This is a genomic window from Streptomyces sp. NPDC060035, assembly GCF_042736635.1.
Taxonomy (GTDB): Bacteria; Actinomycetota; Actinomycetes; order Streptomycetales; family Streptomycetaceae; genus Streptomyces.
Window position 1 is genome coordinate 1 of the sequence record NZ_JBHWVO010000014.1, and the last position, 213,040, is coordinate 213,040.

Consider the following 213,040-nt stretch of genomic DNA (forward strand, 5'->3'; position numbering starts at 1 on the left):
ACGTGCAGTGGTACGGCGAGAACGGGAAGACGATCTTCTTCCAGAACGAGAAGGCGTACGACGCCCCCAACCAGGCCGCCGTCCAGAACGGCGACGTCAAGGGCTACGCCGCCTACAAGGTCGCCGACTCGGTCACCACCCACGAGGGCTGGGGCATGGGCAGCTACTGCTACTTCAACGTGGACCCGACCATCCAGCAGCACCACGGGTTCCAGGCGCCGGTGAAGCCCGGCGTGAAGTTCCACGACCTGCTCGTCGTGTCACTGGGCGGCAAGGGACAGTACGAGCACGTCATCAACGACACCGGATCCCCGACCTCCGGTGACACCACCGTCCCGTCACAGGTGGTCTCCTTCCCGTAGCCGTGAACGGAGCCGTGAACGGAGCCGTGAACGGAGCCGTGAACGGAAAGAAACGGGGCCCGGTCGCTGCTGCGGCCGGGCCCCGCCTTTGCTGCGGCACCGGTCAGACGTGCAGGGCCAGCGCGCCCTTCGCCTGCAGGGTCGCCGTGACGGCGCCGTCGTCGCCGACCTGCACCGTGTTGCCGTCGCAGGCCTCCGGTGCGGCCTGGGCCACGTTGCAGTACGTACCTGCCGGCAGCGAGGTGGCGAACGTCTGCTGGAGCTCACCGTCGCCGTTGTTCAGGGCGACGAAGCCCTTGTCGCCGCGGCCGAAGGCCAGGGCCGTGGAGCCGTTGTCCCACCAGTCCGTCAGTTCGGCGCCCGCCGTGGCGTTGTGGAAGCCGACCATGCCGGTGACGGCCTGCTGGGCGTGCACGCAGGTCCAGCCGCCGCTTGCGCAGGTGGCGGAGCCGCCGTTCGGCGGGCCGGCGTCCTTGTCGGACCACGCGTAGCCGGAGAAGACGTTCGGGGATCCGTAGGGAGAGGCGAGCATGAAGACGTTGGCCAGGGTGTGCGTGGCACCGTCCTTGTAGGTCAGGGTGGAGCCGTTGCGCTCGGTGTCCCAGTTGTCGACGAACGTACGGGCCTTCCCGCCCGGAAGCTTGCCGTCGGCGACCGACTTCAGCCCCGCGATGCTGCCGCCCTGGAACGCGCTCTTGAGGTGCCCGCCGTAGCGGAACTCGTCGACGTCCCCGATCCCTGTGTACTCCTCGGGCTGGACGGCCTCGCCGCCACCGTGGATGACTTCGGTGACCCAGAAACCCGGATCCGTCATCCTGCCCTTGATCGCCGCGATGTCGTCGGCGGCCATGTGCTTGGCCGCGTCGACACGGAATCCGTCCACTCCGAGGGAGCGCAGGTCGGACAGGTATCCGGCGATCGCCGTCCGGACGGCGTCGCTGCCGGTGTCCAGGTCGGCGAGGCCCACGAGTTCACAGTTCTGGACGTCCGCACGGTCGCCGTAGTTGCTGATGTCCTTGCGGCAGGTGTGGAAGTCCTGGTCCTGGAAGAGGCCGGGATAGGTGTACTTGGTGTAGTCCGTGCCGCCCGTTCCGGTACCGGAACCGGACGACATGTGGTTGATGACGGCGTCGGCGACGACCTTCACCCCGGCCGAGTGACATTGCTCGACCATGGAAGCGAAGGCCGTACGGTCACCGAGCCGGCCCGCGATCTTGTAGCTGACCGGCTGGTACGAGGTCCACCACTGGTCGCCCCGGATGTGTTCGGTGGCGGGCGAGACCTCGACATAGCCGTATCCGGCCGGGCCGAGGGTGTCCGTGCAGGCCTGGGCGACCGAATCGTACTTCCACTCGAAGAGGGTGGCGGTGACGGTCTTCTCGCCCGGTGGGGTCGCCTGGGAGGCCCAGGGGGCGAGGGCGGCGATACCGCCGGCTGCGAGCAGGCCCGCCAGTGTTGCGCGAACGGCGCGGGAACTCAATTGCGGCTCCTTCTGTCGCGGGTACGGGCAGAGTCGCCCGTACCCGGCGTCGGCAGCCACGCGCCCGGCTGCCGTGGGGGGACTTCGGAGCCTGCCTTCCTGGTGGTGAACACGTCAAGAAGGTACGCAATACTTTGCCGATGATTTCTGAAAGACCTTGCAGTGATGCCCCGTTGACGAAACGGGACGTCAGGAGTCGGACCAGGCAGATAGCCTCACCGGCCGGCCCGGGGCCCTAGGGTCTTTCGTTTGGATCATGCCGGGCTCGCGGGGTCCGGCCTGATCCGAACGAAAGACCCTAGAGCCAGCCCTTCTCGCGGGCGATCCGGACGGCCTCCGCCCGGTTGCGGGCCGCCATCTTCTGGATCGCCGTGGAGAGATAGTTGCGTACGGTCCCCTGCGAGAGATGGAGCGCACCGGCTATTTCCGCGTTGGTGGAGCCGTCCGCCGCAGCACGCAGTACGTCGCGCTCGCGGTCGGTCAGCGGGCTCGCACCGTCGGCGAGTGCGGCAGCCGCAAGAGCCGGATCGATGACCCGCTCGCCCGCGAGCACCTTGCGTACCGCTGCGGCGAGTTGGGACGCCGGCGCGTCCTTGACGAGGAACGCGTCCGCGCCCGCCTCCATGGCCCGGCGCAGATAGCCGGGTCGGCCGAAGGTGGTGACGACGACGATCCTGACGCCGGGCAGCTCCCGGTGAAGCTCGGCGGCTGCCTCGATGCCCGTGCGGCCCGGCATCTCGATGTCGAGGAGGGCGACGTCGACGCAGTGCTCGCGGGCGGCGTCCAGCACCTCGTCCCCGCGGGCCACCTGGGCGACCACCTCGATGTCCGGCTCCAGACCGAGGAGCGCCGCGAGGGCCTCGCGCACCATGGACTGGTCCTCGGCGAGGAGGAGTCTGATCATGCTCATTCCGTGGATCCTAGGCCGGATCCGACCGGGACGCGGAGGGTCAGTGCGAAGCCCCTGTGCCCGTGGCCGGCCCTCCACCGCCGACCGGTCCCGGGACGAGCGTGCCCTCGACCGCGGCCAGCCGCTCGGCGGTGCCGGTGAGCCCGTTGCCCGCCTTCGGGTCCGGGGCGCCCCGGCCGTCGTCGGCGACGACGAGTTCGAGCAGGGGCCCGTCGAGGGTCTGGCGCCGGGTGAGGGTGATCGTGCAGTGCCGGGCGCCGCTGTGGCGCACGACGTTGGTCACCGCCTCCCGTATGCCCCAGGCGAGCACCTCCTCCGGCTTCCGAGGCAGGTCCTCGGGGGCATCGGCCGGTATGTCCGCGGTGATACCGGCTGCGGCAAGTGCGGTACGGGCTCCGGCCAGTTCGCCGGGCAGGGTCGGGTTGCGGTAGCCGGTGACCGCACTGCGTACGTCCACGAGGGCCTGTCTGCTGACCCGTTCGAGTCCGGGCGATTCCGGCGCGGGCCATTGTCTCGCCCACCGGGTACGGCCGGGGATGCAGAGCGGCGGCGAGACCGACGAGCTCGGCGACCGTGACGTCCTCCATCAGGCCGCCGGACTGCAGCATCGCCCCGACCCGGCCCGCCGCGATGGCCTCCTGCGGGCTCATGCCGAAGAGCCGGACGGTGCCGGAGTCGGGGTGCCGCAGCCCGAGGAGCAGGTCGAGGGTGGAGGACTTCCCCGCGCCGTCGGGGCCGAGCAGTGCCACGGTCAGGCCCGGGTACAGGCCGAGGGTGAGTCCGTCGACGGCTCGTACGTCCCCCGTACGCCTTGCTGACGTGGTCGAAACTCACCACGGCCGGGCCATCGGCCATGTGTTCGGCGGCTGTTGTTGTCATACGTCCAGCCTGGCCCGGACCGCGGTCCGGGCGGCAGTGCCGCCGGTCGTCATCCGGGGATGACAGATGCCATGCGGGGGACACGGCACCGCCCCTGCCCGGAATCCGGACAGGGGCGGCTGCAGGGGTGGCGTCCGGTCAGCCCTCGCCGCCGAGGTCGATCGCGACGGTGCGCTGCGCGGAGGTCTTGCCGAGCAGCGCGGTCTGCATGGCTTGAGCCACGTCAGAGGCGCTGACCTGGTGCTTCGTACCGTCACCCTTGGTGATCATGACGCCGTCGAAGACACCGTCCAGCAGGGCGTCGATCGCCTCCCTGTCGTAGACCTCGACCAGCTTGCCGTCGACCGGCTTCATGGACAGGATCTGCGGCAGCGACCTCGCCGGGCCGAAATCGATCTTCTTGGAGCCTGCCTTGATGGTGACCAGCCCGGACATCGCGGGCTCGGCGAAGTCCTTCATGGCCCGGTCCAGTTCGGCCTTGTCGATCGTGGGCTGGGTGGTTGCGACGGGCAGTTCGACGACGGCGGGCTTACCGGTCTGGACCTGCGCACGGTAGGCATCGCGAACGGAGATCATCGACCGGTTGACGTCCAGTGCCTTGCCGGTCCTGCCGGGGACGGCCACGGCCTTGTTCGGCTCGAATTTGATCGTGCCGTCGTTGGCGGATCCGGAGACGCCCGCCAGGTCGGTCAGCGCGACCCCGAGCTTCTCCTCGTCGACCGGGATCACCGGGTCGGCCGGGCGTGCCCCGCCGAACAGGGAGCCGATCACCGAGACCGGGTTGTAGTCGCTGCCCGCGGCGCCTCGGACGGTCTCCTGGCTGTCCAGGGTGAGACCGGCCTTGTCCGGGGCGAGCTTCTGCTCCTTGCCGTCCACGGAGAGCTGGAGGGGCGCCTGGGCGCGCTTCCCGAGGGCGGCCTCGAGCTTGGTGACCGCCTCCTCCTTCGTGCCACCGCCGATGTCGACGCCGAGGACGGTGGTGCCCTTGGGGACCTCGGAGTGGTTCATCAGCAGTCCGGCGCCATAGGCGACGCCGAGCAGCACGACGACGCCCGCGCCCAGGAGGACCAGCTTGGATCGGCCCTTCTTGGCGGGCGGCGCGGCCTTCGGTACGGGCCGGGGTGCGGGAGCCTGGGAGGCCGGACCGGCCGGCCCGCTGCCCATGGGCCCGTCGGACCCCAGGTCGGTACGCGGGCCGCCGGGAGCACCCGGGCTACCGGGGAACGGTGAACGGGACTCCGGCGGGACGACGGGGATGCCGCTGGTGAGCGTGTCACCGGAGACATGACCGGCGGAGCCGGGCGCCGGGGCCGCGGCCTGCGGCGTCAGGATCGCCGTGTCGTCGGACATCCGGGGCGGTACGCCGCCGGGGCCGCCCGGGCCGGACGGACCACCGGGACCGAACGGACCACCCGGGCCGGACGGACCACCGGGGCCGAACGGACCGCCCTGGCCGCCGGACGGACCGCCGGGCCTGGGCCCTGCCGGACCGCCGGGACCTGCCGGGCCGCCCATGCCGGGCATGTTGTCGAGATTCGGCGTCAGGGACGAACTTCCCGTGACCGGACCGGTGGTCGGCCCGGACGGACCCGGTGTGCGCACTCCGAGATTCGGCGTGGGACGCGGGCCACCGGGGCCGTCCGCATCGAACTCGTCGAGAGCGCTGCGCCCGGGGCGCGGGGTGCCCGCCGGCGGACCGTCCGAGAAGTACGGCTGGTCGGTGCGGGGCGGTGTCGGCGCCGGACCCTGTCCGCCGCCCGTTCCGCCGCCCGTGGAGGACGGACCGGCAGGGGGGCCGGACGGGCCGGGGGCCGCCGCTCCGGGCGGCGGGGTCCTGCGCGGCGCGAACCAGTCGCTGCCGCTCTTCTCCTTGGCCGGCTTCTCGGCGGACGCCTCGGCGGCCCGGCCGTCCCGCGCATCCGGGCCGGAACCGCCACGCTCGCCTGCGCCTGCCGCGCCACCGGAGGACGGCGCGGGCGCGCCGGGCCTCGGCATGCTGCCGGTGCGCTCGGCGTCCGGTCGGCCGGAGGTGCCGGTGTCACTCATCGGCGTACGCACGACGACAGGCGGGATCGGACGCGAACCCGGGATGTTGATCCGGATGCGCGTCGTCAGCGTCGTCTCGGTTCTGGGCTCCTCGGACTGAGGCGGATCCACAGGTTCCGGAGTCTCCTCCGGCCCGTCCTGAGACGGGTGCAGCGACGGATACTGGCGTGATCCGTACGGCGGCGTACCCGACGGGTACGCGGCTCCGCCGTGCCCCTGGGGCCCGGAGGACGAACTGTCAGTTTCACGACTCAAAGCAGGTTCTCCCGATTGGCTCCGCCGCCCGTACTTCCCCCATGCCGCAGGCCAGGGGACGGCTCGGCGCGCGCACCACCATACTGGCCACCGCCGACAGACTCTCCGCCCCGGGGGAAACAAGGATGCACCCGTCGCTTTCGAGGGGGGCAATCCGGGAGCGGATGTAGCACATCACGTGCCAGGTCGGCCGGTGTTGGTGGCCGAATATGGCAACCGCGACATGGTGGCACAGATCACAGCGACACCCATGCCGCCGAGCATGAAGAGCGTCAGACCGAGCTCGTCGCCGAAGACGTAGTCGCCCTCGGGGCGGCCGCTGAGCAGGACGATCACGGCGATGAACCAGCCCACGGCCGGTGCCAGCGCGCCGAGCTGGGTCCGGGCGAGTACCCGGCCCCCGTAGAACAGTCCGGCCGACGCGGCGAGTGCGAGCAGCAACCCGCCCGGGAACAGGCCCGCTTGGACGAGGGTGCCCGCAAGCCCGACGACGGCACCCAGTACCGCGAGACCGACATACAGGGCGATCCGCGCGGGGTTGAGGGGTGCGGCGAGACCGGTCGGCTCGGGCCCCCTGGGCGGCGCGTTGCTGCGCGGCGACTGCGACGCGGCCCGCTGTCTCTGCCTGCTGCTCATACCTGTGCTCCCGGTGCTGCCGCCACGTCCGGCACGCCCGCGAAGAGGTCGTGCTCCCGGGCATCATCGTCCCTGCCGCAGGCCCCGCGCACCAACTGGTAGTACTCGGTGGTGAAAACGGGCTGCCCCAGGTCGTTCGAAAGGGCGAAGAACGGCCCCTCCACGGCGATCTGGGTGGCATGCGCCCTCATCGCCGCGGTCTTCGCCGCTGCGTACTCCGAACCGTCGATCTCCGCAGTGATCTCCGCGTCGTCCACCACGCCGGGTACGTCGTCGACGGCGGCGATCCCCGGGAAGGCGTCCGGGGCGGCATCCCGCAGCCGGGCGAAAGCCTCCTCGGCCACGGAGCGGGGCACCCGGTTCCAGTAGATCTTCGCAATCGTGTGCGGGTCACCGGGGCCGTCGCCGTACGCGGGATCTGCGGCCAGCTCCGCCGCGCGCATCGCGACGCGGTGTGCCTGGATGTGGTCGGGGTGGCCGTAGCCGCCGTCGGGGTCGTAGGTGACCAGGACCTGGGGGCGCACGGAGCGGATCACCTCGACGAGATGCCCGGCCGCGCCGTCCAGGTCCGCGTCCCAGAAGGCACCGGGCCTGTGGTTCTGCTCGGTGCCCATCATTCCGGAGTCGCGGAACCGGCCCGGTCCGCCCAGGAAGCGGTGGTCGGTGACCCCGAGCTCCCTCATCGCGGCGGCGAGTTCACCGACCCGGTGGGCGCCCAGGGCGTCGTCCCGGTCCGCGGCGAGGTGCGCCAGGTCCGGTGGGATGACCTCGCCCTCCTCGCCGAGGGTGCACGTCACCAGGGCGACGTGGACGCCCTCGGCCGCGTACCTGGCCATGGTGGCGCCGTTGTTGATCGACTCGTCGTCGGGGTGCGCGTGCACCAGGAGCAGACGGCGGGCAGGAAGGTCCTTCATGGGGCCACCCTACGAGCCCCCCGCCGTGCGGAGGGACTCCCCCACGGGCCGGGGAACCCGACAGGCCCGCCACGGCCGTCGCGTGCGCACCGCCCGTCAGAACTTGATGCCCCCGATCATGCCTGCCACATTCGACGTCACCTCCGAGATGGTCGGCGCAATCGACGAGCTCGCAAGATAGAACCCGAGCAACATGCAGACCACCGCATGTCCGCCCTTCAGTCCGGATTTCCGGATCAGCAGGAAGACGACGATCGCCAGCAGCACCACCGCCGAAATCGAGAGTGCCACGGCGGTTCACCTCCATCAGTACGGTCGGGACGGGCAGCACACATGGAGCCAGCAGGTTCATACCCACCGAGCGCTACGGATCATAACTATCCGTGCCAACGCATTGATCGGGGCACAGCAGCACGAGGGGCGCACGTGCGGCTCCCTCCGGGCTAGGTTCGGGGCCATGACCTCGCAGAAGCTGTCCTTCGCCCGCCAGCACGCCCGGACCCAGCGGTTCACTCTGGGCGCACCCCGGGCCTTCACCGTCTCACCGGATGGGACGCGGGTGATCTTCCTCCGCTCGGCGTCCGGCACGGACCGGACGAACCGCCTCTGGGTGCTGGACCCGCAAACCGGCGAGGAGCGCGTCGCCGCCGACCCCGAGGCCCTGCTGGGGGGTTCGGCGGAGAAGCTATCGCCGCAGGAGCGGGCCCGGCGCGAACGGGTCCGGGAGGGTTCGGCGGGCATCGTCGGCTACGCGGTGGACGAGGCGGCCGAGTTGGCCGCGTTCGCCCTCTCCGGCAAGGTGTACGTCGCCGAGTTGCGGGCCGGCACGGCGCGCGCACTGCCGGTCCCGGGCCCGGTGATCGACCCCCGCCCCTCCCCGGACGGCAGGCACATCGCCTATGTCACCCGGGGCGCACTGCGGGTCGTAGGGGCGGCGGGCGACGGAGACCGTCCCCTCGCCGAGCCGGACGACGCGCACACCTCGTACGGCCTCGCCGAGTTCGTGGCGGCCGAGGAGATGAGCCGCTACCGGGGCTTCTGGTGGTCGCCCGAGTCGGACCGGCTGCTGGTCGCCCGGGTCGATGACAGCGCCGTCCAGCGGTGGTGGATCTCCGACCCCGCCCACCCCGGAAACAAGCCGGCCGAGGTCGGCTATCCGGCTGCGGGGACGGCCAATGCCGAGGTGCGGCTCTATGTGATGGGCCTGGACGGGACACGTACCGAGATTGTCTGGGACCGGACCCGCTTCCCGTATCTGGCCCGGGTGCACTGGTCCTCGAACGGCGCCCCGCTGCTCCTGGTGCAGGCCCGTGACCAGCGCAGTCAGCTGCATCTGGCCGTGGACACGAAGAGCGGTGCGACTCGTACGGTGCATGTGGACGAGGATGCGGTCTGGCTCGATCTTTTCGCCGGGGTGCCCGCGTGGGCGCCGGACGGGCGGCTCGTGCGGATCGCGGACGAGGGCGGTGCGCGGGTGCTGTCGGTCGGTGACCGGCCGCTGACCGGGGCCCAGCTGCACATCCAGTCGGTGCTGGACATCGGGGAGTCGGACATCCTGGTGTCGGCGACAGCGGGTGAGAAGGCCGCGGATCCGGAGACCGGACAGAGCCACGTGTACCGGGTCAACGAGCTGGGCGTCGAGCGCGTTTCCGAAGGCGTGGGGGTGCACTCCGCGGTGCGTTCGGGCGGGGTGACGGTCCTGCTCTCGGCATCTCTGGAGCACCCGGGAACGGCGGTGCGGGTGATGCGGGACGGCAAGCAGACCGCCACCGTGGCCAACCACGCCCAGGAGCCGGTCCTGACGGCCCGGGTTCAGCTGACGGAGGGGGGCGCACGGCGGATTCCGTGCGCCGTGCTGCTCCCCTCCGGCTACCAGGACTCGGACGGCCCTCTTCCCGTTCTGATGGACCCGTACGGCGGTCCGCACGGTCGCCGGGTGGTGGCCGCGCACAATCCGCATCTGACGTCCCAGTGGTTCGCCGACCAGGGGTTCGCCGTGATCGTCGCGGACGGCCGGGGAGCGCCGGGGCGTTCGCCCGGCTGGGAGAAGGCGGTCAGGGACGACTTCGCCCTCACCCTGGACGACCAGATCGAGGCCCTGCACTCACTGGCCGGGCGGTTCCCGCTGGATCTCTCGAAGGTGGCGATGCGCGGCTGGTCCTACGGCGGCTATCTCTCGGCGCTCGCGGTGCTGCGGCGCCCCGATGTCTTCCACGCAGCTGTCGTGGGCGCCCCGGTGACGGACTGGCGGCTGTACGACACCCACTACACGGAGCGCTATCTCGGCGACCCCACGGCGCAGCCCGAGGTGTACGCCTACAACTCGCTGGTGACGGACGAGGGGCTCTCCCGGGCCGCCGACCAGGTACGGCCGATGATGATCGTCCACGGTCTGGCCGACGACAACGTGGTCGTCGCCCATGCGCTGCGGCTGTCCTCCGCGCTGCTGTCGGCGGGACGACCGCACGAGGTGCTGCCGCTGAGCGGGGTGACGCACATGACCCCCCAGGAGCAGGTCGCGGAGAATCTGCTCCTGCTCCAGGTGGACTTCCTCAGGCGGTCGCTGGGGCTGACGCCCGCGTAGGCGTCACCATGCGGGCGGCGGGGACGAGGGCGGCGGAGGACCGAATCCGCCGCCCGGCGGCGGGCCGTAGCCGGGGCCGGGCGGTTGGGCCTGTGGGTAGCCGTACCCCGGGGCGGGGCCCCCGCCGGGCCCCTGCGGGTATCCGTAGCCGCCGCTGCCCGGCGGCGGGCCGTAACCGCCCGCTCCGTAGCCGTCGTAGCCCCGGCCGCCTCCGTCCACGTCCTCGAAGCCTCTGCGGGACAGCACGATCAGTCCGGTCGCCCCGGCGAAGGCGAGGAAGAACGAGGTCAGCACGATGAGCTGGTACTCGCTCCCCAGGTCTCCGAAGCGGTCGAGCATCTCGTGGTGAAAGGCCCGGGCGATCCCGAGGCCTCCCGAGAGCAGCAGGAACGCCGCGGCGATCATGCCGAGCGGCCGGGCGTGGACGGCGTGGAAGAGCGCGGTGAACGCCACGACGAGGCAGAGCACCGCGAGCGCCACGCTGCTCCAGCCGGGCGGAGCGCTGATCAGTTCGACCCGGACGGCGTTCCCACCGATGAACCAGTCGGGATACAGCGCCGAGGGCAGCGTGACGAACTGGCGGATCTCCCAGGCGATCAGCACGGCGCCCGAGGCACCGAGCACCAGGAAAGCGGTGACCGCGGCTCCCTGGCCGGGCCGGGTCGGCCTCGGTTCGTAGGAGTCCGCGGCCGGCCTGCGGCCCGCCGCACCGGTGACGATCAGCGCGAGTCCGGCGGCCAGTGCGACGAAGGTGCCGAGCAGGGCGCGGGTGCGCAGTTCGTCGCTGTACCGCCCGTCCATCCAGGAGGCGCCGGTGGTCCAGACGCCGGGCAGCCGCAGGGCGAGCGTGACCACGCCGGTGGCGACCAGTGCCGAAGCGGCCACCGAGGAACGCAGAGCGGCGGTCGTGGCAAGGGCGTACACGGCGAGGAGCACGATGTCCGCCTGCGCCGTCGCGGGGAGCGCTTCCGGCCGGGCGTCGGTGTAACCGGCCCAGTAGCGAAGCAGGTCCAGCGGATCGCCGGCCGCCCGGATGTCCCGCACGATCCAGCCCGCGACGATGACACCGAGTACGGCACACAGCACCGCACCGGTGATTCTGGCTCCCCGGGTGAGTATCACCCCAGCGATACTCCACCGCGGCCCGCCGATGAACAAGGGGACCTGTGGGGAAAGGCGGGGAACGGGAAACCGGCCGGGGCGACGTGATGAGCACCCCGGCCGGTTCACGGCACCCGCACGGCCGTACGTTCTTCATGGTGGTGCGTTCGTATATCGGTGTGGCGACAGTCAAGTTGCCTCTGTGTTAACGAATGTGATGCCCTTTTATCATTTCTTGTCGCCCGGGTCGTCCTTGCGCAAGGACGGCGGGGCATCCTTGTGCAAGGACGGCGGGGCGTCCTGCGGCTCGGGGGTCTCCAGCAGCCCCTCCGGCGGCACCACCTGCTTCTCCTCGGCGAAGTGACAGGCCGAATCGTGCCTGGCCGGCGTGTCCGTCTCCCGGAAGACCGCGGGGACCGCCAGCAGCGGCACCTCCAGCTCGCACCGCTCCTGCGCCTTCCAGCAACGCGTACGGAAGCGGCAGCCGGACGGGATGTTCGCGGGGGACGGGACGTCACCGTGCAGAATGATCCGCTCGCGGTACTCCCGGGCCGTCGGGTCCGGCACCGGAACGGCGGACAGCAGCGCCTGGGTGTACGGGTGCGTGGGGTGGTCGTAGATCTCCTCGTCGGTGCCGATCTCGACGATCCGGCCGAGGTACATGACGCCCACCCGGTCCGAGATGTGCCGGACGATCGACAGGTCGTGCGCGATGAACAGGAAGCTCAGACTGAACTCCGCCTGCAGCCGGTCGAGCAGGTTGACCACCTGGGCCTGGACCGACACGTCGAGCGCGGACACCGGTTCGTCGGCGACGATGATCTCCGGGTTGAGCGCGAGGCCGCGGGCGATGCCGATGCGCTGGCGCTGACCGCCGGAGAACTGGTGCGGATACCGGTTGATGTACTCCGGGTTCAGACCGACGACATCGAGCAGGTCCTGCACCTTCTGGCGCCTGCTCCCCTTGGGTGCCACCTCGGGGTGGATCTCGTACGGCTCCCCGATGATGTCGCCGACGGTCATGCGGGGGTTCAGTGAGGTGTACGGGTCCTGGAACACCATCTGGATGTTGCGGCGCACGGCCTTCAGCGCACGGCCCGACAGCTTGGTGACGTCCTCGCCCTTGTAGCGGATGGCGCCCCCGGTGGGCGGCTCCAGGTGCACCAGCATCTTGGCGACGGTCGACTTGCCGCAGCCGGACTCGCCCACGATGCCGAGCGTCTCGCCCGCCGCCAGGTCGAAGTCGACCCCGTCGACGGCCTTGACCGCGCCGATCTGCTTCTTGAAGAGGATGCCCCGGGTCAGTGGGTAGTGCTTGACCAGGCCGCGCACCTCCAGGATCGGGTCGCCCTCCGCGTACGGCCGCGCAGGGCCGCTCTCGCGCACCTCGGAGACCAGGGTGGAGCCCCCGGTGGTGACGTCCTGACGGCTCGGGTCCTCAGCGGGCATCGAGCGTCTCCTTCCAGAAGTGGCAGGCGCTCCGGCGGGTCTCGTCCACGGTGTACAGCGGCGGTACGTCCGTACGGCACACGGCCTGGGCCATCGGGCAGCGCGGGTGGAAGGCGCAGCCGGGCGGGATGTGCAGCAGGTTGGGCGGCAGCCCCTTGATCGCGTACAGGTCCTGGCCCTTCTGGTCCAGGCGCGGGATCGACCGCAGGAGGCCCTTGGTGTACGGGTGGGCGGGCGCCTTGTAGATGTCGTGGACGGGCGAGGTCTCGACGATCCGGCCCGCGTACATCACGGCGATCTTGTCGGCGACGTCGGCCACCACACCGAGGTCGTGGGTGATCAGGATCAGGCCCATGTTGAGCTCGCGCTGCAGTTCTGCGAGCAGCTCCATCACCTGGGCCTGGACCGTCACGTCCAGGGCGGTGGTCGGCTCGTCGGCGATGATCAGCGCGGGCTCCAGCGCCATCGCCATGGCGATCATGATGCGCTGGCGCATGCCGCCGGAGAACTGGTGCGGGAAGTTCCCGACGCGCTCCTTGGCCGCCGGGATGCGCACACGGTCCATCAGCTCGATGGACTTGGCCTTCGCGTCCTTGCGGGACATCCCGCGGTGCACGACGAACATCTCGCCCAGCTGCTGCCCCACGCTCAACACCGGGTTCAGCGAGGACAGCGCGTCCTGGAAGATCATGGCCATCTCCTGGCCGCGGACCTTGCGCCGTTCCTCGCCCTTGAGCTTCAGCAGGTCGCGGTCCTTGAAGAGGATCTCGCCCCCGCTGATCTTCCCGGGCGGCATGTCGAGGATCCCCATGATCGCCTGGGCGGTGACCGACTTGCCCGAGCCGGACTCGCCGAGAACAGCGAGTGTCTCGCCCTCGGCCACCGAGTAGTTGACCCCGTTGACGGCCTTGGCCACCCCCTCCCGGGTGTGGAACTCCACGTGCAGATCGCGCACTTCGAGCAACATGGCAGCGGGCTCCTCAGCGCAGCTTGGGGTCGAGGGCGTCGCGCACCGCGTCGCCGAGCATGATGAAGGCGAGCACCGTGATCGCCAGCGCCCCGGCGGGCCAGAGCAGCATGTGCGGCGCGTTGCGGACGTACTGGGAGGCGGCGGAGATGTCGATGCCCCAGGAGACGGCCGGCGGCTTCAGGCCGACACCCAGATACGAGAGGGTCGCCTCCAGCGAGATGTACGTACCCAGCGCGATCGTCGCGACGACGATCACCGGGGCGATGGCGTTGGGGGTGATGTGCCGCAGCATCATCCGCGAGTTGGAGGCGCCCAGCGCCCGCGCCGCCTGGACGTAGTCGTTCTGTTTGACGGTGATGACCGAGCCTCGTGCGATACGGGCGATCTGGGGCCAGCCCAGCAGCACGATGAAACCGATCACCGGCCAGACGGTGGAGCTGGTGACCACGGAGAGGAAGACCAGGCCGCCGAGGACGACCGGGATGCCGAAGAAGACGTCCGTGATGCGGGAGAGGACGGCGTCGCCCTTGCCCCCGAAGAAGCCGGCGAGGCCGCCCAGCACGCCGCCCAGCAGCGAGACGCCGACCGTGGAGCAGACGCCGACCGTGACCGAGGTGCGTGCGCCGTACACGGTGCGGGTGTAGACGTCGCAGCCCTGTCCGTCGAAGCCGAAGGGGTGACCGGGCTGGGAGCCCTCCTGGGCCTTGCTCAGATCGCAGTCGAGCGGGTCGAGGTCCGTGATCAGCGACGGCCAGATCGAGATGATCACCAGAAAGAGAATGACCAGCGCCGAGATGATGAAGACCGGGTTGCGGCGCAGATCACGCCAGGCGTCGGACCACAGGCTGCGGGGCTTGCCGGCGGGGCCGGTTCCTTCCGGGCCGCCGGGCGTCTTCTCCAGGGTGGTGCCCTCGTCCACCGCCAGGTCCATCGCACCGCCGGCCCCGGCCCCCGAGATCGCTTCGTCCCACGGCTTCTGCTGCTCAGGCATAGCGGATCCTCGGGTCGAGTACGGCGTACAGGAGGTCGACGATCAGGTTCGCCGCGAGGAAGACGAGGACCAGCACGGTGACGAACCCGACGACGGTCTGGGTGTTCTGGCGCAGGATGCCCTGGTAGAGCTGGTAGCCGACTCCGTGGATGTTGAAGATGCGCTCGGTGACGATCGCCCCGCCCATCAGGGCGCCCACGTCCGTACCGATGAAGGTGACGACGGGGATGAGGGAGTTGCGCAGCAGGTGCCTGACGACGACCCGGCGCCGGGGAAGCCCCTTGGCCACGGCGGTACGGACGTAGTCGGAGCGGGCGTTCTCGGCGATCGAGGTCCGGGTGAGCCGGGTGACGTAGGCCAGGGAGACGGAGGCCAGGACGAGGCCGGGGACGATGAGTTCGTCGAGCGGCGCCTCGGGGGAGACGGACGGCTTGATGATGCCCCACTCCACACCGAGGAGGAGCTGGAGCAGCAGACCGGTGACGAAGGTGGGTACGGCGATGACGACGAGGGTCAGGATCAGGACCCCGGTGTCGACGGGCCGCCCGCGGTGCAGTCCGGTGACGACGCCGAGGCTGATGCCGATGACGATCTCGAACACGATCGCGACGATGGTGAGCCGGATGGTGATGGGGAAGGCGGTGGCCATCAGCTCCGTGACCTTCTGCCCGTTGAACGCGGTGCCGAAGTCCCCGGTGAAGATGTGGCCCATGTAGGTCAGGTATTGCTGCCAGACCGGCTTGTCGAGACCGAACTCGGTGCGCAGCTGGGCGGCGGTCGCGGGGTCGCACTGGCGGTCGCCGCAGAGGCCCGCGATGGGGTCGCCCATCACGTTCACCATGAGGAAGATCAACAGCGTGGTGCCGAAGAAGACGGGGATCATCTGCAGCAGCCGCCGGATCACATAACGTCCCATGAAGGGCTCCGGGGGTCGGGGCGAACAGCGGAGGGACCCGGAAGCCGGGCGGCCGGTGCGGTGGGCCGCACCGGTTGCCCGGCTCGGGTCACTTGACCTTGATCTGGTCGTACACCGGGACGCTGAAGACGTTCAGGGCGACGTTCTCGACCCGGTCCGAGTAGCCGGCGCTGCCGTTCTGGTACCAGAGCGGGATGACGGGCATCTGATCGGCGAGGATCTTCTCCGCGTCCTGGAACGTGCTGACGGCCGTGGCCTTGTCGGCCTCGGCATTGGCCTTGTTGACCAGGCCGTCGAACTCCTCGTTGCTCCACTTGCCGTCGTTGGACGGGGCGTTGGTGAAGTAGAGCGGCTGGAGGAAGTTCTGGATGAGCGGGTAGTCCATCTGCCAGCCCGCACGCCAGGCGCCGGTCAGCTTCTGGGTGGAGACCTGGTTCCGGAAGTCGGCGAACGTGCCGACCGGGCTGCCGACGCAGGCCTCGTTGTTGCCCATGACGTTGTTGATGCTGTTGCAGACCGCGTCGACCCATTCCTTGTGGGAGCCGGTGTCCGCGTTGTACGAGATCTTGAGCTGGCCGCCGGGGATGCCGCCGCCGTCCTCGATCAGCTTCTTGGCCTCCGCCTTGTTGTACTCGCACGGGGAGCCGCACAGACCTTCCTTGAAGCCGCCCTCCTCACCGAGGACCGGGGAGGTCCAGTCGGAGGCGGGGGTGCGGGTCTTCTGGAAGATCTGGTCGGTGATCTGCTCCCGGTTGATCGCCATCGACAGGCCCTGCCGGACCTTGACCGCGTCAGGCGTGTTCCAGGCCTTCACGTAGAACGGGAAGGCGAGCGTCTGGATGATGCCGGCCGGGGTGTTGATGTACCGGTCCCCCAGGTCCGCCTCGACGTTCTTGAGCTGCGAGGCGGGAATGTCGTCGACCAGGTCGAGGTTGCCCGCCGTCAGGTCGGTGTAGGCGGTGTTGTTGTCGGTGTAGACCTTGAGGTCGATGCCGCCGTTCTGCGCCTTGTCCGCACCGGGGTAGTCGTCCCACCTGCGCAGGTTCATCGAGGAGCCCTTGGCGTACGAGTCAACGGTGTACGGACCGTTGCCGATCGGCTTGGAGAGCCAGGCGTCGTGGTCCGAGTAGAAGGCCTTGGGCAGCGGCACGAAGGCCGCGTAGCCGAGGGTGTCGGGCCAGAGCGAGAACTTCTGGGACAGCTTGACCGTGAAGGTCGTCGGGTTGACCACCTTGAGGCCGGCGAGGGTGTCGGTGGCGGCCTTGCCCGCCTCGGGATGGGCCTTGTCGTAGCCGTCGATGTAAGCGAAGAAGTACGCGTTCTTCTGGTTGTTCTTCAGCGCCGCGCCGTAGTTCCAGGCATCCACGAAGGACTGCGCGGTGACCTTCTCACCGTTGCTGAAGGTCCAGTTGTCCTTGATGGTGATGGTGAAGTTCTGCGAGTCGGTGGACTCGATCTTCTCCGCGATCTCGTTCTTGGCCTCCCCCGTCTTGGCGTCGTACCGCACGAGCCCCCGGAAGAGCATGTCGAGGACCTTGCCGCCCTGCACCTCGTTGGTATTGGCGGGCTCCAGCGGGTTCTGCGGGTCGCCCCAGGAAGAGCTCACGATCCCGTCGGCGCCACCGCTGCCACCACCGCTGTCGTCCCCGCCGCCGCAGGCCGTCGCTGCCAGGGCGACGGCGACCGCGCATGCGGCCCACCTGGCCTGTGTGGCTCCGCGCATGGAGTGCCTCCTAGGGGTCCATTGAGTGACTCACTGCCTTATATCACCCCATATGACCTCCTTTCGCATGTTTACCTCCGCCGCCCGTGGCAGGCCGGGAAGCAGTAGGCTTTCACCGCCACCGATCGAGGGGTCCGGAGCCTGCCCATGACGGGAAAGCACATGACGGCCCCTCCGGCCACCGGCTCGATGAGCTCACGGGAACCTGAACAGGTCACCGGTGGACTGATCATCTTCTTGAACGGCACCTCGAGCTCGGGCAAGTCGAGCCTGGCCGTGGAGCTCGCCGGAATCCTTGACGGACCGTGTTTCCACATGCCCGTGGACGCGTTCCACGCCATGCGGTCGAAGCCGGAGCTCACACCGGACCAGCTCCCCGTCGTCCTCAGACGCACCTGGATGGGATTCCATCGCGCGGTCGCCGGCATGGCCGCGGCGGGCAACAACATCATCGTGGATCACATCCTGAGCGAACCGTGGCGGCTTGACGACTGCCTGGACCTGTTCGCCCCTCAGGACGTCGTGCTCGTCAAAGTGCACTGCCCCTTGCCGGAGCTGGAACGCCGCGAGAAGGCGCGCGGAAACCGTCCGGCTGGGCTGGCCGCCCTCCAGTTCGACCGTGTCCATGCCCACGGCGTCTACGACATCGAGTGCGACACCAGCAGTGCGAGCCCCTTGGAGTGCGCACACCTGATCAGGGACTTTCTTCGCCACCGGCCGCGTCCGACCGCTTTTGAACGTATGCGGAAGACCTGATCAACCGGTCCGGCGGCCGGACACGAAGAAGCGGCCTTCGCCCTGAGCATGCGTCCCATGAGGGAACGCACATTCAGCGCGAAGGCCGCAGATTCTTACGATCACGCGACAGCCGGGCTCCACCGGAGCCAGGCCGTTCTACTTCTCGACCGCATTGTCCTCGAGCCGGGCCAGTGCCGGGTCGAGGATGATGTCCCCGCCGCGCTTCTCGGTCGTCGGGTCCTCCGGGAAGTGGCAGGCGGTCAGGTGACCGTCCCGGCTGCCGGAGATCTGGACGAGAGGAGGCTCCTGGGTGGCGCACTTGTCCTGCGCCTTCCAGCAGCGCGTGCGGAACCGGCAACCGGACGGAGGCGAGATCGGCGAGGGCACGTCTCCCTCCAGCCGGATGCGCTCCCTGCTCCCGCTGTCGACGTCCGTCTCCGGCACCGCCGAGAGCAGAGCGTGGGTGTAGGGGTGCCGGGGCCGGTTGTAGAGGGAGTCGCGGTCCGCGACCTCCACGATCTTGCCCAGGTACATCACGGCCACGCGCTCGGAGAAGTGCCGCACGATCGCCAGGTCGTGCGCGATGAACACGAAGGCGATGCCCATCTCCTTCTGCACCTTCTGCAGCAGGTTCACCACCTGGGCCTGGATCGAGACGTCGAGGGCCGAGACCGGCTCGTCGGCGATGATCAGCTTCGGCTGGAGCGCCAGGGCGCGGGCCACACCGATGCGCTGGCGCTGGCCGCCGGAGAACTCGTGCGGGAAACGGTTGTAGTGCTCGGGGTTGAGACCCACGAGCTCCAGCAGCTCCCGCACCCGGTTCTCCCGGCCCCCGGCGGGCTTGATGCCGTTGACCTCCATCGGGCTCTTGATGATGGTGCCGACGGTCTGCCGCGGGTTCAGCGACGAGTACGGGTCCTGGAAGATCATCTGGATCTCGGACCTGATGGGCGCCAGCTGCTTGCGGCCGGCGTGGGTGATGTCCTTGCCGTCGTAGGTGATCTTTCCGCCGGTGGGCTCCAGCAGCCGGGTCATCATCCGGCCGGTGGTGGACTTTCCGCAGCCGGACTCCCCGACGAGGCCGAGGCTCTCGCCCTCGTACACCGTCAGGTCGATCCCGTCGACCGCCTTGACGGCGCCGACCTTGCGCTTGAAGGGAAACCCTCCGTAGATCGGGAAGTGCATGGCCATGCCCTCGACGGAGAGCAGTTCGCGTCGTTCACGAACTTCATCCGTGGAACCCTGCTGTTCAGGCAGAGTGACGTTCTCACTCATTGTCTCTGCGTCTCCCTAGCCCAGCCGGGGCTTGATGTGATCGATGAAGATGGTCTGCTTCTGCTCCGGCGTGAGGTGGCAGGCCGAGGCCCGCCCGTCGCCCAGCGACGGCCGCTCGCCACTGCACCGCGAGCCGCTCACCTTGTCGGTGAAGGCGCAACGCGGGTGGAAGGCGCAGCCCGACGGCGGGTTGAGGAGGCTCGGCGGGGATCCGGGGATCGGCATGAGCGCCTCGCTGATGTCGCCCCCCAGGCGCGGCATCGAGCTCAGGAGACCCCAGGTGTAGGGGTGCTGAGGAGCCCGGAGGACCTCGCGCACGCTACCGCGCTCCACCGCCCGTCCGGCGTACATCACCAGGAGGTCGTCCGCCATGTTGGCGATGACACCCAGGTCGTGGGTGATGAAGATGATCGCCGACCCGAACTCCTGCTGGAGGTCCTTGAGCAGGTCCAGGATCTGGGCCTGCACGGTCACGTCGAGCGCGGTGGTCGGCTCGTCGGCGATCAGCAGTTCGGGGTCGCACATCAGCGACATGGCGATCATCACGCGCTGGCGCATGCCGCCGGAGAACTGGTGCGGGTAGTCGTCGAAGCGCATCGTCGCCTGCGGAATGCCGACCTTGGTCAGCATCTCGACGGCCCGTACCTTCGCCTCCTTCTTGGAGGCGCCGGTGTGCTTGCGGAACGGCTCGATGAGCTGGCGGCCCACCGTGTAGTACGGCGAGAGCGCGGTCAGGGCGTCCTGGAAGATCATCGCGGCCTTGTTGCCGCGGAGCTTCTCCATCTCCTTCTCGGAAGCCTTGGTCAGGTTCTGGCCGTCGAGGATGATGTCGCCCTCGACCGAGGAGCTCTGGGGATTGTGCAGACCCAGAACCGCCAGGTTGGTCACGGACTTTCCGGAGCCCGACTCACCCACGATGCCCAGCGTCTTGCCACGCTCGACGTCGAAGGAGAGTCCGTCGACCGCGTTGACGATGCCGTCCTCGGTGGAGAACCTCACCCGCAGGTCGCGTACCGAGAGGAAGGCCTCGGGCCCGGTCGGGGCCGGAGTGTCTTCGGTCTTGGTCAGTGTGGTCACGGTCGTTCTCCTAGGCGAGGCGCACGCGCGGGTCGATGTAGGCGTAGGCGAGGTCGACGACGATGTTCAGGAGCAGGATGAAGAAGGCTCCGAACAGCATCACTCCCATGGTCACCGGAAGGTCCTTGGTCAGCGAGGAGTCCACCGCCAGACGCCCGATGCCTGCCAGCTGGAAGGTGAACTCGGTGACGACACCACCGGCGAGAAGTCCACTGAGGTCCATGCCGAGGATGGTGACGATGGGGGCGAGCGAGCCTCGCCAGGCGTAGCGGAAGAAGACGTACCGCTGGGGCATGCCCTTGGCACGCGCGGTGCGGACGTGCTCTTCCTGGAGCTGCTCGATCATCGTGGAGCGCGACATACGGGTGTACTGCGCGGTGAAGATCGTCGCCATGACGACCCAGGGGATCAGCAGGGCGATGGCCCACTTGACCGGGTTGTCGAGGAACGGGACGTACTTCGGACTTTCCATCCAGCCCGTGCTGAAGACGAAGATGCCGAGGACGATCGGACCGAGGAAGTAGATCTGGAACGAGCTGAGCACCATCGACGCGCCGCTGACAACCTTGTCCAGGACGGTACCGCGCTTCCAGGCCGCGAGCATACCGGAGCCGAGACCGATCACCAGGAAGATCACCAGGCCACCGACGGTCAGCGACAGCGTCAGCGGGAAGCGGTCCATGATCGAGTCCCACACGAAGTCGCCGGTGCTGAAGGACTGCCCCAGGCACGGAGCCGAACAGTGCCCGATGGCAAAGTCACGGCCGACGACGATACCGCGCATGAACTCCCAGAACTGCGTGGTGATGGGCTGGTCCAGGCCGAGGTTTTCACGGATGACCGCAATGTTCTCCGGCGAGCAGTTCTTGCCGCAGGAGAGCTGGGCGAAGTCCTGGGGGACTGTGTAGAACAGGAAGAACGTGAAGGCGCCGATCAGGAACATGATGACGACTGCGCCGGTCAACCTGCGGATGAGGAACTGAAGCATCGCGGGAGGCTGCTCTCTTCGGAAGCGGCGGGTTGTAAGGGTGGGGAGTCCATGGGGGTGCGCTCCGCCTGGCGCGCACCCCCATGGATCAGCCGTGGATGAGAGTTACGGCTGGATCAGGTAGAGACGGTTGATGTCGATGTAGCTCGAGTTGGTGCTGTACCGAGCGCCACCGATGTTGGAACCGAAGAGCTGGAGCTGCTTCGAGTAGTAGACCGGAGCAGCCGGGTTGATCTCCTCGACGATGCGCTTGTGCGCCTCTTCCCACTTCTTGGCCGCGGCCGTCGGCTCCAGGACCAGTGCCTCCTGGATGAGCTCGTTGACCTTGGCGTCGTTGATGTGGGAGTAGTTCGGCTGACCGTCGGCGACCAGCTTGCCGTCGTAGACCGGGGTGACGACCGTGGACTGGGAGGACCAGTCCTGGCCCCAACCGGTCATGTACAGGTCGAAGCCGTTGTCGAGCTTACCGATCTGCTCGTAGAAGGTCGCGCGCTCGATCTCCTTGGCCTGGACGTCGAAGCCGATCTTGGCCAGCGCGTCCTTGATGATGACCATCTGCTTCTGGCCACGCGGGGTGTTGGAGTAGGCGTAGGTGAGCTTCGTTCCCTTGGCGACACCCGCCTCCTTCAGCAGCGCCTTGGCCTTCGCCGGGTCACCGTTGGGCTTCTTCAGCTTGCCGAACGGGTCGTACGTCGGGTCGAAGCCCGGCAGGGTCGGCGCGAACAGACCGCCCGCGAGCTCGCCGCCGTACTTGCCGCCGTCAGCCTGGATCATGGACTGGTTCGGGAGCGCGTAGGTGATCGCGTCACGGACCTTCTTGTCCTTGAGGCGGTCCAGGTTGAAGCTCATCTGCCACACGTAGGGCTGGTAACCCTTGATCGTGCGCTTGTTGACCGCCGCGTTGCCGATCACGGACGACGTCTGGGCCGGGTCCACGGAGTCCGTGAACTGCATGGCGTTCTTGGCGTCGCCCTGGTCGGCGATCAGACGCTTGGTCTGGCTGGCCTGGTCGATCGTGGTGGTGAAGTCGTAGCCGTCCACGTACTGGTGGCGAACCGCGTCCGTCTTCGCGTCCCAGTTGGTGTTCTTGACCAGCTTCAGGGACTTGCCGGGCTTGTACTCGGCGATCTTGTACGGGCCGAGCGACTTGGGGGCCTTGTCGTACTTCTCCTTCGTGTCCGCCTTCGCGGGCACGATGGCGTAACCGGCCATGGAGAGCGCCTGCGGCAGGTCCGGACGCGGCTTGTCGAAGTTGAAGACGACCGTCTTGGCGTCCGGCGTCGACAGCACGCTGTCGGGCAGGTGCTTGCCCTTGTACGGACCGTCCGGCAGCGCCTTGCGGTAGTCGGAGCCGGAGAGCCAGGTCTGGACGAACGACGGGCCGTCGAAGATGACCTTCGAGTACTGACGCTCGATGGTGTGACGGACGTCGGCCGAGGTGATGGCGGTGCCGTCCTCGTCCTTGATGCCGTCCTTCAGCGTGTACGTCCAGGTCTTGCCACCGTTGGAGGACTTGCCGGCGTCGGTGGCGATGTCACCGACGACCGTCAGGTTGCCCTTGTCGTCCTCCTGGTAGTTCGTCAGCTTGCGGTGGACCAGGTTGGCGAACTGGCCCGCGTCGCTGACGTAGATCTGGCCCGGGTCCATGTGGGACAGGTCGGACTGAGTGTAGATGTTGATCGAGCCGCCGGGCTTGGCGCCCGGGACCTCGGCCGCCGGGCCGGTCGAGACAGCGGCGTCGCCGTAGACGACAGGCTTCGACTGGGACGCGGCGTCCTGCTTGGACTTGGACTCGTCCTTGGCGTCCTTGCCGTTGTCCTTGGAGCAGCCGGTGAGCGCCAGCGAGCCGGCAGCGGCCGCGATGATGATGGCGCGTGCGGAACGCGATCGAATGGGATTCATGATGCTAAGTGCACCTACCTGTCGGTTGTTATCCAGAGAAGTGCTGCCTGACCGTCCGGTTGCCCGGTGCGGGGGCGGCAGCCACCCCCGCCCATGGACGTCACCGTCCGGTCTTGGGGTCGAACGCGTCCCGGACCGAGTCACCAAGGAGGTTGAAGCACAGAACGAAAACCACCATGGCAATGCCCGGGAAGAACATGAAGGCCGGGTCCTGCTCGTAGATCCCGGCGCCGACAGCGAACATCCGGCCCCAGTCGGGCGTCGGTTCGACGAAGCCGACACCCACGAAGGAGAGGAACGCAATGCTCAGGATGGAGCTGGGCAGGGTGTACGTGCCCTGCACCAGAATCGGCGTCACGATGTTCGGCAGGATCTCCTTGCGCACGATCCGCCACCGCGAGGCGCCCGAGACCTTGGCCGCCTCCACGAACTCCCGCTCGCGCAGGGAGAGCACGGAGCTGCGGACCAGACGGGCCATGCCCATCCAGCCGAGGAACCACATCACCAGGATGATCGCGACGGCCCGCAGATAGGTCGGGGTCTCGTCCGTCGGGGAGACGAACAGCGCGGTCACGATGGGCATGAAGGCGATGAAGAAGAGCTGGTTCGGGAAGGACAGGAAGAAGTCGGTGACCCGGCCGAGCCAGTAGTCGACCTTCCCGCCGAAGTAACCGCCCACCATGCCGATGATCACGCCCGTGAGAACGCTGAGCACCGTCAGGACCAGGGCCATGAACAGCGACGTCCGCATGCCGTAGAGCAGCATGGTGAACACGTCCCGGCCCAGGTTCGGTTCGACACCGAACCAGAAGTCCCCGGAGACCCCGCCGAAGGAGCCCGTGGGCATGGCGAAGTCGTCGAGCAGGAACGGGTAGTCCGGTTCCTGCGCGTAGAGCGTGTAGGGGTTCTTGCCGTACAGGCTCGAGATCACCGGTGCGAGTGCGGCGACGACGAAGAAGAAGATGACCACGATGGCCGAGACCACGCCCGTGCGGTCACGCTTGAACCGCATCCACATCAGCTGCCCAGGAGAGCGGCCGACAGGCTTCTCGGCGTCCGCGGCGGTGGTCGTCGTCGCGGTCTTCTCGTCCAAGGCGACAGAGGCCGTGGCGTCCTCGGCCTCGATTGGACTGGTCATGATGTGTCCATTCACAGATGTCGGGTACCGGCGCCCCGGCAGGCTGCGGCGGTGAGTCGGCTGCACTCATTGCGTCAGGCCTGCTGTATGACGGTCCCCGGATGCCATCCGTCACCCCCGGAAGGGTTCGGTGACATGCCGACGCCTGACGGAGATCGCCTCAGGGCGGCAAGGAGCGCCAACAGAAGTGGGTTTCACTCCCGGGAACGCGAGTTGAGCGGTTTGCGGGTCTTGGAATCGTCAGCCGTTGCCGGCGACAGGACCAGGTGTATCGCTATGAACGAAACCGGCCTGAGGCGTCGTCCATGACGGCGCGCCCCCACTGGTGCTCAGAGCACCGCACATGGGTTCCTCCTCGTGAGTCCACGTAACGAATTTTGGTACCTGTCATCCGTCGACACCCCTGACGACGGAAAGAGTGGTACCCCGTGTGCTCGTGAGTCGACACTCCCACAGTGCGTGACCCATTGACCCGAGCTCAATAGGGCAACTATTAAGTACGACCGGGCTGTAAACCACACTTAAAGGGTCTCGGTTTCACAACATCAGGAACCCACGGTTGCCCGAAATCCGGACAAAGGGATCCCAGACAGACACCCGCGAAACGGACCGTTAACACATGTTCCGGAGAGCGGAGCCCGATATCCGGACAGGTCGGTCAGGAAAAACGGTTGACGAAAAGCCCGGACCCCCACAGTGTCTGCGGGGGTCCGGGCCTCATGTCAATGGGTCGCGCACACGGTTCGCCGACCGAAGTCGCCACCGGGGAAGAGCTGCGCACGCGCACCGACGGCCCGGGCCCCCTTCTTGCGAGGGGGACCCGGGCCGCGGTTCACTTCACCGTCTCAGCGGCTACGGGCACCATGCCTTGGCGGCACGCTGGACCGAGCCGGCCTTGGTCGACTGGGTGCACTTGATGGCACCCTCCGCAGTCTTGCTCCAGCTGCGCGCCTTGCCGTACCCCACGTTGGTGAAGCCTGTCCCCCTGCTGTTGCAGGTCTTGGCCTTGTAGTAGCCCTGGGCTGTGTAAGCCCCGCTGAACGCCACGTACGTGCCGGACCTGTTCAGGTTCAGCGTGACGCTCTCCGTCTTCTCCCTCGTCTTCTCTCCCGACTTGGCGAGGGTGCCACTGACATTGACGTCGAGGCTGGAGACGACCCAGGCGGCCGAGTAGCTGGCTCCCGCCGTGATTTCCCTGCTCGACGTGACCACGGCGCGCTTGGTCACGGACACCGTCCGCGACAAGGTGCCGCCGCTGGGCACGACGTATCCCTTGGCGTGCGTGATCTTCCAGTTCCGCTTGACGCTCGTCCACGCCCCGTGCTTGTAGCCGGGCTCGCAGACGATCGGTGCCGCCTGTGCGGCGGACGCGGATACGCCCGTCAGCAGTGACGCGGCAAGTCCCGAAACAGTCATCATCGCGACGAGTCTCATGCGCATGTGTGTGAACTCCATGTCCCCGTGAGGGCACCCCTGGTCAGGGAGTACCCGTCGACCATTTCGGCCGTACGCGGTCAACCTATCGGGCAAGGTCGTTCGCGGACAGGAAGATTCACGACAACAGCCGCCCGGGGCGCGCCGACGGCCCGCCAACCGCCTTGACTCGCGGTCGACGGGCCGTCATTCGGCACCGTGAGGTTGCCCGGCTGCCCGGGCCCTAAGGAACCCTGCGTTCCGGAATCCGGCGTCAGCCGTTCTTCGCACGCGAAGCCGTACGGCCGCGCTGCTTCTGGTCCAGGACGACCTTGCGGATACGGACCGTCTCCGGGGTCACCTCGATGCACTCGTCATCGCGGCAGAACTCGAGGGACTGCTCCAGGGAGAGCTTGCGCGCGGGCACCACGTTCTCCGTGGTGTCCGCGGAAGCCGCACGCATGTTGGTGAGCTTCTTCTCCTTGGTGATGTTCACGTCCATGTCGTCGGCGCGCGAGTTCTCGCCGATGATCATGCCCTCGTAGACCTCGGTGGTGGCCTCGGTGAAGATGACACCGCGCTCCTGGAGGTTGACCATCGCGAACGGCGTCACGACGCCCGCACGGTCCGCCACCAGCGAGCCGTTGTGACGGGTGCGCAGCTCGCCGAACCACGGCTCGTGGCCCTCGAAGAGGGAGTGCGCGATGCCCGTGCCGCGGGTCTGGGTCAGGAACTCCGTACGGAAGCCGATGAGGCCGCGGGACGGGACGATCCACTCCATGCGGACCCAGCCCGAACCGTGGTTCGTCATCGTCTCCATGCGGCCCTTACGGGTCGCCATGAGCTGCGTGATGGCGCCGAGGTGCTCCTCGGGCGAGTCGATGGTCATGCGCTCGATCGGCTCGTGCGTCTTGCCGTCGACCTGCTTGGTGACCACCTGCGGCTTGCCGACGGTCAGCTCGAAGCCCTCGCGGCGCATCGTCTCGATGAGGATCGCCAGCGCGAGCTCACCGCGGCCCTGGACCTCCCAGGCGTCGGGGCGCTCGGTGTCCAGGACGCGGAGCGAGACGTTACCGACCAGCTCCCGGTCCAGACGGTCCTTGATCTGCCGGGCAGTGACCTTGTGGCCCTTGCCGCCCTTGCCGACGAGCGGCGAGGTGTTCGCACCGATGGTCATCGAGATGGCCGGCTCGTCGACCGTGATGAGCGGCAGCGCGATCGGGTTCTCGGGGTCGGCCAGAGTCTCGCCGATCATGATGTCCGGGATACCGGCGATGGCGCAGATGTCGCCCGGGCCGGCCTTCTCGGCGGGCTTGCGGGTGAGCGCCTCCGTCATCATCAGCTCGGTGATGCGGACGTTGGACATCGTGCCGTCACGCTTGATCCAGGCGACGGTCTGGCCCTTGCGGAGCTCGCCCTGCTCGACGCGGCACAGCGCGATACGGCCGAGGAAGTTGTCGGCGTCCAGGTTGGTGACGTGGGCCTGGAGGGGCGCGTCCTCGTCGTACTCCGGGGCCGGGACCGCGGAGAGGATCGTGCTGAAGAACGGCTCCAGGCTGTCGCTGTCCGGCGGAACCGTGCCGTCTTCCGGCTTGGTCAGCGAGGCGACGCCGTCGCGGGCGCAGGCGTAGACGATCGGGAACTCGATCTGGTCCTCGTCGGCGTCCAGGTCCAGGAAGAGGTCGTACGTCTCGTCGATGACCTCGGCGATCCGGGAGTCCGGGCGGTCCGTCTTGTTGATGCAGAGGATGACCGGCAGCCGGGCCGTGAGCGCCTTGCGGAGCACGAAGCGGGTCTGCGGGAGCGGCCCCTCGGAGGCGTCCACGAGCAGGACGACCGCGTCCACCATCGACAGGCCGCGCTCGACCTCACCGCCGAAGTCGGCGTGACCGGGGGTGTCGATGATGTTGATGGTGATGACGTCGCCGCCATCTTTCGGGTGGTACTTCACGGCCGTGTTCTTGGCCAGGATCGTGATGCCCTTCTCACGCTCCAGGTCGTTCGAGTCCATCATGCGTTCGTCGAGGTTCTCCGCGGCGTGGGCCGCGAAGGCGCCCGCCTGCTTGAGCATGGCGTCGACCAGCGTGGTCTTGCCGTGGTCGACGTGGGCGACAATGGCTACGTTACGGATGTCGTGGCGCGTGGGCATGGGTGGCTTGCGCTTCTCTCGGATCGTGGGATCAGGCGTCTCAGTCGGTCTCGAGTCCTCGTACGCCCGCCGGGCTGACACGCCACGGCTAGTCCAATGGTACGGGCCCGACGCGTCCTGGGCTTCCCGGCCCGATCCGCAGGAGCGGACTCCAAGCAGTATTCAGCCGATATTCAGCCGGTATTAAGTCATCATCCGGCCTGTGACCGGCCGGACGGAGGGGTGTGGGGGAACGTGAGCAGCCCGGGTCTGGGCAGAAACCACCTTGCCCGCCGGGGGTCCCGGCGGGCAAGAGACTTGAGCTGATTCTGAGCTTCTGATACGGCCTTGACCTGCTACTTCTTACGATTCGCGGGGGAACCTGCCGCTTGTCGCCCGGTGAATCCGATGTCCTCGTAACGAGGTGCGGCAAAGCCGAAGGCACCCACGTTCGCGAGCTTCTTGTTCACGGCGACCAGCTGTGGCCGCTGATACAGCGGAATCGATCCTGCAGCGGCCCAGATCCGTGCGTCCGCCTGCTTCAGCAGGTCCCTGGAAGCCTCCGCGTCGAGCTCGGAGACGGCCTGGTCGAAGAGCTGGTCGATGTGGTCCGAACCGACCCGCGTGTAGTTCTGCTCGACGAGCAGAGATCCGTCGGTCGCGGGCTCCGGCTTGGAGTAGATCGGCCGGCCGTCGGTCGCCGGGTAGGCCGTGGCGGGCCAGGAGTACAGCGCCAGGTCGTAGTCGCCGGAGGCGATGTGGTCCTTGAAGTAGCTGTCCTCCGAGACCTTGATGATCTGCGTTCCGACGCCGATGGAGTCCAGCATCTCGACGATCTTGGCGCCTACGCTGCGCAGCGACTGCGAGCCCGGGCCCGACGGAAGGACGAAGCGCAGCGTCAGCGGCTTGCCGTCCTTCCCGAGCCGGCCGCGGACGGATGCGGGGGCCGGTGCCGCAGTGCCCACGGGGGCATAGGCGCCGGCGGGCGCGCCACCGGGCTGCCTGTCCTGGGCGGCGACCTTGACGTCGGCACCGTCTCCGGCGGCGGTGAGCCCGCCGGCCTGGCGCAGCAGGGCCGCGCTGTGGGCCGCGGCGGCCGGGGCCGTGGCGAGGACCCGGGCGGGCCGGTCGCCCGGCTTCTCGTCACCGACGATGTACATGCCTTCGTCGCGGGAGGCCTTGTCGTCCTCGCCTGAGTCGTCCGACGCGGCTTCGTCGGCCTTCGCGGGCTTCTCGGCCTCTTCCGCCTTCTCGGGCTTCTTCTCCGGCTTCTCCGCCTTCTCCGCCTTCCCGGACTTTTCGGGCCCGTGCTTCGCTTTCTTCTTCTCCTCGGCCTTGTCTGCGGCCTTCTTCCTATCGGCCTCGCTGCCGGCCTCCTTCGGCGTCAGGGCGGCTCCGCCCTGCGTCCAGCCCGCGTCGGCCAGCAGCGCCTGCGCCTCCTTGGTGTCCTGGTCGCCCAGCGCACCGCTGCCGTCCTTGTAGGCGGGCTGCCCGGCCAGGGCCAGGTGACTGCCGGGCGGCTTCGCCGGCAGGCCCAGCGGCTTCAGGACGATGTCGGCCAGCTCCTGGCGGTCCAGGGCCCGGGCCACCGCGCGACGGACCCGGTCGTCGGAGAGGGGGCCCGACTCCCCGTTCAGCGCGAGCTGTGTGTAGGCGGGCTCCAGGGACTTGCGTACGGCGAAGCTGCCCAGCGACTTCTGCTCGGCGGCGTACGCCGCGATGGCTTCCCGGTTCGCGGCGCGGGCCGCCTGTGCGGTCTCGGCGGCCTCCTCGTCCGATCCGTGGGCCAGCGCCCAGGAGCGCAGGGCGGCGGCGGGGGTGATGTCGGCTCCGGGGCCGTGGGCGGGCGGCTGTCCGTTCCCTCCCCGGTAGCGGGCCGCGAGGGCGATGCGGTTCGCGGTCGCCGGGTCGACGTCGGCGACGTCCACGGTGCCCGCGGTGAGTGCCTCGGCACGCTTTTGGGGTTCGACGGTCCGGAAGACCAGGGATTCGAGCTTGGCCCTCGCGCCCCACCAGCGCGGGTTCCGGTCCAGCGTGACGGTCCCCTTGCTCTTGTCCACGCTGCGCAGCCGAAACGGTCCTGCGGTGTTCTTGAGCGTGGTCCTCGCACCGTCGTTGAAGGTGCCCGGGGACCCGGTCACCTCCTTCGGGTACAGAGGGGAGAACAGTGCGCGCCAGTCCGCGTACGGCTTGGAGAAGGTGACTCTGACCTGCAGGTCGTCCTTGCCGCGTTCGATCTTCTCGATCCGCTCGTAGCCGGCGTTGCGCGCCGTCCAGTACGCCGAGTCCTTGCCGCTCAGCGCCCGCCACTGCGCGACGAAGTCGGCAGCACCGATCTCCCGGCCGTCGCTCCACACGGCCTGCTGGTCGAGCTTGTAGAGGACGACCTGCTTCGGCTCCTGCTCGATGACCTTCGCAGACTCCAGGTAGTCGGGGTTGAGCCTGGGCTCACCCCGCGCGTCCATCGGGAAGAGGGAAGGCAGCAGGGCCCCCGTGATCCGCGTGGTCGCACTGTCGGCGTCGGCCTGGAAGGTGTTGAGGGTGGCGGGCACCGCGTCGATCGCCCAGTTGAGCGTGGATCCCTCGGTGATCCGGCCACGGGCGGCCGGGGCGATGTCCTGGGGGACGGCCACCGAGGCTGTGCCCTCACTGCCCGAGCTGCAGCCGGCCAGCACCGGGATCGTGAGGACACCCGTCGCCAGGAGCGCGACCGAGCGGCGCTTTCGGGCCGTCCCCTGCGGGACGCCGACGTGGGCCATGGCTGATACCTCCGGGGCCGGCCCGGCCCACCCCGTACCGGAATGGACCGGATTATTCGTTCTGGTGGCATTTGCAGTTGATCACACTGGTTCGTTGCCCCACTGAACCCACCTCCACGCGCGCCGGACGGCAGACACGGCCCGTACGGCCGCAAACCTCACCCGTGCGGCCCACGCCACGCGCCCCGCCCACGGGGGCCTGCCGGACCCTTGTGGAGCGGCGGTGTGACGCGCAACACTCTCAGGCACACAACGCCGCACCGCCATCGCGGGAGGTTGGTCAAATCATGTCTCTGCACGATGAGTTGACAGCCGTTCAGCACTGCCTCGACGACCTGGTCCGCACAGTCGGCCGGTTGGAGCGGACCATCGCGCAGCTGCGCGCCGAAGACTTCGCCGCGACACAGACCTCCGGCCCCGACGCTCCCGGCGGCCCCGGAACCGGGGTCATCACCATCACCGAGACGCCGTACGACGCCACCTTGTGGACGGACTCGGACGACGAGGGTCTGGGCGTCCGCGGCAGGCACGCCTTCTAGGAGAGTTCCTTGGCCACCGGTACGGAACCAGGTACGGAACCAGGTACGGAACCAGGTACGGAACCACCGCGGCCCACCGCGCCGCCGGCGGGCACGACGGGCGCCGGGGCAGGAGTGCGCGAAGCGTCACGCGCCGCCATCGCCGCCCGCCATCTGCGCACCGACCGGTGGTGGCTGGCGCCCGCCGCGACCGCCGCCGGCCTCTTCGCCTTCATCGTCTACTCGACCTGGCGGGCGTTCTCGAACGCCGACTACTACGCGGCCCCCTATGTGTCGCCGTTCTACTCCCCCTGTCTGGCGGAGAACTGCGCACCCATGCGGGGCGGCCCGAACTGGGACGTCTTCGGCAGCTGGTGGGGCATCTCCCCCGCGCTGATCATCCTGATCTTCCCACTGGGCTTCCGGCTGACCTGCTACTACTACCGCAAGGCCTACTACCGGGGCTTCTGGGCCTCGCCCCCGGCCTGCGCGGTCGCCGAGCCGCACACGACCTACACCGGCGAGACCCGCTTCCCGCTGGTCATGCAGAACATGCACCGGTACTTCTTCTACGCCGCCGTGCCGGTCGCCGGAATCCTCACGTACGACACCGTGCTCTCCTTCCGCGACGAGCACTACGCCTGGGGCCACATGGGGCTCGGCTCACTGATCTTCCTGGTCAACATCGTGCTGATCTGGGCGTACACCCTCTCCTGCCACTCCTGCCGCCACATCATCGGCGGCCGGCTGCGGCACTTCTCCAGGCACCCGGTGCGCTACCGGCTGTGGGGCTGGGTCGGCAGGCTGAACGCCCGGCACATGCTGCTCGCCTGGGCCTCGCTCATCAGCGTGGCGGTCGCGGACTTCTATGTGTATCTCGTCGCTTCCGGCGCCTTCGACGATCCGAGGTTTTTCTGAATGACACAGCTCGAACGGCAGCAGTGGGACGTCGTCGTGGTCGGTGCCGGGGGTGCCGGGCTGCGCGCCGCGATCGAGGCCAGGGAGCGCGGGGTGCGTACCGCGGTCATCTGCAAGTCGCTCTTCGGCAAGGCGCACACCGTCATGGCGGAGGGCGGCATAGCGGCCTCCATGGGCAATGTGAACTCGGGCGACAACTGGCAGGTCCACTTCCGCGACACGATGCGCGGCGGGAAGTTCCTCAACCAGTGGCGGATGGCCGAGCTGCACGCCAAGGAGGCTCCCGACCGGGTCTGGGAGCTGGAGACCTGGGGTGCGCTCTTCGACCGCACTCCGGACGGAAAGATCTCCCAGCGCAACTTCGGCGGCCATGAGTATCCGCGGCTCGCGCACGTCGGGGACCGTACCGGCCTCGAACTCATCCGTACGCTCCAGCAGAAGATCGTCGCCCTCCAGCAGGAGGACTATCGCGAATTCGGCGACTACGAAGCCCGGTTGAAGGTTTTCCAGGAGTGCACGGTCACCCGGATCCTCAAGGACGGGGACCGGGTTTCGGGCACCTTCTGCTACGAGCGGGAGTCGGGCCGCTTCTTCGTGCTGGAAGCCCCTGCGGTGGTCCTTGCCACGGGAGGCATCGGCAAGTCCTTCAAGGTGACGTCGAACTCCTGGGAGTACACCGGCGACGGCCACGCGCTGGCCCTGCTCGCGGGAGCGCCGCTGCTGAACATGGAGTTCGTGCAGTTCCACCCGACCGGCATGGTCTGGCCCCCGTCGGTGAAGGGCATCCTCGTCACCGAATCGGTACGCGGCGACGGCGGGGTGCTGCGGAACTCCGAGGGCAAGCGGTTCATGTTCGACTATGTCCCCGATGTGTTCAAGGAGAAGTACGCGCAGTCGGAGGCGGAGGGCGACCGCTGGTACGAGGACCCCGACAACAACCGGCGTCCGCCCGAGCTGTTGCCCCGCGACGAGGTGGCCCGCGCGATCAACTCCGAGGTGAAGGCGGGCCGCGGCTCACCGCACGGCGGGGTGTTCCTCGACGTGTCGACCCGCATGCCCGCAGAGACGATCCGGCGACGGCTGCCCTCGATGTACCACCAGTTCAAGGAACTGGCGGACGTCGACATCACGGCGGAGGCGATGGAGGTCGGACCGACCTGTCACTACGTGATGGGCGGTATCGCCGTCGACTCCGACACCGCCCGCGCCCTCGCCGTCCCCGGGCTGTACGCGGCGGGCGAGGTGGCGGGCGGCATGCACGGCTCCAACCGGCTCGGCGGGAACTCCCTCTCCGACCTGCTGGTCTTCGGCCGGCGGGCAGGAGTGCACGCCGCTGAATACGCGAGCGCGCTCGAGGTGCCGCCCGTGGTGGACCAGGGCCAGATCGACTCGGCGGCGGCCGAGGCCCTGCGGCCGTTCGGTGCCGAGGCGCCCGGCACCGGCGGGGAGCCCCTGGAGAATCCGTACACCCTGCACCAGGAACTCCAGCAGACGATGAACGACCTCGTCGGCATCATCCGTCGGGAGCACGAGATGGAGCAGGCGCTGGAGTCGCTGGCGGCGCTCCGGGAACGCGCGCAGCACGCCGTGGTCGAGGGACACCGGCAGTTCAACCCCGGCTGGCATCTCGCACTGGACCTGCGGAACATGCTGCTGGTCAGCGAGTGCATCGCCCGGGCCGCACTGGAGCGTACGGAGAGCCGGGGCGGGCACACCCGCGAGGACTGCCCGTCGATGGAACGCTCCTGGCGCCCCGTCAACCTGCTCTCCCGGCTCGCGGAGAACGACGATCCCGTACGGGGCCGGATCGAGCTCGTACGTACGACGACCGACCCCATCCGTCCCGACCTGCTCTCCCTCTTCGAGAAGGAGGAGCTGGTCAAGTACCTCGCCGAAGAGGAGCTGTACGAGTGAGCAGCTACGAAGCCCGGTTCAGGGTGTGGCGCGGGGACACCGACGGCGGTGAGCTGAAGGACTTCACGGTCGAGGTGAACGACGGGGAGGTCGTCCTCGACATCATTCACCGGATCCAGGCCACCCAGGCGGGCGATCTGGCGGTGCGCTGGAACTGCAAGGCGGGCAAGTGCGGTTCGTGCAGCGCGGAGATCAACGGACGGCCCCGGCTTCTGTGCATGACACGCATGTCGGTGTTCCGCCGGGAGGAGACGATCACGGTCACTCCGCTGCGGGCCTTTCCGGTCGTACGCGATCTGGTGACGGATGTGACCTTCAACTACGCCAAGGCACGCGAAGTGCCCGCCTTCGTGCCGCCGCAGGGGGTGAAGGCGGGCGACTACCGGATGCAGCAGGTCGATGTGGACCGCTCCCAGGAGTTCCGTAAGTGCATCGAGTGCTTCCTGTGCCAGGACACCTGTCACGTGGTGCGCGACCACGAGGAGAACAAGGCGGCGTTCGCCGGACCGCGCTTCCTGATGAGGGTGGCCGAGCTGGACATGCATCCCCTGGACGCCGCCGCCGAGACGGGACTCGACCGGAAGGCGACGGCGCAGGAGGAGCACGGCCTGGGCTACTGCAACATCACCAAATGCTGTACGGAGGTGTGCCCCGAGCACATCAAGATCACGGACAATGCGCTGATCCCGCTGAAGGAGCGGGCCGTGGACCGGAAGTACGACCCGCTGGTATGGCTGGGGAACAAGATCCGGCGGCGGGAGGGGCCCTGACCGGGCTCGGAAACTGTCGGATGACCTCGGACCGGCCGCCCGGTCAGAGGTGACCCGGCGGCCTCTCAGCCGAGGAGCTTGACGATCGCGGCGGTGGTGTCGGTCTCGCCCAGCCTCGGGAAGATCTTCTCGACGCTGTTGCGGTGGGCGCCGCCGTCCATGTCGGTGACCGCGTCCGTGGCGATGGTGACGTGGTAGCCGTGCTCGTGCGCGGAACGGGCGGTGGACTCGACCCCGATACTGGTCGCGATACCCGTCACCACGATCTGGGTGATGCCGCGGCGGCGGAGCTGGAGATCCAGGTCGGTGCCGTAGAAGGATCCCCACTGCTGCTTGGTGACGACGATGTCGCCCTCGCGCGGCCCGAGCTCGGGCACGAGGTCGGCCCAGTCCGCGGCGGGCCGGCCGGCCGGCGCGGGGCCGTCCGTGCGGCCGGGGGCGCCGCCGGTGACACGGACCAGGACGACCGGGAGCCCCTTGGCGCGGAAGGCGTCTGCGAGGGTCGCGGAGTTCGCGACGACATCGGCGGCGGGGTGGGCGGTGGGGCGGTCGACGATGCCCTTCTGGAGGTCGACGACGACGAGTGCGGTCTTCGGGTCCAGGGTGGTGGCGGTCATGTGCGTACTCCTTGGGGTGCGGGGTCCGGCGATCAGGTGCGCCCGCGCAGGGCAGGGTCGCCGACGGTCAGGATGATCAGCAGAAGGCCCAGGACGGCGGAGACCGCCGCCATGAGGTGCAGTCCGGAGTCGCTCGCCGCGTCCGCGTAGGCGAGGGCGATCAGGCTGGACGCCGTGATGGCGCCGATGTACTGGGCGGTGCGCTGGAGCCCGGCTGCGGATCCGATGTTCTCGGGCGGTGCGTGGGCCTGGACGGCTGCCTGGTTGCTCGTACCTATGAGTCCCTGCGGGATGCCGAAACACGCTCCGGCCAGCAGCAGGACGGCGAGCGGGGTTTCGCCGGAGAGAAAGGCAAGGGTGCAGGCCCCGACGGTGAGCAGGACACAGGCGAGGGTCAGCGGGGCTCGCAGGCCCTTGGTACGGGCACCGAGGAGCGAACAGACGAGCGCGGCGACCGACATCGGCAGCATGAGCAGGCCGGTATGCCCCGGCGAGTAGCCACGCGCCTCCTCCAGCCATTGCGTGTAGCCGTACATCACGCAATAGATCAGCAGATAGCTCAGTCCGTGGCGCAGATAGGTGCGGGACAGTGCGCCGTTGCGCGCGAGCATCCGGATGTCTATGAACGGCTGCGGGCTCTGCAGTTGCCATCCGACGAGGGCGGCGGTCAGTACGGCGAAGGGGGCGAGCAGCCACCACATGGGGTGGGCGAGGTCCAGCAGGAAGAAGACGAGCACGGTCAGCGCGGTGGAGAAGAGGCCGATGCCGAGCGGGTCGAGCGAGAGCTTCGGAGTGCTCCCGTCGGCGGCGCGCCCGCGTGGTGGGTCGGCCGGGATCCAGAGCAGCGCCGCACCGAACGCCACGAGCGCGATCGGCACGTTGACGGCGAAGATGCCGCGCCAGCCGACGGCCACCACGAGCAGCCCGCCGAGTGTGGGGCCGACGGCGGCACTGCCCAGCGCGGCGAAGGAGAGCCGGGCCAGGACCGGGCGCGGCGCCACACGGCCGACACGCCGTGACTCGTCGCGCAGGACGGCCATGGCGGCCGGGTAGGCGGCCGACGTACCGATGCCGAGCAGGATCCTGGAGGCGATCAGGGTGCCGAAGTCGGGGGCGAGTGCGCCGACCAGTCCGGATGCGATCACGACGACGAGACCGGCCAGGAAGACCCGGCGGGGGCCGAGGGCGTCGGCGAGCCTGCCGAGGACGGGCTGGGCTATGGCGCTGGCGAGGTAGAGGACCGAGATGAGCCAGGCGGTGTCGGCGGCCCCGATGCCGAAGGCGTGGCCGATCGCCACCAGGGCGGTGGAGATCATGGTGGTGTTGAGCGGGTTGAGCAGGGAGCCGATCAGCAGAGGCGCGGTGAGTCGGGCGCTGAATCCGGGGGTGGGACGCGGACCTGATGCCGGCCCGGGCCCGGGGGTCTGTCGAGGCCCGGGGGTCTGTCGAGGCCCGGGGGTCTGTCGAGGCCCGAGGGTCTGTCGAGGCCCGGGGGTCTGTCGAGGCCCGGGGGTCTGTCGAGGCCCGAGGGTCTGTCGAGGCCCGGGGGTCCCGCTGCGCTCCGGGGGCACTTTGGGTGGTGCGCCGGATGCCGTGTCCGTCCTGCGACCGGTCACTTCTCGACCAGGCGGCCTATGAGCGCGACGGCCTCGGCGACCGTACGGCGTTCGTCCCCGTCCAGTTCGGCGGTGATCGCCTCGGCCAGCCAGCTCCGCTTGGCGGCCCGGACCTCGGCCAGCGTGGTGCGCCCGGCGTCCGAGATGGACACGACCGATTTCCGCCCGTCCGACAGGTCCGGGGCGCGGGCGACGAGACCCTGGCCCTCCAGTGCGCCGAGAGTCAGCCGCATCGACTGGGGCCGTACGAGCTCGGCACGGGCCAGCGCCGCCGTGGTCGCGGGCCCGTCCTCGTCCAGCCTGGCCAGCACCGACCGCTGGGAGGGCGTGAGCAGACTGTCCGCCGAGCTGGTGCGCAGCCGTCGGAGCAGCCGGCCCACCACTGCGGCGAGGTCCGTCGCCACGCGCTCGGCGCTCGGGTCGGCGGGCCTCTGCTCCCGGGGGGCCGGGGAAGTACTGGACATACTTCGACCGTAAAGATGGACAGGGCATCTTGCAAGGCAGCCTGTCTATTGTTCGGTAAAGGGATCCCAGGGAGCGAAGGCGGCGCGCGCCACACCGTTCGGTCTTGCTCGCCGGCCAGCCCGCGATCTAGGGTGAATGCGCTTTCAAAAGACGGGCCGGCACGGGGCCGGCCACCCGGAAAGCGCACGTACCAGCACACGCATCAGGCGCGTCGCTACGGATGAAGAAGCGGACGGTCCCTCGAGTGAGCGCCCCCACGGTGTACGACGTCGCCGAGCGGTCGGGCGTCTCCATTGCCACGGTCTCCCGGGTCTACCGCAACCCGGATTCCGTACGCGCCCAGACGCGCGATCGGGTCCTGGAGGCGGCCCGCGAACTCGGCTATGTCCCGAGCGGGAACGCCCGGGGGCTGGCCAGCCGCACCACCGGAGTCCTGGGCCTGTGCTTCCCGGACTACGCCGACCCGGACGCCGAGGCCGACGCGGAGGCCGACAGTGACGCCGACGACGCGGTGATGCTCTACTCCGACCAGATCATCCGGGGCATGGAACGGGCGGCGCGCCGGCACGGTTACGCCCTGCTGATCGCCGCGTCACTGGAAGGCGGGCCGGAGAGCCTCGTCGCGAAGGTTGCGGGACGGGTGGACGGCTTCGCCGTGCTGGCGCAGACCGTGCCGACCGAGGACCTCGAGGTGATATCCCGCCGGCTGCCGGTGGTGATGCTCGCCGGGCCGCGCGAGATAGATCATCTCGACCACATCGTCGTCGCGAACGCCGACGGGGAACGCGAGCTGGCCCGCCATCTGATCGAGGACCACGGCCTGCGCAGGCTCGCCTTCGTCGGGGGCGACCCCGATTCACCTGATGCCGAGGCACGGTTCCGTGGCTTCCGCGAGGCGTGCCGCGACGCCGGGCTGCCGGTTCCGGACGGACCGGACCTGCGGACGGAGATGATGACGCAGGCCGAGGGCGCACGGGCGGCGGAGACACTGCTCGACCGGGACTCCGAGCGGCCGCAGGCGGTGCTCTTCGCCAATGACCAGATGGCGGTGGGCGCACTGCGCGCGCTGGAGAGGCGCGGGGTCCGGGTCCCCGAGGACATCGCTGTGACCGGATTCGACGGCATCCCGCTGAGCCGGATCGTGCGGCCGTCGCTGACGACCGTGCGGCAGCCGATTCGACAGCTGGGCGAACAGGCCGTGGAGTTGCTGGTGCAACGACTGGCCGACAGGAACCGTGATCCCGTGTCGCTGGAGCTGCCCGTCTCCCTGGCCCGCCGGGCGAGCTGCGGCTGCGGCTGACCCGTAGTGCCGTCCGGCACCCTGCGCCGCACCGGGCGGCCCTCCGGGTCGTTGGGGCCACGCTCCGAGTCATGGTCCGAGCCACGCTCCGAAGAACCGCCGCCGACGGGTGGCGAGCTCGGCCAGCTCGGCTGCGCGCCCCTCGTACTCGAAGTGCCCGGCGCCCAGCACCAGCAGTTCCCGCGGGCCGGGCAGCGCATTGTGTACGGCGAGCTGGCCCGGCGGCGGAACCGCGGGGTCGAACAGCGCTGCGGCAACGAACGTCGGCAGCTCCAGCCGTGCGGCGGCCGTGGCGGCGTCGAAGTACCGCAGCACCTCCGCGACGCCGGGATGGTCACGGTGGTGCGCCCGCACCGATTCCCCGCTGCCGCTGCAGGGCAGGGTGAGCCGCAGCGGATGGTTGCCGAAGGTCGGAACGGTGAGCTGTGCGGCGCCGAACCGTTCGTCCCAGGGCAGCGCGAGTGCGCCCAGGCCGCCTCCGAAGCTCTCCCCGAGATAGCCGAGGGTGCCGCCGGGGCCGTGCAGCTCCGGCAGGAGCTCCTGGAGCGCCGTGGCCGCGCACCACAGGTCGGCCACGCAGTCGCCGATGACGTAGGTGTCGCGCGACCCGATGCCGTGCAGAACATGCCCGGCCGCCTCGCTGGGAATGCCGGGCCGCAGACCACGGCTGCCCATGCCGCGCACGCAGGGCAGGATCGCGGCGGACCGGGGTAGCGGCAGAGGCAACTCGGGGCCGGGGTCCTGCCGGCCGCCGTAGCCGTGCCCGATGACGAAGCCGTGCTCCGCGGGCCCCTCCACGGGCAGCGCCAGCCAGCCGCCGAGGCGCAGCCCGCCCACGGAGGTGAAGGACACCCCGTGCAGCCGGACGCCGTCGCGCTCGCCTTCCACCGGGCCGATCTCGGGAGCGGTGGCGACAGCACGGGCCTCGCTGTACCGCGCCTTCCAGAACGCCTCGAAACCCTCGGGTGCGGCCGGTGCCGGTACGCGCAGGAGCTCGTCGAGCGTGTGCCCGCAGGCCGGATCGAAGGGAAAGTCATGCGCGAAGTCACGGGCGGACGCAGCCATGGGCACGACGGTAGCGCGCTCACCTGCAGTCCCGAGTCCCTCCCTGAACCCTCACCGAACCCCTCCCAAGCAAGCGGAATCGGTCACATCAACTTCTAATTCGCAAACGGTATGCATACCGTTCCACGGTCGAACCCTCGGATGTCGAGCACGTTGCACGAGTGTGACCCAGCACCCTCTTGCGGATTCCTGAATGACTGTCGCAGAGTGATGTATGCGCTTACAGGCAGCGCATACATCCGGATTGCTCAAGGAGGAGCCCTCCATGTCCCGCAACGCCAGAACCGTCTCCGCCGGTATCGCAGTCGCGCTCGCCTTCGGCATCACCGCCTGCGGCAGCTCCGGCGGCGCCGACGTCGCCGCGGACAAGAAGCAGACGCTCACCGTCTGGGCCATGGGTGCCGAGGGCGAGAAGCTCGCGGATGTGGCCAAGGTCTACGAGAAGGCCAACCCCCACATCACCGTCAAGGTGACCCCGGTCGGCTGGGACGTCGCCCACCAGAAGCTGGTCTCCGCCGCCGCGGCCGGCACCCTGCCGGATGTGGCGCAGATGGGCGGGAGCTACATGGGCGAGTTCGCCGAGCTCGGCGTCCTGGAGCCGGTCGACACCAAGACCTTCGACAAGAAGGACTTCTTCCCCGCGGGCTGGAATCAGGGCGAGGTGGACGGCACCGCGTACGGCGTGCCGTGGTACGTCGACACGCGCGTCCTCTACTACCGCACCGACCTGGCCGAGAAGGCCGGTGTCGACAAGGCGCCGTCCAACTGGCAGGAGATGCAGGACCTCGCCACCGCGTACCAGAAGAAGGCGGGCACCAAGTGGGGCCTGTCCATCCAGCCCAGCGGCCTGGACACGGTGCAGAACTTCTACTCCTTCCTGTACTCCGCGGGCGGCGAGATCGTCAACGACGAGGGCGACGCGGTCATCGACAGCCCTGAGGCCGTCAAGGCACTCAAGGAGTACGGCTCGTACTTCGACAAGGGACTCTCCAACAAGTCCGTACAGCCCGGCTACGACGTGGTGAAGGACTTCGGCAACGGCCGGGTCCCCATGTTCTTCGGCGGCCCCTGGCACGTCACCCTGCTCAACGAGGGCCAGCCGCAGCTCAAGGGCAAGTGGGCGGTGGCGGCCGTGCCCGCGGACAAGGCCTCGGTCTCCATGGCGGGCGGGTCCTCCCTGGTGGTCTCCAAGGACAGTGAGCACAAGGCCGCCGCCACGGAGCTCATCAAGTACCTCACCGGGACCGCGGGCCAGGCGGACTGGTACGAGCGCACCAAGGACCTCCCCGCGAACACCGCGGCCTGGACCTCCGGCAAGCTCGCCGACGACACGAACCTCCAGATCTTCAAGAAGCAGATGGACACCGCCAAGTCCTCGCCGTCCACGGCCAAGTGGACGGAGATCACCGACAAGGTCGACCAGGCCATAGCCAAGGTGACGCAGGGCAAGGCTTCCCCCGAGGACGCGCTGAAGACCGCGCAGTCCGAGATCGAAGGCCTCGTGAAGTAGGAGCGATGAGCACCACGACCGGAAAGGCCGCGCGGGCGGCCAAGGTGCAGGGCGGACCCGGGACTTCTGTGTCCCCGGGCGTCCTGCCCCATGACCAGCGGGGCCGTCCGGGGCGCAGGAAGGCGTCGATGGGTGTGCAGAACACAGCCGGCTGGCTGTTCTCCACCCCCTTTCTCGTCCTCTTCACCGTCTTCATGGCGTTCCCGATCCTCGCCACTCTGCTGATGAGTTTCACGGACTTCGGACTGCGCAATGTCACGCGCCCGCTGGACGCGAACTTCATCGGCTTCGAGAACTACGTCAATCTCTTCAGCGATGAGAAGTTCCTCAAGTCGCTCTTCAATACGGCGTATTTCGTGGTGATCGGCGTCCCCCTGACCATCGCCCTCGGACTGGTCGTCGCCGTACTGCTGAACAACGGCATCGACCGGGCAAGGACCTTCTTCCGCGTCGGTTTCTATGCCCCGGTGGTCACCACGATCGTGGCGGTCGCCGTGGTGTGGCGCTTCGTTCTGGACCCGAGCGACGGCCTCATCGCCGGCCTCTTCTCCGAGGTGGGCCTCACCGCGCCGGACTTCCTCGGCTCCGAGACGCTGGCCATGCCATCGATGATCGCGATGGCGGTCTGGCGCAACGTCGGTACGGTCATGGTGCTCTTCATCGCGGGTCTGCAGGCCATCCCCACCGAGGTCCGGGAAGCCGCAAAGCTCGACGGCGCCGGAGTGTGGCAGGAGTTCCGTGGGATCACCGTGCCGCTGCTGCGGCCCACACTCCTCTACGCCACGGTCATCACCACCATCGGTTACCTCAATGTGTTCGAGGAGCCGTTCGTGATGACGCAGGGCGGTCCGTCCGACTCCACGCTCACCGTGTCACTGAACATGTACCGCGAGGGCTTCAACTTCTTCCACATGGGCTATGCGAGCGCCATGGCGTATGTCCTCTTCGTAGTGATCATGGGCATCACGGTGCTGCAGCTCCGACTGCTGAAGGACAACACGAAATGACCGTCGGCAATGCACCCGGTGCCGTACGGACGGCGCCGGCGAGGAAGACCCGGAACCTGAGGCGTCCCCTGGTCTACGCCCTGCTCTCGCTGGGCCTGCTGATTATGTCTGCGCCCTTTCTCTGGATGGCTGTCTCGTCGTTCAAGACGACCAGCGAACTGTCGGCCAGCCCCCCGGTGTGGATTCCCACCGAGTGGACCCTGGACAACTTCCGGGAACTGCTCGACAAGCTGGATCTGCCGCTCTACTTCATGAACTCCGTGATCGTGGCGGTGTTGGTCACCGTCTCCAATCTGGTGTTCTGCTCGATGCTCGGGTACGCCTTGGCCAAGCTGCGCTTCGTCGGCCGCAACAAGATCTTCGGTGTCGTCCTCGGCGCTCTGATGGTTCCCGGGAACCTGATGCTGCTGCCGCTGTTCGTGCTGATGAGCAAACTCCAGCTGATCGATTCGTACGCAGGTCTCGTGCTGCCCTTCGCCGCCGGAGCCTTCGGGGTCTTCCTGATGCGGCAGTTCATGCAGTCGATCCCGGACGAGCTGCTGGAGGCTGCCCGGATGGACGGTGCCGGCGAGTGGTACATCTTCTGGCGGATCGTGATGCCGCTGGTGAAGCCCGCCCTGGCGACGCTCTCGATCTTCACCTTCCTCGGCTCCTGGAACAACTTCGTCTGGCCCCTGATCGCAACCAACGATCCTGACAAATACACCCTCCCGGTCGCCCTCGCCACATTCGCCACGGACCCCAACAAGGCCGGCGGATCCAACGGGATGCTGATGGCCGGTGCATTCCTTGTCGTGCTGCCGGTGCTGATCCTCTTCATCGCCCTGCAGCGGCATTTCACCCAGGGAATCGCCACAGCGGGCATGAAGTAGCCCGCCCGGGCAGCCCCACGCACACCCACGAGGCCGCCCCCCACCCCCTCGGCCACGCCCTTTCACGCACAAGAGAGACATTCCGCGATGACGCACACCCCGGTCCCGTTCCCCGAAGGCTTCCTGTGGGGTGCCTCCACAGCCGCCCACCAGATCGAGGGCAACAACACCAACAGCGACTGGTGGGTCAAGGAGCACTCCACCGGCACCCACATCCAGGAGCCCAGCCTGGATGCCTGCGACAGCTACCACCGCTGGCGTGAGGACATGGACCTGCTGGCCGGGCTGGGCTTCACGGATTACCGCTTCTCCATCGAGTGGGCGCGCATCGAGCCGGCCGAGGGGCAGTTCTCCCGGGCCGAGCTCGCCCACTACCGGCGCATGGTCGAAGGAGCGATCGAGCGCGGCCTGCGCCCGATGGTCACCCTGCACCACTTCACCGTGCCGCAGTGGTTCGAGGAGCGCGGCGGCTGGACGGCGGACGGCGCCACCGAGCTCTTCGCCCGCTATGCCGCGGCCTGCGCGCCGGTGATCTCCACAGGCGTCAGCCATGTCTGCACGATCAACGAACCGAACATGATCGCCGTCATGGCCGGCCAGGCCAAGCGGGGCGACATCGGCTTCCCGCCCGCCGGTCTGCCCACCCCGGACGACGAGACCACCCAGGCCGTCATCGCCGCCCACCACGCGGCCGTGAAGGAAGTCCGGGCGCTGGATGCCGGTATCCAGGTCGGCTGGACCATCGCCAACCAGGTCTATCAGGCGATCCCGGGTGCCGAGGACGTCACCGCCGCCTACCGCCACCCGCGCGAGGACATCTTCATCGAGGCCTCGCGCGGCGACGACTGGATCGGCGTCCAGTCCTACACCCGTACCGAGATCGGTCACGACGGTCCGATTCCCGCGTCCGACACGGTCGAGCGGACGCTGACGCAGTGGGAGTACTACCCGGCCGCCGTCGGATACGCCCTGCGCCACACCGCCGAGGTGGTGGGCAGTGACGTGCCTCTGATCGTCACCGAGAACGGCATCGCCACCTCCGACGACACCCGCCGCGTCGACTACTACACCGGGGCCCTGAACGAGGTGGCCTCCGCGCTGGAGGACGGCCTCAACATCCAGGGCTACCTGGCCTGGAGCGCGCTGGACAACTACGAATGGGGCTCGTTCAAGCCGACGTTCGGCCTGATCGCCGTCGACCGAGAGACCTTCGAGCGGACCGCGCGGCCGTCGGCCGCCTGGCTGGGATCCCTCGGCCGCTCCCGCGAGCTGCCCCGCACCGCCGGCTGAGACCGGCCCAAGGACAGGGAGCCACGCGATGGCTCTCTCCGGTGGGGAAGCCGTCGGCACCTGACGGCCGACGGCTCCCCCACTGCACTTCTGCGGCCGGACCGCGTCCGGCCGGCACCCGAATCCGACCATTCGTGACAGACGATGACTCTTCTTCGAGAGGTTCTGATGGACCGTCGAACATTTCTCACCGCTGCCGGGACCGGGGTCGCTGCCCTGTCCCTCGGAGCCGTCACCGCTCCCTCCGCGTCTGCCGCCCCAGCCGCTCCCACGGCAGGGACCCTCCACGCCGCACGCACCGCTCGTTCTCTTCATGCCTTTGATACACCGCAGCTGCTGCATTGGTTCCGCGATACATACCGCTCGATCGAGGCCATGACGACGGACTTCGGTCTCGCCGCCGACAAGATCGACCTCAGCGGGCCCGACCCCGTCCCGTCCCACCAGACCTCGCCCACCAACATCGGCTGCGGCCTGTGGGCGGCCGTGGCGGCCGCCGGGCTCGGCGTGATCGGCGAGGACGCGATGCTCCGCACACTGGACCGCACGGTGTCCGCCGTCGAGAAGCTGGAGCGCCACCACGGCTTCTGGCTCAACTGGTACGACGCCCACGACGGTTCGGTGCTGACCGAGTGGCCCGGCACGGGCGCCCCCGTCCGCCCGTTCCTCTCCTCCGTCGACAACGCCTGGCTGGTCACCGGCCTGCGTATCGCCGCCGACGCCGCACCGTCCCTGCGTCCCCGCATCGGACGGATCCTGGCGACCGCCGACTGGTCCTACTACTACACGCCGTACGACCCCGCCGACCCGGTCGCCGGACCCGGCCAACTGCGCGGCGGCTTCTGGACCGATACCGAGGAGCCCACCGCCCACCACTACGGCGCGCTCAACACCGAGCCTCGCATGGCCAGTTATCTCGGCATCGCGGACGGCTCCCTGCCCGCCGAGCACTACTGGCACCTGCTGCGCACGATGCTTCCCGAACACGAGCAGGAGCAGCACCCACAGGGCACGTACACGGCCATCGACGGTGTACGCGTGTGGCAGGGGCACTACACCCACGGCGGACGGAAGATCATCCCCACCTGGGGCGGCTCGATGTTCGAGGCGCTCATGGTGCCGCTGTTCGTACCGGAGCCGGAGTGGTCACCGCAGTCCTGGGGCCGCACGCACCGGCGTTACGTCCGCAGCCAGATCGAGCACGGCCTCAACGAGGCGGAGTACGGATACTGGGGCTTCTCCCCCTCCAATGTTCCCGAGGGCGGATACCAGGAGTACGGCGTCGACGCACTCGGCATGCAGGTCGACGGCTACGCCTCCAACACCGACCGCACGTACACCACGGACGGCTCGCCGCTGCCCGCCCCGTCCGCTTTCACCAACGGAGTGGTCACTCCGCACGCCTCATTTCTCGCTCTGCCGTACGCACCGCACGAGGCGGTGGCCAACCTCCGGGCACTTGACCGCGACTTCGGCGCGTACCACGACGGATACGGGTTCCGGGACTCGGTCAATGTCGGCACCGGGCGGGTCAGCGACTTCATGCTCGCGCTCGACCAGGGCATGATCGCCGCGGCGCTGGCGCAGGCCATCCGGCCCGGGCTGCTGCAGCACCCGTTCCGGACGGGTGGCTTCCGGTCACGGGTGCGCCCGCTCCTCGCCAAGGAGCGGTTCAGCATCTGACCGCCCCGTCGCGGGGCAGGCTCAGTGCCAGCCTTCCCGGTAGGCCGCCCAGTCGCCCTCGCGCGCGGCGAAGTCGACGTAGAGCGCGACGCCGAAGCGTTTCCGGTCGCGGTCCGTTCGTGCCAGGCCCAGCCTGGTGCCGCGGACCGCGGCCTCGACCGTTTCCGCAGCATCCCGGTGCCCCAGATCGTTCTCGTGGAAGAACGGCAGCCCCACCAGCAGGTCGGTGTCCTCGGGCGTCACCTCGAGGGCGAGCGCGGTCTGCTGGGCGACGAATCCGCCGTAGGTCCCTTCGAACGGCATCCAGCTGTCGTACGACATCACGGCGATCTGGTCGACCCGCCCGGCAACGTCGCCGAAGAAGTCCTGCGACCACCATTTCTGCCTGCCGATGAATGCGCCGAGGATGCTGTGCGCGGCGGGTACCGGATCGATCTGGTGGGCGGCAACGGAGAGCTGCGCCTTGCGGGCACCGGTGAGTTCGCCCAGATCGTCGAGGAGTGAGAGGTAGTTGCGGTCCCCGGAATGCAGGGGTTCCAGGTCGAAGTGGACCCCGTCGAAACCCGCGTCGAGTATCTGCCCCGCAGAGGTGACGACGGCTGCGCGGGAAGCGGCGCGTTCGAGGCGCAGACCGTCGGGCCCCTCGGTCGCCAGCACATCGCCGAGCCAGGCCTGCACCCGGATGCCGGGCAATGTGCGATGCACCGCATCGATCAGCCACTGCGCCCTGGGGTAACGCTTCGCCGGCAGAGTGCCGTCGTGTTCCAGCGGTCCGGCGTGCACGTACAGATCCTTGATGCCGGTCCCTTCGATCTGTGCGGCGAAGGCGGCCAGGTCGCTGTCGCCCTTTCGCCCGTCGACCCACGCATGGCCGAGCCAGATGGCGTCACGGCCGCGGGTGCGGGTGTTCTCGCCCGGATCCCCGGCGTAGTTCAGTCGCAGCACGATGCCCGCGGTCAGGACCGGCAGGACGAGCAGCAGGACCATCGCCAGAGCGATACGCCTCGGCCAGATCCATCGGAAGCGGGCCGGCCTGTTCCGCGGCGTTCCGGCCGTCTTCCCTGTGCGCATGTCGTACCCCCTGAGTTTCGCTGTATCGCGGCAGCGCGACCGGCATGACATCCCGTGCCGAGAGGCAGGTGCCGCGCTTTCGTCCCTGACGTCACAGACGCACCCTTCAGCCACTTCCGTTCCTTCTTCGGCAGGCCTGGGTCGCCCGATCGGACGCGGAGCTGCTGCGCGGTGGTCCCCGTTCCTCATCTCCGTGCCCCTGTCCATCGCGTTGCGATGCGTGGCAGGCAAAGCGTCTGTACGAGGGAGAGCCGCCCCGTCCGGGGGCAGGAGGTGCCGGGTCGCGGGGGGAACTGGGCGGACATAGCCTCCCAATGTGATGCAGTCTGCGAGCCGTACCCGGATCTCCATACCCGCCAGGGTCCTCCTCGCCGTGCTGGCAGCGATGTGCTGGACCGCTCTGCCCGATGCGCCGGGCGCCCGTGCCGACGACCCCGTCGTTCTGTCCCGCGACGGGCAGATCACCGACAAGGTGGGGGCTCTCGGCGACCGTGAGCCGGAGGTCGAGGCCGCGCTCGACGGGTTGTTCGACAGCAGTCGGATCCAGCTCTTCGTCGTCTACGTGCGCGATTTCTCCGGCCGCGACTCCCAGACCTGGGCCGACGAGACCGCGAACCGCAACGGGCTCGGACAGGACGACGTGCTGCTGGCCGTGGCCACACACGACCGGCAGTACGCCTACTCCGTCGACCAGGGTTCGCGGCTCACCGACGGACAGTTCCAGGACGTGGCGAGCACGGCGATCGAACCGGCTTTGAGGCAGAACGACTGGGCCGGGGCCGCGATCGGCGCCGCCGACGGCTACGCCGCGGTACTCGCCGGCGAGCCGGTTCCGGCCCCTGCGCTCACACCGGGGGCCGCGGATCCCGGAACAGGCAGCGACTCCGGCAGCGGCGGCGCAGGGAATCTCATCGTGCCCCTGGCCGTCGTCGGCGCCGCAGGTGCAGTCGCCGCCTACGCCTACACCCGCCGCAGGAAGCGCGCGGCGGGCCGGACGACCCCTGCTGCGGCCGGCTGGGGCAGCGGCGGGGCCGAGGAATCGGCGGAGCCGCCGCCACCGTTGCCGGAACTCGACGCGCAGGCCAAGGCCGACCTGGTGGACACGGACGACGCCGTGCGCACCAGCGAGGAAGAACTCGGTTTCGCCACCGCGCAATTCGGCGAGGAGGCCGCGGCTCCGTTCGCCCAGGCCGTGGACGATGCCAAAACAGAGCTGACGGCGGCCTTCCGGTTGCGGCAGCAGCTCGACGACGCCTTCCCGGAGGACGACGCGACACGGCGCCGCATGCTCGACGAGATCGTCCGACGCTGCACGGAGGCCAACGGGCGGCTGGACGCCGTGGCCGAGGACTTCGACCGCCTGCGCGCCCTCGAGCGCACCGCGCCCCAGGCTCTGGCGACTGCGGAGGCCACGTTCCATGAGCTCTCCGGACGGATCTCCACAGCGGAGTCCACCCTCACCGGAATGCGCAGCCGGTACGCGGAGTCGGCCGCCGCGCCTGTGGCCGATGATGTCGAACAGGCCAAGGACCGCCTGGTCTTCGCAACGTCCGGTCTCGATCAGGCGCGCCAAGCGGTGAACGGCGGCGACAACGCCAAGGCCGCGGTGTACGTCCGGGCTGCCGAAGGAGCGATCGGGCAGGCGTCCGCTCTCGTCGATGCCGTGGACCGGCGTGCTGTGGAACTGGCCGAGGCAGCGGGCAGGCTGCCGGGCGCCCTCACCGAGACGGAAACGGATCTGGCCGATGCCGGGGGCCTGGTGGAAGGCAGTACCAAGGGTGTGTCCACCGCGGATCTGCAGGGCAGGATCGCGCGTGCCGAGTCGGTGCTCGGCGATGTGCGGCATGAGATGGATGCCGGTCCGTACGACCCCATCGACGCCCTGCGCCGGGTGGAGGAGGCGGATGCGGCGCTGGACGAGGCCCTCGCCGGGGCCCGCGAGCAGGAGCACGGAAACCTGCGGGCCCGCTCGCTCCTCGACCAGGCGATGCTCACCGCGCGTTCGGCGATCGGCGCCGCCGCGGACTACATCACCACCAACCGGGGAGCGGTCGGCAGCCAGGCCCGCACCCGGCTTGCGGAGGCCCAACGACGGTGGGAACGGGCCCAGCAGCTGGGGGGATCGAACGATCCACAGGGCGCCCTGACCGAGGCCCAGCAGGCGGACGCCCTGGCCGGGCTGGCGCAGAGCCTGGCCGAACAGGACGTGCGGGCCTACCGGAACCAGAACGGTCCGGGCGGTGTACAAGGAGGGGGAAGCGGGATGGGCGGGGCGGTTCTGGGCGGCATCATCCTCGGCGGACTCCTCGGCGGGGGCGGCCGGGGCGGGGGATTCGGAGGGGGGTTCTCAGGCGGTTTCGGAGGTTCCGGAGGCGGAGGGTTCGGAGGCGGGCCGGGCAGCTTCGGCGGCGGGGGCACCCGTGGCCGAAGGGGCGGCGGAGGCCGGTTCTGACGGGTGGCGCATTGCGTCAGTCGCTGTACTTCACGTTGCGTCAGTCGCTGCGTTTCAACAAGGAGAGGTGCCATGACCAAGCAGACCATCGTCGGCCGCGTCACTCAGCTGGCGCGGGCCAATATCAATGCCCTGATCGACCAGGCGGAAGACCCCCAGAAGATGCTGGACCAGCTGATCCGCGAGTACACGGGCAATATCAACGAGGCCGAGCAGGCGGTGGCCGCGACCATCGGCAACCTCCGGCTGATGGAGCAGGACCACCGGGAGGATGTCGACGCGGCGCGGGAGTGGGGGCAGAAGGCCCTCGCGGCCAGCAGGAAGGCGGACGAGTTGCGCGCTTCGGGATCGGTCGCCGACGCCGACAAGTTCGACAACCTGGCCAAGGTCGCGCTTGGCCGCCAGCTCCAGTCGGAGCAGGAGGCCAAGACCGCTGAGCCGACCATCGCCTCGCAGACGGTGGTGGTGGACAAGCTGAAGTCGGGCCTGGACCAGATGAAGACCAAGCTGACCGAGCTGAAGTCCAAACGCGACGAGCTGGTTGCGCGCGCCAAGTCCGCCCAGGCACAGAACCAGATGATGGACGCCGTCAAGAACATCGACGTCATGGATCCGACGAGTGAGCTCAGCCGCTTCGAGGACAAGGTGCGGCGCGAGGAGGCGAAGGCGGTGGGCAAGCAGGAGCTCGCCGCGTCGTCCCTGGACGCACAGTTCGAGCAGTTGGACAGCCTCGGGGACAGCGCGGAGGTCGAGGCCCGGCTCGCCGCCCTGAAATCGGGCTCATGAGGCGGACGGAGGCCGCCGGCCCCGCGTACGCACGCCCGCCTGCCCACACACCCCTGGAACGCGCCCATCGGAACGCGCCCCATCGGGCTCGCTCGGCCCGGTCGGAACACGCCCCATCAGGCCGGCCCGGTCAGCTCACCCCTGGTCAGTGCATCCCTGGTCAGCTCACCCCGGTCAGTGCATCCCTGGTCAGTACATGCTCAGCAGCTGCTCGACCGAGAGTTCCGCAGCCGACTCACCGTCGGGCAGAGCCAGCTCGAACCACACCGTCTTGCCTCGCGGTGTCCGCCGTGACCCCCATGCCGCGCTCAGCAGTCCGACCAACTGCAGCCCGCGACCACCCTCGTCGGTGTCGCGTGCCCGCCTCCGCCGCGGCTGGACCAGACCCGCGTCCCATACCTCGCACACGAGGGTGCGGTCGCGCAGCAGTCTGAGCCTGATCTCGCCCTCGCCGTAGCGCAGCGCATTGGTGACGAGCTCACTGACCAGCAATTCGGTGGTGTCCACCAGGTCGTCGAGGTCCCACGCCGTCAGCTGAGCACGGGCCAGCTCACGGGCCCGGCCGACGGATCGGAGCTCGCGGGGAAGCCGCCAGTCGCCGACCGCATCCACCGGAAGGCCCTGGATGCGCGCCATCAGCAGGGCGATGTCGTCCTCGCCGTGCCGGGTGTCGAGGGTGGCCAGGACATGGTCACAGACGTCCTCGAGCGGCTGGGACGGCTCTGCGAGGGCTTCCTGGAAGGCCTGCAGGCCCTCGTCGAGAGGATGATCGCGGGATTCGACGAGACCATCGGTGTAGAGGGCGAGGAGCGCGCCCTCCTTGAGCTCCACCTCGACCTCCTCGAAGGGCTCGCCACCGACGCCGAGCGGCATTCCGGGCGGGACGTCGAGCAGCAGGGCCGGTTCGCCCGGCTCGACCACGACGGGAGGGAGGTGACCGGCATTGGCGAACGTGCACCGCCGGGTGACGGAGTCGTACACCGCGTACACACACGTCGCCAGATAGACCTCGGAGAGGTCCGCCTCGCGTGACTTGTGGGCGGCGCGTGAGGGCCATTGGGCGCCGCCGCCACCGCCGAAGCCGTCGCTCCGGTCGCCGCCGCCCGGGGTACCGAGGCCACGGGCCACCTCGTCAAGGGCGGAGAGCACCTCGGCCGGCTCCAGGTCCAGGAGCGCCAGCGTGCGTACGGCTGTGCGCAGTTCTCCCATGGCGACGGCGGCCCGCAGCCCGCGGCCCATGACATCGCCGACGACGAGGGCTGTGCGATGGCCGGGGAGTTCGATCACGTCGAACCAGTCACCGCCCACCTCGGTGGCTGTGTTACCAGGAAGGTAGCGGCAGGCGATATCGAGACCGGCAGCCTCGGGGTCGCCCGGTGGGAGCAGGCTGCGCTGGAGTATCAGTGCTCGTTCGTGTTCGCGGCGGTAGAGGCGCGCGTTGTCGATGCAGACGGCGGCACGTGCGGCGAGTTCGGTGGCCAGGGCCCGGTCACGCTCGCCGAAGGGTTCGCTGCCCTTGGTGCGGGAGAACTGGACGAGACCGATGACGATGTCGTGCGCGACCATCGGGACGGCGAGCGTGGAGTGCACGAAGCCACGTTCGTCACCGGGCACGTCCTCGACACGGCCGGTGCGCAGGGCGACGGCACAGGGCGAGTTGAACGGGTAGCGATGGACAGAGCCGAGCGCGGGGGGCCCGGGGTCCGCGTCCCCGTCGGGATAGGCACCGCCGCGCAGCCCTGCGCCCGGCAGGACATCCGGGAGAGCGTCGGAGACGGCGCTGGCCTCGGCCACCCGGCGCAGTTCTGCAGAACCGCTGCCGGACTCCTGGCGGAGGCGGCCCCAGCTTCCGGGCGATGCCTCGTCGCCCGTGAGCAACCCCTGGTAGAGGTCCACGGACGCCAGGTCGCAGAAACCGGGCACGGCGACGTCGAGCAGTTCCCGGGCGGTGGTCTCCAGGTCGAGGGAGTTGCCGATGCGCGCACTGGCTTCGTTGAGAAGTGCGAGGTTACGACGGGCACTGGCTGCATCGCGGGCGGCGATGTGCCGGCCCGTGACATCGGTGGCGAGTCCCGCGACGCCGATGGGCCGTCCGGCACCGCTGTGTACCCGGTAGAGGTTCATGGACCAGTGGCGCCGGTCGCTGGAGCCGGGGACGGTGCCGACCAGTTGGAGGTCGGTGACGGCGTCACCCGTTTCCAGGACGCGCTTCAGCGTGCTGGAGAGCCGGTCGGCCTCCGGGCGGGCCAGGTAGTCGTCCACCGTGCGCCCTCGGTGGTCGTCGGCCTCGCCGCCGAAGACCGTGGCGAACCGCTGGTTGGCCCGTACGACGGTGAAGTCCGTACCGAAGAGCACGAAGCCGAAGGGAGATTGGCCGAAAATCGCCTGTGATGCGGCAAGATCAGTTTCGATGCGCCGCAATGCCCGGACATCGACGACGATACAGAGCGCGGCACGCTCGCCGCTCCCCGTCTCGCTCGGCATGACGTAAATCTCAGCAAGGCCCTGGACACCACTCTCCCCCGGCATCCGGAAGGGGACGAGGCCCGTCCATTCCTTGCCGTCGAGGATTTCACCGACCCGCCGATGAGCGTTCGAGCGCAGCTCGGCGGGCATGAACGCCTCGACCGGATCCTTGCCCACCGCCTCGTGGGAGGCCATGCCGAACAGACCGGCGGCCCGCCGGCTCCACTGCTCGATCAGCCCGTCAGGCCCGATCGAGAAGGAGGCGACCCTGATGTAGTCATAGATCGAGCCAGGCGGGCTGCTCTGCCACATGACGTCGCCCGTTGTTCCAGGTATTTCGCTCACGCGACCGTCCCCTCCAGCTCACACACCGGACCGGTCCTGCCCGCAGTATTCAGCACTACGGGCCTTACCGGCACGGCGTTCACGATCACAGCACGGTCTCAGTCCCTTTCAGCCAGGTTCTGCCCTGACCGCCAGTGATCGCTGTGCGTCCCCTCCCACTCCTAACCAGGGAGAGCGAGCTCGAACCACACCGTCTTGCCACTCTTTCCGCGCCGGGTCCCCCAGCGGCGCGCAGAACAAGCCACGAGCTGCAGCCCGCGCCCTCCTTCGTCCTCCGGTCCGGCCGTACGTTCGGTGGGCACATCCGGAAGCGGATCGGAGACTTCCACGAGCAGGGCCCGCCCGGCGCTCCGCACCCCGGGAACGACACCGTCGGCCTGCGGGCGCACGAGCCGGACCCCGATGGGCCCCGCCGCATAGCGCAGAGAATTGGTCACCAGTTCACTCACGAGCAGCACGGCGACATCCCCGAGTGCCGCGTCGAGCCCCCAGCAGTGCAGCGCATCGCGTACCGCGTGCCGGGCGCTGCGCACGGAGCCCGGCACCGCCGGAAAGCTCCACTCGGCACAGTCGCCTTCGGTATCGGTCACGCCGATCACTTCCCAAGACCAGCAATGGGGTGCACCCCATACAGAGGGGATATTCAGCACATACCCGAAATGTAGTGCTGACTATCACACAAAGTGACAGGTGGGGCGTACGGGTGCATGAGCCATGAGTCAGATCAATTCACCCGTCGCCCTGAGATCATCGAAAAGCAGCTGGTCGACCGGGGGGACGAGGGGGCGGTCTCCGTAGGAGAACCAGGCCATCTCGTCGATCTCACTACTGGCGGCCAGCGTGCCCCGATAGTCGCCGTAATAGCAGCTCATGCGCACCACCACACCCTCGGGATGACCGTGCGCCTGCGCCTCGTACGTACCCGCATGGATGACCGTCGAGGGAATCACCGTCACCGTCAGCTCCTCCTCGACCTCGCGCAGCAAGGTCTGCAGGTCCGTCTCCCCGCTCTCCCGCTTGCCTCCGGGGATGTAGAAGATGTCCTTCCCTCTTGGTCGCGCGCAGAGAATCCTGCCGTTCTCCACCCGCACCCAGGCCACCGTGTCGATCAGCACCGGCATCGCTCCGTCCTCACCATCACTCTTCCGCTGCTTCGGATGCCGTGGCGTACGGCTTCGCCACCGGGTCCTCCGTCAGCGGATCGTTCGTACAGCCGAGGAGATCGGCCGCCCGGCGGAGCACCAGGTAGAGAAAGGAGACCTGACGGCCCGCCGACGTCTGCTCGGCCTCTGTGCCCGTGTATCAGTGTGCTGGACGCCTCGCCCGTGAGCAGCGCCCACCTCGACGCCTTCCGGATATCGGCGGCAGCGTGCATTCCGATCGGAGCCTCGAGGAGATGTCATTCGACTCAGCGACGGCAGCGGCCGGCCTTTCCCGACAGTTCGCTCCGGCCGCTCGCGCTCTCGTCGCGTGCGGCCCGGAGGAATTCGAGGCTCAGCCGGGAGGCACCCGCGGTGCTCGTCGGCGCGCAGGGACAGACGTGCGAGATACACCGAACCCCTCGAAGGGCATCGGCCCCCAGGTGATTCCGGCCCTGTCCCAGCGCCGCCGCGGCCGCGGCTCGCGCCACGCGGCTCGCTGTACCGAGAGGGCCCCGCGCCGCGCCGACGTCCCCGTGCACCAACGGCACCGGGGCCGACGGCACGTCTGACGTGCCGTCTGAGGACCCATGGGAAAAGGGCTTCCGGGACGCGAACGTACGGCGCCGTCCGGCAGCCGGTCTGTGCCGGCCCACGACGACACACGGTGGTCGGGGCCGCCCTCAATGGTGGACGGCCCGGCCACCGCCCGGAGCCTCTCGGTCCGCACGGGGTCCGGGGTCCGCACGGGGTCCGCACGGGCAGCAGGCGAAGACGATCGGCGCAGCGTCTCCGCCCGAGCCGCTGCCGTCAGGGGCGGGCGCTCTGGCCCACGCGCTCCACCCAGTAGAGCTGCTTGTGCCCGTGGCGATCCAGGTCGTCCGCGATCTTCTGCGCCTCGTCCTGTGTCGCATAACGGCCGACGCGGTATCTGTTGCCGTTGTCATCCTGCCGAATCACCAGCCAAGGGAGCACGGCACCGCTGTCGGTCATCGTGTCCCTCCCAAGCATTTCGCCCCTCTCCCCACTGGCGTGCACGTCTCTAAGGATCCCCAGGAAACCGCAGTACGCATATGCCCGAGCGTACGCCTGACCTTCACTCAGCGGATGCGTGTTTACACAAAGAGATACGCATCCGGCCATGCGTGAGGGGGCGCACCCTCACGCATGCACCCCCTCGCCCGCCTCACACATGCGCACACCTCAGGCGTCGGCCGGCCGCCTGCGCGCCGCGGGCATCGGCAGCAGTACCCATCGGCGCTCTCGCTGTCCGGGCCGTTCACCGGGCTCGGCCGGTCGAGGCAGCCCTCCCCTTGGCCACCCATGCCATCGGCGCCGTTCTGCAGCCCCGGTGGCAACTCCTGACGAACGGGGAAGCCAGGAGCTAAGGACTGTCCCGTAATCCCTGGCGGGGGGGCGCACGACGACAGCTACGGCACCTCGCCGCGTTGCCGGAACGCCCGAATACATCCAGTATGCGGACGTCCCTCCGCCTTGCGATGCACCGCATCCGACACCGTGCGCTGATCCACCAGGGATTACGGGACAGCCCTTAGACATGACAAGTCGCTACCGTGGGCGACTGCCTACGGATCAAAGGCGGCGAAGGGGAGTCGCATCCTCGGCACGGACGACGGCAGGCCGCGCCTCACAGCGCTCGTCGCAGCCGGTACGCGGTCACCTGACCGGCAGATGGTAGGCAATCCTGTAGCGGTCGGCGGGTACGACCACATCCGCCGTCTCCACGGCCCGCCCCGATGCGTAGTACGTACGTCCGATCACGATCACCACATGGCCCGGCACGCCTCCGAGTGCCAGGAGCTCCTCCGCCAGCCCCGGGCGCGCGCCGACCTCCTCCGCCACGTTGTCCACGACGACGTCGATCGCGGCCATCCGGTCGACCACGCCGCAGCCGCCCAACGGCCCCTCCTCCGGAAGCATCACCGGCGTACGGCCCGTGACGGCAAGAGGCTCCCAGGATGTGGAGAGCATCATCGGCTCGCCCGCGTCCCGGAAGAGGTACCTCGTACGCATCACCCGGTCTCCCGGCTCGATACCGAGGCGTTCGGCGACCTCGGGGCTCGCCCCCTCCTGCTCGCTGCGGGACTCCCAGGTTCCGCGCACTCCTTCCGCCGTCTGTTCCTGGCGGAACGGATTGGCTCCCGCTCCCGGCCGGTAGCCGGAGCGGGCGATCCGGCGCGGGACGGGCCGCTCCCGCACATACGTGCCGGAGCCCGATCGCCCCTCGACCAGCCCTTCGGCCATCAGCACCTTCCGCGCCTCCAGCGCGACGGTGTCCGAGACCCCGTACTCCTCGCGAATACGCGCCTGCGACGGCAGGCGGGTATGGGGCGGCAGCGCGCCGTTGACGATCTTTTCCCTGAGATCGCTCGCCACGCGCAGATAGGCGGGCTGCTCACCGAAAGTCACAGGCCACTCCCAACAGGTTGACAGACTGCAACAGCCTGGCAACCGTGGGTTGAGTACCGCAAGCACAGGCCAAAGTTTCACTCGATGTGATGATTCCTCGCCGACCAGCGCATACCTCGCGCGCAGCCGCATGGGCTCTTGACCGTTTTTGGTCCAGACCAATACCTTCCTGTCCACAGCACGGCTCTCGCTGTCCCTCCAGTCCCGGCACACGCACAGGAACGAGTCCCATGCGTCGAAGAACCCTGTCCAGACTGACCACTGCCGCCTGCGCCTTCGCGCTGCTGGCCGGCATTGCCCCCGCGGCCACGGCCGAGGGCGCCCACGACGGCGGCAGTCACGGTGACCGCGGTACGGGCCACCACAACCGCGCCTACAAGAGCATCGGTTACTTCACCCAGTGGGGCGTCTACGGGCGCGACTTCCAGGTCAAGGACCTGGACACGAGCGGCGCCGCGGCCAGGCTCACCCACATCAACTACGCCTTCGGCAACGTCAGTGCCGAAGGCACGTGCTTCACCGGCAATGTGCCCGGCGAGGCGGACGCGTGGGCGGACTACGCCCGTCCCCTGGATGCCGCCGGATCGGTGGACGGCGTCGCCGACACCGACACCCAGCCCCTCGCGGGCAACTTCAACCAGCTGCGGGAGCTCAAGGCCAAGCACCCCGGCCTCAAGGTGTTGATCTCGCTGGGCGGCTGGAGCTGGTCCACCCACTTCTCCGACGCGGCCCGCACCGCCGCCTCCCGCAAGGCACTCGTCTCGTCCTGCATCGACCTGTACATCAAGGGCAACCTGCCCGTCGACGGCGTACGCGGGGGCGAGGGGGCGGCGGCCGGCCTCTTCGACGGCATCGACATCGACTGGGAGTGGCCCGGTTCCGCGGGTGACACCGACACGGTCTACCGCCCGGAGGACAAGCAGAACTTCACCGCCCTGGTGCACGAGTTCCGTACGCAGCTCGACGCCTACGCGAAGTCCCAGAAGTCGCAGACGAATCAGAAGTCGCAGCAGAAGGGCACGAAGCAGAAGCACTACGAGCTCTCGGCGTTCGTCCCCACCGCTCCCGCCAAGATCGACGCGGGCTTCGATGTCCGCCGCATCATGCGGGACTTCGACTTCGTCAACCTCCAGGGCTACGACTTCCACGTCTCCGGTGAGACGACGACCGCCCAGCAGTCCGCCCTGTACGCGAAGGGCGACTTCAGCGTCGACCAGACGGTCCGTGACTGGATCAAGCGTGGCGCCCCCGCCCGCAAGCTGGTGGTGGGCATGCCGTTCTACGGGCAGGGCTGGACCGGAGTGACCGGCGGCGGCGACGGTCTCGGGCAGCCGGCGACGGCGCCCGCCCCGGCGACGTACGCCGCGGGCTACGAGGACTACAAGGCCCTCAAGAAGCTGGCCGATTCCGGGCAGTACACGGTGCACCGCGACACCCGGAACGGCCACGCCTGGCTGTTCGACGGGACGACCCTGTGGACGTACGACGACCCGCAGGTGCTGCGCGCCAAGACCTCGTACATCCGTGACCGCGGTCTGGGCGGTGCGATGTTCTGGTCGCTGGACGGCGACACGGACGACGGCGAGCTGATGTCCGCGGTCGACCGCGGACTCAATCGGCGGTAGCCGGAAGCAGCGTGCGGGGCGGCTGCCGTCGGCAGCCGCCCCGCGTGCGTTCGGAACCGGCTCAGGAGCGCACCGGCATCAGAACTGCAGTGCCCAGGAGTTGATCCTCCCGGTGTCGTAGGTGGCGTTGTCGCTGACCCGGAGCTTCCAGGTGCCGTTCGCGACCTCCGACGACGCGTTCACCGCGTAGGTGGTGATCACGTTGTCGGCGCTGCCGCCGGTCCCGTACGCCTTCAGGTTGTAGACCGAACCGTCGGGCGCGACCAGGTCGATCTTCAGGTCGCCGGAGTAGGTGTGCGTGATGTTGACGGGAACGCTGAGCGCGGACGGCGCGTTACCACTGACACCGGAGACGGTGATCGGCGACTCGACCGTGGCGTTGTCGGCGATCGTGTAGCCGGTGGTGCTCTCGAACTTGGTGCCCGTGGGCGGCGGGGTGGTGCCGGCGCCGACGTTCAGCAGCTTGTTCGGCGACCCGGTGCCCGGGTTCGTCACCACGCCGCTGGTGGCTGCGGCGACCAGTCCTGCCGAGACCTGCGCGGGGGTCTGGCCCGGGTGGTCGGCGAGGTACAGGGCTGCGGCACCGGCGACGTGCGGGCTCGCCATCGATGTGCCCGAGATGGTGTTCGTCGCGCTGTCGCCCGTGTTCCACGACGAGGTGATGGAGGAGCCCGGCGCGAAGATGTCCACGACGCTGCCGTAGTTCGAGAAGCTCGACCGGGCGTCGGTGCTGGTGGTGGAGCCGACCGTGATGGCCTCGGCGACGCGCGCCGGGGACTTGGTGGAGGCGTTGGTCGACTCGTTGCCCGCCGCGACGGCGAAGGTGACGCCGGAGGCGATGGAGTTGCGCACCGCGGTGTCGAGCGCGGTGTCCACTTCGCCGCCCAGGCTCATGTTGGCGACGGCCGGCTTGACGGCGTTGGCCGTCACCCAGTCGATGCCCGCGACGACCTGCGCCGTGGTGCCGGAGCCGCTGTTGTCGAGGACGCGGACGCCGACGATCTTCGCCTTCTTGGCGACGCCGTACGACGTCCCGGCGACGGTGCCGGCCACGTGGGTGCCGTGGCCGTTGCCGTCCTGCGCGGTGTTGTCGTTGTCGATGGCGTCGTAGCCGTTCGACGCGCGGCCGCCGAAGTCGCTGTGGCTGATGCGTACACCGGTGTCGATGATGTACGCGGTGACGCCCTCTCCCGCCTTGTCCGGGTAGGTGTAACTCTGGTTCAGCGGCAGGGCGGTCTGGTCGATCCGGTCCAGTCCCCACGAGGGAGGGGAGGGCTGGGTACCCGAGATCGTGAAGGTCCGGTTCTGCACGACGGACTCGACTGCCGGGTCCGCGGCGAACTTCTTGGCCTGCTCGGCCGGGAGTTCGACGGCGTAGCCGTTGAGCGCCGCACGGTAGGTCTTCTTGATCTTCGCGCCGTATTCCGCGGCGAGCGCCCTGCCATCGGCGGATCCGGCGTCGGCGGCGGATTCGTCGAGGGTGACGATGTAGCTGCCGCTGATGGCGCCCGGGGCGCCCGCGTTCTCGATCCGGCCTTCCGGTGCGTTCCCGGACGCGAGGGCCGGGAAGGCCGCCACCGTCGAGAGGGCGAGGGCCGCGCCGGTTATGACGCTCGTCGCGGCCAGTCTTCGCGCGTAGCGTGCGTGACGCTTCACTGCCATGTGAGGGGTCCTCCTTGGTTGCGGTGCGCCGGTGGGGGATGCATGGGGGTGCATTGGCCTGCATCGCGGTGCATGGGGGGTGAATTCGGCCGAGGGGTGCATTCGGTCGAGGGTGCATTCGGTCGAACAACGGCATGGGCATGACAAACCAGACACGACAGAACCGCACTTCGGGTTCCGTCGAGCGAGCGGCATGCCCTGCTGCCAGCGAAAGATTGGCCCATCCATAGGAATCCCACAAGACTGTCTTGGCATGAGCAATACATTCGCCACACGGCTGACATGCTGATGGGCATGGCCACCTATCGCTGCCCGCAGGACGGGACTCGAGCAGACGCAGCCGACCTGACCTGGTGTTGTCCCGTCTGCCGAGGTCCCTGGGACCTCGACTTCGATGTCCGGTCAGCGGCGTCGCTCAACTCGCTGACCGGACGCGTCAATTCACTGTGGCGTTACGAAGAGGCCCTGCCTCTCGGCAATCCGGCGGTCAGCCTCGGCGAGGGCCGGACCCCGCTCGTCCCCCTGACCGCGAGCGTCTCGGCCAAACTCGACTACCTGATGCCGACGCTCTCCTTCAAGGACCGGGGCGCCGTCATGCTGGCCGAACTGGCCCGCCGGCTCTCCCCGGAGCGGGTCGTCGCGGACAGCAGCGGCAACGCGGGCACGGCCGTCGCCGCGTACTGCGCCCGGGCCGGCCTGCCCTGCACGGTGTACGTTCCCGAGGGCACGTCCCCGAAGAAGACCGAGCAGATCCGTGCCCACGGTGCCCGGTTGGAGATCGTGCCCGGCAACCGCGAGGCCACCGCACGGGCCGCCCGCGCCGCCGCCGATGCGCCCGGCACCTTCTACGCCTCGCACGTCTTCAACCCGTACTTCCTGCACGGCACGAAGACCTACGTCTACGAATTGTGGGAGGACCTCGGCGGCAGCCTGCCGGACGCGATCGCTGTGCCGGTCGGCAACGGCACTCTGCTCCTCGGTGCTGCCCTGGCCACGTCGGAACTCCTCGCGCAGGGCCTGATCGACCGCCGTCCTGCGCTGATCGCCGTGCAGGCCGAGGCCGTGTCCCCGCTCGCGGCGGCGTTCCGTGCGGGCGCCGACGAACTGCTCGATTCCCCGGACCATGTGTCCCCCACCCTCGCCGAGGGCATCGCCATCCCCCGCCCGCCGCGCGCCCGGCAGATCCTGGCGGCCGTCAGGGAGTCGGGCGGCACCTTCCTCACCGTCGCCGAGGACCGGATCCGTACCGCGCAGCAGGATCTGGCGGCCCGCGGCTTCTTCGTCGAGACGACCGGAGTCGCGTGCTGGGCGGCCGTGGGCGACTGGACGGACCGCAGCGTCGTCGTACCCCTGTGCGGCGCAGGCCTCAAAACGGGCCTGGCGGGCGCGGACCCGGCAGCCGCTTCATGAGACACCCGGCCCGCCACCATGAACGCCTCGCACCGTGACCGGAGTCGTCAGTCCGTCCAGTACGTGTCGTGCCGGATGAAGAACTCCGCGCGCTCCTTCTCCGGCCAGTCGGACACCTGCGACACCTTCTCGAAGTACTCCTCGCGCGGTGCCCCGGGTGTGAACAGCAGCAGCATCGAGGCGGGCGCGTCGGAGTCGTTGCGGAACGCATGCAGGCCGCCCTGCGGTACGTACAGGAAGTCGCCCTCGGTCGTGTCGATCCAGCGCTCTCCGTTGTAGATCCGCACCGTCCCGTCGAGGATGAAGAACGACTCCGAGATCGAGCGGTGGAAATGCGTGGCAGGGCCACCGGCCCTGGGCGCCATGTTGATCCGGTACAGACCGAACTCGCCGTGCGTCGTCGCCGTCGTCGCCAGATAGTGCGTGGTGCCACCGCTGCGCGTCAGCAGATTCGGCGTGGTGTCCGCCGGGCGGTACTCCGCGCTGATCTCGCCCTCACCGTCCGCGTATATGGGTTCCGGATACGACATGCCGCTCTCCCTTGCCCTGGACCGGTCCGCTCCGTGTGCCGTCCGATCAGCCGTTCACCCGCGCGCCGGAACCGCACCCGCGCCGCCGCCTTCCCTACCTTCGTACGGTGAGCCTCACGCGCATCTCTCTTCTCACGTCCCTGGTAGCGGGTGCGCTGATCGCCCCCCTGCCGCCGCTCTCGTACGCGACCGGCGCGAGGACCGCCGCACCCCGGACGGCGCCCCCGCCCGCCTCGTGCGGGCGGACGGGCCACGCCGACACCCGGGACGCCCGTACATCCGACGCCTCGGACGACGCCTCCTGGACGCCGACGTCCACCGCCTTCGGCGAGGCCGCGGGTACGACCCCTACGTCGGCAACGGCTATCTGGGCCACCGGGTCCCCGCCACGGGCGCCGGATACGCGCAGACGGGCGGGAAGACCGGGTGGCCCCTCTACACACCACGGTACGACGGCGCCTTCGTCTCCGGGCTGCGGGGTGGACCCAGGTCGCCGACGGGCTCCGCATCCCATACGACGCCGAGCGGAAACTGTTCCTCCAGTACGCCGGGTACAGCGGCTCGACCATCAAGCAGGCCGACACCGTGCTGCTCGTGTACCCGCTGGAATGGCCGATGGAGGAGGGCGCCGCTGCCGCGACACTCGACTACTACGCCGCGCGCACCGATCCGGACGGCCCCGCAATGCGGTGGACGGCAGCCCGTCGACGGCGTGGTCGCCCGACGGCGCGACGGGAACGCTGACGGTGGACCTGCGCCGCGTCGTGCGGGTCGCCTCGCTCACCCCCCGGTGGTCCGACGTCGCACCTGCCTCCCACACCCTGGAGACCTCGCTCGACGGCCGGACCTGGCGGCCGTTCCGGGCCGGGGACACAGCCCGCAGGGTGCGGGTGACGCTCAGCGCGGAGACCGCCGAGAAGCCCGCGGGGATCGGGGAGTTGACCGTCACCGCGGAGACCGGGCGGTAACGGCAGTCGCCCACAGGGTGTCGGCCCCTGCGCCGGCACCCATGGGAACCGGCAACGGCGAATCCACCCTCACCGTCCGCTGTCGGGTCGGGCGAGGAGTTCGTGTGTGATCGCGGCGAGCCGTTCCCTGGCCGCCGGATCGTAGGCCTGCTCATGTGCGGCTGTATCCGTGCCCCCCGCTCCTCGAGGTTCCGGGTCGCTCGCGTCACAGCCCGAACGATGCCGTCAGACGTCGGACGATCTGTGCATACGGCCGATCCGGCGGACTTCCTCCAGCGGGTACGGGGTCTGCCTGCTCCGGCGCTGGAACGTGCGGTTGAAGTCCGATATCACGGCGGCGACCGGCGCGTGCCGGGCGATGATCGCTGCGGCCTCCTCCGGGATTCCTGTGGGGCGCTTGCCCGCTGCGAAGGCGCGCACCAGCGCGTAACGGCCGTCCCCGTCCTCCCTCCGGTATCCGAACAAAGCGGTGACCAGCCAGTTCACCAGATACGTGGCGGTGTAACAGCGGTCGTAGGTCTGATGCCGGCCGAAGAAGTCGGCCTCGTCCTGCGACAGCTCGAACTGGGAGGAGATCGCGAGGCCGTAGTCCGCGAAGTAGAGGCGCCGACCGTCGGTCAGGATGTTCTCGAAGTGCGCGTCGAAGTGCAGGAGCCCGCGGCTGTTCATGAACGAGGTGCCGACTGCCAGTTCCCTCTCCACCATGGCGCAGGCCCGGTCGGCGCTCCGGTCTCCTGCTTCGACCTGAGCGCCCAGCCACTGGTGCAGGTTCTGCGGGATGTACTCCAGGAACAGCGCGACACTCGCCGAGGACTGCTGGAGAGCCTGGATCCGACGGCGTACCTGCGATCCGCCGCCCCAGTACGCCGCAGCCCGTTCGACGTCGGCCAGTTCCTCGGGCAGGGGCGACGAATCGGGCAGCACCCTCCAGTGGTACATCAGGGGAAAGCACTCGCATTCCCCCGCGAGTACCCAGTCCGACGTCATCGTGTGCACGGCGAGTTCCCTCCAGGCCCCGAAGCCCGGCTGGCCGATGGTGCCGACGCCGTAATGGCAGAAGACGGGCAGCTCGAACAGGTTCGCCGTGGCCCTGACGTGCTCCGGTTGCCTCTCCAGGTCGGTGAGGGGCACCCGTTTCACGAAGACCGGGGTGCCGGCGACCTCCATCAGGGCCGACGTCCCGCCGATGCCGGAACCGAGCGGCATGGCCGCATCCACGAGCGCACGCAGGGCGCGATCACTGCACAGGGCCAGGGATGTGGAGACTGCGTCATGGGCGGTGAGACGCGCACCGCACGACATGTCAGGAACCATCACTGCCGCCTCCGTCCGGGCATTGGTCTCAATCCCGCAATGGCTGCGCGACTCCGTCGAGCCGCGATCGTGTCCGAGACACGGTTCTGCGTTTGGGTCTCCGGAGCGGACGGCAGCGCGGGAGAACCAGGTCGGTACTCATGCCCCCGCCCGCGTGCAGCCAATCGGGGGCGGCCTCAAGAGCGCGGCATGTTCGGTCGCCTTCTCCACGATCTCCATGAGCGCCTCCACTTTCGTCAAGTCGGCCTCGACTTCCTCCGGCATCACGGCCGAGCCTCCGAAGACCCCTACTCGGCTTCCTTGCGCCGGGCTCGCAAGCGAGTGAAGGGTCTCAGGAGGGATCCGAGCGGCGGGCGAGCCGCGGTCGGTCGGAGCCCGCTGGAGGCAGCGACCTCCACCGTCGGGACCAGCGGGCCGGATTGTCAGTGGCGGCTGCTTCCATGGCGTCATGAGCACTGTGCACGAGACCGCCGCCCTTCTCCCCGGCCCCGCCGAACTCCGCGCCCACCTGCGCGCGCTGGCCGTCCTGGACACCACGATCGGCGGCGATCCGCGGTTCTGCTCCTACACCTTCGACACCGCCTGGGGCCCCGGAGTAGAGGCAGCCTTGATGGAGAACGGCTCGGGGGACGACTTCGCCATCCTCTTCACCTCGGCAGGCGTGCTCATACGCGGCTTCGACCACGAGTCGGAGATGAGCCCGTACGGGACGGACGACGAGCAGGTCTGGCCCGGTGTCATCGACGAAGTGCCCGCCCCGCTGCGCCCGCTCCTGGACGAGCCCGCGTTCCGCGACGAGGGCATCGATGCCCCCCGCGTCACCGCCTGCTTGTGGCGGGAGACCGGCGACACCGCCTGGCGCACCGGCTCGGCCATCGCCTTCCCGTCCGGCAGCGAGGACCCGGACGGCTCCGGCTTCCTCTTCCCTCTCCTCGTCGACCGGTCCCCCGAGACCGTCCAGGCCCATTTCGAGGACGACTACGAGCGCCCCGTCCCCCTCGACGCTGTCCGCCACGTCCTCGCCGGGCACCCCCTCACCCCTGCGATCACCGCAGCCCTCAACCCGGCCGCCCTCTCGGACAACGCGCTGCTCCGCAGGATCACCGCGCATCCGGAGGTCGCCTCCTACCTGGCCTGCGACGGCGAGTTCGACCTTGCCCGCACCGACCCGATCGAGCCGATCGCCCTGCCCAACGGCCTCTTGGTGGAGCCCGTCGCCGGCTGCAACGCGGGCGGCACCCACTACCTCTGCGGCCCGGCCGTCCCCGGCGGCTCCCGCCCCGTCCTCTACACCGACTCCGAGGGCCAGGCCTCCCTGATCGCCGAGTCGCTCGCCGACGCCCTGACCCTTGCCATCGTCCTCCCGTCCTGGCACGACGCCCTGGCCGGCTTCCGGGCCCCGGCCCTCAACTCCGGCTACATCGACGACCACCCGGACCACGCCACGGTCCGCGACCGCCTCCTGGCCGCCCTTCAGCTCTCCCCGGCCACCGAGCGGGACGTCCTGGACCGCCTCCTCGCCACTGCCGCCCGCACCGTCACCGACGGCTTCCTCCCGCACGTTCCTGATGAGGAGGACTCCGCCTTCCAGCCGATGCTCGAACTGTTTGCCGACTAGGGCTCCCGAGAACCTTGTGGAGAGGTCCGGCACGCGGCCTCGCTGCGCGTGCTCCGCTTCGCCGGTCCCGGTACGCCGGTCAGCGACTGCCGGCGAAACGGACGGGCCATCCTGTCGGGCGTCGACCATGCAACGCAACGCCACCGACGGTCACTTACGGGTGTCCTGCGACGGGCCGGGTGCAAGCCAGGCATGGCCTCGGAAACGCGGTGCCGGCGGCAGGGACCGGGGTAGCAGTCGCTCACCTGCGCAGCCTCGTTCAGGGCCCGGCCGGTGTGCCATGGATTTCCGTGCCTCTGCGCGCCGTCACCAGCCTGCCAGCGATACCTGCGAGCCCCTTTCCAGGTAGCTGTGCAGTGCGCCGGCACTGGCAGGGACGAAGGCTTCCGGGATGGCGTCGGCCTCGACCCAGCAAACCTGAGAGTGCTTTCGGGGTTCGCGGTTCACGGGTTCGCCGGTCCATTCGTGGGTGGCGAAGACGACGGTGAGGAAGCCGTTGGGGGCTTCGACACCCCAGGCACCGTGGATGATGTGGGCGACCTCGAGCGACTCGGGCTTCACCATGAGGCCGGTCTCCTCGTGGAGCTCGCGGGCCGCGGTTTCGGTGATGGGCTCCCCCGGGTCGCTCTTGCCGACGGGCAGGTCCCAAAGGCCTTGGGCGAACTTCGCGTTCTCGCTGCGCCGGAGGAGCACGACGCGGTTGGTGTCCTTGTCGTGGACGATGACAGCCGCGGCCAGCAGGGTCATCGAGTCGAGCGCCGGTGTGAGGGCTGGGGAGCGGTCGTCGGCCTGCTGGGCCACGGGGTTCCCTTCGTCGGGCGGGTTGTCGGGCATGGTAGGCGAGGATCTCGGGGGCTCGGGGGCTCGGCGGCTCGGGGGCTCGGGGGCCAGATCTACGGAGCCGGGGACGCGGCGGCGCTGGTGGACCACGGCTTCAGGCCCGCGGGCCGCACCTGCGGCAGAACTGCACGCAGCGCCCTGCCCAGGCGTTTCTTCGATGCCGTGCGTTGGCCCTGCCTGTCCCTCAAGGGTGTCCTGCAAACTGTCTGCGGACCGGCCCGCACATGGTCGGCGGAGTCGAGTCGGCGCCTCAACGCAGCTGCAATCCCCGCCTCCGCGCCGCTGCCATCTCCTCGTCGCCACCCTCCATCGGGTCATGGGGCGATGTTGTGATTCAGGTGGAACAGGTTGGAGGGGTCGTACTGCCGCTTGATCGTCGTCAGCCGGTCGTAGTTCTGCCGGTAGTTGCTCCGGACCCGGCCCTGGTCGTCCTCGTCCATGAAGTTGACGTATGCACCCTCCATCGAATGGGGTCGCAGCGCCGCGGCGAAGCGGCGCACCCAGTCCATGTGTGCCACGCATTCCTCACGCGTGGTGAGGGTGGGGCTGAGGGCGGTCGAGAAGTCCGCGTCGCGGTAGGCGAACGCGGTTGCCTCGGGTGCCACCCGGTGGCAGGCGCCGTCGATGGGGAAGACGACGGTAGAGCTCTGGATGGAGGGGGTTGCAGCACCGTACTCCACGTACGCGTCGATGGCCCCGTCCGGCATCCCCTTGCTGAACGTGCCCTTCCAGTAGTGGAAGAGCCCTGCAGGGAGCAGCTCGTCGAAGAGGGTGTTGATCACGGGATACGGCATGCGCCCGAGGTACTGCCCGACGATCGGGCCGAGGCCGGCGAGGCGGGCACGGATCTCGTCGTCCTGCGTCTCGGGCCCGGTCCAGCAGGCGAGAACACCGCACAGTGGCCGGCCGTGCCAGCGCTCGGGCAGGAACGGGAGGGGAGGGCCGAGCCCGACAACCAGCAGGGCTCCGAGCCGTTCGTCGGACTCGGCGATCAGCTCCCGGTAACGCCGCAGTACATCGCCGTCGAGCGGGTAGAACGTCGGGCCGCCCAGGATGTCGGCCACGGCGTGCAGCCGGTAGGCGAAGGAGGTGACGACGCCGAAGTTGCCGCCGCCTCCTCGCAAGGCCCAGAAGAGGTCCGCGTTCTGCTTCTCCGTACAGGTCAGGAAGGATCCGTCGGCCACGACAACATCGGCCGAGACGAGGTTGTCGCAGGCCAGCCCGCAGCGCCTGGCCAGGTGGCCCATACCGCCGCCGGTGGTGAGCCCGCCGATGCCGGTGCTGGAGACCACTCCCCCGGTGGTGGCCAGGCCGAAGGCATGCGTGGCCCGGTTGAAATCCGCCCACGTACAGCCTCCCTCGGCCCATGCGGTGCGGGTCGTGGGGTCGACCCGGATTCCGCGCATCCGCGAGAGGTCGAGGACGACCCCGTCGTCGCAGGTGCCGTAGCCGGTGACGCTGTGGCTGCCGCCTCGGACCGCCAGGGCCATGTCCTGATCCCGGGCGAAGTTCACCGTGGCGATGACATCGCCCGCGTCGGCGGCCCGGACGACGGCCGCGGGCCTCTTGTCGTGCATCGCGTTGTAGACCCTGCGGGCCTCGTCGTAGCCGTGCTCGCCGGGCTGGATGAGATCGCCGTGCACGACCGTCCCCAGCCGCTCCGCCACTGCGCCGTCCAGGGCTCGTGCGTAGGTGCTCATGGCCGCCACCGCTTTCCTGTCCTCGGATGTACGGGGTACCGCTCCGTACCTCCGTTGTAGGCCTGGAAGCGCATGGCGCTCATCGTCGGAACTGCCCATTCCGTCGGATCGCGCCATGGGCGGAACGGCCTATGCGAGAGGCACCAGGCCATGTGTGTACGCGGCCTATGCGAGAGGCACCAGGCCATGTGTGTACGCGTATGCCGTGGCAGCGGCCCGCGAGGACACGTCGACCTTGGCGAAGATGTTGTTGAGATGCCGGGCGACGGTGTGCTCGCTGATGGTGAGCTCAGCGGCGATGGCCCGGTTGGTCCGTCCGCCGGCGACAAGCCTGAGCACCTCGACTTCTCGCGCCGTGAGCTCGCCCGGGAGCCGGAGCAGGGCCGCCGCCCTGCGTGCGTCGGGTACCGCGCCCAGCGCTTCGAAGACCGCGTGGGCGGCGCGCAGCTCGAGACGCGCGCTTTCGTCGTCTCCCGCTGCCCGGTCGGCGGCGGCCAGCGTCATCCGGGTCTGCGCGGCCTCGTACGGGACCCCGAGGTCGAGCCACAGCTCCAGCGCCCGGCGCAACAGCGGGAGCGCGCGCCGCAGGTCGTGCTCGGCGAAGGCGACGGCGCCGCCCGCCCACGCCGCGGTCGCGTGCGGCGGAGTGCGCTCGGATTCCCGCCGTCGCTGCCACGCGCGCGCGATCTCTTCCAGTTCGTCCGCCACCGAGCGGGCCCGGTCGAGTCGGCCGAGGGCCAGGAAGATCTCGACCTGGGCCGCGAGGAGCCGCCCGCGGTGCCGGCCTCCGTCGGCGGCGATCGCGACCCGCAGAGCGGCTTCCGAGGCATCGGTCCTGCCTTGGGCCAGGAGGAGCAGAGCGAGGCCCGGCTGCGGGTCACGACCGAGTTCGTGTGCACGGGCGTACGTACTCTCGGCAGCGGCCGTGTCACCGCGCCTGCGCTGGATCTCGCCCGCGAGATACACCGCCTCGGCGGCCGTCAGCGCCTCGTACGGCAGCAGCTCCTCGCAGGTCAGGCCCGCCTCGGTAGCGGCCTGCGACCACGAGCCGCGCAGCTCCAGCACCTCCACCCGGTGTACGCGGCACAGACCGCGGAAGTTGTTCTCCTCGGGCATCGTGGCGCACCAGGCCATGGCCGCGTCGGTCCACTCGGCCGCCCGATCGAGGTCGGCGCAGGCCATGCACTGCTGCAGGCCGAGGCAGTAGATCCACCCGGTGAAGAAGGCGCTGAGCTCGCCCGCCGCGACCGCGCACATCACGTCGTCGAGCTGGGCGAGCCCCTCGGCGACCCTTCCCTCGGCCAGCAGCACGCCCGCTCGGGCCTCGGTGCTCATGGCCAGGAGGTCCGCGCTGCCGCAGCGCCGGGCGATGTCGGCCATCCGGCAGGCATGGTCCATGGCGTCGTCGAATGCGCCGCGGTTCTGCGCCTCCTCGGAATCGACCCACGCGAGGTAGCACTGCTCGACGCACTCGGGCTCGCCGCCGAGCTGCTGCCGCGCGCGGTGCAGCCAGCCCGCGGCCGCAGCGTTCCGTCCGGCGAGTCGGTGCTCGTAGAAGAGCATCCACGCGGAGTAACCGGCCTGCCGGGATTCGCCCCTGGCCTCGTAGCCCGAGTACGCCTTGGTCCGCGCCGCCACGGACTCGTCGACGCGGCCGGTCCACCAGGCGGCATCGGCGAGAGCAGCGAGATCGTCGACGCCGAGGAGGTCCGGGCGGATGCCGTGCAGCAGGCGGTAGGCATCGCCCCACGCCTCGCGGGAGACAGCCTCCCTCGCCCCGTCGACGGCCTGACTCTCCGGTCCGGCCGAGGTGCGCCGGGTGCCGCTGATCCACTCGGTCATGGGCAGCTCCCTTCGCGCTGGTCGCGAGCCCGTCTGCCCTCTCACCAGGATAGAAGCGCGGGCCCAGGTCGTGCCGGACAGCAGCTCTGTCGTGCAGCACTGCCACAGCACGGAGCGACGCGGTAGTCGGAGTTCTGCGGGCTGTCGCGGCGGACAGCAGAACGGCCTGACCCGCTTCTTCGCGGGTCGGGCCGCCTTTGGTCAATGTGCAGGGACCCGCGTCCTGGTGCAGGGACCTGCGTCCTACGTGGGGTCGCTGGGAGTCAGGGCGTGGTGTAGCCGAGGGTGTAGGACCCCGATCCCGAGACGGAGCGGACCTGGTAGGTGTAGTAGCCGCCGACGCCGTTGTAGGTCAGCGTGCCGCCGGAGCCACTGATGGCGACGGTCTGCCAGGTGGTGCCGTTCCAATAGAGCAACGACAGGCTGAAGTTGCTGCCGCTGGGGCCGGAGAGGCAGGCGTGGTGTGTGCCGGCGCCGGCGTCGAACGATCCGCCGTCGGGCTCGTAGACGGAGCCTCCGCCGGTCAGGCTTCCGGTGTACGAGGTTTCATGGCCGGTGCACGCCCCTCCGGGGCCGGGATCCGGGTTGGGAGTTCCGCCGGTCCTGGAGCTGATGGCCCCTTCCATGGCGGCGAGACCGATGAGGTTGAACGGCTTGTCGATGTTGCGCATGAGGGAGTCCTGCGAGGGCCGGTAGATGCCGCGCTCGTACTGGTGGCCGCCCTGGTAGGCGCCGATGACGCCCCCGTCGGGCGTGCTCAGCCCGAGGTACGACGCCCACTTGGACCCGCTCGGGTCGGTGGTGACGTTGGGTTCCTTGGGCTCGCCGCCGGTGTACGCGGTGCCCGGCGTGTAGTACTCGTCAGCCAGACCGCCGACGGAGTGGCCGAGTTCGTGGATGGCGATGCGGCCGGCCTGCGCGTTGCCGCCGGAGACGGTGGCCAGGCTGGGGTAACCGGCGCCACCGTACGTGGCGCTGTTGCCCACGGCGAGGATCGCGTCGGCCTCGGGGGCCTGAGCGGCATATTCCTTGGCCTTCGACTCGTTCAGACACAACAGCCGTTCGATGCCGCCACAGTTGAAGTACATGTCCAGGGCGGTATCACGGTTGACGCCCTGGGATGGGTCGTTGTCGACGCCGGACTCGTTGGACACGACATTGACCAGCCACACATTGATGGACTGGCGGTACGTGTTCCACGGCGCCGTGTCGGCTATCTCGTTCCACTTCGACTGTGCATGCTGGCGCAGCAGGCCCATCTCGGAGGCGGTGTAGCCGTCGCCCACGATCACCACGTCGAACCGGGAGGCGGACGGTCCGGTTTCCTGAAGGGCGGTCACCTCGGAGGCCGCGGCCGCCCGGACGTCGGCGAATGCGGCCGGACCCTCAGCCTGCTTCGGTATCTCCACCCGGGTGACGGTGCCGTCCGGGGAGAACACCTCCCGCCATTCGGTGGGCTGCGCGGTGCCCGCCGCCGCAGCTCCTGCAGGCATCGCAGCGAGTCCCGCGGCGCACAGCACGGCCACCGTCAGGAAGATCGAACCTCTTCGGCGCATCAGTGCCCTCCCCATACTTCGATCGGTGTGGATGACCCCGGCCGGGGGCGGAGCCGTGGCCCGCAGGGCGCTGACGCGCCGTCCGGACCGGGATCCCGGCCGGTGGAACGGAGTGCATGGAGCAGGCGGCACAGACACCGCCGCCTCCGGTACGACCTGAACTTCCCCGCCGGGGCGGTTGGCGCGACCGGTACGTCGTGCGGCGGACCGGTGTGGTGCAGGCGGAACGCGACCCACGCCTCCGCTCCAGGGATCGGGCGGAGAGGAGGCGGAGATAAGTAAGCAACTAAATATATGTATGCGGCGAGTTAAGTTAGCTGTGCCGCGGGTTCCTGGCAAGCCCCGCGGAGGAATATGACAGGCACTCAGGTCCGTGCCCCTGAATGGCCGACGGAGGCGTCTCGATGCAACCCTTCGGCGATGCCGACGGAACCCGGACCCACCGCTCCGATGCCCGTGAGTAGCTTCCCCGGAAAACGAGGAAGTGCCTTGTGGCCTGCGATGACGGAAGTTCTTCACGCTTACGGCACGCACGATCTCCAGGACACTTCCAGAGGCAATCCCCCGTGCCGCAGCGAGGGCCTCCGCACGGTCCGATGATCCGAATCCGGTTGGGCGAAGCCGATGTCACCGGCCTGCGGCATGGCGCCCGGGGCGGACAGCATCGACGACATGGACCAGCCGCGGCACGCTGGGCTGCCGCGGCTGTTCAGCGGGGTGCGGGCGCCGGGCTCCCGCCGGCCCGGCACCCAACACCCTTTGCCGACGCGGTCGACGAAGGCGCGTCAGTGGTGGTGGCCGTGCCGGCCGAGGGTCTCCACGGGGGTCGCGCCGGGGCGGGTCCACTGCGGCACGGGCCGGCTGGTCGGGCCCCAGGAGGCGACGCCGTCGGCGTCCGAGCGCCAGTACCAGCAGGGCTGGCGACCCTCGGACGGGTACCCCTCGCGGACATCACCGATCACGGGCCGACCCTCGGGGTTGTCCTCCCACGCCTCGCCGCGGCCGTAGGGCGTCATGTCGAGCAGGCCGAAGGACCCGTTGACCCGCTCGTTGCCACGGCCCGTCGTGGAGTAGGTGAGGAACACACGATCACCGTCGCGCAGGAAACAGACGATGTACCCCATTTCCCCGCCGACCGGAGCCTCCACGCCCCGCACCGAGTACCAGGGCTGGGTGTAACCCATGAACTCGAGGTAGGAAGCCACCTCGTCCCACGGGCCCGAGGTCAGGACGGCGAACGAGACGCCCCGGGCGTTGAGGTAGACGGCGTCCTTCACGTGCCAGGCCGTGGTGGTGCAGCCCTCGCACTGCCCCTGGTGCGGCGCGCCGTCGTGCCACATGTGCTGGTAGACCACGAGCTCGTTGCGGCCCTGGAACAGGTCCAGGAACGGCACCGGGCCATCGGGGCCGACGACCTCGACCGTCCCGTCGAGCTCCACCATCGGCAGCCGACGGCGGGCCGCGGCGAGGGCGTCGCCCTCGCGGGTGTGGGCCTTCTCGCGGACCAGGAGCTCGTCACGGGCTGTCTGCCAGGTGCCTGGGTCGACAACGGGCGGGCGGCCGGGCAGCGCGGGGGGCGGCGGGTCGTCCGGGGTGGTCGTCATGGTGTTCTCCGTGGTGTCTCGTGCCCGGCAGCGTCGTACGACGTACGACGGTCACCAGAACAGACTCGCGACCCGGCCGGAACTCATCGCTGCAGAAGGCGCCCTCGGCCGAGCCTGCACGGATGACGTGAGGCTCACCAGTTCACAGACGCGTTCTCGGACGTCGAAGCGGAAGGCATGGGCCCCGCCCGCCACTTCGTAAAGGAGCCTCAACCAACACTCCGACCAGGTATTTCTCCGTCGGCATACGTCGACCTCCGAGGGTCGTCCACGGGTGTCCTGCGGCCTGGGCCGGCTCTCGGTCGGACCACATCTGCCCGCGCAGCGTCACAGCTCGTCGGCCGATGAAGGGATGCCTGGCCGGTCACCCGAATGCCTCCGCCACGTTGCTTCCCACCCTTCCTGACCATCGCATGGAGTGTCGGACACGAGCCCGCCCGGGGCTCGCCCAGTACCTGGCGGAGCGCCATCGCAGATGGGCCGCCGGACGGCAGGAAGGGCGCCATGTACGTTCGCACCATCTATGCAACAGGTGATCCGGCCGAGCTCGACGGCGTAGCGGACGCACTCAGCACCGAAGGGCGCACCCTGCTGTCGGAGCAGCCCGGATACCGCGGCATGGGCTTGTTCGTCGATCGCGAGCTCGGCAAGCTCCTGGTGGGATCGTGGTGGGACAACGAAAAATCCCGAGAGGCCAGCGATGACCGTCTTCGCGAGCGGCGCGCCGAGCTGCTGGCTCCGTTCGCGCAAACCGTGGCGGTCGACAACTGGGAAGCGGCGGTCGCCCGGCGCGCGAAGGGGCTCGGGCCCGGCGCCTGGTTCCGGCTGGTCCGCTTGGAGGTCGAGCCCTCCGACGTGGACCTGCTGGTGGAGACGTTCCAGAACACCGCATTGCCAAAGCTCCAGAGCATCCCCGGATTGGAGGGCACCTCGCTGCTCCTCGACCGCGCCAAGGGCCGAGCCGCCGTGGGCGTGCTCTACACCGATCGCAACACGCTCGCGGCATCCCGCAGTTCCGTCGCGGCGGTGCGGGGCGAGGCCACAGCGAGGGCGCGCGTGACCACGCGGAGCCTCGAGGAATTCGAGGTGGTCCTCGCTACCGTGGTCTCCCCTTCCTGACGGACCACGCACCTCCTGGGTGACCGTCCGACTGGATCGTGCAGCTGGCGCTTCCCGGTGTCGATGTTCTCCTGTCGATGGTCATGGAGGTGGGGCGGTTGATTACGAGGCCGATCTGCGCGCGGCGCGAGCCGGACGGGTCGACGCCAGTCGGTTGAGGGCGTTGCGGTCGAGTTTTCCGGAGCCGGTGAGGGGGAGTTCGGGGACGATCTGGTAGCGGTCGGGGACCATGTAGCGCGGCAGCATGCTCTGGGTGTGCTCACGCAGCATCGCGGCGGGCTTGTCCGGGGCACCTTCGGCCTGCACGATGCACGCGACGAAGAACGTCGCTCCCGCCGAGGTCGTGATCACCGTGACCGCGGCATCCTTGACCGTCGGATGCGTACGCAGCGCAGCCTCGACCTCACCGAGTTCGATCCGGTAGCCGCGCAGCTTGATCTGCTGGTCGTTACGGCCGAGGTACTCGAAAGAGCCGTCGGGAAGAGTCCGCACCAGATCACCGGTGCGGTAGTAACGATCAGGCCCGTCCGGCCCGTCAAGGGTGACGAAACGCTCCGCCGTGAGGTCGGGCCGGCCCAAATAGCCGACAGCCACACCAGGACCGGCAATGAGGAGTTCACCGGCCTCACCCACAGGAAGCAGCGCCACATCCTCGTCACGGACCTCCAGCCGCAGATGCGGCAGCCCATGACCGATCGGAGAACGGACAGTACCGTCGAAATCCGCCGCGGTCAGAACACGGTGAGTGGCATAAACAGTGGTCTCGGTAGGCCCGTACATGTTGACCGCAGTGGGCGGCGTACCGGGCACCGACTTCAAGAACCCGGCAACGACGTCCAGGTCGACGCTCTCCCCCGCAAACACCACATACCGCAGCGCCAACTCCGGCCGGCCCGCCTCCTCATACGCCAGAGCCAGCGAACGGAACACCGACGGCACCTGCCCCAGCACCGTGACCCGCTGCTCCGCCAGCAGACCGAGGAACTCCGCCGGGGACTGCGCCAGCCGCAACGGCACCGTCACCGCAGTGGCACCGGTCGCCATCGACGCCCAGAACTCCCACACCGACACATCAAAACTGAAGGAATGGAACAAAGCCCAACGGTCGTCCGCACCCACCTCGAACAACGGCAACGCCCCACGCAACAGCGACAGCACATTGCGGTGACTGACCACACAGCCCTTGGGATTCCCCGTAGAACCCGACGTATAAATCACATACGCCGGCTCCTCACCCGTCAACTCGACCACCGGCGCAGCCAAAACCACACGCCCGTCGTCATAAGGCGCGAGCACCGCCACACCCTCCAGACCCCGCTCGGCCGCCTGCCCCGGATCCCCGACCAGAATGCTCACACCGGCATCCCGGACCATGTAACCCAACCGCTCCCGCGGATAGGTCGGATCCAGCGGAACATAGGCGGCACCCGCCTTCATCGCAGCCAAAATCCCCACCGGAATATCAGCGGAACGCTCCAGCAACAGCCCGACCAGATCCCCCGGCCCAACACCCCGCGCAGCCAACCGAGCCGCCAACCGGTCCGAAACAGCATCAAGCTCCGCATACGTCAGCGTCCGCCCGTCATCATGCACCGCCTCAGCATCCGGACACCCGGCCGCCACCACACGAAACAACTCCGGCAACGAAACAACAGCATCAAGACACACCAGATCACCGGCACTCACGGCACTACTCATCGGTCGTCCTCTCACACATTCTCGGGAAGAAGGGATATACGGCTGCCGGCACCCAGCAGACCGGCGAAGGCCTTGGCGAGACCATGTGCGAAGTCGGTCGACACCACGGGGACTTGGGCGTTGACCACGACGAGCAGTCCGTCGCCAGCCGGCCACACCTCGGTCTGGATCTCCGCGGAAATGCCGAGGTACGGCAACCGGCGGAACTCGGCGCGTGCTCCGTCGAGGACCGGCCGGGCCGGCGCGTTGTCCTGGTAGGCGAAGACGGTCTGGAAGAGCGGCGCGCGGGCCGTGCGGGGCGGATTCACCAGCCGTACCACCTCGGGAATCCCGACGTCCTGGCAGGCGAAGGCCTCCCGGACCAGCCGTCCGGCCTCGGCCACGTCCGCACCGTCCCCGGCTGCCGGCTCGTGGGCCGTCACGGCGCCGCCCACGCGGACGCAGACCGTTCCGATGTGGCACCCGACGGCAGGCTCGAGGCGGGTGTCGATGCGCTGCGCCACCGGGACGCCGATGCCGAAGTCGTCCTGGCCGGTCAGTTCCGCGAGTGCCTGGGCATAGCGGGCGAGCAGCAGCGGGAAGCGGGTGAGTCCTGCCCCGGCCGCCTCCCGGTCCAGTGCGGCGGTCTCCTCGGCGCCCAGCGGCACCTCGACACGCAGCACCTCTCCCACCCCGGCGACCGCGCTCCCTTGCGCGGACGGGTAGTGGAGGTCCGGTACGCCCCGGAGCGCGGCCTTGAGGCGCGTCCGCTGGTCGTCCAGGCCGGCCGAGCGCAGATGCGCCTCCCGCATCGCCCAGGCTTCGGCGGCGGAGGGCACGACAGGCAGGACGGGCTCGGCGCCGGCGCGGCGGGCGTTGTACGCGGTGGCGATGTCGTCGGCCAGGAGCGACTCGGACCAGCCGTCGAAGGCCACGTGGTGCACGACGTACCCGAACACCGCGCTGCCGTCGGCCACCGGAGCGAGCACGGCGTGCCAGAGCGCACCCTCCGTCGGGTCGAGCGGCACGGCGAGCGCGGCGCGTGCGGCCGTCAGTGCCTCGGGCACCGAAGGTGCGGCAGCCAGTCGCACGAGGCGGGGGGCTGCCGAGGCGCCGGGGACTACATAGGTACGGCCGCGCTCCATCGCGTAGGTGGAGCGCAACGCGGGATGCCTGCCGTGGACGTCGGCCAGGGCACGCTCCAGAGCAGGCTCGTCGAGGTCGCCCTCGATCACCCAGGCGCTCAGGCAATGCGCCCCCAGATCGGCCGGCGCGATGAGTTGCCCGGTCAGGAAGCCTTCCTGGGCCGGTGTGAGCGGCGTCCGGCCATCGGCGGCCTGCGCGAGGCCGTCCGCTGTGGCGGCAGGCTCGGCGGTGCGCAGCCAGGCGCCGAGCGCCGCGGGCGTCGGATGCCGGAACAGTACGGACACGGGTACCGGATGCTGCAGCCGCGCCGCGAGACGGGCGCAGACGCGTCCCGCGCCGAGCGAGTTGCCTCCCAGGGACGTGAAATCGGTGTCCGGTGCCACGCCGGGCAGGTCGAGCACCTCGGCGAAGACCTCAGCCACCAGGTCGATGTGGGCGTCGCCGGTCGGCCCGGCTGGGGACTGCTCGTGCTGCCCGGACCGCAGTGCGATTCGGTTGAGGGCGTTGCGGTCGAGTTTTCCGGAGCCGGTGAGGGGGAGTTCGGGGACGATCTGGTAGCGGTCGGGGACCATGTAGCGCGGCAGCATGCTCTGGGTGTGCTCACGCAGCATCGCGGCGGGCTTGTCCGGGGCACCTTCGGCCTGCACGATGCACGCGACGAAGAACGTCGCTCCCGCCGAGGTCGTGATCACCGTGACCGCGGCATCCTTGACCGTCGGATGCGTACGCAGCGCAGCCTCGACCTCACCGAGTTCGATCCGGTAGCCGCGCAGCTTGATCTGCTGGTCGTTACGGCCGAGGTACTCGAAAGAGCCGTCGGGAAGAGTCCGCACCAGATCACCGGTGCGGTAGTAACGATCAGGCCCGTCCGGCCCGTCAAGGGTGACGAAACGCTCCGCCGTGAGGTCGGGCCGGCCCAAATAGCCGACAGCCACACCAGGACCGGCAATGAGGAGTTCACCGGCCTCACCCACAGGAAGCAGCGCCACATCCTCGTCACGGACCTCCAGCCGCAGATGCGGCAGCCCATGACCGATCGGAGAACGGACAGTACCGTCGAAATCCGCCGCGGTCAGAACACGGTGAGTGGCATAAACAGTGGTCTCGGTAGGCCCGTACATGTTGACCGCAGTGGGCGGCGTACCGGGCACCGACTTCAAGAACCCGGCAACGACGTCCAGGTCGACGCTCTCCCCCGCAAACACCACATACCGCAGCGCCAACTCCGGCCGGCCCGCCTCCTCATACGCCAGAGCCAGCGAACGGAACACCGACGGCACCTGCCCCAGCACCGTGACCCGCTGCTCCGCCAGCAGACCGAGGAACTCCGCCGGGGACTGCGCCAGCCGCAACGGCACCGTCACCGCAGTGGCACCGGTCGCCATCGACGCCCAGAACTCCCACACCGACACATCAAAACTGAAGGAATGGAACAAAGCCCAACGGTCGTCCGCACCCACCTCGAACAACGGCAACGCCCCACGCAACAGCGACAGCACATTGCGGTGACTGACCACACAGCCCTTGGGATTCCCCGTAGAACCCGACGTATAAATCACATACGCCGGCTCCTCACCCGTCAACTCGACCACCGGCGCAGCCAAAACCACACGCCCGTCGTCATAAGGCGCGAGCACCGCCACACCCTCCAGACCCCGCTCGGCCGCCTGCCCCGGATCCCCGACCAGAATGCTCACACCGGCATCCCGGACCATGTAACCCAACCGCTCCCGCGGATAGGTCGGATCCAGCGGAACATAGGCGGCACCCGCCTTCATCGCAGCCAAAATCCCCACCGGAATATCAGCGGAACGCTCCAGCAACAGCCCGACCAGATCCCCCGGCCCAACACCCCGCGCAGCCAACCGAGCCGCCAACCGGTCCGAAACAGCATCAAGCTCCGCATACGTCAGCGTCCGCCCGTCATCATGCACCGCCTCAGCATCCGGACACCCGGCCGCCACCACACGAAACAACTCCGGCAACGAAACAACAGCATCAAGACACACCAGATCACCGGCACTCACGGCACTACTCATCGGTCGTCCTCTCACACATTCTCGGGAAGAAGCACGGTCGGCGCGGGTCCAATTCAGCGCACGGGCTCGGGCTCGGGCTCGGCCGGGCTCTGCTCCCCGGCCCGCACCGTGGCAGCCTGCGCCGCGCGGGTGAGCGGGGGGCAGGCGAGACCGGCGAGCAGCAGCACGGCCGCGAGGATCGCCCAGCCGATCCGGCCCTGGCCGACCGCGAGGGCGGTCACCAGGAACGGGCCCGCGGTCTGCTGCAGACCACGGCCGAGCGCGAACACCCCCTGGTACTCACCCTGCTTGCCGGGCGGCGGCAGGTGGAGGGAGAGCCCCCACGAGCCGGCGGCCTGGCTGAGCTCACCAAGGACGAGTACCGCCGTGCCGACGAGCAGCAGCGGCACCGCCACCGCGGCCGTGACGTCCTCGGTCAGGGCGAACACCAGACAGCAGGCGGCGAGCAGCAGCCCGGAGCGGCGCAGCATCCTCGCCGCACCGGGGGCCGTCTCGGCGCCCCGGCTCGCGGCCACCTGGAAGGCGATGACCAGGACGGTGTCCAGGATGAGCAGGACAGCGTTGAGCGAGCTCGGTGCCTCGGTATGGCCGATGATCCACAGCGGCAGGGCGACCATCAGGATCGGCTGGTAGAACTCGAGGACGCCGCACAGCAGCGCGAGCGCCACGAACCTGTAGTCCCGCAGCCCGGAACGGGAAGTGGGCTGCGCGGCGGTGTCGGCCGTGACGGTCTTCCCCGTACGTCCCGGAAGCCGCCAGGTGATCAGTGCACAGCCGGCATGCGCCACCGCGGTGATCAGGGCGACCGCGTAGAACGCGGGCCGGCTGCCGACCGTGAGCGCGCCGCCCGCGATGGCCGCACCCAGCATGAAGCCCACGTTGAAGAGGCTGCGCATCTGGGCGCTGACACGGACCCGCTCGTCCGCCTGGAAGACCTCGTGGATGAGGGCCATGCGCAGCGGATGGGACGAGGTCTCACACACCGAGATCAGCGCCGCGAGCACCACGAACCCTGCGAAACCGGTGACCCCGCAGTAGGCCGCGAACAGCAACGCCAGCGCCGCGTAGGAGGCAAGCAGCGGCAGCCGGGGCCCGTAGCGGTCGGCGAGCCGGCCGATCGGCACCGTGCAGAGCATCCCGGCCAGACCGGCGACGGACAGACCGGTGCCGACCTGTCCCGCCGTCAGGCCGATGGCGCTCCGGAAGAAGATGGCGCTGGCGGTCAGGAAGAGACCGAAGCCGGTTGCCTGGACGACGGTCAGTACGGCGAGCCGGCGGGCCGGCCCGGGCGCGGGCACCAGGTCGTTCGCCCAGGAACGGACCGCCTTGACAGCCGGGTTGCTTGCCACAGTTGCGTGCACCTCGTGGGTCTCGTGCGGGGGAATGCATGCGGGGATGGGTGGGGCGGGGCAGAGAACGGGCTCAGGCGCCGTGGCCTGCCAGCTTCTTGGCGATGATCTCCGCGACGACGGCATCGCGAAGCAGCGCCAGCGTCCCCGCCGACGCGACGGCGTGGGTTTCGGTCGAACCGGCCAGCGGGGCCCAGTCGGCCTCCGGCCGGTCTGCGTCCTCGGCGAGCTGGATGACGGTGATCTCGCCGCCGTACGGGCGCGGCTCGTAGTGCTCCTGGGCGAAGACACCGGCGGCCCAGACGGCCTGGCGCCAGTGCAGGTCGGCCGGGTCGACGCCCTCGTCCAGCCAGGCGATGTCGACCATGCCGCGCATCAGGCGCTCCTGGTCGGTGTGCAGGTCGGGCACCTCGAAGCGCTCGCGCAGGGAGGAGAGCCGGAAGTCGTACAGCTCACGCAGGCCCCAGGCCGCGTCGAGCTCGGTGGTGCCGGGCGGCATCGTGTTGATGACGGCGAGGACGGCGACCTGCTCGCCGTTCGCCTCCAGCTGCCGCGCGATCTCGTACGCGATGCGGCCGCCGGCGCACGGGCCGACGAACAGGTACGGGCCCTCGGGCTGGACCGTGCGGATCTCCTTCAGATAGCGCGCGGCCATCTCGACGATGGAGAGCGCGGGCCGTTCGCGGCCCCACAGGCCGGCCATCTCCAGGCCGTATGCGGGGCGTCCGCCGCGGAAACTGTCGACCAGGTCGGCCATGAAGCGGACGTTGCCCGTGCCCCAGTGGAAGCAGAAGACCGGGGTGCCGGTGCCCTCGGTGGCCAGCGGGACCAAGGTGGCGGACGGCTCGGTCCGCATCGGGCTCAGGCCGGACTCCCACACGGTGCTGAAGTCGGGGTCGGCGCTCGCCGCGGCCGGCTCGGCGGAGCCCCCGGCAGGGTTCAGCGCGTCCGCGATGGCGGCCGGGGTCTTGTGCGTGTAGATGTCGCCGGCCGCCAGCTCGAGGCCGCGCTTGCGGGCTTCGGTGACGACGTTGACGATGAGGAGCGAGTAGCCGCCGAGCTCGAAGAAGTCGTCTTCAGGATCGACGTCGACGTCCAGGAGGTCTTCCCAGATCTCGCTGATGATCTGTTCGATGTCGGTACGGTCCAACGCCATGGCGGGCGTCCTTTCTGCAGGGTGCGGGTCGGGTGACGTAGGTGGTACGGGATCAGGCCGGGGCGCCGGCGGCCTCGGGGCGGCGGCTGGTGATTCCCGCGAGGATTCCGCCGAGTTCGAAGCTCTCCGGCGATCCCGCGGGGGTGAACGCGCTGACGAGCAGGTCGATGACGGCCCGTGGCCGGAACAGCTCGATGCCCTTGCGGTGCAGCTCGTCGAGGTCCTCGCGGCGCAGATGCGAGTAGTACCCGGCCTCGGCAGGATCCTGGGGGCGGTCGGCCCACCGGCCGTCCGCCGCTGCCCGTTCGATCGCGTCGAGGAGCAGGCCCGCGGCCTGTCCGCGCTGGTCTGTCATGTTCTCCAGGACCGAGCGGTCGTAGCGGAGCGGAGCCCCCGCCACCGAAATGACGCCACCCGCGTCCCAGTTCTCGTTGACACGGTGCAGGGTGAAGCCGGCCTCGTTCTCTCCGCGCAGCATGGAGCGGGCGAAGGTCAGCACACCGCGGTACTGCGGCAGGAGTCCCGGGTGCAGGTTCGCGAAAAGCGCGGGTGCCCCCGGCTCGGGTCTGAAGTGGTCGATGAGCGGCGCGCGGAACTTCTGGTAGCAGCGCACGGAGAACCCGGCCCGCACCTCCTCGGCCGCCAGGTAGGCGATGAAGGCCGGGTCGTTGACGTCCTCGACGACCCTCACCACCACCCTGTCCCGGTGGAGCTTCGCGAGGCCGGCCGGGGACAGCAGGCAGCCGTGCAGCGGCGTGGGCCGGCTGTCCAGATAGGGGTAGACGCAGCTGCCGAGCAGCGTCCGCTCGTAACGGAACAGCTCGCGCAGCTCGGGCTCCGCCCTGGTGCTCGGCTGCTGGTCGGTGTAGCAGATGTACGGGGTGTGGCCGGCCCGCAGGACGTCGCTGAGTACCTGGCCGACGATCAGATGGGACGTGATGTCGCTGCCGACGAAGAACGCCACCCGCATAAGGGGTCTCCTGATGGGTGTACGGAAGACGGGATCTGGAGGAAGAGGGAACGGCGGTCTGTTTCAGGCCGCGCCGATCCGGGCCATCACCGTGGCCACCGCGCTGTGCGCGTTTGCCAGGTTGGTCTCGAACGAGTTGGTGTAGAAGTGCACACCGCGGGTGAGCGGACCGATGTAGAGCGCGCGGCCGGAGAGGGAGCCGTCGCGCCGGACGACCCGCATGTCCTCGAAGCCGACGTCGATCCCCCCGAGCGGGTGCGGGCTGATGTCGCCGCGCATCAGCATGTTCTGGATCAGTGAGGAGTCGCTGCGCTCGAGCGCGAAGCCGGTACCGGTGGCGTTGACGAGGTAGTCGACGTCGTACACGGTCCGCTCGCCTCCGACCGGTGCCGCCTCGATGCGGAAGAGCTGCCGCTCGTCGTCGTACGCCACCGACGTCAGGCCGCTGGTGACCTGGAACGCGCCTTCCGTGGCCATCGTGAGCAGTCTGCGCGCGTTGTCCAGCGGCATGCAGTGGCGGAACATCGACCAGACCGACAGGTGGTTGTTCATGAACGCCGCGCGAGCTTCGGCGGACATGGCCCGCCAGACGTGCGGGATGACCTCGGACGTGGCGTCGAGGATCGAGTACCAGAGCGTCTGGCTGTTCTCGGCGAGCTCGATGTCCTTCGCGAGCGTGGCGGTGAACATGGCCGACGGCTCGGCCAGCACCCGCTCCCAGTCGACCGCGAGCCCGAGCCCGTCCTCGAGCTCACTCTGGAAGAGTGCGGCGACTTCGGCGAACTCCAGTTTCCTGGTGTGGTCGGCGGTGAGCAGCCGCAGGTTCTCCGCGGTCACATGGCGCAGGGTGTACCGGACCCGGGGGCCCTGGACCTTGGGCAGTGAGCGGCGCCGCGAGAAGCAGGTGATGGCGCCGCGGTGCCCTGAGGCGCGCAGCTGGAGCAGTGCGTCGACGGCGGTCAGGCTGGTGCCGAGGATGCCCACCGTGGTGTCCGGGTCGATCACTTCGAGGCCCGCGCCGTGCCACATGGAGTGGATGTAGGTGGGGACCTTGGTGAACTCCAGGTATTCGGTCGAAGGCAGGTCGCCCAGACAGAGGAAGGAGTAGTCGAAGACGAAGTGGTCGAGCCCGGCGATCAGATGCATGCCCCGGGCGTCCTCGCGGCAGTCGCTCACCACGGACTTGTGGGTGATCACCTTGGTGCCGTGCTGCCGCGCCTGGGCGAGCGCCTCCTCGAAGAACTCCTGGAGGTATGCGGCGAAGAGCCGCCGCGGGACGTAGTCGGCCTCCGTGGAGGCGCCCGCCGCATCCACACGCTCGGCCAGCCAGCGCACGAAGTGGGTGGGGTCATCGGGATGGACGCTCATGGTGCCGGCCCGCATGTTCAGCAGATGACAGTCGTGCGGAGTGCTGTACGCGACTCCGGCGCCGAGCCGTTCCTTGGTCTCGAAGATGTGGATCTCCGCGTCCGCTGCACGGCCGGTCGCGGCCAGGGAGCGGACCAGGGCGACAAAGACGCCGACACCGGTCGCTCCCATGCCTACGACCGCGTACCGCAGGGCCCGGTCGGGGTGCGGGGTTACGTCACTTACGGCTGACACGGTTGGCCGGGCCTTTCGTGGTGGCTGTCGGGAGGAGTGCTCAGTGGCCCTGCGGACCGCGGTCGATGAGCTGCTCGCGCTCAGGGCCGACCGAGACGTACCGGATACGCGCGCCGACGAGCTCCTCCACGCGCAGCACGTAGGCGGCCGCGGCCGGAGGCAGCCGGTCGAAGTCCCGCACCGCGGTGATGTCCTCGTCCCAGCCGCGCGCGGTCTCGTACACCGGGCGGGCACTGCCGAGGAGATGCGTCATGGGGAAGCCGGTCACCGGCACCCCGTCGATCTCGTACGCCGTGCAGATCCGCAGTTCGGGCAGGCCGCTGAGGCTGTCCAGCTTGGTGAACGCCAGCTCGTCCGCGCCCTGCAGGAGCACTCCGTAGCGGGAGGCCACGGCATCGAAGTGACCGATCCTGCGGGGGCGTCCGGTGTTCACGCCGTACTCGCCGGACGTGGTGCGCAGCGCGTCGGCCCACTCACCGTGCTCCTCGGTCACGAAGGGGCCTTCGCCGACACAGGTGGAGAAGGCCTTCAGCACACCGGTCACCCGGCTGAGCGGGGTACCGGGCAGACCGGAGCCGACCGGTGCGTAGCCGGCCAGGGTGGTGGAGGAGGTGGTGTAGGGGTAGATCCCGTACAGGATGTCGCGCAGCGCACCGAGCTGGGCCTCGCACATGATGTGCTTGCCCGCCTCCTGGGCGCGCTGGAGCTCGAGGCTGACGTCGCGGACGTAAGGGCGCAGCCGTCCGGCGTACTCGAGTCCCCACGTGACCATGTCGTCGAGAGAGATCGGCGGGGCGTCGGGGTAGAGCGCGCCGTGCGCAAGGTTCTTCCACTCGACGACGGGCGCGAGCCTGCGGCGTAGCCGCTCCTCGTCGAAGAGCTCGCCGAGCTGGAGGGCCTTCTTGAGGTAGCGGTCGCCGTAGACGGGGGCGATGCCGCGCCGGGTGGAACCGAAGGGCTGGTCGGCGAGCCGGTCCTCCTCCAGGCCGTCCTGGTCCCGGTGGAAGGGGAAGCAGACCGTGGCCCGGTCGGAGACCAGCAGCCCGGAGGTGTCGATCCCGCTCTCGCGCAGCTGGACCAGTTCCTCGTCGAGGGACTCCAGGTCGAGGACAGTGCCGGGGCCGATCACGTTGACCGTGCCGGGGTTGAAGATCCCGGATGGGACCAGCCTGAGCTTGAAGGTGCCCAGGTCGTTGATGACGGTGTGGCCGGCGTTGTTGCCGCCCTGATATCTGACCACCAGGTCCGCGTCACGGGCCAGGTAGTCGATCATCCGGCCCTTTCCTTCGTCGCCCCAGTTGATGCCGACGACCGCGTGCAGGGTCATGTGTTCTCGTTCCTAGGTATGCGGGTTCTGTGGTCCTGCGGGCACGGATCAGCCGCGGGCCACGCCGCTGTCGCGGGCGGCGGTCGCGACCGCCTGGGTGACGGCGGGCACCACGCGTGCGTCGAAGGAGTCGGGCAGGACCCGCTCGGGCGTCAGTTCGCCGGCGACCACGTCGGCCAGGGCGCGGGCCGCGGCCAGCTTCATGGACTCGGTGATGCGGGTGGCCCGTACCTGGAGCGCTCCGGCGAAGATGCCGGGGAAGGCGAGGACGTTGTTGATCTGGTTGGGAAAGTCCGAACGGCCGGTGCCGACGACGGCCGCGTAGCGGCGTGCGGCGTCCGGGAGGATCTCCGGGTCCGGATTGGAGAGCGCGAAGACGATGGCGTCGGGAGCCATGGTCGCGAAGGGCTCCTCGGCCATCGGGCTGCCCGAGAGGCCGATGAACACATCGGCGCCGTTCATCGCGTCCGCGATGGTGCCGGTGCAGCCGCCGCGGTTGGTATCGCGCGCCAGGGCCTGCTTGGCGGGGTTGAGGTCTTCGCGGCCCTCGTGGACGACGCCCTTGCTGTCGCAGACAACGATGTCGCGAATGCCCGCGTCGAGCAGGATGCGAGCCACGGCGACACCGGAGGCGCCGGCGCCTGCCACCACGGCGCGCAGGTCGGCGAGCTCACGCCCGGTCACGCGGGCGGCGTTCCACAGGGCGGCGAGCGTGACGACGGCAGTACCGTGCTGGTCGTCGTGAAAGACCGGGATGTCCAGGCGCTCCTGGAGCCTGCGCTCGATCTCGAAGCAGCGGGGGGCGGAGATGTCCTCCAGATTGATACCGCCGAAGGAGGGGGCGAGCCGCGCAACGGTCTCGACGATCTCGTCCGGGTCGGTGCAGTCCAGCGCGATCGGTACGGCGTCGACCCCGGCCAGCTGCTTGAAAAGGATCGCCTTGCCCTCCATCACGGGCAGCGAGGCCTCCGGGCCGATGTCGCCCAGGCCGAGCACGGCAGTGCCGTCGGTGACCACGGCGACCGAGGAAGACTTCCAGGTGTACTCGTACGCCAGCTGCGGGTCCTCGGCTATCGCGGAGCACACCCTTGCCACCCCGGGGGTGTAGGCGAGGGAGAGGTCCTCGGCGCCGCGCAGCGGCACCGTGGCGGCGATTTCCATCTTTCCGGCCCGGTGGTAGGCGAAGACCGGGTCTTCCACCAGGTCCTCCCGTTGAGGGGAGTGGGACAGCTCGGTCGTCATGGTCACTCTCTTCGTTGTGCCGGGTTCGTTGTGGCCGCGCCGATGCCGGGCGTGCGAATCGAGCCGGCGACCCCATCGCGTCGTCGCTGAACCTAGGTAAACTTGCCGAATCTTGTCAAGCCTTGCCAATGGCCTGACCGGCGATTACGGTCGGCCTTGCACCGCCAAGATGCAAGCAAGACAGAGAGATCAGGTAAGTGAAGACAATTCTGCGCATGGTGGCCGGTCTCGGCCTTTCGGTTCTCCTGGCCTTGACGGCCGTCCAGCTCGGTGACGCGGGCACCGTCGCCTCCACCGGCGTCTCCGCCGGCGCCTACCTGGACAACATCGACTGGCCCTAGTGCCGCGAGGGAGCAGGCTGCCAACCCTGGTAGAGTCCCATTGCCACGTTTGGGCAATGATTGTCAGGGAAGCAGCCCTGGCAGCATGATGACAACGTTCTCGCGAGGTGGCAGCGGATGCAGGAGCAGCCCGAATTCGGCCGACGCCTGCGCCAGCTGAGGCGTCAGCAGGGGAAGTCGCAGACGGATCTCACCGGTCCGGGGATGTCCGCCGCGTACCTCTCCAGGCTGGAGTCCGGTGCCCGCCCGCCCACCCGGCGAGCCGTCGAGTACCTCGCCGTCCGGCTCGGGCAGCCGACCGACGCGTTCGATATGCCCCCCGAATCCGAGCTCGGGGACGTCGTGGCCATGAGCCTCACGTCCTTCGGCAAGGAGGGGGAGGCCGAGATGCGGTCCATGCTGCAGGGCGCGCTCGCCGAGTCCCCCGACGCCGACCCGCAGCTCCGCTGGCAGGCGCTCGCCCAGCTTGCGCGGTTGCACGAGGCGGTCGGGGAGTACGAGGAGGAGCGCGCCGTCCTGCACGAAGTGTGCCGCCTCAGCGACGCCATGGAGCGTCCGGTGCTCAGGGTCCACTCGCGGATCTGGTTCGCCCGGTGCGTCCGTAACCTCGGCGACGCCGAGCTGGCCCGTGAGCGCGTACAGGAGGCTCTCGCCCTGAGCGAACGTCACCACCTCCACGTGCCCGTTGCCAACCTGCTGCGCAGCAAGCTCCTGCTGGCCTCCGTGGAGGCCGAACTCGGCAACCTTGCGGAGGCTGCCCGACAAAGCGGCGAGGTATGCGCGTCGCTCCCCGCGAACGAGGGCCCGCTCGCCACGGAGGCGTTCTGGGTCACGGCGACCGTTCACACCCGGCTCGGCCAGTACGAACAGGCCGCTTCGCTGCTCCAGCAGGCGCTGGCCGCCCTCGACAGCCGCGACGACTTCACGCTGTGGATGCGGCTGCGGCTCGCGGCGGCCTCGCTCGCGCTGCAGGCCGCCCCTCCTCAGCTCGGGGAGGCCGACCGGCACTTGCAGGCCGTCGAACCCGCGCTCGGTCTGGCCGGCACCCCGCGGCATTGTCAGGAGTATCTGTTCCTGCGGGCCCGCCTTGCCTTCCAGCAGGGCGCGATGGCCGAGGCGCGCGCATTCTGCGGCCGGGCGGAGGAAGGTCTGCACCTGCTCTCCTACCGTGACCGCATCCGGCTGGAGGTGCTGCGCGGACTGCTCGACGCACACGCCGGGGACGTCAGCGCCCTGTCCAGGCTGCGCAGCCTGGCCGAGAGCGTTCAGCAGGCGGGCATGCCCGACCTGGCAGCAGAAGTGTGGCGCGCGGTCGCCGAGTGGACCGCGCTACCGAAGTGACCAACACCGTGGCGTCGGGCCCGGCTGTTTCGTACCGGTGGTGCTTACCGGATCCGCGCAGCTCGTAGCGGCGCTGCTCGGTGTACTGAAGTGCGGTGCCTGAAGTGTGGTGGTGCCTGAAGTGCGGTGCCTGAAGTGCCGTGCCGCGTACGCGGCGGTGGACCGGCGCCGGCCGGCCGCATTCGCGCTGTCACCGAAGCGATGCAGCCTCCCGTCGTCGTCACCCGGGACACTGCCTGCCCGTCGGCCAAGCCTGGCCCGAGGCCGACGGAGACGCTCCCGCCACCGTGTTCTTCACCTCGGGAACGTCCGGCACCCCCAAGGCCGTCGTGTCACCGCACCGGACGACCACCCGCCTTTTCGGCGAGCTCACCCCATGGTGGGCCCCGGCCGGGTCGTCGCCCAGGTCGCTCCGGTCTGTCTCCTGGGACGCCTTCTCGCCCGAGGCGTGGGGAGCTCTCACCACCGGGGTTCACCTGCGGTCACCGGTGACGACCACCTGCTGCCCGGCGGACTGCGCACCCTGGTCACACAGGCAGCGGTCGACACCGTCTTCCTGACCAGGCGTTGTCCAACCTCTTCGTCGAGGAGGACGTGGAGCGCTGCCACGGGCAAGGCCGGAATCAGGGAGAGAGAACAAGAAGGGGCCAGACCTCTCGATCTGACCCCTGACCTGGTATTTCTCGCTCTGATCTGGACTCTCCTCAGAGCCGCCGATCACCGTTACACGTTGAAGCGGAACTCCACCACGTCGCCGTCCTGCATCACGTACTCCTTGCCCTCCATGCGGGCCTTGCCCTTGGCCCGGGCCTCGGCGACCGAGCCCGTCTCGACCAGGTCGCCGAAGGAGATGATCTCCGCCTTGATGAAGCCCTTCTGGAAGTCGGTGTGGATCACACCGGCCGCCTCGGGGGCCGTCGCGCCCTTCTTGATCGTCCAGGCGCGGGTCTCCTTCGGACCTGCCGTGAGGTAGGTCTGCAGGCCCAGCGTGTCGAAGCCGACGCGGCCGAGGGTGGCCAGGCCGGGCTCTTCCTGGCCCATGGACTGGAGGAGCTCGAGGGCCTCGTCGTCGTCGAGCTCGATCAGCTCGGACTCGATCTTGGCGTTGAGGAAGATGGCCTCGGCCGGGGCCACCAGGGCGCGCTGCTCGTTCTTGAAGTCCTCGTCGACCAGCTCGTCCTCGTCGACGTTGAAGACGTACAGGAACGGCTTCGTGGTGAGCAGGTGCAGCTCGTGGAGCAGGCGGCCCTTCTCCGTGCCGGCGGTGATGCCCCTGGAGAAGAGGGTGTCGCCCGCCTCCAGGATCTTCTGGGCCTCCTCGACCGCGGCGAGGACGGCGACCTTCTCCTTCTGGAGGCGGGCCTCCTTCGTCAGGCGCGGGACGGCCTTCTCGACGGACTGGAGGTCGGCCAGGATCAGCTCGGTGTTGATCGTCTCGATGTCGTCCTTGGGCGAGACCTTGCCGTCGACGTGGACGACGTTCTCGTCCTTGAAGGCACGGATGACCTGGCAGATCGCATCGGACTCGCGGATGTTCGCGAGGAACTTGTTGCCCAGGCCCTCGCCCTCGCTCGCGCCGCGCACGATGCCCGCGATGTCGACGAAGTCGACGGTGGCGGGGAGCAGCTTCTGCGAGCCGAAGATCTTGGCGAGCGTGTTCAGGCGCGGGTCGGGTACACCCACGACGCCGACGTTCGGCTCGATGGTGGCGAACGGGTAGTTGGCCGCCAGCACGTCGTTCTTGGTCAGGGCGTTGAACAGGGTCGACTTGCCGACATTCGGCAGGCCGACGATTCCGATCGTGAGCGACACTTTGGCGACTTCCTGAAGTGAGGATGAGGAGTGAGCTGAGGGGCTGTGCGGGGCGGGCCCGGTGTGGACCGATTCTCCAGTTTACGGGCGGGGCGCGGCGGCCGGTCACGGGTCCGGGGCGGGCGGTGTGCGGCCGGACGGGCGGGCGGCGTGCAGCCGGACGGGGCGGGCGGTGTGCGGCCGGACGGGCGGGCGGCGTGCAGCCGGACGGGGCCCGTTTCGGCCGTGTGGCATCGAACGCAGGGCCAAGGTCGGCCAAAGCGCGTGTCCAACGCCCGAAAGAACCCGCACAGCGACCTAGGTTGTCCAGGTGGAGCAGCACAGGACACGTACCCCGCAGCGCAGGCAGTCCCGGCAGGCCCCGCTGCCCCCGCCGGGCGGCCTCGGCGAGGCCGCAGCCGCCTATCCGGTGCCGGCCGGCGGCGTGGGGGTGGCAGTCGCACCGGGGCCGGGACCCCGGTCCCGCACCGTCGCACCCGTGGTGCTCGCGCTGCGCAGGTTCCCCAACCCCCGGCTGACCGGCATCGGCGCCGGGCTCTTCGCGGCCCTGGCCATGTTCCTGCTGGCCTGCCTGGACCGGTTGCTCCTCGGCAGCTCGGAGGTCGTGTACGGGGTGCTGTTCCTGCCCGTCAGCGCGCTGACGGCGCTCTGGGTGCGGCCTGCCGACCTGGTCACCGCGCCGATCAGTGTGCCCATCGCCTTCGCCGTCGGCGTGATCCCGGTCGCCGGAGGCACGGGCGGCTTCGGCGGGCAGACGATGGCCGTGGTCACCGCGCTCGCCGTCCATGCCGGCTGGCTGTACGGCGGCACGCTCATCGCCGGGATCATCGCGACCGTACGAAAGATCCGGCACATGCGGGAGCGGCAGCGGCACCTGGGAAGGACCGGCCAGGGTGCACGCCGCCCCCGCTCGTAGCCCAGGGTCAGTTGCCTGCGGCCGCCATGGCCGCGCCCACTATGCCCGCGTTGTTCTGCAGCTCGGCCGGAACCATCTCGGCGCGTACGTGTTCGATGAGGGGCAGGAACTTCTCCGCCTTGCGGCTGACTCCCCCGCCGATGATGAAGAGCTCGGGCGAGAACAGCATCTCCACGTGAACCAGGTACTTCTGCACCCGGTGCGCCCAGTGCTGCCAGCTCAGGTCCTCGTCCTCCTTGGCCTTCGTGGAGGCGCGCTTCTCCGCGTCGTGCCCGTGCAGCTCCAGGTGGCCGAGCTCGGTGTTGGGGACCAGCTGTCCGCCGGTGAAGACCGCGCTGCCGATCCCCGTGCCCAGGGTCAGCATGATCACCGTCCCCTTGCGGCCCCGCCCCGCACCGAAGGTCATCTCGGCGAGGCCGGCCGCGTCGGCGTCGTTGAGGATCGTGACGGGCCGGCCGATCCGGTCGCTGAGCAGCGCACGGGCGTCCGTGTCGATCCAGGCCTTGTCGACATTGGCCGCGGTGCGGGTGATGCCGCCGGTGACCACTCCGGGGAACGTGATGCCGACCGGGCCCTGCCAGTCGAAGTGGCCGACGACCTCGGCCACACCGTCGGCCACGCTGTCGGGCGTGGCCGGATGCGGTGTCAGTACCTTGTGACGCTCCTGCGCCAGCTCTCCGCGGTCCAGGTCCACGGGAGCGCCCTTGATCCCTGACCCGCCGATGTCCACACCGAAGATCTTCATGGAATCCACGGTACGGGCAGGTGGCGCGGATCACTCCCCGGGGAGGGGATCCGCGCCACGGGGACGTGCCGGTTACTCGGCGGAGAGTGCCGCCGCCTCGGCGCGCAGGTCCCGGCGGAGCTCCTTGGGCAGCGAGAAGGTGATCGACTCGTCCGCGGTCTTCACCGTCTCCACGTCGCCGTAACCCCGCTCGGCCAGCCACTCCAGCACTCCGTCGACCAGGACGTCGGGGACCGAGGCACCCGAGGTGAGTCCGACCGTGCTGACGCCTTCCAGCCAGGTCTCGTCGATCTCGTCGGCGAAGTCCACCAGGTGCGCGGCGGGCGCGCCCGCGTCCAGGGCGACCTCGACCATGCGGATCGAGTTGGACGAGTTCTTGGAGCCGACGACGATGACCAGCTCGGCGTCCTCGGCCAGCTTCTTCACCGCGATCTGACGGTTCTGCGTGGCGTAGCAGATGTCGTCGCTGGGCGGGGAGATCAGCTTCGGGAACTTCTCCTTGAGTGCGTCCACCGTCTCCATGGTCTCGTCGACCGAGAGCGTGGTCTGGGAGAGCCAGACGACCTTCGAATCGTCGCGTACGGAGACGTGGGCGACGTCCTCGGGGCCGTCGACCAGCGTGATGTGGTCGGGAGCCTCACCGCTCGTACCGATGACTTCCTCGTGGCCCTCGTGGCCGATCAGGAGGATGTCGTAGTCCTCCTTGGCGAAGCGGACGGCTTCCTTGTGGACCTTGGTGACGAGCGGGCAGGTCGCGTCGATGGTGGCGAGCTTGCGCTCGGCGGCTTCCGCGTGGACGGTCGGCGCGACGCCGTGGGCCGAGAACATCACGATGGAGCCCTCGGGGACCTCGGCGGTGACGTCGACGAAGATCGCGCCCTTCTTCTCCAGGGTCTGCACGACGTACTTGTTGTGCACGATCTCGTGACGGACGTAGATCGGGGCCCCGTACTGCTCCAGGGCCTTCTCGACGGCGATCACGGCACGGTCCACGCCCGCGCAGTAGCCACGGGGCGCGGCGAGAAGGACACGGCGGGCAGGAGTAGCAGTCATGCGTCCCATCGTAAGGCCGTACCGAACAGGCGCGGGATCGGCGGGGTCGGGAGACTGAAGCCCTGTGCGGCGGGGCTGGCGAGCGACGGAGGTCTCATGGCGGGCAGCAGCGTGGACGGAAGGCTGCGGCGCACGCTCGGCTTCCGGGACCTGGTGGTCTACGGACTGCTGTTCATCGCTCCCATGGCCCCGGTCGGCGTGTTCGGCACGCTCGACGCGAAGTCCGACGGCGCTGTCGCGCTGGTCTATCTCGTGGCGACCGTCGTGATGGCCTTCACCGCCTTCAGTTACGCCCAGATGGTGGCCGTCGCCCCGCTGGCGGGTTCGGTCTTCGCGTACGCCCGCAAGGGGCTCGGGGAGGGGCCGGGTTTCATCGCGGGCTGGATGGCGATGCTCGACTACCTGCTCATTCCGGCGGTCGCCTATCTCTTCTCCGGGATCGCGATGAACGCGCTGGTCCCGGAGGTGTCGCGGTGGGTGTGGACGGCGATCGCGGTGGTCGTGACCACGCTGCTCAACCTGTGGGGCGTACGCGCGGCGGCCCGGGTGGGCTTCGCGGTGCTCGCCATGGAGATCGTGGTGCTGCTGGTGTTCGTGGTGTCGGCGGTGGTGGTGCTGGCCAGGGACGGGGCACAGCGCGGCTGGCTGACCCCGCTCACCGGGGACTCCGGTTTCTCGATGACGGCGGTGCTGGGGGCGGTGTCCGTCGCGGTGCTCTCGTACCTGGGCTTCGACGCGATCGCCTCGTTCGCGGAGGAGGTGACGGGCGGCTCGGCGAAGGTGGCGCGTGCGGTGCTGTTCTGTCTCGTCCTCGCCGGGGTGCTGTTCGTGGTCCAGTCGTATCTGGCGGCGCTGCTGCAACCGGTGACCTCGGCGGAACTGGCGGCGGACCCGGTGAAGCAGGGGTCGGCGTTCTACGACGCGGTGGATGCCTCGGTCGGGACGTGGCTGCACGACCTGGTGGCCGTGAGCAAGGCGATCGGGGCGGCCTTCGCCGCGCTGGCCGGGCAGGCGGCGGCCGGGCGGCTGGTGTTCGCCATGGCCCGGGAGCACCGTCTGCCGTCGTTCCTCGCCCGGGTCGACGGCGGGTCCGGGGTGCCGCGCGTCGCGATCGCGGGCACCGCGATCGTGACGCTGGTGGCGGCGGTGTGGGCGGCCCGGCGCGACGACGGGCTCGACCATCTGGTGTCGGTCGTGAACGTGGGCGCGCTCACGGCGTTCGTGCTGCTGCACGCGTCGGTGGTGGGCTGGTTCGCCGTACGACGGATGGAGGGACCGCCGAACTGGTGGCGTCATGTGCTGTTCCCTGTGGTGGGCGCCGGGGTGCTGATCGCGGTCATCCTGGAGGCGACGGCGAGCGCCCGGCTGGTGGGGCTGTGCTGGCTGGGCATCGGCCTGGTGGTGCTCGGGGCGCAGTGGGGGCGGCGGACGGCCTGAGGAGCGGGAACCGGGCCGGGTTCCCCGTATCGATGTCCGTCCCGGCCGATACGCTCGCCGTATGGCTCTCACTACGTCCCCGGAAGCTCCGCTGCCCGTCGGCGACGTGTCACGGCTCATCGGGGGGTGGATCGACCGGCTCGGTGCGGTCTGGGTCGAGGGGCAGATCACCCAGCTGTCGCGGCGGCCGGGCGCCGGCGTCGTCTTCCTGACGCTGCGCGATCCTTCGCACGACATCTCGGTGAGCGTGACGTGCTTCCGCCAGGTGTTCGACCGGATCGCCGATGTGGTGACGGAGGGCGCGCGGGTCGTCGTCCTCGCCAAGCCCGAGTGGTACGCGCCCCGCGGGCAGCTGTCCCTGCGGGCCACGGAGATACGGCCGGTGGGCATCGGCGAGCTGCTGGTGCGGCTGGAGCAGCTGAAGAAGTCGCTGGCCGCCGAGGGTCTTTTCGCGCTGGACCGCAAGAAACCCCTGCCGTTCCTGCCGCAGCTGATCGGCCTGGTCTGCGGGAGGGCCTCGGCGGCCGAGCGCGATGTCCTGGAGAATGCCCGGCGCCGCTGGCCCGCGGTGCGCTTCGAGGTGCGCAACACCGCGGTGCAGGGAGTGCACGCGGTGAATCAGGTCGTCCAGGCGGTGCAGGAGCTCGACGGGCTGGCCGAGGTCGACGTGATCGTCGTCGCGCGCGGCGGCGGCAGCGTGGAGGACCTCCTGCCGTTCTCCGACGAACAGCTCATCCGTGCGGTGGCCGCGTGCCGCACACCGGTGGTGTCGGCCATCGGGCACGAGCCGGACTCCCCCCTGCTCGATCTGGTGGCGGATCTGCGGGCGTCGACGCCGACGGACGCGGCCAAGAAGGTCGTTCCGGACGTGGGCGAGGAGCTCGACCGGGTGCAGCAGCTCCGGGACCGGGCGCTGAGGACCGTGCGGGGACTGCTCGACCGGGAGGAGCGGGGGCTGGCACACGCGCTGGGCCGGTCCGCCATGGAGCGTCCGCAGCGGATGGTCGACGAGCGGGCGGCGGAGATCGACGCGCTGGCCGGTCGGAGCCGCCGGGTGCTGGGCCATCTGCTGGACCGTGCCGACTCGGAGCTTGCGCACACCCGGGCGCGGGTGGTCGCACTGTCGCCCGCGGCGACGCTGGAGCGGGGTTACGCGGTCTTGCAGCGGCCGGACGGACATGTGGTGCGCTCTCCTTCGGACGCCGGGGCGCCGGGCGAGGAGCTGCGGGCGCGGGTGTCGGAGGGCGAGTTCACGGTGCGGGTGGCCGAGTGACGGGCCGGAGGCCGGCCCCTGATGTCACAGCTCACGCATAGGGTGAACGCATGATGGACGACGGGACGACGACCGCCGCCGCGGCGACCGGCACGCTCGGGTACGAGCAGGCGCGGGACGAGCTGATCGAGGTCGTGCGCCGCCTGGAGGCGGGCGGCACGACGCTGGAGGAGTCGCTGGCCCTGTGGGAGCGCGGCGAGGAGCTGGCGAAGGTGTGCCGGCGCTGGCTCGAGGGTGCGCGTGCCCGGCTGGACGCGGCGCTGGCCGGCCCGGAGGAGCCTGCGGAGGGCGCCGGCACGGACTGAGGTCGACGGCGCCGGATGCACCTGCGCCGCGGCTACGCACTGTGCGGTCGATCACCCCGGGCTCGATTTAGTTGAATGTTAATCAATCCCTCGGTTACGGTGATCCCATCGCTTTGCGTGACCCCGTAGCCGTCCGGAAGGTACCCCCCAGATGTCCCTCGTCCTTGACCCCGCCGCCCAGGATCTCCTCTTCCGCGAGGCCCGCACCGCCAACACGTTCACCGACGAGCCGGTGACCGAGGAGCAGGTCCAGGCGATCTACGACCTGGTCAAGTTCGGCCCCACCGCCTTCAACCAGTCGCCGCTGCGCGTCGTCCTGGTCCGCTCGGCCGAGGGCCGCGAGCGACTCGTCAAGCACATGGCCGAGGGCAACCAGCCGAAGACCGCCGCCGCACCGCTGGTCGCGATCCTCGTCGCGGACAACGAGTTCCACGAGGAGCTCCCGGCGCTCCTGCCGCACTTCCCGCAGGCCAAGGACGTGTTCTTCTCCGAGCGTCCGGTCCGCGAGCGGTCCGCCGCGCTCAACGCCGCACTGCAGGCCGCCTACTTCATCGTCGGCGTCCGCGCCGCCGGACTGGCCGCCGGCCCGATGACGGGCTTCGACGCCGCGGGCATCGAGAAGGAGTTCCTCGACGCCGACCACCAGGTGGTCATGGTCGTCAACATCGGCAAGCCGGGCGAGGGCGCCTCCCTCCCGCGGCTGCCGCGCCTGTCCTACGACGAGGTCGTCACGACCGTCTGAGGCGCCATCGACACCGAAGACCCCCGCAGCGCACGGCGCCGCGGGGGTCTTCGACGTAGGTACGAACGTCGTCAGGAAGTCGTCTTCAGTGCCGCGGCCATCTCCGTCAGCCGCTCCGTCGAGGCCGAGCCCGTGACCACCGTGGTCACGCCCTCGGCGTGCAGTACGAGGGCGTCGTACTTCGGGCCCTCCCAGTGCTGCCACGCTTCACCGGCCACCTCGTGCGTACGCCCGGTGTTCCTGGCGTCCTGGCTGACCTCGGGGACGTACTTCTTCGCCGGGGACGTGGACTGCTCCACCGCGACGTACTTGCCGTCCGGGTCGAGGAAGCCCAGGTGCCAGCCGGCGCCCGCCTGCCCCTCGTACGAGACGGAGGTCGGCTTCCACTCCTTCGACAGCCCGGCCGGGGCCGCCACCGGGTACGGCGCCGCGCGCCTCGCCGTCGCGAGCTCGACCCGGTAGTCCACGGCCCGGACCGGATCGGCCTTGTCGTCGTGCGGGACGAAAATGTAGATGCCGCCCGCCAGTGCGGTGATGACCATCATCGACAGGAACATGTCCCGGACGGTCTGCTTGCCTCGCTTGCTTGCCACGGACTCAATGGTGGCATGGGCTTCCGCGCGCCCGGCCACGGGGCGTCCGCTCATACGTGACCCGCCCTGCTCATTTTATCGACCTACCGATAGAGTCGCAGCACCCTCTTTTCCGGTCGTCGTCGTACAGAAAGGTGCGCTCCGATGTCCGAGCATCATCTGCCGTCCCAGCTCGAGGTCTCTCCGGAGGCCCCCGACCGCAACCTGGCCCTGGAGCTGGTCCGGGTCACCGAGGCCGCCGCCATGGCCGCCGGGCGCTGGGTCGGCCGCGGCGACAAGATCGGCGCCGACGGCGCCGCTGTGAAGGCCATGCGAACCCTCGTCTCCACCGTGTCGATGAACGGCATCGTCGTCATCGGTGAGGGCGAGAAGGACGAGGCCCCCATGCTGTTCAACGGCGAGCGGGTCGGCGACGGCACCGGCGCCGAGGTCGACATCGCCGTCGACCCGATCGACGGCACCACGCTCAATGCCAAGGGCATGCCGAACGCGATCGCCGTGCTGGCCGCCGCCGACCGCGGCACCATGTTCGACCCGTCCGCCGTCTTCTACATGGACAAGCTGGTGACCGGCCCCGAGGCCGCCGACTTCGTGGACATCAACGCGCCCGTGTCGGTGAACATCCGACGCGTCGCGAAGGCCAAGAACTCCACTCCCGAGGACGTCACCGTCGTCATCCTGGACCGCCCCCGGCACGAGGGCATCGTCAAGGAGATCCGGGAGACGGGCGCCCGGATCAAGTTCATCTCCGACGGCGATGTGGCCGGCTCCATCATGGCCGCCCGCGAAGGAACCGGCGTCGACCTGCTCATGGGCATCGGCGGCACTCCCGAGGGCATCATCTCGGCCTGCGCCATAAAGTGCCTCGGCGGCGTCATCCAGGGAAAGCTCTGGCCCAAGGACGAGGCCGAGCGGCAGCGCGCGCTGGACGCCGGGCACGACCTGGACCGGGTGCTGTCGACGGACGACCTCGTCAGCGGGGACAACGTGTTCTTCGTCGCCACCGGGATCACGGACGGTGAACTGCTGCGCGGTGTGCGGTACCGCGCGGAGACGGCGACCACGGAGTCCCTGGTGATGCGCTCCAAGTCGGGCACGATCCGGAGGATCGACTCGACGCACCGGCTCTCGAAGCTGCGCGCCTACAGCGCGATCGACTTCGACCGCGCCAAGTAGGACCGTGCGGGCAGGGGTGAGGGGGGGCTGCCGATGGGCAGCCCCCCTCACCCCTGCCCGCAGGTCTCAGCCGGCTGCGAGGTGCTCCGTCGGGGCCGCCGTCTTCAGCTCGATGTCGCGCCTGCGCCGCCGGGCGAGCACTACGCGGCGCTCGGCGGCCGTGAGGCCGCCCCACACCCCGTAGGGCTCGGGCTGTATCAGCGCGTGTTCGCGGCAGTCCACCATCACAGGGCACCGGGCGCAGACCTGCTTCGCGGCCTCCTCCCGGGACAGCCGGGCAGCAGTCGGCTCCTTCGACGGGGCGAAGAACAGCCCGGCTTCGTCCCGGCGGCACACCGCCTCCGAATGCCAGGGACCCGCCTGGTCCTCCCGCGCAGGGCTGCGCTGGGACGGCACGGCGGCGACCTGCAGGGGCTGATGCGGCAGTTGCAGCACGGTCTACTCCTGACGACGGCTTCGCGAGCGAGAGACGATGCAGCACTCCCTACCCGCTGTACGCGCGCCTATGCACTGAGTGGCCCCGGCGTCAGGCCCGCCCCCTTGCACTCACTCGCCTTTTGGCCGGAATACGAGCCGTTCCGGCCCAGCCGGTCTCAGCGGCCGAGGTGTTTGCGCAACTGGTCGTGGAGGTTGGCAATGAGCTTGCCACGCTTGGGCTTTGCCTCGACGTTCCCGAAGACGGAATAGCCGTTGACTACGACCACCGGGGCTTCCGGGTCTGTCGATTCCAGTGTGTCGACTTCGAAATTGCCGAAAATGCCTGTACCGCTGCCGCGCAGCGAGATGTTCTCGGGCACTCTGATCTCGACACTGCCGAAGATGGACGTCGCATTGATGACCGTCAGACGCTGGCCGAAAAGAGCTTCGGTCAGATCGATCTCGACACTGCCGAAGAGGGAGAAGGCGTTCGTGCGGCCGCCGACACGCCAACGGCCCTTCCTGGTGGAGCTGCTGAAGACAGCCACCAGATTCTCGGCGGGTCCGCTCGGCTCTTCGGGACCGTAGCCGTACGGCGACGCGGCCGGCCGGCCTGCGGCCCCGCCGGCGGGCAAGTCCTGGACCAACGGCTCGAGTTCGCCCACGGTCTTGGCACGGTAGACCAGGTCGACCCGCTCGGCGTGCTCCTCGACGGTCAGCCGGCCCTCGGCCATGGCCTCCCGCAGGATGTCCGCGATCCGGTCACGGTCCGCATCGGATGCACGGATACCGGCGGGCGCGGGACCGGCCGGAGCGACGGGCTGCTGAGGCTGCTTTTCGAGGTCCACCGAACCAGCCTACCCAAACGCGATAGATCGCGACCAGTAGGCCGGTGGCACTTCCGCGGGATCCGGCCCCGCCCGGCCCCGATCCCGCCCCGGTCCGGCGACGGGACAACGACGGGACAGCGACGGGACAGCGAGTGATCAAGCCACTGCTCGGCCCCGGATCCGGGTGAGCCCTACCTCACAGGTCCGCTGCCGCCGCGGCGTTCTACCCTGGTTGATGCGCTGTCCAAGGGAGGACGGCGCTGTCGCCGAGTGAGGAATGGCCGTAATGCCAGAGTTTGCGTACTCCGATCTGCTCCCACTGGGAGAGGACACCACGCCGTACCGGTTGGTGACCGCCGAGGGCGTCTCGACCTTCGAGGCCGACGGCCGTACGTTCCTCAAGGTGGCTCCGGAGGCCCTGCGCACCCTGGCCGCCGAGGCCATGCACGACATCTCGCACTATCTGCGGCCCGCCCACCTGGCGCAGCTGCGGCGCATCGTGGACGACCCCGAGGCGTCGTCGAACGACAAGTTCGTCGCACTCGACCTCCTGAAGAACGCGAACATCGCCGCCGCGGGTGTCCTGCCCATGTGCCAGGACACCGGTACGGCGATCGTCATGGGCAAGCGCGGGCAGAACGTCCTCACCGAGGGCGGTGACGAGGAGGCCCTGTCGCACGGCATCTTCGACGCGTACACCAAGCTCAATCTGCGCTACTCGCAGATGGCCCCGCTGACCATGTGGGACGAGAAGAACACCGGCTCGAACCTCCCGGCCCAGATCGAGCTGTACGCGACCGACGGCGGCGCGTACAAGTTCCTCTTCATGGCGAAGGGCGGCGGCTCCGCGAACAAGTCGTTCCTCTACCAGGAGACCAAGGCGGTCCTCAACGAGGCCTCCATGATGAAGTTCCTGGAGGAGAAGATCCGCTCCCTGGGGACGGCCGCCTGCCCGCCGTACCACCTGGCGATCGTCGTCGGCGGCACGTCGGCCGAATTCGCGCTGAAGACCGCGAAGTACGCCTCCGCGCACTACCTGGACGAGCTGCCGGCCGAGGGTTCGCCGACCGGTCACGGCTTCCGGGACAAGGACCTGGAGCAGAAGGTCTTCGAGCTCACGCAGAAGATCGGCATCGGCGCGCAGTTCGGCGGCAAGTACTTCTGTCACGACGTGCGGGTCGTCCGCCTCCCCCGCCACGGTGCCTCACTGCCCGTCGCCATCGCCGTCTCCTGCTCGGCCGACCGCCAGGCCACGGCGAAGATCACCGCCGAGGGTGTCTTCCTGGAGCAGCTGGAGAAGGACCCGGCGCGCTTCCTCCCCGACACCACGGACGATCACCTCGACGAAGAGAGCGATGTCGTCCGGATCGACCTGAACCGGCCCATGGACGACATCCTCGCCGAGCTCACCAAGTACCCGGTCAAGACCCGGCTCTCGCTGACCGGTCCACTGGTCGTGGCGCGCGACATCGCGCACGCCAAGATCAAGGAGCGTCTCGACGCGGGCGAGGACATGCCGCAGTACCTCAAGGACCACCCGGTGTACTACGCGGGCCCGGCGAAGACCCCGGAGGGTTACGCCTCCGGCTCCTTCGGCCCGACGACGGCCGGGCGCATGGACAGCTATGTCGCGCAGTTCCAGGCGGCGGGCGGCTCCAAGGTGATGCTCGCCAAGGGCAACCGGTCCAGGCAGGTCACCGACGCGTGCGACGCGCACGGCGGCTTCTACCTCGGCTCGATCGGCGGTCCCGCGGCCCGTCTTGCGCAGGACTGCATCAAGAAGGTCGAGGTCGTCGAGTACGAGGAGCTCGGCATGGAGGCGGTCTGGCGGATCGAGGTCGAGGACTTCCCCGCGTTCGTCGTGGTCGACGACAAGGGCAACGACTTCTTCACCGAGCCCGCCCCGGCACCGACCTTCACCAGCATTCCGGTGCGCGGCCCCGGCCTCGGCTGATCGGCCCGCGCGGATCCAGGGGCGTTCCGGCTGCCGCCGGGGCGCCCCTGCGGCATTCCCACCCACCCGGCACGTGGTGCAGATCGCCTGTGCGGCGGCGGGATGGGACCTGCGGGCGGGGTGGCCGGACGACTGCGAGCGAGCGGATGGCGCCCGGTATCACCTGGACAGCACGGTCCGCCCGGAACACCGTTGTCGATTTCTCGTCGCGGGTCACGCCGCCTCTCGTACGGCACCTTCCTGAAAACGGTGGCGCCCGATCCCACTCCGGAAACTGACGCGCCGCGAACGGGGCGGCGCCACGACACCGCGGGAGCTGACACACCGTGGACGGGGCGGTGACACCGCCCGCGCTCTGCCGGTCCGTGGAGTTGCTCCAGGTATTTACTGACGGAGACGCCGGCGGAATACACGGAACGCATCACGCGCTCATCTCCATCAGGAGGTTGGAACACATGGACGGATCGACCGAGGACCCGCAGTACCGGATCGAGCACGACTCGATGGGCGAGGTGAGAGTCCCCGCGCACGCCAAGTGGCGGGCCCAGACGCAGCGCGCCGTGGAGAACTTCCCCATCTCCGGGCAGCGGCTCGAGCGGGCCCACATCGAGGCGCTGGCCCGGATCAAGGCCGCCGCAGCCAAGGTCAACGCCGAGTTGAAGGTGCTGGATCCCGAGATCGCGGAGGCGATTCAGGAGGCTGCCGCCGAGGTGGTCACGGGGCAGTGGGACGAACACTTCCCTATCGACGTGTTCCAGACAGGTTCCGGCACCTCGTCCAACATGAACACCAACGAGGTCGTGGCGACGCTCGCCACCGAGCGGCTGGGGCGCGAGGTCCACCCCAACGACCACGTCAACGCCTCGCAGTCGTCCAACGACGTGTTCCCCTCCTCCATCCATATCGCCGCGACCGCCGCGGTCACCTCGGATCTGATCCCGGCACTGGAGCATCTGGCGGCTTCCCTGGAGCGGAAATCAGCCGAATTTGCGGAGGTCGTGAAGTCGGGCCGTACGCATCTGATGGACGCCACACCCGTCACCCTGGGCCAGGAGTTCGGCGGCTACGCGGCGCAGATCCGCTACGGCGCCGAGCGGCTGCAGTCCTCACTCCCCCGCCTCGCCGAGCTCCCGCTGGGCGGTACGGCCGTGGGCACCGGCATCAACACTCCGCCCGGCTTCTCGGCCGCCGTGATCGCGGAGGTCGCCAGGACCACCGGGCTGCCGCTCACCGAGGCGCGCAACCACTTCGAGGCGCAGGGGGCCCGGGACGGACTCGTCGAGACGTCCGGCCAGCTCCGTACCGTCGCCGTCTCGCTCACCAAGATCTCCAACGATCTGCGCTGGATGGCCTCGGGTCCCCGCACAGGGCTGGCCGAGATCAATCTGCCCGACCTCCAGCCCGGCTCGTCGATCATGCCGGGCAAGGTCAATCCGGTCATCCCGGAGGCCGTGCTGATGGTCGCGGCCCAGGTGACGGGGAACGACGCCACGGTCGCCGTCGCCGGAGCGGCCGGCAACTTCGAGCTGAACGTGATGCTCCCGGTGATCGCCAGAAATCTGCTGGAGTCGGTGCGCCTGCTCGCGAACGCTTCCCGGCTGCTCGCCGACCGCACGGTCGACGGCATCACGGCCAATGTGGAGCGGGCCCGGCAGTACGCGGAGTCCTCACCGTCGGTCGTGACCCCGCTGAACAAGTACATCGGCTACGAGGAGGCGGCGAAGGTCGCCAAGAAGTCCCTGGCCGAAGGCACCACGATCCGGGAGACCGTGCTGGCAGCGGGGTACGTCGAGCGCGGCGATCTGACTGTGGAGCAGCTCGACGAGGCCCTGGACGTGTTGCGTATGACCAGGCCCTGACACGTATCGCAGCGTGCGGGCGCCCGCGTCCGTAAGATCTCTTCATGACAGCCACGGAAGCGGGTACGGGAGCAGGCACCGGTGCCGATGCGGGAAACGGCACGCACTGGGCACCGGGAGATCAGATCCTCTGGCGCTACCGCGGCAACGGCGGCGGGAGGCCCGTGCACATCTGCCGGCCGGTCACCGTCGTCCAGGACACCGACGAGCTGCTCGCCGTGTGGATGGCGCCCGGCACGGAATGTGTGAAACCCGTACTCGCCGACGGCACCCAGGTGCACGCCGAGCCCCTGGCCACGCGCTACACGCGACCGCGCACCACGGTGCGTTCGCACTGGTTCGGCGCGGGTGTGCTGAAGCTCGCCCGGCCGGGCGATCCGTGGTCGGTCTGGCTGTTCTGGGACCGCGGCTGGCTCTTTCGCAACTGGTACGTCAACCTCGAGGAGCCCCGCGCGCGCTGGGCCGGGGGCGTTGATTCCGAGGATCACTTTCTCGACATCTCCGTGAACCCCGACCGCAGCTGGGAATGGCTCGACGAGGACGAGTTCGCCCAGGCCCAGCGCGTCGGGCTGATGGATGCCTCCACAGCCCGGAGCGTGCGGGAGGCGGGCCTGGCCGCGGTCGATGTGATCCGGACCTGGGGGGCTCCGTTCCGGGACGGCTGGGAGCACTGGCGGCCCGATCCTCAGTGGCGGGTCCCCCCGCTGCCGGATGACTGGGACCGCACCCCTGCCCCCACGCGGTCGTGAGACCCTTGATGCACCCCAGGGGGGCAAACGTAGGATCGCCTTCCACGATCTGCGTCGCCACAACCGGCCGACGCGGTAAGGGACCTGACCACAAGTCATCGAACAAGTCGCACACGTCGCATGAATCGCACGGGCAACGGAGCCGGGCGGGTCGTGCGGTCGCCTGAACCGCTACGAGGGGGTGGAGATGTGCTCGCTGTCCGCTGCCCCGTCGCTGGAATGACCGATATCGGCCCACTGCGCGGCCGTGCGGTTTCGGCCCCGCTCATGAGGGCATCCGGTGACAGCCGTTGTTCTTACCGCTCTAGCCGGGGCACAGTGGCGCCCCACGAGGTGATTGCCTCATACAACCGGCCCGGACGGACGGAATCCCACGCGTGACGGAGCATCCCACCTCCCACGAAGGCCGGCAGCCTCTCGCTGCCCGGCCGCAGGAACGCGCCCGGCCCCGGCAGCAGGAGGCTGTACCGGGCGCCGCTGCCACCGCCGCGATCCCCGGCCCCTCCGCGGTGCCGAATCCGGGACCCGGTACCGCCCCGGAGTCAGCCACGCCCGGCGTCGACACCCAGGCCGTCACCCGCCGCGAAGGTGACCGGCTGCGTTTCGTCGGCGCGGCGACCCGCCGGATCGCCCGGGGCATAGACCTCGACGAGATCGTCCTCGGCCTGTGCCGGGCCAGTGTGCCGACGTTCTCCGACGCCATACTCGTCTATCTGCGCGACCCGCTCCCGGTGGGCGACGAACGCCCGGTCAACCCCTTCGTGCTGCGGCTGCGCCGCACCGACAGACTGCGGCTGACCGACGAGGAGAGCGAGAACGGTCCGGAGGGCGAGCGGCTGCGGCTGCCCGTCACCGACCCGCACGCCGGCCTGCTGCCCGCCGCCGACCTGTGCGAGGTCCTGGCGGGCGGTGCGCTCGCCGAGGTGCTCCGCGGAGTGCGCCCCGTCTTCGGGGACTCCGCCGCGGCCCGCGTCGCCCTGCCCGAACTGCTCGGGGCGGGCCGGACCGTACCCACCGGACACCGCGCGATCCTGGCGCCGCTGCGCGGACGGCGCCGGGTCATCGGCGCTGCCGTGTTCCTGCGCGGCACGGATCGCCCGCCCTTCGAGGCCAACGACCTCCTGGTCGCCGCCCAGCTCGCCACACACACCGCGCTCGGCATCGACAAGGCGGTGCTGTACGGCCGCGAGGCGTACATCGCCGACGAGCTGCAGCGCACGATGCTGCCCGACTCGCTGCCCCAGCCCACCGGCGTACGTCTGGCCTCCCGCTACCTCCCGGCCGCCGAGACGGCCCGGGTCGGCGGTGACTGGTACGACGCGATCCCGCTGCCGGGCAGCCGGGTCGCCCTGGTCGTCGGCGACGTGATGGGCCACTCCATGACATCCGCGGCGATCATGGGCCAGCTGCGCACCACCGCGCAGACCCTGGCCGGTCTCGACCTGCCGCCGCAGGAGGTTCTGCACCATCTGGACGAGCAGGCTCAGCGGCTCGGCAGTGACCGCATGGCGACCTGCCTGTACGCGGTGTACGACCCGGTCGCGCACCGGATCACCATCGCCAACGCCGGCCATCCGCCACCCGTGCTCCTGCATCTGGGCGGCCGGGCCGAGGTGCTGCGGGTGCCGCCGGGTGCCCCGATCGGCGTCGGCGGGGTCGACTTCGAGGCCGTCGAGCTGGACGCGCCGGCCGGTGCCACGCTGCTGCTGTACACGGACGGCCTGGTGGAGTCCCGGCTGCGGGATGTCTGGACCGGGATCGAGCAGCTGCGGGAGCGGCTCGCCGCGACCGCGCAGCTGACCGGGCCGGACCATTCGCCGCCGCTGGAGGCGCTCTGCGACGACGTGCTCGACATGCTCGGCCCCGGTGACCGGGACGACGACATCGCCCTGCTGGCGGCCCGTTTCGACGGGATCGCGCCGAGCGACGTCGCGTACTGGTTCCTGGAGCCGGAGGACGCAGCACCGGGCCGGGCCCGCAGGCTGGCCCGCAGGGCGCTGAGCCGGTGGGGGCTGGACGCCCTCTCGGACGAGGTGGAGCTGCTGGTCAGCGAGGTGGTGACCAATGCGGTGCGGTACGCGGAGCGCCCGGTGACCTTGCGGCTGCTGCGCACCGACATCCTGCGCTGCGAGGTCGGCGACGACTCCCCGCAGCTGCCCCGGCAACGCCGCGCCCGCGACACGGACGAGGGCGGACGCGGTCTGTTCCTGGTCAACCGGCTGGCCAGGAGGTGGGGGGCCACCCGGCTCTCCACGGGCAAAGTGGTCTGGTTCGAGATGGCCACTCCCGGTCCGTAACACTTTATCCCGATTCAGACCGTTTCCAGATGTTGCCGACCTCCCGTCGGCGGAGTTGACTTCAGTCGTGAAAGAAGCGACCTGACCGATACCCCAGACCGACGGGAGGACGCTCGTGACCGAGGAAGCCAAGAAGGTTCCTTACACCACGAACAACGCCGGGATCCCGGTGGAGAGCGACGAACACTCGCTCACCGTCGGATCCGACGGCCCGATCCTGCTCCAGGACCACTACCTCATCGAGAAGATGGCCCAGTTCAATCGTGAGCGGGTCCCCGAACGGGTGGTGCACGCCAAGGGTTCCGGCGCCTATGGCACCTTCGAAGTGACGAACGACGTCAGCCAGTTCACCAAGGCGGACCTCTTCCAGCCGGGCAGGCGCACCGACATGCTTGCCCGCTTCTCCACGGTCGCCGGTGAACAGGGCTCGCCCGACACCTGGCGCGACCCCCGCGGTTTCGCGCTGAAGTTCTACACCGAGCACGGCAACTACGACATGGTCGGCAACAACACGCCGGTCTTCTTCGTACGGGACCCGATGAAGTTCCAGGACTTCATCCGTTCCCAGAAGCGCCGCCCGGACAGCGGGGTGCGCGACCACGACATGCAGTGGGACTTCTGGACCCTCTCGCCGGAGTCCGCACACCAGGTCACCTGGCTGATGGGCGACCGGGGCATCCCGAAGACGTACCGCAACATGAACGGCTACAGCTCGCACACCTATATGTGGGTGAACGCGGGCGGCGAGCGGTTCTGGGTGAAGTACCACTTCAAGACCGATCAGGGCATCGACTTCTACACGCAGGAAGACGCCGACGCGATGGCCGGGACCGACGGCGACGTCCACCGCCGCGACCTGTTCGAGTCGATCAAGCGCGGTGACCACCCGAGCTGGACCCTGAAGGTCCAGATCATGCCGTTCGACGACGCCCCGGACTACCGGTTCAACCCGTTCGACCTGACCAAGGTGTGGCCGCAGGGCGACTACCCGCTGATCGAGGTCGGCCGGATGACGCTCGACAAGAATCCGGACGACTTCTTCGTCCATATCGAGCAGGCGTCCTTCGAGCCGTCGAACATGGTGCCCGGCATCGGTCCGTCCCCCGACAAGATGCTGCTCGGCCGGCTCTTCTCGTACCCGGACACCCACCGGTACCGGATCGGCCCGAACTACCTGCAGCTGCCGCCCAACCGGCCGCGTTCGCCCGTCCACTCGTACGCGAAGGACGGACCCATGCGGTACGAGCCGGCGCGCACGGGTGCGGTCTACGCGCCGAACTCGTACGGCGGCCCCGCAGCGGACACCGCACGCTTCGGTGAGCCCGCGGGCTGGGCCACGGCGGGCGAGATGGTCCACGAGGCGTACACGCCGCGCAGGGACGACGACGACTGGGGCCAGCCGGGCACGCTGGTGCGCGAGGTGATGGACGACGCGGCGCGCGAGCGGCTCGTCTCCAACGTCTCCGGCCATCTGCTGGACGGCGTGAGCAAGCCGGTCCTGGAGCGTGCGCTGCAGTACTGGCGCAACATCGACAAGGGCGTCGGCGACCGGATCGCCAAGAAGGTGAACGGCGGCTGACGTACGGCATGCGGAAGGGGCGGTGTCCGACGACACCGCCCCTTCCGCATGCTCACTGGCCCAGCAGACCGTTACCCGGCCGCTCACCCGGCGGCTGGTCCCCGTCGTCGGGATCCTTCGTCGCGCTGGGATCGTCGCTCGGCGTCCCCGAGGGCGACTCGCTCGGCGGCCAGCTCGGCGTCGTCTCCTCGCTCGGGGACTCGCTCGGCGTCTCGGTGGGCTCCTCGGTCTCCTCGGAGGGGGTCTCCTCCGGGGTCTCCGTCTCCGACGGAGTGGCCGAGGGGCTCTCGGTCACGGCCGTCTCGCCGCGCTCCACGCCCTCCAGGTCGAAGGTGGCGTCCGAGCCGCCGCCGAGCGCACCGAGGGTGTAGTCCGCCCAGATCTTCGCGGGGAATCCGCCACCGTTGGCGCGGCCGGAGTTGGCCGTACCGGTCAGGGTGACCTGACCGCCGCCTTCCTTGGTGGACTCGCCGTACAGGGCCACGACCGTCGAGAGCTCCGGGGTGTAGGCCGCGAACCAGGCCGCCTTGTTGTTCTCCGACGTCCCCGTCTTGCCCGCCGCGTCGTAGGCCGAGGTGTTGGCCTCGCGGCCGGAGCCGATGTCGACGACCTCGGTCAGCGCCTTGGTCACGGTGTCGGCGGACGCCCGGCTGATCACCTGCTCGCCGGTGCCGTCGACCGGCTCCATGGTGCGGTCACGGTGCTTCGCGGACTTGACGATGGTCGGCGTGACCTTCCTGCCGTGGTTGTCGAGGGTGGCGTACACCCCGGCCATGTCCCAGGTCGAGGCGTTCATGGTGCCCAGGGTGATCGCGGGGGCCACGGGGAAGTTCTTGTCCGGTACGCCCATGGCCAGCGCGGTCTTCTTCACGGCGCTCGGCGTGACGTCGACGACCATCTGCGCGAAGACGGAGTTGATCGACTTGTCCATCGCCTTCTGGACGGTGGGGTTGTCGTAGCTGATGTCATCCTCGTTCTGCGGGTTGAACGGGATGTCGCTGCCCACGACGGGGCGCTTGCTGGTGCCGTCGTAGACCGTGTCGAGACCGATCACGTCGCCGTCCTGGGTCTTCGACCCGTTCTCCAGCGCGGAGGCGAGCACCAGCGGCTTGAAGGTGGACGCGGGCTGGTAGTCCTGCCGGGTGGCGTTGGACATCCAGTGCTCGGTGGCACCGACACCGCCGTAGAGCGCGAGGACCTTGCCCGTCTTCGGGTCCACGGAGGTGGCACCGGCCTGGACGGTCGCGTCGGTCTTGTTGCCCTTGCGGTCGAGCTTGCTCTCCAGCTGGCGGTCGACCGACTTCTCGAGCTGCTTCTGCCGCTTCTTGTTGACGTTGAGAGTGACCGTCCAGCCGCCGGCCTCCCGCATCTCCTCGGTGATGCCCTGGCGCTCCATCTCCTGGTTGGCCGCCTCCACGAGATAGCCGGCCTGGCCCTCCAGGCCGGGGGCGGCCTTGGGGGACTTCGGGATGGGGAACGTCAGCTTGTCCCTGGCCGCCTGGTCGAGCCAGCCCTCGTCGACCATGTTGTCGAGGGTGTAGGCCCAGCGCTCCTTGACGAGCTTCTTGCCGGTCGGCGAGGCGACCGCCCAGTCGTACTGGCTGGGTGCCTGGAGCAGGGCCGCGAGGTAGGCGCCCTGGGAGACGTCGAGGTCCTCGGCGTCGACACCGTAGTAGGCCTGCGCCGCCGCCTGGATGCCGCTCGCACCGCGTCCGTAGTACACGGTGTTGAGGTACCCGGCGAGGATGTCGTTCTTCTTCATGCGCTGGTCGACCTTGAGCGAGATCACCAGCTCCTTGAGCTTGCGGGTGACCGTCTGGTCCTGCGTGAGGTAGTAGTTCTTCACGTACTGCTGGGTGATCGTCGAGCCACCCTGCTTGCCCTTGCCGGAGAGCGTGTTGAGCAGGCCGCGCGTGGTGCCCTTGAGGTCGACACCCTGGTCCCGGTAGAAGGACTTGTTCTCGGCGGCGACGAAGGCGTGCTGGACGTCCTTGGGTACGACGGCGAGGTCCACGATCTCCCGGTTGACACCGGAGCCCGTACGGGCCAGGAGCGTGCCGTCGCTGTACTTGTAGACGTTGCTCTGCTTCTCGGCCTGGGCGTTGGCCGCCGGTACGTCCACGTACATGTAGAGCGCCACGAAGGCGCCCATCACCAGCAGGCAGAGCCCGAAGAACGTGCCCAGCATCTTCCGCCAGGTGAAGAGTCCGCGTATGCCGCCGCTCCTCGCAGCCCGGCGCGCTCCCCGCCCCTGAGCTCGTCGCGCATCCGCTCGACCCATTGCTGTGGTGCTCCTGTTCCTCTGCTCGTTCTGCTCCGGTCAGACCAATCAGCTAACACCGAAAGCATGGACAAATGGCAAGCGATCCGGTCTTTTCCGGACGTGACAATCAGCACCTGTCACTAAGGAACCGACTCACGAGAGGTGCACAAGGTTGCGACATCGGATAATGTGAAATCACATTGATAGCGCGGCGCTGAGCCGCACACGACGGGGGACCCCATGACCGCACCGCACGACCGTCCCGGCACCACCGACCCCGCCGCCGACCTGACTCCCGACGCACCCGAGATGCCCGCTCCCCAGGTCAGGGAGACCACGGCGCACTCCATCCCCGGCGGCTTCGGGCTGCTGCTGACCGTCCTCGGGGTGTTCCTCGGTGTCGGCCTGGCCATCGTCGGCGGCATCCTCGGCGCCAACGGGCACAACGGCATCGGCATCCCGCTCTTCATCCTCGGCGTGCTGCTCGTCATCGCCTCGTTCTTCTGCATGAGCGGTGTGAAAATGGTCGCTCCGGGCGAGGCGCGGGTCATCCAGCTCTTCGGCCGGTACGTGGGCACGATCCGCTCGGACGGCCTGCGCTGGATCAACCCGCTGACCTCCAGCCGCAAGATCTCCACCCGGGTCCGCAACCACGAGACGGCCGTCCTGAAGGTCAACGACGCCTACGGCAACCCGATCGAGCTCGCCGCGATCGTCGTCTGGAAGGTCGAGGACACCGCACAGGCACTGTTCGAGGTGGACGACTTCCTGGAGTTCGTCGCCACCCAGACCGAGGCGGCCGTCCGGCACATCGCGATCGAGTACCCGTACGACGCCCACGAGGAGGGCGGCCTCTCGCTCCGCGGCAACGCGGAGGAGATCACCGAGAAGCTCGCGGTCGAGCTCACCGCGCGGGTGCAGGCGGCGGGCGTGCTGATCATCGAGTCCCGCTTCAGTCATCTCGCGTACGCCCCCGAGATCGCCTCCGCGATGCTCCAGCGGCAGCAGGCAGGGGCCGTCGTCGCGGCCCGCCAGCAGATTGTCGAGGGAGCGGTGGGCATGGTCGAGATGGCACTGACCCGCATCGCCGAGCAGGACATCGTCGAGCTCGACTCCGAGCGCAAGGCGGCGATGGTCAGCAACCTGATGGTGGTGCTGTGCGGTGACCGTGCGGTGCAGCCGGTCCTGAACACGGGCACGCTCTACCAGTGACGGACGACGCCTCCACCCCTGCCGCCCGGCGGCCGCAGCGCAAGCAGATGCTGCTGCGGGTGGATCCCGCGGTGCACGATGCGCTGGCCCGCTGGGCCTCGGACGAGCTGCGCAGCGCGAACGCGCAGATCGAGTTCCTGCTGCGGCGGGCGCTGGCGGAGGCGGGGCGGCTACCGGGGGGCGCGGCGCCGATTCCCCGCCGGGGGCGCCCGCCGAATCCGGCCCCTCCCCCGGAGCCGGATGCCGACGCGTGACCCCTGCTCCTCGGGGGCTGAGCCCCCGAGGCCCCGGTCCTCAATCGCCGGAGGGGCGTGGACGTCGCACCCTCGCACGCGGTGCGCAGCCCCGGGAGAGAGCCCCGGGGCTGCCCCGGAACCCGTATACACGCGAGGTATACACACCATGTAGAGTGCCGCCATGTCAATCGGTCACACCCTCCTCGGACTCCTCGAGTCCGGCCCCCGTCACGGCTACGACCTCAAGCGCGCCTTCGACGACAAGTTCGGCCACGACCGGCCCCTCCACTACGGCCAGGTCTACGCCACCATGTCCCGGCTGCTCAAGAACGGTCTCGTCGAGGTCGACGGCGTCGAGTCCGACGGCGGCCCCGAGCGCAAGCGCTACGCCATCACCGACGCCGGCATCACCGACGTCACCGCATGGCTGGCGCAGCCGGAGAAGCCGGAGCCGTACCTCCAGTCGACGCTCTACACGAAGGTCGTCCTGGCCCTGCTCACCGGCCGCAGCGCCTCCGGCCTGCTGGATGCCCAGCGCTCCGAGCACCTGCGCCTGATGCGGATCCTCACCGACCGCAAGCGCAAGGGCGATCTCGCCGACCAGCTGATCTGCGACCACGCCCTCTTTCACCTCGAAGCGGATCTGCGCTGGCTGGAGCTGACCGCGGCCCGCCTCCACCAGCTCGCCGAGGTCGTGGCCCCGTGACCCCTGCCGGCTCCCTGCTCACCGCCCACGACCTGCACAAGACCTACGGTTCGACGCCCGCACTCGACGGCGCCTCCTTCTCCGTCCACCCCGGCGAGGTCGTCGCCGTCATGGGCCCCTCCGGCTCCGGCAAGTCGACGCTCCTGCACTGCCTCGCGGGGATCGTCACCCCCGACTCGGGCACCATCACCTACGCGGGCCGTGAGCTCTCCGCCATGTCGGACGCGCAGCGCAGCGCCCTGCGCCGCAGAGAGTTCGGCTTCGTGTTCCAGTTCGGCCAGCTCGTCCCCGAACTGACCTGCGTGGAGAACGTCGCCCTGCCGCTCCGGCTGAACGGCACCAAGCGCAAGGACGCCGAGCGCACCGCTCTTGAGTGGATGGAGCGCCTGGAGGTCGACGACCTGGCCGCCCAGCGGCCCGGCGAGGTCTCCGGCGGTCAGGGCCAGCGCGTCGCCGTGGCCCGCGCCCTCGTCGCCTCACCCAAGGTGGTCTTCGCGGACGAGCCGACCGGTGCGCTGGACTCCCTCAACGGCGAGCGCGTCATGGAACTGCTCACCGCATGCGCCCGCTCCGCCAACACGGCCGTGGTCCTCGTGACGCACGAGACGCGGGTCGCCGCGTACTCGGACCGCGACATCGTCGTGCGCGACGGCCGCTCCCGCGATGGGGAGTACGCCGTATGACCTGGCTGCGCGATCTCGGCCTCGGCATACGCTTCGCCTCCGCGGGCGGGCGCGAGGGCTGGGCACGGACCGCGCTGACCGCCGTGGGCGTCGGCCTCGGTGTGGCACTGCTGCTGGCCGCCTCGTCGATCCCCCAGCTGCTGGACCAGCGCTCCGCACGCGAGCGCGCCCGCGAGGAGGTTGCGGCGTCGCGCGACGCCGACGTCCCGAAGTCGGACACCACGGTCCTGCGGATCAGCGCGGAGACCGAGTACCGCGGCCGCTCCATCGGCGGGTTCCTGATGCGCCCGGAGGGCACCCGCCCGGCCACCCCGCCCGGAGTCGCGGGCTTCCCCGAACCGCAGGAGATGGTGGTCTCCCCGGCGCTCCGGGAGCTGCTGGCCTCCTCCGAGGGCGCACTCCTCAAGGAGCGGCTGCCGTACCGGATCTCGGGAACGATCGGCGATGCGGGCCTGCTCTCCCCGGGAGAGCTGCTCTTCTACGCGGGCAGCGACAGCCTGACCACCGCCGCCGGCGGCCACCGGCTGGCCGGTTACGGCAGCGACTCCGAGAGTGATCGGCTCCCGCCGGTCCTGGTCGTGCTGATCGTCATCATCTGCGTCGTGCTGCTGGTGCCCGTCGCGATCTTCATCGCCACGGCCGTACGGTTCGGCGGCGACCGCCGCGACCGCCGGCTCGCGGCGTTGCGCCTGGTCGGTACGGATATCCGGGCGACCCGCCGGATCGCGGCCGGTGAGGCCCTGTTCGGCGCCGTGCTCGGTCTGCTGGCCGGCCTCGTGTTCTTCCTGGTGGGCCGGACGTTCGTGGGCGCCGTCGAACTGTGGGACCACAGCGCCTTCCCGTCCGATCTGGTGCCCGCCCCGTGGCTGGCCGCACTGATCGCCGTCGCGGTGCCCCTCGCCGCGGTGTTCGTCACGCTGGCCGCCCTGCGGTCCGTGGTCATCGAACCGCTCGGTGTCGTACGCAACGCCCGCGGCCGCAAGCGCCGGCTGTGGTGGCGTCTGCTGATGCCGGCCCTGGGTCTCGCGGTACTGGGGCTCACCGGCAGGGTCGACGAGGCCACACCCCCAAACCCCTACCCGATCGCGGCCGGCGCCGTACTCGTCCTGGTCGGGCTGGCATTGCTGCTGCCCTGGCTGGTCGAGGCGTTCGTGAACCGGCTGCGCGGCGGCCCGGTTCCCTGGCAGCTCGCCGTCCGCCGGCTCCAGCTGAACAGCGGCGCGGCGTCCCGCGCGGTCAGCGGGATCACGGTCGCTGTGGCAGGGGCGGTGGCCCTGCAGATGCTGTTCGCGGCCGTGGCCGACGACTTCGAGCGGGTCACGGGGGAGGATCCCTCGCGCGCCCAGTTCCACACCTACTCCGAGCAGGTCTCCGGGGACGCGGCCACCCGCACCATCGAGGAGTTCCGGGCCACCAAGGGAGTGGAAGCCGTCATCGGGACGGTCGAGACATATGTGACCAGGCCCGGGACGTACGAGGCCGACGAGATCCAGCCCACCACCACCCTCGGCATCGGTGACTGCGCGACCCTCCAGGAGATCGCCGAGATCACCTCCTGCAAGGACGGAGACGTCTTCGTCGTCCATCCGAGGGGCAACGGGGAATTGAGCGACTGGGTCGACCGGACCGCCCGCAAGGGCAAGGAGATCGAGCTCGACCCCACCGTCGGATCTCTGCGCGGCGCGACGTCCATGCGGTGGACACTGCCCGCCGACTCCCGGACCGTGACCGCCGCACTCGATCCGCTCGGCGAGGAGCACTGGGGCATCATGGCGACGGTCGGCGCGATCGACCCGCGTACGCTGCCGAACGCCCAGACCATCGCGCAGATCCGGGTCGACAGGAGCACCGAGGACGCCGCCGAGTACGTACGGAACACGGCGGCCAGGATCGATCCCGGGATGCGGGTCGCCGCCCTGACCTCGATGACGCGCGACCGGCAGTACGCGAGTGTGCAGACCGGTCTGCAGCTCGGTGCTGCGGCGACCCTGCTGCTGATCGCCGCGTCCATGCTGGTCTCCCAGCTGGAGCAGCTCCGGGAGCGCAAGCGGCTCCTGTCGGTCCTCGTCGCCTTCGGCACCCGGCGCGTCACCCTGGGCTGGTCCGTGCTCTGGCAGACCGCGGTCCCGGTGGTCATCGGCCTGCTGGCCGCGATCGTGGGCGGCCTCGGGCTCGGCGCCGTACTGACATGGATGCTGGCCAAGACGGTGACGGAGTGGTGGCTGTTCCTGCCGCTGGCGGGCACGGGCGCGGGCATCGTCCTGGCCGTGACCCTGCTCTCCCTGCCGCTGCTGTGGCGTCTGATGCGCCCGGACGGTCTGCGTACGGAGTGACGCCTGAGGGGTGGGCGCCGAAGCCGCGCGCTCACCCCTCCGCGGAGACCCGTACGGGCAGCGTCCCCATCGCACCGCGCAGCGCCGCCGCGAACTCCTGAAACTCCTCGTGCCGCGCCGTGCCCGTACGGATCGCCAGAGCGACCCGCCGCGAGGGGGCGGGATCCGCGAAGTAGCCGGTGGCCAGCGCCTCGTTGCGCCCGGTCTCCACCGTCACCGCCGTCCGTGGCAGCAGCGTCACCCCGAGACCGCCCGCGACGAGCTGCACCAGGGTGGAGAGCCCCGCGGCGGTCGTCGTCACCGGCGCCCCGTCCGTGCGCCCCGCCTCGCGGCAGATGTCCAGCGCCTGATCACGCAGGCAGTGCCCCTCGTCGAGCAGCAGCAGCGGCAGATCACGCAACGCCTCCCGCGGGATGTCGGTGCGCCCGCCCAACTGGTGCTCCTGCTCCATGACGAGCACGAAGTCCTCGTCGAACAGCGGCAGTTCGGTGACGCCGGGCATCCCGAGCGGGACGGCGAGCAGCAGCAGGTCCAGCCGCCCGGCCGCCAGCCCCTCCAGCAGCGAGGAGGTCTGTTCCTCGTGGACCTGGAGGTCCAGCTCGGGGTAGCGCTCGTGGACCAGCCGCAGCACGGCGGGCAGCAGATACGGCGCGACGGTCGGGATCACGCCGAGCCTGAGCACCCCGGTGAACGGCGCCCGCACCGCCTCCGCCTCCTCCATCAGCTCGCCCACGGCCTCCAGCACCGCGCCGGTCCGCACCGCGAGCCGCTCCCCGGCGGGCGAGAGCAGCACCTTGCGCGTCGTACGCTCGATGAGCTGGACACCCAGTGCCACCTCCAGCGCCGATACGGCTCCGGAGAGTGCGGGCTGACTCATCCCGATTGCTGCCGCAGCATCCCGGAAGTGCAGATGCTCCGCCACGGCCGCGAAGGCGCGCAGCTGCGAGAGGCTGGGCTGCTTGGCCCTGATGCCCTGGTTTACGTACCCCACTGATAGGTACCTCCGATCATAGCGACCGAGTGTAGCTATTTCCGCGATCAATGCACTCTGTGCCATGGTGGGGATCGTCCAACCCCCAGGAACGCCCCCAAAAAGGGAATTCCTATGCTACAAGGAGTGCGCGTGCTCACTGTCGGTGACAAGTTCCCCCAGTTCGACCTGACCGCTTGTGTGTCGTTGGAGACCGGCAAGGAGTTCGAGCAGATCAACCACAAGACCTACGAGGGTCAGTGGAAGATCGTCTTCGCGTGGCCGAAGGACTTCACCTTCGTGTGCCCCACCGAGATCGCCGCCTTCGGCAAGCTGAACGAGGAGTTCGCCGACCGTGACGCGCAGGTTCTCGGCTTCTCCGGTGACTCCGAGTTCGTGCACCACGCCTGGCGCAAGGACCACCCGGACCTGACCGACCTGCCCTTCCCGATGCTGGCCGACTCGAAGCACGAGCTCATGCGTGACCTCGGTATCGAGGGCGAGGACGGCTTCGCCCAGCGCGCCGTCTTCATCGTCGACCAGAACAACGAGATCCAGTTCACGATGGTGACCGCCGGTTCCGTGGGCCGTAACCCCAAGGAGGTCCTGCGGGTCCTCGACGCCCTGCAGACCGACGAGCTCTGCCCCTGCAACTGGACCAAGGGCGAGAACACCCTCGACCCGGTCGCGCTCCTCTCGGGCGAGTGAGCTGATACCGACATGGCACTCGACGAACTGAAGTCCGCCATACCGGACTTCGCCAAGGACCTGAAGCTGAACCTCGGTTCGGTCATCGGGAACAGCGAGCTCCCCCAGCAGCAGCTCTGGGGCACCGTCCTGGCCTGCGCGATCGCCTCCCGCTCACCCAAGGTGCTGCGCGAGCTCGAGCCGGAGGCCAAGGCCAACCTCTCCGCCGAGGCGTACACCGCGGCGAAGTCGGCTGCCGCCATCATGGCGATGAACAACGTCTTCTACCGCACCCGGCACCTGCTGTCGGATCCCGAGTACGGGAACCTCCGCGCGGGCCTGCGGATGAACGTCATCGGCAAGCCGGGCGTGGAGAAGATCGACTTCGAGCTGTGGTCGCTCGCCGTCTCCGCGATCAACGGCTGCGGCCAGTGCCTGGACTCCCACGAGCAGGTGCTGCGCACGGCCGGCGTGGACCGTGAGACCATTCAGGAAGCCGTAAAGATCGCTTCGGTGATCCAGGCTGTCGGCGTGACCCTCGATGCCGAGGCCGTACTCGCCGAGTAGCACCCGCAGTACCCATGAACGAGAAGGGCCCCGAGGACGACCGACCGTCCCCGGGGCCCTTCTTATGCGTCCGGGCCAGGTGTGCGCGTGCGCGCTACTGCTTGCCGGGCTCGTCCTGCGCGCCCGTCCCGTCGGCGGCGGCCGTGTCCGGGGCCGGCCGTGCCCCGGGAGCCTCCGTCGGCGCCACCCCGATCGCTGTCGCGCCGTGTGGCTGCGGCGAGTGGCGCAGGGCCGCCTCCCGCCCGTACGCCCGCAGATAGCCGACCACGGTATTCGTCACGGCGACCAGCGGTACGGCGACGACCGCACCGCCGATGCCGGCGATCATGCCGCCCGCCGCGACGGAGAGGACGACGGCCAGCGGGTGGACGCGCACCGCGCGGCCGAGGATGAACGGCTGCAGGATGTGGCCCTCGATCTGCTGCACGGCCAGCACCACGATCAGCACCATCAGCGCGGTGAACACGCCCTGGGTGACGAGCGCGACGACCACGGCGAGCGCCCCGGAGATCACGGCGCCGACCAGCGGGATGAAGGCGAAGAGGAAGATGAAGACGGCCAGCGGCACCGCCATCGGCACATCGAGGAAGTAGATCCCCAGGCCGATGAAGATCGCGTCGATCAGGGCGACGATCACCGTGCCCCGCACATAGGCGGTCAGCGTGCGCCAGGCTCGCGGTCCGGCGCCCGCGACGCCCGGCCGGGCCTGGGCGGGTACCAGCTTGAGCACCCACTGCCAGATGCGCTTCCCGTCGTACAGCAGGAAGAGCGTCGAGAACATCGCCAGCAGTATCCCGGTGAGGACCTCCACCATCACGGTGACGCCCTGCAGTCCGGCGGAGGTGATCTCCTCGGTGTTGGTGCCGACGGTGTCGCTGAGGTTCTTCGCGATGTCGTTGATCTGCGACTCGGTGACATGGAACGGGCTGTCGAGGAGCCAGCGCTTCAGCTCGTCGATGCCGTCGCGCACCCTGTCGGACAGCGTGTCGAGGTTGTCCATCACCTGCCACACGACGAACCAGCCGACCAGGCCCATGACAACGAAGCCGAGCACGGCGGTGACGGCGGTGGCGAGACCGCGTGGCAGTCCCAGCCGCTTCAGCCGCACGACGGTCGGCTGGAGCATGGCGGTCACGAGCAGTGCAGCGACGAAGGCCAGGACGACCAGTTGCACGGCGCTGATGATCCGCATCAGCACCCAGAGCGTTCCCGCCAGGACCAGCAGCCGCCAGCCCGCCTCCGCCGCGACGCGCATTCCCCAGGGGATCGCCGCCACCGGATCGGGCCTGGCGGCCACGGTGGGGGCGTACGTGGGCGGGCGCGGCACCTGCTCGGCGGCGTCCGCAGTCCCGGCAGCAACGGTGGAGACGGTCGACGAGGATGTGCGCGAGGCCGCGGCGTCGGCGTCGTCCCGGCGTTCGTCCTCGGCACGGCGTTCTTCCAGGCGTGCCCCGATCTGGGTCAGTTCGGCGCCCAGCCGCCCGAGCCACCCCGGAAGTCCTGACATGATATTTCCCTTTCCCCCGCTTGCTCCCATCACTCCCCCGGAGCTGTTCGGATTGACCGTACACGCGTGAAGCCCCGCACCGTATGACGGTGCGGGGCCTCACGAGGTTGAGCGCGGGAACCTCGAGGGTTTCCTAGTACCAGTGGTTGGCCTGCCAGAAGGACCAGGCCGCACAGGGACTGCCGTAGCGGTCGCTGTTCATGTAGCTGAGGCCCCACTTGATCTGCGTGGCCGGGTTGGTCTGCCAGTCGGCGCCGGCGGACACCATCTTGGAGCCGGGCAGTGCCTGCATGATGCCGTAGGCGCCGGAGGACGGGTTGCTCGCCCGGTAGTTCCAGCCCGACTCGCGCTCCACGATGTTGCTGAAGCACTGGAACTGGTCGGCCGGCATCATCTGGCGGGCCATCGCCTGGACTTCGGCCACGCTGTAGGAGCCCTGCGCCGAGAACGTCGAGGCGTCGCGGACGGAGGACCGGCTCGCGCGATCGGCCTCTGCCTTCGCCTCGCGCTCTTCCTCCAGCTTGTCCTCGGCCGCCTGCTTCTTCGACTTGGCGTCCTTGGCGGCCTGGAGGCGGGCCGTTTCTTCAGCAGACTTCTTCGCCGCCGCGTCAGCTGCGGAGGCCTGTGCATCGGCCTGCTGCGTCAACGAAGCGGTCTGAACCTGGGCCTGCTGGCCCGCGGGAATGTCTGCGAGCAGCGTGGTGTCGGCTGCGGCCGCTTCGAAGTTGTCGTCAGCAGCGGGAGTGCTGCCCGACGCAACGCCGACGACGGCGCCTACGGTGGTGACCGCGGTGGCAGATGCCACGGCGAACCCCCGGACCGAGATCCGGCTCACATGGTGTCCTTCCAGCATCGCCCGCTTAGGTGACCTCGCGGGCGCAATCGTGCCCTTGACGCTGGCCTCCCTACTGCTTGGGTCACGGGAGGCACGGGCCCGGTGGGCAACTTCCTTGCGGAAGTGCCGCGTGGTGCTCGCGGGCGGCATACGGACGGCGATTGTTGAGTTGTGTGGTGCGTGGCACCTCTGGAGGTGCCCGAGTGCCGTATGCGGGGCCTGACGGAAGCAAGACTCTGCCGGACGGACACGGGGCGTTGCAATTCTGTGTTGCGTGTTAAAGCTCACACCCTGTTTGGAGCACGTGTTTTCCGGAAATGACAGCGCAACACGATGCCGCCCGGCTAAGCTCCTTGGCTCGCCGGGCGGCATCTTTGGGACTTTCGGCGTCAGATCCGGCCTTCCTCCAGCATTTCGGTCACCAGTGCGGCGATCTGCGAGCGCTCGGAGCGGGTGAGCGTGACGTGCGCGAAGAGCGGATGCCCCTTCAGCTTCTCGACCACGGCGACGACTCCGTCGTACCGGCCGACCCTGAGGTTGTCCCGCTGAGCCACGTCATGCGTGAGCACCACGCGTGAATTCGTCCCGATCCGGGACAACACGGTCAGCAGGACATTCCGTTCGAGCGACTGTGCCTCGTCCACGATCACGAACGCGTCGTGGAGCGAGCGGCCCCGGATGTGGGTGAGCGGCAGGATCTCCAGCATCCCGCGCCCCAGCACCTCTTCGATGACCTCACGGCCGGCGACCGCCGACAGCGTGTCGAAGACGGCCTGCGCCCAGGGGCTCATCTTCTCGGACTCGCTGCCGGGGAGATAGCCGAGCTCCTGCCCGCCGACCGCGTACAACGGCCGGAAGACCATCACCTTCTGATGCTGCCTGCGCTCCAGTACGGCCTCCAGGCCCGCACAGAGTGCCAGCGCCGACTTACCGGTGCCCGCCCTGCCTCCCATCGACACGATGCCGACGTCCGGGTCGAGGAGCAGATCGAGCGCGATGCGCTGCTCGGCGCTGCGGCCGTGGATCCCGAAGGCCTCCCGGTCGCCGCGCACGAGGCGCACATTGCCCTCGGCGGTGACCCTGCCGAGGGCCTTGCCGCGCTCGGACTGGAGGACCAGTCCCGTATGTACGGGATGGTCCGCCGCCTCGGGGACGTACAACGTCTCCTCGGCGAACAGCAGATCGACCTGTTCGGCGGAGAGCGACAGCTCGGACATCCCTGTCCAGCCGGAGTCGGTGATGGCGAGCTCGGCGCGGTACTCCTCGGCCAGGAGGCCGACCGAGGACGCCTTGATCCTGAGCGGCAGGTCCTTGGAGACGACGGTGACGTCGTACCCCTCGGCCTGCAGATTGCGCGCCACCGCGAGAATCCGTGAGTCGTTGTCCCCCAACCGGTAGCCGGCGGGCAGGACGCCGGGATCGGAATGGTTGAGTTCGACGCGGAGCGTCCCGCCCAGATCCCCGAGCGGGATCGGGGCATCCAGCCGGCCGTACCGGACTCGGAAGTCGTCCAGCAGGCGCAGGGCCTGCCGGGCGAAGTATCCGAGCTCGGGGTGGTGCCGTTTGGCCTCCAGCTCCGTGACCACGACGATCGGCAGCACTACTTCGTGCTCGTCGAACCGGGCCATGGCGTTGGGGTCGGCCAGCAGGACGCTGGTGTCGAGAACATAGGTGCGCCTGTCGGGCATGCGGCGCTTAGTACTGGTCACCACGGAAGGACGTACCCCCTCGGACGAGGTCGGGGAGTGCGACGGACGTCGCGGAACTTCCCAAAGGGAGAGGACGGACCGGGTTCGGACCCCGTGCACGGGCCGAACACCGGCCCTCCGCGTCGGCCGCACGGTGTGCGGTCCTTCGTGTGCAAAGGGCCTCCCGGGCGAGCGGACTGGGCTCCGCTCACTTGGCTGCGACATCCGCCTGGTTGTGACTGGATATCGACCTGACAGGGGTATTCCCTCGAACACGCGAAGCCATGCGCGTGGGGTGGACCAGCACTCCCGCCCGGGTTGCACGGGGGCGGCCCCTGGTCGTTCCGCCCTCGATCGCCGGACGGGCTCGGCGCGGAGGGCGCCGCCCGTGAAGAGGGGCGCCCATGGGGAGGAGCCCTTGAGGAGGAGAGCGTCAGGCGCCGTAGCGGCGGTGGCGGGCCGCGTAGTCGCGCAGGGCGCGGAGGAAGTCGACCTTGCGGAAGGCCGGCCAGAACACCTCGCAGAAGTAGTACTCCGAATGCGCGCTCTGCCAGAGCATGAAGCCGGACAGCCGCTGCTCGCCACTGGTCCGGATCACCAGGTCCGGATCGGGCTGCCCGCGTGTGTAGAGGTGCTCGGAGATGAGGTCCGTGGAGACGACCTCCGCGAGCTCCTCGAAGGTCGTGCCCTTCGCGGAGTGGTCCAGCAGCAGGGACCGGACCGCGTCCGCGATCTCCTGGCGTCCGCCGTAGCCGACCGCGACATTGACGATTATCCCGTCGATACCGCCCGTGGCCTCCTCCGCCTCCTTGAGGACGGTCTGGGTCCGCGCCGGCAGCAGGTCGAGCGTGCCGACGTGGTGGACACGCCACCGCCCGTCCGCCGCCAGGTTGCGCACGGTGTTCTCGATGATGCCGAGCAGCGGGATGAGCTCTGCCTCGGGCCGGTCGAAGTTGTCCGTGGAGAGCAGCCAGAGGGTGACGACCTCGACCTCGGTCTCACTGCACCAGCCGAGCAGCTCGGAGATCTTGTCCGCGCCGGCCTGGTGTCCCTGCACGGCCGAACCGCCCGACGCCTTCGCCCAGCGCCGGTTGCCGTCGAGGATGACTCCGATGTGCTTGGGTACCTGCGCGTGATCCAGGCGGCCTTCCACCCGGCGCGCGTAGAGCCCGTACACCAGGTCGCGCAAGTTCACTGAGTTCACCCTCTCGGTTCCGTACGGACCACAGGCCCGTCCTCCCCGTCGCCGGGGGTCCGGGGCGGTCCCCGGGGGGATCACCGCGCGGTCCGCACTTCACACTCTCGCGCCGCGCATCGGCTTTCCCCGAAGCCGCCACATTACTGCGCACGAGTGGTAGGGGCCCAACCCGGCCTGTCACAAGTCCGTGATAAGGAGAGAAACGTGACTGAATACCTCCCCCATCATGCCGCCGAGTCGCGCTACGACTCCATGGAGTACCGCCGCACGGGCCGCAGCGGGCTCAAGCTCCCCGCCGTCTCACTGGGCCTGTGGCACAACTTCGGCGACGACCGCAGCCTAGGCTCCCAGCGGGCGATCCTCCGCCGCGCCTTCGACCTCGGCGTGACCCACTTCGATCTGGCCAATAACTACGGTCCGCCGCCCGGCTCCGCCGAGCTCAATTTCGGCAAGCTCTTCCGGCAGGACTTCGCCCCGTACCGGGACGAGCTGATCATCTCCACCAAGGCCGGTTACGAGATGCACCCGGGCCCGTACGGCGAGTGGGGGTCCCGCAAGTACCTCCTGTCCTCGCTCGACGCCTCGCTGAAGCGGATGCGGCTCGATTACGTCGACATCTTCTACTCCCACCGCTTCGACCCCGGCACACCCCTCGAGGAGACGATGGGGGCGCTCGCCTCCGCCGTGCGCCAGGGCAAGGCGCTGTACGCGGGTGTCTCCTCGTACAACGCCGCACAGACCGCGGAGGCGGCCCGGCTGCTGCGGGAGATGGGGGTGCCCGCCCTGATCCACCAGCCGTCCTACTCGATGGTGAACCGCTGGGTGGAGGCCGACGGGCTGCTCGACACGCTGGAGGCGGCCGGCATGGGCTGTATCTCCTTCGCGCCGCTCGCCCAGGGGCTGCTCACGGGCAAGTACCTCAAGGGCATCCCCGAGGGGTCGCGCGCCTCGCAGGGCAAGTCCCTCGACCCCGGCCTCCTCTCGGACGAGATGGTCCGCCGGCTGCGCGGGCTGAACGACATCGCCGTGCGCCGCGGCCAGTCCCTCGCCCAGCTGGCGCTGAACTGGGTGCTGCGGGACAGCCGCATGACATCGGCCCTGATCGGCGCGTCGAGCGTGAGTCAGCTGGAGGAGAACGTGGCCGCACTCGCCGCACCGGCACTCTCCGCGGCCGAGCTGGCGGAGATCGACACCTTCGCGGTGGACACCGCGAGCACCAACATCTGGGCCAACCGGGGCTGAGTACCGGGCCGGGTGCAGAGCCGATATCGCTTCTGCACAAGGGCCGCACAGCCTGGCCACAAAAAAACGGGCCGGTCCGTGGGGGGGGTTACGGACCGGCCCGAGGGGGGGTTTCCACCATAACCCTTCGTAAGTGATGCTGCGTGCCACGCCACTCCATAATCACTCTCCGAGTTCGCGGGACTTCGCTACGAGCATGGGTTCCGGCCACCCCGAGAGCTCCGCGCCCCAGCCATACAGGACCGATACTGTCCTGTTGACGTCCTAGATTCGGTCCATGACGACACGCGCCCGCACCGTGACCGTGACCTGGCCCGAGGCGAATGCCCGGAGGCTGGCCCGGCAGTCCCTGTCCGAGGACACCGACCGGTCCCCGGGCCCCGTGTCCTCCTCCCCCGCGGAAGCCGTCGCCTCCATGCTCGGTGCGCATGCCCAGGTGCTGTCCGCTGCCGAGCTCTCGGTGGGACTGCGTGCGGAAGGGCTGACCCGGACAGATGTGCGCACGGCACTGTGGACCGACCGGACCCTCGTCAAGACGTTCGGCCCGCGCGGCACGGTGCACCTGCTGCCCGCCGACGATCTCCCGCTCTGGACCGGAGCCCTCTCCGCCGTACCGACCGGGACGAGTCCGTTCCCGAAGGACGCCCGGATGACGCCGGACCAGGTCGAGGCCGTCGTGGCGGCGGTGTCCGACGCGCTGACCGGTGCCGAGCTGACGATCGACGAACTCTCCGCGGAGGTCGTGGCCCGCACCGGGCCCTGGGCCGGGGATCCGGTGATGCCCGGGTTCCAGGACATGTGGCCGCGCTGGCGTCAGGTGCTGCACCTGGCCGGCCACCGGGGCGCCCTGTGCTACGCCCCCAACCGCGGCCGCAAGGCCACGTACACCAACCCCGGCCATGTTCCGCTGCCCGGCCAGGAGGCGCTGGCCACGCTCGTCCAGCGCTTTCTGTACGCGTACGGCCCCGCCACCCCGGCCCACTTCGCCCGGTGGCTCGCGGCGTCGCGCGGCTGGGCCGGAAAGCTCTTCGACACTCTGGCCGGGGACGGCACGATCGAGGAGGTGGCGTTCGAGGACTGCGGGACCGCCTGGGTGACGGCGGGCGACACCGATTTCCCTTCGGCTCCGGCGCGCGGCGTGCGTCTGCTCCCCTACTTCGACGCGTTCACCGTCGCCTCCTACCCTCGCGAGCGGCTCTTCCCCGGCGCGGCGTACGAGCGTGCGCTCGCGGGCGGGCAGGCGGGCAACTTCCCGGTGCTGCTGGTGGACGGCACGGTTGCCGGTGTCTGGCACCAGCGCCGCTCGGGAAAGAGGATCGCGGTGACGGTGGAGCCGCTGTCCGTCCTGGACGCCGCACAGATCCGGGCGCTGGAGGAGCAGGTGGAACGGGTGGGCGCCGTGCTGGAGGGCAGGCCCGCGCTGACGGTGGGGAAGGTGACGGTGGGCGCGCACGCGTAGGGCGGCCCTGCGCCGCGACCGTTCAGCTGCGGACGAAGCGGATCGCCACCGTGTCCCCGCCGATGACCACGAAGTCGCCGTTCTCGCACCGGATGACGGCCTCGTGCACCTCACCGTGCTCGTCCCGGCGCTCCTGGGTGCCGACGACCGTCCAGGCCCCTCCGTACGGCGGCGGGGGCAGCTGGCTCAGCGGGGCGAACTGCCACTGACCCGCGGGTACACACCAGTCGGGAAGTCCGGGCCAGGCGCCCGACGTGATCCGCAGCGTCCAGTCGGAGGCGCACGTCATGAGGACCGACTGACCGCCCGCGAGCACGAATTCGACCGCTTCCGGCTCTCCGGCGCGTCCCTCGGGACGGTAGAACAGGCCGTGGACGGCGGTGATTCGCGCGCCCGTGAGCCAGTCGGCGTTGCCGTGGCGCGGCCGGCCGGCGGGCCGGCGGATCTCTTCGCCGGGTGTGTCCCTTCCCACCGTCATGAGCTGCTCCTTCGCTGTGCGCTCAGCCACCAGGGTCGCACTACCCATGGGTAGGACGGAGGAGCGGGTGCTGCCGTTGCATCCGGCGGCCGCGAAACCGACTTCAGCGTAGGCCCGTTGGCGCTACCCCGGCTTGCCGGCCCCGATCAGTGACCGGGCGCAGTGAGCAGAAAGACCGGCACCAGGGGTGCCGGTGGGCCGGTCAGGCGGCCAGTCCACCGAACAGCAGGCCCAGCAGCGCACCCGCGATCATGAACGGGCCGAACGGGATTCCCGTCTTGCGCCCTGCCCGTCGCACCAGCATCAGGCCGACGCCGTACAGCGCTCCGAGCAGGAACCCGGCGAAGCCTCCCGCACACAGCACCGCCCACCCGTACCAGCCGAGCGCGACGCCCAGGGCCAGGGCCAGCTTCACATCGCCGAAGCCCATGCCGTTCGGGTTGATCAGGAACAGCAGGAGGTAGAAGCCGCCGAGCGCGGCACCGCCGAGCAGGGCCGAGGTCCAGGACCCCGCGTGCTCGGGCAGCAGGGCAACGCCCCCCAGGAGCACGGCGGCGGCGCCGGCCAGCGGCAGGGTCAGCCGGTCGGGCAGCCGGTGGACCCGGCGGTCGATGACGGCGAGGAGCACGGTGACCGGGGCCAGCAGCAGCCAGACGGCGAGCTCGGGCCGGGCGCCGGTGGCGGCGGCGAGCGCGGCGCACGCGAGGACGGTGACGACGGGGGCGAGGACCGCGGGTGCGTAGCGGTGCCGTCCGGCCGGCGGGGGCCCCTGCAGGGCCGCGCCTCCCGGGAGCGAGGGGACGGCCACGGCGCAGGTCGCACACCGGGTCGAACCGAGCCAGCCGCGGCCCGGCCCGGTGAGTGCGTGCCCGGCCGGGCACACGTCCCGCCAGGGCTCCTCCGGCTCGACGGAGAACCGGTAGGCGGCGCGCGGGAGCAGCAGTCCGGTGGCGGCGCCCCAGAGCGCGGCGACCGCAATCAGTGTGGCGTCCACGGTGCCGACCCTAATCCGGCGGCACGGCAGGGGTCTTGGGCCCTGGGGCCCACCGGTGGCCCATCCGGACCCACATCCGGGCTCCGGGGGCTACGGTCGGTGCCCATGGGGAAATGGCGCAATGGCAGCGGAACGCTGACGGTCGGTACGGGTTCGCACGCACAGGAGGTGCCGTTGCGGATCGCGGCGTCCTACCGGGCGCGGACGCGGGGGCTGCTGGGTGTGCAGGGCGTCGACGGGGCACTCCTGATCACACCGTGCGGGAGTGTGCACACCTTCCGGATGCGGTTCACGATCGATGTGGCCTACCTGGACCGGAAGTTCAACGTCCTGGCGGTCCGCACGATGAAGCCGGGCCGCCTCGGCATGCCCCGGCTGCGCGCCCGTCATGTGGTGGAGTCGGAGGCCGGCGCGATGGAGAAGTGGGGACTGCGGCCGGGCGCGCGGGTCCAGGTCGCCGCCGCGACCCGGTAGCAGGGGGCAGGGGGGGCTGCGAGCCTCCTTCCAGCGCCCCGGAGCCGTTCGGGCCGGACAGGCCGGGCAGCGGGCCGAACACCCTCCGGGCCTCAGGGGAGCTTGGCCACCTGGGCGGTGACGAGTTCGGCCGGTACCTCCGGTGTCATGGCCGAAAGGAAGTTGACGGCGTAGAAGGTGACGACCGTCGACCCGGTCCGAACCAGCTGGAAGACCAGCGGCACGCCCTCCCCCTCGATGCTGCCCGTCACCTGGTAGGCGAGCGACTCCTGCCCCGCCTCGGGCGCGGGCAGCGCCTTGACCCCGCTGTACGTGGACGGCCCGTCGTCGCTCGTCGTACGGAAGCCGTCCGCGCAGGCCTTCACCGCGTCCCGGACCGAGCGGAGCAGCTGCTCGGCCCCGCCGGGTGCGTGCGAGGTGAGGATCTCGGTGACGACCGTCTGGTCGTCCTGGCCCTCTTCCGAGGTGTCCATGGCCGTACGGAAGACGGTGGCGGCCGGGGCGGGTTCGGGCGATCCGTTGATGATCGAGGCAATCGGCCGGCAGGCCTCGTCCTCGGACTGCTCGGTGCCGCGTTCGTCGCCGCCCGGCATCTTGGCGAAGTCGTACTCCGGCAGCTCGCCGTTGACCAGGGCCACCTCGGTGAGCTCGGCCTCCGTGAGCGTCCTGCCGTTGCTGGTGGGCGTGGGACCGGGAGCGGATCCGGCGTCGGCACCCGGAGTGGGCGAGGCACTCGCCTTGCTGCCGGCCTTCCCGCCGTCCTTGCCGTCGCCCTTGTCCGCGCTGTCGTCCGGCCCGCACGCGCCAGCCGTGAGACAGAGGACGGCCACGGTCGCCGCCATGACAGTCGTACGTACCTTCATCGTCAACGCTCCTGACCGACAGTGCACCCGGAGTCTGCACGCTAACAACCGGGAGGCCGCGGGCGCGTGGGCCCGTGGGCCCAAACGGCGAGCGGGAAGCGTTGCGGACTCCGCCGCGATCAGGGCGGCCCCGAGCCGAGCAGCGTCCAGGCCCCGTAGGCGGCGGAGGCCAGGGCGAGCACGCCGACGACCGCGGCCGTACGGGCCGTCGTACGCAGCCTCAGCAGCGCGACGGCGGGCGGGAGGAGCAGCGGGAACGCCGGCATCATCAGCCGCGGCCGGGACCCGAAGTACCCGGAGCCGATCAGTGAGATGACGACGACGGCGATGCCGTACACCAGGACGGGAAGCGGCTGCCGTTGCCGTACGCACAGGGCTACCAGCCACGCCAGCAGCCCGAGCGCCACGCACAGGCCGAGCGCGGCGGGCAGCGGCAGGCCGACGATGAAGGAGGCCAGCGCCCGGCCGCCGTCGATGCTGTTGCCCCAGGCCGCCTGTACCTCGAAGTACGCGAACGGGCTGCCCTCCCGCACGGCGACGAACACCACGTACGCGAGCCAGCCCAGTGGTGCGAGGCAGACACCCGCCAGCATGCGGGCATGCCGCCGCAGGAGGCCTTCCCGGGCGCCCGCCCGGTACTCCCGTACGAGGACGGCGAGGGCCGCGACCGCCAGTGCGGCCACGAGCGCGGCCGCCGAGGGCCGGGTCAGCCCCGCCAGGACGCACAGCCCGCCCGCCACGATCCAGCGGTCCCTGAGCACTGCGTACAGCGCCCAGGCGGCGAGCGCGGTGAAGAGTGTCTCGGTGTACGCCATCGACTGCACGAACGCCGTGGGATACACGCCCCACAGCGCCGCCAGCACCACCCCGGTGCGCCGGCCGTGCAGTCGCGCCCCGACGGCGAAGATCCCCCAGGCGGCCAGCAGCCCCGCGGCCCAGGCAACCGTGATTCCCGCTCCCCGGACGGTGAGCGGGGTCACCTCGGCGAGGGCGCGTTCCAGCGCGGGCAGGAGCGGGAAGAAGGCCAGGTCGGAGTGGATGCTGCCGTCGGGAAGGGTCACGGTGTAGCGGTAACCGTGCTCGGCGATGCGCTGGTACCAGACGGAGTCCCAGCGACCGCCGAGCAGCTTGAGTGCGTCCTTGCCCGCGAGGGAAGCGGAGGCCCAGAGGACGACGAGCCCGATGACACGGACGCCCGCGTAGGCCGCGAGGGCAGGGGCTGCGGCGTGGAACGCCGCCGCCGCGCGGAGGCGGACGGCGCGCCGGTGCGGAGGCGGCCCCGGCGGCCGGGTGCTGGTCAGGTTGTCGGGCATGCGGCCGATTATGACCACAGGCGCCCGCCCTGCTCCCAATCGCCGGTGCCGCCGCTGCCTCCACGCCCGCGTCACCCGGCGGGTCGGCCCCGGGGTCCGTGCGCCCGTCACGGGGCCGTCGGCGTCGGGCCCGCGCCCTCAGCGCTCCCAGGGCAGCCGGGCCGGGCGGCGGGACCACCACCAGCCGCGCTCGGCAACCGCCGCACCCGAGCGGGTGAGACGTCCGAGCAGCGCGCCGGCGTCGCCCTCCGTGTGTGCGCGGAACACCGCGTCGAGCGCCGTGACGGCTCCGGCCAGTGGCTCCCGCTCCTCGCCCGAGGCCGCCCCGATCAGCTCCTCCAGACGGTCGCGGGTGCCGAGGTCCTCGACGTACAACTCGAACGGATAGCGTCCGGTCGGCGCCCAGTCGGCGGCGATGCGGCGTACCAGCCGCTCCCAGAGCAGCAGCGCCTCGCGCGCGCGGTTCACGGGGCTCTCCGCGGGGGCGGTGCGCCGGGGGTCCGTGATGTCCGCGAATCCATCGGCGACCGGGGTAGGCAGCTTCTCTTCCCGCAGGATCTCGGCCAGTACCTCGACACGGGCGGCCGGAAGCTGCGCCATGGGTGCCTCGACCGCGTCGACCACGACGGCCGGGGCCTCTCCGTCCCCCTCGCCGTCGGTCTCCAGCAACCGTGCCCGGGTAACCGTCCCGTCCGGGCCCGCCGCCCAGTAGGCCGACGGCGCCTGCTCCTGTGCGGGATACAACACGGTCGTACCGAGCCGGCCCGCCAGCCGCAGTGCCGCCTCCGCCTCGTCGGGCGGGGACGCCACGGCGTCCGACACGGAGACATCCCAGGCGAGCGCCACGTCCCCGCCCACGCCGCGGTAGGTGCAGAGCACCGGAGCGTCCCAGTTGCGGTCGTACGTCTGCTCATCGTCCTCGTCGGCCACGTCCGCGTCCGCCACCGGCAGACCGATCGCACCGGCCAGGGCCGCCGCGATGGTCTGCGGCTCCGGCCGGTGCACCGTGAGGAAGTTGTAGAGCACAGTCACGAATAGGTCCCGTCGTAGACCTTCTTGGCCTTCTCGATCACTTCGGGATGGTTGGCGAAGCGGGGGTTCCTTGTCAAAGCGGGCGAATCCGTCTTTCCTCCCGCCTTGGCGATCTCCTTGAGGGCCGCGTACTCGTTCCTGTCGAGTTCCACGAGGCCCTTGCCGGAGATCGGGAACGTCCGGCCGTTCTCCTCCACCCCGTATTTACGGCCGTTGATCTCGTAGGCGCTGCCGTTGTCGACGAGCTTCCCCTTGCCTTCCGCGATCCCCTTGATGTCGTTCTGGACGTTCGCCTCGTTGCCCTTGAGGATGACGGTGTTCTTCTCCTTGACCATGCCGTTGCGCGCCCCTGCGACGGTGTGACGGGCGTGCGGCGGCTTGAGCTTCTTGCCGGCTGCGGGGCCCTTGACGCTCGGATCCGTCTCGAATTCGCAGTCGTTGTTGTGCACGAGCGCGCTGGCGGCGCCGATGCCGACGTAGTACGCGTGGACTCCCTCGACCGACAGGTCGTGCGTCGTCTGCTGCCCGGTGTACCGGGAGACCCCGGTCACGAGCAGCGAAGCTCCACCCGGCAGCCGCAGCCGGTCTCCGGTCACGATGTCGCCGGCGTCCACCCACCGCTGCCGGCCGGTGAGCCAGAACGGGTGTGTGTCGGTGGCCGTGACCTGACCGGCGGAGGTGCTCAGCCGGGTGAACTCCTTGTCGTCGTACGTAGTGAAGGTCTCCGTCACCCTGCGCACCCCGGAGACACCGCGAACCGGGTCGGTGGCGACGACTTCGTCCCCTGCCCGCAACGACTCGATCGGGACACGCTTGCCGGTGGCGACCAGGACCGGGGTGCCGGGCGGGAAGCTGTGACTCACCGGACAGGTGGTCGGCTTCTCCGGCTGGTCGTCCTTCTTCGGCGGGTCCTTCTTCTCCGTGTCGAGCTTCTTCTTCGCGTCGGCGAGCTTCTTCTCGGCGTCCTGAACCTTCTTACGGTTCTTGATCAGGCCCTTCAGCCCGTCGTACAGATCCCCGCCGTGCTTCTTGAGCTTCTTGATCAGCTGAGCGGCCTTCTTCCACTTCCACGGCGCCCCGTACTTCGCCGCAAGCTTCCCGACCGCACCGCCCACAAGGCTCAACAGCACATTGATCAACGTCTCGGTGCACGCACCCATGTCGCCCTTGGTGATGCAGTCCAGGGCGTCCGTGATCCCCAGCTCCTCGGCAAGGATCTTGGCAAGCTCCTTCGCCGCCTCAAGAGCCTTGTCCGAACTGGTCTTCTCGTCCTTCTGCGCGTCCTGGAGCTCCTTCAGCGCAGCGTCGTAGTCGATCTGCGTCTGCGACTTCGGAGCACCGTCGTCCGACGCCGGCAGCCCATCACCCGGCGACCCCGAGTCGCCGCCCTGCGTTTCCGGACCGCCACTGCCACCGCAGTTGCTGCCACCGGTCACCTGACAGACAGCCGTACCCAACCGCTCCGCCAGCTGAGGGCCGATCCCGGTCACCAGCAGCGCACCGACAATGGCCGCCACCACGGCGACCAGGCCGAGATACTCGATCGCGCCCTGACCTCGCTGCGGCCTACGCAGACCCGCCAGGCGCACATCCGTACGCGGCACAGCCCTCCGCGACCAACGGCGTAACCGACGACGCACATCCCCCAGAACTGACATGCATACGACGCTAACCACCCGCGATACGCCCTGTCTTGGGCCCGCGGGCCCAACTCTGCGGACTCGGGCCGGACTCCCCTAGCGCTCGGCCTCGCCGCGGGTGCCGAGGCCCCGGCCGATCAGCGGGGCGACCGTGCGGATCAGCTTCAGCTGGGTCGAGCGCAGGACGCGCACGGTGGTGTCGTCGGGCCATCCGGTGGTGGTCGACCACTCGTATCCCGAGCCGACCACATCGCTGGCGAAGGCGAGCTCCGTCGCAAGCAGGGCCCTCGCCCAGTCCATGGGGTCCAGAGCCTCTCTCGCGGCGAGGGCGCTGCGGATCCACATGCCCCGGCGGTTCAGGTCGTGCGTACTGTCGAAGCCCATGGCCACGGCGAACTCCTCCGTGCAGCGTGCGGGGCCGCTCCACTCGATCAGACCCTGCTGCAGGAGCCGGGACTCCTCGTCGGTCAGGGTCAGTTGCTCAGCCGTGGGCATGTCCGTCGTCACCTTCCGGTTGCGGCCCGGCCCGGCGCCGTGGGGGAGCGCCGGGACGGGCGTCGATCACCTGCAGCGCCGACGCTAATTCCCGGACGGCCACCCGTCTTGGGCCCAGGGACCCAACTCGCACCGCGCCGGCAGGAACCGTCAGCCGGCGTGGAACGTGATCGCCCGGGCACGTCCTCAACCGATGAGGGTCTCCTTCGGGCGGACCACGCAGAACTCGTTCCCCTCCGGATCGGCCAGCACGGTCCACGACTCGTTGCCGCTCTGCCCGACGTCCGCCCTGCGGGCGCCGAGTGCGAGGATGCGCTCGATCTCGGCCTCCCTGTCCTGTGCGGCGGACGTCAGATCGAGGTGCAGGCGGTTCTTGACGACCTTACGGTCCGTCACCGGCATGAAGCAGATTCCCACCGGCGCGGTTTCGTCCGGCCCGATGACGACCTCCCGCTCCCGCTCGGACAGGATCCGCCAGCCCAGTACCTCGGCCCAGAACCGGGCCAGGGCGGGCAGGTCGTGGGCGTCGATGACGACGTGATGCAGGGAGAGAGGCATGTCGGCCAGTGTGCCCGGGTTGTCGCCCGGACAGACCCTGGCCGTGCGGGCCGACGACGGCCGTCGGCTTCCCCGTCCCGCCGCAGCGCCCGTCGGTTGCGCACGTCAGTTGTGCACGTCGCAGCGCCAAGGCACGGCCTGCGCCCTGACGGCGAGCCGGTGAAGCGCTGAACGGGGAGTCCCTGCGCGGGAGCATGGATGCCGGTGAGGTGCAGTAGGTGCAGTCCGCGGCACGCGCACTGCGGCGGGCATGCAGCAAGACGCTCACGCAGTCGAGAGCCGAGGCGCCGGTCCGCGACTCCGGGGCCTGAACGGCCGGCTTCGCCGTCGAGGGCACGTCACACGCTGAGGGCGGCGTTCCCGAACACCCGCCACGGTGACTGGTCGACCGGCTCGAGGGCCGCCAGCTGCGGATGCCGGGTCGCGATGTCCTCCCGCACGGCAAGGACGTCGGGCCACTCGTCGAGACCGGCCGTCCCGTCGACGACCACCCCGTCCCAGTCCGTCCCCGCGGTCACACCCTCGCGGTCGACGACGAACCCGATGCACAGCACGGACGCCCGCCCGACCGTCAGCCTGATCGCCCGCACGGCATTCTCCAGCTCCCTCGGAGGCAGCTCCCCGAGGCCGAACTCGGCCACGGCCACCCGCGGCCCCGCCCGGCGGATGCGCATCAGGACGTCCATGTCATGGCTCACCCACAGCCGCACACCGATCCCGTCCAGTCTCTCCAGCCCGGCGATGGAGAGAAGCTGCTCCCTGGAGACCGGCGACCGGGTCCCGCAGGACCCCGGCGATGCGGGGTCCTGACTGTCGAGCACGATGCGCCCGCTGACCGGGTGGGCCAGCCGGAGCCCCGCCGCTTCGAGATCGCCGAGCAGTGTCCCGGCATCCACCCGGGTCCAGCCCAGGTGGTACGAGTGGAAGAACCCGGCACCCATGGAACGCCTCACCCCTTCACCGCGTGAACACTTCGCTTCGGCGCCGGCCGACCGGCTCACCAGCGAGAATATTCAGCCGCCCCGGCCCGGCGCGTGGGTCCAGGGACCCACCCCCGGCCCAAACCGGAATCGTCCGGTACGTCACTCGCACTTGGGCCCGGTTTTGGGGCCGAGGGCCCAGGTCACGGGCGCATTCCAGCCGTACGCTCACGCCCGACAGGGCAACATGCGTGCGTTCGGAGAGGGGTTGGACCGTGAGCGGTGGCGGCTGGGGAGACAAAGGCGCGGGCCACATATCGCCGGGGCGCGTCCCCGGCGGGACCCCGGGCGCTCGACGCGGCTGGTTCTTCCCTCTCACCCGCAGCTGGGCTGCGGGCGCCCTCATCTACGTTGCCGCCGGTTTCCTCGTCACACGGGCACTCTTCGAGACACTCGCCACCGATGAACGACTCGAACTCTTCGGATGGCGACTGGCCCTGCTGCATCTGCCCGGTGTCCTCGTCACCGTACTGACGGTCCTGGGCGCCGCCCGCGCCCTCCCCGACGAGCAGCGCGGCTCACGCTTCCTGTACGTGCTCGGCACGTTGGCCGTCCCGGTGGCCGGGCTCCTGTACGGCTACGTCGTTTCCTGGGACGTCGTGGGCACCGAGGGCATCCTGATGCCGATCGTCTCCATGGCCACGGGCGCGGCCGTGGGGCTCGCGCTGGACCGGCTGATGGAGGAGCGCGGCACGCCGTCCGCATCCCCGCTGCCGTACCCGCATGCGTACAACTGGCGCGACGGCGGAGCCACGGCCACGGAGTATCTCGGCGTCATCGTCCTGGTCGTCGCGCTGATCAGCGCGCTGGCCATGGCCGGTATCGGCGGCCGGATCGGGGAAGGCATCCGGTGCGCGATCAGCTCGCTGACCGGCGCCGGCGCGGGCTGCACCACCGGTGGGAACGGCACGGCGAAGCCGAAGACCGACGCCGACTACGAGCCCAAGCTCTGCCAGATCTCCAACGTCTCCGACACCGCGGGCGGCAAGGTCAAGATCGGCTGGTTCGAGTGGGGCGAGGAGTACGGCTTCCAGCAGAAGGTCGCCCAGGCCAACACCGATGTGAACGAGGACGGAAAGGTCGACGAGAACGACAAGCTCGTCTACATGACCTTCACCGACGCCGCGTCGGCGGGCGTCAACGCCAGCACCCCGGGCGTCAAGCTCGGCAGTCTGGGCAAGGCGGACGTCGACATCGGCGGCGGCATCAAGATCACCAATGGTGACACCTGGGTGTTCAAGAGCGAGGCGGATGCCCAGAAGATGCGGGACGACATCGAGGAAATGAAGATGTGGGAGACCTCGATGACCCACAGCGGCGGCTACGGCGGCGGCTGGTACTCCGGCATGAAGTGGGCGGAGAAGAAGGAAGACATCGAGAAGAAGATCGGTGACAAGAAGATCTCCTACTCGACCATCGGCCTCAACGTGTACGCGGACGGCGGTCTGTCCATCAAGGCGGGCGACGACACCAAGCTCGGCGCCAAGCTGGGCGGCAAGGCCAAGTTCTCGCCGGACGTGACCATCACCAAGGACGACGTGAACGGCAACGAGTCGTACACGTACACCGCCAAGCTCGAACTCGAGGGCAAGGTCGGCGGCACCGCAGGCCCGCTGGGCGGCACAGCCGGCGCGAAGAACACCAACACGGGCGCCATCACCGTCACCCGCGACCAGAAGACCGGAAAGATCGTCCGGATCGACATGACGAAGACGGTGGAGAAGACCTCGACGTCCGACAAGGGCGAGGCCGGCGGCGACAACGGCCAGAAGGACAAGGACAAGCGGGGCGGCAAGGGAAGCGTCACCGACTCCTCCGGCGAGACCGGTATCGAGGTCCAGACGAACTCGATCGTCTTCGGAAAGGAGACGGACAAGGCCACGGAGGACAAGCGCGCCCTCGCCGAGCAGTGGCTGGACGGCAACGGAAACAACACCGCCCCGTTCGAGTACATGTTCGGCGACAAGTCCCTGCAGAAGAAGCCTGCCGGTAACGACCCCTTCGAGCAGATGATGTTCCAGGACGGCCTGTCGAGCACCATGCAGTACCACGGCGAGACGGACGCCCAGGAGTTCGGCTTCGAGGTCTCGCTCGGCATGAGCCTCGGGTTCTCGATCTCCGACGAGCACAAGAAGGAGACACTGACGGACGCGCAGTTCCTCGGAGCTCCGCGGGGCGACCAGCGCACGTACCTCCCGTACAGCTACTGCGCGCAGTGAACACGCACGACGAAGAGGCGATGACGTTGACGAAGTCAAAGGCGCTCGGCGCGGCTGCCGCAGTCGCCCTCGGCCTGACCCTGCTCACGGGCTGCGGCGGTACGGATGCCGCCGCGGTCCCCGACGGATGGGGCACGCTCGACACGAAGAGCCTGTCGGTCGGCTACCCCGAGGACCAGGGGTACGCCGAGCAGCCGGCGGCCGAGCGTGCCGAGGCCAATGCCGCGGTCGCCCTCAAGGAGGAGGGCGGGCTGCGCACCGGCATGGTGTCGGTTCAGCTGAACTTCGCCACCGGCGTCAGCGACGCCGAAGAGGCGGCGGCTGCGGCGGGCGCCGGAATCGGGTTCGGCGCGACCCGCAAGGACACCAAGGACGTGCGGCTCAGCGGTGAGGAGAGCGCCCGTGAAGCACGGAGGATCGACTACGAGTTCACCTCGTCGGGCGAAGAACGGACTCCCCCGAAGGGAACCCGTATGACAGGGATCGTGGTGGCCGGTGTCGACTCGAAGGACGTACCGTTCGCCATCCGGGTCAACGCCGTGAAGGGCGCACTGAGCCCGGCCGATCTCGATGCGTTCGTCGAGTCCATCACCGTCAAGTAACCCGTTCCGGAGCCGCGTTCATGGACGTACTGCCCGGTGGCACGGCCACCTTCCTGCTGCTGTTCGGCCTGTTCCTCGGCGCGTTCGCAGTCCGTTCCGCCCTCCGGCTGATCCGGGTGCTGCGGCTGGTGCGGCACGGACAACACGTCGAGGGCCGGTGTTCGGACCGGCGCGTGGAGGACCGCGGGTCCGGGACGGAGAACCGCTACCGCACGGAGTACGTCTTCGCCTTCCGCACCCCGGACGGCCGGGAGGTGGAGTTCACCGACCATGCTCCGGGACCGTTCGGCTTCGAGGTCGGGGCACCGATACGGGTCACGTACGACCCCGCAGACCCGTCCGGGCGCGCCACGGTGGCGGGGCCGGGGGCATGGGGACCTCTGCTGATGCCGGCAGTGTTCGCGGTGGTGCTGGGGCTGTTCTCGGTGGGACTGATCGCGGGGTTCGCGGCGATGCTGTGAGCCGGTACGGGTTCCGCGCTCTGCTGCCCGGACCGTGACCGCGCGATCTGCGGGCGGGCCGGGGCGTCGGATCCGTCGCCCGGACCCCGGCGCGTTCCCCAGGTGCCTGCCCCGGTGTCAGAACGTGCCCCGGTCGAACGGGGCGGCGCGCGGCTCCAGTGCGCCGGCCGCCCGCAGCACGTTGTTGGCCTCGAAGCTGGTCGCCGTCAGTGATCCGACGGTGATCGAAGCCTGGCATTCGAAGGTTCGTACGGACCGCTTCCGGTGGCACGTGTCCCCCTTGAAGTGCTGCCCGTTACAGAAGCGATCACGTGACAGGCCATCGATCCGCTCCGCAAGGCGAACCTCCACGGCCACACCTACGCCATCGGCTCCGTGGTGGCAGCGACCGCCCTGGATCGTGCAGGACCGCGGATGGTCGTCACTTCGGACGTGGACGACATCAACAAACTCTGCGGCGACCGTGTGCACGCGGTCAGTGTCCGAGGAGACGCACGGCCCTTTCGATCGCGGCGTCAGGCCGCATGGGCGCCGGCCGAGCGGCGGCCCCGTCGGCCGATTGCGTACCAGGCACCCAGGCCCAGCACGAGTACCGTTCCGATTCCGATCCCGGCGATGCCGACCACCCGCATCGTGACACTGCCTCCAGCTGCTACGCCTGTGTCAGCGAGGCCGAATCCTGCCGCCTCCGCGTCACCGTCGTAGGCCGGACCCGCCTGCGCCGTCCCCTTGAGGTCGACGTCGAGCGTCAACGGGACGCTGCTGGGCACCTTGGGGTCCAGCGAGACCTGGATGTAGTACCAGCCCTGGAAGCGCATCGCCTGCTGCCCTCCCGAGCCGCTCGACGAGCGGTTGGCGTAGGCGGCCGGAGCCGTGCCCAGATCCAGGCCGGTGGGCGCGCCCGTGTAGCTGGTGGACTTGTCCGCGACCTGACCGCGCGCGGTGTTGTAGAGAGCCAATCGCAGCCCGTTGACGGCGAAAGACCCACTTCCTGAGGCGGAGTTGGCCAGCTGGGCCCGCAGGAACAGCTGCTGACCCCACGCGACCGGCACCTTGTAGAAGCGGCTCTCGCCGGGCCGGACGTCGTCCCTCCAGGCGCCCTGGTCCACTGCGGCCGCATCGTTGAAACCCGTGCCGCCGGTGGCCTTCCTCGGGGTGCCGGAGTTCGACGAGGGCGCCTTCGAGCTCCAGCCGGTCGGCACCTGGGGGTCGGCGGCGCCCGGCTTCAGGCCGGGCTCAGCCATATAGGTGAGCTCGATGGGCCAGTCCTGGGCAGCGGCGCCGCCGGTCCCCGCTCCCGCCCACTCCACGGTGTAGAGGTACTCCCCGGCCTGCTGGCAGGGCCGGTTCGACTCGATGCGGCGCGACGCATAGCCCGCGACGGGGCGGGTGGACTCGCCTCCGAAGGTCACGCTCTCGCCGGTGCCGCACTGCGTACCGTCGGTGGAGGCCAGCGAGACCCGGATACCGTCGAGGATCCCGCTCCGCGAACCCGGAGGGGGCGCAAGTACCGTCGAGACGAAGGCGTTGGACGTGTCATCCAGCTGGACGCGGTAGTACTTCTTCTGCCCCCGGCCGATGGTGTCCGTGTAGATGCCGGCGCGCTCCAGCTCGGGACCGTCCGCACTCGATGCGGTCCCCTCGATCGGCACCGCGTCGGCGGCAGGCCGGTAGGCCGGGGCGCTCCCCGGTACATCTTCGGCGGGGATCGCTGCAACGGCTCTCCCCGGAAGCAGCGCAACGCAGAGCGCCGCCACTGCGATGGCGGCACCGCCTCGGGACCACGCCATCATTCCGTTCCTCACTGCCGACACCGGGACCCCATTCTTACGGCACCGCACCCGCGCGCAGGGGTCCGGTGCCGTGACCACACGGTCACGGCACCGGACCCCCGGGGACTGCGTATCAGCTCTGCGACCCGCTGGTGCGTGGGAAGGAGACCTCCACGCGGCGGTTCTTCTTGCGGCCCTCTTCGGTTGCGTTGTCGGCGATCGGGTACTGCTCCCCGTAGCCACGAATCTCGAAGGTGACGCTCGGGAGCTTCTGGGCGAGTACGCCCTGCACCGCATTGGCCCGCTGCTTGGAGAGCACGTCGCCGTGGGCGGAGGAGCCGAGGTTGTCGGTGAACCCGAACACCCGCACCTTGGTGGCGTTCTGGGTCTTGATCTCCTCGGCGATCGCGTTGATCCGCGCATTGGCCGCGCCGCTCAGCTTTGCGCTGTCCTTGCCGAAGAGGACCTCGGCCTGCAGCGCGAAGGTGATGTCCGCGTTGGTGTCCGCCCGGCGCTCCTCGCCGCTCAGGTCCTCGACGATGGACTTGATGTCGAGGACGCGGACGTCACCGAGGGTCGCGCCGTCACCGAGCATCAGGCCAGGTGAATTGGCGTCGATCTCTACCGGCGGTGAGGCGCTGGGGACGGCCGTGGGACTGTCGTCTGCCGTTGCGGAGGTCGCTCCCCAGAGGGTGGACGTGCCGAGAACTACCGCTGCGGCAGCGAAGAGACCGACGCGGTGGCGCATCGCGCTGCGTGACGCGACGCGTGTGGGGGTGGGTGGCTGCATGGCGGTCGTCACCCCGAGATCTTGATCGTCGCGGTGGGCATGGTCGGGATCTGGAACTCGACCTCTGAGGTGGTCTCCGGCGGTGCGGGGAACTGGGCGAAGAACGGTGCCTCTCCCCCGGGCGGAAGTCCCTCGAACTTTGTGCACAGGCAGCGGCCATCAGTGTCACGGAGGATCAGGTAACGCTTCTTGCCCTCTCGATCTACCAACGAAGCACCTGCCATGGAAGCCCCGTTGTTCACGAGCTCCTGCTCCATTCCTTGCCATCCGACAGCTGCCCAAATCTGCTTGGAGCCGTTCGCCACCCGTCCCTTGACCGTGATGAACCCGCCAGACTCTCGCTTGGCCGAGCTGACGGTGGCTACCACGCCGTCCTTGCCCGTGATCGTGGCGAGCACCTGTCCATCGTCTTCTTCAGCCGGTGCAGGCGCTTGACTCTTCTGACCGTCGGAGGAAGCGGAGGGCTCCTTGGTCTTGCTCTCCGGCTTGTCGGATCCCGTGTCGCCCCCGCATGCCGTCAGCACGACAGCCATGGCTACAGAGGCGGCAGCCACAGCTGCCCCCTTGAGTCGAATCCGGGTCATGGCTGCACGCATCGGCGTGGTCCTCTCGGTGTCGTTCACTTACTTGTCGGCCAGGTGGACGGAGAAAAGGTCTGCCAGATCCGGCAGGAGTTTCAGATTCTTCGGGTCGATGCTGAAGTCATCGTCATCGTCATCGCAGACGACTTTGTAGGACTTCTGCTCCTCGCCGTCGCCCGTGTCGCCGTCATCCTCCTCGGAAGGACTCGGCGTGGGACGGGTGTCCTCTTCGATGCGGCAGCGGGGCTCGATCACCGCTCTGGCGGTGGCCCTGGCCTTCTCCGTCTTCGTACTGGCGATCACCGAGTCACCGACGGGCTTCTTCGTTTCGACCTTGATGGTGTACGACGCCTCGGGCCAGTAGTCCGGGTCGCAGCTGATCGAACGGGCGTCGTTCTTGGAAGCGAGCCAGTCGGCGGCTGCACAGGAGCTCGCGTCGACACCACGCCCACTCAGCAGGTCGTCCCACTGATCGAGGTCGAAGACGCTGGGCCAGCTCAGCTTGTCGCGCGCATCCTGCGCGGCGGCAAGCGCGGCCGCGTCGGCAGCGGTCTGGGCCTCGTTCTTCTTCATGGATGCCTGGCCGACGGCAAAGTACGCGAACGCAAGGAAGAGCAGGCCCGCCACCACCACGATGTAGATGGGGAAAGCCTGCCCTGCCTCACGCGTCTGTCTGGCGATTACTCGCCGCCGCCGCCCGTGATCTTGCCGATCTGGGTAGTGATGGCAGTCCCGATCGTGGTTCCGATGTTCGTCGTCATGAGCGCCGCGATGATCGCCACGACCACCACGATGATGCCCAGGTACTCCACCGCGCCCTGCCCCCGGTCCGCCCGGGCCTTCATACGCTCGACGGACGTGTTCGCCCAGACCTTGGCGTTGACGGAAGCCTTCAGCATCAGGTTGCTCATGGTGTGCCCCTCCGGGTTCGGCCGACCGGTAGCCGGCCGACGCGTATGTCTCTGTGGTGCCGCTTCCGTTACCGGCTTCCTCCTGGCCGGTGCCGTTGGCGACATGAGAAACGTACGGCGGGACACCCTGTTCGGCGCAGGGTCCCAGGGCCCAAAGCCGGGCCCAAAACCCGCGTTGGGCCCGTCGTCCTATCCGCGTCCCCGTGATGGGGTCGCTCCTCCCCCGTTCAGCCATGGCTGCCTGTCCCCCTCGTTCCAGGTCCCGCGCTCGGCGCAGTACCGAGCCAACGGGCGATCGCCTCACTGCGGCTGCCACTGTGCAGCTTGGTGAAGATCCTGTTGATGTGGTTCTTGACGGTCTTTTCGCTGATGAAGCAGGTCGCGGCGATCTGCTGGTTGCTCATGCCCGAGGCGATGAGCTCCATGACCTCCACCTCCCGCGAACTCAGGTCGAACTGCTGCTTGTTGGACGGCTGCACCCGATGTGGTCCTGCATCTGTCGAAGACTGTGCCACAACAGGTTGCATGTGCGAAAGGCTTTGCGGTCCGTCTGCGGGTCGCACCCCCGAGGGCCCGGGGGCGGGAGGCCCGTAGGGCCCGCTCCCCGGCGGCTGGGCCGGATAGCCGGGGCCCGCGTACGGGACGCCGGTGGACAGGGCCGCTCCGAGGCCCTCCGGGAGGTGCCTCGGTTGCTGGTCCGGGCCTTGGCGCATATGGGCGAGAAGGGCATTGGCCGCAGTGGCGGTGAAGTGGGCACGGCCGCTCTTCGTGTCGCGTACCGCCTGCACCAGCTGGTCGGCCGTGAACTCGCCGTGGACGAGGTAGCCGCCCGCACCCAGGCGCAGCGCCTCATGGACGATGTCGCTCTCGCGGCTGTACGTCAGCATCATCACGGGTGCAATCTGCACGAGGTGCGGCAAAGCGGAGATGCCGTCCACGCCGGGCATCCGGACGTCGAGCAGAACGACGTCCGGCCGGTGGCGTACAGCGGCGTCGTAGGCCTCGCGGCCGTCCGCGGCCTCTGCCACGACCTCGATGTCGACGCGGCCGCTGAGCAGGACTCCCAGCCCCGCCCGTACCACCGGGTTGTCGTCTGCGACGACGACTCGCAGGGCGGTGGCCGCCGGCAGGTCCGGAGCGGCCGGGAACGGCGGCATCGCTTCGGATGGCTGAGATGCCACAGCTTGCGGGGGGACGGCGGAGGGCTGAGGGACTGCAGATTGCGGAGGGGCTGCGGAGGGCTGGGGGGCAGGGAATCCGGGTGAGCTGATGTCTGTGGTGAGCGGCTTGTCGTGCGGGGACGTGTGCTGGGAGGCGTGGTTGTGCGCCGCCCAGTTCTGTCCCGACGCGCGGGAGACGTCGTCCGGCATTCTGCGACCTCCTCTCAAGGTGTGTGGGGACGAAGGTTCGGTTGGCTGATCAGTTCGGTTGCGGTGCGGGGCGGCTGTGCAGGGTCGGTGCGAGGGCGGCTGTCGGCAGTTCCACCCGGACCTCGGTGCCCTTGGCCGCCCGGCCCTTGCCGATGCGGATGCGGGCGCCGATCGAGGCTGCGCGTTCGACCATGCCGACGAGGCCGAAGTGGCCTGCCCGCTTCAGGTCGTCGAGCGTGGTACCCGCGGGCAGGCCCTGGCCGTCGTCGTACACGCTGACGCGAAGGACGTCGCCCTTGATGCCCGCGAGGACGACAAGATAGGTGGGGTGGGCGTGCCGGTGGGCGTTCTCCATCGCTTCGGAGGCGACGGTGAGCAGCTGACGCGCGACGACCTGCGGCACCAACGGCACCGGCGCTTCGCCAAGGGTGCGGAACACGGCGTTCATTCCGTGGCGTCTGGTGAAGTCCTCCGCCCTGGCCCGGAGTTCGATGACGATGTCGACCCCGCCGTCCAGACCGGATTCGCGGCGCAGGTCGGACAGCAGTTCACGCGATTCGGCGGCAGCCCGGCGAGCGGACCTGGCTACCAGTTCTGCCTGGTGCTTGACGGTCAGCGGATCCATCCGGTCGGAGGAGTGGGCCAGACCGTCGGCCGCCAGAGCCAGGCCGTGCAGGGTCTTGGCGACGGAGTCGTGCATCTCACGGGCCAGTCGGGCGCGTTCGTCCTCCACCGCCACGCTGACGGCGAGGCGGGCCCGGGTCTCGGTCAGTGCCTGGCTTGCCGACCCGACACGGAGCATGAGATTGCGCAGTGCCACGCCGACCGCACCGGCAAGAACGCAGAAGCCGGGGAGCAGCAGGACGCTGGCCAGACCGGGCTGGAGGTGAGCGTCGGCGCCGTAGGCCGCGGCCAGGATCAGGCTCTGGACGACGGCGAAGATCCCGGCGGCTCGCCAGCCGTAGAGCAGTCCGGCCAGGAGCGGGGTGCAGACGACCGCGTAACCGAGGGTCGATTCGGGTGTGGCGGTGAAGAGGAGCAGGGCGCCGAAGACGGTGTCCATGCCGAGCAGCAGCGGGTGGCGCACGAGGAGCGGTCCGAAGCGTTCCCAGTCCCGGTACAGGGCGTACGAGCCGACGACCGTCGCCAGCACCGCCGAGCCCACCAGCCATCCGGCGAGACCCGGAGCACTGTTGTCGAGGGCCTGCGGGGTGCCGATGGCGATCATGGCCAGCCGGAAGAGAAAGACCTGTCGGGCCAGCGCCTGAAGGGCGTTGACCTGGATGGAGACCGTGGGCGCCGGGCCTGCCGGGGTGGACAGGGCGGCGCTCTGGGACTCCTCGGGCGGGTCCGACTGCAGCGGGATGGTCATCGGCTCTCGCTCACTCTCCTGTGAGGGAACCGAGGTCGGTGTCGGATCCGAGGAGCATGGCGGCGCCCATGAGGATCATGGTCGCCGGAATCATGAACGTGGTGACCATCAAGGTGGCCTTCGGAACCGCCTTGGCCGCCTTGCGCCGGGCGTTCTGCGCATCCGTGCGGCGCATGTCGCCCGCGATGGCGATGAGGGTGTCGACGATCGGCGCACCGAGTTCCTCGCCCTGCTGGAGCGCCGTGACGAACATGGCGACCTGTTCGGATTCGTTGCGCTTGCGCAGCTCGTCGAACGCCTGCCGGCGGCTGACGCCCATGTCCATCTGGCGCAGGGTGATGCGCAGCTCGTCGGACCAGGGCCCCTGGTACTTCTCCGCGACCCGGTCCAGTGCCTGCCGAAAGCCGAGCCCGGCGGAGACGACGACGGCCAGGACGTCCAGGAAGTCGGGAAGTGTGCGGTCGATGTCGTCCTTGCGCTTGCGTACGGCGGCCCAGATGCCGACCTCGCCCCAGAAGAGGCCGAACGCAATCATGAACAACGCCATGAAGATCTTGCCGCTGGTGAGCATCGCGAAGGCGGCGAAGCCGCCGAGACCGCCGTAGACGGCTCGGCGTGCGGCGTAGCGGTCGATGGTGAGGCCGCCGGGGTTGCCCGCCATGTCGATCTTGCGGCGCTTCTCGTTGACCTGCTTCGGCCCCATCAGCCGGAGCACCAGGGGCGCCCAGCGCATCCCGAGCCGGTCGATACCGGAGCCCACCGCGGTGGTGCGGGTGGATCCCACTTCGAGGGCGATGGCGAGGTCGCCGGGGAGTTTCGCCTCGGCCCGGTACATCCGTATGCCTTTGAAGGCTCCGAAGACACTGAGGCCGACGACTAGAGCGAGCAGCAGTTCCATACCGGTCCCCTCCTCAGATATCGATCTTGGAAATGCGGCGGATGGCGACGAATCCGAGGGCGTAGAGGCCCAGTGAGACGACCACCGCGATCTGGCCCGCGACGGACGCCGTCATCCGGTCGAGCGCTCCGGGAAGGATCGAGTTCACGAGGAGCATCGCCCCCACGCCGATGGCCGGGACCGCGTACGCGGTGGTGTTGACCTGCGAGAGCTGGGTCCGGACCTCGCGCCGGGTCTCCTTGCGCTCCTCCAGGGTGATGGTGAGGTTGCGCAGCGAGGAGACGACCTGGCCACCGGCCCGGTTGGAGAGGATCAGCGTGGAGACGAGCACGACCAGTTCGCGGGAGGGCAGGCGCTGGGCGAGTTCGTCGAGGGCGTCGTCGAGGGTGCGGCCCACCGCCAGCTGGTCGGCGACGACGCGGAGCTCGTCGCCCGCCGGAGCCTCGAGTTCGTCTGCGGCCATGGCGATGGAGGTACGCAGGGAGAGGCCGGCCTGGGTGGCGTTGGCCAGTACCCGGGAGATCTCGGGCAACTGGCTGATGAAGGCTTCGGTGCGCTTGGTGCGGTGCCAGCTGAGGAACGTATTGGCACCCCAGATCCCGATGAGCCCTGCCAGCGGGCCGAAGAACGCGGCCAGCGCGGAGGCCGCGATCAGCCAGAGGGCGGCGACGGAGCACAGGACGTAGAGGAAGTATTCGCCCGGTGTGATGTCGAGGCCGGTGGCCGCGAGCCTCAGCTCGATCCTCTTGCCGAGCTTCGTGCGGCGCAGCCGGCGGTCGAGCCCCCGGAAGCGGCGGTGCGGGCCGAGGTCGATCTGTCCCGTCGCCGAAAGCCTGTCGACGAGGGCTTCACGCTGGGACTTACCCGAGTGGTAGGTATGCAGGCCCATGACGCCGAGGACGCAGAACAGCAGCGTGACGCCGATGGTGAGAGGTGCGAGGTTGTCCATGTCGAGGTACCTATCGAGCCTCTCGGGTGGCGAGATATTCGTCGGAGGGGGCGACCCCGAAGGCCTGGGGGATCGGCTGTCCGGCCATGTGGAACCGGTCGGCGACGCGACGCGGGAGCGGGAGGGCCTGGAACTCGCCGTGGACCACACCGTCGGTGCCCATCGGCCGGGCGTTGAACCGGGCCACGGTCACGATCCTGTACGGATCGCGGCCGTGCGAGTCGAGCACCGCGACCTCGGTGACCTTGCGGGCGCCGTCGGCGTGCCGGGTGAGCTGGACGATGATGTCCACCGCGCTGTTGATCTGGTCGTGCAGGGCCTCGAAGGGGATCTTGATCTCGGACATGGAGGCGAGGGTCTGCAGACGCATCAGGGCGTCCTCGGCGCTGTTGGCGTGCACGGTCGCCAGCGAACCGTCGTGGCCGGTCGACATCGCCTGGAGCATGTCAAGCGATTCGCCGCCTCGGACCTCACCGACGACGATGCGGTCGGGGCGCATACGCAGCGAGTTGCGGACCAGGTCGCGAATGGTGACCTGGCCCTTTCCTTCGACGTTCGCCGGACGGGTCTCCAGCCGGATCACATGGCTCTGCTGGAGCTGGAGTTCGGCCGAGTCCTCGATGGTCACGATGCGTTCGCCGTCCGGGATGAGTCCCGACAGTGCGTTGAGGAGGGTGGTCTTCCCGGTACCCGTGGCTCCTGAAACGATCACGTTGAACTTGGCCTGGACAAGGCCCGCCAGAAGGATCAGCATCTGCTGGTCGATCGAGCCGAAGCCGACCATCTCCTGGAGCGTGAAGGACCGGGGGAAGCGGCGGATGGTCAGCGTCGCACCGGTGAGCGAGAGCGGCGGGATGATCACGTTGACGCGCTCACCGCTGGGAAGGCGGGCATCCACCATCGGATTGGCCTCGTCCACCCGGCGGTTGACCGTGGAGACGATGCGCTCGATCGTCTGCATGAGCTGCTCATGGCTGGCGAACCGCATAGGGAGCTGCTCGACCTTGCCGGCCCGCTCCACGAAGATCTGGTCGGGTCCGTTGACCATGATCTCCGTGATGGAGGCGTCCTCGAGGAGCGGTTCCAGCACACCCAGCCCGAGCGCCTCGTCGACGACCCGGCGGATGAGCTGGGAGCGCTCGACGGTGGAGAGCACCGGGCCCTCGCGGCTGATGATGTGGCCGAGTACGCGCTCCAGACGGGCCCGGCGGTCGGCCGCGGCGAGCGAGGACATCTCCGCGAGGTCTATCTCCTCGAGAAGCTTCGCGCGGTAGGTGGCGACCAGATGGCCGTCCTCCCGCCCTCCTCCGTGCTCCTCGGGGGCGGTGATGCGTGCCCGCAGACTCATGGGTGGTACTCCTCCGGTGGGATGGGTGCGCTCAGTCGCGTGGCATGGTGGCGGACTTCTCGACGGTCCGGTCACCGAGCAGACCGAGCAGAACGTCCGGGATCTTCACCGTGACCTTCACCGTCACCGTGTCGACTCCCCTCGGCGGGGCGATCGTCGACCGCTCGGCCACCCAGTCGGTCATCGAAGCCTTGCCGACCCGCTCGTACGAGCCGTACAGGCCGTCCTGCGAGGCCGTCCGGGCGGCGGCCCTGGCACCGGTCCCCGCCTGCTGCGCGGTGTAGGCGACCAGGCCCAGCTGCATGCCCGCGAGGCCGATGAGGATGAGCACGGGCAGGAAACCGAGGTACTCGATGGCGGTCGAGCCCCGGTCCCGGTTCCGGCCGGTGGCTGCGGCCACGACCGGCCGCAGCGTCCGTATCGGTCTCATGGCCCCTCACTTTCCTTCCGCGGCCGCGCCGGCCGTTGCGTCGATCGGGATGGGGAGGCTCGCGAAGCCGGGAAAGAGGACGGGGGCCCTCAGGGTGATGCTGACCTTGACCATGTCGTCCCCCGCGGTTCCGCACTCGTGGATCGTCGCGGGTCCGTCCCAGGAATCCGGGAGCCGTTCATGCACGGCGTCGGCGCACACCTCCCGCCGGTTCCAGGCGCCCGCAGCGACGGCCTTGCGTACGCCCTGGTCCGCGGCGCCGCTCGCCAGGACGAAGGTGTAGCCGACCAGGACCGCCTGCCAGAGCAGCACCAGCGTGATCAGGATGATCGGCAGCATCCCGGCGAACTCGACAATCAGCTGCCCGCGGTCGCTTCTCAGTCGTGCCCGTATACCGGCTCGTGCTCCCGTGGTCCTCATGGGTCTCAGCCCTCCCCGCTGGTCATGCCGCCTCTGCGTCGGCGGCCTCCGATCGAGCCTCTGTCGCCGCGCAGCGCGCCGCCACGCGACTCCGTTCCCGGAGAAGGCTTCACGAGTCCGAGCTCCCCCGCCAGGGCCCACAGGGCCTGTTTCACCGTGGAGCGTGGGTCCAGTTCATGCATCCGCCCCGAATCGACCGCACCCTGCAGTTCCTTGAAGTTCGCCGGGATCGCCGTACCCGCCATGCGGGTTCCGGTGATCCGCTGGATCAGGGGCGGCTGGATCTCCGTGTTGCGGTTGAAGCGGTTGACGAGTGTGACCGTTTCCTCCGCCTTGCGGATCTGGAGGCGGTCCCACATCCGTACGATGCGCTTGGCACCCCGCACCGCGACCACGTCCGGCGTCGTCACCAGCAGGGCGATGTCGGCCATCTCGATGGCGGCCGCGTTGGCACCGTTCATCTGGCTTCCGCAGTCGATGACCACGACCTCGTACCGTGAGCGCAGTGCGCTGACGATCTGGCGGGCCGAACGGTCGCTGACCTCTTCACCGCGTTCGCCCTCACCGGGCGCCAGCAGCAGGGCCAGGCCCGTCCCGTGGGAGAAGACGGCGTCGGACAGGACGCGTGGCGAAATATCGGAGATGGCCGCCAGGTCGACGATGGAGCGCCGGAACTGCACATCGAGGTACGAAGCGATGTCACCGGTCTGGAGGTCCAGATCGACCAGTGCGGCGGTGTGCCCGGAGGCCTGGGCGGCCAGGGCCAGTTGAACGGCCGCGACGGTCGCCCCCACTCCCCCCTTGGCGCCGGTGACCGTGACGACGGTGCCGCCGGGACCGGTGAACACATCGCCGCCCGCGCCGAGATGGCGCCGCACGCCCGTCGACCACAGGGCGGCGGCCTGGACGCGGTTGGCCAGTTCCTCGTAGCCCAGCGGAAGGGTGGCCAGGCCTCGCGCTCCCGCGTCCATGGCGGCGGCGAAGAGACCGGGGCTCGCATCCGCCGTGATCAGCACGACCCCGACGGCGGGGAAGCGCAGGGAGACCTCCCGGATCAGTTCCAGGGCAGGCACCGGACCGATCCGCTCATGCACCAGCACCACCTCGGGCAGCTCTTCGATCGACTCGCCGGCGAGCCGGGCGAGCATGTCGATGAGCTGCGTGGAGTCGTTGACCGGCGCCGCGGGTTCCGCGTCCGGGAGCTGGCTGAGCAGGGTGGTGACGGACCTGGCCGCGTCGGCGTCACCGACGGCCGGGAGGATCCTGGTGGTCATCCAATCCTCACTTGTCCTTGTCGAGCGTGTAGGTCCGGTCGCCCGGGCGAATGGTGCCGTCACTGCCGGGAGCGATCAGCGCGAGACGTACGTGCTGCGCGAAGGACTCCGCGTACGCAACGCGCTGGGTATCGAGGGTGTTGAGCGCGAAGGTGATCGGAACAACCTCGGAGGCCTGGTTCTTGTCATCACCGGTCGGCTCCAGGGCCGTCAGCTTGCCGACGTCCAGCACCTTGGCGTTGGAGACGATGACCTTGGACTGGGACACCTCGCCGTCGCGCTCGCCCGCGAAGGTGGCATAGATGTTCACCTTGTCGTCCGGGTGGATCTTTCCCGCGACGCCCGTGGCCGCGTCGATCATGATGGCGATCTCCTGCTCACCCGGCCTCAGCTCCGGGCTCTTCACCATCATGTCGGCCTGCATCAGGGAGCCCTTCTGCAGCTGAGTGACAGCGATCTTGCCGTTGATCTCGTCGATGTCCGTCACGGCATTGTCCGACAGCCAGCGCTTGGGCATCGAGACTTTCTCGAACTGCCCCGCGGACAGCGGGGTGTAGGGCGCCACGTCGGATTTCAGCTGGTATGCCGAGACTTCCGGTCCGACCTTCGAGTTGACGTCGCTGATCACCGAGAGCACACCGGCGAAGGCGCCGAAGGCACACAGGACCGACAGGAGCAGGAGTATCACGCCGCGGCGCTGGCGGGAGTTCATGGGCCGGACAACCTCGTTCGAATCGGATGCATGGGGCAGCGGACAGAGAGAGAGGTGCGGTGTCGCGGAGCAGTCGTGGGGTGGCTAGGAACCCGGTGGCGCGGGCGCTCCATGGTTCAGGACACCGGTGGAGGGCATTCGGTTCTCGGACGAGGCGAGCGGCGATGAACAGAACCCGCAGCGGTCCCCGATGAGCTCCATTCCGCACCAGTGGCAGCTCTCCCTCCGCACAGAGGAAACGAGTTGGTAGATCACTGAGATGTCCGGCAGATAGGAGGCGAATTCGACCAACTTCCCGGTCCCCCACCAGCGCGGGGAACCGGAAGGCAGAGCACACTCCTGAATGGCCTGCACCTTCCAGGCCGGGGCCAAAGTCTGTTGCACCCATTCGGACGTCAACTGCCCTTTGGCGAACAGCAGATGGGTGCCGAACTCCGGTCCCGCCAGAGGTTCGGCGGCCGGCCCTACCTTGATGAGCTGCGGATGAGGGCCCGCGAGTACGGCGAACTGCGACCCGGGCACCCAGGACTTCGCGTGCGTCTTGAGGCTGACCGGCACACGGTCGAGTCTGGCGACCGAGTTCAGCAGTGCCCCCGCGTGGATGTAGTGCGTCAGCAGCCGGGCGGCCGATGCGACGACTCCGGGGCTGAAGTCGCAGATGGACAACTGACGCAACTGCCGCACGAGGACGGCGACGCCCAGCGGCGGCAGATCGACCTTGAGCAGGGCGATGCGGTCGCTCTCCAGGACCGAGCGGATCGCGTGCAGCCTGCGCTCATGAGCGGGGCTGATGCCGGTCGGGTAGACCGCGACGACATAGCCGTGCTGTTCCAGGAGCAGGTGCATGTCACCGATCGCGAGCTCGAGCGCCTGGGCGTCGGGAGCCTGGATCAGGGCCGCCGTCGGAGTCTGCTGATCGGTGGGTGGTAGCACCAGGTCAGCACTGGTCACTGCTATTGCGGTCGGCACGCTCTTCCCCGTTCGGCTCCGGCCGTTGTCGTGGTGACTCCGGCCGCAATCGCTCCTGCTCCGTGCTTCTTCCTCAGCACTTTAGCCACGTCCCACCAGGCAGAGAACAGGTATCGGCGCCCAGTACGACAACGTCCGGGATACGCGTTCGCAACGCCTCCGTCCGAAATGGGGCGAAAGCAAAACTGGTTAACTTCTGTACCACTGCGGAGGGTTACCGCGGGCGCCCGGGTTCGACGGCGCGCTGAATTCATACACCCACGTCAGAAGGCCTCCCTGCCGCCCTCCGTCCCCATTCCGGATATCCGCTCCGTCACGGACCGGCAATCCCCTGACGGATCACCCGAGAGAGTGGATCACGGGCGCCGCGCAGGTCACCCGACCGTGAGCCGGCGACGCCGACGGACCGCCCGCAGGTCATCCGTGCCGCCAGAGGTCTTGACAACTTGATTGGTCTGGACCAGTTTATCGGCCAGCGGTGGCCACCTGATCCCGCCAGCACCCCCAACTCCCCCACCGGAGGCAGCAAGTGGAACGCTCCGCAGGCAGCAGACACAGAAGAGGCCGTACCCGGGCCCTCCTCGGCGGGGCCGTAGCCGCCGTAGCGGCCGGCGCCCTCACCGTCACCGGGCTCGTCAGCAGCGCCGAGGCGGCCGACGTCAACGTCGCCAAGAACGCCGGATTCGAGTCCGGACTCTCCAACTGGACCTGTTCCGGCGGGAGCGGCAGCGCCGTCTCCTCGCCCGTCCACGGCGGTACGTCCGCACTCAAGGGCACCCCGGCCGGCCAGGACAACGCCAAGTGCACGCAGACCGTGGCCGTGAAGCCCGACTCCACGTACTCGCTGAGCTCCTGGGTTCAGGGCGGGTACGCCTACCTCGGCGTGAGCGGCACCGGGACGACGGACGTCTCCACCTGGTCGCCCGGGTCCAGTGCCTGGACCCAGCTCAGGACCAGCTTCAAGACCGGCGCCTCCACCACATCGGTGACCCTCTACACCCACGGCTGGTACGGCCAGGCGGCCTACTTCGCGGACGACGTCGAGGTGACCGGTCCCGACGGCGGCGGCGGTACGGACCCCGGACCGGCGATCCCCGGCACCCCCGCCGGTCTGACCGTCGGTGCCACGACGTCCTCCTCCGTGGCCCTGTCCTGGAACGCGGTCTCCGGCGCCACCGGCTACACCGTCTACCAGGGCGGCACGAGGGCGACCACCTCCACCGGCACCTCGGCGACGGTGACCGGGCTGGCCGCCGACACGGCGTACCAGTTCTCCGTGAGCGCCACCAACGCCGCCGGTGAGTCGGTCAAGTCCACCACGGTCAGCGGCCGTACGGCCAAGGCCGACGTTCCCGGCCCCGGCCCCGGGACCTCCGTGCCCAAGCACGCGGTGACCGGCTACTGGCAGAACTTCAACAACGGCGCAACCGTCCAGAAGCTCAGCGACGTGCCCACGAACTACGACATCATCGCCGTCTCCTTCGCGGACGCCACGGCCACGCCCGGTGCCGTCACCTTCAACCTGGACTCGGCGGGCCTCAACGGCTACACCGTCGCCCAGTTCAAGGCCGACATCAAGGCCAAGCAGGCCGCGGGGAAGAACGTCATCATCTCCATCGGCGGTGAGAAGGGGACCGTCGCGGTCAACAGCGACTCCTCCGCCACCGCGTTCGCCGACTCGGTGTACGCACTCATCCAGGAGTACGGCTTCAACGGGGTCGACATCGACCTCGAGAACGGCCTCAACGCCACCTACATGACGAAGGCGCTGCGTTCCCTGTCGTCGAAGGTGGGCTCCGGTCTCGTCATCACGATGGCACCGCAGACCATCGACATGCAGTCGACGTCCGGTGAGTACTTCAAGACGGCGCTCAGCGTCAAGGACATCCTGACCGTCGTCAACATGCAGTACTACAACAGCGGTTCGATGCTGGGCTGCGACGGCAAGGTCTACTCGCAGGGCTCGGTGGACTTCCTCACCGCGCTCGCCTGCATCCAGCTGGAGGGCGGCCTCGCCCCGTCCCAGGTCGGCCTCGGTGTCCCGGCCTCCACCCGCGGTGCGGGCAGCGGCTACGTCGCCCCGTCCATCGTGAACGCGGCCCTGGACTGCCTCGCCAAGGGAACGAGCTGTGGTTCGTTCAAGCCGTCCAGGACCTACCCGGAGCTGCGCGGTGCGATGACCTGGTCCACGAACTGGGACGCCACGGCGGGCAACGCCTGGTCGAACGCGGTCGGCCCGCACGTCCACGGCCTGCCGTAACGGGTACCCGGCCCGACAACCCCGACAGCGCCGCCGCTCCCCCGTCGGCGCTGTCGGTGTTGTACGGGCACACGGGTCACCAGGGCAGGTCGCGCACCTGCTGGACGCACAGCACGATGAACAGCAGACCTGCCGCGGCCAGCATCCCGTTGCTGAGCCAGCCGTTGCGCCACTCCCTGGGTGTACGGGAGGAGTTGAGCAGCATCAGCAGGGTCAGGGCCAGGAACGGCATGAAGAAGGCGCCGAGCACTCCGTACCCGATGACCAGGCCGAACGGCTCGTCCAGCCAGAGCAGGGTCATCGGCGGGAAGGTCAGCCAGAGCAGGTACACGCGGAAGGGCACGGACCGCTCCTGGCGTCCGATCGTCTCGCTGCCCGCCTTCGCGGTGTCCCCGCTGCGGCGGGCGGCCCGCATCCGCTCCACGAAGTCGGCGAACATCAGGCTCACGCCGTGCCAGACACCGATGAGCGACGAGAACGAGGTCGCGAAGAAGCCGACGAGGAACAGCTTCGCGGTGGCCGGACCGAAGCGGTCCTCAAGGATCTGGCCCAGGTCGATCAGCCCCCGGTCGCCCTTCGTCAGGGCGATCTGCGAGGAGTGCAGCAGTTCGGCGCCGACGATGAGCATGGCGACGACGAAGACGCCTGTGGTGATGTAGGCGGCCCGGTTGTCGAGCCGCATCACCTTCATCCAGGAGGAGTTGCTCCAGCCCTTGGCATTCACCCAGTACCCGTACGCCGCCATGGTGATGGTGCCGCCGACCCCGCCGATCAGTCCGAGCGTATAGATCAGCGAGCCGTCCGGGAGCACGGGCAGGAGTCCCGCGAAGGAGGCGCCCACGTCCGGCACCACCCGGATCGCGACGTAGACCACGACGACGAACATCACGCCGATCAGGACCGTCATGACCTTCTCGAAGACGGCGTACTGGTTGAACCAGACGAAGACCAGGCCGATCAGCCCGGTGATGATCGCCCAGGTCTTCAGCCCCGGCCCGTCGGGGAACAGCGCCACGATGGGAAGGGCGCTGGAGGACATGGCCGTCGCGCCGTACACGAAGCCCCAGATGACGACGTAGACCGCGAAGTAGCCCGTGGTCCATCCGCCGATGCTGCGCCAGCCGTCGAAGAGGGTGCGGCCCGTCGCGAGATGCCACCGGCCCACCGCCTCGGCCAGGGAGATCTTGACGAGGCAGCCGATCACGGCCGCCCACATGAGGGTGTAGCCGAACTTGCTCCCCGCGATGAGCGTGGCGACCAGGTCCCCGGCGCCGACGCCGGTCGCCGCGACGACGATTCCGGGCCCGATGTACTTCCAACTCGACTTACGGGGACCGGCGTCGAGCTCCCCGGTGCCCGGTCCAGGTCCTGCCCCTTGCTTCGAATCCGTCCCTGGTCCCGATCCTGACTCTGTGGTTCCGCTTGTCTCCATGTCGATCAACGAAGCGCAAAGACACCCGTCGCACAAGGGGGCGCGTCGCACCCGTTCCGCCGGCCCGGACGATTCCGGACGGTCCGGGACAGGGGCGGTACCTGGCCCTGCGCGACTCAGGGTGGGACGATGGTCACGCTCGGTGGTGCGACAGGGGGAGCGGGGGAGCGGCATGGCTGGGGCACAGGTGGACCCGCTGGGCAGCGGAGACCCGACGGCGCTCGGCGCGTACCGGGTGCTGGGGCGGCTGGCCTCCGGGGGCATGGGGCGGATCTATCTCGCACGGAGCGCCGACGGACAGCTGGTCGCCGTCAAGACGCTCCTGGCCGAGGGCGTCGTGAGCGATGTCGACCGGCGGCGGTTCGCCCGCGAGGTCGCGCTCGCGCAGCGGATCGACAGCACGTTCACCGCGCGGGTAAGGGAAGCGGACCCGCAGGCGGACCGGCCGTGGATGGCCATCGACTACATAGCCGCCCCGCCGCTGTCCGAACTGGTGCGCACCTCCGGGGTGTTACCCGCGTCGGCCGTACAGTGGCTGGCGGCGGGCACCGCCGAGGCGCTGGTCACGCTGCACCGTGAGGGCATCGTCCACCGGGATGTGAAGCCGCAGAACATCCTGCTGCCGATGGCCGGTCCCCGGGTGATCGACTTCGGTATATCGCACGCGAACGACATCACCCGCACGAGTCTCACCCTGGGCACGATCGCCTTCACCTCGCCCGAGCAGGCGCGCGGCGAGCCCTCGACAGCGGCTTCGGATGTGTACTCGCTCGGGGCGACCCTGTTCCACCTGGCGACCGGCAGGCCGCCGTACCGTGCCGGCAGTGACACCCTCGCGCTGCTGGCCCGGGTCCAGCGGAGCGAGCTGGATCTGGACGGCCTGCCCAAGGAACTGGCGCCGTTGATCCGTCCGTGCCTCGCGGCCGATCCGGCGCGGCGGCCCCTGCCGGCCGAGATGCTCGCCCGGTTCCGCGCATCGCTCGCCGGGCTGCCGGTCTCGCAGGGCGGGCGCCGCTGGCTGCCGCAGCGCTGGACGGCTCTGATCACCGCGTACGAGCAGCAGGGGCGGGAGATGGCGGGCGGCAGCGGCGGGCTGGGGGCGGCTCCCGAGGCTGTGACGGTCGACCAGCGCACCGGGGTGGTCCCGCCGCCGGGCCCGACACGTGTGTTCGCCGAGGAGCGGCAGCGGCGGGAGCGGGAACGGCTCGCACGGGACCTGCGTGAGCGCGAACGGGCCGCACGCGAGCACGAGCAGGCGGAGCGGGAGCGCGCCGAGAAGCGGGCCGCACGGGAACGGGCCGCACGGGCGGAGCGGCAGCGCGCCCGGTCGCACACCCCGCCGGTCGCACCGCGGCCGGCACCTGCACCGGCCCCGGCACCCGCCCCCGCCCCCGCGAAGAAGCAGGAGTCGTGGGGCGGCTCCTGGCTGTTCTTCCCGGTGGCCGCCCTCCTGCTCTTCCTCTGGTGGCAGCACGCCATGGCCGACTCCGGCAGCGCCTCCGCCGGTTCGAGCGCGTCCGCCGGCAGCAGCAGCACGTACGGCACCACACCGCCGGCCACCCGGGCAGCCCCGGACCCCGTGACCGTGGCCTTCCGCTCCGTCGGCGTGAACGCCTGCCTCGACGTGTACGACGACGGGTACGGGAAGTGGAGTGCCCGGGTCCCGGTCACCGTCGACTGCGGATCGGCGCGCGCCTACGTACGCGTCACCAGGACCGCCCGCTCGTCCGCGACGTGCCCCGACGACAACGGGACCGGCAGATGGGCCCACTACGGCGGGGACGGCGCGTACACCACGCTCTGTCTGAGCAGGCGGTTCGCCACCGGGCAGTGCTTCACCGCCGACCTCGGCGGCGGGAAGGCACTGGCGAACCTGATGGTGGTGTGGAGCTGCGGTTCCGACAAGGTCCCGCGGGGTGACACCCACGTCATGCAGATCACCGGCTACTACCGCATGCCCGCCGACAGGTCACAGATCAACTGCCCCGACCCCGGCACCCGTTCCTGGACCTGGGAGGTGGACGGTGACAACGTCATCTGCGCCCGCATCGTCTGACGCCCCCGTGCCACGGCTAATGGATCACGAGGCTCAGTGCCGCGGCGACCACGAAGCCCGCGACCGACAGGACCGTCTCCAGGACCGTCCATGACTTCAGGGTGTCGCGTTCCGAGATGCCGAAGTACTTCGAGACCATCCAGAAGCCGCCGTCGTTGACGTGCGAGGCGAAGATGGAGCCGGCGGAGATGGCCATGATGATCAGGGCGAGATGTGCCTGCGACATGTCCTGGCCCTCGACCAGCGGGACGACGATGCCCGCCGTGGTGACGATCGCGACCGTGGCCGAGCCCTGTGCGACCCGCAGCACCACGGAGACCAGCCAGGCGAGCAGGATGACCGGCAGGCCGACGTCGTTGAAGGTGTCGGCGAGTGCGTCCGCGATGCCGCTGCCCTTGAGCACGGCGCCGAAGATCCCGCCCGCGCCGACGACCAGCAGGATGTTGCCGACCGGCTTGAGTGAGGACGTGGAGACCGATTCGAGGGACTTGCGGGACCAGCCGCGGCGGATGCCCAGCAGGTAGTACGCGAGGAACAGCGCGATGGTCAGCGCGACGAACGGGCTGCCGAAGAACTCGATGACGGCACGCGGGGTGGAGGGGTCCAGCGCGATGGAGGAGAACGTCGCGGCGAGGATCAGCGCCAGCGGGGTACCGATGATCGCGAGTACGGTGCCGAGCGCCACGGGCTTCTCGCGCGGGGTGACCCCGCTCGCGCGCTGTTCGGCGGCGACGGAGGCCTTGGCCTCCTCGGCTGCCTCGACCATGTCCTGCGGGACTTCGACGAAGATGCGCTTGCCGATCCAGGCGGCGTAGACCCAGGCGGCGAGGACGGACGGGATGCCGACGACGGCGCCCATCAGGATGACCCAGCCGAGGGAGACGTTGAAGAGTCCGGCTGCGGCGACCGGGCCGGGGTGCGGCGGCAGGAACGCGTGGGTCATCGAGAGGCCGGCCAGCAGCGGCATCGCGTAGAGCAGGATCGATTTCCCCGAGCGTTTCGCGGCGGCGTACACGATCGGGGCGAGGACGAAGATGCCGACGTCGAAGAAGACCGGAATACCGAAGATCAGTCCGGTGAGACCCATGGCGAGCGGGGCGCGCTTCTCGCCGAAGAGGTTGAGCAGGCGGGTGCTCAGCACCTCGGCGCCGCCGGAGACCTCGAGGATCGCGCCGAGCATCGTGCCGAGGCCGATGATGATCGCGACATGGCCGAGGATGCCGCCCATACCGGCTTCGATGACGGAGACGGCTGCGGACTTCTGGACCGTACCGAAGAGTTCGGTGACGGAGAGACCGGCACTCAGGCCGACGGCTATGGAAACGGCGAGCAGCGCGACGAACGGCTGCAGCCTGACCTTGATGATCAGGAAGAGGAGGAGCGCGATTCCTAGGGCGGCGACGGTCAGGAGACCGCCGGTGCCGTCGATCAGGAGGAGCAGTCCACCGGTGTGCGGTGGTGCCTCGGCCGGCGCCGGTGGGGCAGCGAGCAGCATGTTCGGTCAACTCCGGAGTGTGGCGGGGTCCTTCGGGGCAGGGGGGAGCGCGGCACGGCGCTCCCGTGTGACAGGGACGGGGCGCCGGGCCGTGATGCGGGGCGGTGCGGTGCGGTGCGGTGGGGGAAGTGGGTCAGCCGAGGACCGCGAGGGCGTCGATCTCGATGAGCAGTCCGGCGGGGAGGCCGACGTAGACCGTCGTACGGGCGGAGGCGGGGGCCTTGAGTCCCTGCTCCTCGAAGTACGCGTTGTAGATCGCGTTCATCTCGGCGAAGTGGTCGACGTCCGTGAGGTAGACGCGCATCATCATCACGTCGTCCCAGCTCGCGCCGCCCTCCTCAAGGATCGCCTTCACGTTGGCGAAGGTCTGCAGGGTCTGCTCGCGCAGCGTGGGGCCGGCCGGGGTGGGCGCCTGGCCCTCGACGGCGGGCAGGAAGCCGACCTGCCCGGCGACCTGGAGGATGTTCCCCTTCTTCACGCCGTGCGAGAACTTCGCGGGCGGGGTGGTGTGGGTGCTGGGGGTGAGGGCGGTCTTCTCGGTCATGACGGTTCAGGCTTTCTTCGTGGGGGTGGCGCCGGAGTACTCCCGGCTGATGGTGTCGGCGGTGCGGCGCACCAGGGGGAGAAGGGTGAGGAGTTCCTCGGCCGTGACGACCACGTTCGGTGCGGACACCGACATGGCGGCGACGACCCGCCCGTCCGCGCCCCGGATGGGGGCACCGATGCAGTTGATGGACTCCTCGTGGCCGCCGAGATCGGTGGCCCAGCCCTGTTCGCGTACGCCGGCGAGTTCCTTCAGGAACGCACCGGCGTTCGGGATCGAACGGGACGTGTACATGGGGTAGTCGAGCCGTTCGGCGATCGCCCGCCGCTCCGGCTCCGTCAGGTCGGCCAGGAGCAGCTTGGCGACGGCGGCGACGGTGATCGCGACGGGCTTGCCGATCCGCGAGTACATCCGCACCGGGTAGCGGCTCTCGACCTTGTCGATGTAGAGGACCTCGTTCTCCTCGTACACCGCGAGGTGGACGGTGTGCCCGCACTGTTCGTTGAGCTCGACGAGGTGGGTGTGGGCGATCTCGCGTACGTCGAGGTTCTCGACGGCTTCCTGCGCGAGGGCGAAGAGCCGGGCTCCGAGGCGGTAGCGCTGGTCCTGCTGGCGGTAGACGAGTCCGTGCTCGTGGAGCGTACGCAGCAGGCGCAGCGCCGTGGACTTGTGGACGCCGAGCCGCTCGGCGACCTGGCCGAGGTCGGCGGGTCCCTGGGCGAGCAGCGGCAGGATGCTCAGCGCGCGGTCGACGGTCTGACTCATGGCGTACGTACCTCCGGATCGTCCCCCGTCCACCCGGGGCCGAGACGAAGTCTCCCCCAGGCGTCGTCGTCGAGGCCCGCAAGGTGGTCCGCGTACGCGCGGGCCGGGGGGTCGGTGAGGTCGCCGGGGACGGTGAGGACGGCGGCGGCCATGAGGTGGCCGTGCCTGATCCGGTCGCGTACGGGCAGCTCGCGCAGGGTGGCGGAGAGGAATCCGGCAGCGAAGGCGTCACCGGCGCCGACAGGGGCGACGACGTCGACGTGGAGGGCGGGGACGGTGGTGACGGTGTCGGCGCCGAAGGCGCCTTCGCCGCTTGCGGCACCGCGCGAGAACACCGTCGCGCCCTCGCTCCCCCGCTTGACGACCAGCACCGCCGGCTCCGGCAGCGCCGTGCGGACCTCGGCTGTTCCGCGCACTCCCCACGCCTCCTCGGCCTCGTCCTCGCCGACGAAGACGAGGTCGCAGCGGCGGGCGAGGTCGAGCAGCACATCCGGACCCGCGTCGCCGCCCCGCCACAGGCCGGGGCGGTGGTTGACGTCGAAGGAGACCAGCGGGCGGCCGTCCCGTGGGGCGGTCAGGTCGTGGAGCAGCGCCAGGCAGTCCGCGGAGAGTGCGGCGGTGATGCCGGACAGATGCAGGATGCGGCCGGCCAGGAGGTCCTGGTGGGGCACGTTGTGCGGGGACATGGCGGAGGCCGCCGATCCCGCCCGGTAGTACGCCACCTCGTGGGTGTCGGTGGCCCGGTCCGTCGCCGTGCGGAAGTAGATGCCGGTGGGGCGGTCCGGGTCGCGTCGTACGGCGGAGGTGTCGACCCCGTATCCGGCGACGGCGGCGACGAGGTGGTCGCCGAAGCCGTCGGCACCGACCCGGCTGACCCACTTCACCCGGTGGCCGGCCGCGGCGAGCGCGCAGGCGACGTTGGACTCGGCGCCACCGATGCCGCGGCCGAAGGTGGGTACGTCGGCGAGGCGGCCGGGCTGCGAGGGCAGGAACGTCACCATGGACTCACCGAGACAGACGACGTCCGCGTCTGGGGTGGTTGTCCCGGCTGCGGATCCGGACACTCTGGGCTCCTCGTGGTCGGCTGTCGGCGCCGGTGCTCATCATTGACCCGGCATCGGCTCGGATGTTAGACAGCGTTAAGCGATATGCGCAATGGGTGTTGCATATGATGCAACGATCAATTTCGAGGAGGCTCCCTTGGCCGCCGAGCAGTCCGTCAGAGCTCTCATCGACGAACGGGTCGACCACCGCTTCAAGGCGCTGCCGCCCGACGCGGAGGGACTGACCGTCGGCGCCCTGGCCGCCGAACGCCGCAATCTCTTCACCGGCGGGTTCACCACCCCGGTGCTGGCACTGTCCGCGGAATCCGTCGAGGCCAATCTCACCCTCCTGCAGACCTATGCGCAGCGGCACGGTCTGGCCTTCGCCCCGCACGGCAAGACCTCGATGTCCCCGCAGCTCTTCGCCCGCCAGCTGGAGCACGGCGCCTGGGGCATCTCGGCCGCCGTCCCCCACCAGGCGCGGGTCTACCGTGCGCACGGCATCCAGCGGATCTTCCTGGCCAACGAGGTCGTCGACGCGGTCGCGCTGCGCTGGCTGGCCGGTGAGCTGGACGCCGACCCGGACTTCACGTTCGCCTGTTACGTCGACTCCGTGCGCGGCGTCGAGCTGATGGACGAGGCCCTGCGCGCCGCGGGCGCCTCCCGCCCCGTCGACGTCGTCGTGGAACTGGGCGCGGGCCGCAACGCCCGCACCGGCGCGCGCACGGAGGCCGACTGCGCGGCCGTCGCCGACGCGGTGGCCGCCGCGCCCACGCTGCGCCTGGTGGGCGTCGCCGGGTACGAGGGCGAGGTGCCGGACGCCTCCCCCGAGCGGGTACGGGAGTGGCTGCGCCGTCTCGTCGCCCTGGCCGCGGACTTCGACGCGGCCGGCCGCTTCGCCGAACTGCCGGCGTCCGACGAGATCCTGATCAGTGCGGGCGGCAGCGCATGGTTCGACGCGGTCGCCGCCGTCTTCGCGGAGATCCCGGCGCTGAGCCGCCCCGTCTGCAAGCTGCTGCGCTCGGGCGCGTACGTCAGTCACGACGACGGCCACTACCGCCACCTCACCCCCTTCAACCGGGTCCCCGAGGAGGGAGCCCTGCAGCCCGCCTTCCGACTCTGGGCCCAGGTCGTCTCGCGCCCCACTCCCGAGCAGGCCTTCGTCAACGCGGGCAAGCGCGACGCCGCGTACGACCTGGACCTCCCCGAGGCGCAGGTCGTCCGCTCCGCACGCGACGGCTCGGTGCGGCCGGCCACCGGCATCACCGTCAGCGGGCTGTCCGACCAGCACGGCTGGGTGCGTACGGAAGCGGGCGCCGAGCTGGAGGTGGGCGACTGGATCGGGATGGGCCTGTCGCATCCCTGCACGTCGTTCGACAAGTGGCAGCTGATCCCGCTGGCCGAGGCGGACGGCACGGTCACCGACTACATCCGCACCTTCTTCTGATCCCGGCGCAGCCCCCCACCCCGAAAGGCGACATCTCATGGACCTGGTCATCCGCGACGCCCGCGTCGTCGACGGCACCGGAGCCCCCTCCTACCGCGCCGACGTGGGCATCACGGACGGACGGATGGCCGAGATCCGCAGGGAGGGCGACGGCCCGCGCCCCACCGCCGCCCGCACCCTGGACGCCGACGGCCTCGCGCTCTCCCCCGGCTTCGTCGACATGCACGCCCACAGCGACCTGGCCCTGCTGCGCGACCCCGACCACAGTGCGAAGGCCGCGCAGGGCGTGACGCTCGAAGTCCTCGGCCAGGACGGTCTGTCCTACGCCCCCGCCGACGACCGCACGCTCGCCGAGGTGCGCCGCTCCATCGCCGGCTGGAACGGCGACGGCTCGGACATCGACTTCGACTGGCGCACCGTCGGCGAGTACCTGGACCGCCTCGACCGCAATTTCGGCGGCCGGGGCATCGCGGTCAACGCCGCCTACCTGATCCCGCAGGGCACGGTCCGGATGCTCGCGGTCGGCTGGGAGGACCGGCCGGCCACCGACGCCGAGCTGACCCGGATGAGGGAACTCGTCGCGCAGGGCATGACCGAGGGCGCGGTCGGCATGTCCTCCGGCCTGACGTACACCCCGGGGATGTACGCGAACGACGCCGAACTCACCGAGCTGTGCCGGGTGGTGGCCGAACACGGCGGCTACTACTGCCCGCACCACCGCTCGTACGGCGCAGGGGCGCTTGCCGCGTACGAGGAAATGGTGCAGCTCACCCGCAACGCCGGCTGCGCCCTCCATCTCGCCCACGCCACCATGAACTTCGGCGTGAACAAGGGCAAGGCCCCCGGCCTCCTCTCACTCCTGGACGACGCCCTCGCGGCGGGCGCGGACATCTCCCTCGACACCTACCCGTACACTCCGGGCTGCACGACGCTCGTCGCGATGCTGCCGAGCTGGGCGGGCGAGGGCGGCCCGGAGTCGGTCCTGACCCGGCTCGCGGACGATGCGACGGCGGAACGGATCCGCCATCATCTGGAGGTCGTGGGCTCGGACGGCTGCCACGGGGTCCCGATCGAGTGGGACACGATCGAGATCTCGGGCGTCGGCACACCGGACCTGGCCGGATACGTCGGCCGTACGGTGGCCGAGTCCGCCCGGCTGCACGGCGAGGCCCCCTGGGTGACCGCCCGCCGGCTGCTCGTGGAGGACCGGCTCGGTACGACGATCCTCCAGCATGTGGGCCACGAGGAGAACGTCCAGCAGATCATGCGCCACCGGGTGCACACCGGAGGCAGCGACGGCATCCTGCAGGGCGACAAGCCCCACCCGCGCGCCTACGGCACCTTCCCCCAGTACCTCGGCCGGTACGTAAGGGAGTTGGGCATCCTGACACTGGAGGAGTGCGTCGCCCACCTCACCTCCCGCCCGGCCGCCCGGCTGCGGCTGCCGGACCGCGGCCTGGTCCGTGAGGGCTACCGCGCCGACCTGGTCCTCTTCGACCCGGCCACGGTGGCGGCGGGCTCGACCTTCGAGGAGCCACGCACGCTGCCGGTGGGCATCCCGCACGTCCTGATCGACGGCCGCTTCGTCATCGAGGACGGCAGGCGGACCGCCACCCTGGCCGGCCGCGCGGTACGGGGCGCGGGGCGTGCGCGGCCCTGAGGGCTGTCCCGTACTCCTGGGCGGAACAGCCCACAGTGCCGCCTTCCTTACGGCTTGGGCAGCGCGCAGCCGGCCCGGTTCAGGTCGATCCGGTTGCCGCTGCCGATGCACGGCACGATGCCGTAGGTCTGCTGGGCGTAGTTGATGCCCTCGCGGACGGTGACGGTGCCGTTCTCGTCGACCTCGCACGGGTTGTTGTCCGTGCACTGCTGCCCGTCCTCGTTCCCGGTGTTGTTGACGGCGACGACCTTGCCGGTCGCGTCGTTGATCACCGGGGACCCGGACGTGCCGCCGATGGTCTGGCAGGCGGAGGTGTAGCGGACCGAGTCCTTCCAGGTCCAGACGCCCTCCTTGAGGCGGTACGCGAACCCGTCGACGGCGCAGCGGTAGGTGCGCTTCCAGTAGCCGGACGCGACCGTGACGGCAGTGCCCTGCGCCGGGCGCGCGGCATCGAGTTCCAGGGCCTTGATGCCGTAGGAGCTCTCGATCTGGGCGTAGGTACGGGTGAGCTGGTACAGCGAGACGTCGGTGTCCGTCATCGTCCCGTACGCGATCTTGCTGGCCCGCAGGGTGCCGACACCGCTGCCCGCCGCGTTCAGCAGCGTGAAGCTGCGGGTCGAGGCCCGGTTGAGCACGACCTCGCCGGGATCGGGGAAGCCGGTCTCCAGGCAGTGCCCGTTGGACAGCACGAGGGCCGGGTCGCCGGGCAGTGAGGACGGCGCACGGACGACCGAGCCGGAACAGTTGCTGAGCGCGACCGTCCCGGCGAAGCCGACCGCCTTCACTCGGACTGCGGCGGCGTCCGGACCGGCGGCCGCGGTTGCGGGTGCGATGCCCGCACCGAGGAACAGGACAGCAAAAAGCGCGCCGACGAGAGGCTTGTTCATGTGGGGGTCCCCTCCAGATGTGCCAGTAACCGGAGTTCTTCCGGTTTTTGACATGCGCATGTTTGCGCACGGAGGGAATTCCGACAAGGGGCGAAATCAAGCCGCCGGACGGATCAGCGCACCGAGCCCACCGCCTGCACCGCGCGGGCCTTCCTGGCGACAGGCCTGCCCAGGAGGACCCCCGCCAGCACCAGGACCAGCCCGCAGAGCTGGCGCACCGTGAGCACCTCGCCGGCGATCACCGTGCCCAGCAGGACGCCGGTCACGGGATTGAGCAGGCCGACCAGGCCCACCGTCGCAGCGGGCAGATGCCGCAGACCGGCGAACCAGGCGGCGAAGGCCAGCGCCGTCGCCACCACGGAGACGTAGCCGAAACCGAGCAGGGCAGGTCCGTCCAGGTGCGGCGGCGCCCCCTCGACGACGACCGCGAACGGCAGCAGCAGAAGCCCTCCGGCGATCAGCTGCCAGGACGTGGAGGCAAGGACGTCCACCTCGCCGCCCCACCGTTTGGCGAGGATGTAACCCAGGGAGGACAGGAGCATGGCAGCGACGGAAGCGATCACGCCCAGCGGCGCGACCGAGGCCGCACCCGTGAGGAGCATGAGCGCCACTCCCCCGGCACCGATACCCGCACCGGCCAGATGCCGCACGTGCGGACGCTCCGCGACCAGCCCCCAGGCGATCATCATCATGACCATCGGCGAGGTCGCCATGATCGTCGAGGCCAGGCCGGTGGGAAGCACCTGGGCGGCGACGTACACCAGGGCGAAGAAGACGCCCGTGTTGAGAAGTCCGAGAACGGCACTGCGCCACCACCACGACCCGTGCGGCAGCTCCCTGCGTACGGCGAGGAGGAGCAGCCCCGCGGGCAGCGCCCTGATCGCGGCGCCGTACAGCGGGTCCCCGGCAGGCAGGTACTCATGGGTGACGAAGTAGGTCGTGCCCCAGGCCACGGGGGCGATCGCCGTGATCAACGTCCAGCGCACACCGGCTTCCATGGAAGCTACTATAGCTTCCAAGGAAGCTATAGTGATGTCATGCAGGAGCACTCCGAAGCACCGCTCGACCACGTAGCCCGCATCCAGGCCGAGTGGGCCCGCGAACGCCCCGACCTCGACGTGCGGCCGCAGGCCGTGATCGGGCGGCTGCACCGGCTGGGCGCGCTGCTCACCGAGCAGCTCTGCGCCGTCTACCGGCGCCACGGCCTGAGCGAGGGCGAGTTCGATGTGCTGGCCGCTCTCCGGCGCGCCGGTGAGCCCTACGAGCGGGCCCCGGGGGAGCTGGCGGCACACACCATGGTCACGACCGGCGCCATGACGAAGCGGATCGACCGCCTGGAGCGCGACGGCCTCGTCACCCGCCGCCGCTCGGCGGCCGACGGCCGGGGGCGCGTCGTCGCACTCACCCCGGCGGGACGGAACGTCATCGACCAGGCGTTCAGCGCGCACATGCGCAACGAACGCGGCCTTCTGGACGCCCTGTCCCCCGAGGAGGCCGCGCAGCTGGAGACCCTGCTGACCGCCTGGCTGTCCCGCGTCGAGCCCCCGGGGTCCGGCGCCTGACCCGCCCGACGGTGCGACGGGGCTATGACCGGTAGTAGGCCTCGATGGGAACGCGTGCCTCGTCGAACAGTGCGGGGCCCTCGTGCGTCACCGTCGGCCAGGCCCCCGACTCCGGGTTGAGCTCGACGAGTTGCTCGGTGGAGAGCGCGTAGACGACCCGGCCGAGTCCGGAGCGTACGAGGCCGCCGGCACACATGCCGCACGGCCGGCAGCTGGTGTACAGGGTGGTGCGTGCGGCCGTGCCGGGGTCGAGTTCACGGGCGGCCCAGCGGGCGAGCTTCAGTTCCGGATGGGCGGCGATGTCGTTGTCGCGCCGCACGGTGTTGTGAGCTTCGATGAGGACCGTGCCGTCCGGGCCGGCCAGCAGGGAGCCGTACGGTGCGTCGCCCAGGGTGACGGCCTGGGCCGCGATGCCGATCGCGCGCCGCAGGAGCTTCACGTCGTCAGGGGTGATCACGATGGTGTCCTCCGGTGGGTTGCCACGGCGGCAAGCGCCTGCCAGGCCGCGTCGGGCCGGCGGGTCTCTTCCGGGTCGCCGTGATAGGGGTCGAGCACGACGGTGTCGGCGCCGAGCCGGTCGAGCTGGTCGAGATCGTCGAGGATCTGCTCGAGGGTGCCGACCCCTGCGAGCCGTTCGGGGCCCTCGACCGGTTCGGTGGTCACCCGCAGGGCGATGCGTGGCGCGAATGCCGGCAGCGAGTGGCCGGCCACGGCGTCCCGCATCCAGGCAAGGGTGCCCCGCAGCGGGTGCCAGGCGTCGCCGTACCTGACGGCGCGCCGGATCGCGGCCTCGCTGTTGCCGCCCACCCAGATGGGGACACGGCGTGCCGCGTCGCCCTCGGGCGTCGAGCCCCAAGCGGTCCGCAGGGCCTCCAGGTACTCGTCGGCCAGTCTGCCGCGCGCGGTGAACTGCACACCGAGCGCTTCGTATTCCTGACGCGCCCATCCGATGCCCACTCCGAGCACGAGCCGGCCGCCGCTGAGCTCGTCGAGGTTGGCGGCCATGCGCGCCACCAGCAGGGGATGCCGATAGGGCAGCACGAGCACGGTCGTTCCCAGCCGCACCCTGGTGGTGAGGCCTGCCAGCCAGGACAGCGTGGTGAACGGTTCGTAGAACGGCTCCGGGTAGCGCTCGGCCACATCCGGGGTGACGGCCACGTGATCCGACACCATGAGGAGGTCGAGGCCGAGTCCCTCCACCGTCCGCGCCCACTCGCGCAGCACACCAGGATCGGTGCCGGGACCGAAGTTCGGTACGTTGACGCCTATATGCATGCTGCGAAGCTATCCCGGGGATCATCGAGCGAGGAATATGTTCTTCCCTGTTGTACCGCCCTTCTCCCGTGGTTCTGCCGGTAGATTCGCCACATGACCGTAAATCTCGACGATGTCGACTGGGCGATCATCGACCATGTACAGCGGGAGGCACGCATCACGCTCAGTGAGCTGGGGCGGCGGGTGAACCTCAGTCCGTCCGCCACGACCGAGCGGGTACGGAACCTGGAGACACTGGGGGTCATCACCGGCTACCACGCCATGATCGACCTCACCAAGGTCGGCTACCCCGTGCTCGCCGTCGTCCGCCTGAAGTATCCGGGCAACCACCACCAACCGCTGCACAAGCTGCTCGCGGAGCGCCGGGAGATCCTCGAGTGCCTGCGCACGACAGGGGACGACTGCTACACCCTGAAGGTGGCCGCGACCTCCATGGCGCATCTGGAGACGCTCATGGACGAGCTGGCCGGCTTCGGCAGCACGAGCACCAGTGTCGTCTACAGCCAGACACTGCCGACCCGCGGACCCGTCAGGCCCTGACCGGCAGCCGGCCGACACGCGGGCCGCGTTCCCCGTATCTCCTGTGCCGTCATGGCATTGGAGAAACCTCTGAGGTGTCTGCGTAGTGTCGATGCATGACACTCGACCTCGACGCCTACTTCGCCCGCATCGGCTGGTCCGGGGAGCGCCGCCCCACACCGGAGGTGCTGCGGTCCGTGCACCGCGCCCACACGCTGGGCATCCCGTTCGAGAATCTGGAACCCGTCCTCGGCAGTGCGCCCTCCCTGGCGATCCCCGACGTGGAGGCGAAGCTCGTCCGCAGCGAACGCGGCGGGTACTGCTACGAGCACAACACCCTCCTCACGGCCGCCCTGACCCAGCTCGGCTTCCGGGTGACGCTGCTGACCGCACGGGTGGTGCTGGGCGCCGCACCCGGCGACATCAGGCCCCGTACGCACATGCTGATGAAGGTGGAAGCGGAGAACGACCCCACCGATCCCACCGCTCCCACCGTCTTCCTGGCCGATGTCGGCTTCGGCTCGAACGGGGCCCTGCTGGAGCCCATCCCGCTGATCGTGGACGCCGAACTGCACGACACCCCCCGCCGCCACCGGCTCGTGCACGCCCCCCACGACGGACCCCTGGAGCTGTGGGAGCTGCAGACGGACAAGGGCGGGGTCTGGGAACCGCAGTACGAGTTCACTCTGGAGCCGTTCGAGGCTCCGGACTTCGAAGTCATCAACTGGCACATCGCGACCAATCCGCGCTCGCCGTTCCGGCAGGCGGTGTACGCCCAGCGCACCCTGCCCGGCTTCCACCTGGCCCTGTCCGGCCGCACCCTCGTCGAGACCGCCGACGACGGCACGGTCGTGGAACGGGAGCTGAGCGACGCGGCCGAGGTCCTGCGCGTCCTGGCCGACGACTTCGGTGTACGGCTCCCCGAGGGGACCGTCCTGCCCGGGTGAGCCCGACGGGTGGCGCATCTCACCCGGCCCCGTCCGTCACGCCCGCATTCCAAGCCCCACCGCCGCCCCGACCGGCCCATCCCACGGTGGCCGGCCGTGGGCGGCATGCCGATGGAAGACGGGACGGACCGGCGTACCGCCCCGGAGGGAGCAACCCGCCACCGAACTCCGCGCACCGCGCGAAACACGGCCGTAAGCTCGCAGACATGCAGGTCATCCAGTCCACGAAGCTCTCAGGCGTCTGTTACGAAATCCGCGGCCCCGTGCTCGAGGAGGCCATGCGGCTCGAAGCAGCAGGTCATCGCATCCTCAAGCTCAACACCGGCAACCCCGCCGCGTTCGGCTTCGAGTGCCCGCCCGAGATCCTCGAGGACATACTGCGCAACCTCGCGGGGGCGCACGGTTACGGCGACGCGAAGGGCCTGCTGTCCGCGCGCCGCGCGGTGATGCAGCATTACCAGACCAAGGGGATCGACCTCGACGTCGAGGACGTCTACCTGGGCAACGGCGTGTCCGAGCTGATCCAGATGTCGATGCAGGCACTGCTCGACGACGGCGACGAGGTGCTCGTACCCGCTCCCGACTACCCGCTGTGGACGGCCTCGGTCTCGCTGGCCGGCGGCACGGCCGTGCACTACCGGTGCGACGAGCAGGCCGACTGGATGCCCGACCTCGCCGACATCGAGCGGAAGATCACCGACCGCACCAAGGCCATGGTGATCATCAACCCGAACAATCCGACGGGTGCGGTCTACGACGACGAGATGCTGCGCGGGCTGACCGAGATCGCCCGCCGCCACAACCTCGTCGTCTGCTCCGACGAGATCTACGACCGGATCCTGTACGACGGCGCGACCCACACCCCGACCGCCGCCATCGCCCCCGATCTGATGGTGCTCACCTTCAACGGGCTCTCCAAGAACTACCGGATCGCCGGCTACCGCTCCGGCTGGATGGCGGTCTGCGGCCCGAAGGCGCACGCCACCTCGTACATCGAGGGGCTCACGATCCTGGCCAATATGCGGCTCTGCGCCAATATGCCGGCCCAGCACGCGGTGGCCACCGCGCTCGGCGGACGGCAGTCGATCAACGAACTGGTGCTGCCGGGCGGACGGATCCTGGAGCAGCGGGACACCGCGTACGACCTGCTGACGCAGATTCCCGGCGTGACCTGCGTGAAGCCGAAGGGGGCCCTGTACCTCTTCCCGAAGCTCGACCCCAAGGTCTTCAAGATCAAGGACGACCGGCAGATGGTGCTCGACCTGCTGCGGGCCGAGAAGATCATGGTGGTGCAGGGCACGGGGTTCAACTGGCCGGAACCCGATCACTTCCGGGTCGTCACCCTGCCGTCGACCAAGGACCTGACCGACGCCATGACCCGGATCGGGAACTTCCTGGACGGCTACAGCCAGCCCTGAGACCGGGTACGGGACCTTGCGGCCGGCCCACTCTCCGGATTGCCCACAACTTTAGACTGAATCCAAGCTAGGATGGCCTTACAGCAACACCAGGAGGCCATCCATGTACGAGCCGATCCGCACCAAATCGGTCCACACACCGGCCGACGACGCCGATTTTCCGCACCGCACCCGTGAGGAAGAGCTGGACATCCAGCTCGCAGGCCATCTGGCCGCACTCCTCGCCGTCACCGACGAGCTGGGGCTGGGCACCGCGGGCGACCGCATCGCCGAGCAGGTGGCCCGGCTCCGCGGGACACCGCCCACCCGATACGCCGGCCTGAGCGACGCGCCCGCGGCCGCTCTCCACCGCCGCGCCCACGCCCTCGCGGGCCGCGCCCTGGTGGTTGCCGCGTCCCGCGCCGACACGGCCGTGGCGATCCTCTCGGCCGAGCGGATGGACGCGCACACCGCCGCGATGCCGCACTCCGCCACGGCGAAGCAGTCGGCCACGGCGACGGACTCCACCACCACCACCGCGTCGGACTCCACCGCGCCGCCCGAGCTGGTCGGCGCCCTCTGACGGCCCCGGTCCACGGGTCGCGAAGACGCGTGGACCGGGTGCCACTTCCGTGAACCTGCGCCTGACCTTGCGTAAGGAGTTCTTCGCCGGGCGACGGCTGATCTCCCCGGGATGGCCGGCCACCGCGCAGTCCGACGCACGGGCGGCGTGAGGCCCCGGAACCACTGGGTTCCGGGGCCTCACGCGTACGGGGCCGGCGGCCGGGAGGGCTAGGCGGCGCGGATGCGTACCGTCACAGAGGCTGTCGAGGCGCTGTGCAGGTCGTCGCCCGCGTAGGCGACGGTGTAGACGACCTCGCCCCGCGCGGAGGGCAGGTCGTTGATCCGGAAGGTGCCGTCGGCCGCGACCGCCGCCGAGGTCAGTGTGCCGGTGCCCCGCTTGTCGGTGCGCTGCACGGACAGGGTGATGCCCGCGGGAAGCGCCCTGCCCTGGCCGGTGAGGGTGCCGGTGATCTCCAGGCTCTGGTTCTTCTTCCCCTCCGCCGGGGCGGTGAGCGTGATCGCCGTCGGCGCCCTGTCCACAGTGACGGCGAGGGTGACGTCCTCGGCCGGGCGGTGGGTCACATCACCCAGGAACGAGAGCGTGTACGTGGCGTCTCCGACCAGCGAGGGGACGTCGAGGACCGTGAACGAGCCGTCGGCGTCCACCTCCACGGCCGCCAGCTTGCGGTCGCCGTTCGCGTCGTGGCGCACGGCCGCAACCTTCACCGGCTCGGCCGGGGCGGGCCCGTCGAGCTCCAGCCGCCCCCGGATTCCCAGGGGTTCACCCACGACCGCCTGGCCCGGTGTGGTGGAGAGGGCGCCCGTGAAGCGGGAGTCGTACTGGGCCGCGGGCGGCTGGATCACGTGCAGCCAGTAGGAGGTGCCCGAGGTGTCGGTGGTCACGGCGAAGAGCCGGGAGCCGTCCTTCGACCACCCGAGACCGCGCGGGGCGATCCGGGCGCCGTCGAGTTCGCCCTCGAAGGCGAACTCGGACGCCGTGGTGCCCTCCTCCGGGTCCGCCTTCTGGATCAGCAGGTCGGGCACGGAACCGGACGCGGTGGCGCCCCGCGCGATGTACTCTCCGTCGCCGCTGAACGCCACGGCGGCCGCTGTCGCCCCCTCCGGCAGCGACCGGTAGGGCGTGGGGGCGTCGGACAGGTCGGCGGCGTCGAGCAGCCGGGTGCCGTACGCCGCGTCGGCGACCGCGACCCGGTTGCCGTCCGGCGAGAGCGCGAGGTCCTTGAGGTCGAGTCCGCCCGCACCGGCGGCGTCCGCGAAGCGGCGCTGCGGTCCGCGGACGAGAGTGTCTCCGGTGCTGTCGAAGGTGGTCAGGTAGGGGTCGGGTCCGGCCGTGCTCCGCGTCTGGCCCATGACCAGAGTGCCGGGCGCCTGGGGCGCCGTGGCGAAGTACAGCTTCCCGGTGCCCTCCCAGCCCGTCGCGGTGGGTGAGCCGAGGGTGCTGCCGTAAAGGTAGCTCCGGTACTGGTCGCACCCACTGGCGGTCGGCGTCTCGGTGTGCCACACCTTGCCGCCCGAGTAGGCGACCTGACGTCCGCACTCCCCCCAGTAGACGGTGGAGGTGTGGGTGGTCTTCGCGTACGTCTCGGTGTCGTACGCCGCGATCCGGCCCATCTCGGACACGAAGAGCTTGGCGCCGTCCGCGGAGAGCGCCATGCCGCCGACGGCGCCGCTCGTACTCGTCAGTGTGGCGACCTGCTGGCCCTGGAAGTTGTAGACGAGCACCGACGACTTCGTGTTCAGCGAGCGGGTGTCGTCACTCACGTAGACGCGCTCGTGCTCGGAGTCGACGACCATCGAGGAGAAGGACGAGATGGGCAGCTTGGCCACATCGTCGTCGGCCGCCTGGGCGGCGGGTGCCGCGAGCACCGTCAGACCCGCACCGGCGAGTGCGAGCGCGACCGGTGTCGCGATGCTGCGTCTTTTCTGCCCTGACCTGTTCAACTGCGTCCCCCCACAGGGTTGTCGGCGCCCGCAGCTCCCCGCGGGCGCCCCGTGAGGGCCATGCAACTGTTGTGAAGAGAATGTGCGCAAGGAGTTGGCGATACGCGGGTGTTCCTATGGAAAAGGGACGACCCCCGGAGCCATGAGGGGGCTCCGGGGGCCTGGGGCGTGTTCGTGCACGTCCCTACCGCGGCGGGCGGTTGACCCCACAGGTCAGGGCGGATGTCGGGAGCCCGGCCGCGGGGATCGAGGGGGCGATCAGCCCAGGCGCTGCACCAGCGCCCGGTACTCGTCCCACAGCTCCGTCGGCGTGTGGTCGCCGAAGGTGTTGAGGTGCTCGGGGACCAGCGCGGCCTCTTCGCGCCAGACCTCCTTGTCGACGTTGAGCAGGAAGTCCAGATCGGACTCGGAGAGGTCCAGGCCCTCGGTGTCCAGGGAGCCCTTGGCCGGCAGGATGCCGATCGGGGTCTCGACGCCCTCGGCCTTGCCCTCCAGGCGCTCGACGATCCACTTCAGGACACGGCTGTTCTCGCCGAAACCGGGCCACACGAACTTGCCCGCCTCGTTCTTGCGGAACCAGTTCACGTAGTAGATCTTCGGGAGCTTGGCCTGGTCCTTGTCCGCGCCGACCTTGACCCAGTGATTCATGTAGTCGCCCATGTTGTAGCCGCAGAACGGCAGCATGGCGAACGGGTCGCGGCGCAGCTCGCCGACCTTGCCCTCGGCGGCGGCGGTCTTCTCGGAGGCCACGTTGGCTCCGAGGAAGACACCGTGCTGCCAGGTGAAGGACTCGGTGACCAGCGGGACGGCGGAGGCGCGGCGGCCGCCGAAGAGGATGGCCGAGATCGGCACACCCTTCGGGTCCTCCCACTCGGGCGCGATGATCGGGCACTGCCCGGCCGGCACGGTGAAGCGGGCGTTCGGGTGGGCGGCAGGCGTACCGGACTCGGGGGTCCAGTCGTTGCCCTTCCAGTCCGTGAGGTGCGCGGGAAGCTCCTCGGTCATACCCTCCCACCACACGTCGCCGTCGTCGGTGAGCGCGACGTTGGTGAAGACGGAGTTGCCCCACATGGTCTTCATGGCGTTGGCGTTGGTGTGCTCGCCGGTGCCGGGCGCGACACCGAAGAAGCCGGCCTCAGGGTTGATCGCGTACAGCTGGCCGTCCTCGCCGAACCGCATCCAGGCGATGTCGTCGCCGATGGTCTCGACGGTCCAGCCGGAGATCGTGGGCTCCAGCATGGCGAGGTTGGTCTTGCCGCAGGCACTCGGGAAGGCGGCGGCGACGTACTTGCTCTCGCCGCCCGGCGGCGTGAGCTTGAGGATCAGCATGTGCTCGGCGAGCCAGCCCTCGTCACGCGCCATGACGGACGCGATGCGCAGCGCGTAGCACTTCTTGCCCAGCAGGGCGTTGCCGCCGTAGCCGGAGCCGTACGACCAGATCTCGCGGTCCTCGGGGAAGTGCGAGATGTACTTGGTGGAGTTGCACGGCCACGGAACGTCCTCCTGGCCCTCCTCCAGCGGCGCGCCCAGCGTGTGGACGGCCTTGACGAAGAAGCCGTCGGTGCCGAGCTCGTCGAGGACCGCCTGGCCCATGCGCGTCATGGTGCGCATCGAGACGGCGACGTAGGCGGAGTCGGTGATCTCGACGCCGATGGCGGAGAGCGGCGAGCCGACGGGGCCCATGCAGAACGGGACGACGTACATCGTGCGCCCGCGCATGGAGCCGCGGAAGACGCCCTTCTCACCGGTGAAGATGTCCCGCATCTCGGCGGGCGCCTTCCAGTGGTTCGTCGGGCCCGCGTCCTGCTCCTTCTCGGAGCAGATGAACGTGCGGTCCTCGACGCGGGCGACATCGCTCGGGTCGGACGCGGCGTAGTACGAGTTCGGACGCTTGACCGGGTCCAGTTTCGTGAAGGTGCCCTTGGCGACGAGCTCCTCGCACAGACGTTCGTACTCGGCCTCGGAGCCGTCGCACCAGACCACACGGTCCGGCTCGGTGAGGGCTGCGATCTCGTCTACCCAGGAGACGAGCTCCTGGTGCTGGGTGGGAACAGTGAGGGGAGCCGCGATGTCGCGCGCCACGATCGCTCCTTGTCGAGGGTGTCTGTTGAAGGTGCCCCGTGGGGGCTGCGACCCGGATGCTTACCCCTTCGATTTCCCCTGGCGCTCATCCGGTGCCGACCGCACTCATTTGATCATCCGACCATCGCGCCCATATGTCCAGAGGGCCGCCCACGTGAGCATCGCCACTCGGATTCGTTACCTACGGTTGCGTAGGTAGCATGCGGACATGACTTCTGCCGCCCCCGCGTCCGGACCCGTCGTTCTCGATGACCCCGTCCCCGAGAAGCCACGGATGCGCGGCTGGCTGCACGCCGGAATGTTCCCTGCGGTGGTCATCGCGGGTATCGCCCTGATCGCCATGGCCGGGAGCACGCGCGCGCGGGTCGCCTGCGCGATCTACATCGCGAGTGCCTGCCTGCTGTTCGGCGTGAGCGCCGTCTACCACCGAGGCACGTGGGGCCCGGTCGGCGAAGCCGTGCTGCGCAGGCTCGACCACGCCAACATCTTCCTGATCATCGCGGGCACCTACACCCCGCTGACCCTGCTCCTGCTGCCCGATTCCACCGGGCAGCCGCTCCTGTGGGCGGTGTGGGGGGCCGCGGCGGCCGGCATCGCCTTCCGGGTGTTCTGGGTCGGCGCACCGCGCTGGCTCTACACCCCCTGCTACATCGCCATGGGCTGGGCCGCGGTGTTCTTCCTGCCCGACTTCATGCGCACCGGTGGCGTCGCGGTCCTCGTCCTCGTCGTCGTCGGCGGGCTGCTCTACAGCGCGGGCGGCGTCATCTACGGCCTCAAGCGGCCGAACCCCTCGCCGCGCTGGTTCGGCTTCCACGAGGTGTTCCACTCACTGACGCTGGCCGCGTTCATCGTCCACTACGTCGGCATCTCACTCGTCGCCCACCAGCACGGCTGAGCAGTCCCGCCGGCGTCAGCCGCCCAGCTTCCCGGCCAGCTCCGCCGCGTCCGTCGTCGGCGCGTCGCAGACGAAGTGCCGGCACACGTACGCGGTGGGCACCCCGCCCACCAGCGGCCGGTCCACCAGCAGCGGGAACTCCGTACCGGCGTCGGCGACCTCGCCCGCCGCGACGACCGCACCCGGCGCCCTGCCCAGCAGCGCGGTCCGGTGCAGCTCTCCGCCGACCGGCCCGGCGACCGCCACCTCGCGCGGCCCGTCCAGCAGCGCCTCGGCGACGGCGAGCCCCCAGCCGATGAACCGGGGGGCCTTCGGCCCGAGCGCCTTCACGACCCCGAGCGCACCCTCGGCCGCCGTACGGTGCGCCTCGGAGCCGGTGTGCGCCGCGTACGAGAGCAGCGCTCCCGCGGCCGCGGTCCAGCCGGCCGGAGTCGCGCTGTCGGTGGGGTCCTGCGGGCGGCGGATCAGCTGCTCCGCGTCGTCGGCGGTGTCGTACAGCTGCCCGTTCTCGCCCGTGAACCGCTCCAGGACGATGTCCAGCAGAAAGCCCGCGAACTCCAGCCAGACGCCCTCGCCCGTGACGGAGGCGAGCGCCAGGAAGCCCTCCGCGACATCGCCGTAGTCCTCCAGGACCCCGGCGTTGTCCCCCGCGCGGCCGTCCTTCGACGTACGGCAGAGGCGGGCGACGGGGCCCATGTGGACCCGTACGAGCAGGTCGGCGGCCTCCGTGGCCCGGTCGACCAGATCCGGCCGGCCGAAGTACGCACCGGTCTCGGCGAGCGCCGCGATCGCCAGCCCGTTCCAGGCGGCGACGATCTTGTCGTCGCGTTCCGGCCGCACCCGCAGCTCACGCGCCGCCATCAGCCGGGCCCGCACATCGGCGACCCTCCCCCCGTCCTCCGGCGCCGCGGTCGGCGGCAGCTGCAGGACGGAGGCACCCTCCTCGAAGGTGCCCTCCTCGGTGACCCCGAAGTGCTGTGCGGCGAAGACGGTATCCGCCTCGCCCAGCACCTCGCGCAGCTGCGTGGGTGTCCAGACGTAGAACGCGCCCTCGACATGCCGCCCGTGCGCGTCCTCGCTGTCGGCGTCCAGCGCGGAGGCGAAACCACCCTCCGCCGTCCTCAGCTCGCGCACCATGAAGTCGGCGGTCTCCAGGGCCACCCTGCGGGCCAGGTCCGAGCCTGTGGCGCGCCACAGGTGGGCGTACACGCGGCACAGCAGCGCGTTGTCGTACAGCATCTTCTCGAAGTGCGGTACGACCCACTCCCGGTCCACCGAGTAGCGGGCGAAGCCGCCGCCGAGCTGGTCGTAGATCCCGCCGCGCGCCATGACCGCGCAGGTGTCCTCGGCCATCTGCAGGGCGCCCTCGGCCCCCGTACGGGCATGGTGGCGCAGCAGGAACTCGATGACCATGGACGGCGGGAATTTGGGCGCGCCGCCGAAGCCGGCGTGCTTCTCGTCGTACTCCCGGGTCAGCCCGAGCAGCGCCTGGGCCAGCTCCTGCTCGCCGGGCACGCCCTCCCCGCCGTGCGACAGGGAGCGGCCGGCGAGGTCCCGGACGATGCGCCCGGCCACCTCCGCGACCTCGTCCCGGCGGTCGGTCCACGCGGCCACGACCCCTTCGAGCACCTGGTGGAAGGACGGACTGCCGTGGCGGGGCTCCGGCGGGAAGTACGTGCCGAAGTAGAAGGGTTCGGCCTCGGCGGTCAGGAACACGGTCATCGGCCAGCCGCCCTGGCCGGTCGCGGCCTGCACGGCCTCCATGTACACGGCGTCGACGTCGGGCCGTTCCTCGCGGTCGACCTTCACCGGCACGAAGTGCGCGTTCAGATAATCCGCCACCGACGCGTCCTCGAAGGACTCGTGCGCCATCACATGGCACCAGTGACAGCTGGCGTATCCGACGCTGAGCAGCACCGGAACGCCTCGCCTGCTCGCCTCCTCGAACGCCTCGGGCGACCACGGCCACCAGTCGACGGGATTGTCGGCGTGCTGGAGGAGGTACGGGGAGGTGGTCTGCGCAAGTCGGTTGGCCATGCCCCAATCCTTGCGCACCCGGCTCCCTTACCGGTTGATCGCCTCGCTCTCTCGCGCTGACGCGCCGTACGCAGGACACTGGGTGCCCATGACGGCTGGTTGATCTGCAGTCGCTGGAACCTAGGGGGACGCATGCGGGACAGCCATCGGGCGGAAGCCGAACGCCTGTTGGTACGCGCCGTGGAGGACGAAGCGCGGCGGACCGGCGGACGGACCGACTCCGGCGCGCTCATGGTGCGTGCGCGGGGCGCGCTCGACACGATGGCCGCCGGTGCGGCCGAGGAGTACGCGGCGTACACACACGCGCTCGACATCGCGGAGGCGGGGCAGAAGCCGCTGTCGAAGCGGTTCAGCAGAGCCACACTGGGAACACCCCTGGTGGTGACAGGTGTTGCCTCCGTCGCCGCCTTCGGCGCGGACCTCGCGCTCGGCACCGCGGCCGGTCTCGCCCTCGGGGCGGGCGCCGTCGTCGCCGTCGCCGGAGCCACCGCGACCGTCGCCCGGGTCACCGCGTCGCACTGGCCCGCCGCACATCGCAGAGCGGGCGCACTGAGCCAGCCCGGCGGCCCCGAACAGCTGCGGCTGCAGTGGCTGACGGCGCTGGAGGTACGGGGCATCCGCCCGTTCCTCGACCAGCAGCGCATGCTGACCGCCTCCTCCCGCGCTCCCAAGAAGAAGGCAGCCGCCTCCGTGGTGCCGCAGCTGCGCGGTGGGGACCGCAGCGCAGCCGCCCGCACCCGGTCACTTCTCGAACAGTCCTTCGGTCATCTGCCCGCAGCCGACGGCACGTTCGCGGGGCGCCGCGGCGAACTGGCGCAGATCGCCCAGTGGGTGCACGCCGCCCGTGCCTCCACGGAGACCAAGCCGACCGTCGTCGTCCTGCACGGCACCCCGGGTGCCGGGCGCACCACCCTCGCTGTGCGGGCCGCCCACGCGCTCAAGGACCAGTTCCGGGGTGCGTGCGTGGTCGATCTTCGCGGCAATGTCTCCGGGGAGACCCCGCTGCCGACCCGGGACGCCCTGCTGCACCTGCTCAACCGGCTGGGCGCGCCGCGCGAGCAGCTCCTCTTCCGGGAGAGGTCCTCCGCCGAGCAGCACGTACGGCGCCTGAGCGAGCTCTACCACCAGCACCTCACCGGCACACCTGTCACGATCGTCCTCGACGACGCCACCGACGCCGCCCAGGTCCGCACGCTGCTGCCGGAGCGCTCCGACAGCCTCGTGCTCGTCACCACGCGCGAGCCGCTCGAACTGCCCGCGTCCATCCCGGCCTGGGTGCACCAGCTGCCGGTCGGCGCACTGGACGCGGCGGGCGCCGAGGAGCTGCTGCGGGAGTCGGCCGAGGACGAGGAGGACGGGCCGTACGACTACCCGTCCACCGACTCCGTCGTCGAGCTGTGCGGCGGGCTGCCGCTCGCCCTGCGCGTCGCGGGCTCCTCGCTCGGCGCACGTACCCGCAGCGCCCTCGCCGCCGACCTCGGCGCGTACGGTCCGGTCGCACCCGTCGAACGGGCCCTGTGGCTGCGCTACACCGACCAGCCCGAGCAGGCCCGGCGGCTGCTGCGGCGCCTCGCCCTGGCCGGGCGCGCCAGCCTCGGCACGGCGGCTGCCGCTTCCCTGCTGTCCACCGAGGAGCAGGAGGCCGCACGGCTGCTGGAAACCCTGTCCCGGGCCGGGCTCCTCACCCATGTACGAGGCTCGCGCTACCGGCTGCACGACCTCGTACGGGACTTCGCCCTGGCCCGGCTGCTCGACGAGGAGGCGGCGGCGGACCGTACCGCCGCGCAGGAACGCCTCATCCAGAACTACGCGGAGCTGGCCGACGCGGTGATCCGCATGGTGGACGGCAAGATGTCCACCCGCGCCGGGCAGTTCGGCTCGCACGGCTTCAGCTCGCTGGACGCCGCCCTGCGCTGGCTGGACGACGAGTCGAGCTTCATCACCTCGGCCCTGCGGCACGCCGAGGGCGTCGACCAGGGGGCCGTGCTCCACCTGCTGGGCGCCCTGTGCGACTACTGCCTGCTGCGCGGCGACCTCTACCGGCTCGGTGAGATCAGCGAACTGACACAGGCCATCGACCAGGGGCTGCTGGAGCGGTCGGTCCAGTGGCGTACGGGCATCGCGGCCCGCCAGCTCGGTGAGCTCGACAAGGCCCGCACCACGCTGTCCTCCGTCGTCGGCCTGTACCGCGAGGCGCAGAACGACGCGGGTGCGGCGCTCGCGCTCTGCTCGCTCGGCATCACCCTGCACCACCAGGGCAATCTGACGGAGGCCTCGGCGCGGCTGCGGGAGGCGCTCGCACTGCAGGCGTCCCCGGAGCAGGCCGAGGACCGGGCCTGGTCCCTGCACGCCCTGGCGGCCGTCGAGCGCGACCGGGCCAATCTGGCCGAGGCCCTGACCCTGCTCGACACCGCGCTCACCTTGCACCGGGAGGGCGAGTCGCTGCACGGTGAGGCCTGGTCGCACTTCCAGCTCGGCCAGGTCTGCCTGCGCATGGGCGAGGTGGCGCGGGCCGAGGAGGAGCTGTCCACCGCGCTGGACCTGTACGGCCGCACCCGGGACGAGCGCGGGGAGGCCTGGGCCCTGACCCAGCTGGCCCGCGCCCGGCTGCTGGACGGCGACCCCGCACCCGCGGTGGAGCAGCTGCGAGGGGCCCTGGACCGGCACCGGGACAACGAGGACGCGCGGGGCGAAGCATGGACGCGGTACTACCTGGGGCAGGCCCTGGAGGAGGACGGCGACACCGATCAGGCGGTACGGGAGCTGGAGCGGTCCCGCACGATGTTCTCCCGGATGAGGGACGTCTACGGCCTGGCGTGCGCCCGGCACCACTCGGGCCGGGTCACCCGCGACCAGCGGGCCGCGCAGACGGGGAACCTGCGCAACTCCGGTTTCGCCCGGCAGCTCCTCGTGGACGCGCGGGCCGACTTCCGGCGCATCGGGGTGGCACACGGTGAGGCCTGGACCTGCCTGGAGCTGGCCCTGGTCGACGGCGGCAACAACCGCACGGCGCAGGCCCTGGAGCTGTGCGACGAGGCGATCGCCCTGTTCGCCTCGTACGGGGACGTCAGGGGCGGGGACTGGGCCGCGTTCCTGCGGTGCACGTTGCTGCCGTACGCGTCGCCGGGGGGCAGCGAGGTGGGTACCGCCGTGGCCCAGCAGGAGCTCGCGGACCTGCTCCGGGCCGCCCATCCGCTGCGGGACGGCAAGCTGGAGGACTGCGCGGAGGCGTTCACGGTCGTCCTGAACCGTGGCGTGGACCTGGACGACGGCTGGCAGGCGTGGCGCCTGGGGCTGACCCCGTCCCGGCACGCGCGGGAGGTCATGGGGGTGCCGGTGGGGGTGCGGCCGTAAGGGGCGGGGGCTGTTGCCCTCAATCGCCGGGCGGGCTTGATCGTGGGCCCGGTCCGCGGGGTGCACTCCGTGCGTGGGTGGTGGCCCGGGGCCCCTCCGGAGTGTCTCCTCGGGCAACGAACGTGCGCGCTCCACGCGGCGGGGCCCTGCTCTTTGTTCGTCGCCCTGCGGGGACCCTCCTGCACGGCCCCGGACCGGCCGTCGTGCGCCCTCGACCACCGGGCGGCAGGCGCCGGTGAGACATGGGTGGGGCCGTGCAGGAGGGTCCCCGCAGGGACTGGCGTAGGACCGGGGTCGGCTGCGTACCCGGGTGCCACGCCGGTCCCGAGGAGACACTCCGGAGGGGCACCGCCCACCACCCACCGCGCAGGGCGCACCCCGCGGACCGGGCCGCCCGAGCCCGTCCGGCGATTGAGGACAAAGCCCCGCACCCCGGGACGGGGCGCGCGCCTACTTCTTGCCGGGGGCCGCCGCCGACGTCGTCGTCTTCTCGGACGCGGGCTCCGGCGCCTCCTCGAAGTCGATCCTGCCCATGTGGCGGTTCATCGACTTCATCAGCAGCCACACACCCACGGCGAGCGCCGCGAAGACGAGGAAGCCGAGGACGCCGGGGGTCACCTTGTTGTCGTCGACCTCCTTGGCCAGAGGGACGAGCTGGTTCAGTGCCTGGGTCGCGTACATATCAGGCATTGTCGCGGATGCCCGCGAAGAGGTCGCTCTCGGGGAGGGACGTATCGACGAGAGACTTGGCCAGCTCGTACTCCTCCGTCGGCCAGACCTCCCGCTGGACGTCCATCGGGACCCGGAACCAGCCGCCGTCCGGATCGATCTGCGTCGCGTGCGCGATCAGCGCCTTGTCGCGGATCTCGAAGAACTCGTCGCACGGGACGAACGTGGTCAGCGTGCGCTCCTCGCGCTGGAACTCCTTCCAGCGCTCCAGCCAGTCGCCGTACGGGGACTCCAGCCCACGAGCGAGCAGCGCCTCGTGGAGAGCGACCGTGCGCGGCCGGTTGAAGCCCTGGTTGTAGTAGAGCTTCTGCGGCTTCCAGACCGGCCCGAACTCCGCCTCGGGGAACCTCTCGGCGTCCGCCGCACCCTCGAAGGCGATCATCGAGATGGTGTGGGTCTTGATGTGGTCGGGGTGCGGGTACCCGCCGTTCTCGTCGTACGTGGTGATGACCTGCGGCCGGAACGCACGGATCTTCGCGACCAGGCGGCCCGCCGCCGTCTCGTCGTCCTCCAGCGCGAAGCAGCCCTCGGGCAGCGGCGGCAGCGGGTCGCCCTCGGGCAGGCCCGAGTCGACGAAGCCGAGCCACTGCTGGTCGATGCCCAGGATCTCGCGGGCCTCGTCCATCTCCTTCTGGCGCACCTCGTGGATGTTCGCCTCGATGTACGCGTCCCCCTGGAGTTTCGGGTTGAGGATGGATCCCCGCTCGCCCCCTGTGCAGGTGACGACCAGGACGTCCACCCCCTCGGACACGTACTTGGCCATGGTGGCCGCGCCCTTGCTCGACTCGTCGTCGGGGTGGGCGTGAACGGCCATCAGTCTCAGCTGCTCGGTCAAGACTCGGTCCTCAGTGATTGGTCGCGATGGTCGGCTTCTATAGTGACTGACCCGGGGGGTGGAAAATTCCTCGATCCCCTGTACGGGAGGAACGATCATGGCAGCGGTGCGCGAGGCCTTGCCCGACGGGCGCTACGGCCGGTCCGAGGATCAGCGTGCGGACCGCAAGCTCAAGATCGTCGGCATGGTGCTCGGTGTGGCCTTCCTCGGCATGATCGGCTGGTTCGGCTACGACTACGTCGCGGGCCAGGACATCAGCGCAGAGCTCATCAAGTCCGACATCGTCTCGGACGACCGGGCCGAGGCGCACCTCGAGGTGCGCAAGGACCGGGACACCGACGGGTACTGCACGGTCCGCGCACTGAGCGAGGACGGCGGCGAGGTGGCCCGCAAGGACTTCCGTTTCGACGAGCGCTCCGAGCGGATCGACGAGGTCGTCTCCCTGCGGACCACGTCCAGGGCGACCGCGGTGGAACTGATGGCGTGTACCGCCGGCAGCTGATCGCAGTGCTGGGCGCGCGCCGCGTCTGATCCGCACGCCCCGGCGCTCACCTGCACGGATGCGCGTGTGACCGTTTACCTTCTCCCCCTTTTCGCGTGGAATTGTTAGGCTCGTGGTTTCGCCCACCCGTGGCAGCACATGCTTGGGGTAGGGCGATGCTTTGTATTCCCAGCACCGACGAGGAGCACCCTGTGACCCAGACCAGCGAAAACGTCACCTGGCTCACGCAGGAGGCGCACAACCAGCTGAAGGCCGAGCTGGCGCGCCTCACTGGTCCCGCGCGCGCGGAGATCGCCGTCAAGATCGCGGCAGCACGTGAGGAGGGTGACCTCAAGGAGAACGGCGGATATCACGCCGCCAAGGAGGAGCAGGGCAAGATGGAGCTCAGGGTGCGCCAGCTCACCCAGCTCCTGGAGCACGCGAAGGTCGGCGAGGCGCCTGCCGACGACGGCGTGGTCGAGCCCGGCATGGTCGTGACGATCGCCTTCGACGGCGACCCGGACGACACCGTCACCTTCCTGCTCGCCTCGCGCGAGTACGCGAGCGCGGACATCGAGACGTACTCCCCCCAGTCGCCGCTCGGCACCGGGGTGAACGGCAAGAGGATCGGCGACGAAGCGGACTACGAGTTGCCGAACGGCAAGAAGGCCTCGGTGAAGATCATCGCGGCGAAGCCGTACACGGGCTGATCCGCAGCCGTCATGAGAGAGCCCCGGCCGCATGAGCGGCCGGGGCTCCGTCGTGGTGCAGGTCAGGCTGTGGCCGAGCGGTACCTGCGGACCGCCAGGGTGCGGAACACCACGATGATCAGGACCGACCAGAGCACCGAGGCGAGGATCGGGTGCTGCATCGGCCAGGCGTCCGGGGTGACGAAACCCGGCGGCAGGTTGCCGAACAGCTCGCGGCAGGCCTGCACCGTGGCACTGAAGGGGTTCCACTCCGCGATGTGGCGCAGGACGGTCGGCATCTGGTTGGCGTCCACGAAGGCGTTCGAGATGAACGTCAGCGGGAAGAGCCAGATCAGTCCGCCGGATGTGGCCGCCTCCGGTGTACGTACGACGAGGCCGATCAGCGCGCCGATCCAGGAGAACGCGTACCCGAGCAGGAGCAGCAGCAGGAAGCCCAGCAGCACCTTGCCGATGTTCTCGTGGGTCCGCCAGCCGATGATCAGTGCGACACCGGCGAGCACGACGAGGGTGAGCGCGGTCTGCACGAGGTCGGCGAGGGTGCGTCCGGTGAGGACGGCGCCCCGGGCCATCGGCAGCGACCTGAAGCGGTCGATCAGCCCCTTGTGCATGTCGTCCGCGATACCCGCTCCGGCCCCGGCGGTGGCGAAGGTGACGGTCTGGGCGAAGATCCCGGCCATCAGGAATTCTTTGTAGTCCGCCGACGAGATCGTGCTGCCGACCTTGATGGAGCCGCCGAACACGTAGGTGAACAGCACCACGAACATGATCGGCTGGATCAGCCCGAAGATGACCATCTCCGGGATGCGGGCCATGCGGATGAGGTTGCGCTTGGCGACGACGAGGGAGTCGGCGACCGACTGGCTGATGCCGCCGCGCGGGTTGATCGGCGCGAGTTCGGGGGTGTCCGTGGTGGCAGTCACTGCCCGGCCTCCTTGCCGCTCTTTGCGGCGCGTGTCGATCCGCTCTCCTCGTTCCTCTCCAGCTCGGCGGCGTGGCCGGTGAGCGAGATGAAGACGTCGTCGAGGGTGGGGCGGCGCAGGCCGATGTCGTCGATCTCCACGCCGTTGGCGTCGAGGTCGCGGATGACTTCGGCGAGCAGTTTGGCTCCGCCGGTGACCGGGACGGTCAGCTTGCGGGTGTGTTCGGCGAAGGCGATCTCGCCCTTGCCGTAGGTGGCGAGTACCGATCGGGCGGGCTCGATCTGGTCCCGTTGGTGCACGACGACCTCGACACGCTCGCCGCCGGTGCGGGCCTTCAGCTGGTCGGAGGTACCGCGGGCGATGACCTTGCCGTGGTCGATGACGCAGATGTCGTGGGCGAGGTGATCGGCCTCCTCCAGATACTGCGTGGTCAGCAGCAGTGTCGTACCGCCGGCGACGAGCTCCTGGATGACCTCCCAGAGCTGCTGCCGGTTGCGCGGGTCGAGGCCGGTGGTGGGCTCGTCCATGAACATCACGGGCGGGGAGACGACAAGCGCCGCCGCCAGGTCGAGACGGCGGCGCATGCCTCCGGAGTACGTCTTCGCGGTGCGGTCGGCCGCGTCGGCGAGGTTGAACTTCTCCAGGAGCTGCACCGCCCGCTTCTTCGCGTCGCGTGCGCTCATCTGGTAGAGCTGCCCGACCATCTGCAGGTTCTCGCGGCCGGTGAGGTACTCGTCGACAGCGGCGAACTGGCCCGAGAGTCCGATCGAGTGGCGTACCTCGTTGGGGTGCTTCAGCACGTCGATGCCCGCCACGACAGCCTTCCCGCTGTCGGGCTGGAGCAGGGTGGTCAGCACGCGCACGGCGGTGGTCTTGCCGGCGCCGTTGGGGCCCAGAAGGCCCAGGACGGTGCCTTCAGGTACGTCTAGGTCGACGCCGTCCAGTGCTCGTACTTCGCCGAAGGTCTTCACCAGGCCTTCGGCGTAAATGGCGCCTGGCATGTGGGACTCCCCCAGTTGCTTCGGTGACTTCCTGAAACAGATCCTAGATTTGCCGGTGGCCCCGTGTCCGGAGCCGCGGACTGTTCGGCGGTGCACGCTATCGCGATACATCGTGAGTCACAACAGGTTTTCGCCCTGCGCCCGTCACCGAGCCCAGCACCCCGCCCCAGCCCTCAGCTCATCACGAGATAGCCCGCCTCCCGCAGTGCGGCGGCGACCTCCTCGCAGTGCTCCGGGCCCTTGGTCTCCAGGTGCAGTTCCACTTCCACCTCGGTGAGCCCCAGCCTCGGATCGGTCCGCACATGGCTGACGTCGAGCACGTTGGCGTCGGCCACGGACAGCGTGGCGAGCAACGCGGCCAGCGCCCCCGGCCGGTCCGTCAGCCGCAGCCGCAGGCTCAGATAGCGTCCTGCCGCCGCCATGCCGTGCGTCAGGATGCGCTGCATCAGCAGCGGGTCGACGTTGCCGCCCGACAGCACGGCGACCACCGGCCCGCGGAACGACTTCGGATCGCTCAGCAGCGCCGCCACGGGGCTCGCCCCGGCCGGCTCGACGACCATCTTCGCCCGTTCCAGGCAGAGCAACAGCGCACTGGAGAGCTCGTCCTCGGAGACCGTACGGACCTCGTCGACCAGCTCCTGGACGAGCCGGAACGGAATGTCGCCGGGGCGGCCCACCTTGATGCCGTCGGCCATGGTCTGCACCGAATCGAGCGCCACCGGGTGCCCGGCCGCCAGCGACGGCGGGTAACTGGCCGCGCCCGCCGCCTGAACGCCCACGATTTTCACGTCCGGGCGCAGCGCCTTCACGGCGACGGCGACGCCCGCGGCGAGACCGCCACCGCCGATGCCGACGACGATCGTGCGGACCTCGGGGCACTGTTCGAGGATCTCCAGGCCCACGGTGCCCTGGCCCGCGATGATGTCCGGGTGGTCGAAGGGGTGGATGAAGACGGCCCCGGTCCGTTCCGCGTACGCCTCGGCCGCGGCGAGCGTCTCGTCGACGACATGCCCGTGGAGCTGAACCTCCGCCCCGTACTCGCGCGTTGCCGCCACCTTCGGCAGAGGGGCGCCGAGCGGCATGAAGACCGTCGAGCGTACGCCGAGCAGCGAAGAGGCGAGTGCGACACCCTGCGCATGGTTTCCGGCACTTGCGGCCACTACTCCTGCCGCCCGTTCCACCGGGCTGAGGCCCGCGATCCGTACGTACGCGCCGCGCAGTTTGAACGAGCCGGTGCGCTGAAGGTTCTCGCACTTGAAATGGACCGGCGCGCCGACCAGCGCCGTCAGATGGCGGCTGCCCTCCATCCCTGTCGTTCTGGCCACCCCGGACAGCATCTTCTGCGCCCCACGGATGTCGTCGAGGATCAGCGGAGGAAAGGTGCCTGGCGTCCAGAAGGTCATGACAGCAAGTCTTGCAGCTCGGAGCGGTCGCGGCCGTCGCATCTCGTGGCAGCCTGCGGTGGTGTCCATAGGTTTGTGCAGCGCTGGTACACGTTGCCCCGTGGCCGCGTACTCTGTCCCCCACCCATCCGACACCGCACGAAGAGAGCCCCCGGCCATGCCCCCTCAGGACATGACGACTGCTGCGTCTCCTTCCGGGGGCGCCGCCCCCGGACACCCGGGTACCGACCCCCTCCTCGATGCTCTCCAGCACCAGGTGGCCGTCTTCGCCCGCCGTGCCGAACAGACCCGCCTCGGCGGTGTCGGCCAGGTCCGCAACTCCATGGACCGCGCCGCCTACCTGCTGCTCAACCGGCTCGACCGGGAAGGCCCGATGGGCGTCAAGGCACTGGCCGCGGGCATGGGGATCGACTCCTCGACCGTGACCCGGCAGGTCGCACCGCTCGTCGACACCGGTCTGGTCAAGCGCACCTCGCACCCGGAGGACGGCCGTGCGGTCGTGCTGCAGCTGTCACCGCGCGGCCAGGCGCGGCTGGACGAGGTCCGGGCCTCGCGCCGTGAGCTGATGTCCCAGGTCACCGACGACTGGAGCGAGGAGGAGCGCGACACGTTCTGCGCCCTGCTCACCCGGTTCAACGCCTCACTGGCAGCGCGGCAGGCCGCGCACCACCCGGTACAGGACAACTGACCGGCGGCGCGCACCGCTTCTTCCTGGTTCGACGACACCTCGGTCCGACGACACCGTAGGACGGCCGATGACGGCCGCTGGGCACCCTTTTCGCCCGGATCTATCCTGGGAGAGTCGGCAGGTACGAGCCCGAGGAGGCCGTCATGACACGGAAGATCGCCGACTGCCGCAAGTACCCGAGCGTGTCGAACTGCTCTCTCGCCATCACCGGCGAGGAGGAGGAAGTCGTGCGGGCCGCCGCCGAGCACGCCGTCTCCGTCCACGAGCACACGGACAGCCCCGAGCTGCGTGAGCAGATCCGGGCCTCGCTGGAGGACGAGAAGGTGGCTGTCTGACAGCGGAATCTGACGGCGGAAGCGGAACCGCCCGGCGGCCGGGACGTGGTCACGGCCGCCGGACGGAGATGCGTTTTCCTAGCCGAGCGCCTGCGTGAGGTCGGCCAGCAGGTCGTCGGCGTTCTCGATGCCGACGGACAGGCGCACCAGGTCCGCGGGCACCTCCAGCGGGGAGCCCGCGGCCGATGCGTGCGTCATGCGGCCCGGGTGCTCCAGCAGCGACTCGACACCGCCGAGCGACTCACCGAGCGTGAACAGCTTCGCGCGGTTGCAGACCTCGACCGCCGCTTCCTCGCCGCCCGTGACGCGGAAGGACACCATCCCGCCGAACGCCTTCATCTGCTTCGCGGCGATCTCGTGGCCCGGGTGCTCCGGCAGCCCCGGATACAGGACCTGGGTCACCTTGGGGTGGCGGGTCAGCAGATCGGCGACCTTGGTGGCGTTCTCGTCATGCCGGTCCATGCGGACCGCGAGGGTCTTGATGCCGCGCAGCACCAGCCAGGCGTCGAACGGCCCGGCGATGGCACCCATCGCGTTCTGGTGGTAGGCGAGTTCCTCGCCCAGCTCGGCGTCGCTGACGACGAGCGCGCCGCCGACGACGTCGGAGTGCCCGCCCATGTACTTGGTGGTCGAGTGCACGACGACGTCCGCGCCGAGTGCGAGCGGCTGCTGGAGGTAGGGGCTGGCGAAGGTGTTGTCGACGACCAGCCGCACGCCGGCCTGCCGGGCCACACCGGCGACGGCCTCGATGTCCGTGATGCCGAGCAGCGGGTTGGACGGGGTCTCCACCCAGATCGCCTTGGTACGGGCGGTGATCGCCGCCCGTACCGCCGACACGTCGGAGGTGTCGGCGACCGAGAACTCCACGCCCCAGCGCGAGGCCACCTTCGCGAAGAGCCGGAACGTTCCGCCGTAGGCGTCGTTCGGGATGATCACGTGGTCGCCGGGCGTGAGCAGCGCACGCAGAAGGCAGTCCTCCGCGGCGAGGCCGGACGCGAAGGCGAGCCCGCGTCGGCCGCCCTCCAGTGCCGCCAGGTTCTCCTCCAGTGCGGTACGGGTGGGGTTGGCGCTGCGGCTGTACTCGTAGCCGCCGCGCAGCCCGCCGACGCCGTCCTGCTTGTACGTGGACACCTGGTAGATCGGCGGGACCACGGCGCCGGTGAGGGGATCCGCCGTGTTGCCGGCGTGGATCGCAAGGGTCTCGAAGCTGTGCTGGTCGCTCATGAAGCCCGAGCGTAGTTCGTCAAGAGGGCACTTTCCGGCCGCTGCGCCGTCCGGGGACAATGGACCCATGGAGATTCTGTGGTTCCTGCTCGCCCTGTGCATGCTCGCCGTGGTCGTCGGCCCGATCATGCTGCGCCGTCGTGGCGGTATCCGGCAGGTCGCGCCCGGTTCCCCCGACGCGGCCGATCCGGAGAACTACGGATTCGTGCGCCAGGAGGAACTGGACATCCGGATGCCGGGCCCCGACCAGGACCTCCTCGACGTCCTGGACGTCGTGCAGGGTACCCAGGAGTGGCGGGCCGCCTCCCAGCTGCTTGCGGGCACGCCCAAGGAGAGCGAGATCCGCTGGCAGCGGGTGCAGGCGTTCGCCGGTGCGGCCTCGCTGGAGCTGGCCCAGCGGCCCGGTGCGGGCGGGGCATGGCTGCGGAAATGGCGGGCCGAGGCCCCGAAGGACGCGGGCGGCGCGGCGGTGCACGCCGAGTTCCTGGTGCAGCAGGCGTGGCGCTCCGCCACGGTGGGCTCCGACGACTTCCGGATCATCCTGGAGGAGGCCCGTACGGTCTGCGGCGAGGCGGCCCTGCTGGCGCCCGGCGACCCCGTCCCGTACATCGTGGAACTGGCGGTCGCCCGTGGCCTGGGCTACTCCCCCGAGCAGTTCGACCAGCTGTGGGCGAAGGTCATCGACCGTGCCCCCGCCCACATGGGTGCGCACATCGCCGCCCTGCACTTCTGGTGCGAGAAGTGGCACGGCTCGCCCGAGCTCGCCGACCGCTTCGCCACCGCCGCCGCCGCCCGCGCCCCACAGGGCTCGCTGCTCGCCGCGCTGCCGCTGTTCGCGTTGTACGAGAACCTGCCCGAGGTCAATCTCGTGCAGGGCTTCTACCGCGGAACCGTCGTGACGAAGGCGGTCGGGGGCGCGATGTTCGCGGTGCACGCGGCCCGCGCCGACGACCCGGTGCTCGCCCACGTCCGGCACCTGCTGGTCTTCTTCCTCGTCCGCATGGAGCGCTGGTCGGAGGCGATGAACCAGCTCGTCCACATCGACGGCCACGTGGGCGCGCTGCCCTGGGTCCATGACTCCGATCCGGCCGCCGAGTACACGGTGTACCGGGCGCTGGCCGTCGCCGGGTACGAGGCGAACGGCGGCAGCCCGGCGACGCTGCCGCAGTAGTCGCGCGAGCGCCACAGAAGTCCGTTGCCGCAGGGACACGGCGGTAATTCCCCTGCGTGTCCCACAATGGTCGGGTTGCTCGTGCCGTTTTGGTGCTGTGGGTGCGAGCGGGGGTCGTGGGGTTCCGGGCCGTCCTCGCCGCCACCGGCTGAGCGGCGGTGACACGGACCCCGGGGAGCGTGGCCCTGAAAATCTTCCTCGTCAGCGCCGTGATCGCCGTCCGCATCCGGACCCCAGGATCGTCCGGGTCCGCCATCCGCTGGCCCGGCTGCTGTACCGGCAGGACCGGTACGAGGCGGCGGTCGAGCAGTTCCGTGCGATCGACGGCTACATCGGCAGCGCTCCGTGGACGTACTCCGGCAACCCGAGGAAGCGCTGTCCCGACACCCCCGACCACTGCGCGGCGTAGGTCGTGAAGGCGGCCCGGGGCTGACGTGTCCGCCGTGGCGGGGCGCCGGAATCCACGGCGCCCCCGGCGCGTTGTACGCACTGAACACCGACCCCGGAGGAGCCCCCCGCATGTTCCTGAACCACCGCACCCCGCAGCTCCCCACCCGCGAGGAGGCCCTGCGAGGGCGTCCCGTCCCCGAATTCACGGTCCCGGACCGCCACACGGTCCTCGGCAACCCGCTGACCGGCCCGTACCCGGAGGGTCTGGAGGTCGCCGACTTCGCGCTGGGCTGCTTCTGGGGTGCCGAGCGCAAGTTCTGGCAGACGGAGGGCGTCTGGACGACCCTCGTCGGCTACCAGGGCGGTTACACGGAGAACCCGGCGTACGAAGAGGTCTGCTCGGGCCTGACGGGCCACACGGAAGCGGTCCGTGTCGTCTTCGACCCGACGGTCGTGGGTTACGCGGAGCTGCTGAAGCTCTTCTGGGAGTCCCACAACCCGACCCAGGGCTTCCGCCAGGGCAACGACGTGGGCACGCAGTACCGCTCGGCGATCTACACCCACACCGCCGAGCAGGCGGAGGGCGCGGCCGCGTCCCGCGAGGCGTACCAGCAGGTCCTCACCGGCTCCGGCTTCGGCGGGATCAGCACGGAGATCCTCCCCGCCGAGGGCCGCACGCTGTGGCCTGCGGAGGCGTACCACCAGCAGTACCTGGACAAGAACCCGGACGGCTACTGCGGCATCGGCGGTACGGGCGCCACGCTGGAGTCCCCCTCCGAGACGAACTGGGGCCGCTCCTGCCCGACGGGCATCGCCCCGGCCCCCACCGCCGGCGAGTGACGTAGCGGGCAGCCTCAGGCCAGGCCGGGCGGCAGGGGCACGCCTCTGTCGGCGGCCACGGCCCCGGCGGCCTGCGCGCACGCCGACCAGCGGTTGCCGCCCCGGTCCAGCACACCCGTCACCGGCTGCTCCTGGCAGGGGTTGGCACCGTCTCCGTGCCAGGTGCACCGCGTGCTCGACTCGCTGTCCGGCGCGAGCAGTTCGAGGCCGATCCGGACTCCGCTGCTGTCCATGCCGTCACCGTAGCGGCTGCTCTGCCCGCGGCGAATCTGCCGTGGGCCGAGATTTCTGACGTGGCGGCCCCGCCGGGCCAAGAGTGGAGGGAGCGCGGCTGTTCCGGCCGCCCCCACCACCGGGAGGTCCGATGCTCCACTCCGCTACCCGTCCACGCGCCGCCGACGAGGACACACCGCCGACGCGGTTCGACGACCACCTCGCCGCGCAGCTCCTCGCCCAACGGATCGTGTTCCTGGGCACCCAGGTGGACGAGGTCTCCGCGAACCGGGTCTGCGCGCAGCTGCTGCTCCTGTCCGCCGAGGACCCGCGCACCGACATCAGCCTCTACATCAACAGTCCCGGCGGGTCCGTGACGGCCGGGCTGGCCATCTACGACACGATGCAGCTCATCCCGAACGACGTCTCCACCCTCGCCATGGGGTTCGCCGCGTCCATGGGGCAGTTCCTGCTCACCGTCGGGACCGAGGGCAAGCGGTTCGCCCTGCCGAACGCGCGGATCATGATGCACCAGCCGTCGGCCGGCATCGGCGGCACCGCCTCCGACATCGCGATCCAGGCCGAGAACCTCGAATTCACGAAGCAGGCCGTGGAGCGGATCACGGCGGCACACACCGGACAGTCCGCGGAGACGATCTCCCGGGACGGCGACCGGGACCGGTGGTTCACGGCCGGGCAGGCGAAGGCGTACGGCATGGTCGATCACGTCGTCGAGTCGCTCGACGACGTACGCCCGGCCGGCTCGCGACGACGGATCGGACTCTGACATGAGCCAGTACACGATTCCGAACGTCGTCGAGCGCACCCCGCAGGGGGAACGGTCCTACGACGTCTTCAGCCGGCTCCTGTCCGAACGGATCATCTTCATCGGTACGGAGATCGACGACGGCGTCGCCAACGTCGTCATCGCCCAGCTGCTCCACCTGGAGTCGTCGAGCCCCGGGACCGAGATCGCGATCTACCTCAACTCACCCGGTGGCTCCTTCACTTCGCTCATGGCGATCTACGACACGATGAGCTTCGTCTCGGCTCCCATCGCGACGTTCTGCGTCGGCCAGGCAGCCTCGACCGCGGCCGTGCTCCTGGCCGGCGGCGATCCCGGCCGCCGGTTCGTCCTCGAGCACTCCCGTGTGCTGCTGGGCCAGCCGGCCAGCGGTGGACAGCAGGGCACTGTCTCCGACCTCCGGCTGCACGCCGAGGAGATGCTGCGGATCCGCTCGCAGGTCGAGGAGGTCCTGGCCCGGCACACCCCCCACGATCTCGCGACCCTGCGGGCCGACACCGACAGGGACAGGATCTTCACCGCGCAGGAGGCGGTGGCGTACGGCCTCGCGGACGAGGTCCTCAGCCGTCGGGTCCTGGCCACCGCCTGACACGGATCAGGCGGCCAGCCGCACCTCGCCCATGGAAGCGCGGGCCGGGGACATCCTGGAGGCCGTGCTCCGGCGCCCGAGCTCACCCTGTGCCAGGGACAGCACATCGGCCAGTCCGAGGCCGAGCGAACGGGCAGCCGCCGCAAGGACCTCCGACGACGCCTCCTTGCGTCCGCGCTCGATCTCGGAGAGGTACGGCATCGAGATCCGGGCGTCCTCGGCCACATCCTTGAGCGTCCGGCCCTGGGCGAGCCGCTCGCGGCGCAGGACGTCCCCGACGACATCCCGCCAGAGGGGCTCCCTGGTGGCGGGGGCGGGGCCGGGTGTCGCGGGGACGGGACGCAGGGGGATGACGCGGGCTCGGTTCTGCGCGTGGCTGCTCATCACCCCAGCCTAGGAGCGCTGCGCCCGGCGCGGGAGGTGGAAGCGTTCCGCGCCGGGCGAATCTGCTGTTGGCTAAGCCGGGTGTCGTGCGACGGGTCCCGGTTGGACGTGTCCGCCTCACGTGCCGTTGGTGCTCTGCGGGCCGACGCCTTCGGACACGACAACCCCCTCCGTGCAGCCCCACCACCTCTGCCCCGGACCTCCTTGCTCGCGCCGGCCGGGCAGCAGTCCGGGGCGCGTACGACCGAAGGCTTCTGAGGTGGCGTCAGTGGGTGGCACTCTTCCGCACAAGGGGTTTCACACCGAAGGGGAGTTCGGATCCGAATGACGGCAGGCACCGGCGACAGCCACCTCAACGCCCTGCGCGGCCGCCCGTGGTTCGCCGCGAACGAGGTGCTCGCCTTCGTCCTCGAACTGGTGGCGATCGGCTGCCTGGCCCGGTGGGGCTTCACGGTCGTGGACGGCTGGGTGGCATCGGTGCTGCTGGGGCTGGGCACACCTGCGGCGGCCGTCGCCCTGTGGGGGCTGTTCGCCGCGCCCCACGCCCGGATCCGGCTGCCGCTCGCGGGGGTCCTGGCAGTGAAGACGGTGGTGCTCGGCGGCGCGGCGGCAGCCGTGTACGGGACGGGGCATCCGGTGGCGGCCGCGGTCCTCGCGGTGGTGCTGGTGCTGAACACGGGCTGTGCGGAGTACTTCCGGCGTCGCGTCCCGGCACCGGGAACGGATACCGGCCGGTTGCGATGACACCCAGCGGTGTCCGCCCGGCACGCGGGCAGCGTGCAGGGCGACACCTCCGCCCCGTCGGGGCCGGCTCGGGGCGCGTTCCGCCCCGAGCCGGGCGGATCAGATCAGGCCCTGCGCGAGCATGGCGTCCGCGACCAGTTCGAAGCCCGCGATGTTCGCGCCCACCACGTAGTTGCCGGGGCTGCCGTAGCGCTCGGCGGTGGTGTAGCAGGAGTCGTGGATGTGGCGCATGATCTCCGCGAGGCGCTCCTCCGTGTGGGCGAAGGTCCAGGAGTCGCGGGAGGCGTTCTGCTGCATCTCCAGGGCGCTGGTGGCCACGCCGCCCGCGTTGGCCGCCTTGCCGGGCGCGAAGGCGACACCGGCCTCCTGGAGGACGCGGACCGCCTCGGGGGTGGTGGGCATGTTGGCGCCCTCCGCGACGGCCTTCACGCCGTGGCGTACGAGGGCGAGCGCGTCGGCCTCGTCGAGTTCGTTCTGGGTGGCGCAGGGCAGGGCGACGTCCACGGGGACATTCCAGACCCCCGCACCGGGGACGTAGCGTGCCTGCTCGCCGCGGCGCTCCGCGTAGTCGGAGACCCGGCCGCGGCCCGCCTCCTTGACCTCCTTGAGGAGGGCGAGGTCGATGCCCTTCTCGTCCACCACGTAGCCGCCCGAGTCGGAGCAGGTCACCACGGTCGCGCCGAGCTGCTGGGCCTTCTCGATCGCGTAGATGGCCACGTTCCCCGAACCCGATACGGCGATGCGCTGGCCGTCGAGGGATTCGCCGCGGCTGCGGAGCATTTCGGCGGTGAACAGGACACAGCCGTAGCCGGTCGCTTCGGTGCGGGCCTGGGCGCCGCCCCAGCCGAGTCCCTTTCCGGTGAGCACGCCGGACTCGAAGCGGTTGGTGATCCGCTTGTACTGGCCGAAGAGGTAGCCGATCTCGCGGCCGCCCACGCCGATGTCTCCGGCGGGGACGTCGGTGTACTCGCCCAGGTGACGGTGGAGTTCCGTCATGAAGGACTGGCAGAAGCGCATGACCTCGGCGTCGGAGCGGCCCTTCGGGTCGAAGTCCGCGCCGCCCTTGCCGCCGCCGATCGGCATGCCGGTGAGGGCGTTCTTGAAGATCTGCTCGAAGCCGAGGAACTTCACGATGCCGAGGTTGACCGACGGGTGGAAGCGCAGTCCGCCCTTGTACGGGCCGAGCGAGCTGGAGAACTCGACGCGGAAACCGCGGTTGACGTGGATGTCGCCGGAATCGTCCGACCACGGCACCCGGAAGATGAGCTGGCGCTCGGGCTCGCAGATCCGCTCGATGATCCGGGCGTCGACGAACTCCGGCCGCTGCGCCAGCACCGGGCCCAGGGTTTCGAGGACCTCGCGTACCGCCTGGTGGAACTCCTTCTCGCCCTGGTTGCGTCGCAGAACAGCCGCGTAGAGCGGCTCGATGACGCGGGTCGCGGCGGTGTGCGGGCTTACGGAGCCAGAGGTGGCCGGCATCTGATCAAGACCTTCCATGGGTGGGCTCGTGCGCAACGGCGCTCCCTGTCCCTGGAAGCGCCACCGGTCGATGGAGGACCGTTGCACCGGGCGATTGTCCCAGCGTGGCCCCGGAGAATCCCGAAACCATGTCCATATTGACCAGGATGGTCCGTTAGCCGACCCGTACGGTGGCGAAGCTCACAGCCTTCCGGGCAGGAGTGTGAGGGGCCGGGCCCGCATCCCCCTCGTCATAGGGTGTGCGGCGTGGGGATCACCGAGCGTGTTCGTACGCCTACTTCAGATGACGTGTCCGCGAAGATCCCGCGCCCGCGCAGCAGTCCGGGTGCGGAGGCCGCGGTTGTCCGGCGCCCGATGTGGCGGGTGCCGCTCGTGGCGACGCTGGTGGTCGTGCCGCTGTACGTGGTGTGGGCCGCGGTCCTGTCCACCGGCGGCGGGGATCTCGCGGCGCAGCTGGCGTGGGCCGACTTCGCGGAGCACCATCCCTGGTCGGCGTACAACCTCTCCTGGTACGGCGGGATGCACACCGCCAGCTACAGCGTGCTCACCCCGCCGCTGATGGCCGCCTTCGGAGTTCGGACGGTCTCCGTGGCAGCGGGACTCTGCGGGTCGTGGGCACTGGGGCGGCTGTGCGCGCGGAGCGGGGTGCGGTGGCCGGTGGCGCCCGCGGTGCTGGGATCGTTCGGGATCTGGTGCAACGTCGCCTCCGGGCGCACGACGTTCACGCTGGGCGTGGCGGTCGGGCTGGCCGCGCTGGTGTACGTGACCCGGCGACCCGCCGTCGCCGCGGGGTGTGCGGCCGTGGCGACGGCGGCAAGTCCGGTGGCGGGGCTGTTCCTCGTGGTGGCGGGAGCGGCGTACGGACTGGACAGGCAGGGGCGCAGGGGTCTGGCACTGCTGGCCGCGCCGGTCGCGGTGGTCGCGGCGACGACGGTGCTGTTTCCGTTCGCGGGCGAACAGCCCATGCACACACATGTGTTGTGGATACCGCTCGGGACGTGCGCGGCCGTGTGGCTCGCCGCACCGCGCACGAACGGCTGGCGGGTGGTCAGGTTCGCGGCCGCGGTGTACGCGTCCGGAGTCGTACTGACCTTCTGTGTCGCCTCACCGGTCGGGACGAATGTGGAGCGGCTGGTGGGGATCGCCGGGCCCCCCGTCCTGCTCGCGGCGCTGCTCGCGGGCGCCCGGGGCCGGGCAGGGGCGGTGCGACAGGTGGGGACCGTGGTGCTCGCGGGGGTGCTCGTGGTCAACACCGGCTGGGTGGTGGACAAGACCGACGACGACCTGGAGGTCTCCAACACCGTGCCCGCCTGGGCCACGCGTACCGACGGTGTCGTCACCGCGCTGCACGGGCTCGGCGCGGACCGGACCCGGGTGGAGGTCGTCCCGGCCCGCAACCACCGGGAGGCGGCCCTGCTCGCCCCGCACGTCGCCATGGCGCGCGGCTGGAACCGCCAGCTGGACGTGGAGCGCGGCCGGCTGTTCTACGGAAGGACGCTGGCACCGGCGGCGTACCGCGACTGGCTCGACCGGTGGGGCGTCGGCCTGGTGGTGCTGCACAACGGTACGCCGGACAGCCCGGCCGAGGCGGAGGCGGCCCTCGTCCGGCGTGGTGCGGACTGGCTGGACCCGGTGTGGCAGGACACCTGGTGGCGGGTCTACCGGGTCCGCGGGGCGGCCGGGCCGGTGTCGGCGCCGGGCGAGGTGGTGCGCGGGGACGCGGCGTCGCTGGTGGTGCGGATGCCGTCGGCGGGGTCGGTGCGGGTACGGATCGCGTACTCGCCCTGGCTGCGGGCGGACGGTGGGGCCTGCGTGGGGCGGGACGGCGCATGGACGCGGCTCACGGTGCCGCGGGGTGGCGTGTACCGGCTGGATTCCCGTTACCGGGTACCCAGGGGCGGCGGCTGCTGACCGCGGTCCGCGGATACCCGCCGGACATCCACAGCAAGTCGAGCGTGCAGGAGAAGGTCCCCTCAGCTGACGATCGGTCATGATGCCGTCATGACACCGCCACGGGGGACCCGGAACGCCGCAGACAGCCAATGCCCTTACAGACAGCCGGCGTTGCGGCGACCACCCGGCTCGTACGGCAGGGCGACGCCCCCTCCCCCGTACGGTCTGCTCCGGCCGCCGCCCTCCATTCCGTCCGGTGCCGACGGCATGCGGCGGTACCTCGCGATCGCCCTCGACGGCTATCTCTGCCTGCTGGCGGCCGGATTACTGGCCCGGCCGTACGTTCAGGCGGCCGACACGGGCCGGGCGGTGGTCCTGACCGCCCTGCCCGCCCTCGCGCTCTCGTTCGTCAACCAGGTGCTGCTGACCGCGGCCGTCCGGGCCAGCGCGGGCAAACTGATCATGGGGGTACGGGTGATCGGGCTGTCCGACGCCCGTCGGCCCGGGCTGGGGCGGCTGATCCGGCGCTGGCTGTACGGGCTGGTCCGGCTCCCGCTGCAGCCCTGGTACTGGCTGCGCCCGCTCCCCGGCCGCGCCGGAGCCGGGCAGGCCGCAGGCAGCCGGACAGCAGGCGGCCGGACCGGAATCCCAGGGCCCGGAAGCGGGCAGCCGGGAAGCGGGCAGCCCGGAGGTTCGCGGCCCGGAAGCGAGGCCGACGACGACGTGGCAGGGCTGCGCCAGGTGAGGCGCAGGGACCTGCGGTCCTACCGTTCGTCCGTCGCCGCGCACGATGCGGCGTAACGCGGCGCCCCCGCCCGCCCGTCGGCCGGGAGCGCCGCGTACCCGCCGGCCTCAGGCCGTCGCGTTCTCCGTCACCGTGACCTTGCCCTTGCGGATGGTCGCCACCCGGGGCGCCTTGCGCGCGAGGGAACTGTCGTGGGTGACCATCACGAAGGTCAGCCCGTGCTCCTTCCACAGCCCGTCGAGCAGCTCCATGATCTCGTCGCGCATGGACTCGTCGAGGTTGCCCGTGGGTTCGTCGGCGAGCAGTACCTTGGGCCGCTTCACCAGAGCTCTGGCGATCGCGACGCGCTGCTGCTGGCCGCCGGACATCTCACCCGGCAGATGGGTGGGACGGTCGCCGAGGCCGACGGACTCCAGAGCCTCCGCGGCCCGTTCCCGGCGGGTCTTCGCGCCGAGGCCGAGCGGGACGAGCGCGGTCTCGACGTTCTCCTGGGCGGTGAGCGTCGGGATCAGGTTGAAGCTCTGGAAGACGAAGCCGATGGACTCCGCCCGGACCTTGGTGAGCCTGGACTCGGGCAGCTTCGCCAGGTCGACGCCGTCGAGCTCGATGGAGCCGGAGGTGGGTCTGTCCAGTCCGCCGAGCATCTGCAGGAGCGTGGACTTGCCTCCGCCGGTCGGCCCCTGGATGACGAGCCTGCCGCCGTCCTCGATGGTCAGGTCGACGCCCGCGAGTGCGTCGACGGGGTTCTTGCCGCGCATGTAGCGCTTGGTGACGCCCTTGAGCTGGTACACGTGTGGACTCCTGCTGTACGTACGGAGAATGGGGCGGGCGGGTTACGCGACGCGACGCAGGGCGTCCGCAGGGCGCAGCCTGGAGGCCCGCCAGCCGCCGAAGGCACCCGCGACGAGTCCTCCCGCCACGGCCAGCGCGACGGCGGTCAGGATCGTGGTGAGGGATACCGGGGCGGTCAGGGCGATGTCGAGGGTCCTGGCCGCGGTCTGGCGGCCGGGGCCGCCGCCGCCCATCGGACCGCCGCCCATGCCGCCTCCGCCGCCGCCCGAGGAGCCGAGCTGGGCGGTGAGGGTGGGGCTGATGGCGGTCACGGCGTACGCGCCGGCGAGCCCGACGGCGATGCCGAGGACACCGCCCATGAGGCCGTTGACGAGGGCCTCGCCGATGACCTGACGGGTGACGCGTCCGCTCTTCCAGCCGAGCGCCTTGAGCGTGCCGAACTCCCGTACGCGGCGGCTGACCGCCGAGGAGGTGAGCAGGCCCGCGACCAGGAAGGCGGCGACCAGGACGGCGATGGAGAGCCACTTGCCGACGCTGGAGGCGAGGTCGGAGGCGGTGGAGAGGGAACCGGAGACCGTGTCGGCGAGATCGGCGGACGTGGTGACCGTCGTGCCGGATATGTTCTTCTGGATGGCGGCCTTGACGGTGTCGATCGCCTGCGAGTCGGCGGCCTTGACGTAGACCGTGGTGACCTTGTCCTTGGAGTCGGCGAGCGTCTGTGCCTGCTTCAGCGGGACGTAGACGTTGGCGGCGGCGTCACCGCTGTCCGCCGTCGAGACGCCGACGATCGTGTACTTCGTGCCGGAGATCGTGACGGTCTTGTCGACCGCGAGCTCCTTCTCCTTGGCGTACGCGGCATCGACGACCGCGACCTTGGCATCGGTCTCGGTGGCCTTGAACGTGCGGCCCTTGGTGATCTTGGAGGAGGTCAGCGGACCGAGGTCCTGCTGGGTGACGTCGGTGCCGTACACGGTGAAGGAGTTGACGTCGAAGGAGGCGCCGCCTCCCTGGACCTCGCCCTGCGGCTGACTGCTGCCGCCGCCGCGGGGGCCGCCCTGGGCAGCACCCTCATCCTGCTTGAACTCGCCGCGCTTGAACTGGCCGTCGACCTTCATGACGGTCAGGCTCAGCCCGCCGACGGCGTCCGCGACGCCGTTCTGCTTGCCGACCTTGTCGACGGTGGTGGAGGCCAGTGTCTGGAAACCCTGGACCATGACCCGGTCGGTGCTCTGGGTCGCGTCGTCGTCGTCCTTGGCGTCGAACTCGAACCGGGGCCGTTCGGTGCCGGAACCCTGAGCGGCTGCGGCCTTGGTCACCGTCATGTCCGTACCCAGGCCGTACAGCGATTGAAGGACCTCGTCCTGGGCCTTGCCCATGCCCGAGGAGACCGAGCTGACGATGATGACCAGCGCAATGCCGAGGGCGAGCCCCGAGGCGACGACGAGCGCCGCCTTTCTGCGGCGGCGCAGCTCGCGCCGGAGGTAGGTGAAGAACATGGCGCGAAGGTATGGACCGGGTGTGATGAGGAGTTAAGTCTGCGATGAGAGCTGGATGAGAACACCTGCGGGCCGCACATGCCGAAGGCGGCGGCACCCGGGGATCCGGGGTGCCGCCGCCTTCGTACAGGGGAGGAGCGCGGGTGGGACGATCAGGCGGCGGAGTCCGCCGTCCACTGCGCCCAGCTCATGTTCCAGCCGTTGAGCCCGTTGTCCGGGGCGATGGTCTTGTCCGGGGAGTTCTTGACGACGACCACGTCACCGATCATGGAGTTGTTGTAGAACCAGGCGGCCGGCACGTTGGGGTCGCCCGCGCCCTTCGTGTCGGACAGGCCGACGCAGCCGTGGCTGGTGTTCACGCTGCCGAAGATCGACTTGGCGCCCCAGTAGTTGCCGTGGATGAAGGTGCCCGACGTGGACAGCCGCATGGCGTGCGGCACGTCCTTGATGTCGTACTCGCCCTTGCCGTCGTCGTCGGTGAAGCCGACCGTCGAACCGTCCATGCGGGTCTCCTTGAACTTCTCGGAGATCACCATCTGGCCGTTGTACGTCGGGTTGTCCGAGGAACCGGCGGAGATCGGGATGGTCTTGACCGTCCGGCCGTCCTGGGTCACGGTCATGGTGTGCGCCTTGGCGTCCACGGTCGAGACCTGGTTGCGGCCGACCTTGAAGGTGACCGTCTTCTCCTGCACACCCACGACGCCGTCGGCGCCCTCGACACCGTCGAGCGCGAGCTTCAGCGTGACGGTGGAGTTGCCCTGCCAGTAGTTCTGGGGGCGCAGGTCCAGGCGCTTCTCGTTGAACCAGTGGCCGACGACCTCCTGGCCGCTGCTCGACGTCACGGTGATGCCGTCCTGGACGGCCTTCTTGTTCGTGATCGCCTTGTTGAAGTTGATCGAGACGGGCATGCCGACGCCGACGGTGGAGCCGTCCTCGGGAGTGAAGTTCCCGATGAAGCTGTTCTCGGGTGAAACGGTGGTGAAGGAGCTGTTGGCGTGTGCCTCGCGGCCCTTGGAGTCGGTGGCCGTCGCACTGATCTTGTACGTGGTCGAGCGTTCGAGCTGACCGGTCGGCTTCCAGCTGGAGCCGTCGGCGGCGAGCGTGCCCTCGACGGTCTCTCCGGCCGACGTGGTCATCGTGACCTCGGTGAGCTTGCCCTTGGCAACGGTGACCAGGGCGGCGCTGTTGATGCTCGCGTTGGTGGCACCGTTCTTCGGCGCGATCGTTATCTGCGCCTCGGAGGCATCCTTGGCTGCTGCCTCGTCCACCTCGGCCTGCGACGTCTTCGAGCTGTCGGCGCTCGTGCCGCCGCCCTTGCCACCACCGTCGTCGCTACAGGCCGAAAGCACCAGCACGCCGCCGAGCAGTGCGGACGCGGCCATGAGGCCCCTGCGCCGCTTGCTGTCCGTCATCACACGCTTCTCCATCGTTGCCGATCCCCAAAATCCCCGACGGGGCCGCCGGACGGCGAACCCCCGTCAATGCTTCAAGAACACCCTGAACGGGTCTTCCGTTCCTCATCAGCCGAAGATGTGGGGAACACCACTCATCGACGCACCCGGGGCAGCAGCGGTTCCCGCTGCCCGGGAGGTGTGCCGAGCCGAGTCAGCGTTCCGCCCCACCGCCCTCTTCGTCGTCCGTCTCATTGTCCTCGATCCCGTAATGGCCCTCGTCCTCGTCGCCGCCGGCCGCCCAGTCCTCGGCGCCCGGGTCGTAGTCGATGGTCTCGCTGCTCCACGAGGCCTGGGCGAGCTCGACCCCGGGCACCTGGCTCACCAGGTCGAACGGGTCGATGAGTGACGCGAGCGCCTCCGCACCGTCTTCCCTGACCGTCGCTTCGGCATGCATGCGTTCTTCGGCGGACTCCTCCGCGGAAACGCCGGACGCCGTGTGGTCGGCTGCGATGCTCTCGAGTGCAGTGCCGGTCAGGGCGTCCGCGTCGGTGATCTCCAGCACCATCTCCACGCGAAGCCGAACAAATGCGGTTGTCTCTGAAGTGCTCATACGCCGGAGCGTAAGGCTCCTGGGGTCTGCGACTTTCCTCCGACCCGCTGCTTTGCTTAGCATCGGCCCACGGGGCTAACTGATGGTTGTCGCAAGGGGATCGATTCTGTGTCCATCGCTCGTCGCACGCTGCTGACCACCACCGCAGCAGGCACCCTGCTCTGTGCTCTCTGGTTCGTCCCCTCCGCCAACGCGACGGACGGGGCAGGCCCTCAGGGCGGTTCCGCCAACTCCTCGGCTCCTGGCCAACAGGCTTCCGGTACGGGAGAGATCGCCCCGCAGGAGACGCTCGCCAACACCGGGGCCGGGGTCGACACCACCCCGTATCTGATCGGCGGTACGGCCTTCCTGTGTGCCGGAGCGGGATTCGTCGCGTATGCGGTACGCCGGGGCACCGTGAGCCCGGGCTTCTGACGTACACGCGAGGGCCGGTGCACCCTCGGGTGCACCGGCCCTCGCGTGCATACGGGATCAGGCGAGCGCTCCGGTCACCGCCTCCGCGGCCACGACCAGCTTTCCCTCGCGTACGAACGTGTCGGCGGCGGCCAGGTCGGGGGCCAGGAAGCGGTCGGGGCCCGGCCCCTGGACACCGGCGGCCCGCAGTGCCTCGATGACGGCCAGCGAGGCGGGCGCGGGGGTCAGCCCCTGGGCGGCGCGCAGCTCGACGGCGCGCGTGGCCGCGTACAGCTCGACGGCGACGATCCGCGCGAGGTCGGTGACGGCGGTACGGAGCTTGCGCGCGGCCGACCAGCCCATGGAGACGTGGTCCTCCTGCATCGCGGAGGACGGGATCGAGTCGACGGACGCCGGGACCGCGAGCCGCTTCATCTCGCTGACCAGGGCGGCCTGCGTGTACTGGGCGATCATCAGCCCGGAGTCGACACCGGCGTCGTCGGCGAGGAACGGCGGCAGCCCGTGCGAGCGGTTCTTGTCCAGGAGCCGGTCGGTGCGGCGCTCGGTGATCGAGCCGAGGTCGGCGGCGACGATCGCCAGGAAGTCGAGCACGTACGCGACGGGCGCGCCGTGGAAGTTGCCGTTGGACTCCACGCGCCCGTCCGGAAGCACGACGGGGTTGTCGACGGCGGAGGCCAGTTCACGGTCCGCGACGAGCCGCCCGTGCGCGAGGGTGTCGCGCCCTGCACCGTTGACCTGGGGTGCGCAGCGTACGGAGTAGGCGTCCTGGACGCGGGGGGCGTCGTCCTGGTGGTGGCCGGTGAGGCCGGACCCGTCGAGGAACCGCAGCATGTTGTCGGCGGAGGCGCCCTGGCCGGGGTGGGGCCGGATGGCGTGGAGCTCCGGGGCGAGGACCTTCTCCGTGCCGAGGAGGGCCTCCAGGGAGAGCGCGGCAGTGATGTCCGCGGCGGTGTAGAGGTTCTTCAGGTCGGCGAGGGCCATCACGAGCATGCCGAGCATGCCGTCGGTGCCGTTGAGGAGGGCGAGGCCCTCCTTCTCACGCAGCTCGACGGGCGTGATGCCGTGGGCGGCAAGGAGCTCACCGGCGGGGCGCACGACGCCGTCGGGGCCCTCCGCGTCGCCCTCGCCCATCAGGGTCAGGGCGCAGTGCGAGAGCGGGGCCAGGTCGCCGGAGCAGCCGAGCGAGCCGTACTCGTGCACGACGGGGGTGATGCCCGCGTTGAGCACGTCGGCCATGGTCTGCGCGACCTGGGGGCGTACGCCGGTATGGCCGGAGGCGAGGGTCTTCAGCCGCAGGAACATCAGCGCCCGCACGACCTCGCGCTCGACGTGGGGGCCCATGCCCGCCGCGTGCGAGCGCACGATGTTGCGCTGCAGCTGCGCCCGGAGGTCCGGGCTGATGTGCCGGCTGGCGAGGGCGCCGAAGCCGGTGGAGACGCCGTAGACCGGCTCGGGCTTGGCGGCGAGCGCGTCGACGATCTCGCGGGCGGCGGCAAGGGCGTCGACGGCGGCTCGTGAGAGCTCGACACGGGCGCCCCCGCGGGCCACGGCGATGACGTCCTCGGCGGTGGTACCGGACGTCCCCACCACGACTGTATGCATATCCATATTCAGAAGCGTACGGACTGAATCTCTACATGTCACTAGTGGTCGTACGGTTGACCCCTTACCGGTCGGGCGTCCCGTTCCCGGGCGGGCTGCCGCGCAGCCTGCGGCGGTCGTGGGGCGACTTGGGCGGGGAGTCTGCGAGCCGGATCACCTCGCCGTCGCGCCCCGCCACCACCGGCCTCCTGGAGTGCGCCGCCTTGGCCTGGTACTGGGCCGCGTCCGCGAGCCGGAAGAGCCGGCGCGCGGAGCGTACGGGGCCGATCTCGTCGCCGGTCGAGGCGACTCCGCAGGCGACCCCGTCGCCGAGCTCCAGGGCGACGGCCCGCGCGCAGAGCTCCTCGGAGACCCGGACCACGTCGTCCGCCGTGGGCCCCACGGTCAGCAGACAGAACTCGTCACCGCCCAGCCGTGCCGCCAGGGCGCCGGGGAGCATCGCCCCGCAGAGCGAGAGCACCGAGCCGAAACGTTCCAGTAGACGGTCGCCTACTGCATGGCCATGGGTGTCGTTGACCGACTTGAGACCGTTCAGATCACAGACGACCAGGCTCACCACGGCATCCTCCGTACGGTGCAGCTCCACCGCCTCGTCGAGCCGGAGGTCCACGGCGCGGCGGTTGGCGAGCCCGGTCAGCGGGTCGGTGAAGGCCAGCTTGCGGACCTCCTCCAGGCGCTCGGTCTGGGCGATGCCCGCCGCGACGACAGCGGCCAGCACGGTGGCGAAGTCCGCATCGTCCCGGTCGAACACCGGCGCACCGGCCGGACGCGCCACATACAGCTCGCCCCAGGCCCTCCCGTGCAGCACGATCGGCGCCACCACACAGCAGCCCCGCCCCCGCCGCCGCAGGGCCGCGACCCGCTGATGACAGTACGGGCGGGCGCCCCGGGCCGGGGCTCCGGTGGCCGAGCTGCCATGGGCGGTCTCCACCCAGGCGTCCGGCTCGCCGCCGCCCGCCCACCGCTCGTGCAGGAACTCCGTGATCTCCGGGAACTGGTGCACGGGGTAGGCCTCCTCGTCGGGGAACTCCTCCTCCCCTTCGGCCCGCTCCCCCGCGTTCACCAGTACCCGCAGCCTGCTCCGGTCGCGCTCCCACACGGAGAGAGCGGCGAAGCTCCCGCCCAGCGCCTCGCACGCCCCCAGCGCCGCAGCCCGCCAGGACTCACGCGAGGTGTAGGCCGCCGCCATCGTCTGCGCCAGCAGAACCACGGCGCGCAGCCGCACATCATCACCGCCCATCACCACAGTTTAGGTAAGTTCGCGGCGATTTGATCAGTTGACAGCGCGGATGATCTTCAGAGCGCTCCGCCCGGTGCTGCTGTCACTCGCCCGGCCAGTTCGGCTTCCGCTTCTCGTTGAACGCGGCCACACCCTCGGCCCGGTCACCGGAGAAGGCCACCGATCGCCAGGCCGCGTCCTCCACCTCGAGCCCCGCCCGCAGATCCAGCCCCTGCCCGAGCCGCAGGGCCCGCTTGGCGGCGCGCAGTCCCACCGGCGAGTTGACGGCGATCCGGCCGCCGAGTGCCAGCGCCTCGTCCCGGGCCAGGCCCGCGTCGACCAGCTCGTCCACCAGACCCAGCTCACGCGCCTCGGCCGCCTCCACCCGCCGCGCGGTGAAGACCAGCTCGGCGGCGCGTGCCGCGCCGACCCGGCGCGGCAGCAGCTGCGTACCGCCGCCGCCGGGAATGACGCCGACGGACACCTCGGGCAGGCCGACCACGGCCGTACGGTCGGCCACGATCACATCGCAGGCCAGGGCGAGCTCGAAGCCGCCACCGAGGGCGAAGCCGTGCACGGCGGCGACGGTCGGCATCGGCAGCTCGAGTACGCCCGTGTACGCGGCCCTCGCGGTGGGCCGCTGCCGCACCAGCTCGGCGTCCGTGAAGGAGTTCCGCTCCTTGAGATCCGCGCCCACGCAGAAGGCCCGCTCGTGGCTGGAGGTGAGCACGGTGACGCGCACCCCCTGGTCGGCGCCGAGCGCGGCGCAGGCGGCCCCGATCGAACGGGCCATGTCGGTGGACACCGCGTTCATCGCCTTGGGCCGGTCGAGCACCAGCTCGGCCACGTGTTCCTGGCCCTCGTGCCGCCGTACGACGACGAACTCCCCGAACCGCTGCTCCGACGTGACGGTCATGGCTGCACCCCTCCGGTTAACGAGCGTTACCGGGGGGATCCTAGGCGCCCGGGCACGCAACTCCCCAGCCCGCCCGCACACATCCCAGCCCGCCCGGCGATGAGGGACACCTTCGAGCCCACCCGCGCGCATCCCGGCCCGCCCGGCGATGAGGGACACCTTGAAGCCCGCCCGCGCGCATCCCGGCCCGCCCGGCGATGAGGGACACCTTGAAGCCCGCCCGCACACATCCCGGCCCGCCCGGCGCTTGAGGGCATCCTTGAAGCCCGTCCGGCGATTGAGGACCCGGGGCCCGGGGGCAGAGCCCACGGTTTCGGGAAGGGGCGGGTAGGGGAACAGCCCGCGCAGGCGCCACCCGCACCCCACAGCGTCAGGACGCGGGCTTACCCCGCCGCGCCAGCAGCCACGGCTCCACGACGCCCAGCCCCCGCACAGGCCGCTGCCACATCGGCTGCAGCCCGAAGCGGTAGGTGGGCAGAGGTGCCTCGTCCGCCTGCCGGCCCTCCTTCTCGGCCAGCCGGGCCCGCTCGGCCGCCGCCGCGACCTCCTCGGCCGCCTGCGCCTCGGAGGCGGGGGCGTCACCGGTCCGCGTCAGCTCCTGGGCGAACGCGCTGTCGACCAGCACGGCGTCCTTCGGCGCTATCGAGGTGAGCCTGCTGGCCAGATTCACCGTCGTCCCGAAGACATCGCCCATCCGGGTGGTGACCGTGCCGAACGCGATGCCCACCCGCAGAGCGGGCATCGTGGTGTCCTGGGCCATCGCCTCGACCAGCCGGAGCGCTATCTCACCCGCCGTGCCCGCATCGTCCGCGGCGAAGAGGACCTCGTCGCCCAGCGTCTTGATGAGCCGTCCGCCATGGGCGGCGACCAGGTCGGCGGAGGTCGTCTCGAACGCCTCGACGAGCTCGCCGAGCTCCTCCTCCTCCAGCCTCCGGGTCAGCCGTGTGAAGCCGACCAGGTCGGCGAAGCCGACGGCGAGCCGGCGGTCGACCATCTCGTCGTCGTCCGCGGCCTGCACGACCCGGCCCGTGGCGGCGGCCAGCTGGCGCCGCCACACGTACACCAGGAATTCCTGCAGCTCGGGCAGGAGCAGTTCGACCAGCGGATACGTGACCTCGGTACGGGTCATGCCGGGCTCGGGGGGCTCGGTCAGCCCCTCCAGGAAGGAGTCGATCTGCCACTCCGCGAGCCGGGCGGTCGTCTGCCCGGTCGACCGGGCCACCTGGATCGCCATCGGTTCACTGAGCAGCCCGGCCTCCACGAGGCCCGCGAGGCGCCGCAGCGCCAGCACGTCGGCCTCGGTGAGCGCCTTGGCCTGCCCGATGTCGGCGAAGCCCATGGCCCGCCAGAACCGGGACGCCAGGTCCATGGAGACCCCGGCGGTCCTGGCCGCCTGGAACGGCGTGTAGCGGCGGTCGGCCCCCAGGATCAGCTGTTCCAGCCGGATCGCGAGAGGGTCGTCCGTCGGTTCGGCCGTATGGTCGACTTCGTGATGGGGTGTCGCGTGGACCGAGGATCCCGGCGGGGGCTCCGCGCCCGCACCTGAGGTCGTGTCGCCGACGGTCACCGGCCGCCTCCTGCCCGTTCCCTGCGCACTGCCCTGCCGATCTGTCGCTGGATCGCCTCAACGATACGGCAGGTGTGCCCCAGCTCACGTCCCCGGTTGGCCGGTTCGGGTGCGTCATGGGCGACATCGTCCGTAATCTGCGGGCCGTCCACGCCGCGCGGGCGCCCGGACCGGCCCGGATCAGGTCAGCCCGCCCTCCGCTCCGCGCAGATGGACGATGTCTCCGGCGGACACCGGCTCCTGGAGGCCGTCCCCGGTGGCCAGGACCAGCCGCCCGTCGCTGTCGATCGCGACGGCCTCGCCGACGACGGACCGGTCGCCGGGCAGCTCGGCCCGCACCGTGCGGTCCAGCGTGGCGCAGCCCGCCGCGTACGCGGCCTGGAGGCCGCTCTCGGCGGCGTCGCCGTTCGCGTCGCGCCAGCGGCCGTACCACTCCTCCAGCGAGCGCAGGACGGCCCGCAGCAGCGTCTCGCGGTCGGTCGACACGGCTCCGGCCAGCGCCAGCGAACCGGCCTGGGGGGCGGGCAGCTCGGCCGCGCGCAGGGAGACGTTGAGCCCGATTCCGATGACCACGCCGTCCCCGGCCCGCTCGGCGAGGATGCCGCCGGTCTTGCGTTCCGCACCCGGCGGGGTCTCCCCCGGAGGGGTGCCGGAGCCCGTGGGAATAGTCACCAGGAGGTCGTTGGGCCATTTCAGTGCCATGTCGACGCCCGCCGACTGCGCGAGAGCCGTCGCGGTCGCCACACCGGCCAGCAGCGGCAGCCAGCCCCACCGCTCGACGGGTACGTCACCCGGGGTCAGGTAGACCGAGAAGAACAGACCCGAGCGGGGCGGCGCCGTCCAGGTCCGGTCCAGCCGCCCGCGGCCCGCGGTCTGCTCCTCGGCGACCAGCACCGTGCCCTCGGCCAGTCCGGCGGGGGCCCGGGCCGCGAGGTCGGAGTTGGTGGAGCCGGTCGTCCCGACGATGTCGAGCGAGGTCCACAGGCCGCCCGGTTTCAGCAGCCCACGGCGCAGCGCGGCGACGTTCAGGGGAGGTCTGTCGAGGTCCGACCAGCGGTTGTGTGGCGCATCCGGAGGTGTCATGCAACCCACATTAGGTGTGGGCAACGACGCACTGCCGAACCGTATCCGCGCCGATACGCTACGGGTCAGTAGCTAACACCAGCCGACGAGCCGTAGCCGTCGAGCACATATTGGTCCAGCACCTTTACTGGATGTACCAGCCGTCCCCGTGACCAGGCAGGGAGCCGCCACCCGATGTCCGAGCCGCAGAGCGACATCCACACGACCGCGGGCAAGATCACAGACCTGCAGCGCCGTATTGACGAGGCCACGCACGCAGGTTCCGCACGCGCCGTCGAAAAGCAGCACGCCAAGGGCAAGTTGACCGCCCGTGAGCGCGTCGAGCTCCTGCTCGACGAAGGTTCCTTCGTGGAGCTCGACGAGTTCGCGCGGCACCGGTCCACCAACTTCGGCATCGAGAAGAACCGCCCCTACGGAGACGGTGTCGTCACCGGCTACGGCACGGTCGACGGCCGCCCCGTCTGCGTGTATTCGCAGGACTTCACCATCTTCGGCGGCTCGCTCGGCGAGGTGTACGGCGAGAAGATCGTGAAGGTCATGGACTTCGCGATGAAGACCGGCTGCCCGGTCATCGGCATCAACGACGGCGGCGGCGCCCGCATCCAGGAGGGCGTGGCCGCCCTCGGTCTGTTCGCCGAGATCTTCCGCCGCAATGTGCACGCCTCGGGGGTCGTTCCGCAGATCTCCCTGATCGTCGGACCGTGCGCGGGCGGCGCGGTCTACTCCCCCGCGATCACCGACTTCACGGTCATGGTCGACCAGACCTCGCACATGTTCATCACCGGACCCGACGTGATCAAGACCGTCACCGGTGAGGACGTCGGCTTCGAGGAACTGGGCGGCGCCCGCACGCACAACACCACCTCCGGTGTGGCGCACCACATGGCGGGCGACGAGAAGGACGCCATCGAGTACGTCAAGTCCCTGCTGTCGTACCTCCCGTCGAACAACCTCTCCGAGGCGCCCGCCTTCCCGGAGGAGGCCGACCTGGAGACCACGGACGAGGACCGCGAGCTCGACACCCTCATCCCGGACTCGGCGAACCAGCCGTACGACATGCACACCGCGATCGAGCACGTGCTCGACGACGGCGAGTTCCTGGAGACGCAGGCCCTGTTCGCGCCGAACATCGTCACGGGCTTCGGCCGCATCGAGGGCTACCCGGTCGGCATCGTCGCCAACCAGCCGATGCAGTTCGCCGGCTGTCTGGACATCAACGCGAGCGAGAAGGCCGCGCGCTTCGTCCGTACCTGCGACGCGTTCAACGTGCCGGTCCTGACCTTCGTGGACGTCCCCGGCTTCCTGCCGGGCGTCGACCAGGAGTACGGCGGCATCATCCGCCGCGGCGCCAAGCTGATCTACGCCTACGCGGAGGCGACGGTCCCGCTGATCACCGTGATCACCCGCAAGGCCTTCGGCGGGGCGTACGACGTCATGGGCTCCAAGCACCTGGGTGCCGACCTGAATCTGGCCTGGCCGACCGCGCAGATCGCGGTGATGGGCGCGCAGGGCGCGGTGAACATCCTGCACCGCCGCACCATCGCCGCCGCGGAGGACCCGGAGGCCACCCGCGCCGAGCTGATGGCCGACTACGAGGACGCCCTTCTCAACCCGTACGTCGCGGCCGAGCGCGGCTACGTCGACGCGGTGATCATGCCGTCCGACACCCGGGCACACCTCGTGAAGGGCCTGCGCCAGCTGCGTACGAAGCGTGAGTCGCTGCCGCCGAAGAAGCACGGCAACATCCCCCTCTAGGCACCGGGAGCCACCATGATCAAGGTTGTACGGGGCAATCCCACCCCGGAGGAGCTGGCTGCCGCCCTCGCGGTCGTCCGGGCGCGTGCCGCGGCGGGCGCCGCGCTGCCGCCCGGCGCTCCGTTGCCGCCCGAGCAGTGGTCCGACCCGGGCCGTGTCGCCCGCCACGGGGCGCTGCGGCCGGGCCCGCGGTCCTGGGCCCGGACGTACTGGCCCGTCTGACGGGAAGCGCTGAGTCGCGCGGCTGCGGCGCCTGAGTACGCGCGCAAACAGGGCCGCCCGCCGACCGGGGCGCCCAAAACAACCAAAAGTTGGGGCGCCACCCCCAACAACACCCCCAAGAAAGAAGCGCCCCC

The 213,040-nt window shown here is 69.7% G+C and carries 186 protein-coding genes and 3 pseudogenes; 73 read left to right on the forward strand and 116 right to left on the reverse strand.

Translation table 11 applies throughout. The annotated features are described in order from the left end of the window. Positions 1 to 362 (forward strand): annotated as a pseudogene (locus ACFWBQ_RS22100) (coagulation factor 5/8 type domain-containing protein); the annotation flags it as partial. Positions 363 to 465: 103 nt separating this feature from the next. On the opposite strand, the gene ACFWBQ_RS22105 reads toward ACFWBQ_RS22100, so the two are convergent. The 8 genes and pseudogenes from ACFWBQ_RS22105 to ACFWBQ_RS22140 form a co-directional block, all read right to left on the reverse strand. Further along, positions 466 to 1,842, reverse strand: coding sequence for an alpha-amylase family protein (locus ACFWBQ_RS22105; protein WP_385491603.1), 1,377 nt, complete (start codon positions 1,840 to 1,842; stop codon positions 466 to 468). A 298-nt stretch (positions 1,843 to 2,140) separates the two neighbouring features. Beyond that, the gene (locus ACFWBQ_RS22110; RefSeq protein WP_385491606.1) at positions 2,141 to 2,752 is read right to left on the reverse strand and encodes a response regulator; all 612 of its coding nucleotides are present in this window, start codon (positions 2,750 to 2,752) and stop codon (positions 2,141 to 2,143) included. Positions 2,753 to 2,792: 40 nt separating this feature from the next. Then, on the reverse strand, positions 2,793 to 3,209 hold the full coding sequence (locus tag ACFWBQ_RS22115; RefSeq protein WP_385492128.1) for a sensor histidine kinase: 417 nt from the start codon (positions 3,207 to 3,209) through the stop codon (positions 2,793 to 2,795). 31 nt (positions 3,210 to 3,240) lie between these two features. Next, positions 3,241 to 3,631 (reverse strand): annotated as a pseudogene (locus ACFWBQ_RS22120) (ATP-binding cassette domain-containing protein); the annotation flags it as partial. 138 nt (positions 3,632 to 3,769) lie between these two features. After that, positions 3,770 to 5,932 carry a hypothetical protein gene (locus ACFWBQ_RS22125; RefSeq protein WP_385491608.1) on the reverse strand — a complete coding sequence of 721 codons (2,163 nt, stop codon included), beginning with the start codon at positions 5,930 to 5,932 and terminating at the stop codon, positions 3,770 to 3,772. A 174-nt stretch (positions 5,933 to 6,106) separates the two neighbouring features. Then, positions 6,107 to 6,568 (reverse strand): DUF6113 family protein, encoded by a 462-nt coding sequence (locus tag ACFWBQ_RS22130; protein WP_385491611.1) that lies wholly within the window; start codon positions 6,566 to 6,568, stop codon positions 6,107 to 6,109. After that, a complete protein-coding gene (gene mshB, locus ACFWBQ_RS22135; RefSeq protein WP_385491614.1) occupies positions 6,565 to 7,482 on the reverse strand; it encodes an N-acetyl-1-D-myo-inositol-2-amino-2-deoxy-alpha-D-glucopyranoside deacetylase in 918 nt (305 codons plus the stop codon). The genes ACFWBQ_RS22130 and mshB overlap by 4 nt, the downstream gene beginning before the upstream one ends. Positions 7,483 to 7,578: 96 nt before the next feature. Then, on the reverse strand, positions 7,579 to 7,773 hold the full coding sequence (locus ACFWBQ_RS22140) for a hypothetical protein (RefSeq protein ID WP_014154257.1): 195 nt from the start codon (positions 7,771 to 7,773) through the stop codon (positions 7,579 to 7,581). A gap of 166 nt (positions 7,774 to 7,939) precedes the next feature. On the opposite strand from ACFWBQ_RS22140, the gene ACFWBQ_RS22145 reads away from it, so the two are divergent. After that, positions 7,940 to 10,066, forward strand: a complete 2,127-nt coding sequence (locus ACFWBQ_RS22145) for an alpha/beta fold hydrolase (protein WP_385491617.1) — start codon at positions 7,940 to 7,942, stop codon at positions 10,064 to 10,066. Positions 10,067 to 10,069: 3 nt separating this feature from the next. Here ACFWBQ_RS22145 and ACFWBQ_RS22150 read toward each other — a convergent pair whose 3' ends face one another. The 6 genes from ACFWBQ_RS22150 to ACFWBQ_RS22175 form a co-directional block, all read right to left on the reverse strand. After that, positions 10,070 to 11,188 (reverse strand): hypothetical protein, encoded by a 1,119-nt coding sequence (locus tag ACFWBQ_RS22150; protein WP_385491619.1) that lies wholly within the window; start codon positions 11,186 to 11,188, stop codon positions 10,070 to 10,072. 207 nt (positions 11,189 to 11,395) lie between these two features. Then, a complete protein-coding gene (locus ACFWBQ_RS22155) occupies positions 11,396 to 12,616 on the reverse strand; it encodes an ABC transporter ATP-binding protein (RefSeq protein WP_385491622.1) in 1,221 nt (406 codons plus the stop codon). Beyond that, positions 12,606 to 13,583 (reverse strand): ABC transporter ATP-binding protein, encoded by a 978-nt coding sequence (locus ACFWBQ_RS22160; RefSeq protein WP_385491625.1) that lies wholly within the window; start codon positions 13,581 to 13,583, stop codon positions 12,606 to 12,608. The genes ACFWBQ_RS22155 and ACFWBQ_RS22160 overlap by 11 nt, the downstream gene beginning before the upstream one ends. Positions 13,584 to 13,596: 13 nt before the next feature. Then, a complete protein-coding gene (locus ACFWBQ_RS22165) occupies positions 13,597 to 14,577 on the reverse strand; it encodes an ABC transporter permease (RefSeq protein WP_385491628.1) in 981 nt (326 codons plus the stop codon). After that, complete coding sequence (locus tag ACFWBQ_RS22170) at positions 14,570 to 15,493, reverse strand: ABC transporter permease (protein WP_385491631.1); 924 nt, start codon at positions 15,491 to 15,493, stop codon at positions 14,570 to 14,572. Before ACFWBQ_RS22170 ends, ACFWBQ_RS22165 begins: the two co-directional genes overlap by 8 nt. Positions 15,494 to 15,581: 88 nt before the next feature. Further along, the gene (locus ACFWBQ_RS22175) at positions 15,582 to 17,216 is read right to left on the reverse strand and encodes an ABC transporter substrate-binding protein (RefSeq protein ID WP_385491634.1); all 1,635 of its coding nucleotides are present in this window, start codon (positions 17,214 to 17,216) and stop codon (positions 15,582 to 15,584) included. A 189-nt stretch (positions 17,217 to 17,405) separates the two neighbouring features. Between ACFWBQ_RS22175 and ACFWBQ_RS22180 the strand changes: the two genes are divergently transcribed. Next, positions 17,406 to 17,972: a chloramphenicol phosphotransferase CPT family protein gene (locus ACFWBQ_RS22180; protein WP_385492102.1), complete on the forward strand. Its 567-nt coding sequence runs from the start codon at positions 17,406 to 17,408 to the stop codon at positions 17,970 to 17,972. A 138-nt stretch (positions 17,973 to 18,110) separates the two neighbouring features. Here the strand turns inward: ACFWBQ_RS22180 and ACFWBQ_RS22185 are convergent, their stop codons facing one another. The 8 genes from ACFWBQ_RS22185 to ACFWBQ_RS22220 all read right to left on the reverse strand — a co-directional run bounded on the left by ACFWBQ_RS22185 (position 18,111) and on the right by ACFWBQ_RS22220 (position 30,634). Then, a complete protein-coding gene (locus ACFWBQ_RS22185; RefSeq protein ID WP_385491637.1) occupies positions 18,111 to 19,229 on the reverse strand; it encodes an ABC transporter ATP-binding protein in 1,119 nt (372 codons plus the stop codon). A 15-nt stretch (positions 19,230 to 19,244) separates the two neighbouring features. Continuing rightward, positions 19,245 to 20,306, reverse strand: coding sequence for an ABC transporter ATP-binding protein (locus ACFWBQ_RS22190; RefSeq protein ID WP_385491639.1), 1,062 nt, complete (start codon positions 20,304 to 20,306; stop codon positions 19,245 to 19,247). A gap of 10 nt (positions 20,307 to 20,316) precedes the next feature. Then, the gene (locus ACFWBQ_RS22195) at positions 20,317 to 21,294 is read right to left on the reverse strand and encodes an ABC transporter permease (RefSeq protein ID WP_385491641.1); all 978 of its coding nucleotides are present in this window, start codon (positions 21,292 to 21,294) and stop codon (positions 20,317 to 20,319) included. Between the two features lie 105 nt (positions 21,295 to 21,399). Continuing rightward, positions 21,400 to 23,196 (reverse strand): ABC transporter substrate-binding protein, encoded by a 1,797-nt coding sequence (locus ACFWBQ_RS22200; RefSeq protein ID WP_385491643.1) that lies wholly within the window; start codon positions 23,194 to 23,196, stop codon positions 21,400 to 21,402. Between the two features lie 100 nt (positions 23,197 to 23,296). Beyond that, positions 23,297 to 24,334, reverse strand: a complete 1,038-nt coding sequence (locus ACFWBQ_RS22205; RefSeq protein WP_385491646.1) for an ABC transporter permease — start codon at positions 24,332 to 24,334, stop codon at positions 23,297 to 23,299. An 852-nt stretch (positions 24,335 to 25,186) separates the two neighbouring features. Then, positions 25,187 to 25,774, reverse strand: a complete 588-nt coding sequence (locus ACFWBQ_RS22210) for a hypothetical protein (RefSeq protein ID WP_385491649.1) — start codon at positions 25,772 to 25,774, stop codon at positions 25,187 to 25,189. A gap of 247 nt (positions 25,775 to 26,021) precedes the next feature. Then, positions 26,022 to 27,896, reverse strand: a complete 1,875-nt coding sequence (gene typA / locus ACFWBQ_RS22215) for a translational GTPase TypA (protein ID WP_385491653.1) — start codon at positions 27,894 to 27,896, stop codon at positions 26,022 to 26,024. A 335-nt stretch (positions 27,897 to 28,231) separates the two neighbouring features. Beyond that, positions 28,232 to 30,634 carry an ABC transporter substrate-binding protein gene (locus ACFWBQ_RS22220; RefSeq protein ID WP_385491656.1) on the reverse strand — a complete coding sequence of 801 codons (2,403 nt, stop codon included), beginning with the start codon at positions 30,632 to 30,634 and terminating at the stop codon, positions 28,232 to 28,234. Positions 30,635 to 30,921: 287 nt separating this feature from the next. Here ACFWBQ_RS22220 and ACFWBQ_RS22225 point away from each other — a divergent pair, with 287 nt between their 5' ends. The 4 genes from ACFWBQ_RS22225 to ACFWBQ_RS22240 are packed head-to-tail and all read left to right on the forward strand — an operon-like array spanning position 30,922 to position 34,754. Next, complete coding sequence (locus ACFWBQ_RS22225) at positions 30,922 to 31,173, forward strand: hypothetical protein (protein ID WP_385491658.1); 252 nt, start codon at positions 30,922 to 30,924, stop codon at positions 31,171 to 31,173. 9 nt (positions 31,174 to 31,182) lie between these two features. Next, positions 31,183 to 32,070: a hypothetical protein gene (locus ACFWBQ_RS22230; protein WP_385491661.1), complete on the forward strand. Its 888-nt coding sequence runs from the start codon at positions 31,183 to 31,185 to the stop codon at positions 32,068 to 32,070. Further along, entirely contained in the window at positions 32,071 to 33,984 is a 1,914-nt protein-coding gene (locus ACFWBQ_RS22235) for a fumarate reductase/succinate dehydrogenase flavoprotein subunit (RefSeq protein WP_385491663.1), read from the forward strand. It begins immediately after the preceding gene. Continuing rightward, on the forward strand, positions 33,981 to 34,754 hold the full coding sequence (locus ACFWBQ_RS22240) for a succinate dehydrogenase/fumarate reductase iron-sulfur subunit (protein WP_385491666.1): 774 nt from the start codon (positions 33,981 to 33,983) through the stop codon (positions 34,752 to 34,754). The genes ACFWBQ_RS22235 and ACFWBQ_RS22240 overlap by 4 nt, the downstream gene beginning before the upstream one ends. 65 nt (positions 34,755 to 34,819) lie before the next feature. On the opposite strand, the gene ACFWBQ_RS22245 is transcribed toward ACFWBQ_RS22240, so the two are convergent. Genes ACFWBQ_RS22245 through ACFWBQ_RS22255 form a run of 3 tightly spaced genes read right to left on the reverse strand, consistent with a single transcriptional unit; the run spans position 34,820 to position 37,451 of the window. After that, positions 34,820 to 35,371, reverse strand: coding sequence for an isochorismatase family protein (locus ACFWBQ_RS22245; RefSeq protein WP_385491669.1), 552 nt, complete (start codon positions 35,369 to 35,371; stop codon positions 34,820 to 34,822). A 32-nt stretch (positions 35,372 to 35,403) separates the two neighbouring features. Continuing rightward, on the reverse strand, positions 35,404 to 36,942 hold the full coding sequence (locus ACFWBQ_RS22250) for an MFS transporter (RefSeq protein ID WP_385492105.1): 1,539 nt from the start codon (positions 36,940 to 36,942) through the stop codon (positions 35,404 to 35,406). Between the two features lie 41 nt (positions 36,943 to 36,983). Then, positions 36,984 to 37,451, reverse strand: a complete 468-nt coding sequence (locus ACFWBQ_RS22255) for a MarR family winged helix-turn-helix transcriptional regulator (protein WP_385491672.1) — start codon at positions 37,449 to 37,451, stop codon at positions 36,984 to 36,986. A 221-nt stretch (positions 37,452 to 37,672) separates the two neighbouring features. Here ACFWBQ_RS22255 and ACFWBQ_RS22260 point away from each other — a divergent pair, with 221 nt between their 5' ends. Next, positions 37,673 to 38,752, forward strand: coding sequence for a LacI family DNA-binding transcriptional regulator (locus tag ACFWBQ_RS22260; RefSeq protein ID WP_385491674.1), 1,080 nt, complete (start codon positions 37,673 to 37,675; stop codon positions 38,750 to 38,752). Between the two features lie 69 nt (positions 38,753 to 38,821). Here the strand turns inward: ACFWBQ_RS22260 and ACFWBQ_RS22265 are convergent, their stop codons facing one another. Further along, complete coding sequence (locus ACFWBQ_RS22265; RefSeq protein WP_385491676.1) at positions 38,822 to 39,817, reverse strand: acetylxylan esterase; 996 nt, start codon at positions 39,815 to 39,817, stop codon at positions 38,822 to 38,824. 265 nt (positions 39,818 to 40,082) lie between these two features. On the opposite strand from ACFWBQ_RS22265, the gene ACFWBQ_RS22270 reads away from it, so the two are divergent. From ACFWBQ_RS22270 to ACFWBQ_RS22290, 5 genes are all read left to right on the forward strand, one after another. Next, positions 40,083 to 41,327, forward strand: coding sequence for a sugar ABC transporter substrate-binding protein (locus ACFWBQ_RS22270; protein ID WP_385491679.1), 1,245 nt, complete (start codon positions 40,083 to 40,085; stop codon positions 41,325 to 41,327). Between the two features lie 5 nt (positions 41,328 to 41,332). Further along, the gene (locus ACFWBQ_RS22275; protein ID WP_385491681.1) at positions 41,333 to 42,334 is read left to right on the forward strand and encodes a carbohydrate ABC transporter permease; all 1,002 of its coding nucleotides are present in this window, start codon (positions 41,333 to 41,335) and stop codon (positions 42,332 to 42,334) included. Continuing rightward, the gene (locus ACFWBQ_RS22280) at positions 42,331 to 43,206 is read left to right on the forward strand and encodes a carbohydrate ABC transporter permease (protein ID WP_385491684.1); all 876 of its coding nucleotides are present in this window, start codon (positions 42,331 to 42,333) and stop codon (positions 43,204 to 43,206) included. Before ACFWBQ_RS22275 ends, ACFWBQ_RS22280 begins: the two co-directional genes overlap by 4 nt. 87 nt (positions 43,207 to 43,293) lie before the next feature. Next, positions 43,294 to 44,496, forward strand: coding sequence for a glycoside hydrolase family 1 protein (locus ACFWBQ_RS22285; protein WP_385491687.1), 1,203 nt, complete (start codon positions 43,294 to 43,296; stop codon positions 44,494 to 44,496). A gap of 168 nt (positions 44,497 to 44,664) precedes the next feature. After that, positions 44,665 to 46,179, forward strand: a complete 1,515-nt coding sequence (locus ACFWBQ_RS22290; RefSeq protein WP_385491690.1) for a glucoamylase family protein — start codon at positions 44,665 to 44,667, stop codon at positions 46,177 to 46,179. 21 nt (positions 46,180 to 46,200) lie between these two features. Here ACFWBQ_RS22290 and ACFWBQ_RS22295 read toward each other — a convergent pair whose 3' ends face one another. Then, positions 46,201 to 47,250 carry a hypothetical protein gene (locus ACFWBQ_RS22295; protein WP_385491693.1) on the reverse strand — a complete coding sequence of 350 codons (1,050 nt, stop codon included), beginning with the start codon at positions 47,248 to 47,250 and terminating at the stop codon, positions 46,201 to 46,203. A gap of 319 nt (positions 47,251 to 47,569) precedes the next feature. Between ACFWBQ_RS22295 and ACFWBQ_RS22300 the strand changes: the two genes are divergently transcribed. Together ACFWBQ_RS22300 and ACFWBQ_RS22305 are read left to right on the forward strand one after the other, a co-directional pair. Then, entirely contained in the window at positions 47,570 to 49,702 is a 2,133-nt protein-coding gene (locus tag ACFWBQ_RS22300) for a TPM domain-containing protein (RefSeq protein ID WP_385492108.1), read from the forward strand. 72 nt (positions 49,703 to 49,774) lie between these two features. Beyond that, positions 49,775 to 50,488, forward strand: a complete 714-nt coding sequence (locus ACFWBQ_RS22305; RefSeq protein WP_385491696.1) for a PspA/IM30 family protein — start codon at positions 49,775 to 49,777, stop codon at positions 50,486 to 50,488. Positions 50,489 to 50,677: 189 nt separating this feature from the next. Here ACFWBQ_RS22305 and ACFWBQ_RS22310 read toward each other — a convergent pair whose 3' ends face one another. The 5 genes from ACFWBQ_RS22310 to ACFWBQ_RS22330 form a co-directional block, all read right to left on the reverse strand. Then, on the reverse strand, positions 50,678 to 53,266 hold the full coding sequence (locus tag ACFWBQ_RS22310; protein WP_385492111.1) for a SpoIIE family protein phosphatase: 2,589 nt from the start codon (positions 53,264 to 53,266) through the stop codon (positions 50,678 to 50,680). Positions 53,267 to 53,460: 194 nt separating this feature from the next. Then, complete coding sequence (locus ACFWBQ_RS22315) at positions 53,461 to 53,898, reverse strand: ATP-binding protein (protein ID WP_385491699.1); 438 nt, start codon at positions 53,896 to 53,898, stop codon at positions 53,461 to 53,463. Between the two features lie 120 nt (positions 53,899 to 54,018). Beyond that, positions 54,019 to 54,420 carry an NUDIX domain-containing protein gene (locus ACFWBQ_RS22320; protein ID WP_385491702.1) on the reverse strand — a complete coding sequence of 134 codons (402 nt, stop codon included), beginning with the start codon at positions 54,418 to 54,420 and terminating at the stop codon, positions 54,019 to 54,021. Between the two features lie 828 nt (positions 54,421 to 55,248). Then, entirely contained in the window at positions 55,249 to 55,449 is a 201-nt protein-coding gene (locus ACFWBQ_RS22325) for an SPOR domain-containing protein (RefSeq protein WP_385491705.1), read from the reverse strand. A gap of 666 nt (positions 55,450 to 56,115) precedes the next feature. Next, positions 56,116 to 56,868: a GntR family transcriptional regulator gene (locus tag ACFWBQ_RS22330; protein ID WP_385491708.1), complete on the reverse strand. Its 753-nt coding sequence runs from the start codon at positions 56,866 to 56,868 to the stop codon at positions 56,116 to 56,118. Between the two features lie 230 nt (positions 56,869 to 57,098). On the opposite strand from ACFWBQ_RS22330, the gene ACFWBQ_RS22335 reads away from it, so the two are divergent. After that, positions 57,099 to 58,493, forward strand: a complete 1,395-nt coding sequence (locus tag ACFWBQ_RS22335) for a glycoside hydrolase family 18 protein (protein WP_385491711.1) — start codon at positions 57,099 to 57,101, stop codon at positions 58,491 to 58,493. A gap of 78 nt (positions 58,494 to 58,571) precedes the next feature. Here the strand turns inward: ACFWBQ_RS22335 and ACFWBQ_RS22340 are convergent, their stop codons facing one another. Continuing rightward, positions 58,572 to 60,155, reverse strand: a complete 1,584-nt coding sequence (locus tag ACFWBQ_RS22340) for a S8 family serine peptidase (protein WP_385491714.1) — start codon at positions 60,153 to 60,155, stop codon at positions 58,572 to 58,574. 294 nt (positions 60,156 to 60,449) lie between these two features. Between ACFWBQ_RS22340 and ACFWBQ_RS22345 the strand changes: the two genes are divergently transcribed. Further along, positions 60,450 to 61,565 carry a threonine synthase gene (locus ACFWBQ_RS22345; protein ID WP_385491717.1) on the forward strand — a complete coding sequence of 372 codons (1,116 nt, stop codon included), beginning with the start codon at positions 60,450 to 60,452 and terminating at the stop codon, positions 61,563 to 61,565. Between the two features lie 47 nt (positions 61,566 to 61,612). Here the strand turns inward: ACFWBQ_RS22345 and ACFWBQ_RS22350 are convergent, their stop codons facing one another. Continuing rightward, entirely contained in the window at positions 61,613 to 62,095 is a 483-nt protein-coding gene (locus tag ACFWBQ_RS22350; protein ID WP_385491720.1) for a cupin domain-containing protein, read from the reverse strand. Between the two features lie 94 nt (positions 62,096 to 62,189). Further along, a complete protein-coding gene (locus tag ACFWBQ_RS22355; protein WP_385491723.1) occupies positions 62,190 to 62,471 on the reverse strand; it encodes a hypothetical protein in 282 nt (93 codons plus the stop codon). A 98-nt stretch (positions 62,472 to 62,569) separates the two neighbouring features. Here ACFWBQ_RS22355 and ACFWBQ_RS22360 point away from each other — a divergent pair. Next, positions 62,570 to 63,063 (forward strand): annotated as a pseudogene (locus ACFWBQ_RS22360) (discoidin domain-containing protein); the annotation flags it as partial. A gap of 225 nt (positions 63,064 to 63,288) precedes the next feature. On the opposite strand, the gene ACFWBQ_RS22365 reads toward ACFWBQ_RS22360, so the two are convergent. Beyond that, a complete protein-coding gene (locus ACFWBQ_RS22365; protein ID WP_385492113.1) occupies positions 63,289 to 64,377 on the reverse strand; it encodes a protein kinase family protein in 1,089 nt (362 codons plus the stop codon). Positions 64,378 to 64,825: 448 nt separating this feature from the next. Here ACFWBQ_RS22365 and ACFWBQ_RS22370 point away from each other — a divergent pair, with 448 nt between their 5' ends. Then, complete coding sequence (locus ACFWBQ_RS22370) at positions 64,826 to 65,995, forward strand: hypothetical protein (protein ID WP_385491726.1); 1,170 nt, start codon at positions 64,826 to 64,828, stop codon at positions 65,993 to 65,995. A gap of 306 nt (positions 65,996 to 66,301) precedes the next feature. On the opposite strand, the gene ACFWBQ_RS22375 is transcribed toward ACFWBQ_RS22370, so the two are convergent. The 5 genes from ACFWBQ_RS22375 to ACFWBQ_RS22395 all read right to left on the reverse strand — a co-directional run bounded on the left by ACFWBQ_RS22375 (position 66,302) and on the right by ACFWBQ_RS22395 (position 73,537). Further along, positions 66,302 to 66,829, reverse strand: a complete 528-nt coding sequence (locus tag ACFWBQ_RS22375; protein ID WP_385491729.1) for an NUDIX domain-containing protein — start codon at positions 66,827 to 66,829, stop codon at positions 66,302 to 66,304. A 320-nt stretch (positions 66,830 to 67,149) separates the two neighbouring features. Further along, entirely contained in the window at positions 67,150 to 68,535 is a 1,386-nt protein-coding gene (locus ACFWBQ_RS22380; protein ID WP_385491732.1) for an FAD-binding oxidoreductase, read from the reverse strand. A 165-nt stretch (positions 68,536 to 68,700) separates the two neighbouring features. Further along, positions 68,701 to 70,377, reverse strand: a complete 1,677-nt coding sequence (locus tag ACFWBQ_RS22385) for a response regulator transcription factor (RefSeq protein ID WP_385491735.1) — start codon at positions 70,375 to 70,377, stop codon at positions 68,701 to 68,703. 263 nt (positions 70,378 to 70,640) lie between these two features. Next, positions 70,641 to 71,933: a M64 family metallopeptidase gene (locus ACFWBQ_RS22390; protein WP_385491738.1), complete on the reverse strand. Its 1,293-nt coding sequence runs from the start codon at positions 71,931 to 71,933 to the stop codon at positions 70,641 to 70,643. Positions 71,934 to 72,718: 785 nt separating this feature from the next. After that, complete coding sequence (locus ACFWBQ_RS22395; RefSeq protein WP_385491741.1) at positions 72,719 to 73,537, reverse strand: DUF899 family protein; 819 nt, start codon at positions 73,535 to 73,537, stop codon at positions 72,719 to 72,721. 504 nt (positions 73,538 to 74,041) lie between these two features. On the opposite strand from ACFWBQ_RS22395, the gene ACFWBQ_RS22400 reads away from it, so the two are divergent. Further along, positions 74,042 to 74,656, forward strand: a complete 615-nt coding sequence (locus tag ACFWBQ_RS22400) for a hypothetical protein (RefSeq protein ID WP_385491744.1) — start codon at positions 74,042 to 74,044, stop codon at positions 74,654 to 74,656. Between the two features lie 102 nt (positions 74,657 to 74,758). On the opposite strand, the gene ACFWBQ_RS22405 is transcribed toward ACFWBQ_RS22400, so the two are convergent. The 8 genes from ACFWBQ_RS22405 to ACFWBQ_RS22440 all read right to left on the reverse strand — a co-directional run bounded on the left by ACFWBQ_RS22405 (position 74,759) and on the right by ACFWBQ_RS22440 (position 87,164). Beyond that, positions 74,759 to 76,342, reverse strand: coding sequence for an amino acid adenylation domain-containing protein (locus ACFWBQ_RS22405; protein ID WP_385491747.1), 1,584 nt, complete (start codon positions 76,340 to 76,342; stop codon positions 74,759 to 74,761). A 23-nt stretch (positions 76,343 to 76,365) separates the two neighbouring features. Further along, positions 76,366 to 79,518: an amino acid adenylation domain-containing protein gene (locus ACFWBQ_RS22410; protein WP_385491750.1), complete on the reverse strand. Its 3,153-nt coding sequence runs from the start codon at positions 79,516 to 79,518 to the stop codon at positions 76,366 to 76,368. 53 nt (positions 79,519 to 79,571) lie between these two features. Next, positions 79,572 to 80,867: an MFS transporter gene (locus tag ACFWBQ_RS22415; protein WP_385491753.1), complete on the reverse strand. Its 1,296-nt coding sequence runs from the start codon at positions 80,865 to 80,867 to the stop codon at positions 79,572 to 79,574. Between the two features lie 73 nt (positions 80,868 to 80,940). After that, positions 80,941 to 82,023: a thioesterase domain-containing protein gene (locus ACFWBQ_RS22420; protein WP_385491756.1), complete on the reverse strand. Its 1,083-nt coding sequence runs from the start codon at positions 82,021 to 82,023 to the stop codon at positions 80,941 to 80,943. A gap of 52 nt (positions 82,024 to 82,075) precedes the next feature. Further along, the gene (locus ACFWBQ_RS22425; protein ID WP_385491759.1) at positions 82,076 to 82,993 is read right to left on the reverse strand and encodes a formyltransferase family protein; all 918 of its coding nucleotides are present in this window, start codon (positions 82,991 to 82,993) and stop codon (positions 82,076 to 82,078) included. Positions 82,994 to 83,056: 63 nt separating this feature from the next. Further along, entirely contained in the window at positions 83,057 to 84,595 is a 1,539-nt protein-coding gene (locus ACFWBQ_RS22430; RefSeq protein ID WP_385491763.1) for an FAD/NAD(P)-binding protein, read from the reverse strand. 40 nt (positions 84,596 to 84,635) lie between these two features. Then, on the reverse strand, positions 84,636 to 85,922 hold the full coding sequence (locus tag ACFWBQ_RS22435; RefSeq protein ID WP_385491766.1) for an adenylosuccinate synthase: 1,287 nt from the start codon (positions 85,920 to 85,922) through the stop codon (positions 84,636 to 84,638). A gap of 48 nt (positions 85,923 to 85,970) precedes the next feature. Beyond that, the gene (locus tag ACFWBQ_RS22440) at positions 85,971 to 87,164 is read right to left on the reverse strand and encodes an NADP-dependent malic enzyme (RefSeq protein WP_385491769.1); all 1,194 of its coding nucleotides are present in this window, start codon (positions 87,162 to 87,164) and stop codon (positions 85,971 to 85,973) included. A gap of 197 nt (positions 87,165 to 87,361) precedes the next feature. Here ACFWBQ_RS22440 and ACFWBQ_RS22445 point away from each other — a divergent pair, with 197 nt between their 5' ends. The 3 genes from ACFWBQ_RS22445 (at position 87,362) to ACFWBQ_RS22455 (ending at position 89,406) form a co-directional block, all read left to right on the forward strand. After that, positions 87,362 to 87,505 carry a hypothetical protein gene (locus ACFWBQ_RS22445; protein WP_385491772.1) on the forward strand — a complete coding sequence of 48 codons (144 nt, stop codon included), beginning with the start codon at positions 87,362 to 87,364 and terminating at the stop codon, positions 87,503 to 87,505. A gap of 117 nt (positions 87,506 to 87,622) precedes the next feature. Then, positions 87,623 to 88,846, forward strand: a complete 1,224-nt coding sequence (locus ACFWBQ_RS22450) for a helix-turn-helix domain-containing protein (RefSeq protein WP_385491775.1) — start codon at positions 87,623 to 87,625, stop codon at positions 88,844 to 88,846. 140 nt (positions 88,847 to 88,986) lie between these two features. Continuing rightward, on the forward strand, positions 88,987 to 89,406 hold the full coding sequence (locus tag ACFWBQ_RS22455) for an AMP-binding protein (RefSeq protein WP_385491778.1): 420 nt from the start codon (positions 88,987 to 88,989) through the stop codon (positions 89,404 to 89,406). 163 nt (positions 89,407 to 89,569) lie between these two features. On the opposite strand, the gene ychF is transcribed toward ACFWBQ_RS22455, so the two are convergent. Beyond that, on the reverse strand, positions 89,570 to 90,658 hold the full coding sequence (gene ychF / locus ACFWBQ_RS22460) for a redox-regulated ATPase YchF (RefSeq protein WP_385491781.1): 1,089 nt from the start codon (positions 90,656 to 90,658) through the stop codon (positions 89,570 to 89,572). 310 nt (positions 90,659 to 90,968) lie between these two features. Between ychF and ACFWBQ_RS22465 the strand changes: the two genes are divergently transcribed. Further along, entirely contained in the window at positions 90,969 to 91,574 is a 606-nt protein-coding gene (locus ACFWBQ_RS22465) for a DUF6542 domain-containing protein (protein WP_385491784.1), read from the forward strand. A 7-nt stretch (positions 91,575 to 91,581) separates the two neighbouring features. Here the strand turns inward: ACFWBQ_RS22465 and ppgK are convergent, their stop codons facing one another. Together ppgK and ACFWBQ_RS22475 are read right to left on the reverse strand one after the other, a co-directional pair. After that, complete coding sequence (ppgK, locus tag ACFWBQ_RS22470) at positions 91,582 to 92,319, reverse strand: polyphosphate--glucose phosphotransferase (RefSeq protein ID WP_385491787.1); 738 nt, start codon at positions 92,317 to 92,319, stop codon at positions 91,582 to 91,584. Between the two features lie 72 nt (positions 92,320 to 92,391). Then, positions 92,392 to 93,381, reverse strand: coding sequence for a 4-hydroxy-3-methylbut-2-enyl diphosphate reductase (locus ACFWBQ_RS22475; RefSeq protein ID WP_385491790.1), 990 nt, complete (start codon positions 93,379 to 93,381; stop codon positions 92,392 to 92,394). Positions 93,382 to 93,468: 87 nt separating this feature from the next. Here ACFWBQ_RS22475 and ACFWBQ_RS22480 point away from each other — a divergent pair, with 87 nt between their 5' ends. The 4 genes from ACFWBQ_RS22480 to ACFWBQ_RS22495 all read left to right on the forward strand — a co-directional run bounded on the left by ACFWBQ_RS22480 (position 93,469) and on the right by ACFWBQ_RS22495 (position 97,129). Further along, positions 93,469 to 94,809, forward strand: a complete 1,341-nt coding sequence (locus tag ACFWBQ_RS22480; protein ID WP_385491793.1) for an APC family permease — start codon at positions 93,469 to 93,471, stop codon at positions 94,807 to 94,809. Positions 94,810 to 94,870: 61 nt separating this feature from the next. Further along, positions 94,871 to 96,082 carry an exodeoxyribonuclease VII large subunit gene (xseA, locus tag ACFWBQ_RS22485; RefSeq protein WP_385491796.1) on the forward strand — a complete coding sequence of 404 codons (1,212 nt, stop codon included), beginning with the start codon at positions 94,871 to 94,873 and terminating at the stop codon, positions 96,080 to 96,082. Positions 96,083 to 96,132: 50 nt separating this feature from the next. Continuing rightward, positions 96,133 to 96,387 carry an exodeoxyribonuclease VII small subunit gene (locus ACFWBQ_RS22490; protein ID WP_385491799.1) on the forward strand — a complete coding sequence of 85 codons (255 nt, stop codon included), beginning with the start codon at positions 96,133 to 96,135 and terminating at the stop codon, positions 96,385 to 96,387. 151 nt (positions 96,388 to 96,538) lie between these two features. Beyond that, complete coding sequence (locus tag ACFWBQ_RS22495; RefSeq protein ID WP_385491802.1) at positions 96,539 to 97,129, forward strand: malonic semialdehyde reductase; 591 nt, start codon at positions 96,539 to 96,541, stop codon at positions 97,127 to 97,129. A 71-nt stretch (positions 97,130 to 97,200) separates the two neighbouring features. Here the strand turns inward: ACFWBQ_RS22495 and ACFWBQ_RS22500 are convergent, their stop codons facing one another. Then, positions 97,201 to 97,722: a DUF4245 domain-containing protein gene (locus tag ACFWBQ_RS22500; protein WP_385491805.1), complete on the reverse strand. Its 522-nt coding sequence runs from the start codon at positions 97,720 to 97,722 to the stop codon at positions 97,201 to 97,203. Positions 97,723 to 97,866: 144 nt separating this feature from the next. Between ACFWBQ_RS22500 and glpX the strand changes: the two genes are divergently transcribed. Beyond that, complete coding sequence (gene glpX, locus ACFWBQ_RS22505) at positions 97,867 to 98,898, forward strand: class II fructose-bisphosphatase (RefSeq protein WP_385491808.1); 1,032 nt, start codon at positions 97,867 to 97,869, stop codon at positions 98,896 to 98,898. A gap of 66 nt (positions 98,899 to 98,964) precedes the next feature. On the opposite strand, the gene ACFWBQ_RS22510 is transcribed toward glpX, so the two are convergent. Further along, a complete protein-coding gene (locus ACFWBQ_RS22510) occupies positions 98,965 to 99,333 on the reverse strand; it encodes a WhiB family transcriptional regulator (protein ID WP_385491811.1) in 369 nt (122 codons plus the stop codon). 158 nt (positions 99,334 to 99,491) lie between these two features. Continuing rightward, a complete protein-coding gene (locus ACFWBQ_RS22515; RefSeq protein ID WP_385491814.1) occupies positions 99,492 to 100,163 on the reverse strand; it encodes a DUF1707 domain-containing protein in 672 nt (223 codons plus the stop codon). 268 nt (positions 100,164 to 100,431) lie between these two features. Here ACFWBQ_RS22515 and ACFWBQ_RS22520 point away from each other — a divergent pair, with 268 nt between their 5' ends. From ACFWBQ_RS22520 to ACFWBQ_RS22540, 5 genes are all read left to right on the forward strand, one after another. Continuing rightward, a complete protein-coding gene (locus tag ACFWBQ_RS22520) occupies positions 100,432 to 102,099 on the forward strand; it encodes a fumarate hydratase (RefSeq protein WP_385491816.1) in 1,668 nt (555 codons plus the stop codon). A 455-nt stretch (positions 102,100 to 102,554) separates the two neighbouring features. Beyond that, positions 102,555 to 103,958: a class II fumarate hydratase gene (locus tag ACFWBQ_RS22525; RefSeq protein WP_385491819.1), complete on the forward strand. Its 1,404-nt coding sequence runs from the start codon at positions 102,555 to 102,557 to the stop codon at positions 103,956 to 103,958. A 44-nt stretch (positions 103,959 to 104,002) separates the two neighbouring features. Further along, a complete protein-coding gene (locus ACFWBQ_RS22530; RefSeq protein WP_385491822.1) occupies positions 104,003 to 104,707 on the forward strand; it encodes a DUF402 domain-containing protein in 705 nt (234 codons plus the stop codon). Between the two features lie 377 nt (positions 104,708 to 105,084). Then, positions 105,085 to 107,004 (forward strand): SpoIIE family protein phosphatase, encoded by a 1,920-nt coding sequence (locus tag ACFWBQ_RS22535; protein WP_385491825.1) that lies wholly within the window; start codon positions 105,085 to 105,087, stop codon positions 107,002 to 107,004. A gap of 115 nt (positions 107,005 to 107,119) precedes the next feature. Next, complete coding sequence (locus ACFWBQ_RS22540) at positions 107,120 to 108,583, forward strand: catalase (protein WP_385491828.1); 1,464 nt, start codon at positions 107,120 to 107,122, stop codon at positions 108,581 to 108,583. 52 nt (positions 108,584 to 108,635) lie between these two features. Here ACFWBQ_RS22540 and ACFWBQ_RS22545 read toward each other — a convergent pair whose 3' ends face one another. Beyond that, positions 108,636 to 110,864 carry a transglycosylase domain-containing protein gene (locus tag ACFWBQ_RS22545; RefSeq protein ID WP_385491831.1) on the reverse strand — a complete coding sequence of 743 codons (2,229 nt, stop codon included), beginning with the start codon at positions 110,862 to 110,864 and terminating at the stop codon, positions 108,636 to 108,638. Positions 110,865 to 111,086: 222 nt separating this feature from the next. Here ACFWBQ_RS22545 and ACFWBQ_RS22550 point away from each other — a divergent pair, with 222 nt between their 5' ends. From ACFWBQ_RS22550 to ACFWBQ_RS22570, 5 genes are all read left to right on the forward strand, one after another. Then, a complete protein-coding gene (locus tag ACFWBQ_RS22550; RefSeq protein WP_385491834.1) occupies positions 111,087 to 112,058 on the forward strand; it encodes an SPFH domain-containing protein in 972 nt (323 codons plus the stop codon). Then, a complete protein-coding gene (locus ACFWBQ_RS22555) occupies positions 112,055 to 112,312 on the forward strand; it encodes a toxin-antitoxin system HicB family antitoxin (RefSeq protein ID WP_385491837.1) in 258 nt (85 codons plus the stop codon). Before ACFWBQ_RS22550 ends, ACFWBQ_RS22555 begins: the two co-directional genes overlap by 4 nt. A 163-nt stretch (positions 112,313 to 112,475) precedes the next feature. Beyond that, positions 112,476 to 113,000, forward strand: coding sequence for a PadR family transcriptional regulator (locus ACFWBQ_RS22560; RefSeq protein ID WP_385491840.1), 525 nt, complete (start codon positions 112,476 to 112,478; stop codon positions 112,998 to 113,000). Then, positions 112,997 to 113,683, forward strand: a complete 687-nt coding sequence (locus ACFWBQ_RS22565) for an ABC transporter ATP-binding protein (RefSeq protein ID WP_385491842.1) — start codon at positions 112,997 to 112,999, stop codon at positions 113,681 to 113,683. Before ACFWBQ_RS22560 ends, ACFWBQ_RS22565 begins: the two co-directional genes overlap by 4 nt. Continuing rightward, on the forward strand, positions 113,680 to 116,016 hold the full coding sequence (locus ACFWBQ_RS22570; RefSeq protein ID WP_385491845.1) for an ABC transporter permease: 2,337 nt from the start codon (positions 113,680 to 113,682) through the stop codon (positions 116,014 to 116,016). Before ACFWBQ_RS22565 ends, ACFWBQ_RS22570 begins: the two co-directional genes overlap by 4 nt. A 31-nt stretch (positions 116,017 to 116,047) precedes the next feature. Here the strand turns inward: ACFWBQ_RS22570 and ACFWBQ_RS22575 are convergent, their stop codons facing one another. Continuing rightward, positions 116,048 to 117,007: a hydrogen peroxide-inducible genes activator gene (locus ACFWBQ_RS22575; protein ID WP_385491848.1), complete on the reverse strand. Its 960-nt coding sequence runs from the start codon at positions 117,005 to 117,007 to the stop codon at positions 116,048 to 116,050. A gap of 132 nt (positions 117,008 to 117,139) precedes the next feature. Between ACFWBQ_RS22575 and ACFWBQ_RS22580 the strand changes: the two genes are divergently transcribed. Together ACFWBQ_RS22580 and ACFWBQ_RS22585 are read left to right on the forward strand one after the other, a co-directional pair. Continuing rightward, positions 117,140 to 117,694: a peroxiredoxin gene (locus tag ACFWBQ_RS22580; RefSeq protein WP_385491851.1), complete on the forward strand. Its 555-nt coding sequence runs from the start codon at positions 117,140 to 117,142 to the stop codon at positions 117,692 to 117,694. A 12-nt stretch (positions 117,695 to 117,706) separates the two neighbouring features. After that, entirely contained in the window at positions 117,707 to 118,240 is a 534-nt protein-coding gene (locus tag ACFWBQ_RS22585) for an alkyl hydroperoxide reductase (RefSeq protein ID WP_385491853.1), read from the forward strand. A gap of 94 nt (positions 118,241 to 118,334) precedes the next feature. On the opposite strand, the gene ACFWBQ_RS22590 is transcribed toward ACFWBQ_RS22585, so the two are convergent. The 4 genes from ACFWBQ_RS22590 to ACFWBQ_RS22605 all read right to left on the reverse strand — a co-directional run bounded on the left by ACFWBQ_RS22590 (position 118,335) and on the right by ACFWBQ_RS22605 (position 123,465). Then, positions 118,335 to 119,747: an AI-2E family transporter gene (locus ACFWBQ_RS22590; protein ID WP_385491856.1), complete on the reverse strand. Its 1,413-nt coding sequence runs from the start codon at positions 119,745 to 119,747 to the stop codon at positions 118,335 to 118,337. A 133-nt stretch (positions 119,748 to 119,880) separates the two neighbouring features. Next, positions 119,881 to 120,582 carry a transglycosylase SLT domain-containing protein gene (locus ACFWBQ_RS22595; RefSeq protein WP_385491859.1) on the reverse strand — a complete coding sequence of 234 codons (702 nt, stop codon included), beginning with the start codon at positions 120,580 to 120,582 and terminating at the stop codon, positions 119,881 to 119,883. Between the two features lie 389 nt (positions 120,583 to 120,971). After that, the gene (locus ACFWBQ_RS22600; RefSeq protein WP_385491862.1) at positions 120,972 to 122,294 is read right to left on the reverse strand and encodes a PhoH family protein; all 1,323 of its coding nucleotides are present in this window, start codon (positions 122,292 to 122,294) and stop codon (positions 120,972 to 120,974) included. A gap of 409 nt (positions 122,295 to 122,703) precedes the next feature. Beyond that, positions 122,704 to 123,465: an isoprenyl transferase gene (locus ACFWBQ_RS22605; protein ID WP_385491864.1), complete on the reverse strand. Its 762-nt coding sequence runs from the start codon at positions 123,463 to 123,465 to the stop codon at positions 122,704 to 122,706. A 207-nt stretch (positions 123,466 to 123,672) separates the two neighbouring features. Here ACFWBQ_RS22605 and mgrA point away from each other — a divergent pair, with 207 nt between their 5' ends. Beyond that, the gene (gene mgrA / locus ACFWBQ_RS22610) at positions 123,673 to 124,710 is read left to right on the forward strand and encodes an L-glyceraldehyde 3-phosphate reductase (RefSeq protein WP_385491866.1); all 1,038 of its coding nucleotides are present in this window, start codon (positions 123,673 to 123,675) and stop codon (positions 124,708 to 124,710) included. Between the two features lie 277 nt (positions 124,711 to 124,987). Beyond that, positions 124,988 to 126,169: a winged helix DNA-binding domain-containing protein gene (locus tag ACFWBQ_RS22615; RefSeq protein ID WP_385491868.1), complete on the forward strand. Its 1,182-nt coding sequence runs from the start codon at positions 124,988 to 124,990 to the stop codon at positions 126,167 to 126,169. A 22-nt stretch (positions 126,170 to 126,191) separates the two neighbouring features. Here the strand turns inward: ACFWBQ_RS22615 and ACFWBQ_RS22620 are convergent, their stop codons facing one another. After that, the gene (locus tag ACFWBQ_RS22620; protein WP_385491870.1) at positions 126,192 to 126,647 is read right to left on the reverse strand and encodes a hypothetical protein; all 456 of its coding nucleotides are present in this window, start codon (positions 126,645 to 126,647) and stop codon (positions 126,192 to 126,194) included. A 202-nt stretch (positions 126,648 to 126,849) separates the two neighbouring features. Beyond that, complete coding sequence (locus ACFWBQ_RS22625; RefSeq protein WP_385491872.1) at positions 126,850 to 127,641, reverse strand: prepilin peptidase; 792 nt, start codon at positions 127,639 to 127,641, stop codon at positions 126,850 to 126,852. Positions 127,642 to 127,746: 105 nt separating this feature from the next. Here ACFWBQ_RS22625 and ACFWBQ_RS22630 point away from each other — a divergent pair, with 105 nt between their 5' ends. Further along, positions 127,747 to 128,115 carry a DUF192 domain-containing protein gene (locus ACFWBQ_RS22630; protein ID WP_385491874.1) on the forward strand — a complete coding sequence of 123 codons (369 nt, stop codon included), beginning with the start codon at positions 127,747 to 127,749 and terminating at the stop codon, positions 128,113 to 128,115. 92 nt (positions 128,116 to 128,207) lie between these two features. On the opposite strand, the gene ACFWBQ_RS22635 is transcribed toward ACFWBQ_RS22630, so the two are convergent. From ACFWBQ_RS22635 to ACFWBQ_RS22665, 7 genes are all read right to left on the reverse strand, one after another. Next, on the reverse strand, positions 128,208 to 128,978 hold the full coding sequence (locus ACFWBQ_RS22635) for a hypothetical protein (RefSeq protein ID WP_385491877.1): 771 nt from the start codon (positions 128,976 to 128,978) through the stop codon (positions 128,208 to 128,210). Between the two features lie 119 nt (positions 128,979 to 129,097). After that, positions 129,098 to 130,291 (reverse strand): hypothetical protein, encoded by a 1,194-nt coding sequence (locus ACFWBQ_RS22640; RefSeq protein ID WP_385491880.1) that lies wholly within the window; start codon positions 130,289 to 130,291, stop codon positions 129,098 to 129,100. Between the two features lie 138 nt (positions 130,292 to 130,429). Further along, positions 130,430 to 131,323, reverse strand: a complete 894-nt coding sequence (locus tag ACFWBQ_RS22645) for a hypothetical protein (RefSeq protein WP_385491883.1) — start codon at positions 131,321 to 131,323, stop codon at positions 130,430 to 130,432. Next, positions 131,320 to 132,927 (reverse strand): polymorphic toxin-type HINT domain-containing protein, encoded by a 1,608-nt coding sequence (locus tag ACFWBQ_RS22650; RefSeq protein ID WP_385491886.1) that lies wholly within the window; start codon positions 132,925 to 132,927, stop codon positions 131,320 to 131,322. The genes ACFWBQ_RS22645 and ACFWBQ_RS22650 overlap by 4 nt, the downstream gene beginning before the upstream one ends. Before the next feature lie 132 nt (positions 132,928 to 133,059). Beyond that, the gene (locus ACFWBQ_RS22655; RefSeq protein ID WP_385491889.1) at positions 133,060 to 133,458 is read right to left on the reverse strand and encodes a hypothetical protein; all 399 of its coding nucleotides are present in this window, start codon (positions 133,456 to 133,458) and stop codon (positions 133,060 to 133,062) included. Between the two features lie 186 nt (positions 133,459 to 133,644). Then, the gene (locus ACFWBQ_RS22660) at positions 133,645 to 134,016 is read right to left on the reverse strand and encodes a VOC family protein (RefSeq protein ID WP_385491892.1); all 372 of its coding nucleotides are present in this window, start codon (positions 134,014 to 134,016) and stop codon (positions 133,645 to 133,647) included. 338 nt (positions 134,017 to 134,354) lie between these two features. Next, a complete protein-coding gene (locus ACFWBQ_RS22665) occupies positions 134,355 to 134,957 on the reverse strand; it encodes a hypothetical protein (RefSeq protein WP_385491895.1) in 603 nt (200 codons plus the stop codon). Positions 134,958 to 135,211: 254 nt separating this feature from the next. Here ACFWBQ_RS22665 and ACFWBQ_RS22670 point away from each other — a divergent pair, with 254 nt between their 5' ends. From ACFWBQ_RS22670 to ACFWBQ_RS22680, 3 genes are read left to right on the forward strand one after another with little or no spacing between them, the layout of a single operon-like run. Then, positions 135,212 to 137,215 carry a hypothetical protein gene (locus ACFWBQ_RS22670; protein WP_385491898.1) on the forward strand — a complete coding sequence of 668 codons (2,004 nt, stop codon included), beginning with the start codon at positions 135,212 to 135,214 and terminating at the stop codon, positions 137,213 to 137,215. A 20-nt stretch (positions 137,216 to 137,235) separates the two neighbouring features. Continuing rightward, a complete protein-coding gene (locus tag ACFWBQ_RS22675) occupies positions 137,236 to 137,817 on the forward strand; it encodes a hypothetical protein (RefSeq protein WP_385492115.1) in 582 nt (193 codons plus the stop codon). A gap of 20 nt (positions 137,818 to 137,837) precedes the next feature. Then, positions 137,838 to 138,278, forward strand: coding sequence for a DUF3592 domain-containing protein (locus ACFWBQ_RS22680; protein ID WP_385491901.1), 441 nt, complete (start codon positions 137,838 to 137,840; stop codon positions 138,276 to 138,278). A gap of 117 nt (positions 138,279 to 138,395) precedes the next feature. Here ACFWBQ_RS22680 and ACFWBQ_RS22685 read toward each other — a convergent pair whose 3' ends face one another. The 16 genes from ACFWBQ_RS22685 to ACFWBQ_RS22760 all read right to left on the reverse strand — a co-directional run bounded on the left by ACFWBQ_RS22685 (position 138,396) and on the right by ACFWBQ_RS22760 (position 152,056). Beyond that, positions 138,396 to 138,749, reverse strand: a complete 354-nt coding sequence (locus ACFWBQ_RS22685; protein WP_385491904.1) for a hypothetical protein — start codon at positions 138,747 to 138,749, stop codon at positions 138,396 to 138,398. A 44-nt stretch (positions 138,750 to 138,793) separates the two neighbouring features. Beyond that, a complete protein-coding gene (locus ACFWBQ_RS22690; RefSeq protein ID WP_385491907.1) occupies positions 138,794 to 140,068 on the reverse strand; it encodes a hypothetical protein in 1,275 nt (424 codons plus the stop codon). Positions 140,069 to 140,183: 115 nt separating this feature from the next. Beyond that, positions 140,184 to 140,840, reverse strand: coding sequence for an OmpA family protein (locus tag ACFWBQ_RS22695; RefSeq protein ID WP_385492118.1), 657 nt, complete (start codon positions 140,838 to 140,840; stop codon positions 140,184 to 140,186). A gap of 8 nt (positions 140,841 to 140,848) precedes the next feature. Beyond that, positions 140,849 to 141,436, reverse strand: coding sequence for a hypothetical protein (locus ACFWBQ_RS22700; RefSeq protein ID WP_385491910.1), 588 nt, complete (start codon positions 141,434 to 141,436; stop codon positions 140,849 to 140,851). Between the two features lie 27 nt (positions 141,437 to 141,463). Further along, positions 141,464 to 142,102 (reverse strand): pilus assembly protein TadG-related protein, encoded by a 639-nt coding sequence (locus ACFWBQ_RS22705; protein ID WP_385492120.1) that lies wholly within the window; start codon positions 142,100 to 142,102, stop codon positions 141,464 to 141,466. Then, a complete protein-coding gene (locus tag ACFWBQ_RS22710) occupies positions 142,102 to 142,332 on the reverse strand; it encodes a hypothetical protein (RefSeq protein ID WP_385492122.1) in 231 nt (76 codons plus the stop codon). The genes ACFWBQ_RS22705 and ACFWBQ_RS22710 overlap by 1 nt, the downstream gene beginning before the upstream one ends. Positions 142,333 to 142,559: 227 nt before the next feature. Beyond that, complete coding sequence (locus tag ACFWBQ_RS22715) at positions 142,560 to 143,702, reverse strand: response regulator (protein WP_385491913.1); 1,143 nt, start codon at positions 143,700 to 143,702, stop codon at positions 142,560 to 142,562. Between the two features lie 49 nt (positions 143,703 to 143,751). Beyond that, positions 143,752 to 145,074 carry a sensor histidine kinase gene (locus tag ACFWBQ_RS22720; protein ID WP_385491916.1) on the reverse strand — a complete coding sequence of 441 codons (1,323 nt, stop codon included), beginning with the start codon at positions 145,072 to 145,074 and terminating at the stop codon, positions 143,752 to 143,754. Positions 145,075 to 145,084: 10 nt separating this feature from the next. Further along, the gene (locus ACFWBQ_RS22725) at positions 145,085 to 145,972 is read right to left on the reverse strand and encodes a DUF5936 domain-containing protein (protein ID WP_385491919.1); all 888 of its coding nucleotides are present in this window, start codon (positions 145,970 to 145,972) and stop codon (positions 145,085 to 145,087) included. Positions 145,973 to 145,985: 13 nt separating this feature from the next. Next, the gene (locus tag ACFWBQ_RS22730) at positions 145,986 to 146,921 is read right to left on the reverse strand and encodes a type II secretion system F family protein (protein ID WP_385491922.1); all 936 of its coding nucleotides are present in this window, start codon (positions 146,919 to 146,921) and stop codon (positions 145,986 to 145,988) included. Between the two features lie 10 nt (positions 146,922 to 146,931). After that, positions 146,932 to 148,269 carry a CpaF family protein gene (locus tag ACFWBQ_RS22735; protein ID WP_385491925.1) on the reverse strand — a complete coding sequence of 446 codons (1,338 nt, stop codon included), beginning with the start codon at positions 148,267 to 148,269 and terminating at the stop codon, positions 146,932 to 146,934. Between the two features lie 31 nt (positions 148,270 to 148,300). After that, positions 148,301 to 148,699: a TadE/TadG family type IV pilus assembly protein gene (locus tag ACFWBQ_RS22740; protein WP_385491928.1), complete on the reverse strand. Its 399-nt coding sequence runs from the start codon at positions 148,697 to 148,699 to the stop codon at positions 148,301 to 148,303. A gap of 6 nt (positions 148,700 to 148,705) precedes the next feature. Beyond that, complete coding sequence (locus tag ACFWBQ_RS22745) at positions 148,706 to 149,119, reverse strand: TadE/TadG family type IV pilus assembly protein (protein WP_385491931.1); 414 nt, start codon at positions 149,117 to 149,119, stop codon at positions 148,706 to 148,708. Between the two features lie 5 nt (positions 149,120 to 149,124). Then, entirely contained in the window at positions 149,125 to 150,393 is a 1,269-nt protein-coding gene (locus tag ACFWBQ_RS22750; RefSeq protein ID WP_385491934.1) for a CpaE family protein, read from the reverse strand. Positions 150,394 to 150,400: 7 nt separating this feature from the next. Beyond that, complete coding sequence (cpaB, locus tag ACFWBQ_RS22755; protein WP_385491937.1) at positions 150,401 to 151,105, reverse strand: Flp pilus assembly protein CpaB; 705 nt, start codon at positions 151,103 to 151,105, stop codon at positions 150,401 to 150,403. Positions 151,106 to 151,189: 84 nt separating this feature from the next. Further along, positions 151,190 to 152,056 carry a hypothetical protein gene (locus tag ACFWBQ_RS22760; RefSeq protein WP_385491940.1) on the reverse strand — a complete coding sequence of 289 codons (867 nt, stop codon included), beginning with the start codon at positions 152,054 to 152,056 and terminating at the stop codon, positions 151,190 to 151,192. Between the two features lie 547 nt (positions 152,057 to 152,603). Between ACFWBQ_RS22760 and ACFWBQ_RS22765 the strand changes: the two genes are divergently transcribed. Continuing rightward, positions 152,604 to 154,334, forward strand: coding sequence for a chitinase (locus ACFWBQ_RS22765; RefSeq protein ID WP_385491943.1), 1,731 nt, complete (start codon positions 152,604 to 152,606; stop codon positions 154,332 to 154,334). A 76-nt stretch (positions 154,335 to 154,410) separates the two neighbouring features. Here the strand turns inward: ACFWBQ_RS22765 and ACFWBQ_RS22770 are convergent, their stop codons facing one another. Beyond that, the gene (locus tag ACFWBQ_RS22770) at positions 154,411 to 155,766 is read right to left on the reverse strand and encodes an Nramp family divalent metal transporter (RefSeq protein ID WP_385491946.1); all 1,356 of its coding nucleotides are present in this window, start codon (positions 155,764 to 155,766) and stop codon (positions 154,411 to 154,413) included. A gap of 172 nt (positions 155,767 to 155,938) precedes the next feature. Between ACFWBQ_RS22770 and ACFWBQ_RS22775 the strand changes: the two genes are divergently transcribed. Next, the gene (locus ACFWBQ_RS22775) at positions 155,939 to 157,822 is read left to right on the forward strand and encodes a serine/threonine-protein kinase (RefSeq protein ID WP_385491950.1); all 1,884 of its coding nucleotides are present in this window, start codon (positions 155,939 to 155,941) and stop codon (positions 157,820 to 157,822) included. A 16-nt stretch (positions 157,823 to 157,838) separates the two neighbouring features. On the opposite strand, the gene ACFWBQ_RS22780 is transcribed toward ACFWBQ_RS22775, so the two are convergent. The 4 genes from ACFWBQ_RS22780 to ACFWBQ_RS22795 form a co-directional block, all read right to left on the reverse strand. Beyond that, entirely contained in the window at positions 157,839 to 159,317 is a 1,479-nt protein-coding gene (locus tag ACFWBQ_RS22780; protein ID WP_385491954.1) for a GntP family permease, read from the reverse strand. Between the two features lie 133 nt (positions 159,318 to 159,450). Next, the gene (locus ACFWBQ_RS22785) at positions 159,451 to 159,861 is read right to left on the reverse strand and encodes a RidA family protein (protein WP_384604106.1); all 411 of its coding nucleotides are present in this window, start codon (positions 159,859 to 159,861) and stop codon (positions 159,451 to 159,453) included. A gap of 6 nt (positions 159,862 to 159,867) precedes the next feature. Then, positions 159,868 to 160,626, reverse strand: coding sequence for an IclR family transcriptional regulator (locus ACFWBQ_RS22790; RefSeq protein ID WP_383180002.1), 759 nt, complete (start codon positions 160,624 to 160,626; stop codon positions 159,868 to 159,870). Continuing rightward, complete coding sequence (locus ACFWBQ_RS22795) at positions 160,623 to 161,690, reverse strand: sugar kinase (RefSeq protein WP_385491959.1); 1,068 nt, start codon at positions 161,688 to 161,690, stop codon at positions 160,623 to 160,625. The genes ACFWBQ_RS22790 and ACFWBQ_RS22795 overlap by 4 nt, the downstream gene beginning before the upstream one ends. Positions 161,691 to 161,826: 136 nt before the next feature. Here ACFWBQ_RS22795 and ACFWBQ_RS22800 point away from each other — a divergent pair, with 136 nt between their 5' ends. Both ACFWBQ_RS22800 and ACFWBQ_RS22805 read left to right on the forward strand, forming a co-directional pair. Then, complete coding sequence (locus ACFWBQ_RS22800) at positions 161,827 to 163,116, forward strand: alanine racemase (RefSeq protein ID WP_385491962.1); 1,290 nt, start codon at positions 161,827 to 161,829, stop codon at positions 163,114 to 163,116. A gap of 37 nt (positions 163,117 to 163,153) precedes the next feature. Continuing rightward, positions 163,154 to 164,776 carry an amidohydrolase family protein gene (locus ACFWBQ_RS22805; RefSeq protein ID WP_385491965.1) on the forward strand — a complete coding sequence of 541 codons (1,623 nt, stop codon included), beginning with the start codon at positions 163,154 to 163,156 and terminating at the stop codon, positions 164,774 to 164,776. Positions 164,777 to 164,823: 47 nt separating this feature from the next. On the opposite strand, the gene ACFWBQ_RS22810 is transcribed toward ACFWBQ_RS22805, so the two are convergent. Next, positions 164,824 to 165,663 (reverse strand): serine protease, encoded by an 840-nt coding sequence (locus ACFWBQ_RS22810; protein ID WP_385491968.1) that lies wholly within the window; start codon positions 165,661 to 165,663, stop codon positions 164,824 to 164,826. Positions 165,664 to 165,776: 113 nt separating this feature from the next. Beyond that, on the reverse strand, positions 165,777 to 166,661 hold the full coding sequence (locus tag ACFWBQ_RS22815; RefSeq protein ID WP_385491971.1) for an EamA family transporter: 885 nt from the start codon (positions 166,659 to 166,661) through the stop codon (positions 165,777 to 165,779). A gap of 39 nt (positions 166,662 to 166,700) precedes the next feature. Here ACFWBQ_RS22815 and ACFWBQ_RS22820 point away from each other — a divergent pair, with 39 nt between their 5' ends. Further along, positions 166,701 to 167,225 (forward strand): MarR family winged helix-turn-helix transcriptional regulator, encoded by a 525-nt coding sequence (locus ACFWBQ_RS22820; RefSeq protein WP_385491974.1) that lies wholly within the window; start codon positions 166,701 to 166,703, stop codon positions 167,223 to 167,225. Positions 167,226 to 167,247: 22 nt separating this feature from the next. Here the strand turns inward: ACFWBQ_RS22820 and ACFWBQ_RS22825 are convergent, their stop codons facing one another. After that, positions 167,248 to 167,682, reverse strand: coding sequence for a nucleoside deaminase (locus ACFWBQ_RS22825; protein ID WP_385491976.1), 435 nt, complete (start codon positions 167,680 to 167,682; stop codon positions 167,248 to 167,250). After that, complete coding sequence (locus ACFWBQ_RS22830; protein ID WP_385491979.1) at positions 167,679 to 168,500, reverse strand: LLM class flavin-dependent oxidoreductase; 822 nt, start codon at positions 168,498 to 168,500, stop codon at positions 167,679 to 167,681. The genes ACFWBQ_RS22825 and ACFWBQ_RS22830 overlap by 4 nt, the downstream gene beginning before the upstream one ends. Before the next feature lie 93 nt (positions 168,501 to 168,593). Between ACFWBQ_RS22830 and ACFWBQ_RS22835 the strand changes: the two genes are divergently transcribed. The 4 genes from ACFWBQ_RS22835 (at position 168,594) to ACFWBQ_RS22850 (ending at position 171,946) form a co-directional block, all read left to right on the forward strand. Then, on the forward strand, positions 168,594 to 169,040 hold the full coding sequence (locus ACFWBQ_RS22835) for an Lrp/AsnC family transcriptional regulator (RefSeq protein WP_385491982.1): 447 nt from the start codon (positions 168,594 to 168,596) through the stop codon (positions 169,038 to 169,040). A 95-nt stretch (positions 169,041 to 169,135) separates the two neighbouring features. Further along, positions 169,136 to 169,966, forward strand: coding sequence for an arylamine N-acetyltransferase (locus ACFWBQ_RS22840; RefSeq protein WP_385491985.1), 831 nt, complete (start codon positions 169,136 to 169,138; stop codon positions 169,964 to 169,966). A 206-nt stretch (positions 169,967 to 170,172) separates the two neighbouring features. Beyond that, positions 170,173 to 171,384, forward strand: coding sequence for a pyridoxal phosphate-dependent aminotransferase (locus ACFWBQ_RS22845; RefSeq protein WP_385491988.1), 1,212 nt, complete (start codon positions 170,173 to 170,175; stop codon positions 171,382 to 171,384). A 103-nt stretch (positions 171,385 to 171,487) separates the two neighbouring features. Further along, a complete protein-coding gene (locus tag ACFWBQ_RS22850) occupies positions 171,488 to 171,946 on the forward strand; it encodes a hypothetical protein (protein WP_385491991.1) in 459 nt (152 codons plus the stop codon). Between the two features lie 209 nt (positions 171,947 to 172,155). Here ACFWBQ_RS22850 and ACFWBQ_RS22855 read toward each other — a convergent pair whose 3' ends face one another. Continuing rightward, positions 172,156 to 173,889: a YncE family protein gene (locus ACFWBQ_RS22855; protein WP_385491993.1), complete on the reverse strand. Its 1,734-nt coding sequence runs from the start codon at positions 173,887 to 173,889 to the stop codon at positions 172,156 to 172,158. 258 nt (positions 173,890 to 174,147) lie between these two features. After that, a complete protein-coding gene (locus tag ACFWBQ_RS22860) occupies positions 174,148 to 175,971 on the reverse strand; it encodes a phosphoenolpyruvate carboxykinase (GTP) (protein ID WP_385491995.1) in 1,824 nt (607 codons plus the stop codon). Between the two features lie 208 nt (positions 175,972 to 176,179). On the opposite strand from ACFWBQ_RS22860, the gene ACFWBQ_RS22865 reads away from it, so the two are divergent. Beyond that, positions 176,180 to 176,866, forward strand: coding sequence for a hemolysin III family protein (locus ACFWBQ_RS22865; protein ID WP_385491998.1), 687 nt, complete (start codon positions 176,180 to 176,182; stop codon positions 176,864 to 176,866). 15 nt (positions 176,867 to 176,881) lie between these two features. On the opposite strand, the gene ACFWBQ_RS22870 is transcribed toward ACFWBQ_RS22865, so the two are convergent. Continuing rightward, positions 176,882 to 178,903: a thioredoxin domain-containing protein gene (locus tag ACFWBQ_RS22870; protein ID WP_385492001.1), complete on the reverse strand. Its 2,022-nt coding sequence runs from the start codon at positions 178,901 to 178,903 to the stop codon at positions 176,882 to 176,884. A 132-nt stretch (positions 178,904 to 179,035) separates the two neighbouring features. On the opposite strand from ACFWBQ_RS22870, the gene ACFWBQ_RS22875 reads away from it, so the two are divergent. Continuing rightward, on the forward strand, positions 179,036 to 182,257 hold the full coding sequence (locus ACFWBQ_RS22875; RefSeq protein WP_385492004.1) for a tetratricopeptide repeat protein: 3,222 nt from the start codon (positions 179,036 to 179,038) through the stop codon (positions 182,255 to 182,257). Between the two features lie 450 nt (positions 182,258 to 182,707). Here ACFWBQ_RS22875 and ACFWBQ_RS22880 read toward each other — a convergent pair whose 3' ends face one another. Beyond that, positions 182,708 to 182,938, reverse strand: coding sequence for a hypothetical protein (locus ACFWBQ_RS22880; RefSeq protein WP_385492007.1), 231 nt, complete (start codon positions 182,936 to 182,938; stop codon positions 182,708 to 182,710). 1 nt (position 182,939) lies between these two features. After that, positions 182,940 to 183,821, reverse strand: a complete 882-nt coding sequence (gene mca, locus ACFWBQ_RS22885) for a mycothiol conjugate amidase Mca (protein ID WP_385492010.1) — start codon at positions 183,819 to 183,821, stop codon at positions 182,940 to 182,942. Between the two features lie 97 nt (positions 183,822 to 183,918). On the opposite strand from mca, the gene ACFWBQ_RS22890 reads away from it, so the two are divergent. Together ACFWBQ_RS22890 and greA are read left to right on the forward strand one after the other, a co-directional pair. Then, on the forward strand, positions 183,919 to 184,323 hold the full coding sequence (locus ACFWBQ_RS22890; RefSeq protein ID WP_385492013.1) for a DUF4307 domain-containing protein: 405 nt from the start codon (positions 183,919 to 183,921) through the stop codon (positions 184,321 to 184,323). A 191-nt stretch (positions 184,324 to 184,514) separates the two neighbouring features. After that, on the forward strand, positions 184,515 to 185,012 hold the full coding sequence (gene greA, locus ACFWBQ_RS22895; RefSeq protein WP_385492016.1) for a transcription elongation factor GreA: 498 nt from the start codon (positions 184,515 to 184,517) through the stop codon (positions 185,010 to 185,012). 62 nt (positions 185,013 to 185,074) lie between these two features. Here greA and ACFWBQ_RS22900 read toward each other — a convergent pair whose 3' ends face one another. The 3 genes from ACFWBQ_RS22900 to ilvA all read right to left on the reverse strand — a co-directional run bounded on the left by ACFWBQ_RS22900 (position 185,075) and on the right by ilvA (position 188,336). Continuing rightward, positions 185,075 to 185,932: an ABC transporter permease gene (locus ACFWBQ_RS22900; RefSeq protein ID WP_385492019.1), complete on the reverse strand. Its 858-nt coding sequence runs from the start codon at positions 185,930 to 185,932 to the stop codon at positions 185,075 to 185,077. After that, entirely contained in the window at positions 185,929 to 186,933 is a 1,005-nt protein-coding gene (locus tag ACFWBQ_RS22905) for an ATP-binding cassette domain-containing protein (protein WP_385492022.1), read from the reverse strand. Before ACFWBQ_RS22905 ends, ACFWBQ_RS22900 begins: the two co-directional genes overlap by 4 nt. Before the next feature lie 173 nt (positions 186,934 to 187,106). After that, positions 187,107 to 188,336 (reverse strand): threonine ammonia-lyase, encoded by a 1,230-nt coding sequence (ilvA, locus tag ACFWBQ_RS22910; RefSeq protein WP_385492025.1) that lies wholly within the window; start codon positions 188,334 to 188,336, stop codon positions 187,107 to 187,109. Positions 188,337 to 188,493: 157 nt separating this feature from the next. Between ilvA and ACFWBQ_RS22915 the strand changes: the two genes are divergently transcribed. Both ACFWBQ_RS22915 and ACFWBQ_RS22920 read left to right on the forward strand, forming a co-directional pair. Then, positions 188,494 to 189,024 (forward strand): MarR family winged helix-turn-helix transcriptional regulator, encoded by a 531-nt coding sequence (locus tag ACFWBQ_RS22915; protein ID WP_385492028.1) that lies wholly within the window; start codon positions 188,494 to 188,496, stop codon positions 189,022 to 189,024. A gap of 143 nt (positions 189,025 to 189,167) precedes the next feature. Beyond that, complete coding sequence (locus ACFWBQ_RS22920; protein ID WP_385492031.1) at positions 189,168 to 189,359, forward strand: DUF1059 domain-containing protein; 192 nt, start codon at positions 189,168 to 189,170, stop codon at positions 189,357 to 189,359. Between the two features lie 78 nt (positions 189,360 to 189,437). On the opposite strand, the gene ACFWBQ_RS22925 is transcribed toward ACFWBQ_RS22920, so the two are convergent. Beyond that, complete coding sequence (locus ACFWBQ_RS22925) at positions 189,438 to 190,583, reverse strand: cystathionine gamma-synthase (RefSeq protein WP_385492034.1); 1,146 nt, start codon at positions 190,581 to 190,583, stop codon at positions 189,438 to 189,440. Positions 190,584 to 190,650: 67 nt separating this feature from the next. Here ACFWBQ_RS22925 and ACFWBQ_RS22930 point away from each other — a divergent pair, with 67 nt between their 5' ends. The 3 genes from ACFWBQ_RS22930 to msrA all read left to right on the forward strand — a co-directional run bounded on the left by ACFWBQ_RS22930 (position 190,651) and on the right by msrA (position 192,984). Continuing rightward, a complete protein-coding gene (locus tag ACFWBQ_RS22930; RefSeq protein WP_385492037.1) occupies positions 190,651 to 191,754 on the forward strand; it encodes a hypothetical protein in 1,104 nt (367 codons plus the stop codon). 97 nt (positions 191,755 to 191,851) lie between these two features. Then, entirely contained in the window at positions 191,852 to 192,163 is a 312-nt protein-coding gene (locus ACFWBQ_RS22935; protein ID WP_385492040.1) for a hypothetical protein, read from the forward strand. A 110-nt stretch (positions 192,164 to 192,273) separates the two neighbouring features. Beyond that, on the forward strand, positions 192,274 to 192,984 hold the full coding sequence (msrA, locus tag ACFWBQ_RS22940) for a peptide-methionine (S)-S-oxide reductase MsrA (RefSeq protein ID WP_385492043.1): 711 nt from the start codon (positions 192,274 to 192,276) through the stop codon (positions 192,982 to 192,984). A 14-nt stretch (positions 192,985 to 192,998) separates the two neighbouring features. On the opposite strand, the gene ACFWBQ_RS22945 is transcribed toward msrA, so the two are convergent. Then, a complete protein-coding gene (locus ACFWBQ_RS22945) occupies positions 192,999 to 193,217 on the reverse strand; it encodes a hypothetical protein (protein ID WP_385492046.1) in 219 nt (72 codons plus the stop codon). A 131-nt stretch (positions 193,218 to 193,348) separates the two neighbouring features. Here ACFWBQ_RS22945 and ACFWBQ_RS22950 point away from each other — a divergent pair, with 131 nt between their 5' ends. After that, on the forward strand, positions 193,349 to 193,984 hold the full coding sequence (locus ACFWBQ_RS22950) for an ATP-dependent Clp protease proteolytic subunit (protein WP_385492049.1): 636 nt from the start codon (positions 193,349 to 193,351) through the stop codon (positions 193,982 to 193,984). Between the two features lies 1 nt (position 193,985). Next, positions 193,986 to 194,591: a ClpP family protease gene (locus ACFWBQ_RS22955; protein ID WP_385492052.1), complete on the forward strand. Its 606-nt coding sequence runs from the start codon at positions 193,986 to 193,988 to the stop codon at positions 194,589 to 194,591. 6 nt (positions 194,592 to 194,597) lie between these two features. On the opposite strand, the gene ACFWBQ_RS22960 is transcribed toward ACFWBQ_RS22955, so the two are convergent. Continuing rightward, complete coding sequence (locus ACFWBQ_RS22960; RefSeq protein ID WP_385492055.1) at positions 194,598 to 194,975, reverse strand: helix-turn-helix domain-containing protein; 378 nt, start codon at positions 194,973 to 194,975, stop codon at positions 194,598 to 194,600. A 324-nt stretch (positions 194,976 to 195,299) separates the two neighbouring features. Here ACFWBQ_RS22960 and ACFWBQ_RS22965 point away from each other — a divergent pair, with 324 nt between their 5' ends. Continuing rightward, the gene (locus tag ACFWBQ_RS22965) at positions 195,300 to 195,719 is read left to right on the forward strand and encodes a YrdB family protein (RefSeq protein WP_385492058.1); all 420 of its coding nucleotides are present in this window, start codon (positions 195,300 to 195,302) and stop codon (positions 195,717 to 195,719) included. Between the two features lie 99 nt (positions 195,720 to 195,818). On the opposite strand, the gene gdhA is transcribed toward ACFWBQ_RS22965, so the two are convergent. Continuing rightward, positions 195,819 to 197,198 carry an NADP-specific glutamate dehydrogenase gene (gene gdhA, locus ACFWBQ_RS22970; RefSeq protein WP_385492061.1) on the reverse strand — a complete coding sequence of 460 codons (1,380 nt, stop codon included), beginning with the start codon at positions 197,196 to 197,198 and terminating at the stop codon, positions 195,819 to 195,821. A 354-nt stretch (positions 197,199 to 197,552) separates the two neighbouring features. On the opposite strand from gdhA, the gene ACFWBQ_RS22975 reads away from it, so the two are divergent. Together ACFWBQ_RS22975 and ACFWBQ_RS22980 are read left to right on the forward strand one after the other, a co-directional pair. Beyond that, positions 197,553 to 199,109 (forward strand): hypothetical protein, encoded by a 1,557-nt coding sequence (locus ACFWBQ_RS22975; RefSeq protein WP_385492125.1) that lies wholly within the window; start codon positions 197,553 to 197,555, stop codon positions 199,107 to 199,109. A 249-nt stretch (positions 199,110 to 199,358) separates the two neighbouring features. Continuing rightward, positions 199,359 to 199,892 (forward strand): RDD family protein, encoded by a 534-nt coding sequence (locus ACFWBQ_RS22980; RefSeq protein ID WP_385492064.1) that lies wholly within the window; start codon positions 199,359 to 199,361, stop codon positions 199,890 to 199,892. A gap of 51 nt (positions 199,893 to 199,943) precedes the next feature. On the opposite strand, the gene ACFWBQ_RS22985 is transcribed toward ACFWBQ_RS22980, so the two are convergent. The 4 genes from ACFWBQ_RS22985 to ACFWBQ_RS23000 all read right to left on the reverse strand — a co-directional run bounded on the left by ACFWBQ_RS22985 (position 199,944) and on the right by ACFWBQ_RS23000 (position 204,128). Further along, positions 199,944 to 200,627, reverse strand: a complete 684-nt coding sequence (locus ACFWBQ_RS22985) for an ABC transporter ATP-binding protein (RefSeq protein ID WP_385492067.1) — start codon at positions 200,625 to 200,627, stop codon at positions 199,944 to 199,946. A gap of 42 nt (positions 200,628 to 200,669) precedes the next feature. Next, a complete protein-coding gene (locus ACFWBQ_RS22990; protein WP_385492070.1) occupies positions 200,670 to 202,124 on the reverse strand; it encodes an ABC transporter permease in 1,455 nt (484 codons plus the stop codon). Positions 202,125 to 202,276: 152 nt separating this feature from the next. Further along, the gene (locus tag ACFWBQ_RS22995; RefSeq protein WP_385492073.1) at positions 202,277 to 203,551 is read right to left on the reverse strand and encodes an Ig-like domain-containing protein; all 1,275 of its coding nucleotides are present in this window, start codon (positions 203,549 to 203,551) and stop codon (positions 202,277 to 202,279) included. 178 nt (positions 203,552 to 203,729) lie between these two features. Then, positions 203,730 to 204,128, reverse strand: coding sequence for a hypothetical protein (locus ACFWBQ_RS23000; protein ID WP_385492076.1), 399 nt, complete (start codon positions 204,126 to 204,128; stop codon positions 203,730 to 203,732). Between the two features lie 108 nt (positions 204,129 to 204,236). Between ACFWBQ_RS23000 and ACFWBQ_RS23005 the strand changes: the two genes are divergently transcribed. Next, entirely contained in the window at positions 204,237 to 204,542 is a 306-nt protein-coding gene (locus tag ACFWBQ_RS23005; RefSeq protein ID WP_385492079.1) for a hypothetical protein, read from the forward strand. Positions 204,543 to 204,599: 57 nt separating this feature from the next. Here the strand turns inward: ACFWBQ_RS23005 and hutH are convergent, their stop codons facing one another. The 5 genes from hutH to ACFWBQ_RS23030 form a co-directional block, all read right to left on the reverse strand. Further along, the gene (gene hutH / locus ACFWBQ_RS23010) at positions 204,600 to 206,150 is read right to left on the reverse strand and encodes a histidine ammonia-lyase (protein WP_385492082.1); all 1,551 of its coding nucleotides are present in this window, start codon (positions 206,148 to 206,150) and stop codon (positions 204,600 to 204,602) included. A 58-nt stretch (positions 206,151 to 206,208) separates the two neighbouring features. Then, positions 206,209 to 207,384, reverse strand: coding sequence for a diguanylate cyclase domain-containing protein (locus ACFWBQ_RS23015; protein ID WP_385492085.1), 1,176 nt, complete (start codon positions 207,382 to 207,384; stop codon positions 206,209 to 206,211). Between the two features lie 82 nt (positions 207,385 to 207,466). Beyond that, positions 207,467 to 208,279, reverse strand: a complete 813-nt coding sequence (locus ACFWBQ_RS23020; RefSeq protein WP_385492088.1) for an enoyl-CoA hydratase/isomerase family protein — start codon at positions 208,277 to 208,279, stop codon at positions 207,467 to 207,469. A 370-nt stretch (positions 208,280 to 208,649) separates the two neighbouring features. Next, positions 208,650 to 209,846: an adenylate/guanylate cyclase domain-containing protein gene (locus ACFWBQ_RS23025; RefSeq protein WP_385492090.1), complete on the reverse strand. Its 1,197-nt coding sequence runs from the start codon at positions 209,844 to 209,846 to the stop codon at positions 208,650 to 208,652. A gap of 180 nt (positions 209,847 to 210,026) precedes the next feature. Beyond that, positions 210,027 to 210,929: a biotin--[acetyl-CoA-carboxylase] ligase gene (locus ACFWBQ_RS23030; protein WP_385492093.1), complete on the reverse strand. Its 903-nt coding sequence runs from the start codon at positions 210,927 to 210,929 to the stop codon at positions 210,027 to 210,029. 174 nt (positions 210,930 to 211,103) lie between these two features. On the opposite strand from ACFWBQ_RS23030, the gene ACFWBQ_RS23035 reads away from it, so the two are divergent. Together ACFWBQ_RS23035 and ACFWBQ_RS23040 are read left to right on the forward strand one after the other, a co-directional pair. Then, positions 211,104 to 212,684, forward strand: coding sequence for an acyl-CoA carboxylase subunit beta (locus ACFWBQ_RS23035; RefSeq protein WP_385492096.1), 1,581 nt, complete (start codon positions 211,104 to 211,106; stop codon positions 212,682 to 212,684). Positions 212,685 to 212,699: 15 nt separating this feature from the next. After that, positions 212,700 to 212,906, forward strand: coding sequence for an acyl-CoA carboxylase epsilon subunit (locus ACFWBQ_RS23040; protein WP_385492099.1), 207 nt, complete (start codon positions 212,700 to 212,702; stop codon positions 212,904 to 212,906). Positions 212,907 to 213,040 lie beyond the last annotated feature (134 nt).

Coding starts and splice junctions, on each gene's coding strand:
- ACFWBQ_RS22110 (WP_385491606.1), bottom strand. CDS start 2,752: ATGAGCATGATCAGACTCCTCCTCGCCGAGGACCAGTCCATGGTGCGC.
- ACFWBQ_RS22130 (WP_385491611.1), bottom strand. CDS start 6,568: ATGAGCAGCAGGCAGAGACAGCGGGCCGCGTCGCAGTCGCCGCGCAGC.
- mshB (WP_385491614.1), bottom strand. CDS start 7,482: ATGAAGGACCTTCCTGCCCGCCGTCTGCTCCTGGTGCACGCGCACCCC.
- ACFWBQ_RS22145 (WP_385491617.1), top strand. CDS start 7,940: ATGACCTCGCAGAAGCTGTCCTTCGCCCGCCAGCACGCCCGGACCCAG.
- ACFWBQ_RS22155 (WP_385491622.1), bottom strand. CDS start 12,616: ATGCCCGCTGAGGACCCGAGCCGTCAGGACGTCACCACCGGGGGCTCC.
- ACFWBQ_RS22160 (WP_385491625.1), bottom strand. CDS start 13,583: ATGTTGCTCGAAGTGCGCGATCTGCACGTGGAGTTCCACACCCGGGAG.
- ACFWBQ_RS22165 (WP_385491628.1), bottom strand. CDS start 14,577: ATGCCTGAGCAGCAGAAGCCGTGGGACGAAGCGATCTCGGGGGCCGGG.
- ACFWBQ_RS22170 (WP_385491631.1), bottom strand. CDS start 15,493: ATGGGACGTTATGTGATCCGGCGGCTGCTGCAGATGATCCCCGTCTTC.
- ACFWBQ_RS22175 (WP_385491634.1), bottom strand. CDS start 17,216: ATGCGCGGAGCCACACAGGCCAGGTGGGCCGCATGCGCGGTCGCCGTC.
- ACFWBQ_RS22180 (WP_385492102.1), top strand. CDS start 17,406: ATGAGCTCACGGGAACCTGAACAGGTCACCGGTGGACTGATCATCTTC.
- ACFWBQ_RS22185 (WP_385491637.1), bottom strand. CDS start 19,229: ATGAGTGAGAACGTCACTCTGCCTGAACAGCAGGGTTCCACGGATGAA.
- ACFWBQ_RS22195 (WP_385491641.1), bottom strand. CDS start 21,294: ATGCTTCAGTTCCTCATCCGCAGGTTGACCGGCGCAGTCGTCATCATG.
- ACFWBQ_RS22200 (WP_385491643.1), bottom strand. CDS start 23,196: ATGAATCCCATTCGATCGCGTTCCGCACGCGCCATCATCATCGCGGCC.
- ACFWBQ_RS22205 (WP_385491646.1), bottom strand. CDS start 24,334: ATGACCAGTCCAATCGAGGCCGAGGACGCCACGGCCTCTGTCGCCTTG.
- ACFWBQ_RS22210 (WP_385491649.1), bottom strand. CDS start 25,774: ATGCGCATGAGACTCGTCGCGATGATGACTGTTTCGGGACTTGCCGCG.
- typA (WP_385491653.1), bottom strand. CDS start 27,896: ATGCCCACGCGCCACGACATCCGTAACGTAGCCATTGTCGCCCACGTC.
- ACFWBQ_RS22220 (WP_385491656.1), bottom strand. CDS start 30,634: ATGGCCCACGTCGGCGTCCCGCAGGGGACGGCCCGAAAGCGCCGCTCG.
- ACFWBQ_RS22225 (WP_385491658.1), top strand. CDS start 30,922: ATGTCTCTGCACGATGAGTTGACAGCCGTTCAGCACTGCCTCGACGAC.
- ACFWBQ_RS22235 (WP_385491663.1), top strand. CDS start 32,071: ATGACACAGCTCGAACGGCAGCAGTGGGACGTCGTCGTGGTCGGTGCC.
- ACFWBQ_RS22245 (WP_385491669.1), bottom strand. CDS start 35,371: ATGACCGCCACCACCCTGGACCCGAAGACCGCACTCGTCGTCGTCGAC.
- ACFWBQ_RS22255 (WP_385491672.1), bottom strand. CDS start 37,451: ATGTCCAGTACTTCCCCGGCCCCCCGGGAGCAGAGGCCCGCCGACCCG.
- ACFWBQ_RS22260 (WP_385491674.1), top strand. CDS start 37,673: ATGAAGAAGCGGACGGTCCCTCGAGTGAGCGCCCCCACGGTGTACGAC.
- ACFWBQ_RS22265 (WP_385491676.1), bottom strand. CDS start 39,817: ATGGCTGCGTCCGCCCGTGACTTCGCGCATGACTTTCCCTTCGATCCG.
- ACFWBQ_RS22270 (WP_385491679.1), top strand. CDS start 40,083: ATGTCCCGCAACGCCAGAACCGTCTCCGCCGGTATCGCAGTCGCGCTC.
- ACFWBQ_RS22275 (WP_385491681.1), top strand. CDS start 41,333: ATGAGCACCACGACCGGAAAGGCCGCGCGGGCGGCCAAGGTGCAGGGC.
- ACFWBQ_RS22280 (WP_385491684.1), top strand. CDS start 42,331: ATGACCGTCGGCAATGCACCCGGTGCCGTACGGACGGCGCCGGCGAGG.
- ACFWBQ_RS22285 (WP_385491687.1), top strand. CDS start 43,294: ATGACGCACACCCCGGTCCCGTTCCCCGAAGGCTTCCTGTGGGGTGCC.
- ACFWBQ_RS22290 (WP_385491690.1), top strand. CDS start 44,665: ATGGACCGTCGAACATTTCTCACCGCTGCCGGGACCGGGGTCGCTGCC.
- ACFWBQ_RS22295 (WP_385491693.1), bottom strand. CDS start 47,250: ATGCGCACAGGGAAGACGGCCGGAACGCCGCGGAACAGGCCGGCCCGC.
- ACFWBQ_RS22300 (WP_385492108.1), top strand. CDS start 47,570: ATGCAGTCTGCGAGCCGTACCCGGATCTCCATACCCGCCAGGGTCCTC.
- ACFWBQ_RS22305 (WP_385491696.1), top strand. CDS start 49,775: ATGACCAAGCAGACCATCGTCGGCCGCGTCACTCAGCTGGCGCGGGCC.
- ACFWBQ_RS22310 (WP_385492111.1), bottom strand. CDS start 53,266: ATGTGGCAGAGCAGCCCGCCTGGCTCGATCTATGACTACATCAGGGTC.
- ACFWBQ_RS22320 (WP_385491702.1), bottom strand. CDS start 54,420: ATGCCGGTGCTGATCGACACGGTGGCCTGGGTGCGGGTGGAGAACGGC.
- ACFWBQ_RS22325 (WP_385491705.1), bottom strand. CDS start 55,449: ATGCTTGGGAGGGACACGATGACCGACAGCGGTGCCGTGCTCCCTTGG.
- ACFWBQ_RS22335 (WP_385491711.1), top strand. CDS start 57,099: ATGCGTCGAAGAACCCTGTCCAGACTGACCACTGCCGCCTGCGCCTTC.
- ACFWBQ_RS22340 (WP_385491714.1), bottom strand. CDS start 60,155: ATGGCAGTGAAGCGTCACGCACGCTACGCGCGAAGACTGGCCGCGACG.
- ACFWBQ_RS22345 (WP_385491717.1), top strand. CDS start 60,450: ATGGCCACCTATCGCTGCCCGCAGGACGGGACTCGAGCAGACGCAGCC.
- ACFWBQ_RS22350 (WP_385491720.1), bottom strand. CDS start 62,095: ATGTCGTATCCGGAACCCATATACGCGGACGGTGAGGGCGAGATCAGC.
- ACFWBQ_RS22365 (WP_385492113.1), bottom strand. CDS start 64,377: ATGGTTCCTGACATGTCGTGCGGTGCGCGTCTCACCGCCCATGACGCA.
- ACFWBQ_RS22370 (WP_385491726.1), top strand. CDS start 64,826: ATGAGCACTGTGCACGAGACCGCCGCCCTTCTCCCCGGCCCCGCCGAA.
- ACFWBQ_RS22375 (WP_385491729.1), bottom strand. CDS start 66,829: ATGCCCGACAACCCGCCCGACGAAGGGAACCCCGTGGCCCAGCAGGCC.
- ACFWBQ_RS22380 (WP_385491732.1), bottom strand. CDS start 68,535: ATGAGCACCTACGCACGAGCCCTGGACGGCGCAGTGGCGGAGCGGCTG.
- ACFWBQ_RS22385 (WP_385491735.1), bottom strand. CDS start 70,377: ATGACCGAGTGGATCAGCGGCACCCGGCGCACCTCGGCCGGACCGGAG.
- ACFWBQ_RS22390 (WP_385491738.1), bottom strand. CDS start 71,933: ATGCGCCGAAGAGGTTCGATCTTCCTGACGGTGGCCGTGCTGTGCGCC.
- ACFWBQ_RS22395 (WP_385491741.1), bottom strand. CDS start 73,537: ATGACGACCACCCCGGACGACCCGCCGCCCCCCGCGCTGCCCGGCCGC.
- ACFWBQ_RS22400 (WP_385491744.1), top strand. CDS start 74,042: ATGTACGTTCGCACCATCTATGCAACAGGTGATCCGGCCGAGCTCGAC.
- ACFWBQ_RS22410 (WP_385491750.1), bottom strand. CDS start 79,518: ATGAGTAGTGCCGTGAGTGCCGGTGATCTGGTGTGTCTTGATGCTGTT.
- ACFWBQ_RS22420 (WP_385491756.1), bottom strand. CDS start 82,023: ATGGCGTTGGACCGTACCGACATCGAACAGATCATCAGCGAGATCTGG.
- ACFWBQ_RS22425 (WP_385491759.1), bottom strand. CDS start 82,993: ATGCGGGTGGCGTTCTTCGTCGGCAGCGACATCACGTCCCATCTGATC.
- ACFWBQ_RS22435 (WP_385491766.1), bottom strand. CDS start 85,922: ATGACCCTGCACGCGGTCGTCGGCATCAACTGGGGCGACGAAGGAAAG.
- ACFWBQ_RS22440 (WP_385491769.1), bottom strand. CDS start 87,164: ATGACGACCGAGCTGTCCCACTCCCCTCAACGGGAGGACCTGGTGGAA.
- ACFWBQ_RS22450 (WP_385491775.1), top strand. CDS start 87,623: ATGCAGGAGCAGCCCGAATTCGGCCGACGCCTGCGCCAGCTGAGGCGT.
- ppgK (WP_385491787.1), bottom strand. CDS start 92,319: ATGAAGATCTTCGGTGTGGACATCGGCGGGTCAGGGATCAAGGGCGCT.
- ACFWBQ_RS22475 (WP_385491790.1), bottom strand. CDS start 93,381: ATGGGACGCATGACTGCTACTCCTGCCCGCCGTGTCCTTCTCGCCGCG.
- ACFWBQ_RS22480 (WP_385491793.1), top strand. CDS start 93,469: ATGGCGGGCAGCAGCGTGGACGGAAGGCTGCGGCGCACGCTCGGCTTC.
- xseA (WP_385491796.1), top strand. CDS start 94,871: ATGGCTCTCACTACGTCCCCGGAAGCTCCGCTGCCCGTCGGCGACGTG.
- ACFWBQ_RS22490 (WP_385491799.1), top strand. CDS start 96,133: ATGATGGACGACGGGACGACGACCGCCGCCGCGGCGACCGGCACGCTC.
- ACFWBQ_RS22495 (WP_385491802.1), top strand. CDS start 96,539: ATGTCCCTCGTCCTTGACCCCGCCGCCCAGGATCTCCTCTTCCGCGAG.
- glpX (WP_385491808.1), top strand. CDS start 97,867: ATGTCCGAGCATCATCTGCCGTCCCAGCTCGAGGTCTCTCCGGAGGCC.
- ACFWBQ_RS22520 (WP_385491816.1), top strand. CDS start 100,432: ATGCCAGAGTTTGCGTACTCCGATCTGCTCCCACTGGGAGAGGACACC.
- ACFWBQ_RS22525 (WP_385491819.1), top strand. CDS start 102,555: ATGGACGGATCGACCGAGGACCCGCAGTACCGGATCGAGCACGACTCG.
- ACFWBQ_RS22530 (WP_385491822.1), top strand. CDS start 104,003: ATGACAGCCACGGAAGCGGGTACGGGAGCAGGCACCGGTGCCGATGCG.
- ACFWBQ_RS22545 (WP_385491831.1), bottom strand. CDS start 110,864: ATGGGTCGAGCGGATGCGCGACGAGCTCAGGGGCGGGGAGCGCGCCGG.
- ACFWBQ_RS22550 (WP_385491834.1), top strand. CDS start 111,087: ATGACCGCACCGCACGACCGTCCCGGCACCACCGACCCCGCCGCCGAC.
- ACFWBQ_RS22560 (WP_385491840.1), top strand. CDS start 112,476: ATGTCAATCGGTCACACCCTCCTCGGACTCCTCGAGTCCGGCCCCCGT.
- ACFWBQ_RS22570 (WP_385491845.1), top strand. CDS start 113,680: ATGACCTGGCTGCGCGATCTCGGCCTCGGCATACGCTTCGCCTCCGCG.
- ACFWBQ_RS22585 (WP_385491853.1), top strand. CDS start 117,707: ATGGCACTCGACGAACTGAAGTCCGCCATACCGGACTTCGCCAAGGAC.
- ACFWBQ_RS22590 (WP_385491856.1), bottom strand. CDS start 119,747: ATGTCAGGACTTCCGGGGTGGCTCGGGCGGCTGGGCGCCGAACTGACC.
- ACFWBQ_RS22615 (WP_385491868.1), top strand. CDS start 124,988: ATGACGACACGCGCCCGCACCGTGACCGTGACCTGGCCCGAGGCGAAT.
- ACFWBQ_RS22620 (WP_385491870.1), bottom strand. CDS start 126,647: ATGACGGTGGGAAGGGACACACCCGGCGAAGAGATCCGCCGGCCCGCC.
- ACFWBQ_RS22630 (WP_385491874.1), top strand. CDS start 127,747: ATGGGGAAATGGCGCAATGGCAGCGGAACGCTGACGGTCGGTACGGGT.
- ACFWBQ_RS22635 (WP_385491877.1), bottom strand. CDS start 128,978: ATGAAGGTACGTACGACTGTCATGGCGGCGACCGTGGCCGTCCTCTGT.
- ACFWBQ_RS22640 (WP_385491880.1), bottom strand. CDS start 130,291: ATGCCCGACAACCTGACCAGCACCCGGCCGCCGGGGCCGCCTCCGCAC.
- ACFWBQ_RS22655 (WP_385491889.1), bottom strand. CDS start 133,458: ATGCCCACGGCTGAGCAACTGACCCTGACCGACGAGGAGTCCCGGCTC.
- ACFWBQ_RS22660 (WP_385491892.1), bottom strand. CDS start 134,016: ATGCCTCTCTCCCTGCATCACGTCGTCATCGACGCCCACGACCTGCCC.
- ACFWBQ_RS22665 (WP_385491895.1), bottom strand. CDS start 134,957: ATGGGTGCCGGGTTCTTCCACTCGTACCACCTGGGCTGGACCCGGGTG.
- ACFWBQ_RS22675 (WP_385492115.1), top strand. CDS start 137,236: ATGACGTTGACGAAGTCAAAGGCGCTCGGCGCGGCTGCCGCAGTCGCC.
- ACFWBQ_RS22680 (WP_385491901.1), top strand. CDS start 137,838: ATGGACGTACTGCCCGGTGGCACGGCCACCTTCCTGCTGCTGTTCGGC.
- ACFWBQ_RS22690 (WP_385491907.1), bottom strand. CDS start 140,068: ATGGCGTGGTCCCGAGGCGGTGCCGCCATCGCAGTGGCGGCGCTCTGC.
- ACFWBQ_RS22695 (WP_385492118.1), bottom strand. CDS start 140,840: ATGCAGCCACCCACCCCCACACGCGTCGCGTCACGCAGCGCGATGCGC.
- ACFWBQ_RS22700 (WP_385491910.1), bottom strand. CDS start 141,436: ATGCGTGCAGCCATGACCCGGATTCGACTCAAGGGGGCAGCTGTGGCT.
- ACFWBQ_RS22710 (WP_385492122.1), bottom strand. CDS start 142,332: ATGAGCAACCTGATGCTGAAGGCTTCCGTCAACGCCAAGGTCTGGGCG.
- ACFWBQ_RS22715 (WP_385491913.1), bottom strand. CDS start 143,702: ATGCCGGACGACGTCTCCCGCGCGTCGGGACAGAACTGGGCGGCGCAC.
- ACFWBQ_RS22720 (WP_385491916.1), bottom strand. CDS start 145,074: ATGACCATCCCGCTGCAGTCGGACCCGCCCGAGGAGTCCCAGAGCGCC.
- ACFWBQ_RS22725 (WP_385491919.1), bottom strand. CDS start 145,972: ATGGAACTGCTGCTCGCTCTAGTCGTCGGCCTCAGTGTCTTCGGAGCC.
- ACFWBQ_RS22730 (WP_385491922.1), bottom strand. CDS start 146,921: ATGGACAACCTCGCACCTCTCACCATCGGCGTCACGCTGCTGTTCTGC.
- ACFWBQ_RS22735 (WP_385491925.1), bottom strand. CDS start 148,269: ATGAGTCTGCGGGCACGCATCACCGCCCCCGAGGAGCACGGAGGAGGG.
- ACFWBQ_RS22740 (WP_385491928.1), bottom strand. CDS start 148,699: ATGAGACCGATACGGACGCTGCGGCCGGTCGTGGCCGCAGCCACCGGC.
- ACFWBQ_RS22745 (WP_385491931.1), bottom strand. CDS start 149,119: ATGAGGACCACGGGAGCACGAGCCGGTATACGGGCACGACTGAGAAGC.
- ACFWBQ_RS22750 (WP_385491934.1), bottom strand. CDS start 150,393: ATGACCACCAGGATCCTCCCGGCCGTCGGTGACGCCGACGCGGCCAGG.
- cpaB (WP_385491937.1), bottom strand. CDS start 151,105: ATGAACTCCCGCCAGCGCCGCGGCGTGATACTCCTGCTCCTGTCGGTC.
- ACFWBQ_RS22770 (WP_385491946.1), bottom strand. CDS start 155,766: ATGGAGACAAGCGGAACCACAGAGTCAGGATCGGGACCAGGGACGGAT.
- ACFWBQ_RS22775 (WP_385491950.1), top strand. CDS start 155,939: ATGGCTGGGGCACAGGTGGACCCGCTGGGCAGCGGAGACCCGACGGCG.
- ACFWBQ_RS22780 (WP_385491954.1), bottom strand. CDS start 159,317: ATGCTGCTCGCTGCCCCACCGGCGCCGGCCGAGGCACCACCGCACACC.
- ACFWBQ_RS22785 (WP_384604106.1), bottom strand. CDS start 159,861: ATGACCGAGAAGACCGCCCTCACCCCCAGCACCCACACCACCCCGCCC.
- ACFWBQ_RS22790 (WP_383180002.1), bottom strand. CDS start 160,626: ATGAGTCAGACCGTCGACCGCGCGCTGAGCATCCTGCCGCTGCTCGCC.
- ACFWBQ_RS22805 (WP_385491965.1), top strand. CDS start 163,154: ATGGACCTGGTCATCCGCGACGCCCGCGTCGTCGACGGCACCGGAGCC.
- ACFWBQ_RS22810 (WP_385491968.1), bottom strand. CDS start 165,663: ATGAACAAGCCTCTCGTCGGCGCGCTTTTTGCTGTCCTGTTCCTCGGT.
- ACFWBQ_RS22815 (WP_385491971.1), bottom strand. CDS start 166,661: ATGGAAGCCGGTGTGCGCTGGACGTTGATCACGGCGATCGCCCCCGTG.
- ACFWBQ_RS22820 (WP_385491974.1), top strand. CDS start 166,701: ATGCAGGAGCACTCCGAAGCACCGCTCGACCACGTAGCCCGCATCCAG.
- ACFWBQ_RS22830 (WP_385491979.1), bottom strand. CDS start 168,500: ATGCATATAGGCGTCAACGTACCGAACTTCGGTCCCGGCACCGATCCT.
- ACFWBQ_RS22835 (WP_385491982.1), top strand. CDS start 168,594: ATGACCGTAAATCTCGACGATGTCGACTGGGCGATCATCGACCATGTA.
- ACFWBQ_RS22840 (WP_385491985.1), top strand. CDS start 169,136: ATGACACTCGACCTCGACGCCTACTTCGCCCGCATCGGCTGGTCCGGG.
- ACFWBQ_RS22845 (WP_385491988.1), top strand. CDS start 170,173: ATGCAGGTCATCCAGTCCACGAAGCTCTCAGGCGTCTGTTACGAAATC.
- ACFWBQ_RS22850 (WP_385491991.1), top strand. CDS start 171,488: ATGTACGAGCCGATCCGCACCAAATCGGTCCACACACCGGCCGACGAC.
- ACFWBQ_RS22865 (WP_385491998.1), top strand. CDS start 176,180: ATGACTTCTGCCGCCCCCGCGTCCGGACCCGTCGTTCTCGATGACCCC.
- ACFWBQ_RS22870 (WP_385492001.1), bottom strand. CDS start 178,903: ATGGCCAACCGACTTGCGCAGACCACCTCCCCGTACCTCCTCCAGCAC.
- ACFWBQ_RS22875 (WP_385492004.1), top strand. CDS start 179,036: ATGCGGGACAGCCATCGGGCGGAAGCCGAACGCCTGTTGGTACGCGCC.
- ACFWBQ_RS22880 (WP_385492007.1), bottom strand. CDS start 182,938: ATGTACGCGACCCAGGCACTGAACCAGCTCGTCCCTCTGGCCAAGGAG.
- ACFWBQ_RS22890 (WP_385492013.1), top strand. CDS start 183,919: ATGGCAGCGGTGCGCGAGGCCTTGCCCGACGGGCGCTACGGCCGGTCC.
- ACFWBQ_RS22905 (WP_385492022.1), bottom strand. CDS start 186,933: ATGCCAGGCGCCATTTACGCCGAAGGCCTGGTGAAGACCTTCGGCGAA.
- ilvA (WP_385492025.1), bottom strand. CDS start 188,336: ATGACCTTCTGGACGCCAGGCACCTTTCCTCCGCTGATCCTCGACGAC.
- ACFWBQ_RS22915 (WP_385492028.1), top strand. CDS start 188,494: ATGCCCCCTCAGGACATGACGACTGCTGCGTCTCCTTCCGGGGGCGCC.
- ACFWBQ_RS22920 (WP_385492031.1), top strand. CDS start 189,168: ATGACACGGAAGATCGCCGACTGCCGCAAGTACCCGAGCGTGTCGAAC.
- ACFWBQ_RS22925 (WP_385492034.1), bottom strand. CDS start 190,583: ATGAGCGACCAGCACAGCTTCGAGACCCTTGCGATCCACGCCGGCAAC.
- ACFWBQ_RS22930 (WP_385492037.1), top strand. CDS start 190,651: ATGGAGATTCTGTGGTTCCTGCTCGCCCTGTGCATGCTCGCCGTGGTC.
- msrA (WP_385492043.1), top strand. CDS start 192,274: ATGTTCCTGAACCACCGCACCCCGCAGCTCCCCACCCGCGAGGAGGCC.
- ACFWBQ_RS22945 (WP_385492046.1), bottom strand. CDS start 193,217: ATGGACAGCAGCGGAGTCCGGATCGGCCTCGAACTGCTCGCGCCGGAC.
- ACFWBQ_RS22950 (WP_385492049.1), top strand. CDS start 193,349: ATGCTCCACTCCGCTACCCGTCCACGCGCCGCCGACGAGGACACACCG.
- ACFWBQ_RS22955 (WP_385492052.1), top strand. CDS start 193,986: ATGAGCCAGTACACGATTCCGAACGTCGTCGAGCGCACCCCGCAGGGG.
- ACFWBQ_RS22960 (WP_385492055.1), bottom strand. CDS start 194,975: ATGAGCAGCCACGCGCAGAACCGAGCCCGCGTCATCCCCCTGCGTCCC.
- ACFWBQ_RS22965 (WP_385492058.1), top strand. CDS start 195,300: ATGACGGCAGGCACCGGCGACAGCCACCTCAACGCCCTGCGCGGCCGC.
- gdhA (WP_385492061.1), bottom strand. CDS start 197,198: ATGCCGGCCACCTCTGGCTCCGTAAGCCCGCACACCGCCGCGACCCGC.
- ACFWBQ_RS22975 (WP_385492125.1), top strand. CDS start 197,553: ATGTGGCGGGTGCCGCTCGTGGCGACGCTGGTGGTCGTGCCGCTGTAC.
- ACFWBQ_RS22980 (WP_385492064.1), top strand. CDS start 199,359: ATGCGGCGGTACCTCGCGATCGCCCTCGACGGCTATCTCTGCCTGCTG.
- ACFWBQ_RS22990 (WP_385492070.1), bottom strand. CDS start 202,124: ATGTTCTTCACCTACCTCCGGCGCGAGCTGCGCCGCCGCAGAAAGGCG.
- ACFWBQ_RS22995 (WP_385492073.1), bottom strand. CDS start 203,551: ATGGAGAAGCGTGTGATGACGGACAGCAAGCGGCGCAGGGGCCTCATG.
- ACFWBQ_RS23000 (WP_385492076.1), bottom strand. CDS start 204,128: ATGAGCACTTCAGAGACAACCGCATTTGTTCGGCTTCGCGTGGAGATG.
- hutH (WP_385492082.1), bottom strand. CDS start 206,150: ATGGATATGCATACAGTCGTGGTGGGGACGTCCGGTACCACCGCCGAG.
- ACFWBQ_RS23015 (WP_385492085.1), bottom strand. CDS start 207,384: ATGGGCGGTGATGATGTGCGGCTGCGCGCCGTGGTTCTGCTGGCGCAG.
- ACFWBQ_RS23020 (WP_385492088.1), bottom strand. CDS start 208,279: ATGACCGTCACGTCGGAGCAGCGGTTCGGGGAGTTCGTCGTCGTACGG.
- ACFWBQ_RS23030 (WP_385492093.1), bottom strand. CDS start 210,929: ATGACACCTCCGGATGCGCCACACAACCGCTGGTCGGACCTCGACAGA.
- ACFWBQ_RS23035 (WP_385492096.1), top strand. CDS start 211,104: ATGTCCGAGCCGCAGAGCGACATCCACACGACCGCGGGCAAGATCACA.
- ACFWBQ_RS23040 (WP_385492099.1), top strand. CDS start 212,700: ATGATCAAGGTTGTACGGGGCAATCCCACCCCGGAGGAGCTGGCTGCC.